At 32.0% G+C, this 230,686-nt stretch carries 244 protein-coding genes, 16 tRNA genes, 1 other RNA gene, 2 pseudogenes, 3 riboswitches and 1 other annotated feature (2 of these 267 only partly in view); of the genes and pseudogenes, 216 read left to right on the top strand and 47 right to left on the bottom strand.

What is annotated here, in order from left to right:
• The 4 genes in view from KQ51_RS01605 to KQ51_RS01590 are tightly spaced (at most 2 nt apart) and all read right to left on the bottom strand, a layout consistent with a single transcriptional unit that may run on beyond the window.
• Window positions 1–251 carry the 5' portion of a DRTGG domain-containing protein gene (locus KQ51_RS01605; protein ID WP_038471511.1) on the bottom strand. The gene continues 82 nt to the left of window position 1, outside the view, so the window shows 251 of its 333 coding nt (coding positions 1–251); its start codon is at window positions 249–251; its stop codon lies beyond the left edge, outside the window.
• Window positions 241–678 (bottom strand): ATP-binding protein, encoded by a 438-nt coding sequence (locus tag KQ51_RS01600; protein WP_038468105.1) that lies wholly within the window; start codon window positions 676–678, stop codon window positions 241–243. Before KQ51_RS01600 ends, KQ51_RS01605 begins: the two co-directional genes overlap by 11 nt.
• A 2-nt stretch (window positions 679–680) precedes the next feature.
• Window positions 681–1,067: a hypothetical protein gene (locus KQ51_RS01595; RefSeq protein WP_038468101.1), complete on the bottom strand. Its 387-nt coding sequence runs from the start codon at window positions 1,065–1,067 to the stop codon at window positions 681–683.
• Entirely contained in the window at window positions 1,068–1,553 is a 486-nt protein-coding gene (locus KQ51_RS01590; RefSeq protein ID WP_038468098.1) for an NADH-quinone oxidoreductase subunit NuoE family protein, read from the bottom strand.
• 306 nt (window positions 1,554–1,859) lie between these two features.
• Between KQ51_RS01590 and KQ51_RS01585 the strand changes: the two genes are divergently transcribed.
• The 6 genes from KQ51_RS01585 (at window position 1,860) to KQ51_RS01565 (ending at window position 4,442) form a co-directional block, all read left to right on the top strand.
• Window positions 1,860–2,462: a thymidine kinase gene (locus KQ51_RS01585; RefSeq protein WP_038468095.1), complete on the top strand. Its 603-nt coding sequence runs from the start codon at window positions 1,860–1,862 to the stop codon at window positions 2,460–2,462.
• Window positions 2,462–2,923: a tRNA adenosine(34) deaminase TadA gene (gene tadA, locus KQ51_RS01580; protein WP_038471508.1), complete on the top strand. Its 462-nt coding sequence runs from the start codon at window positions 2,462–2,464 to the stop codon at window positions 2,921–2,923. The genes KQ51_RS01585 and tadA overlap by 1 nt, the downstream gene beginning before the upstream one ends.
• A gap of 19 nt (window positions 2,924–2,942) precedes the next feature.
• An RNA gene (ffs, locus tag KQ51_RS09575) (signal recognition particle sRNA small type) lies at window positions 2,943–3,035 on the top strand.
• Between the two features lie 77 nt (window positions 3,036–3,112).
• Window positions 3,113–3,391 carry a metalloregulator ArsR/SmtB family transcription factor gene (locus KQ51_RS09895; protein WP_081909871.1) on the top strand — a complete coding sequence of 93 codons (279 nt, stop codon included), beginning with the start codon at window positions 3,113–3,115 and terminating at the stop codon, window positions 3,389–3,391.
• Between the two features lie 48 nt (window positions 3,392–3,439).
• Entirely contained in the window at window positions 3,440–3,673 is a 234-nt protein-coding gene (locus KQ51_RS01570; protein WP_038468092.1) for a thioredoxin family protein, read from the top strand.
• Window positions 3,666–4,442 carry a Cof-type HAD-IIB family hydrolase gene (locus KQ51_RS01565; protein WP_038468089.1) on the top strand — a complete coding sequence of 259 codons (777 nt, stop codon included), beginning with the start codon at window positions 3,666–3,668 and terminating at the stop codon, window positions 4,440–4,442. The genes KQ51_RS01570 and KQ51_RS01565 overlap by 8 nt, the downstream gene beginning before the upstream one ends.
• 20 nt (window positions 4,443–4,462) lie before the next feature.
• Here the strand turns inward: KQ51_RS01565 and KQ51_RS01560 are convergent, their stop codons facing one another.
• Both KQ51_RS01560 and KQ51_RS01555 read right to left on the bottom strand, forming a co-directional pair.
• A complete protein-coding gene (locus tag KQ51_RS01560; protein WP_038468086.1) occupies window positions 4,463–6,259 on the bottom strand; it encodes a HAMP domain-containing sensor histidine kinase in 1,797 nt (598 codons plus the stop codon).
• Window positions 6,252–6,944: a response regulator gene (locus KQ51_RS01555; RefSeq protein ID WP_038468083.1), complete on the bottom strand. Its 693-nt coding sequence runs from the start codon at window positions 6,942–6,944 to the stop codon at window positions 6,252–6,254. Before KQ51_RS01555 ends, KQ51_RS01560 begins: the two co-directional genes overlap by 8 nt.
• A gap of 117 nt (window positions 6,945–7,061) precedes the next feature.
• On the opposite strand from KQ51_RS01555, the gene mnmG reads away from it, so the two are divergent.
• The 8 genes from mnmG (at window position 7,062) to KQ51_RS01515 (ending at window position 14,827) form a co-directional block, all read left to right on the top strand.
• Window positions 7,062–8,924: a tRNA uridine-5-carboxymethylaminomethyl(34) synthesis enzyme MnmG gene (gene mnmG, locus KQ51_RS01550; protein ID WP_038468080.1), complete on the top strand. Its 1,863-nt coding sequence runs from the start codon at window positions 7,062–7,064 to the stop codon at window positions 8,922–8,924.
• Between the two features lie 70 nt (window positions 8,925–8,994).
• Window positions 8,995–9,681, top strand: coding sequence for a 16S rRNA (guanine(527)-N(7))-methyltransferase RsmG (rsmG, locus tag KQ51_RS01545; RefSeq protein ID WP_038468078.1), 687 nt, complete (start codon window positions 8,995–8,997; stop codon window positions 9,679–9,681).
• 11 nt (window positions 9,682–9,692) lie between these two features.
• A complete protein-coding gene (locus KQ51_RS01540; RefSeq protein WP_038468075.1) occupies window positions 9,693–10,904 on the top strand; it encodes a hypothetical protein in 1,212 nt (403 codons plus the stop codon).
• The gene (locus KQ51_RS01535) at window positions 10,888–12,072 is read left to right on the top strand and encodes a hypothetical protein (protein ID WP_038468073.1); all 1,185 of its coding nucleotides are present in this window, start codon (window positions 10,888–10,890) and stop codon (window positions 12,070–12,072) included. The genes KQ51_RS01540 and KQ51_RS01535 overlap by 17 nt, the downstream gene beginning before the upstream one ends.
• 121 nt (window positions 12,073–12,193) lie before the next feature.
• Window positions 12,194–12,973: a ParA family protein gene (locus KQ51_RS01530; RefSeq protein WP_038468071.1), complete on the top strand. Its 780-nt coding sequence runs from the start codon at window positions 12,194–12,196 to the stop codon at window positions 12,971–12,973.
• Window positions 12,960–13,808, top strand: a complete 849-nt coding sequence (locus KQ51_RS01525) for a ParB/RepB/Spo0J family partition protein (protein WP_038468068.1) — start codon at window positions 12,960–12,962, stop codon at window positions 13,806–13,808. The genes KQ51_RS01530 and KQ51_RS01525 overlap by 14 nt, the downstream gene beginning before the upstream one ends.
• Window positions 13,801–14,646: a mechanosensitive ion channel family protein gene (locus KQ51_RS01520; RefSeq protein ID WP_052609012.1), complete on the top strand. Its 846-nt coding sequence runs from the start codon at window positions 13,801–13,803 to the stop codon at window positions 14,644–14,646. Before KQ51_RS01525 ends, KQ51_RS01520 begins: the two co-directional genes overlap by 8 nt.
• On the top strand, window positions 14,639–14,827 hold the full coding sequence (locus KQ51_RS01515; protein WP_038468065.1) for a DUF951 domain-containing protein: 189 nt from the start codon (window positions 14,639–14,641) through the stop codon (window positions 14,825–14,827). The genes KQ51_RS01520 and KQ51_RS01515 overlap by 8 nt, the downstream gene beginning before the upstream one ends.
• Here the strand turns inward: KQ51_RS01515 and KQ51_RS01510 are convergent.
• On the bottom strand, window positions 14,824–16,575 hold the full coding sequence (locus KQ51_RS01510; protein ID WP_038468063.1) for a sensor histidine kinase: 1,752 nt from the start codon (window positions 16,573–16,575) through the stop codon (window positions 14,824–14,826). The genes KQ51_RS01515 and KQ51_RS01510 overlap by 4 nt on opposite strands.
• Window positions 16,562–17,245, bottom strand: coding sequence for a response regulator transcription factor (locus KQ51_RS01505; protein WP_038468060.1), 684 nt, complete (start codon window positions 17,243–17,245; stop codon window positions 16,562–16,564). The genes KQ51_RS01510 and KQ51_RS01505 overlap by 14 nt, the downstream gene beginning before the upstream one ends.
• 145 nt (window positions 17,246–17,390) lie before the next feature.
• Between KQ51_RS01505 and KQ51_RS01500 the strand changes: the two genes are divergently transcribed.
• From KQ51_RS01500 to KQ51_RS09705, 33 genes are all read left to right on the top strand, one after another.
• Window positions 17,391–17,675 (top strand): nucleotide pyrophosphohydrolase, encoded by a 285-nt coding sequence (locus tag KQ51_RS01500; protein WP_038468057.1) that lies wholly within the window; start codon window positions 17,391–17,393, stop codon window positions 17,673–17,675.
• Window positions 17,676–17,720: 45 nt separating this feature from the next.
• Window positions 17,721–17,804 (top strand) — tRNA-Tyr (locus tag KQ51_RS01495).
• A 2-nt stretch (window positions 17,805–17,806) separates the two neighbouring features.
• Window positions 17,807–17,881 (top strand) — tRNA-Gln (locus KQ51_RS01490).
• 104 nt (window positions 17,882–17,985) lie between these two features.
• Window positions 17,986–18,062, top strand: a tRNA-Ile gene (locus KQ51_RS01485).
• A 30-nt stretch (window positions 18,063–18,092) separates the two neighbouring features.
• A tRNA-Ala gene (locus KQ51_RS01480) sits at window positions 18,093–18,168 on the top strand.
• 3 nt (window positions 18,169–18,171) lie between these two features.
• Window positions 18,172–18,247 (top strand) — tRNA-Val (locus tag KQ51_RS01475).
• 5 nt (window positions 18,248–18,252) lie between these two features.
• Window positions 18,253–18,328: transfer RNA gene (locus KQ51_RS01470), tRNA-Thr, on the top strand.
• A gap of 42 nt (window positions 18,329–18,370) precedes the next feature.
• Window positions 18,371–18,446: transfer RNA gene (locus KQ51_RS01465), tRNA-Lys, on the top strand.
• A gap of 6 nt (window positions 18,447–18,452) precedes the next feature.
• Window positions 18,453–18,539: transfer RNA gene (locus KQ51_RS01460), tRNA-Leu, on the top strand.
• A 94-nt stretch (window positions 18,540–18,633) separates the two neighbouring features.
• Window positions 18,634–18,710, top strand: a tRNA-Met gene (locus KQ51_RS01455).
• 8 nt (window positions 18,711–18,718) lie between these two features.
• Window positions 18,719–18,796: transfer RNA gene (locus tag KQ51_RS01450), tRNA-Ile, on the top strand.
• A gap of 30 nt (window positions 18,797–18,826) precedes the next feature.
• Window positions 18,827–18,917: transfer RNA gene (locus KQ51_RS01445), tRNA-Ser, on the top strand.
• A 50-nt stretch (window positions 18,918–18,967) separates the two neighbouring features.
• Window positions 18,968–19,044 (top strand) — tRNA-Met (locus tag KQ51_RS01440).
• Between the two features lie 2 nt (window positions 19,045–19,046).
• Window positions 19,047–19,122 (top strand) — tRNA-Asp (locus KQ51_RS01435).
• A 7-nt stretch (window positions 19,123–19,129) separates the two neighbouring features.
• Window positions 19,130–19,205: transfer RNA gene (locus tag KQ51_RS01430), tRNA-Phe, on the top strand.
• Between the two features lie 411 nt (window positions 19,206–19,616).
• Window positions 19,617–19,799, top strand: coding sequence for a hypothetical protein (locus KQ51_RS01425; protein ID WP_038468055.1), 183 nt, complete (start codon window positions 19,617–19,619; stop codon window positions 19,797–19,799).
• Window positions 19,789–20,421, top strand: coding sequence for a TetR/AcrR family transcriptional regulator (locus KQ51_RS01420; RefSeq protein WP_038468052.1), 633 nt, complete (start codon window positions 19,789–19,791; stop codon window positions 20,419–20,421). Before KQ51_RS01425 ends, KQ51_RS01420 begins: the two co-directional genes overlap by 11 nt.
• Window positions 20,411–22,984, top strand: a complete 2,574-nt coding sequence (locus KQ51_RS01415) for a PEP/pyruvate-binding domain-containing protein (protein WP_038468049.1) — start codon at window positions 20,411–20,413, stop codon at window positions 22,982–22,984. Before KQ51_RS01420 ends, KQ51_RS01415 begins: the two co-directional genes overlap by 11 nt.
• Before the next feature lie 468 nt (window positions 22,985–23,452).
• The gene (locus KQ51_RS01410; RefSeq protein WP_052609010.1) at window positions 23,453–24,175 is read left to right on the top strand and encodes a slipin family protein; all 723 of its coding nucleotides are present in this window, start codon (window positions 23,453–23,455) and stop codon (window positions 24,173–24,175) included.
• 143 nt (window positions 24,176–24,318) lie between these two features.
• Complete coding sequence (locus KQ51_RS01405; RefSeq protein WP_038468046.1) at window positions 24,319–24,942, top strand: hypothetical protein; 624 nt, start codon at window positions 24,319–24,321, stop codon at window positions 24,940–24,942.
• Window positions 24,943–25,072: 130 nt separating this feature from the next.
• Window positions 25,073–26,614, top strand: a complete 1,542-nt coding sequence (locus KQ51_RS01400) for a hypothetical protein (protein ID WP_038468043.1) — start codon at window positions 25,073–25,075, stop codon at window positions 26,612–26,614.
• Window positions 26,615–26,648: 34 nt separating this feature from the next.
• A riboswitch (purine riboswitch) is annotated at window positions 26,649–26,748 on the top strand.
• 71 nt (window positions 26,749–26,819) lie between these two features.
• Window positions 26,820–28,292 (top strand): IMP dehydrogenase, encoded by a 1,473-nt coding sequence (gene guaB, locus KQ51_RS01395; RefSeq protein WP_038468040.1) that lies wholly within the window; start codon window positions 26,820–26,822, stop codon window positions 28,290–28,292.
• A riboswitch (purine riboswitch) is annotated at window positions 28,279–28,378 on the top strand. Its footprint overlaps the gene before it by 14 nt.
• A gap of 56 nt (window positions 28,379–28,434) precedes the next feature.
• Window positions 28,435–28,914: a 5-(carboxyamino)imidazole ribonucleotide mutase gene (purE, locus tag KQ51_RS01390; protein ID WP_232958011.1), complete on the top strand. Its 480-nt coding sequence runs from the start codon at window positions 28,435–28,437 to the stop codon at window positions 28,912–28,914.
• Window positions 28,914–29,966, top strand: a complete 1,053-nt coding sequence (locus KQ51_RS01385) for a 5-(carboxyamino)imidazole ribonucleotide synthase (protein ID WP_038468035.1) — start codon at window positions 28,914–28,916, stop codon at window positions 29,964–29,966. The genes purE and KQ51_RS01385 overlap by 1 nt, the downstream gene beginning before the upstream one ends.
• Window positions 29,967–29,968: 2 nt before the next feature.
• Window positions 29,969–33,676 (top strand): phosphoribosylformylglycinamidine synthase, encoded by a 3,708-nt coding sequence (locus KQ51_RS01380; protein ID WP_038468032.1) that lies wholly within the window; start codon window positions 29,969–29,971, stop codon window positions 33,674–33,676.
• Complete coding sequence (gene purC, locus KQ51_RS01375) at window positions 33,676–34,374, top strand: phosphoribosylaminoimidazolesuccinocarboxamide synthase (RefSeq protein WP_038468030.1); 699 nt, start codon at window positions 33,676–33,678, stop codon at window positions 34,372–34,374. The genes KQ51_RS01380 and purC overlap by 1 nt, the downstream gene beginning before the upstream one ends.
• A gap of 46 nt (window positions 34,375–34,420) precedes the next feature.
• Window positions 34,421–35,803 (top strand): amidophosphoribosyltransferase, encoded by a 1,383-nt coding sequence (gene purF, locus KQ51_RS01370; RefSeq protein ID WP_038471498.1) that lies wholly within the window; start codon window positions 34,421–34,423, stop codon window positions 35,801–35,803.
• Between the two features lie 6 nt (window positions 35,804–35,809).
• Entirely contained in the window at window positions 35,810–36,838 is a 1,029-nt protein-coding gene (purM, locus tag KQ51_RS01365) for a phosphoribosylformylglycinamidine cyclo-ligase (RefSeq protein WP_096334933.1), read from the top strand.
• Window positions 36,838–37,410, top strand: coding sequence for a phosphoribosylglycinamide formyltransferase (purN, locus tag KQ51_RS01360; protein ID WP_038468024.1), 573 nt, complete (start codon window positions 36,838–36,840; stop codon window positions 37,408–37,410). Before purM ends, purN begins: the two co-directional genes overlap by 1 nt.
• Window positions 37,407–38,942 (top strand): bifunctional phosphoribosylaminoimidazolecarboxamide formyltransferase/IMP cyclohydrolase, encoded by a 1,536-nt coding sequence (gene purH, locus KQ51_RS01355; RefSeq protein WP_038468021.1) that lies wholly within the window; start codon window positions 37,407–37,409, stop codon window positions 38,940–38,942. The genes purN and purH overlap by 4 nt, the downstream gene beginning before the upstream one ends.
• Window positions 38,943–38,952: 10 nt before the next feature.
• The gene (gene purD / locus KQ51_RS01350) at window positions 38,953–40,194 is read left to right on the top strand and encodes a phosphoribosylamine--glycine ligase (RefSeq protein WP_038468019.1); all 1,242 of its coding nucleotides are present in this window, start codon (window positions 38,953–38,955) and stop codon (window positions 40,192–40,194) included.
• 10 nt (window positions 40,195–40,204) lie between these two features.
• Complete coding sequence (guaA, locus tag KQ51_RS09710) at window positions 40,205–41,734, top strand: glutamine-hydrolyzing GMP synthase (protein ID WP_038468017.1); 1,530 nt, start codon at window positions 40,205–40,207, stop codon at window positions 41,732–41,734.
• Window positions 41,735–42,589, top strand: coding sequence for a bifunctional 5,10-methylenetetrahydrofolate dehydrogenase/5,10-methenyltetrahydrofolate cyclohydrolase (locus KQ51_RS09705; RefSeq protein WP_052609008.1), 855 nt, complete (start codon window positions 41,735–41,737; stop codon window positions 42,587–42,589).
• On the opposite strand, the gene KQ51_RS01335 is transcribed toward KQ51_RS09705, so the two are convergent.
• Window positions 42,582–43,019 carry a hypothetical protein gene (locus KQ51_RS01335; protein WP_038468015.1) on the bottom strand — a complete coding sequence of 146 codons (438 nt, stop codon included), beginning with the start codon at window positions 43,017–43,019 and terminating at the stop codon, window positions 42,582–42,584. The genes KQ51_RS09705 and KQ51_RS01335 overlap by 8 nt on opposite strands.
• A gap of 107 nt (window positions 43,020–43,126) precedes the next feature.
• Between KQ51_RS01335 and surE the strand changes: the two genes are divergently transcribed.
• The 4 genes from surE to KQ51_RS01315 all read left to right on the top strand — a co-directional run bounded on the left by surE (window position 43,127) and on the right by KQ51_RS01315 (window position 47,093).
• Complete coding sequence (surE, locus tag KQ51_RS09285; RefSeq protein WP_052609006.1) at window positions 43,127–43,795, top strand: 5'/3'-nucleotidase SurE; 669 nt, start codon at window positions 43,127–43,129, stop codon at window positions 43,793–43,795.
• Window positions 43,796–43,842: 47 nt separating this feature from the next.
• Window positions 43,843–44,571, top strand: a complete 729-nt coding sequence (locus tag KQ51_RS09280; protein ID WP_158497941.1) for a metallophosphoesterase — start codon at window positions 43,843–43,845, stop codon at window positions 44,569–44,571.
• 163 nt (window positions 44,572–44,734) lie between these two features.
• Window positions 44,735–46,516 (top strand): indolepyruvate ferredoxin oxidoreductase subunit alpha, encoded by a 1,782-nt coding sequence (gene iorA, locus KQ51_RS01320; protein WP_038468013.1) that lies wholly within the window; start codon window positions 44,735–44,737, stop codon window positions 46,514–46,516.
• 4 nt (window positions 46,517–46,520) lie between these two features.
• Window positions 46,521–47,093, top strand: a complete 573-nt coding sequence (locus tag KQ51_RS01315) for an indolepyruvate oxidoreductase subunit beta (RefSeq protein WP_038468010.1) — start codon at window positions 46,521–46,523, stop codon at window positions 47,091–47,093.
• A 56-nt stretch (window positions 47,094–47,149) separates the two neighbouring features.
• Here KQ51_RS01315 and KQ51_RS01310 read toward each other — a convergent pair whose 3' ends face one another.
• The gene (locus KQ51_RS01310) at window positions 47,150–47,404 is read right to left on the bottom strand and encodes a PspC domain-containing protein (RefSeq protein WP_052609002.1); all 255 of its coding nucleotides are present in this window, start codon (window positions 47,402–47,404) and stop codon (window positions 47,150–47,152) included.
• Between the two features lie 168 nt (window positions 47,405–47,572).
• Between KQ51_RS01310 and KQ51_RS01305 the strand changes: the two genes are divergently transcribed.
• The gene (locus KQ51_RS01305) at window positions 47,573–48,553 is read left to right on the top strand and encodes a hypothetical protein (RefSeq protein WP_038468008.1); all 981 of its coding nucleotides are present in this window, start codon (window positions 47,573–47,575) and stop codon (window positions 48,551–48,553) included.
• A 22-nt stretch (window positions 48,554–48,575) separates the two neighbouring features.
• Here KQ51_RS01305 and KQ51_RS01300 read toward each other — a convergent pair whose 3' ends face one another.
• Both KQ51_RS01300 and KQ51_RS01295 read right to left on the bottom strand, forming a co-directional pair.
• On the bottom strand, window positions 48,576–49,496 hold the full coding sequence (locus KQ51_RS01300) for an oxidoreductase (protein ID WP_038468005.1): 921 nt from the start codon (window positions 49,494–49,496) through the stop codon (window positions 48,576–48,578).
• Window positions 49,497–49,630: 134 nt separating this feature from the next.
• Complete coding sequence (locus tag KQ51_RS01295) at window positions 49,631–50,344, bottom strand: hypothetical protein (RefSeq protein WP_038468002.1); 714 nt, start codon at window positions 50,342–50,344, stop codon at window positions 49,631–49,633.
• A gap of 262 nt (window positions 50,345–50,606) precedes the next feature.
• Between KQ51_RS01295 and KQ51_RS01290 the strand changes: the two genes are divergently transcribed.
• The 3 genes from KQ51_RS01290 (at window position 50,607) to KQ51_RS01280 (ending at window position 56,322) form a co-directional block, all read left to right on the top strand.
• Complete coding sequence (locus KQ51_RS01290) at window positions 50,607–51,464, top strand: DUF3137 domain-containing protein (RefSeq protein WP_038467999.1); 858 nt, start codon at window positions 50,607–50,609, stop codon at window positions 51,462–51,464.
• A gap of 110 nt (window positions 51,465–51,574) precedes the next feature.
• The gene (locus KQ51_RS01285; RefSeq protein ID WP_038467996.1) at window positions 51,575–53,878 is read left to right on the top strand and encodes an ABC transporter ATP-binding protein/permease; all 2,304 of its coding nucleotides are present in this window, start codon (window positions 51,575–51,577) and stop codon (window positions 53,876–53,878) included.
• Window positions 53,875–56,322, top strand: a complete 2,448-nt coding sequence (locus KQ51_RS01280) for an ABC transporter ATP-binding protein/permease (protein WP_038467994.1) — start codon at window positions 53,875–53,877, stop codon at window positions 56,320–56,322. Before KQ51_RS01285 ends, KQ51_RS01280 begins: the two co-directional genes overlap by 4 nt.
• Window positions 56,323–56,380: 58 nt before the next feature.
• On the opposite strand, the gene KQ51_RS01275 is transcribed toward KQ51_RS01280, so the two are convergent.
• The 4 genes from KQ51_RS01275 to KQ51_RS01260 all read right to left on the bottom strand — a co-directional run bounded on the left by KQ51_RS01275 (window position 56,381) and on the right by KQ51_RS01260 (window position 58,166).
• Window positions 56,381–57,169 (bottom strand): IS3 family transposase, encoded by a 789-nt coding sequence (locus KQ51_RS01275; RefSeq protein ID WP_232958019.1) that lies wholly within the window; start codon window positions 57,167–57,169, stop codon window positions 56,381–56,383.
• Window positions 57,170–57,174: 5 nt separating this feature from the next.
• On the bottom strand, window positions 57,175–57,462 hold the full coding sequence (locus tag KQ51_RS01270; RefSeq protein WP_038467988.1) for a helix-turn-helix domain-containing protein: 288 nt from the start codon (window positions 57,460–57,462) through the stop codon (window positions 57,175–57,177).
• A 100-nt stretch (window positions 57,463–57,562) separates the two neighbouring features.
• Window positions 57,563–58,060 (bottom strand): YcxB family protein, encoded by a 498-nt coding sequence (locus KQ51_RS01265; RefSeq protein ID WP_038467986.1) that lies wholly within the window; start codon window positions 58,058–58,060, stop codon window positions 57,563–57,565.
• Window positions 58,061–58,081: 21 nt separating this feature from the next.
• Window positions 58,082–58,166: transfer RNA gene (locus KQ51_RS01260), tRNA-Leu, on the bottom strand.
• Window positions 58,167–58,347: 181 nt separating this feature from the next.
• Between KQ51_RS01260 and KQ51_RS01255 the strand changes: the two genes are divergently transcribed.
• Window positions 58,348–60,369, top strand: a complete 2,022-nt coding sequence (locus KQ51_RS01255; RefSeq protein WP_038467984.1) for a beta-propeller domain-containing protein — start codon at window positions 58,348–58,350, stop codon at window positions 60,367–60,369.
• A gap of 108 nt (window positions 60,370–60,477) precedes the next feature.
• On the opposite strand, the gene KQ51_RS01250 is transcribed toward KQ51_RS01255, so the two are convergent.
• Complete coding sequence (locus KQ51_RS01250) at window positions 60,478–61,356, bottom strand: hypothetical protein (protein WP_038467981.1); 879 nt, start codon at window positions 61,354–61,356, stop codon at window positions 60,478–60,480.
• A gap of 234 nt (window positions 61,357–61,590) precedes the next feature.
• Here KQ51_RS01250 and ord point away from each other — a divergent pair, with 234 nt between their 5' ends.
• The 15 genes from ord to KQ51_RS01175 all read left to right on the top strand — a co-directional run bounded on the left by ord (window position 61,591) and on the right by KQ51_RS01175 (window position 77,990).
• Entirely contained in the window at window positions 61,591–62,637 is a 1,047-nt protein-coding gene (gene ord, locus KQ51_RS01245; protein WP_038467980.1) for a 2,4-diaminopentanoate dehydrogenase, read from the top strand.
• Window positions 62,638–62,660: 23 nt separating this feature from the next.
• Window positions 62,661–64,505 carry a potassium channel family protein gene (locus tag KQ51_RS01240; protein ID WP_038467977.1) on the top strand — a complete coding sequence of 615 codons (1,845 nt, stop codon included), beginning with the start codon at window positions 62,661–62,663 and terminating at the stop codon, window positions 64,503–64,505.
• Window positions 64,498–64,800, top strand: coding sequence for a 2-amino-4-oxopentanoate thiolase subunit OrtA (gene ortA / locus KQ51_RS01235; protein ID WP_038467975.1), 303 nt, complete (start codon window positions 64,498–64,500; stop codon window positions 64,798–64,800). The genes KQ51_RS01240 and ortA overlap by 8 nt, the downstream gene beginning before the upstream one ends.
• On the top strand, window positions 64,793–66,175 hold the full coding sequence (gene ortB, locus KQ51_RS01230) for a 2-amino-4-oxopentanoate thiolase subunit OrtB (protein WP_038467973.1): 1,383 nt from the start codon (window positions 64,793–64,795) through the stop codon (window positions 66,173–66,175). The genes ortA and ortB overlap by 8 nt, the downstream gene beginning before the upstream one ends.
• 8 nt (window positions 66,176–66,183) lie before the next feature.
• Window positions 66,184–66,549: an ornithine aminomutase subunit alpha gene (locus KQ51_RS01225; RefSeq protein WP_038467971.1), complete on the top strand. Its 366-nt coding sequence runs from the start codon at window positions 66,184–66,186 to the stop codon at window positions 66,547–66,549.
• A complete protein-coding gene (oraE, locus tag KQ51_RS01220; protein WP_038467968.1) occupies window positions 66,542–68,746 on the top strand; it encodes a D-ornithine 4,5-aminomutase subunit OraE in 2,205 nt (734 codons plus the stop codon). The genes KQ51_RS01225 and oraE overlap by 8 nt, the downstream gene beginning before the upstream one ends.
• A 2-nt stretch (window positions 68,747–68,748) precedes the next feature.
• Window positions 68,749–70,110 (top strand): glutamate mutase L, encoded by a 1,362-nt coding sequence (locus KQ51_RS01215; RefSeq protein ID WP_038467965.1) that lies wholly within the window; start codon window positions 68,749–68,751, stop codon window positions 70,108–70,110.
• Window positions 70,111–70,114: 4 nt separating this feature from the next.
• Window positions 70,115–71,170 carry an ornithine racemase Orr gene (gene orr, locus KQ51_RS01210; RefSeq protein ID WP_038467963.1) on the top strand — a complete coding sequence of 352 codons (1,056 nt, stop codon included), beginning with the start codon at window positions 70,115–70,117 and terminating at the stop codon, window positions 71,168–71,170.
• Window positions 71,163–72,239 (top strand): alanine racemase, encoded by a 1,077-nt coding sequence (gene alr, locus KQ51_RS01205; RefSeq protein WP_038467960.1) that lies wholly within the window; start codon window positions 71,163–71,165, stop codon window positions 72,237–72,239. Before orr ends, alr begins: the two co-directional genes overlap by 8 nt.
• Window positions 72,240–72,253: 14 nt before the next feature.
• Window positions 72,254–73,471 (top strand): arginine deiminase, encoded by a 1,218-nt coding sequence (gene arcA, locus KQ51_RS01200; RefSeq protein WP_038467957.1) that lies wholly within the window; start codon window positions 72,254–72,256, stop codon window positions 73,469–73,471.
• A 9-nt stretch (window positions 73,472–73,480) separates the two neighbouring features.
• The gene (argF, locus tag KQ51_RS01195) at window positions 73,481–74,506 is read left to right on the top strand and encodes an ornithine carbamoyltransferase (protein ID WP_038471485.1); all 1,026 of its coding nucleotides are present in this window, start codon (window positions 73,481–73,483) and stop codon (window positions 74,504–74,506) included.
• Complete coding sequence (arcC, locus tag KQ51_RS01190; protein WP_038467954.1) at window positions 74,499–75,413, top strand: carbamate kinase; 915 nt, start codon at window positions 74,499–74,501, stop codon at window positions 75,411–75,413. The genes argF and arcC overlap by 8 nt, the downstream gene beginning before the upstream one ends.
• Before the next feature lie 56 nt (window positions 75,414–75,469).
• Entirely contained in the window at window positions 75,470–76,786 is a 1,317-nt protein-coding gene (locus KQ51_RS01185; protein WP_038467952.1) for a hypothetical protein, read from the top strand.
• Window positions 76,787–76,895: 109 nt separating this feature from the next.
• Complete coding sequence (locus KQ51_RS09275; RefSeq protein ID WP_052608998.1) at window positions 76,896–77,468, top strand: helix-turn-helix domain-containing protein; 573 nt, start codon at window positions 76,896–76,898, stop codon at window positions 77,466–77,468.
• A gap of 90 nt (window positions 77,469–77,558) precedes the next feature.
• Window positions 77,559–77,990 (top strand): MarR family winged helix-turn-helix transcriptional regulator, encoded by a 432-nt coding sequence (locus KQ51_RS01175; RefSeq protein ID WP_052608996.1) that lies wholly within the window; start codon window positions 77,559–77,561, stop codon window positions 77,988–77,990.
• Window positions 77,991–78,090: 100 nt separating this feature from the next.
• On the opposite strand, the gene KQ51_RS09270 is transcribed toward KQ51_RS01175, so the two are convergent.
• Together KQ51_RS09270 and KQ51_RS01165 are read right to left on the bottom strand one after the other, a co-directional pair.
• Window positions 78,091–78,801, bottom strand: coding sequence for a class I SAM-dependent methyltransferase (locus KQ51_RS09270; protein ID WP_052608994.1), 711 nt, complete (start codon window positions 78,799–78,801; stop codon window positions 78,091–78,093).
• Window positions 78,802–78,897: 96 nt separating this feature from the next.
• Entirely contained in the window at window positions 78,898–79,521 is a 624-nt protein-coding gene (locus KQ51_RS01165) for a Crp/Fnr family transcriptional regulator (protein WP_038467950.1), read from the bottom strand.
• A 351-nt stretch (window positions 79,522–79,872) separates the two neighbouring features.
• On the opposite strand from KQ51_RS01165, the gene rpsJ reads away from it, so the two are divergent.
• The 31 genes and pseudogenes from rpsJ to KQ51_RS01010 all read left to right on the top strand — a co-directional run bounded on the left by rpsJ (window position 79,873) and on the right by KQ51_RS01010 (window position 95,495).
• Window positions 79,873–80,178: a 30S ribosomal protein S10 gene (rpsJ, locus tag KQ51_RS01160; RefSeq protein WP_038467947.1), complete on the top strand. Its 306-nt coding sequence runs from the start codon at window positions 79,873–79,875 to the stop codon at window positions 80,176–80,178.
• Between the two features lie 25 nt (window positions 80,179–80,203).
• A pseudogene (rplC, locus tag KQ51_RS01155) lies at window positions 80,204–80,827 on the top strand (50S ribosomal protein L3); the annotation flags it as partial.
• Window positions 80,828–80,924: 97 nt separating this feature from the next.
• Window positions 80,925–81,548, top strand: a complete 624-nt coding sequence (gene rplD / locus KQ51_RS01150) for a 50S ribosomal protein L4 (protein WP_038467943.1) — start codon at window positions 80,925–80,927, stop codon at window positions 81,546–81,548.
• On the top strand, window positions 81,548–81,832 hold the full coding sequence (rplW, locus tag KQ51_RS01145; RefSeq protein WP_038467941.1) for a 50S ribosomal protein L23: 285 nt from the start codon (window positions 81,548–81,550) through the stop codon (window positions 81,830–81,832). Before rplD ends, rplW begins: the two co-directional genes overlap by 1 nt.
• An 18-nt stretch (window positions 81,833–81,850) precedes the next feature.
• Window positions 81,851–82,681: a 50S ribosomal protein L2 gene (gene rplB / locus KQ51_RS01140; RefSeq protein WP_038467939.1), complete on the top strand. Its 831-nt coding sequence runs from the start codon at window positions 81,851–81,853 to the stop codon at window positions 82,679–82,681.
• Window positions 82,682–82,696: 15 nt separating this feature from the next.
• Window positions 82,697–82,975, top strand: coding sequence for a 30S ribosomal protein S19 (gene rpsS / locus KQ51_RS01135; protein WP_038467937.1), 279 nt, complete (start codon window positions 82,697–82,699; stop codon window positions 82,973–82,975).
• 12 nt (window positions 82,976–82,987) lie between these two features.
• On the top strand, window positions 82,988–83,323 hold the full coding sequence (gene rplV, locus KQ51_RS01130) for a 50S ribosomal protein L22 (RefSeq protein ID WP_038467935.1): 336 nt from the start codon (window positions 82,988–82,990) through the stop codon (window positions 83,321–83,323).
• A gap of 11 nt (window positions 83,324–83,334) precedes the next feature.
• Complete coding sequence (rpsC, locus tag KQ51_RS01125; protein WP_038467933.1) at window positions 83,335–83,988, top strand: 30S ribosomal protein S3; 654 nt, start codon at window positions 83,335–83,337, stop codon at window positions 83,986–83,988.
• Complete coding sequence (gene rplP, locus KQ51_RS01120) at window positions 83,988–84,416, top strand: 50S ribosomal protein L16 (protein ID WP_038467931.1); 429 nt, start codon at window positions 83,988–83,990, stop codon at window positions 84,414–84,416. Before rpsC ends, rplP begins: the two co-directional genes overlap by 1 nt.
• Window positions 84,406–84,594, top strand: coding sequence for a 50S ribosomal protein L29 (rpmC, locus tag KQ51_RS01115; protein WP_038467929.1), 189 nt, complete (start codon window positions 84,406–84,408; stop codon window positions 84,592–84,594). The genes rplP and rpmC overlap by 11 nt, the downstream gene beginning before the upstream one ends.
• Before the next feature lie 12 nt (window positions 84,595–84,606).
• Entirely contained in the window at window positions 84,607–84,861 is a 255-nt protein-coding gene (gene rpsQ / locus KQ51_RS01110; protein WP_038467927.1) for a 30S ribosomal protein S17, read from the top strand.
• 15 nt (window positions 84,862–84,876) lie between these two features.
• Window positions 84,877–85,245, top strand: coding sequence for a 50S ribosomal protein L14 (rplN, locus tag KQ51_RS01105; RefSeq protein WP_038467925.1), 369 nt, complete (start codon window positions 84,877–84,879; stop codon window positions 85,243–85,245).
• Window positions 85,246–85,261: 16 nt separating this feature from the next.
• The gene (gene rplX / locus KQ51_RS01100) at window positions 85,262–85,591 is read left to right on the top strand and encodes a 50S ribosomal protein L24 (RefSeq protein WP_038467923.1); all 330 of its coding nucleotides are present in this window, start codon (window positions 85,262–85,264) and stop codon (window positions 85,589–85,591) included.
• Window positions 85,592–85,611: 20 nt separating this feature from the next.
• Window positions 85,612–86,151, top strand: a complete 540-nt coding sequence (rplE, locus tag KQ51_RS01095; RefSeq protein ID WP_038467921.1) for a 50S ribosomal protein L5 — start codon at window positions 85,612–85,614, stop codon at window positions 86,149–86,151.
• Between the two features lie 11 nt (window positions 86,152–86,162).
• Window positions 86,163–86,348, top strand: coding sequence for a type Z 30S ribosomal protein S14 (locus KQ51_RS01090; protein WP_038467919.1), 186 nt, complete (start codon window positions 86,163–86,165; stop codon window positions 86,346–86,348).
• 42 nt (window positions 86,349–86,390) lie between these two features.
• Window positions 86,391–86,786, top strand: coding sequence for a 30S ribosomal protein S8 (gene rpsH, locus KQ51_RS01085; RefSeq protein WP_038467917.1), 396 nt, complete (start codon window positions 86,391–86,393; stop codon window positions 86,784–86,786).
• A 6-nt stretch (window positions 86,787–86,792) separates the two neighbouring features.
• Window positions 86,793–87,329 (top strand): 50S ribosomal protein L6, encoded by a 537-nt coding sequence (gene rplF, locus KQ51_RS01080; RefSeq protein WP_038467915.1) that lies wholly within the window; start codon window positions 86,793–86,795, stop codon window positions 87,327–87,329.
• A 22-nt stretch (window positions 87,330–87,351) separates the two neighbouring features.
• On the top strand, window positions 87,352–87,708 hold the full coding sequence (gene rplR / locus KQ51_RS01075) for a 50S ribosomal protein L18 (RefSeq protein WP_038467913.1): 357 nt from the start codon (window positions 87,352–87,354) through the stop codon (window positions 87,706–87,708).
• Window positions 87,709–87,719: 11 nt separating this feature from the next.
• On the top strand, window positions 87,720–88,277 hold the full coding sequence (rpsE, locus tag KQ51_RS01070; protein WP_038467911.1) for a 30S ribosomal protein S5: 558 nt from the start codon (window positions 87,720–87,722) through the stop codon (window positions 88,275–88,277).
• The gene (rpmD, locus tag KQ51_RS01065; RefSeq protein ID WP_038467909.1) at window positions 88,277–88,456 is read left to right on the top strand and encodes a 50S ribosomal protein L30; all 180 of its coding nucleotides are present in this window, start codon (window positions 88,277–88,279) and stop codon (window positions 88,454–88,456) included. Before rpsE ends, rpmD begins: the two co-directional genes overlap by 1 nt.
• 11 nt (window positions 88,457–88,467) lie before the next feature.
• Window positions 88,468–88,908, top strand: a complete 441-nt coding sequence (gene rplO, locus KQ51_RS01060) for a 50S ribosomal protein L15 (RefSeq protein ID WP_038467907.1) — start codon at window positions 88,468–88,470, stop codon at window positions 88,906–88,908.
• A gap of 1 nt (window position 88,909) precedes the next feature.
• Window positions 88,910–90,223, top strand: a complete 1,314-nt coding sequence (gene secY, locus KQ51_RS01055) for a preprotein translocase subunit SecY (protein WP_038467905.1) — start codon at window positions 88,910–88,912, stop codon at window positions 90,221–90,223.
• Between the two features lie 9 nt (window positions 90,224–90,232).
• Window positions 90,233–90,883 (top strand): adenylate kinase, encoded by a 651-nt coding sequence (locus KQ51_RS01050; protein WP_038467903.1) that lies wholly within the window; start codon window positions 90,233–90,235, stop codon window positions 90,881–90,883.
• Window positions 90,880–91,629 (top strand): type I methionyl aminopeptidase, encoded by a 750-nt coding sequence (gene map / locus KQ51_RS01045; RefSeq protein ID WP_038467897.1) that lies wholly within the window; start codon window positions 90,880–90,882, stop codon window positions 91,627–91,629. Before KQ51_RS01050 ends, map begins: the two co-directional genes overlap by 4 nt.
• 14 nt (window positions 91,630–91,643) lie before the next feature.
• On the top strand, window positions 91,644–91,862 hold the full coding sequence (gene infA, locus KQ51_RS01040; protein WP_038467892.1) for a translation initiation factor IF-1: 219 nt from the start codon (window positions 91,644–91,646) through the stop codon (window positions 91,860–91,862).
• A 32-nt stretch (window positions 91,863–91,894) separates the two neighbouring features.
• Complete coding sequence (gene rpmJ, locus KQ51_RS01035) at window positions 91,895–92,008, top strand: 50S ribosomal protein L36 (RefSeq protein WP_038467890.1); 114 nt, start codon at window positions 91,895–91,897, stop codon at window positions 92,006–92,008.
• A gap of 12 nt (window positions 92,009–92,020) precedes the next feature.
• Window positions 92,021–92,389 (top strand): 30S ribosomal protein S13, encoded by a 369-nt coding sequence (gene rpsM / locus KQ51_RS01030; protein ID WP_038467888.1) that lies wholly within the window; start codon window positions 92,021–92,023, stop codon window positions 92,387–92,389.
• A gap of 12 nt (window positions 92,390–92,401) precedes the next feature.
• Window positions 92,402–92,788: a 30S ribosomal protein S11 gene (gene rpsK, locus KQ51_RS01025; protein WP_038467886.1), complete on the top strand. Its 387-nt coding sequence runs from the start codon at window positions 92,402–92,404 to the stop codon at window positions 92,786–92,788.
• Window positions 92,789–92,809: 21 nt separating this feature from the next.
• Window positions 92,810–93,766, top strand: coding sequence for a DNA-directed RNA polymerase subunit alpha (locus tag KQ51_RS01020; RefSeq protein ID WP_038467884.1), 957 nt, complete (start codon window positions 92,810–92,812; stop codon window positions 93,764–93,766).
• A 15-nt stretch (window positions 93,767–93,781) separates the two neighbouring features.
• Window positions 93,782–94,144, top strand: coding sequence for a 50S ribosomal protein L17 (gene rplQ / locus KQ51_RS01015; protein WP_038467882.1), 363 nt, complete (start codon window positions 93,782–93,784; stop codon window positions 94,142–94,144).
• A 118-nt stretch (window positions 94,145–94,262) separates the two neighbouring features.
• Window positions 94,263–95,495, top strand: coding sequence for a hypothetical protein (locus KQ51_RS01010; RefSeq protein WP_038467880.1), 1,233 nt, complete (start codon window positions 94,263–94,265; stop codon window positions 95,493–95,495).
• 34 nt (window positions 95,496–95,529) lie between these two features.
• Here KQ51_RS01010 and KQ51_RS01005 read toward each other — a convergent pair whose 3' ends face one another.
• Window positions 95,530–96,129, bottom strand: a complete 600-nt coding sequence (locus tag KQ51_RS01005) for a glycerol-3-phosphate acyltransferase (protein ID WP_038467878.1) — start codon at window positions 96,127–96,129, stop codon at window positions 95,530–95,532.
• Between the two features lie 170 nt (window positions 96,130–96,299).
• Here KQ51_RS01005 and KQ51_RS01000 point away from each other — a divergent pair, with 170 nt between their 5' ends.
• Genes KQ51_RS01000 through KQ51_RS00980 form a run of 5 tightly spaced genes read left to right on the top strand, consistent with a single transcriptional unit; the run spans window position 96,300 to window position 100,499 of the window.
• Window positions 96,300–97,106 (top strand): energy-coupling factor transporter ATPase, encoded by an 807-nt coding sequence (locus KQ51_RS01000; protein ID WP_096334932.1) that lies wholly within the window; start codon window positions 96,300–96,302, stop codon window positions 97,104–97,106.
• A complete protein-coding gene (locus KQ51_RS00995; protein ID WP_038467874.1) occupies window positions 97,082–97,948 on the top strand; it encodes an energy-coupling factor transporter ATPase in 867 nt (288 codons plus the stop codon). Before KQ51_RS01000 ends, KQ51_RS00995 begins: the two co-directional genes overlap by 25 nt.
• The gene (locus KQ51_RS09265; protein WP_052608992.1) at window positions 97,945–98,910 is read left to right on the top strand and encodes an energy-coupling factor transporter transmembrane component T family protein; all 966 of its coding nucleotides are present in this window, start codon (window positions 97,945–97,947) and stop codon (window positions 98,908–98,910) included. Before KQ51_RS00995 ends, KQ51_RS09265 begins: the two co-directional genes overlap by 4 nt.
• Window positions 98,907–99,929: a tRNA pseudouridine(38-40) synthase TruA gene (truA, locus tag KQ51_RS00985; RefSeq protein WP_052608990.1), complete on the top strand. Its 1,023-nt coding sequence runs from the start codon at window positions 98,907–98,909 to the stop codon at window positions 99,927–99,929. The genes KQ51_RS09265 and truA overlap by 4 nt, the downstream gene beginning before the upstream one ends.
• A 57-nt stretch (window positions 99,930–99,986) precedes the next feature.
• Window positions 99,987–100,499, top strand: a complete 513-nt coding sequence (locus KQ51_RS00980; RefSeq protein WP_038467872.1) for a hypothetical protein — start codon at window positions 99,987–99,989, stop codon at window positions 100,497–100,499.
• A gap of 31 nt (window positions 100,500–100,530) precedes the next feature.
• Here KQ51_RS00980 and KQ51_RS00975 read toward each other — a convergent pair whose 3' ends face one another.
• Window positions 100,531–101,094 carry a prephenate dehydratase gene (locus KQ51_RS00975; RefSeq protein WP_038467870.1) on the bottom strand — a complete coding sequence of 188 codons (564 nt, stop codon included), beginning with the start codon at window positions 101,092–101,094 and terminating at the stop codon, window positions 100,531–100,533.
• A gap of 177 nt (window positions 101,095–101,271) precedes the next feature.
• On the opposite strand from KQ51_RS00975, the gene KQ51_RS00970 reads away from it, so the two are divergent.
• From KQ51_RS00970 to KQ51_RS00955, 4 genes are all read left to right on the top strand, one after another.
• Window positions 101,272–102,531, top strand: coding sequence for a hypothetical protein (locus KQ51_RS00970; protein ID WP_038467867.1), 1,260 nt, complete (start codon window positions 101,272–101,274; stop codon window positions 102,529–102,531).
• Between the two features lie 157 nt (window positions 102,532–102,688).
• Entirely contained in the window at window positions 102,689–104,656 is a 1,968-nt protein-coding gene (locus tag KQ51_RS00965; RefSeq protein ID WP_038467865.1) for a toll/interleukin-1 receptor domain-containing protein, read from the top strand.
• On the top strand, window positions 104,646–105,485 hold the full coding sequence (locus KQ51_RS00960; RefSeq protein WP_038467862.1) for a hypothetical protein: 840 nt from the start codon (window positions 104,646–104,648) through the stop codon (window positions 105,483–105,485). Before KQ51_RS00965 ends, KQ51_RS00960 begins: the two co-directional genes overlap by 11 nt.
• The gene (locus KQ51_RS00955) at window positions 105,482–105,892 is read left to right on the top strand and encodes a GNAT family N-acetyltransferase (protein ID WP_038467859.1); all 411 of its coding nucleotides are present in this window, start codon (window positions 105,482–105,484) and stop codon (window positions 105,890–105,892) included. The genes KQ51_RS00960 and KQ51_RS00955 overlap by 4 nt, the downstream gene beginning before the upstream one ends.
• A gap of 21 nt (window positions 105,893–105,913) precedes the next feature.
• On the opposite strand, the gene KQ51_RS00950 is transcribed toward KQ51_RS00955, so the two are convergent.
• The 3 genes from KQ51_RS00950 to KQ51_RS00940 all read right to left on the bottom strand — a co-directional run bounded on the left by KQ51_RS00950 (window position 105,914) and on the right by KQ51_RS00940 (window position 109,068).
• Entirely contained in the window at window positions 105,914–106,195 is a 282-nt protein-coding gene (locus KQ51_RS00950) for a hypothetical protein (protein ID WP_038467856.1), read from the bottom strand.
• A gap of 150 nt (window positions 106,196–106,345) precedes the next feature.
• Window positions 106,346–107,641: a metallopeptidase TldD-related protein gene (locus KQ51_RS00945; RefSeq protein ID WP_038467853.1), complete on the bottom strand. Its 1,296-nt coding sequence runs from the start codon at window positions 107,639–107,641 to the stop codon at window positions 106,346–106,348.
• Window positions 107,641–109,068: a TldD/PmbA family protein gene (locus tag KQ51_RS00940; protein WP_038467851.1), complete on the bottom strand. Its 1,428-nt coding sequence runs from the start codon at window positions 109,066–109,068 to the stop codon at window positions 107,641–107,643. The genes KQ51_RS00945 and KQ51_RS00940 overlap by 1 nt, the downstream gene beginning before the upstream one ends.
• A gap of 145 nt (window positions 109,069–109,213) precedes the next feature.
• Between KQ51_RS00940 and KQ51_RS00935 the strand changes: the two genes are divergently transcribed.
• Window positions 109,214–110,287: a M24 family metallopeptidase gene (locus KQ51_RS00935; RefSeq protein ID WP_038467849.1), complete on the top strand. Its 1,074-nt coding sequence runs from the start codon at window positions 109,214–109,216 to the stop codon at window positions 110,285–110,287.
• Window positions 110,288–110,343: 56 nt separating this feature from the next.
• Window positions 110,344–111,087: a sulfite exporter TauE/SafE family protein gene (locus KQ51_RS00930; protein ID WP_038467847.1), complete on the top strand. Its 744-nt coding sequence runs from the start codon at window positions 110,344–110,346 to the stop codon at window positions 111,085–111,087.
• Between the two features lie 152 nt (window positions 111,088–111,239).
• Here the strand turns inward: KQ51_RS00930 and KQ51_RS00925 are convergent, their stop codons facing one another.
• Together KQ51_RS00925 and KQ51_RS00920 are read right to left on the bottom strand one after the other, a co-directional pair.
• The gene (locus KQ51_RS00925) at window positions 111,240–112,139 is read right to left on the bottom strand and encodes a metal ABC transporter permease (RefSeq protein ID WP_052608989.1); all 900 of its coding nucleotides are present in this window, start codon (window positions 112,137–112,139) and stop codon (window positions 111,240–111,242) included.
• Window positions 112,136–112,792: a metal ABC transporter ATP-binding protein gene (locus KQ51_RS00920; RefSeq protein ID WP_052608987.1), complete on the bottom strand. Its 657-nt coding sequence runs from the start codon at window positions 112,790–112,792 to the stop codon at window positions 112,136–112,138. The genes KQ51_RS00925 and KQ51_RS00920 overlap by 4 nt, the downstream gene beginning before the upstream one ends.
• Window positions 112,793–112,918: 126 nt before the next feature.
• Here KQ51_RS00920 and tmk point away from each other — a divergent pair, with 126 nt between their 5' ends.
• The 31 genes and pseudogenes from tmk to rpoC all read left to right on the top strand — a co-directional run bounded on the left by tmk (window position 112,919) and on the right by rpoC (window position 141,263).
• Entirely contained in the window at window positions 112,919–113,539 is a 621-nt protein-coding gene (tmk, locus tag KQ51_RS00915) for a dTMP kinase (protein ID WP_038467843.1), read from the top strand.
• 13 nt (window positions 113,540–113,552) lie between these two features.
• A complete protein-coding gene (holB, locus tag KQ51_RS00910; RefSeq protein WP_038467840.1) occupies window positions 113,553–114,542 on the top strand; it encodes a DNA polymerase III subunit delta' in 990 nt (329 codons plus the stop codon).
• Window positions 114,543–114,545: 3 nt separating this feature from the next.
• Window positions 114,546–115,382, top strand: coding sequence for a PSP1 domain-containing protein (locus KQ51_RS00905; protein ID WP_038467837.1), 837 nt, complete (start codon window positions 114,546–114,548; stop codon window positions 115,380–115,382).
• An 8-nt stretch (window positions 115,383–115,390) separates the two neighbouring features.
• Window positions 115,391–116,155, top strand: a complete 765-nt coding sequence (locus KQ51_RS00900; protein ID WP_038467834.1) for a tRNA1(Val) (adenine(37)-N6)-methyltransferase — start codon at window positions 115,391–115,393, stop codon at window positions 116,153–116,155.
• Window positions 116,127–116,978 carry a 16S rRNA (cytidine(1402)-2'-O)-methyltransferase gene (gene rsmI, locus KQ51_RS00895; RefSeq protein WP_038467831.1) on the top strand — a complete coding sequence of 284 codons (852 nt, stop codon included), beginning with the start codon at window positions 116,127–116,129 and terminating at the stop codon, window positions 116,976–116,978. Before KQ51_RS00900 ends, rsmI begins: the two co-directional genes overlap by 29 nt.
• Before the next feature lie 5 nt (window positions 116,979–116,983).
• Complete coding sequence (gene metG / locus KQ51_RS00890) at window positions 116,984–118,915, top strand: methionine--tRNA ligase (protein ID WP_038467828.1); 1,932 nt, start codon at window positions 116,984–116,986, stop codon at window positions 118,913–118,915.
• A 312-nt stretch (window positions 118,916–119,227) separates the two neighbouring features.
• Window positions 119,228–119,662: a 50S ribosomal protein L13 gene (rplM, locus tag KQ51_RS00885; protein WP_052608985.1), complete on the top strand. Its 435-nt coding sequence runs from the start codon at window positions 119,228–119,230 to the stop codon at window positions 119,660–119,662.
• A 14-nt stretch (window positions 119,663–119,676) separates the two neighbouring features.
• On the top strand, window positions 119,677–120,069 hold the full coding sequence (gene rpsI, locus KQ51_RS00880) for a 30S ribosomal protein S9 (protein ID WP_038467822.1): 393 nt from the start codon (window positions 119,677–119,679) through the stop codon (window positions 120,067–120,069).
• 167 nt (window positions 120,070–120,236) lie between these two features.
• Window positions 120,237–120,638, top strand: coding sequence for a hypothetical protein (locus tag KQ51_RS00875; protein ID WP_038467819.1), 402 nt, complete (start codon window positions 120,237–120,239; stop codon window positions 120,636–120,638).
• Between the two features lie 30 nt (window positions 120,639–120,668).
• Window positions 120,669–121,079, top strand: a complete 411-nt coding sequence (locus KQ51_RS00870; protein WP_038467816.1) for a hypothetical protein — start codon at window positions 120,669–120,671, stop codon at window positions 121,077–121,079.
• Between the two features lie 135 nt (window positions 121,080–121,214).
• Window positions 121,215–121,934, top strand: a pseudogene (locus KQ51_RS00865) (pseudouridine synthase); the annotation flags it as partial.
• Window positions 121,935–121,996: 62 nt separating this feature from the next.
• Window positions 121,997–123,067 carry an FAD-binding protein gene (locus KQ51_RS00860; RefSeq protein ID WP_038467813.1) on the top strand — a complete coding sequence of 357 codons (1,071 nt, stop codon included), beginning with the start codon at window positions 121,997–121,999 and terminating at the stop codon, window positions 123,065–123,067.
• Between the two features lie 2 nt (window positions 123,068–123,069).
• A complete protein-coding gene (locus tag KQ51_RS00855; RefSeq protein ID WP_038467810.1) occupies window positions 123,070–123,417 on the top strand; it encodes a hypothetical protein in 348 nt (115 codons plus the stop codon).
• Between the two features lie 63 nt (window positions 123,418–123,480).
• Window positions 123,481–124,899, top strand: a complete 1,419-nt coding sequence (gene gltX / locus KQ51_RS00850) for a glutamate--tRNA ligase (protein ID WP_038467807.1) — start codon at window positions 123,481–123,483, stop codon at window positions 124,897–124,899.
• 73 nt (window positions 124,900–124,972) lie between these two features.
• The gene (locus KQ51_RS00845) at window positions 124,973–125,503 is read left to right on the top strand and encodes a (2Fe-2S) ferredoxin domain-containing protein (protein ID WP_038467804.1); all 531 of its coding nucleotides are present in this window, start codon (window positions 124,973–124,975) and stop codon (window positions 125,501–125,503) included.
• A 69-nt stretch (window positions 125,504–125,572) separates the two neighbouring features.
• Window positions 125,573–125,770 (top strand): cold-shock protein, encoded by a 198-nt coding sequence (locus KQ51_RS00840; protein WP_038467801.1) that lies wholly within the window; start codon window positions 125,573–125,575, stop codon window positions 125,768–125,770.
• A 124-nt stretch (window positions 125,771–125,894) separates the two neighbouring features.
• A complete protein-coding gene (gene cysS / locus KQ51_RS00835; RefSeq protein WP_038467798.1) occupies window positions 125,895–127,229 on the top strand; it encodes a cysteine--tRNA ligase in 1,335 nt (444 codons plus the stop codon).
• A complete protein-coding gene (locus KQ51_RS00830) occupies window positions 127,229–127,600 on the top strand; it encodes a Mini-ribonuclease 3 (RefSeq protein WP_038467795.1) in 372 nt (123 codons plus the stop codon). Before cysS ends, KQ51_RS00830 begins: the two co-directional genes overlap by 1 nt.
• Before the next feature lie 19 nt (window positions 127,601–127,619).
• Window positions 127,620–127,955, top strand: coding sequence for a hypothetical protein (locus KQ51_RS00825; RefSeq protein ID WP_144242070.1), 336 nt, complete (start codon window positions 127,620–127,622; stop codon window positions 127,953–127,955).
• Between the two features lie 226 nt (window positions 127,956–128,181).
• Window positions 128,182–128,892: a 23S rRNA (guanosine(2251)-2'-O)-methyltransferase RlmB gene (gene rlmB / locus KQ51_RS00820; protein ID WP_052608981.1), complete on the top strand. Its 711-nt coding sequence runs from the start codon at window positions 128,182–128,184 to the stop codon at window positions 128,890–128,892.
• Window positions 128,892–129,434, top strand: coding sequence for a hypothetical protein (locus KQ51_RS00815; RefSeq protein ID WP_038467785.1), 543 nt, complete (start codon window positions 128,892–128,894; stop codon window positions 129,432–129,434). The genes rlmB and KQ51_RS00815 overlap by 1 nt, the downstream gene beginning before the upstream one ends.
• A gap of 57 nt (window positions 129,435–129,491) precedes the next feature.
• Window positions 129,492–129,638, top strand: coding sequence for a 50S ribosomal protein L33 (gene rpmG, locus KQ51_RS00810; RefSeq protein ID WP_038467782.1), 147 nt, complete (start codon window positions 129,492–129,494; stop codon window positions 129,636–129,638).
• Between the two features lie 12 nt (window positions 129,639–129,650).
• The gene (gene secE / locus KQ51_RS09630; protein ID WP_052608978.1) at window positions 129,651–130,082 is read left to right on the top strand and encodes a preprotein translocase subunit SecE; all 432 of its coding nucleotides are present in this window, start codon (window positions 129,651–129,653) and stop codon (window positions 130,080–130,082) included.
• A gap of 1 nt (window position 130,083) precedes the next feature.
• Window positions 130,084–130,623 (top strand): transcription termination/antitermination protein NusG, encoded by a 540-nt coding sequence (gene nusG / locus KQ51_RS00800; RefSeq protein WP_038467779.1) that lies wholly within the window; start codon window positions 130,084–130,086, stop codon window positions 130,621–130,623.
• A gap of 130 nt (window positions 130,624–130,753) precedes the next feature.
• The gene (gene rplK, locus KQ51_RS00795) at window positions 130,754–131,179 is read left to right on the top strand and encodes a 50S ribosomal protein L11 (RefSeq protein ID WP_038467776.1); all 426 of its coding nucleotides are present in this window, start codon (window positions 130,754–130,756) and stop codon (window positions 131,177–131,179) included.
• A 72-nt stretch (window positions 131,180–131,251) separates the two neighbouring features.
• Complete coding sequence (rplA, locus tag KQ51_RS00790; RefSeq protein ID WP_038467773.1) at window positions 131,252–131,947, top strand: 50S ribosomal protein L1; 696 nt, start codon at window positions 131,252–131,254, stop codon at window positions 131,945–131,947.
• A gap of 13 nt (window positions 131,948–131,960) precedes the next feature.
• Window positions 131,961–132,082 (top strand) — a sequence feature (ribosomal protein L10 leader region).
• Window positions 132,083–132,124: 42 nt separating this feature from the next.
• Window positions 132,125–132,640 (top strand): 50S ribosomal protein L10, encoded by a 516-nt coding sequence (rplJ, locus tag KQ51_RS00785; protein ID WP_038467770.1) that lies wholly within the window; start codon window positions 132,125–132,127, stop codon window positions 132,638–132,640.
• A 12-nt stretch (window positions 132,641–132,652) separates the two neighbouring features.
• Complete coding sequence (rplL, locus tag KQ51_RS00780) at window positions 132,653–133,012, top strand: 50S ribosomal protein L7/L12 (RefSeq protein WP_038467767.1); 360 nt, start codon at window positions 132,653–132,655, stop codon at window positions 133,010–133,012.
• A gap of 72 nt (window positions 133,013–133,084) precedes the next feature.
• Entirely contained in the window at window positions 133,085–133,678 is a 594-nt protein-coding gene (locus KQ51_RS00775; RefSeq protein WP_038467764.1) for a class I SAM-dependent methyltransferase, read from the top strand.
• Window positions 133,679–133,774: 96 nt separating this feature from the next.
• Window positions 133,775–137,539: a DNA-directed RNA polymerase subunit beta gene (gene rpoB, locus KQ51_RS00770; protein ID WP_038467761.1), complete on the top strand. Its 3,765-nt coding sequence runs from the start codon at window positions 133,775–133,777 to the stop codon at window positions 137,537–137,539.
• Between the two features lie 16 nt (window positions 137,540–137,555).
• Window positions 137,556–141,263: a DNA-directed RNA polymerase subunit beta' gene (gene rpoC, locus KQ51_RS00765; RefSeq protein WP_038467758.1), complete on the top strand. Its 3,708-nt coding sequence runs from the start codon at window positions 137,556–137,558 to the stop codon at window positions 141,261–141,263.
• An 82-nt stretch (window positions 141,264–141,345) separates the two neighbouring features.
• On the opposite strand, the gene KQ51_RS00760 is transcribed toward rpoC, so the two are convergent.
• Window positions 141,346–141,984: a GyrI-like domain-containing protein gene (locus tag KQ51_RS00760; protein ID WP_038467755.1), complete on the bottom strand. Its 639-nt coding sequence runs from the start codon at window positions 141,982–141,984 to the stop codon at window positions 141,346–141,348.
• A 190-nt stretch (window positions 141,985–142,174) separates the two neighbouring features.
• On the opposite strand from KQ51_RS00760, the gene typA reads away from it, so the two are divergent.
• The 26 genes from typA to KQ51_RS00630 all read left to right on the top strand — a co-directional run bounded on the left by typA (window position 142,175) and on the right by KQ51_RS00630 (window position 169,642).
• Window positions 142,175–144,004, top strand: coding sequence for a translational GTPase TypA (gene typA / locus KQ51_RS00755; RefSeq protein ID WP_437178352.1), 1,830 nt, complete (start codon window positions 142,175–142,177; stop codon window positions 144,002–144,004).
• Between the two features lie 91 nt (window positions 144,005–144,095).
• Window positions 144,096–144,449 carry a hypothetical protein gene (locus tag KQ51_RS00750; protein ID WP_038467749.1) on the top strand — a complete coding sequence of 118 codons (354 nt, stop codon included), beginning with the start codon at window positions 144,096–144,098 and terminating at the stop codon, window positions 144,447–144,449.
• 64 nt (window positions 144,450–144,513) lie between these two features.
• Window positions 144,514–144,589 (top strand) — tRNA-Thr (locus KQ51_RS00745).
• A gap of 478 nt (window positions 144,590–145,067) precedes the next feature.
• Window positions 145,068–146,447, top strand: coding sequence for a hypothetical protein (locus KQ51_RS00740; RefSeq protein ID WP_038467746.1), 1,380 nt, complete (start codon window positions 145,068–145,070; stop codon window positions 146,445–146,447).
• A 128-nt stretch (window positions 146,448–146,575) separates the two neighbouring features.
• Window positions 146,576–147,694, top strand: coding sequence for an AAA family ATPase (locus tag KQ51_RS00735; protein WP_071162080.1), 1,119 nt, complete (start codon window positions 146,576–146,578; stop codon window positions 147,692–147,694).
• 3 nt (window positions 147,695–147,697) lie between these two features.
• Window positions 147,698–148,597, top strand: a complete 900-nt coding sequence (locus KQ51_RS00730) for a DUF58 domain-containing protein (protein WP_081909865.1) — start codon at window positions 147,698–147,700, stop codon at window positions 148,595–148,597.
• On the top strand, window positions 148,594–150,429 hold the full coding sequence (locus tag KQ51_RS00725; protein ID WP_038467740.1) for a vWA domain-containing protein: 1,836 nt from the start codon (window positions 148,594–148,596) through the stop codon (window positions 150,427–150,429). The genes KQ51_RS00730 and KQ51_RS00725 overlap by 4 nt, the downstream gene beginning before the upstream one ends.
• The gene (locus KQ51_RS00720; protein ID WP_038467736.1) at window positions 150,416–153,043 is read left to right on the top strand and encodes a VWA domain-containing protein; all 2,628 of its coding nucleotides are present in this window, start codon (window positions 150,416–150,418) and stop codon (window positions 153,041–153,043) included. The genes KQ51_RS00725 and KQ51_RS00720 overlap by 14 nt, the downstream gene beginning before the upstream one ends.
• Window positions 153,044–153,133: 90 nt before the next feature.
• On the top strand, window positions 153,134–153,793 hold the full coding sequence (locus KQ51_RS00715; RefSeq protein WP_038467733.1) for a hypothetical protein: 660 nt from the start codon (window positions 153,134–153,136) through the stop codon (window positions 153,791–153,793).
• A gap of 154 nt (window positions 153,794–153,947) precedes the next feature.
• Window positions 153,948–154,256 (top strand): hypothetical protein, encoded by a 309-nt coding sequence (locus KQ51_RS00710; protein WP_038467730.1) that lies wholly within the window; start codon window positions 153,948–153,950, stop codon window positions 154,254–154,256.
• 2 nt (window positions 154,257–154,258) lie between these two features.
• Window positions 154,259–154,495 carry a hypothetical protein gene (locus KQ51_RS00705; RefSeq protein ID WP_038467727.1) on the top strand — a complete coding sequence of 79 codons (237 nt, stop codon included), beginning with the start codon at window positions 154,259–154,261 and terminating at the stop codon, window positions 154,493–154,495.
• Window positions 154,492–155,538, top strand: a complete 1,047-nt coding sequence (locus tag KQ51_RS00700) for a hypothetical protein (protein WP_038467724.1) — start codon at window positions 154,492–154,494, stop codon at window positions 155,536–155,538. The genes KQ51_RS00705 and KQ51_RS00700 overlap by 4 nt, the downstream gene beginning before the upstream one ends.
• Before the next feature lie 122 nt (window positions 155,539–155,660).
• On the top strand, window positions 155,661–156,221 hold the full coding sequence (locus tag KQ51_RS00695) for a hypothetical protein (protein WP_038467721.1): 561 nt from the start codon (window positions 155,661–155,663) through the stop codon (window positions 156,219–156,221).
• A 97-nt stretch (window positions 156,222–156,318) separates the two neighbouring features.
• Window positions 156,319–156,654 carry a hypothetical protein gene (locus KQ51_RS00690; RefSeq protein ID WP_038467718.1) on the top strand — a complete coding sequence of 112 codons (336 nt, stop codon included), beginning with the start codon at window positions 156,319–156,321 and terminating at the stop codon, window positions 156,652–156,654.
• A 48-nt stretch (window positions 156,655–156,702) separates the two neighbouring features.
• Window positions 156,703–158,121: a hypothetical protein gene (locus KQ51_RS00685; RefSeq protein ID WP_038467715.1), complete on the top strand. Its 1,419-nt coding sequence runs from the start codon at window positions 156,703–156,705 to the stop codon at window positions 158,119–158,121.
• A 56-nt stretch (window positions 158,122–158,177) separates the two neighbouring features.
• Window positions 158,178–158,579, top strand: coding sequence for a VOC family protein (locus KQ51_RS00680; RefSeq protein ID WP_038467712.1), 402 nt, complete (start codon window positions 158,178–158,180; stop codon window positions 158,577–158,579).
• Between the two features lie 142 nt (window positions 158,580–158,721).
• Window positions 158,722–160,029, top strand: coding sequence for an ATP-binding protein (locus KQ51_RS00675; protein WP_038467709.1), 1,308 nt, complete (start codon window positions 158,722–158,724; stop codon window positions 160,027–160,029).
• A gap of 248 nt (window positions 160,030–160,277) precedes the next feature.
• Window positions 160,278–160,685: a 30S ribosomal protein S12 gene (gene rpsL, locus KQ51_RS00670; RefSeq protein ID WP_038467706.1), complete on the top strand. Its 408-nt coding sequence runs from the start codon at window positions 160,278–160,280 to the stop codon at window positions 160,683–160,685.
• A gap of 32 nt (window positions 160,686–160,717) precedes the next feature.
• The gene (rpsG, locus tag KQ51_RS00665) at window positions 160,718–161,188 is read left to right on the top strand and encodes a 30S ribosomal protein S7 (RefSeq protein WP_038467703.1); all 471 of its coding nucleotides are present in this window, start codon (window positions 160,718–160,720) and stop codon (window positions 161,186–161,188) included.
• A 15-nt stretch (window positions 161,189–161,203) separates the two neighbouring features.
• Window positions 161,204–163,273, top strand: a complete 2,070-nt coding sequence (gene fusA / locus KQ51_RS00660; protein WP_038467700.1) for an elongation factor G — start codon at window positions 161,204–161,206, stop codon at window positions 163,271–163,273.
• A gap of 96 nt (window positions 163,274–163,369) precedes the next feature.
• Window positions 163,370–164,560 carry an elongation factor Tu gene (gene tuf, locus KQ51_RS00655; protein ID WP_038467697.1) on the top strand — a complete coding sequence of 397 codons (1,191 nt, stop codon included), beginning with the start codon at window positions 163,370–163,372 and terminating at the stop codon, window positions 164,558–164,560.
• A 118-nt stretch (window positions 164,561–164,678) separates the two neighbouring features.
• The gene (locus KQ51_RS00650; protein ID WP_038467694.1) at window positions 164,679–165,449 is read left to right on the top strand and encodes a TatD family hydrolase; all 771 of its coding nucleotides are present in this window, start codon (window positions 164,679–164,681) and stop codon (window positions 165,447–165,449) included.
• On the top strand, window positions 165,450–166,661 hold the full coding sequence (locus KQ51_RS00645; protein WP_052608976.1) for a S1C family serine protease: 1,212 nt from the start codon (window positions 165,450–165,452) through the stop codon (window positions 166,659–166,661).
• A 66-nt stretch (window positions 166,662–166,727) separates the two neighbouring features.
• Window positions 166,728–167,567, top strand: a complete 840-nt coding sequence (locus KQ51_RS00640) for a nitroreductase family protein (RefSeq protein ID WP_038467691.1) — start codon at window positions 166,728–166,730, stop codon at window positions 167,565–167,567.
• 69 nt (window positions 167,568–167,636) lie between these two features.
• Complete coding sequence (ychF, locus tag KQ51_RS00635) at window positions 167,637–168,740, top strand: redox-regulated ATPase YchF (RefSeq protein ID WP_038467688.1); 1,104 nt, start codon at window positions 167,637–167,639, stop codon at window positions 168,738–168,740.
• 77 nt (window positions 168,741–168,817) lie between these two features.
• Window positions 168,818–169,642: a PhzF family phenazine biosynthesis protein gene (locus KQ51_RS00630; RefSeq protein ID WP_038467684.1), complete on the top strand. Its 825-nt coding sequence runs from the start codon at window positions 168,818–168,820 to the stop codon at window positions 169,640–169,642.
• Between the two features lie 32 nt (window positions 169,643–169,674).
• Here KQ51_RS00630 and KQ51_RS00625 read toward each other — a convergent pair whose 3' ends face one another.
• Window positions 169,675–170,988, bottom strand: a complete 1,314-nt coding sequence (locus KQ51_RS00625; protein ID WP_158497940.1) for a hypothetical protein — start codon at window positions 170,986–170,988, stop codon at window positions 169,675–169,677.
• Between the two features lie 37 nt (window positions 170,989–171,025).
• Here KQ51_RS00625 and KQ51_RS00620 point away from each other — a divergent pair, with 37 nt between their 5' ends.
• The 3 genes from KQ51_RS00620 (at window position 171,026) to KQ51_RS00610 (ending at window position 173,463) form a co-directional block, all read left to right on the top strand.
• A complete protein-coding gene (locus KQ51_RS00620; RefSeq protein ID WP_038467677.1) occupies window positions 171,026–171,229 on the top strand; it encodes a hypothetical protein in 204 nt (67 codons plus the stop codon).
• 295 nt (window positions 171,230–171,524) lie between these two features.
• Window positions 171,525–172,757 carry a competence/damage-inducible protein A gene (locus KQ51_RS00615; protein WP_038467674.1) on the top strand — a complete coding sequence of 411 codons (1,233 nt, stop codon included), beginning with the start codon at window positions 171,525–171,527 and terminating at the stop codon, window positions 172,755–172,757.
• Window positions 172,738–173,463 carry a prolyl oligopeptidase family serine peptidase gene (locus KQ51_RS00610; protein ID WP_158497939.1) on the top strand — a complete coding sequence of 242 codons (726 nt, stop codon included), beginning with the start codon at window positions 172,738–172,740 and terminating at the stop codon, window positions 173,461–173,463. Before KQ51_RS00615 ends, KQ51_RS00610 begins: the two co-directional genes overlap by 20 nt.
• A 28-nt stretch (window positions 173,464–173,491) precedes the next feature.
• Here the strand turns inward: KQ51_RS00610 and KQ51_RS00605 are convergent, their stop codons facing one another.
• Entirely contained in the window at window positions 173,492–173,974 is a 483-nt protein-coding gene (locus KQ51_RS00605; protein ID WP_038467669.1) for a 4Fe-4S cluster-binding domain-containing protein, read from the bottom strand.
• A complete protein-coding gene (gene nrdD, locus KQ51_RS00600; RefSeq protein ID WP_038467666.1) occupies window positions 173,961–175,769 on the bottom strand; it encodes an anaerobic ribonucleoside-triphosphate reductase in 1,809 nt (602 codons plus the stop codon). Before nrdD ends, KQ51_RS00605 begins: the two co-directional genes overlap by 14 nt.
• A gap of 78 nt (window positions 175,770–175,847) precedes the next feature.
• A riboswitch (adenosylcobalamin-variant (AdoCbl-variant) riboswitch) is annotated at window positions 175,848–175,925 on the bottom strand.
• Window positions 175,926–176,193: 268 nt separating this feature from the next.
• Here nrdD and rpsF point away from each other — a divergent pair.
• From rpsF to hydF, 8 genes are all read left to right on the top strand, one after another.
• Window positions 176,194–176,481 (top strand): 30S ribosomal protein S6, encoded by a 288-nt coding sequence (rpsF, locus tag KQ51_RS00595; protein ID WP_038467663.1) that lies wholly within the window; start codon window positions 176,194–176,196, stop codon window positions 176,479–176,481.
• A 12-nt stretch (window positions 176,482–176,493) separates the two neighbouring features.
• Entirely contained in the window at window positions 176,494–176,952 is a 459-nt protein-coding gene (gene ssb / locus KQ51_RS00590) for a single-stranded DNA-binding protein (protein WP_038467660.1), read from the top strand.
• 26 nt (window positions 176,953–176,978) lie between these two features.
• A complete protein-coding gene (gene rpsR / locus KQ51_RS00585; protein WP_038467657.1) occupies window positions 176,979–177,212 on the top strand; it encodes a 30S ribosomal protein S18 in 234 nt (77 codons plus the stop codon).
• 112 nt (window positions 177,213–177,324) lie between these two features.
• The gene (gene rplI / locus KQ51_RS00580; RefSeq protein ID WP_038467654.1) at window positions 177,325–179,748 is read left to right on the top strand and encodes a 50S ribosomal protein L9; all 2,424 of its coding nucleotides are present in this window, start codon (window positions 177,325–177,327) and stop codon (window positions 179,746–179,748) included.
• A 10-nt stretch (window positions 179,749–179,758) separates the two neighbouring features.
• Window positions 179,759–181,105 carry a replicative DNA helicase gene (dnaB, locus tag KQ51_RS00575; RefSeq protein ID WP_038467652.1) on the top strand — a complete coding sequence of 449 codons (1,347 nt, stop codon included), beginning with the start codon at window positions 179,759–179,761 and terminating at the stop codon, window positions 181,103–181,105.
• Between the two features lie 97 nt (window positions 181,106–181,202).
• Complete coding sequence (gene hydE / locus KQ51_RS00570; protein WP_081909863.1) at window positions 181,203–182,318, top strand: [FeFe] hydrogenase H-cluster radical SAM maturase HydE; 1,116 nt, start codon at window positions 181,203–181,205, stop codon at window positions 182,316–182,318.
• A 1-nt stretch (window position 182,319) separates the two neighbouring features.
• On the top strand, window positions 182,320–183,693 hold the full coding sequence (gene hydG, locus KQ51_RS00565; RefSeq protein ID WP_038467649.1) for a [FeFe] hydrogenase H-cluster radical SAM maturase HydG: 1,374 nt from the start codon (window positions 182,320–182,322) through the stop codon (window positions 183,691–183,693).
• An 80-nt stretch (window positions 183,694–183,773) separates the two neighbouring features.
• Window positions 183,774–184,988, top strand: coding sequence for a [FeFe] hydrogenase H-cluster maturation GTPase HydF (gene hydF / locus KQ51_RS00560; RefSeq protein WP_038471454.1), 1,215 nt, complete (start codon window positions 183,774–183,776; stop codon window positions 184,986–184,988).
• A 182-nt stretch (window positions 184,989–185,170) separates the two neighbouring features.
• Here the strand turns inward: hydF and KQ51_RS00555 are convergent, their stop codons facing one another.
• The 3 genes from KQ51_RS00555 to KQ51_RS00545 form a co-directional block, all read right to left on the bottom strand.
• Window positions 185,171–186,046: a hypothetical protein gene (locus KQ51_RS00555; RefSeq protein WP_038467646.1), complete on the bottom strand. Its 876-nt coding sequence runs from the start codon at window positions 186,044–186,046 to the stop codon at window positions 185,171–185,173.
• Window positions 186,047–186,134: 88 nt separating this feature from the next.
• The gene (locus KQ51_RS00550; RefSeq protein ID WP_038467643.1) at window positions 186,135–187,088 is read right to left on the bottom strand and encodes a type II secretion system protein; all 954 of its coding nucleotides are present in this window, start codon (window positions 187,086–187,088) and stop codon (window positions 186,135–186,137) included.
• Between the two features lie 9 nt (window positions 187,089–187,097).
• Window positions 187,098–187,892 (bottom strand): sulfite exporter TauE/SafE family protein, encoded by a 795-nt coding sequence (locus KQ51_RS00545; RefSeq protein WP_038467640.1) that lies wholly within the window; start codon window positions 187,890–187,892, stop codon window positions 187,098–187,100.
• 125 nt (window positions 187,893–188,017) lie between these two features.
• Here KQ51_RS00545 and KQ51_RS00540 point away from each other — a divergent pair, with 125 nt between their 5' ends.
• The 11 genes from KQ51_RS00540 (at window position 188,018) to KQ51_RS09250 (ending at window position 199,625) form a co-directional block, all read left to right on the top strand.
• Window positions 188,018–189,427, top strand: a complete 1,410-nt coding sequence (locus KQ51_RS00540) for an MATE family efflux transporter (RefSeq protein WP_038467637.1) — start codon at window positions 188,018–188,020, stop codon at window positions 189,425–189,427.
• A gap of 32 nt (window positions 189,428–189,459) precedes the next feature.
• Window positions 189,460–190,524, top strand: coding sequence for a peptide chain release factor 1 (gene prfA / locus KQ51_RS00535; RefSeq protein WP_038467634.1), 1,065 nt, complete (start codon window positions 189,460–189,462; stop codon window positions 190,522–190,524).
• A gap of 48 nt (window positions 190,525–190,572) precedes the next feature.
• Window positions 190,573–191,418, top strand: a complete 846-nt coding sequence (prmC, locus tag KQ51_RS00530; RefSeq protein ID WP_038467631.1) for a peptide chain release factor N(5)-glutamine methyltransferase — start codon at window positions 190,573–190,575, stop codon at window positions 191,416–191,418.
• Between the two features lie 97 nt (window positions 191,419–191,515).
• Window positions 191,516–193,576 carry a type I DNA topoisomerase gene (gene topA / locus KQ51_RS00525; RefSeq protein ID WP_232958010.1) on the top strand — a complete coding sequence of 687 codons (2,061 nt, stop codon included), beginning with the start codon at window positions 191,516–191,518 and terminating at the stop codon, window positions 193,574–193,576.
• A gap of 331 nt (window positions 193,577–193,907) precedes the next feature.
• Window positions 193,908–194,516: a GNAT family N-acetyltransferase gene (locus KQ51_RS00520; RefSeq protein ID WP_038467625.1), complete on the top strand. Its 609-nt coding sequence runs from the start codon at window positions 193,908–193,910 to the stop codon at window positions 194,514–194,516.
• 68 nt (window positions 194,517–194,584) lie between these two features.
• The gene (ftsY, locus tag KQ51_RS00515; RefSeq protein ID WP_052608975.1) at window positions 194,585–195,553 is read left to right on the top strand and encodes a signal recognition particle-docking protein FtsY; all 969 of its coding nucleotides are present in this window, start codon (window positions 194,585–194,587) and stop codon (window positions 195,551–195,553) included.
• Window positions 195,554–195,555: 2 nt separating this feature from the next.
• Entirely contained in the window at window positions 195,556–195,879 is a 324-nt protein-coding gene (ylxM, locus tag KQ51_RS00510) for a YlxM family DNA-binding protein (protein ID WP_038467622.1), read from the top strand.
• A 4-nt stretch (window positions 195,880–195,883) separates the two neighbouring features.
• Window positions 195,884–197,290, top strand: coding sequence for a signal recognition particle protein (gene ffh, locus KQ51_RS00505; RefSeq protein ID WP_038467619.1), 1,407 nt, complete (start codon window positions 195,884–195,886; stop codon window positions 197,288–197,290).
• Window positions 197,291–197,440: 150 nt separating this feature from the next.
• Window positions 197,441–197,878: a DUF2752 domain-containing protein gene (locus KQ51_RS00500; RefSeq protein ID WP_052608973.1), complete on the top strand. Its 438-nt coding sequence runs from the start codon at window positions 197,441–197,443 to the stop codon at window positions 197,876–197,878.
• Between the two features lie 15 nt (window positions 197,879–197,893).
• Window positions 197,894–198,721, top strand: coding sequence for a DUF975 family protein (locus KQ51_RS09255; RefSeq protein ID WP_052608971.1), 828 nt, complete (start codon window positions 197,894–197,896; stop codon window positions 198,719–198,721).
• A gap of 130 nt (window positions 198,722–198,851) precedes the next feature.
• Window positions 198,852–199,625 (top strand): HAD family hydrolase, encoded by a 774-nt coding sequence (locus KQ51_RS09250; RefSeq protein ID WP_052608969.1) that lies wholly within the window; start codon window positions 198,852–198,854, stop codon window positions 199,623–199,625.
• Window positions 199,626–199,657: 32 nt separating this feature from the next.
• Here the strand turns inward: KQ51_RS09250 and KQ51_RS00485 are convergent, their stop codons facing one another.
• Entirely contained in the window at window positions 199,658–201,037 is a 1,380-nt protein-coding gene (locus tag KQ51_RS00485) for a hypothetical protein (protein WP_038467616.1), read from the bottom strand.
• Between the two features lie 163 nt (window positions 201,038–201,200).
• Between KQ51_RS00485 and KQ51_RS00480 the strand changes: the two genes are divergently transcribed.
• The 4 genes from KQ51_RS00480 to KQ51_RS00465 all read left to right on the top strand — a co-directional run bounded on the left by KQ51_RS00480 (window position 201,201) and on the right by KQ51_RS00465 (window position 203,509).
• Window positions 201,201–201,797 carry an HD domain-containing protein gene (locus tag KQ51_RS00480; protein WP_038467613.1) on the top strand — a complete coding sequence of 199 codons (597 nt, stop codon included), beginning with the start codon at window positions 201,201–201,203 and terminating at the stop codon, window positions 201,795–201,797.
• 36 nt (window positions 201,798–201,833) lie between these two features.
• The gene (locus KQ51_RS00475) at window positions 201,834–202,622 is read left to right on the top strand and encodes a hypothetical protein (protein ID WP_038467610.1); all 789 of its coding nucleotides are present in this window, start codon (window positions 201,834–201,836) and stop codon (window positions 202,620–202,622) included.
• Between the two features lie 111 nt (window positions 202,623–202,733).
• Window positions 202,734–203,141, top strand: coding sequence for a DUF1801 domain-containing protein (locus KQ51_RS00470; RefSeq protein ID WP_038467608.1), 408 nt, complete (start codon window positions 202,734–202,736; stop codon window positions 203,139–203,141).
• Between the two features lie 2 nt (window positions 203,142–203,143).
• A complete protein-coding gene (locus tag KQ51_RS00465; protein ID WP_038467605.1) occupies window positions 203,144–203,509 on the top strand; it encodes a DUF6326 family protein in 366 nt (121 codons plus the stop codon).
• Window positions 203,510–203,619: 110 nt separating this feature from the next.
• On the opposite strand, the gene KQ51_RS09725 is transcribed toward KQ51_RS00465, so the two are convergent.
• The 3 genes from KQ51_RS09725 to KQ51_RS00455 all read right to left on the bottom strand — a co-directional run bounded on the left by KQ51_RS09725 (window position 203,620) and on the right by KQ51_RS00455 (window position 204,870).
• Window positions 203,620–203,772: a hypothetical protein gene (locus KQ51_RS09725; RefSeq protein ID WP_158497938.1), complete on the bottom strand. Its 153-nt coding sequence runs from the start codon at window positions 203,770–203,772 to the stop codon at window positions 203,620–203,622.
• A 196-nt stretch (window positions 203,773–203,968) separates the two neighbouring features.
• On the bottom strand, window positions 203,969–204,427 hold the full coding sequence (locus KQ51_RS00460; protein WP_038467602.1) for a hypothetical protein: 459 nt from the start codon (window positions 204,425–204,427) through the stop codon (window positions 203,969–203,971).
• Between the two features lie 14 nt (window positions 204,428–204,441).
• Complete coding sequence (locus KQ51_RS00455) at window positions 204,442–204,870, bottom strand: C39 family peptidase (RefSeq protein ID WP_038467599.1); 429 nt, start codon at window positions 204,868–204,870, stop codon at window positions 204,442–204,444.
• A 490-nt stretch (window positions 204,871–205,360) separates the two neighbouring features.
• Between KQ51_RS00455 and KQ51_RS00445 the strand changes: the two genes are divergently transcribed.
• Complete coding sequence (locus KQ51_RS00445; protein WP_144242066.1) at window positions 205,361–205,657, top strand: thioredoxin family protein; 297 nt, start codon at window positions 205,361–205,363, stop codon at window positions 205,655–205,657.
• Window positions 205,658–205,727: 70 nt separating this feature from the next.
• Here KQ51_RS00445 and KQ51_RS00440 read toward each other — a convergent pair whose 3' ends face one another.
• Window positions 205,728–206,657, bottom strand: a complete 930-nt coding sequence (locus tag KQ51_RS00440) for a hypothetical protein (RefSeq protein WP_038467590.1) — start codon at window positions 206,655–206,657, stop codon at window positions 205,728–205,730.
• Window positions 206,658–206,749: 92 nt separating this feature from the next.
• On the opposite strand from KQ51_RS00440, the gene KQ51_RS09720 reads away from it, so the two are divergent.
• From KQ51_RS09720 to KQ51_RS00405, 7 genes are all read left to right on the top strand, one after another.
• Complete coding sequence (locus tag KQ51_RS09720) at window positions 206,750–206,899, top strand: hypothetical protein (RefSeq protein ID WP_158497937.1); 150 nt, start codon at window positions 206,750–206,752, stop codon at window positions 206,897–206,899.
• A gap of 298 nt (window positions 206,900–207,197) precedes the next feature.
• On the top strand, window positions 207,198–207,587 hold the full coding sequence (gene mutT / locus KQ51_RS00435; RefSeq protein ID WP_038467587.1) for an 8-oxo-dGTP diphosphatase MutT: 390 nt from the start codon (window positions 207,198–207,200) through the stop codon (window positions 207,585–207,587).
• 14 nt (window positions 207,588–207,601) lie between these two features.
• Entirely contained in the window at window positions 207,602–208,924 is a 1,323-nt protein-coding gene (locus tag KQ51_RS09245; protein WP_052608967.1) for a DUF3883 domain-containing protein, read from the top strand.
• Window positions 208,925–208,975: 51 nt separating this feature from the next.
• Window positions 208,976–210,025, top strand: coding sequence for a 16S rRNA (cytosine(1402)-N(4))-methyltransferase RsmH (gene rsmH, locus KQ51_RS00420; RefSeq protein WP_038467584.1), 1,050 nt, complete (start codon window positions 208,976–208,978; stop codon window positions 210,023–210,025).
• A gap of 46 nt (window positions 210,026–210,071) precedes the next feature.
• Window positions 210,072–210,389, top strand: coding sequence for a nucleotide pyrophosphohydrolase (locus KQ51_RS00415; RefSeq protein ID WP_038471436.1), 318 nt, complete (start codon window positions 210,072–210,074; stop codon window positions 210,387–210,389).
• A gap of 21 nt (window positions 210,390–210,410) precedes the next feature.
• Window positions 210,411–210,773, top strand: coding sequence for a hypothetical protein (locus KQ51_RS00410; protein WP_038467581.1), 363 nt, complete (start codon window positions 210,411–210,413; stop codon window positions 210,771–210,773).
• Window positions 210,774–210,885: 112 nt separating this feature from the next.
• Window positions 210,886–211,065 carry a hypothetical protein gene (locus KQ51_RS00405; protein WP_038467578.1) on the top strand — a complete coding sequence of 60 codons (180 nt, stop codon included), beginning with the start codon at window positions 210,886–210,888 and terminating at the stop codon, window positions 211,063–211,065.
• A gap of 47 nt (window positions 211,066–211,112) precedes the next feature.
• On the opposite strand, the gene KQ51_RS00400 is transcribed toward KQ51_RS00405, so the two are convergent.
• Entirely contained in the window at window positions 211,113–212,045 is a 933-nt protein-coding gene (locus KQ51_RS00400) for a TRM11 family SAM-dependent methyltransferase (protein WP_038467575.1), read from the bottom strand.
• 320 nt (window positions 212,046–212,365) lie between these two features.
• Between KQ51_RS00400 and KQ51_RS00395 the strand changes: the two genes are divergently transcribed.
• The 3 genes from KQ51_RS00395 (at window position 212,366) to KQ51_RS00385 (ending at window position 215,471) form a co-directional block, all read left to right on the top strand.
• Entirely contained in the window at window positions 212,366–212,644 is a 279-nt protein-coding gene (locus tag KQ51_RS00395; protein ID WP_038467572.1) for a hypothetical protein, read from the top strand.
• Window positions 212,645–212,738: 94 nt separating this feature from the next.
• Window positions 212,739–213,080: a hypothetical protein gene (locus KQ51_RS00390; RefSeq protein WP_038467569.1), complete on the top strand. Its 342-nt coding sequence runs from the start codon at window positions 212,739–212,741 to the stop codon at window positions 213,078–213,080.
• Window positions 213,081–213,293: 213 nt separating this feature from the next.
• A complete protein-coding gene (locus KQ51_RS00385) occupies window positions 213,294–215,471 on the top strand; it encodes a sodium-translocating pyrophosphatase (protein ID WP_437178351.1) in 2,178 nt (725 codons plus the stop codon).
• A 29-nt stretch (window positions 215,472–215,500) separates the two neighbouring features.
• Here the strand turns inward: KQ51_RS00385 and KQ51_RS00380 are convergent, their stop codons facing one another.
• From KQ51_RS00380 to KQ51_RS00370, 3 genes are all read right to left on the bottom strand, one after another.
• Complete coding sequence (locus tag KQ51_RS00380) at window positions 215,501–216,838, bottom strand: APC family permease (protein WP_038467562.1); 1,338 nt, start codon at window positions 216,836–216,838, stop codon at window positions 215,501–215,503.
• A 149-nt stretch (window positions 216,839–216,987) separates the two neighbouring features.
• Window positions 216,988–217,659, bottom strand: coding sequence for a DUF6320 domain-containing protein (locus tag KQ51_RS00375; RefSeq protein ID WP_038467558.1), 672 nt, complete (start codon window positions 217,657–217,659; stop codon window positions 216,988–216,990).
• The gene (locus KQ51_RS00370; protein WP_038467554.1) at window positions 217,656–218,951 is read right to left on the bottom strand and encodes an acyltransferase; all 1,296 of its coding nucleotides are present in this window, start codon (window positions 218,949–218,951) and stop codon (window positions 217,656–217,658) included. The genes KQ51_RS00375 and KQ51_RS00370 overlap by 4 nt, the downstream gene beginning before the upstream one ends.
• 146 nt (window positions 218,952–219,097) lie before the next feature.
• On the opposite strand from KQ51_RS00370, the gene KQ51_RS00365 reads away from it, so the two are divergent.
• On the top strand, window positions 219,098–219,466 hold the full coding sequence (locus KQ51_RS00365) for a hypothetical protein (protein WP_038467550.1): 369 nt from the start codon (window positions 219,098–219,100) through the stop codon (window positions 219,464–219,466).
• Window positions 219,467–219,530: 64 nt separating this feature from the next.
• On the opposite strand, the gene KQ51_RS00360 is transcribed toward KQ51_RS00365, so the two are convergent.
• From KQ51_RS00360 to phnC, 4 genes are all read right to left on the bottom strand, one after another.
• Window positions 219,531–220,511 carry a phosphate/phosphite/phosphonate ABC transporter substrate-binding protein gene (locus KQ51_RS00360; protein ID WP_052608965.1) on the bottom strand — a complete coding sequence of 327 codons (981 nt, stop codon included), beginning with the start codon at window positions 220,509–220,511 and terminating at the stop codon, window positions 219,531–219,533.
• Between the two features lie 216 nt (window positions 220,512–220,727).
• The gene (locus tag KQ51_RS00355; RefSeq protein WP_052608963.1) at window positions 220,728–221,540 is read right to left on the bottom strand and encodes a PhnE/PtxC family ABC transporter permease; all 813 of its coding nucleotides are present in this window, start codon (window positions 221,538–221,540) and stop codon (window positions 220,728–220,730) included.
• Window positions 221,540–222,445 (bottom strand): PhnE/PtxC family ABC transporter permease, encoded by a 906-nt coding sequence (locus tag KQ51_RS00350; protein WP_038467547.1) that lies wholly within the window; start codon window positions 222,443–222,445, stop codon window positions 221,540–221,542. The genes KQ51_RS00355 and KQ51_RS00350 overlap by 1 nt, the downstream gene beginning before the upstream one ends.
• A 2-nt stretch (window positions 222,446–222,447) precedes the next feature.
• Window positions 222,448–223,215 (bottom strand): phosphonate ABC transporter ATP-binding protein, encoded by a 768-nt coding sequence (gene phnC / locus KQ51_RS00345; protein ID WP_038467545.1) that lies wholly within the window; start codon window positions 223,213–223,215, stop codon window positions 222,448–222,450.
• Between the two features lie 304 nt (window positions 223,216–223,519).
• Here phnC and KQ51_RS00340 point away from each other — a divergent pair, with 304 nt between their 5' ends.
• The 4 genes from KQ51_RS00340 (at window position 223,520) to KQ51_RS00325 (ending at window position 226,639) form a co-directional block, all read left to right on the top strand.
• A complete protein-coding gene (locus KQ51_RS00340) occupies window positions 223,520–224,011 on the top strand; it encodes a winged helix-turn-helix domain-containing protein (RefSeq protein ID WP_144242065.1) in 492 nt (163 codons plus the stop codon).
• A 118-nt stretch (window positions 224,012–224,129) separates the two neighbouring features.
• The gene (locus KQ51_RS09830) at window positions 224,130–225,395 is read left to right on the top strand and encodes a peptidylprolyl isomerase (RefSeq protein WP_081909859.1); all 1,266 of its coding nucleotides are present in this window, start codon (window positions 224,130–224,132) and stop codon (window positions 225,393–225,395) included.
• 115 nt (window positions 225,396–225,510) lie between these two features.
• Window positions 225,511–226,203, top strand: a complete 693-nt coding sequence (locus KQ51_RS00330; protein ID WP_038467539.1) for a Crp/Fnr family transcriptional regulator — start codon at window positions 225,511–225,513, stop codon at window positions 226,201–226,203.
• On the top strand, window positions 226,172–226,639 hold the full coding sequence (locus KQ51_RS00325) for a DMT family transporter (RefSeq protein WP_038467537.1): 468 nt from the start codon (window positions 226,172–226,174) through the stop codon (window positions 226,637–226,639). The genes KQ51_RS00330 and KQ51_RS00325 overlap by 32 nt, the downstream gene beginning before the upstream one ends.
• A 19-nt stretch (window positions 226,640–226,658) precedes the next feature.
• On the opposite strand, the gene KQ51_RS00320 is transcribed toward KQ51_RS00325, so the two are convergent.
• Entirely contained in the window at window positions 226,659–227,486 is an 828-nt protein-coding gene (locus KQ51_RS00320) for a Cof-type HAD-IIB family hydrolase (RefSeq protein WP_038467533.1), read from the bottom strand.
• Window positions 227,487–227,581: 95 nt separating this feature from the next.
• Here KQ51_RS00320 and KQ51_RS00315 point away from each other — a divergent pair, with 95 nt between their 5' ends.
• The 4 genes in view from KQ51_RS00315 to lepB are tightly spaced (at most 13 nt apart) and all read left to right on the top strand, a layout consistent with a single transcriptional unit that may run on beyond the window.
• A complete protein-coding gene (locus KQ51_RS00315) occupies window positions 227,582–228,370 on the top strand; it encodes a hypothetical protein (RefSeq protein ID WP_038467530.1) in 789 nt (262 codons plus the stop codon).
• The gene (locus KQ51_RS00310) at window positions 228,339–228,671 is read left to right on the top strand and encodes a thioredoxin family protein (protein ID WP_038467527.1); all 333 of its coding nucleotides are present in this window, start codon (window positions 228,339–228,341) and stop codon (window positions 228,669–228,671) included. The genes KQ51_RS00315 and KQ51_RS00310 overlap by 32 nt, the downstream gene beginning before the upstream one ends.
• Before the next feature lie 13 nt (window positions 228,672–228,684).
• Window positions 228,685–230,631 carry a DNA translocase FtsK gene (locus tag KQ51_RS00305; protein WP_052608959.1) on the top strand — a complete coding sequence of 649 codons (1,947 nt, stop codon included), beginning with the start codon at window positions 228,685–228,687 and terminating at the stop codon, window positions 230,629–230,631.
• A gap of 8 nt (window positions 230,632–230,639) precedes the next feature.
• Window positions 230,640–230,686 carry the 5' portion of a signal peptidase I gene (gene lepB / locus KQ51_RS00300; RefSeq protein ID WP_038467524.1) on the top strand. It continues 811 nt past the right edge of the window, so only the first 47 of its 858 coding nucleotides appear in the window; it begins with the start codon at window positions 230,640–230,642; its stop codon lies beyond the right edge, outside the window.

Raw genomic sequence — 230,686 nt, 5'->3', positions numbered from 1 at the left:
GCTTTAGTAATAATATCTTCGTTCACTTCTGTATCATGAGTAAAGATAACACAACTTAAGTCTAATAAACTAGCTACACCAAGGACATTTATATTGTTCAAGACGGTGATTAAAGCATTACCTTCTTTAGCATGTCCCATAACATGACTTAATAAATCACATGTAAATATCCCGCTTATTTCATTATCTAAGCTACCTTTTTCATTAACCATTCTTAGTTGATTTAGTTGTAGAATTTCATTAACTTTCATAACAATCTTCATTTACATTGAATTTGATATGTAAGTATGTACCCTCTTCAGATGAAGTTAATTCCATTTCATCTGAAACAGCTTGGATATTTGGTAAACCCATTCCAGCACCAAATCCATTTTCAATAGCGTATGAACTTGCTGTTGAGAAACCTTTGGTTAAGGCTTGCTCAATACTTGGAATACCAGGACCAACATCCTTAAATGTTACTTCTACAAAATCATCAGTGATATTAACAGTAACTTTACCACCATAAGAATGAATAACAACGTTTATTTCTGCTTCATAAACGCCTATTGTAACTTGTTTAATAAAATCACGAGATAATCCTCTTTTTCGTAATGCTCTCTTTGTTAGACTTGCCACTGTGCCAGCGTTTGCTATGTCATTTCTTTCGATATTATATTCTTGAGTGTAATTTTCCAAGATTAATTTTCCTCTAAAACCGATTCATGGCTTTTGACACCGTTCATGTATAATAAACCACTTGTTTTATACATAGTTAACTGTGTACCAATAAGCGTAATACCAATTTCATCAGCCAAATCTATAACTGATTGAGTAGGGTTCTTCCCACGAACAAATATTATTGTTTCAAGGTCTAAAATCTCAGCTGTTCTCAAGGCTTGATTAGTAACTAAACCTGTTACTAGTGCACCATGTGCACCAATATGACTAGGCATTTTCTTTAATAGCATTAAAGCATCACTCATCAAGTCACAAACAAAAGCGTAATTGATTTCTTTTACACATCGAGGGCATTCTAAGTTGAACTGTTTTGCATTTAATAATTCTAATACCTTATTTAGTTCCATCTATTTACTCCTATATTCTTTAATTAATCTTTTTGCTTTAGTTACGTCCATTTCTCCAAAAACATCATCGTCAAACGCCATTACGGGCGCCATACCACAAGTTCCTATACATCTAATTGCATCTAATGAATAATAACCATCTTCTGTAGTACCACCCACATCAATACCTAATTCAGTTTTAACTGCATCAAGAATTGTTTGAGCACCACGTACATAACATGGAGTTCCTAAACAAACACCAACAATATGATCACCTTTTGGGTGAAGCGTGAAGCTTGAATAGAAAGTTACAACACCATTGATTTCTGAAACAGGAACTCCTGTTTCTAGAGACACAAGTTTTTGCACTTCAATTGGTATGCAACCAAAGATTCTTTGCGCTTCATGTAAGATTGGCATAAGAGGACCAGGGAGTTTTTTATGCTTTTTAATTTCTTGAAGTAGTTCTTTTCTTTGTTCTTCAGATATAATGAATTTTTTACCCATAATCTTCTCCTTATTACTAAATAATTTTATTTTCAAACAATTATAACATAATTGCTCCTATTTATAAAGGGCTTACAGGCAAAAAAAAATCTAAACTATTATGTTTTTAATTAATATTTAAGCCCTTAGATTAGCCAATTGTTACATTCAAATAAGGTACTGAGTTGGGAATGCTGGTATTTAAGGGTATTAAAGCACCAATTTTAATTATAAAAATGATATAAAATTAGCATCTATTACTAAAAAAATATTGTTTTATTGAGCGTATTACTGTATTATAAATTATGTAAAAAAAGAGGTGGAATTATGTATTTAAATCAAAAAGATGGATGGATTGAAGTAATCTGTGGACCGATGTTTGCTGGGAAAACAGAAGAATTATTGAGACGTGTTAGAAGATTGGAATACGCAAAGAAGAATATCGTTGTGTTTAAACCTTTAATGGATAGTAGATACGCTGAAGATGAAGTTGTTTCTCATAATAATAGTAGAACTAAATCGGTAAATATTTCTTATGCTAGACAAATTTTTGATTACATCGATAAAGAGACTCAAGTAGTTGCTATTGATGAAATACAATTTTTAGACGAGGAAGCAGCAGGTATATGTGAATTCTTAGCATCTAGAGGTGTTAGAGTTATTGTAAGTGGACTAGATAAAGATTTTAGAGGTGAACCATTTAGTTTTATGCCTAAGTTATTATCTTTAGCTGAATATGTTACTAAGCTGACTGCAATATGTGTTAAATGCGGTATTCCAGCGACAAGAACACAAAGAATTGTTGACGGAAAACCCGCTAAATATAACGATCCTATAGTACTAATTGGTGCTCAGGAAAGTTATGAAGCAAGATGCAGAAGTTGCCATAAAGTTTACAGAAAACCTAATCCATATAAAGGAAGATTATAGTGCCTAACTCTCACGAGTATTATATGAATTTAGCGCTAGAACAAGCGGCAGAGGCAAGTCTTAACAACGAGGTTCCTATTGGCGCAATCATTATAAAAGACGATAAAGTTATAGCTGTAGCAAGAAACGAAAGAGTAGAAACAAACAAGACTACATCTCATGCTGAAATAATCGCCATTGAGAAGGCTAATAAGCTGTTAAAAAGTTGGAGACTTGACAGTTGTTCTATCTATGTTACAATAGAACCCTGCCCAATGTGTGCGGGTGCAATTATCCAATCTAGAATCAGTAATGTTATCTATGGAGCAAAAGATCCAAAAGCAGGATCTCACACAAGTATTGTTCAATTATTTGATAAATCTTTCAACCATAGAGTAGAAGTTACAAGTGGAATTTTAGAAAATGAGTGTAGTGAAATAATTTCTTCATTCTTTCAAAAAATTCGGAAATCAAAAAAATGAAAATTTAACATCTCTTATGAATCATCCTCATTCAATGGGTAGTGACGAACTAGGTCAGGTCGGGAACGAAGCAGCCTTAAGTTTTCTAACTATGTGAGTGGGGGTGCTTGATGAGAGATGTTTTTTAATACCTTGACTTAAACATTACTAAGTGGTAATATTGCTGTATAATCATATTACTATATAGTAATGGAGTGTGGAAAAGTGGATAAATTTTTGGTAATTAAAATGCTCTCAGACGAGACGAGATTTAAGATATTTACCAAGCTATTAGATTACGATAGATTGTGTGTGAGTGAAATCGAGGGATTGCTAGGTATAAAGCAGGCTAACACCTCTAAACATCTTAAAAAATTGAGAGAAAACGGCATAGTAGAATCAACACGAGAGAGTAATACCATGTATTATAATGTTCGTAAGGATTTTATGAAGGAGAATGAAGTTCTGGTTAGATATTTATTGCTATAATATTATATAGTGGTACTATAATTATGTAAAAAAGAGGAGGATTTACCTATGGTTATTAAAATATTAGGTGGTGGATGCGCCAATTGTAAAGTATTGTATAATAATGCTGCATCTGCTGTAAGAGAATTAGACATTGAGGCTGAAATTGTTAAGGTTGAAGACTTTTCAGAAATTTCAAAATTTGACGTAATGAGTACGCCTGCACTGGTTATTGATGAAAAAGTTGTTGGCTACGGAAAATTGAAATACAAGAAAGTACTTGAACTTATAGGAAATGCCTAAAAAGTACATTTTTATTGATATAGATGGCACAGTTCTAGATCATTCAACAAGAACAATACCTGAGAGTACTAAACTTGCTATCAAAAAAGCTAAAAGTAATGGACACGAGGTTATAATCAACACAGGGAGACCACCATGTCTATTTTACGGTATAGATAAAGAGATAGGTGTAACTTCATTCGTTGCTGCAAATGGTAGATATGCTGTTCATAATGGTGAAGTAATTCTGAATAAAACGATAGATCGTGAAATAATAACTAAAGTAGTAAAATTCGCAGAAGATAATCGCATTGATTTAGGGTTTGAAGGATTAAATGCATTTAAAAGACAAACATCTTTTGGGAACCTATATCAGAAATTCAGTAATAACTTTCATTTAGAGGTACCTGAACTAGATCCTGAGTTCTATTTAAATAATGATATATATCAAATGACTTTATACTATGATAGAGATGATTATCAACGATTTGAAGCGCATTTTCCGAATCTAACCTTTGCCTATTCTTGTGAATATGGAATTGATGTTAATTCTAAAGGTGGATTAAAGGAAGAAGGAATTGAAGCATTTATTAAGAGATATAATATACCAAAAGAGGATATTATAGCAATTGGTGACGGTCACAATGATGTTTCGATGTTCAATTTTGTACACACAAGTGTTGCAATGGGGAATGCCAAAGACTTTGTTAAAGAACATGCGACATATGTTACTGACGATGTAAGTAATAATGGCTTTTATAAAGCGTTTGAGATGTTAAAACTAATATAAAAGAAAAAGTTGAGTAAAATTTACTCAACTTTTTTATTTAATCTAAAGTATGCTTTGACACCATTTTTGACATTTGTAATTCCAAAGTCTGCTTGGTGTGCTTTTAATATTTCACTAACTAAATAGAGTCCGATTCCGCTACCCTTAGACTTAACTCTTGTATTATCCTCTTGATCTAATCGGTAGAAAGGAAGCCATATTTTGTCTATTTCATCTTCACTAATTACAATTCCATTATTAGTTAACTCGAAATAAACCTCATCTTTTGTCTCACTTACTTCAATATAGATCTTGTCTCCGATTGGAGTGTACTTTATTGCATTTGTAATAAAGTTAGATATTACCCTTTTGATAAGTTTGAGATCTGCCTCGATATAAACTTCATCTTGTATGTTTATATCTATATCAAAGTTAAACTTTTTAATAGCATTTTCAAAGTCATTTATAAAGAAATATACTGTTTTAGATAGGTCGAACTCACAAATTTCAAGTTGCGTGTTAGCATCATCTAAACGGTAAATCTGTAACATATCTTGAATCATAATTGATGACTTATTAATCTCTTGAATGACGTTGTTTAGTTCTTTTTCCTGTTCTTTTTCCTCGATAATACCATCCAGGATGCCTTGTATTGTAACCTGCATTATCATCAATGGAGTTTTAAGTTCATGGGAAATAGATGAAACAAGTTGTTTTTTTAATGAAACTTGCTTTGATTGTGTATCATATAAGTCGGTTAGTTCTTGGTTTTTTGTACTTATTGTTTCTAGTGTATCTTTTAAGTTCCGGGAAATAAGATTAATACTGTTTGAAAGTGATTCGTTTTCCTTATTAGTGTATTCGTGTGCCTCAACATTAAAATTCAACTGAGCGATTTCTCTAGCGACTCCTTCAATACTTTGAATTGGCTTAGAAAGAGTGCTGGAAATTCTAAAACTCCAAAGTATTATAATAACAATAGCTGTCAAATAAGCGTAATAGTTATATGCAGAGATGATATTGACAATTTCATTTGTGTTGACAATCGGAATAACAGTTATAATCCAATGCCATGATTTTAAATTATGAACAAATACAATTGTATCAACAGGGCCATCTGAAGACCTATACCAAAATCCTTCTACACCACCTGTATCGTACTCATATGAATCAAGATCAACCACTCCACCACTTATTTTTGAAACTTCTAATTCGATAAGGTTATTTTCCTCAAAGAAATAGTTTAAGTGATTTGGTTTTGTTATCTGAGTTACTTCACCTGACACTGTTATACAAGTTTCAGGTGAACACGGAAACTCACTCGTAAACTCAACACCTTCTGAAGCATTTATTATTGCTGGTGAATATAATTCCTCGTTATATGTGAACAAATCAAGAGAAAGTGTTTCCGATAAAGTGTATTCGTAATTATTATCAGGGACAATAAAGGTATAAAACTCGCTACTAACTGTATCTTGAACTGTTACTGTGTAACTTGTATCTGACGCCTTTAATACACGGTATTGGCCATCAACTATAACTGAATATGCATTGTTTTCCGTTGTGAATTGATACATTTCATTATAGTAATCACTATCTTCAACGTTCATTTTATTAACGTATTTAAGAATATCAGAGCTGATTTTTTCGAACTCACGTTCAGCATAATAGCTCTTAAAAAAAGTGTTATTTAGAAATGTTTGTAGGACAAAGAATGACATAAAGATTAATACGAATGTAACTAGTAATTGTGTTGATATAGAGAGTTTACGATAATATCTGGGTATGAAAGTTATGATATCTTTGAGAAATTGAGAAAAACTTTTCCTTTTACTCATCCAAGGCCTCAAAACGATATCCTACACCAAAAACAGTTTTAATATAATGAGATTTAGGACCGAGATATTTTCTTAACTTTTTAATATATGTATCTACAATTCTATCTTCAACATAGACATCAATACCCCATACCTCGTCTAGTAATAGATTCCTTGAACAGATTTTAGTCTCATGTTCTAAAAAATATTTTAAGAGATCAAATTCTGTTTTAGATAAATCTATTTGATTGTTTTCTATATATACCTTGTGGGTATCTAAATTGATTTTGATACCTTTAATCTCTAACACTCCAGATGTTTGAGTAGTAAAATCTTGGTTCTGTAATCTATCTAACAAAGTTTTAACTTTAGCTACTAATATCTTTGGGTTAAACGGCTTAGTAATGTAGTCATCGACTCTTAAAGAGTAACCTTTTAGAATGTCTTCTTCTTCAGATAAAGCACTCATCATAATGATTGGAACATTAGAGGTTTCTCTAATTGTTTTAGCTACATCCCATCCATTCACATTTGGCATCATTATATCTAAACAGACAAGATCAACTTTATTATGACTAAACAGTTGGAGACCTTTGAATCCATCTAATGCGCTTAAAACAGTAAATTTTTCTTTTAAGAAATAGTTTGAAACAATGCGATTAATCGTTGGTTCGTCTTCAATAATAAGTATAGTATAATTGCTCATAAAATCACCTCTTGAATTTATTATATAATACAATTGTGAATATTTAAAGAATTCACAGGTTATATGCTTTACTATTTAGTGTTTAAGTTATAGAATATTACTGAAAAGGTGATTAATATGTATGAAGTTATAGTTGTAGGTGGTGGACATGCAGGTAGTGAAGCGTGTTTGGCTTCTGCTAGATTAGGACATAAAACATTACTTATTACAGGTAACGTTGATATGATTGCTTATATGCCATGTAATCCATCGATAGGTGGACCTGCAAAAGGTATAGTGGTAAGAGAGATTGATGCATTAGGTGGAGAAATGGCACGAGTAGCTGATAAAACCCAAATCCAAATGCGTTTTTTAAACATATCTAAGGGTCCTGCTGTTAGAGCTTTGAGAGCTCAAAGTGATAAAATCTTATATCCTAAAACTATGAAGGAGACTATTTTTAATCAAGAAAATCTAGAAGTTGTTCAAGCTTACGTCAAAGAACTATACCTTATAGATAATGAAGTAAAAGGTATTGTTCTAGAATCTGGTGAAATAATTGAAGCTGAAAATGTAATTATCACAACAGGTACATTTATGGAAGCGAAGATATTAGTTGGAGACAGTGTTACAAAGATGGGTCCAGATAACCAAAAAGCATCATTAGGATTAAGTCCACAATTAAGAGAATTAGGGTTTTCTACGACAAGATTAAAAACAGGAACTCCACCTCGAATAAAAACTGATTCAGTTGATTTTAGCAAAACTGAAAGACATGACGGAGACCCTGTAGAAAGACATTTTAGTTTTGACAAAATAACTTATTTTGATGTAGATCAACAATGGCCATGTTATTTAACTTACACGTCACCATTAACTCATAAAATAATTAATGATAATCTGTCTAAGTCATCAATGTATAGCGGAGTTGTTGAAGGTGTTGGACCAAGATATTGTCCATCTATTGAAGATAAACTAGTAAGATTTCATGATAAGGAGAGACATCAAATCTTCTTAGAACCAGAAAGTCAGTTTGTTGATGAGATATATGTTCAAGGATTCTCAACGTCTATGCCTCATGATATTCAAGATAAAATGATAAAATCAATTCCTGGATTAGAAAATGCTGTAATCGCAAAGTATGCTTATGCTATTGAGTATGATGCAATAGACCCCAGGGATCTTTATCCAACGCTAGAAAGTAAAGACTATGAAGGATTATACTTTGCTGGACAAGTAAATGGAACTAGTGGCTATGAAGAAGCTGCTTGCCAAGGTCTAATGGCTGGGATTAATGCAAGTTTAAAAATAAGAAAAGAAGAACCGTTAATTTTAAAAAGAAATGAAGCTTATATAGGTGTTCTAATAGATGATTTAGTCACTAAAGGAATAAAGGATCCGTATCGTTTACTTACTTCGCGAGCAGAATATCGTTTATTATTGAGACATGATAATGCGGATATTAGGTTAAGAGAAAAAGGTAAAAAAATAGGATTGGTAGATGATGATAGATATCAACAATACTTAGAAAAAATTAAAGATATAGCTGAATTGAAAGAAAGATTAAAAACAACAATGCTTTTTCCTAATAAAGAGAATAATGATGCTCTTAATGGATTGGATTCCACAAACTTAAAAGATAAAAGCAATCTATATGCAATACTTAGAAGACCTGAGTTGAAGATATCAGATTTAGCGTATTGGATTGATTTAGATAGTGTATCTGAGGAAGTCTTAGAGCAAACAGAGATAGACATCAAATACGAGGGATACATTAACAAAGCCCTTAAACAGGCTGAGAAGATGCTGAGAATGGAAGATTACAAAATACCCGCTAGGATTAAGTACGATGACATTCATAACCTCGCATTAGAGGCTAAAGAAAAATTAAAAAATATTAAACCTTTAACGATTGGACAAGCTTCAAGAATTAGTGGAGTAAATCCAGCTGACATATCAATTTTACTGGTTTATATTAAGAGTAAAAATAATAGACTGTAATTCGGTCTATTATTTTTTATTGTATTCAAAAAAAGCCCTATATATGGTAAAATATAGTTTAGGTGATATTATGGTAAAAGACTATTTAAACATATTTGGTGACAATCAAATTGTCTTGTCAGAAACACAGCTTGAACAGTTTAACAGATATTTTGAGTTGCTTGTTGAATGGAATGAGAAAATTAATCTAACAGCTATAACAGAAAAAGGAATGGTTTATCATAAACATTTTCTTGATTCGTTAAGCTTAAGAAACCTCATCCCTAGTGAAGGTGTTACTTTACTAGATGTGGGAAGCGGGGCAGGATTTCCAAGTATCCCTATGAAAATTCTGTATCCTAATATAAAAGTTACAATAATCGATGCATTACAAAAACGCATAAATTTCTTAAAGATATTATCTGATGAAATAAACGTTGAAGTTGAATTAATCCATGGTCGAGCAGAAGAACTTAAACGGAACAACTCGTATAATTATGTGACTGCTAGAGCTGTAGCTAATTTACGTGTTCTAAGTGAGCTATGTATTCCTTTTGTTAAAGTAGGAGGATACTTTGTTTCATTAAAAGGTCCAAAATATGAACAAGAAATTAAAGAGTGTTCAAAGACATTTGAGGTTCTTGGAGCAGAATTTGAGGATACATTAAAGTATCAAATTCTAAATGAAGAGAAAACATTACTACTAATAAAGAAAATTAAGGAAACTAGTGATAAATATCCTAGGAAGTTTAACAAAATTAAAAATAAACCTTTATAGGAGGTGGGAATATGCGACAAGATACATCGAAGTATCAGTATAATCAATTGGAGACTTACAAAGAGTTGTTAGAGTTGAAACATATCAAAACAAAAACATTGATTGTGAATATAATTAATGTGATTTTTGGAATTATAGTTGTTTATTTCTTATATAAACTTGATTTAGAAACTAATAAGATAATGAGTGTAATGTTTATGTTTGTAATGTTGGTAGGGATGAATATCCTACTTTACTCATTCGAAAAAGACTTGTACAACAACTTAAAGTTTGCAATGTATTTGAATACTTTAGGAGAATACATAATAGCGATAACATTGATTTTGATGTTTAGAACACCAAGTATTTTCACAGCTTTGTTTTTAGCATATGCTATTACAGCTATATATCAAGATTATAAAGTGATGATTACTAGTAATTCAGCCTTATTCTTGTCAGGATTTTTACTGGCAATTGGTTATTCCGAGATATTTGCTATTCCAGGAATCACTGTTATTCAAAATATATTTATTGTAGTATTCCTGTTTATATTTGTATTATTGCTTACTCTTAGCTCTTATATTTTGATAAAAAGAAAATCGTTTTTCTATAATCATTTAGCTCAAAGTAAAGAATCTGAGATTAGAAATCTTGATTTGCAATCTGAAGTAGCTTTAATGAATGAACATACAAAGATTGATGCTTCTAAATATTATGATTCTTTAAATGAATTTAGTAAACATTTATCAAAGAAAATTGGAATTGACAACGTGTTCGCAAGAAAAATTCAGTTACTTAAAGATCTAGAATTTCATACTGTTTTGGAAATGGTCGAGAAATATCCAGATTATACTACTGAGGAAATAAATCAGTTAAGAATGATGGAATTGGCAGTTAATGATAAAATGCGTAATCTAGGTCTTAAGGCTAGCATTACTCAAGATATAAAAGTTACAAGGAAAGAGATTTTCTCTGAATCACAATTTAAGTCATTTAAACATTATTCTGACGATAGATATGTCAAAATTATTTCTACAGTAGTTTTCTATTGCTTGTTAAAAATTGATAAACCATACTTAAAAAAATTATCAGAAGAACAAATAAGAGATTACTTCTTCAATTCTGAATATTTCTATTTAATTGATAGAGATATAATTGAAATATATTTAAAGAATGACGAAGTGTTTGATACGATTGTTAACGATATTTTGAAGGGGAGTTGGAACTATGAAAAAACTTCTTGATCGAATAAGAAATAGTGAATTCCTAACTTTTAGTGAAGTATTGCGATTAAAAGTTGCAATTGTAACACTATTTGTAACTATCTTAGTTATTTTGACGATACCATTATCAACTTTTAATGATTATACTTCAGACATAAATATATTAGTTCCAATTGGATTTGGAGTTTTAGTGTTTATGACGATTCTATTTACGGTTATTAACTTTAATCGCTTAGCAATGCATCTATCAATAATTACAATAGTTCTTATAACGGTATTTCTTACATCAGGTGGTAATCATTTTTATGGTTATATGATGTTATTTGTTACTTTAACCGTAATTATATTTTATCAAGATATATCTACCTATTTACTCTATGGTGGAGGAATAACAGCATATGGTGTTTATTATATTTTTGACAAAGGAGTATCAATTGTTGGTGTCAATACTATCAATACGGATATCTCACTTTATACATATTTAGTAATATTAGTTGGATTTTATACAGTCTTTTTAATTCAGTTTTTAATTTCTGATAATATTTACGAGAAAATGAATAATGATTGGGTTAGAATGAATAAAGTTTTAGGTAAATATCAGGAGATTACTTTCCAGAACTTGTCTGAAATAATTGAAAATAATGGACAAGATCCAATTTACAAGAATGTCAAATTCCAACAAACTGTAGCTGAATTATGTGTTTTTGTAAATGAATTTTTCGAAGACCATGCAGAAAATATTGCTGAAGTAGTAGAATTCTATTTCTTCCTTCATGATCAAGATATTGAGTCTGTTGTAAAGAGTTCCGAATTACCATTAAAAACTAGAAAATTTGCATCGCAATTGCAAAAGTATGTTCTTAATAGTAGAAGTGAATTAGTTTCAATTTTATTTGAGTTTTCGAACTTAGTAAAAGTAAATGAGGGCTTTACTTCAAATAGATACGAGTATAATTTAGACAAACTATTTGATGATAAAATTGATAAATTATTATCGTTATCAATTTTGTATAAATTTTTAAGAACCGAAGAAACTCAGTTTGATAAGTGGGGTAGTGTAAAAAGAATACTTAATCATAAAGAGATTACAGAATTATTTGTATCAAAAGAGTTTAGAGAGTTTATAACTTATGAACAAGTAAATTTTTATTTAGATAATGAAGACCTATTTGAAGAACATTTAAAGTAAGGTTTTCCACAAAAAGAAGTGGATAACTTTTATGATTTCATATGTAAATGAAGGTATATATATGGTAAAATATATATACTTTTCTTTATGTTTAAAATAGAGAATAGTAGAGGTGGATTTTATGGGAAAGATTTTGGCAATAAGCAATCAAAAAGGTGGTGTAGGTAAGACTACAACAAGCGTTAATTTGGCTAGTTCATTGTCTTATTTAGGTAAGAAAGTGTTATTAGTTGATGTAGATCACCAAGCAAATGCTACAACTTATATGGGGATTAATAGAGCTAATCTAATTTATACAGTGGCTGATATATTTAATGAATCAGCTAGTATAAGAGATATAATTAAGCAAGTTCAAAGCGTAAAAGTTGATATTATACCAGCACGTTATGAACTTGGGAATATTGAAAGTGTACTTGTTTCACACGAAAACAAGGATTTTATATTGTCTAACGCATTAGAAGAAGTAAGAGATGATTATGATTTTATAATTATAGATTGTCCGCCTTCTTTAGGTATTGTAACAATTAATGCCTTAACTGCATCTGACAGTGTACTTATTCCTGTTCAATGTGAATTTTTAGCATTAGATGGTCTAACACAATTATTAAATACAATTAGACTTATTCAAAATAAGCAAAAATATAATAGAAGAACATTAACTATTGAGGGAGTTCTTCTTACTATGTTAGATACCAGAAGTAACATTGGATATGAAGTGATAAATGAAGTGAGAACATATTTTAAGGAAAAAGTTTTTAAAACAATTATCCCTAGAAATGTCAAAGTTAGTGTTGCACCAAGTCATGGGTTACCAGTTACAGAGTTTTCTCCTCGTTCAAAAGGATCACTTAGTTATCAAAACCTAGCAAAAGAAATGGTAGCTTTAAGTGAAGGATACTAATCTTAAGTTAGGAAGAAGTATTGGGGATTTAATTGAGGAGAACAAAAGGGACTGGAAAGAAAACGAAGAAGTAATTGAAATAGGTTTAGATATGATTAGACCTAACCCTGAACAGCCAAGAACTGTTTTTAAAGAAGATAGTTTAAAAGAGCTATCAGATTCTATTAAGGAACACGGTGTGTTTCAACCAATAATTGTTAAACCATTTGGAGTTAATTATACTTTGGTAGCTGGTGAACGAAGAGTTAAAGCAGCGAGAATTGCTGGGTTAACTACGATTCCTTCGATTGTTAGGGACTATAATTCTATTTACCTATCTGAATTAGCAATTTTAGAGAATCTTCAGAGAGAGGATTTAACACCTATTGAAGAGGCAATTGCTTTTCAAAAAGCTGTGTTTAACTTAAAACTGACACATGAAGAACTAGGTAAGAAGATTGGTAAGAGTAGAGTTTATATTACAAACATTATCGGATTATTGAATTTACCTACATTGGTTATTCAAGATGTTAATTTAGGTAAGTTATCAATGGGGCACGCTAGAGCTTTAAGCAAACTTAAGGATCAAGAGCTATGTCTAAATCTTCATCAAAGAATATTAGATGAGAAATTAACTGTGAGAGATATAGAAGGAATAATTAGAAATCTTCATAAAGATAATAAGGAGTATTTGATTTCTAATGAAATTCTTCAAGTAGCAGAAAATAAATTATCAAGAAGGTTTGATACAAATTATCATTATCGATTGAAGAAAAATCAGCTTGTCTTTACTTTTGAAAGTGAAGAAGAATTAGATAAATTAATCAAGAAAATAACTGGAGGTAAAGATGAATAGTATAGGGGACACAATACTTGAGTTTTTAACAAATCCGACAGGATGGAATATAAATGATATTTTAGCTCAAGTTATCGTAACATCAGCAATGATTGTTTTATGGATAATTGCTGGAATTATATTACTAAGAGTTTTAAAAATTGTTATTTATAAATCAATGAGAGTTGAAAAGAATGGTGCAAGAGCGTTAACGGTATCAAAACTGTTAAATAGCATCGTTAAATACGTAGTTTGGTTTATCATTATATTGTTAATTTTAGGTGAACTTAACGTTAACATAACTCCGTTTATAGCTTCAGCCGGGGTTGTTGGACTAGCTATTGGATTCGGAGCTCAAGAAATTGTAAGAGATTTTATTAGTGGATTCTTTATTATCTTTGAAGGTTCGTTCGATGTTGGCGATGTTGTCGAAGTAGATGGGTTTAAAGGTACTGTATTAAGCTTAGGGTTAAGAACGACTATTATTGAAAACTGGTTAGGTGAACGAAAAATAATTAATAATGGAAAAATTGGTTCAATAATTAATTGTTCAAAAAATGACAGTATCGCAATAATTGATTTTGGTGTAGGATACGATACTGATTTAAATGAATTAAACAAAGTTATGGCAAGTTTTGTTGAGGAATTAGAAAGTAGACATGAAGTAATTGTCGAAACTCCACAATTTCTAGGTGTTACCGAATTAGCGGATTCTAGTATTAATATGAGAATGATTGCTAAAACAAAAGCCATGCAACACTTTCAAGTTGAAAGAGATATAAGAAAAGAACTAGTTGAAGTACTAGTTAAGAACAATATTGATATTCCTTTCCCTCAAGTAGTAGTTCATAATGCATAAATTTGGACTGGGTAGTACACTTACTTTAAGGAAAATGCATCCTTGTGGGTCTAATGAGTGGAAAGTAATTAGATATGGTTCAGATGTAAAAATTCAATGTTTAGGTTGTGATCGTATTGTTATGATAGATAGACCTACTTTATTAAAGAGAATTAAAAAAGTTTCTAATCCCGAGGGTTAGAAACTTTTTTTAATTTCAAATGCAAATGTTACTGAATCGTTATTACTAAATACTTCACACTTACTACTATATTGTTCGAGTGTTTGATTGACAATATATAAACCTAATCCGGTTGAACCATCTTTCCTAGATCTAGATTTGTCTGCGCGGTAAAAAGCGTCGAATATTTTGCTTTGATTTACTTTATCTATAGAAACGCCGTAATTTGCTATCTCAAAGCGTATTTTATCTTTGCTATCCCTTAGTGATATTTTGATTTGTTCGCTGTGAGGGGTATATTTTATAGCGTTTGTGAACAAGTTAGTGATGATTGTTTCAATCTTATCGCGATCACACTTCAATTTTGCTTCATCTAAATCCAATTCAACACTGATATTAGAGTTAATATATAGAGGAGATAGTGATCTATCAATTTCATGAATTAATTCGGTTATATTTTCTTCTAACCATTGTTTTTGATAATCAGGTGAATCTAATTTATATACTGCAATCATACTATTTAACATTATTTTGGTTTTTTTCACTTCTTCTTGGATAAGGACCAAGGCTTCTCCCTTATCTTTTTCGGTCTCATAGATATTATTTTCAATTGCTTCTGCTGATGCTTGTATTACAGCCAATGGAGTTTTTAACTCGTGACTCATACCTTGAATAAAATCTCGTCTATTGCTTTCAACAATGTTTTCTTGAGCAATTGTTTCTGATAGTTGCTTATTCTGCTCACTGAGTTGATAAAGTGTTGCCTGAAGATTAGCACTTAATGTATTGATATTTTGAGCTAGTTCTGCAAATTCATCTGTTGAATCAATACTTATAATTGGAGAAGTAAAATCCAGCATTGATAGTTCTTTGGTTTTATTATTAATAAATAGTAAAGGTCGAGAGAATTCTCTTGAATATACAAATGCAGACATTATTAGAATTAGCAAAACAACAATAAACATATAAACGTTTGCTCTTCCTGCTGCAACTACTATTTCGTCAATATAATCCATCGGATAAACTGAGATAACTACATGATCTTCTTCATCAATAGAGATAATAGAATAAAATACCAGACTAGCATTTTCATTATTAGTTTCATTTGAGAAATAGTAATTTCCAAGATCATAAGAAACCATGGAAATGTAATTCTCAGATGAGACATTAAGAATCTCATTAGATACAAGAGAATTAACTCCTGGCGATTCGTTGTTGGTGATACTTACAATTTCACCTTCTATTTGAAGATAATCCTCTTCATTTATTTCAAGTAAATCTAAAAAATCTGATTGTTGATTGCTTGATGTGTTTCGTCTCAATAACGTCTTGTTATTCACTGAGAGATAAGTGGGAATATAAGTATCATTATTCTTTGAGAATGATGTAGAAGATACAGGTTGTCCTATCTCGTAACTAGTTTCACTTAATGAAGGAGCGTATAGACTTATAACTCCTTCGTTTGTAGACACTTCTAAAACAGTAATATCTAAATTATCGAAATTACTTTTCATATCTGAAAGTGGAATAATTGAAGTAATCGTATTGGTGTTTCTAGAGAATAATAATTCCTCAAGTTGCAGATCTTCTAAATCCTCTTTGGATAACAGTAGAGCAGTTTCGTTTTTCACATCATTGATTTTCTCTTGTGTATAGTAGGTTCTAAAAACTAGTCCTTGGAAAACAAATAGGAATAAGAACACAACTAAGTACAAAAGAATTAGAGAGAAAAATGCTTTACCAATAAAACTTGATTTAATCTTCTTCAACTGTAAATTTATATCCTATCCCAAATACTGTCTTAATATATTTTCCCGCAACACTTAGTTTTTTTCTAAGAACTTTTATATATGTATCAACAACTCGTTCTTCAACATATACATCAAGTCCCCATACTTCATCTAAGATTGTTACTCTATCAAGAGCTATATTTTGATTTTTAACAAAGAAACTTAATAAATCAAATTCAGTTTTAGAAAGTTTAATTGTTTCGTCTCCAACTTTGACATCACGACTATCTAAATTAATAGACAATGATTTTATTTGAATTATTACTGAAGATTGTTTTTGATTAGAAGAATCAGAGCGTCTCAGTATACTGTTTGCTTTAGCAACAAGAACAGAAGGGGAAAAAGGTTTTGTTACATAATCATCCACCATCAAATCAAAACCTTTTAGTTGATCTATTTCACTATCTAACGCTGTCATTAGTATGATAGGAATATTACTAGTTTGTCTAATACTTTTAACAACTTGCCATCCATCTATATTAGGCATCATAATGTCACTACAAACAATATCAATTTTATTTGATCTAAAAGCTTCAAGACCTTCAAGCCCATCCAAAGCTACTATTACTTCATATTCGTTTTTTCTAAAGTAAGCTGCAATAATGTTTTGTAAACTGAGCTCATCTTCGATAATTAATACTTTTTTCATAAATATCACCTCTGTGTATTTCATATATATAATATATCACAAAAAGAAAAATCATTCTCTTTTTTTCACAAGACCTTCATAAATTAACATATTAGTTGAATCATTTGGATTAATAAATTAGAATTGAATTTAGGATGTGATTTAAATGGATAGAATAGTAGAAAAAATAATAAATTTTCGTGATGATAGAGGTTGGGAAAATAATGATAAACCAGAAAACTTGGCGAAATCAATTATAATTGAAGCAGCTGAACTGCTTGAAAACTACCAGTGGGGGCCAGATCATGCCGATTTAGAAAATGTTAAAGAGGAGATTGCAGACGTAATTATTTACTCAATTGCAATGGCATATGATTTAGGCTTTGACATTGAAGAAATGATAGATGACAAACTGAAAAAAAATGCTATAAAGTATCCAATGAAAAAATAACTTGCATTTTGTAAAAAGGTAGGATAAAATATTATTTGCGTGTTTGGGCGGGTAGCGAAGTGGTTAAACGCGGCAGACTGTAACTCTGCTCCTTGGGGTTCGGCGGTTCGAATCCGTCCCCTCCCACCATTTGGGCTATGGCCAAGCGGTTAAGGCACCGGACTTTGACTCCGGGATCGATGGTTCGAATCCATCTAGCCCAGCCACTATTATTTAAAATGATAAAATTGAAAAAAAGTTTAAATACTGGTTGACAATGAAATCATTATATAATAGAATGAATAACGCACTTATGTCTTTTTTTGGTAGGGGGCCTGTAGCTCAGTTGGTTAGAGCGCACGCCTGATAAGCGTGAGGTCGTTGGTTCAACTCCAATCAGGCCCACCAATTAAGATTTTATGCAATAACTCAACATATGGGGCCTTAGCTCAGCTGGGAGAGCGCCTGCCTTGCACGCAGGAGGTCAGCGGTTCGATCCCGCTAGGCTCCACCATATGGAGGATTAGCTCAGTTGGGAGAGCACTTGCCTTACAAGCAAGGGGTCATTGGTTCGAGCCCAATATTCTCCACCATGTGTGCCGGAATAGCTCAGCAGGTAGAGCAACTGACTTGTAATCAGTAGGTCTCGGGTTCAATTCCTGATTCCGGCACCATTAGATTTATTTTATACCAATGTTTTATATTTTGGTTGACACGACCCGCTAGCTCAGTTGGTAGAGCATCTGACTTTTAATCAGAGGGTCAGAGGTTCGAATCCTCTGCGGGTCACCATTATATGCCTGGGTGGCGGAATTGGTAGACGCGTTGGACTTAAAATCCAATGTCAGCAATGACGTGCCGGTTCGACTCCGGCCCTAGGTACCATGTTTATTTTTTATTTATAGAAAAATTGAAAAAACAGGGGCTTCTCTGTTAGATAGATTCTAGTCTAATTATAGCTCCACCCATAAATACATGTGGCGGTGTAGCTCAGCTGGCTAGAGCATCCGGTTCATACCCGGAAGGTCGTGGGTTCGACTCCCTCTGCCGCTACCATATTTTATGGACCCGTAGCTCAGTCTGGTTAGAGCTCCCGGCTCATAACCGGTAGGTCGTAGGTTCGAGTCCTACCGGGTCCACCAATTTTTCTAAAAACAATTCAGCTAATTTACGGAGGAATACCCAAGTCTGGCTGAAGGGACTGGTCTTGAAAACCAGCAGGCGAGTAATCGCGCGGGGGTTCGAATCCCTCTTCCTCCGCCATTATCATTTTGTTTATTATTAGATTTATATTGTAAGAGATTCATTCATATCGCGGGGTAGAGCAGTCTGGTAGCTCGTCGGGCTCATAACCCGGAGGTCGTTGGTTCAAATCCTTCCCCCGCAACCATTGGTCCAGTGGTGTAGTGGTTAACATGTCGGTCTGTCACACCGAAGATCGCGGGTTCAAATCCCGTCTGGACCGCCATTTTCATGGCCTGGTAGCTCAGTTGGTAGAGCAACGGATTGAAAATCCGTGTGTCGGCAGTTCAATTCTGTCCCGGGCCACCATCAATAACTTAACTAAGCCTTTTTGAGGCTTTTTTATTTACCGTTTTTTTCATCTGGAGACACGGACATATCGTTATTCTAATACAAATATTTGATTAACTTAGAGTGATTACTCTTTTTATTAACAGTCCATCATAACTAGACTAAATATATCGTTCATTTAGAATAAACATCGATGAGCCGTATCACAAGTAACCTGGAAGAATGTCGAATTTAAAGTATAAACACATTATATACATATAATGTGTTTTTTTTGTAAACTTAATTTACACTACTTGCACTGCTATTGACTATTAAAGTGTGATAAGTTACAATTAAACCATACCAGTATGGTTTGGAGGAATCTTTTATGGAAAATAAGTTAAATAAAAGTCTACTCCAAAAAGTCATATGTCCAGAGTGTTTTCCATTGTGAGCATGATTACCGAAGCAGGAGCGCCCATAGGCATTTTGATATTTGGCTTTATACTTGAAGGAGTAAGCATTCATACTACAGTTTTTGGAACAACGATAGTTGCATTGATTATCATTGTCCTATTTATGAATATATTTAATAAAGACTTAGACAAAATGGAGGAAACGAATGAAACATAGAATTGAGAGAATCGAACAACCATTGCTTGACAGGATTATAAACTGTGCATTAAAAGAATTTGGTACGCATGGGTTTGAGCGTGCATCATACAACAATATTTTAAATGAAGCCGGAATTAGCAAAGGGAGGTTTTATCAATATGTAAAATCAAAGCAAGAACTTTTTAACTATCTAATTGATAGTGTGACAGAGAAACCTATTAGGGATATGAATAACAGTGTATTTCTTGAAGAGACAGACATAATTAAAAGAATCAAGATGCTAATGGACGTTACGTTAAATATTTATCTCAAGCATCCTAATTATTATATGTTTTTTGATGTGATTAAAAACGATATAGAAATGGCAAATAAAATCAGTGCAAAATATCAGAAGTTAAGAGAAGACATTAGATATAAAAATATTGATACAGATATGTTTATAAATAAAAGCAATATAGAAGAAAAAGTAAACATAATCTTTTTTTCGTTAAGCTCAATCGTTGAGAAGTATTTGCGACATTGCGATTATGATATAGATAAAATCAACAAACAAGAGTTATCAAGTGAAATCGATAAGTATGTAAAACTGTTCAGGCAGTTATATTATAAAAAATATGAGGAGGGCAAATATGATTTATAGTTTTAATGTAAAATATGTTCCAAAACTAAGTGAAATAGGCGGTAAAGCCAAAGCCTTGATAGAAACAACAAGTGCTGAATTGCCTGTTCCCGAAGGAATAGTATTATCAGTATCATTTTTTGATGAGTGGTTAAAGGAAATAAAATCATCGGATGAATGGAATATCCTTTTAAAGAATACAACTAAGGAAGCTTGCGATTATGTAAAAGTTAAAAGTGCAAATTTGAAATTCAGCACCGCTATGAGAAAAGAATTTGACAGTAAGCTTAAAGAGCTAAAAGGAGAAGTATTTGCAGTGCGTTCATCTTCCCCTGAGGAAGATTTAGAGGGTACAAGCTTTGCAGGGATGTACGATACCTATTTGGGTATAACAAAAACTCAGCTTGAAGGTTTTGTAGCTAAAGCATTTTCCTCATGTTTTGACTTTAGAGTTATGGAGTATAAAAAGCAAAATGGAATTAGTCTTGACAGAACAAGTATTGCGGTTATCATTCAGAAGCAAATCGCTTCCGATGTTAGCGGTGTGGGCTTTTCGCTCAACCCACTTAACAACTGCTATGATGAGGTAGTGATAAATGCATCATTTGGTCTAGGTGAAGCTATCGTATCGGGTATCGTTACTCCTGATACTTATGTTGTTGATAGTGTAAAAAACAAGATAATTGAAAAACAGGTAAATGAAAAGAAAATAGCTATTCATCTTAACAGAGACGGCGGGACGCAAGAAAAGCAAAACTTAAATGCTAAAGAGCAAGCACTTTCGGATAAACAAATCTTAGAACTTTCTTCCCTTATCAAGAAATGTGAAGAGCATTATGACAAGCCCATGGATACAGAGTGGGCATATGAAAACGGAAAACTCTATTTATTACAAAGCAGACCTATTACTACATACGTTCCACTATATGACGAGTTAATGACAAAGCCCGGTGAGCGAAAGGATATCTACGTTGACCTCATGGGATTGACGCAAGGCTTCAGTGATAATATGTCGGTTTTAGGAATGGACGTTTTTAGCAGGATGTTTGACATCAAAACTGGCGGAATAATGACAATCGACCTCGACGGCAGTGCCCCAGCTATTTACGGCAGGCAATATATTAACGTGCCAAGGCTTTTCGCCAGTCTGGGCAAGACTGCCGGTAACGGTATGCTTATAAACCATGACAAAGGGCTTGGCAAAATCTTTAAGAATATTGATATAAAGGAATATGAATTAAAGAAAAAGCCAGAGTCTCTCAAAGGCATGAAAAAGGCAATGCTTAAAGTTTCTTTGGGGATGCTACCCGCCATATTAAAAGCAAGAAAATCTGACCCGAAGGATTTAATAGAAAACTATTTAAAAACATGCGACGAACTGATTATAAAAGTAAATAATCTTAATTCCAACATGACCTTGCAAGAGATGTTTGATATTATAATCGGTGACCTTAACAGCATTTTTAAAGAAGTCGGGTTTATGGTGGCAGGTATGTTTGCAGTAAATAAGATTAATAAACTGTTTAAAGGTTCAGGGTTAGAGGATTTAGTTACTGCAATGAGCATGGATCTCGACGGAAACCCAACAAGCGAGATGGGACATATGCTGTTTGATTTGGCATCATCCTCTGATTTTAAAGCGATTAAAAGTGAACAGGAGTTTTTAGATAAGGTAGAAAACAGAGGCTTTTCAGATGAATTTTTAAAGAAGTTTGATGCGTTTGTCGAGAAATATGGCTGCAGAGGATTTAAAGAAATCGATATAGCGAGTGAGAGACTCTATGAAAACTACTCGATTCTCTATGAAAAACTAATCAACATCAATGTAGACGACAGCAGGATATTGGACGTCAAAGAACGAAGACAGATAGCGTATGATAAACTACATTCATATGCTAAGACTAAGGGTAAAGGTTTTGAAAAGAAATTTGTAAAAACTGCACGTACCCTCCAAAGCTCACTTGGATACAGAGAGCATCCTAAATACATCATCGTCAGGATATTCTCTAAGTTCCGTGACCTTATACTTGAAGTAGGAGAAAGGTTTGTAAAAGAAGGCAGACTCGATGATAAAAAACATATCTTTGACCTTATGATGGATGATGTAACAAGAGTGCAAAAAGGCGAAGATATTGATATTCGTGTTTTAAGAGAAAAGTATATGGCTCAGGTAGGCAAGTTAAAAGACGTCAAAGATTTTCCTCTTGTTATCGACAGCCGCGGTAAGATATTCAGACCGATATTAGAACTAAAAGACGGTGATTTGCAAGGCTCACCTATTGCATCAGGTAAGGTAACGGGCAGAGCAAAGGTGTTAAGGCTACCTTATGAAAAGCCGCTTCTTCCGGGAGAAATTTTGGTAGTGGCGACAACCGAGCCTTCATGGACGCCGATATTTATCAATGCGGCAGGCGTTGTAATGGAAGTCGGCGGACCTCTCCAACACGGTGGAATTATTGCACGTGAGTATGGGATTCCGTGTGTAAGCGGTCTAATCGGTGTGATGGATATCATAAAAGACGGAGATTTGCTTGAAGTCGATGGAAGTAACGGAGTTGTTAGATTAGTTGAGAAGGCTGAATAATCAAAAGTTAGATGTAATAAACAGAGGGTACCTTAGATACTTTTATTTTAAAGTATAAAAAGGTACTCTTTTCTATAAAAGAGCCAAAACCATTGATATACAAGAGCTTTAACAGTGGTATTTTTGGACATGATTTTATAATTCATATAAAAGAATGTTTTTGACTGTTTGTAAACTTAGTTTACACTAATTAGTGGATATTATTTTTTGAGGAAAACTGCAATACAGTGAGCCGTATCACATGAGAAAACAGACTTGCAACACATAGTAAAAGAGACTGAAATGTCTCTTTTTTTTGTGCAGTAAACGATTGAAAATCCGTGTGTCGGCAGTTCAATTCTGTCCCGGGCCACCACTTAGTAATATAAAGCTGTTTAACGGCTTTTCTATTTGTCTTTTTCTGATATTTACATTTACTTGTATAGAGATAAACCTAAATGTTATAATGTTTTTGAAGGAAGTGATGAAATGTTTACTATAGTTAAAGAATATCAAAGAGCAATAAAATTTAGATTTGGAAAGTTTGTCAAAGTGATGGAACCAGGTATTAGATTAGTGATTCCGGTTATTCATGAAGCTAGAAAAATTGATTTAAGAACAATTACTCAAGATGTTCCTCAGCAAAAGTGTATTACTAAAGACAATGTGACTATAACAATTAATGCAGTTGTGTATTATAAAGTTTTTGATGCTAAGAAAGCTGTTTTAGAGGTTAAAGACTGTTTCTTTGCTGTGGCTCAGCTGGCACAAACAACTTTGAGAAACTCTCTTGGTGGATTTGAACTTGATGAATTGCTATCTAATTTAAAAGTTATATCTAAGGAAATCAAGGAGATTGTAGATACTGAGACAGACCCATGGGGAATCAAAGTTGAAAGAGTTGAAATTAAGGATATCCAGATTCCTGAAGATATGGAAAGAATTATAGCTAGAGTAGCAGAAGCAGAAAGAGAAAAAAGAGCTATAATTGTCAAAAGTGAAGGAGAAGTTGGTGCATCTCAAAAATTAGCTGATGCAGCCAGAATTCTATCAACAGTTCCAGGAGCTATGCATTTAAGAACATTGGCTACAATAAATGACCTATCAGGAGACAAATCTAATACAGTTATATTTGCCATACCTGTTGAAGTATTAGAATCATTTAAAACTGCAAGTGTGGTTGATACAATTAAAAACATTGTAAAGAAATAGTTAGTTTATATAAAATTGACAGAAAGAGGCTTTTGTGAGCCTCTTTTATTATGTGTTTTCCCATAAACATAATCATATTATAAATAAATATTTTGAGTAAAAAAGTACGTATGTAAGTACTTATTAATTGTGGAGGTGGAGAGATGGAGAAAGAATCATTACTATATTTCAAATCACCAAAAGAACTGAGTAATTTCATATCTGAATTAAATGTTTATAATGGTTGGAAAATCCAAGAAGGGATAATGAATGAAAGAGGTAAACTAATAGAAGATAAGATTTATACTAGAATGTTAAGAGAATTATTTAGAGAAAAGAATTTCTTTAGAAGAAACGTCTCATTAGCTGAAATAATTTCATGGTTAGATAATCTAACACTTATTCAAAGATTATTAAATAAGTTAGAAGTTGCTATTCCATCAGGTAAATTCAATGATCTGGAGATTTCTGTTGAATACATGATACAGATGTCAAAGAGAATGAGAGTCGATTATGTAATTATCTACAAAAAGAATATCCTATTACTTGAGCTTAGAACAGTCAGTAGTTTCAATAAAGTTAGACCAACTTGGGAAAAGAAATTTCACGAGTTATTAATCTATAAGGAACTCATGAGTTATTATATTAAAGACTTTGACATAAAATGCTATGCGCTTATCCCACTATATGAGTATTCGAATAAAATTAGGAAGGAAAAGCACATAGATAACAATGATAAACAATTAGACTATTTAGTAGAATATATTTCAAGATACATAATCACTTAAAATAATTCCATCGAGCCAAAAAAAATATGTTATAATAAGAACAAGATATATTTTTACAGAGGAAAAGAAGGACTGTGAAGGACGATTAAATCGTTTTTTTTGGTTCTTTTATAATTTTAGGAGGTATTTTATGTTTGAGTTGATCAATGATTGGGGTATTATGAGTTTCTTTATCTATTTGGGGTTACTATTATTTGTAGCTAAACTTATAAAGGAAAAGCTACCTTTTTTAAACAGGATTATTATTCCTTCAGCGCTTATAGCTGGATTCTTAGGATTGTTACTATCTGATGGATTCTTTAATATAGTTGACATCTCAGTTCCAGTGTATGAGCAATATACTGAAGGTGATGTGGAAGATGCTATGGATCAAGACTTTGAGAACGTTCTAGTCTTATCAGCGCTTGAAGCATCGAAAATGGGTGTGACAATCGATTTTGAAGTATATGATGAAATTGATGAAGTGATATTGGTAATAGACGATGAGACCGAAAGGAATCCACTTATTTTTGAATCGGTATATCATGCATTAGCTATAGGATTTATAGCGTTGACATTGAGAAGAAGTGAAAATCAAACCGATAAGAAAGTTTGGTCTACCGGAATGGTTATAGTTATTACTTACTTACTACAGGCACTTATTGGTGTAACAATTGTTGTTGTATTATTTAGAGATATTTTCCTAGGTGCTGGTTTACTGCTACCACTAGGATTCGGGCAAGGTCCAGGATTAGCTACCGGACAAGGTAGAGCATTTATGGATGGTGTTGGGCAATTAGCACATGGTGGTGCTTTAGGTGCTTCAATAGCTTCTATGGGATTCTTAGTTGGTGGAGTTGTAGGTGTAATTGCACTTAACTACCTGGCAAGAAAACACAAATTAAGTGCTAATAAAATCCATAGAGAAGAATCATTAATAAAAGAAACATTCGAAGTTGAAACAATTAAAGAAATAAGAGTGTTTGATGCTCTTACTATGCAAATTGTAATAATATTTGTAATTTATGGTCTGGTATATTTAACTCTCGCTTTCCTAGAAAATCTAGTATTTCCATTATTAGGAGATTTAGGTGTAACTTTCGCAGGAGTATTCCATGGATTTAACTTCTTAATCGGTATTATATATGCGTTAATTTATAGAAGAGTTTTATCTTCATATGAAAAACGCGGGAGAAATATTAAATTCTTAACAAACAACTATATTCTTTCAAATGTAAGTAGTATTGCATTTAACTTTATGATTATTGGTTCTGTACTTACAATAACTAATACAGCAATCGAAACATATTATCTATTCGTATTAGCTTTAGTAGTGTTTGGTACTATTAGTACATTCCTATTTGTTAAATGGATTTCTAAGAAAATATATAGTGGTAAATTTGAAACTCATTACTTTGTTGGTATGTTTGGTATGCTAACAGGGACAGCTTCTACAGGACTAGCACTTCTAAAAGGAATTGATCAGGATTTTGAATCACCAGTAGCTGAAGAAATGGTTGTCGGTAGTGGTACTGCAATATCTATGGCATTACCTCTGTTTGCACTATTAATGTTTCCAGGGTTAGCGATTACTACAGGTAACAATATATTTAATATATTAGTATTTGTGATACCTGCAGTTTATGGATTGATTTTGCTTGGAATTTTGCTTTTCATTAATAGAAAAAAATAGTAAAAAAATTAATTGATTAATTAAATTTCATTTGTTATAATAAATCATCAAATTACGTATAACAGCTTTGATAAGGAAAGCGAGTCTCTACCCTAAACCGTAAATTTAGGACTACGTGCAAACCAAAAAAACCAAATGGGTTTCTTTTGCGCATGTCCTAGATATGCCAAGAAACCCATTTTTTATATTTTAAGGAGGAATCATTATGTCGAATCTAAATGGTAAACTAGTTCAAGAAGGATTAACATTTGATGATGTATTATTAATACCCCAATCTTCGGTAGTTTTACCAAATAAAGTTGAATTGAAAACAAATCTTACAAAGAATATTCAATTAAATATTCCTATTGTATCAGCAGCAATGGATACAGTTACTGAAGCTAGATTAGCTATTGCGCTTGCTAGACAAGGCGGATTAGGATTTATTCATAAAAATATGTCTATTGAGGAACAAGCTAAACAAGTAGATTATGTAAAAAGAAGTGAGTCGGGAATGATTTTGAATCCAATAACGCTAAATATGGATAACACTCTTAGACAAGCTGAAGATATATTGTCAAAATATAAGATATCAGGGCTTCCTGTAGTAAAAGAGGATAATGTATTAGTTGGAATCATAACAAACAGGGATTTAAAATATAGAGTATTAGATGATACACCTGTTCATCAAATTATGACGAAAGATAAGTTGGTTACTGCGCCAGTAGGAACAGATTTAGAAACTGCTAAAATGATTCTATTAGATAATAGAATTGAGAAGTTGCCAATCGTAGATGATGAATACAAATTAAAAGGATTGATCACGATAAAAGATATAGATAACGTTATTAACTATCCTAATGCTTGTAAAGATGATAAAGGACGCTTGAGATGTGGAGCCGCTGTTGGTGTAGGTCTGGAGACTGCTAACAGAGTTGATGCGTTGGTAAAAGCTGGTGTTGATATAATAACAGTAGATAGTGCACATGGCCATTCAGCTGGAGTTATTAATACAGTTAAAGATATTAGAAAGAAATATCCAGAACTTGATATAGTTGCAGGAAATGTTGTTACAAAAGAAGCTGCTCAAGCATTAGTTGAAGCTGGAGCGAATGCTATAAAAGTTGGCGTAGGTCCAGGTTCAATATGTACAACGAGAGTTGTTGCAGGAGTTGGAGTTCCACAAGTTACAGCTGTTAATGATGTTTACTCATATACAAAAGAGCTGGGCATTTGTGTAATAGCAGATGGTGGAATAAAATATAGCGGTGATATTGTTAAGGCAATTGCAGCCGGAGCAAATACTGTGATGTTAGGTTCTTTATTAGCAGGTACAAAAGAATCACCTGGAGAAGAATTAATCTTCCAGGGCAGAAGATTTAAAACATATGTAGGAATGGGTTCTCTTGCAGCAATGAAAAGAGGATCAAGTGATAGATATTTCCAAAAAGGAAATGGGGAAGCAAAAAAACTTGTCCCTGAAGGAATAGAGGGAAGAGTACCATATAAAGGAGAATTAGCAGATACTGTATATCAATTATGCGGTGGAGTAAGATCAGGTATGGGTTATTGTGGTACAAAAACAATAGCTGATCTGATTAAAAATGGACAATTTGTAAAGATTACTGGAGCAGGTTTACTTGAATCTCATCCACATGATGTCCATATTACAAAAGAAGCACCAAATTATTCAAAATAGAATTTTGCGTATAACAGCTTTAATAAGGTAAGCAAGTCTCTACCCTAGACCGTAAATCTAGGACTACGCAAAGAAAATATCATTATAAATAATGAGATTTTTCTTTGTGAAAAATCTCATTTTATATTTAATGGAGGAAATTATGAATAAAATTATGATTGTAATGGGTTCGAAAAGTGATTGGCCAGTAATGAAAGAAGCATGTTTACTATTAGAAGAACTAGATGTTCCTTATTCAAGAGATGTGGTAAGTGCACATAGAACACCAGAGCATCTATTTGATTTTGCTAAGAATGCTTCATCTGTGGGAAGAAAAGTAATAATCGCTGGAGCTGGTGGCTCGGCACATTTACCAGGAATGATTGCTTCATTAACTAGTCTTCCTGTAATAGGGGTTCCAATTAAAACTTCGAAATTAAGTGGAGTCGATTCAATGCTAAGTATTGTGCAAATGCCTCCTGGTGTTCCAGTTGGGACAATGGCGATTAATGGAGCTAAGAATGCTGCATTATATGCATTGGCAATTCTAGCAATCTCTGATGAAATAATAAAAGAAAAATTAGAAGAGTATAGGAAAAATCAAACTGACACAGTAATGTCTGATAGAAAACTGGTAATCTAATGAGAATTGGAATTATTGGTGGCGGACAATTAGGCTTAATGATGGCTGAAGCTGCAAAAAAGTATAACCATATAATTGTTGGACTTGATCCCAATGAGTGCTGTCCACTTAGTCATGTTGCGGATGAAATGATTGTTGGACAATACAATAACAAAGAACTATTTAAAGAGTTTGAAGAAAAATGTGATGTTATAACTTATGAATTTGAAAATGTTGATATGGATTTAGTGTCACAATATGAAGACAAAATACCACAAAAAAGAGCAGCACTGTTCTACTCAAGAAATAGATTAACTGAAAAAGCTTTTGCAAGAGATTTAAACATACCTACTGCAAAGTTTCTCAAATATGATAAACAGTTACTATTTTATCCTTCAATTATAAAGACAACAACGGGAGGATATGATGGAAAAGGACAGTGGAAGATATCTAAAAAAGAAGATGTTGACCAAATGTTATTTGATAGTAATATAGAGTATATTATTGAGGAGTTAGTTGAGTTTGATTATGAAATAAGTGTTGTAGCTTCAAGAGATAGCTTTGGTAATGTATCATTTATACCTATCCCTGTAAACAAACATAGAAATGGTATATTGTTTACTTCAACTGTATTTGATGATATCGATAGTTTGATAGTATCAAAAGCAAAGGAGTACACTACAAGAATTATAGAAGATTTAGATTATGTTGGTACTTTAGCTGTAGAATATTTTGTAAAAGGTAATCAAGTGATTTTTAACGAGTTTGCGCCTCGCCCACATAACTCAGGACATTACTCGATAGAGGGATGTAGTGTTTCTCAATTTGAAAATCATATACTCGCAATAACTAATCAAAAAGTGATGAAATCGCATCTAATAAATCCAACAATAATGATAAATGTATTAGGGCAAGATAATGGCTTTATTGAAGATATAAGTGATAGTTCAGTTCATTATCATGACTACAATAAAACAGAAAGAAAGAATGATAGAAAAATGGGACACATTACTATTGTATCGAGTACAATTAGCGAAGCTCAAAGTATTAAAAATAACGTCATCAAGGAGTAATTATGAATAAACGAGTTTTTATTGAAAGAAAACAAGGTTTTGATCTTGAAAGACAGGAATTATTCAAAGATTTGAAGCACAACTTTGATATTAATCTATTATCATTAAGGTTTTTTAATGTATATGATGTTTTTAATCTTGATAGTGTTGTTTTTGAGCAAACATTAAATGAAGTGTTACATGAGAAAAATCGGGATATAGTATTTTATGAACTACCAAAATCTAAAAATATTGTTTCTCTTGAATCGATACCAGGACAATTTGACCAGAGAGCTGATTCTGCAACTCAGTGTATTAAACTTTTAAGCCCTAGTTCTAATCCTATAGTTACAAGTGGGATTGTAATAACTTTTAATGAAGAGATTAGCAATGAGGGTATTGGAAAAATAAAACACTTTATGATAAATGAGGTTGAATCTAGAGTGAAAGATTTAAGTGCACTCGACATTCCTGTTTATAACAAACCTGAGAATGTAAAGGTTATGTCATTATTTATCGATAAAGACGAGAAGGAATTATTTGCCTTATATAAAGATATGTCACTTGCTATGTCTTTTGAAGATTTGAAATTTATTCAAAAGTATTTTAAAACAGAAGAAAATAGAAATCCTTTTGAAACAGAACTTAAAGTCCTTGATACTTATTGGAGTGATCATTGCCGTCACACAACATTTGAGACTGAAATAATAGAAACTAAATTTGGTACAGATAATCTAAGTAAAAAAATTGAAGCTTCATTCAATTTATATTTAGAGAATAGAAAAACGTTAGGAAGAACCAATAAGCCAATTACTTTAATGGATTTAGCAACAATCAATGCGAGAATTGAAAGAAGTAGAAATAATTTAGATGATTTGGAAATTAGTGAAGAAATTAACGCTGCAAGTATTTTTATAGATGTTGATGTTGATGGAGTAGATGAAAAATGGTTGCTCATGTTCAAAAATGAAACTCATAATCATCCTACTGAAATTGAGCCATTTGGTGGTGCATCAACTTGTATTGGTGGAGCAATTAGAGATCCTCTTAGTGGTAGAAGTTATGTATATTCTGCAATGAGAGTAACAGGAGCAGCAGATATTACTGAGAATATTAATAAAACAATTCCAGGTAAGCTTCCCCAAAGCACTATTTCAAAGGAAGCAGCACATGGGTATTCTTCTTATGGAAATCAAATAGGGCTTGCGACCACTTTCGTAGATGAAGTTTATCATAAAGGTTATAAAGCAAAGAGAATGGAAATTGGAGCTGTTATTGGAGCAGTTAAAGCCGAATACGTAAGAAGAGAAACACCTGAACCAGGTGATATTGTACTCTTACTAGGTGGACGAACTGGTAGAGATGGTATTGGTGGAGCAACAGGTTCTTCAAAAGAACATACTGTAGAATCATTAAATGTATCTAGTGCAGAAGTTCAAAAAGGTAACGCTCCAGAAGAAAGAAAAATCCAAAGACTATTCCGTAATCCCAATGTTACAAAGCTAATTAAGAAATCAAATGATTTTGGTGCTGGTGGAATTAGTGTTGCGATTGGTGAACTAGCTGATGGATTACTAATTGATTTAGACAAAGTACCTACTAAGTATAAAGGTATTAACGGTACAGAATTAGCTATAAGTGAATCACAAGAACGTATGGCTGTAGTGGTAGAAGAAAAAGATGTAGAAACATTTATGACTTTCTGTAGTACTGAAAATATTGAGGTTACAGAAGTTGCTGTTATAACTAAAGAAAAAAGACTAGTAATGAAATGGAGAGGTAAAGTCATTTGTAATATGTCTAGAGAATTTATTGATTCATCTGGAGTAAGACAAAATGTCACAATCCATGTAGATTATGATTTACCAAGCAATTTTCTTCAGAATCAGGATATTAACACAAAAGAAGAAGCTATTTCACTTCTTAAAGATAAAAATGTTTCATCAAAACAAGGCTTGGTTGAAATGTTTGACTCAACAATAGGTAGAACTACAGTGCTAGCGCCTTTTGGTGGGAAATATCGACTAACTAAAACACAAGCTAGTGTTCAAAAAATTCCTGTAAAGAATAAAACTACTAATACAGTTAGCGTTATGACATATGGTTTCAATCCTTATATATCAGAAGTAAGTCCTTACCACGGAAGTACATATGCTGTTATAGAATCAATGTCTAAGATTGTTGCCTCAGGTGGGAAACACAACAAGATTAGATTCACATTTCAAGAATACTTCGAAAGAGTAAATAAAGATCCTAAATTATGGGGAAAACCATTTAGTGCGCTACTAGGAGCTTATCAAACTTTAGCGGAATTTAACTTAGCTGCTATTGGAGGTAAAGATTCTATGAGTGGGACATATCATGATTTAACAGTGCCGCCAACATTAGTTTCTTTTGCTGTTACTACAGAAAAAGTAACTAATATCATTTCACCAGAATTTAAAGAACCAAATAATTATATTTATCTATTCGATACAATATTAGATATTAATAAGTTACCAATTGTAGAAGAGATGAAAAATAACTTCACATTCATAGAGGAAAATATTGAATCTAAGAATATTGTTAGTGCCTATGCATTAACACATGGTGGTATTTTAGAAGCGCTTGTTAAATCATCATTTGGAAACAAAATTGGTGTAAATGTTTCGACTAATCTATCATTGAAAAATTATCGATATGGAGCAATTTTAGTTGAAACTAAGCAGAAGTTAAGTAATAAGAATGCAGTTTATATAGGGGAAACCACAGCTGAAGAGCTAATTAGAATTAATGACATAAATCTTACAATTGATGAAGCTCTTCAAGCTAATCAACAGAGATATAATGAAGTATTTCCAATTCTCCATGAGGACTCAAGAACTCTTGAAAAAGTTAATATAATTTCAAAAGTTAGCAAATATAATGTTAAAAAGTCAGATTCTGTAAAAGTTGTAATTCCAGTATTCCCAGGGACAAACTGTGAATATGACTGTGAAGCAGCATTTGTTAATGAAGGTGCAGAAGTAAATATAATAGTTTTTAACAATCAAAATGAATATGAAATCCAAAAATCAATAGATCTACTAGTAAATGAAATTGACAACTCACATATTTTGATGCTAAGTGGTGGATTTAGTAGTGGAGATGAACCTGATGGATCTGGTAAATTTATTGCTAGTGTACTTAGAAATAAGAAAATAAGAAATGCTCTTAAACGTTTCTTAGAAAAGAAACATTTAATATTAGGTATCTGTAATGGATTTCAAGCTTTAATTAAATCAGGGCTGTTACCTTATGGAGAAATAAGAGTAACAGAAGATAACTCACCAACATTATTTAAGAACTCAATAAATAGACATATATCAAAATTTGTAGATACCAAAGTGTCATGTGTTAATTCACCTTGGCTATCAAGTTTTGAATTAAATGAAAATCATACTATCGCAATGTCGCATGGTGAAGGACAGTTTATTGTGAATGAGACTATCTATAATGAACTATTGAGTAATAATCAAATTGCTTTTCAATATGTAGATGAATCAAATAAGCCAACATATAATGCACAATATAACCCTAATGGTTCTTCCTTCTCAATAGAAGGAATAGTCTCAAGTGACGGTTTAATATTAGGTAAAATGGGACACTCTGAAAGGTATCAAAAAGATTTATTTAAGAATATCTACGGAAATAAAAATCAAAATATATTTAAGAATGGCGTTAACTATTTCAAATTAGGAGGAAGTAAATAATGGAAAATTTATTGTATGAGGGGAAAGCTAAGAAGGTATATAAAACCGAAAACCCAAATGAGGTTATTATTTATTACAAGGATGATGCTACAGCATTCAATGGAGTGAAAAAAGCATCAATCTCAAACAAGGGAATCTTAAACAACAAAATTACAGAAATTTTATTTACTAAATTATCAGAAAAAGGAATTCCAAATCATTTCATAAAAAGAATTGATGATCGTTCACAGTTATGTCAGAAAGTAGATATTGTTCCTCTAGAATTTATCGTTAGGAATTATATTGCTGGGAGCATGTCGAAACGATTAAGAATTAAAGAAGGAACAAAACCAGATAATACAATATTTGAAATATGCTATAAAAAAGACGAACTAGGAGATCCACTGATTAATGATCATCACGCAGTGGCACTAGAATTATGTACGTATGAAGAATTACATCGTATGTATTCATTAACTAATGAAATTAATGAAATTCTTAAAGATATCTTTGACAAAGAAGGAATTATTCTCGTAGATTTCAAAATTGAATTTGGAAAAAATAATAATGGAGAAATTCTTCTAGCAGATGAAATATCTCCCGATACTAGCCGTTTATGGGATAAGAAAACTCTAGAAAAATTAGACAAAGATAGATTTAGAAGAGACTTAGGAAGCATAGAAGAAGCATATATCGAAATATTAAATAGAATAAACTAAAGGACTGATTCTTGTGGGTGAAATAGATTATTTATATGAAGATAAAATGAATGAAGAGTGTGGAGTTTTTGGAGTAATAAATGTAAAAAATGCTTCAGAGGTAATGTACTACGGACTTCATGCTTTACAGCATAGAGGGCAAGAGGGTTGTGGAATCGTAACAACTGATCATAAAGAGTTTTATAGCTTAAAAGGAGAAGGATTGGTTTCTGACATCTTTAATGAATCAAACCTTTCTACACTTCAAGGTGATACTGCAATAGGTCATGTAAGGTATTCTACTAGTGGCGGTGGAGGAATAGAAAATGTACAACCATTTCTTTTTAGACATCACACTGGTGATTTTGGGTTGTGTCACAATGGAAATGTTGTAAACTCAAAAGAATTACGCAGATTCCTTGAGATTCAAGGAAGTATATTTCAATCAACTTCAGACACAGAAATTTTTGCTCATCTGATAAAGAAAGATACTCAAACTAATCGTAGAGAAGCCATCAAAAGTGCTCTAAATAGATTAGAAGGAGCATTTGCTTTTCTTGCATTATCAAGAGACAAGTTATATATAATGAGAGATAAGAATTCATTAAGACCTTTATCTTTAGGTAGATTAAATGGTGGTTATGTTGTATCTAGTGAAACTTGTGCTTTTGAAATTGTCGGAGCTGAGTTCATCAGAGATATTAATCCCGGTGAAATCCTAATCATCAATATTAACGGCGAAGTTACTTCGGATTCTTACGCTAAAAAAACATATCCAAATATGTGTGCAATGGAATACATATATTTCTCAAGACCAGATTCTGACATTGAAGGTATAAATGTTCATACTTCACGAAAAGAAGCTGGGAGAATCTTAGCAAGACAATCACCGGTAGATGCAGATGTTATTGTATTTGTACCAGATAGTTCAACATCAGCTGCATTAGGATTTTCTGAAGAGATGAATATTCCTTTAGAAATGGGATTAGTAAAGAATAAATATGTAGGTAGAACTTTCATTCAACCTTCTCAAGCTATGCGTGAGAAGGGTGTAAAAATGAAATTATCACCCGTTAGATCAATTGTTGAAGGGAAAAGAGTTTGCTTAATTGATGATTCAATCGTAAGAGGAACCACATCAAAAAGAATTATAGATTTATTGAGAGATTGTGGTGCTACTGAAGTTCATATGCGCATTGCATCACCACCTATTACAAATCCATGTTTTTATGGTGTTGATACATCAACTTATGAAGAGTTGATTTGTGCTAGACATACAGTTGAAGAAGTAAGAGAAATGATAAATGCAGACACATTAAGTTTTTTGAGCCCTGAAGGGGTATTGAAATCCTGTAATCGTACCAAAATGTGTTTGTCATGTTTTACTGGTAAATATCCAACATACATTTACCAAGATCTTAAAGATGCTAATAAAGATGGTAAATTCTAGGAGGAAATCATGTCAAATAAATATGAAGAATCAGGAGTAAGTTTAGAAAAGGGATATGAATCAGTTGAAAGAATTAAAAAACATATCTCAAGAACAAATAATTTTGGTTCAATGTCTAGTATCGGTAATTTTGGAGGATTATTCGATTTATCGAAGTATCAAATAAAAAAGCCTATCCTTGTTTCTGGTACTGATGGAGTAGGGACAAAATTATTAATAGCTCAAGAGGCAAATATTCATAATACAATAGGAATTGATTTAGTGGCGATGTGTGTTAATGATGTTTTAGCTGTTGGAGCACAACCATTATTCTTCTTGGATTATATCGCTGTAGGGAAGAATAATCCAGAAGTAATAGAGGAAATTGTAAAAGGTATAAGTGAAGGTTGTATTATTAGTGGTTCTGCTTTAATAGGTGGAGAAACTGCTGAAATGCCTGACATGTACCATGGTAACCATTATGATCTAGCTGGATATACTACAGGCGTGGTAGATAAGGATAACATGATTGACAAAGAAAATGTTTCAGAGGGTGATATCATAATTGGTTTACCTTCATCAGGGATCCATTCAAATGGATATTCACTTGTAAGAAAAATCTTCTTTAAGGATCATAACTACAACTTAACTCAATCTATTAAAGAGCTAGGATGCACTCTTCAAGAGGAATTACTCAAACCTACTAGAATATATGTAAAAGGTGTACTAGATGTAATAAAAAATACCGAAATTTCAAGTATTGCTCACATCACTGGTGGAGGATTTATTGAGAATATTCCTCGAGCACTACCAGATCATTTAGGTGTCAAAATTACAGAAAGCAAAATACCTAGATTACCAATCTTTGAACTTTTAGAACGACTTGGAGAAATTGAACATAGTGAGATGTATAACATCTTCAATATGGGAGTTGGAATGATACTAATTCTAAAAGAAAAGAACAAAGAAATTGCAATGGATATATTAAGTAAACATGATTATAACCCTGTAGTAATTGGGGAGGTAACATCTAAAAAAGGTGTTGAAATAATTTAATGAAAAATATCGCGGTTTTCGCTTCTGGGACAGGATCTAATTTCCTAGCCATCCATCAAGCGATACTAAATAATGAAATTAATACTAAGATTACTCTTTTAGTTTCTGATAGATCAAAATCAAAAGCATTAGAGAATGCTAAAAAAATGGGAATAAATTGTTTTGCATTTAGAGCTAAAGCTTTTGAATCAAAAGAAGCATACGAATTACAAATACTTAAAGAACTCAGAAAAAATAACGTTGAACTTATTGTTCTTGCTGGATACATGAGAATAATAGGAAAGACTATATTAGAAAAATATCCAAAAAGAATTATAAATATTCACCCCTCTTTATTACCTTCCTTTAAAGGTATAGATGCTGTTGGACAAGCCATGGAAGCACAAGTTAGTGTTACTGGTGTGACGGTTCATTATGTCGATGAAGGAATGGACACAGGGGAGATTATAGCACAAGAAGAATTAGATATTTCAAATCTACATAAAAGAGAAGAAATTGAAATTGAAATTCATAAAATAGAACATAAATTATACCCAGCAACAATAAAAAGAGTATTGGAGGATTTATCATGAAAAGAGCTTTAATAAGTGTAAGTGACAAAACAAATATCGTAGAATTTGCTAAAGAGTTGCAATCACTAGACTTTGAGATAATCTCTACAGGTGGGACAAGAAGAGTATTAGAGGAGAATGGGGTAAAAACAATCTCTATTGATGAAATCACAGGTTTCCCTGAAATATTGAATGGAAGAGTAAAAACTCTTCACCCGAAAGTACACGGTGGTCTTTTGTCTTTAAGAAATGATGAGTTACATATAAAAGAAGTTAAAGAAAACAATATAGAGTATATTGATTTGGTATGTGTTAATTTATATCCTTTCAAACAAACAATAGCAAAAGAAGGAACTACATTTGATGAAGCAATAGAACAAATTGATATTGGTGGACCTTCAATGTTAAGAAGTGCTGCAAAGAATTATCAATTTGTTACAGTAGTTACCGACATTAATGATTATGATAAAATAATTGAGGAAATGAAAGATTTAGGAGATACATCATTAGAGACTAAAAAGCATCTAAGCGCCAAAGTCTTTAGAAAGACAGCACAATATGATTCTTATATTGCTAACTACCTAACAAAAGAATTAGACATTGAGAATCCTGAATCAGTTACACTTACTTATGATTTTCACCAATCACTTAGATATGGAGAAAATCCTCATCAGAAGGCTTCTTTATACAGAAGTAGTGAAAATCCATATTCTTTATTAAATTGTGAAACATTGAACGGTAAACCATTATCTTATAACAATATTCAAGATGCAAATTCTGCAATCAATATTCTTAAAGAATTTACAAAGCCTACTGTTGTAGCATTAAAACATATGAATCCATGCGGAGTTGGTACAGCTAGCAATATTATAGAGGCTTTCCAAAAAGCCTATCTTAGTGATCCTGTTTCTATTTTCGGAGGAATCATTGCTCTAAATAAGGAAGTAACACTTGAAGTTGCTAAGGAAATGAATAAGATATTCCTTGAAATAATAATCGCACCAAGTTATGAACTAGATGCACTATTAGAATTAAAGAAAAAGAAAAATCTTCGTGTTTTAGTACTTGATACAAGTTCAGCAAATACAGATGTAAATCAAACTGTTACTGTTAACGGTGGAGTACTATTCCAAAACTTAGATAATTATATAGTAGATAAAAACGAACTTAAGAACGTCACTAATCAGGAAGTTACAGAACAAGAAATCAATGAATTGCATTTTGCATGGAAAGTAGCTAAACATGTGAAATCGAATGCTATAGTAGTTACAAAGGGGACACAAACAGTTGGTATTGGGGCAGGACAAATGAACCGTGTTGGAGCTGCAGAAATAGCATTAGAATGGGCAAAAAAATATGGACATAAGGAAGATTTATCATTAGCTAGTGATGCCTTCTTCCCATTTGATGATGTTGTTAGATTAGCTCATGAATATGGTGTTACAAAAATAATTCAACCTGGGGGAAGTATAAGGGATAAAGATTCTATTAAAGCTTGTAATGAACTAGGTATTAAAATGGTATTCACTAGTAATAGACACTTTAAACACTAAGAGGTGAATTATGAATGTTTTAGTTTTAGGTAGTGGTGGTCGTGAACATGCACTGTGCTACTCAATTAACAAATCTAAAAGATTGAGAAACTTGTATGCAATTCCTGGTAATCCAGGAATAAAAACAATTGCTGAATGTGTAGATTTAGATCCTATGGATAACGAAGCAATCAAAAACTTTGTAAATAAGAAAAATATTGATTTAATTATTCCTGGAAGTGAAGTATATTTAGAAAATGGGATTACAGATGTTTTTAAAGGAACAGATGTTAGCGTGTTTGGTCCAACTAAAAAAGCTACACAAATTGAATCTTCAAAAGAGTATGCTAAGGCCTTAATGAAGCAATATAATATTCCTACAGCTAATTATGAAGTTTTTGATGATTATGAAAACGCAAGAGACTATATCTTAAATAACAATATTCCCACAGTAATTAAGTATGATGGTCTTGCTGGTGGTAAGGGTGTAGTTGTTGCAATGAACGAGAAAGATGCGTTAGATGCACTAAAATTGATGCTACAAGATAAAAAGTATGGAGACTCTAAGGTTATTATTGAAGAGTACTTAGAAGGACCTGAGTTTTCATTAATGTGTTTTGTAAATAATAATATAGTCATCCCAATGCCGATAGCTCAGGACCATAAAAGATTACTTGATAATGATAAAGGTCCTAACACTGGGGGTATGGGAGTCTATTCATCGGTACCAATTATTTCTAAAGAAATTATAAATGAAGCTATGAATAAAATCATGATACCAACAGTAAAAGCAATGTTAGATGATGGTAATCCATTTACTGGGTTTTTGTATGGTGGGTTAATGCTTACAAATTCAGGTCCAAAAGTTATTGAGTTTAATGCTCGATTTGGAGATCCGGAAACCGAAGTGATATTACCCAAGTTAGAAACAGATATTTTAGACATAATTCGTGGAATGCTAAATGAAAAACCTGTAATGATAAGATGGTCTGATGACTATTATGTTGGAGTAGTTTTAGCGTCTAAAGGTTACCCTGGATTTTACTCTAAAGGGTATCAAATAGAAGGTTTAGATACCACGGAGGACATAGTCTTCCATATGGGAACAAAAGAGGTTAACGGCTTAATTAAGACCAATGGTGGACGTGTACTGCTTGTTACAGGTCATGCCAACACCCTTAAGAAAGCAAAAACGAATGCTTACTGCAATGTAAGTAAAATTAAGTGTGATAATTTAATATTCAGAAATGATATAGGAAAGAAATCTTTATAGAGGTAATGATATGGAAAAAATAATAGTTTTAGATTTTGGTTCACAGTATAATCAACTAATTGCTAGAAGAGTTAGAGAACTTGGAGTGTTCTCTGAAATAGTCCCTTTTAATATTGAGTTAGAAAAACTTAGTACAAAAGATATTAAAGGAATTATTCTTTCAGGAGGACCAAATAGTGTTTATGATGAATTTGCTCCACATATTACAAAAGATATATATAAGTTAGGAATACCTATCTTAGGAATATGTTATGGTATGCAAATCACACAGTATCTATTTGAAGGTAAAATCTCTCCTGCAGAAAAAAGAGAATACGGAAAAAGTACTCTTACAATTAAAAAGGATTCTCCATTAACTAAAAATCTACCTGAATCATCAACTGTTTGGATGAGCCATGGTGATCATGTTGATGAACTATCCAAAGAATTTGAGTTACTAGGAACAACTCCTTCTTGTGTTGCTATCGCAAAACACAAAGAATTAGACTTATATAATCTCCAGTTTCATCCAGAAGTTACTCATACAGAATTTGGAAAGCAGATTATTGAGAACTTTGTTGTTGATATTTGCAAAGCAAAACCTTCTTGGAACTTAGAAGATTATATTGATAATACAATTAAGGGTATTAAAGATAGAGTCGGTGATAATCAAGTAATTCTTGCATTAAGTGGTGGTGTTGATAGCAGTGTAGCTGCAATGCTTATTCATAAAGCAATTGGTGATCAACTAACTTGTGTATTTGTAGATACGGGACTTCTTCGTAAAGATGAAGGAGATAAAGTTATGGAGTTATACGCCAATAACTTCCATATTAACGTTAACAGAGCTAATGCTGGTGTTGAGTTTTTAACTAGTTTAAAAGGAGTTAAAGACCCAGAACAAAAACGTAAAATTATTGGAAATGAATTCATAAAAGTATTTGAATCATTTAAAGAAAAACACAAGGATGCTAAATTCTTAGCTCAAGGAACAATTTATCCAGATGTTATTGAATCCGTAAGTATTAATGGTCCAAGTGAAACTATTAAATCTCATCACAATGTTGGTGGATTACCTGATGAATTAGATTTTGAGTTATTAGAACCACTTCGCGAACTATTCAAAGATGAGGTAAGAAAAGTAGGACTAAAACTAGGTATTCCTAAACATATGATTATGAGACATCCTTTTCCAGGACCAGGTCTTGGAATTAGAATTTTAGGCGATGTATCAGTAGAAAAAGTTAAAATTCTTCAAGAAGCTGATGATATCTTTATTGAAGAACTTTATAATGAGAATCTATATGATTTAGTATCGCAAGCATTTGTTGTTTTACTGCCTGTTAAGACCGTTGGAGTAATGGGAGATAAAAGAACATATGAGTATGTAGCTGCTGTTAGAAGCGCTGATACTATAGATTTTATGACAGCTACTTTTAGCAGATTATCTTTTGATTTCTTAGATAAGGTAGCCTCAAGAATTATTAATGAAGTTAAAGGAATAAATCGAGTGGTATATGATATTACTTCAAAACCTCCTGGAACTATTGAGTGGGAATAAATGATTATTGATGGTAGAGAACTCTCTAGGAGTATAAGGGAAGAATTAAGAATACAGATAAAAAGTATAAAGAACGAGTATATTGAAGTACCTCATTTAGTTGTAGTACTAATTGGTGAAGATCCTGCATCAAAAAGCTATGTCAAAGCGAAAGAAAGAGCGTGTAAAGAAGTAGGAATAAGATCCACACTTATTAAACTAGAAAGCACAATATCTGAGAATGACTTACTTAAGGAACTAGAATCTTTAAACAAGGATGATAATGTTCACGGTATTTTAGTACAACTACCTTTACCAAAACATATCAGCCAAGATACAGTAATCGATTTCCTAGAAGTAAGTAAAGATGTTGATGGATTAACACCAACAAATATATCAAGGTGTCATACATTGAGATATTCGATATTACCATGTACCCCTAAAGGGATTATTACTATGTTGAAGAGCAAAAACATACCTATTGCTGGGAAGCACGCAGTTGTAATAGGAAGAAGTAACCTTGTAGGTAAACCTATAGCCCAGTTATTATTAAAGGAAAATGCTAGTGTATCAATTACACATAGACATACAGAGGATTTAGCAGCAATAACAAAACAAGCAGATATTTTAGTATCTGCCGTAGGTATAGCTAAGTTTGTTACTAAAGAAATGGTAAAAAAAGGTGCAGTATGTATAGATGTAGGATTATCTAGAGTTGATGGTAAGTTATGTGGTGATTTCGATTTTGATAATCTTCTTAATCATGTCGCATACATATCTAAAGCACCAGGTGGTGTAGGTCCAATGACAATAACATCACTTTTAGAAAATACAATAGAATGTTTCTTGAATCAAAAAAACAACATCATTATTTGATGTTGTTTTTAATATATAGATTTAGTTCGTAAATTATTCCAGCTACCTTATTTCTTTTTAACATGTTCTCTTCTTTTTTAATTCTTACTGTAGTACCTAAGCCCCCGCGCATAACACTACCGCTTTTTGCATTACTAGCATATCTGGCATTACTCTTGTCAATTTTGCTTAACAACTCTACTAATTTCCCATGAACTTTTTCAGGTTCACTTGGTATTTGTTTTCTAAGACTTAATAATTTGAAATTATACATTATGTTCATTGTTATTATAAAAAGAACTAAAACTAATCCAACAGAACAAATTATTATACCAGTTAATGTGTACTCTATGATTGAGAAGTACAAAATATAAATCACTCCAAGCATTATCAATACGGGTATAAGGTTGTTTCTTTTAGCTTTTAAAAATGCCTTGTTTATCCTCTCCATATTTACCTCCCTATTAGAAATAATTATATAATAAAACAAATATAAATACAAATCTAGACCAATATGATACAATATTTTAGTAAACTAGATATAAAGGATGTGTTTTGATGATATTTTTATTAACTAATGATGATGGGTATAATTCACCCAAATTACAATATACTAGGGAAGTACTGGAGAAATATGGTACTGTTTATACAATTGCTCCTTCAAAAGAGCAATCAGCCAAAAGTATGAGTTTAACAATTGGCGGATTCAATTTTGAAAAGGTAGATGAGTTCAATTATAAAATTGAAGGTACACCCGTAGATTGCGTTAACTTTGCATTTGGAGGGTTGAACTTAAGACCGGACATTACAATCTCAGGTACAAATGCTGGATACAATATCGGGATAGATACAAGATATTCTGGAACTGTTGGGGCTTGTTTACAAGCTCAGTATTTTGGGTCTAACACTATTGCATTATCAGCAGATAGAAGAGGAAATACAATATTGGAGAAAGAACTAGAAAAAACATTACAATATGTTCTTGAAAACAACCTATATTCTAAAGAGTATACTCTCAATATTAATTTCCCAAGAGATACATTTGGAGAATCTAAAGGTATCTATTTAACAGATTTAGACTATTTTAAATTTACTTATTCACCAGAAGTAGTTGGGAATAAATTTAAACCAAATAGATCTTTTATTGAAAATAAGGAACTTAAAGAAGGAACAGATACATGGGCATATATTGAAGGATATACTTCAATATCAAGAATTAAAGTTTAGCACTCTTATGGAGTGCTTTTTTTGTGATATAATTAAGATGAAAGGGTGTGATACCCATTAATAAAAAGAAGTACTTTGTGATTAGTGATATCCATTCTCACTATTTATCGATGATAAACGCTCTAACTGAAAAAAAATTCGATTCAAATAACCCTGAACATCATCTTCTAGTACTAGGAGATTTATTTGATCGTGGTGATTTTGCTGTTGAAGTGTTAGAGTACCTCTATGAACTGAATCAAAATGACAAAGCAACTATTATTTTGGGTAACCACGATTCCTTCCTACTTGACTTTTTAGAAGGACAAAAAGAAAGAGTGCATTTTAACATTAAGTTTAATGGTTTTGGGAAAACTCTGCTTCAGTTGTCTGGACTGGAACCAGATAATGATAATTTAGATGAAATTCATACTTTGATCAATGAAAGATTTCCCAATCTTCAATCTTGGTTAGAATCGTTCCCCTATTTTCTAGAAATTGGAGATTATATCTTTGTACATGGTGGAATTGATGGAACTAAATTAGATTGGAAAACAAATTCTAGTCGCCGTGATTTTATTTGGTCTAGAGAAATCAAACTACATCGAATTGAAGGAAAAATAGTGGTTGCAGGACATCACCGTGTTGCAACGATTAGAAAGCAAACTTTAGACTACGATTTACTCTATAAAAGTAACCCTAAAATGTTCGATATTTTGTATGAAGATGGTAAAATATTGATAGATAGATTTGTAGAGGTATCTAATGAATTGAATGTATTAGTATTAGAAATGTAAGGCCTAGTTTAGGCCTTTTTATTTTGACACTTTAGTACTTTAACACAGTAAAGTGTTAGCGTTTTCATGAAAGTTCTTCTAACCTATTGAGGGGGAAAAAATATTTTGTTATAATGTGTATGTAAAAAATGTGAGTAACCGCTTACTTTAGGAGTGATAAAATATGAAAAAAATGATGACAGGAAATGAAGCACTTGCACGAGGTGCTTATGAAGCTGGTGTACACTTTGCTAGTGCTTACCCAGGAACACCAAGTACAGAAATATTAGAGAACATTGGAAGATATAAGGAAATTATCGCTGAATGGGCTCCAAATGAGAAAGTTGCCTTAGAGACTGTAATTGGAGCAAGTATTGCTGGAGGAAGATCTTTAGCTACAATGAAACATGTTGGAGTTAACGTTGCTGCTGATCCTTTATTTACATTTGCTTATACAGGTGTAAACGGAGGAAGTGTTTTAATAAGCGCTGATGAACCTGGAATGCATTCAAGCCAAAATGAACAAGACAATCGCAATTACGCTAAGTTTGCTAAGATTCCTATGATGGAACCTTCTAATAGCCAGGAAGCTAAAGATATGATTGTAGATGCTTATAATCTAAGTGAAGAATTTGATAGTCTTGTTATGATGAGATTAACTACTAGAGTTTGTCATTCAAAGAGCTTAGTAGAAGTTGGAGAAAGACAAGAAGTTGATTTAATAAAGTATGAGAAGAATTTCGAAAAGTACGTGGCTGTCCCGGCTATAGGAAGAAGATTGAGACATGTAGTTGAAGAGAGATTAAATAAACTAAAAGTATATACGGAAACATCAAAATGGAATTACGCAGTTAACAATGGCTCTAAAATTGGAGTTATTGCAAGTGGAATGAGTTATGAATTTGCGTGGGAAGCACTGGGAGAAACAGTAGATTATCTTAAATTAGGATTTACTAATCCATTACCAGCAAAACTAATAACTGATTTCTGTGATAAATATGATACTGTTTATGTTATTGAAGAAAATGATCCATACATCGAAGACTTTGCTAAACAACATTGTAAAAATATAATTGGTAAAGATTTGTTTCCTTATACAGGAGAAATGACACCAGATGTAATTAAACGATGTATTCTTAGTGAAAATGTTGAAGGTGTCGAAACTAACCCTGAACTATTTGTAGGGAGACCACCAACTTTTTGTAGTGGATGTCCTCATCGCGGGTTCTTCTATGAGTTAGGGAAAAAACGTAAAAAAATTATTGTAGCTGGAGATATTGGTTGCTATAGTTTAGCTGTTGGAGAACCTTATAACATGATGGATTGGTTAATTTGTATGGGTGCTTCTTATTCTAGTGCTCATGGAGCACAGAGAATTCAATCTCTAAAAGAGGATGACGATAGAAAATTATTTGCTGTTATGGGTGATAGTACTTTCTTCCATACCGGAATTAATTCACTACTTAATACTGTTTATAACGGTGGGAATACGGTAAATATTATTCTTGATAATAGAACAACTGGAATGACAGGACAGCAAGATAATCCAGGTACAGGATTCACCTTACAAAAAGATAGTGCTGCAATTGGAGATATTGAAGGAATATGTCGTGCTATTGGAGTTAAACATATAAGGAAAATTAATCCAAACGATTTAGAACTAGTAAAAGAAACTATTAACTGGGCTCTTGAACTAAATGAACCTGCAGTAATAATTACCGACTGGCCTTGTGTACTTAAAAAGAAATATAAAGAAGAAGACTTCAAAATATATGAAAACATTTGGCAAACAAAGGATATCGTTTTAGAAGACAAATGTACTGGATGCAAAGTTTGTTTAAAAAGTGGATGTCCATCATTAATATTTAATTCAGATTCAAAGAAAGTAATTATCGATAATAATACTTGTGTTGGTTGTGATGTTTGCTTACAAATCTGTCCGTTTGACGCTATTGCTAAGGAGTGATGATATGATAAAAAATGTAAAATTAGTTGGAGTTGGTGGACAAGGAACTATTCTTGCTGCCAAAGTCCTAGTAACAGCATTAATAAATGCTGAATATGATGTAAAAATGTCAGAAATCCACGGTATGAGCCAACGAGGTGGAAGTGTATCCTCAGAGATTAGATTTGGAGATAAAGTCTATTCTCCAGTTATTGAAAAAGGGCATGTTGATTATTTAGTATCATTCGAGCTTATGGAAGCTGCTCGTTCTATCAATTATATGAAAGATACAGGAGTGTTACTTATTAATGATCATAAAATAAACTCAATGGTTACTTTAAATGGTAAAGTTCAATATCCACAAAATATTGTTGAAGAACTATCAAAACAAGTAGATACTACTTTAATAAGTGCTACTGAGAAAGCTATTGAATTAGGAAATGCCAAAGCAATGAATATTATAATGCTTGGAGCATTAGTTAAAAAAATGAAACTTGAAGAATTAGATTTTATAAGTGCAATTAAGGAAAATGTAAAACCAAAATTTATTGATCTAAATATTGCGGCATTTACATTAGGGTTAAAGTTAGTTCCTTAATCACATTGCACCTCCTATAAAAAAAACGAACAACAATTGTTGTTCGTTTTTTATTTTTAATAGTAATACTCATCATCATTAATAGAATACTCATCATCTTTTTCTGTCTGTGTTATGACATCTTTTTTATCAGGCAACACAATCCACATAATAATATACACTATGAAAGGCATTCCTGCAGCAAATAGAAGTAATACAGTAATTAACCTTACCATACTTACATCAATATTGTACACTTCGCTAATTCCTTTGCATACCCCACCTAAAACTGAACCATTATCAGTTTTATATAATTTCTTACTCTCGTTCATATTTAACCTCCGATATAAATTACAAAAACATTATACCATTTTATTAGCAAGATATAAACTTTCCATAGACATTTAGTAATTATGGCTAAATAAGAGAACTTATTAAAGTAATAATGTGTATTTCTTATATTATACTAATTTGATATAATTAATATAGAGGTGAGTAAAATGAATAATGAAATTTTTATAGAGAAATATAAGAAATTCGGTATTAGTGAAGAGGATGTATACACTTATTTAGGAACTATTGTTAGGTTTGAAGAGTATGTAAAAAAAGATATTTCCGAAACAACTATTAAAGATATTGAGAGATATTTCGAATATTTGATTTCTATAAAAGAGAATACATACGGTAATGTTGTTCATTTCGCCAGATACTATTATTATATTAACAAAAAAGAAGAATATATCCATATGACAAAGTATTTTAATTCCTTAGGAGTATTGGAAAGTATACTAAATAGAATCACTCTCTACGAAACCAAAGAGTTGCAAAATCAAATTATCAAAAATATCGATTTACCACCTTTTGGACTTAGTTCAGAAGAATTACCTAAATATACTAAGGATTTCATGGACAAACTAAGCAAGTATTTACCAAGAGTGAAGTGTGATAGAATCCTGGCAGGAAATAATCATAAAATTCCTGAATCATCGTTCGATAAAGAGAAAGAGTATTATAGCAAGTCATCATCACTTAAAGAGTACTTGAGGGATAAACACGTTCGAAAGGTCGAAGAATTAAAGCATCACCTTGCTAATAATACAGTCTGGTTTGAGCAAATAATAACGAAAGAGGCAATTGAATATGTTGAGAGCAATCAAGAAATTTTGAGTGGAATTATCGAAAATGATAAGTTGTACGTAACAAAAATTCCATATGAGATTTCGAAATTCTTGGAAACTAATGACGAAGTATTGAAAAGATATTATGCTTGTCATTGCAGTTTTGTAAGAGAGAATATTTTGAAAGAGAATGTTGATATTCCTAAAGAGTGGTGCTATTGTAGTGCTGGATTTGCAAAGTATCCTTTTGAAGTTATCTTAGGTAAAGAGCTAAATGTGAAACTTCTAAAAACACCAATCGATGGCGATTACATTTGTAGATTTGAAATTGATTTAGCGGATACAGGATATAAAAAACTCTAATCATACTAGATTAGAGTTTTTTTTACACAATGAAATCAATATTCATTACTTTTTCTGAGTAATCCCAAAGTTGCTTTTGTAAGGTTTTATCATGTGATTTTCGATTAGATTTAGCTAGGTGGGGGTTACCTTTAGAGCCACCTAAATGTTCTGGGCCATAGAAATCTCCACCATTTGCAGTTTCATCTAAACATGCTCTAACCAATGATAAAGCTCCTTGCTCAGCAGTGTGAGAAAACATCTTCTGAAATACATTTATAGCGCTAGTAAACGCTTTTTGGCTTTTAATGTGTCTTCCAAGATTAGTTTTGGCAATCCCTGGATGAGCAACTAATACTTTTACATCTAATTGCTTTTCTTTTACAAGTCTATCTAATTCGTATGTGAATAATAGATTCTCCATTTTACTTCTTGAGTAAGATTGAGTTTTATTATAACTTTTTGGTTTTTCAAAAAGTAAATTATCAAACTTCATCCTTGCAAACCTATGAGCAATGCTACTAGTATTTACAACTCTTGAGTTTGTTGTATTTTTAATAGTCTTAAACAACAAAGCTGTTAAATAGAAATGTCCAAAATGATTAATTCCTTGTTGTAATTCTAATCCGTCTTCTGTAAATAGGTAAGGGGTTGTCATTACTCCAGCATTGTTGAGTAATATATCAATTTTGTCATATTTACTATTATATGTATCGGCAAAATTCTTAATCGAAGCTTTACTTCCTAAGTTTAATTCTATAAATTCTAATTGTGCATTAGGGTAATCAGCTTTGATTCTACTAATAGCTTCAAGAGCCCGTTCTTGTGATCTTGTAGCCATAATAACCGTTGCATCTTTGGATACAAACATCTTTACAGCTTCAAATCCTAAGCCACTACTTCCTCCAGTAACTATGATAGTTTTATCATTTAACGACTTAATATCTTCTAATTTCCAACTCATTTAAAACACCTCGCATTTTTATATAGTATAGCACTAATAAAAGAGAACTTGTGTAGATTTGTTCTATAATTTGCTTTTGTAGAAAAACAATGTTTCATGTGGAACATACTTGAATAAAAAAAGAAGAGTAAAATTTACTCTTCTAATAATCTGTAAACACCATACTCCTTTTGTGCTTTTAGAACAAATAGTTTGATATTGTATTTATATATTAATCTTCCTAAAACACCATTTGAATCTTCATTTCGTAAGTCTTTATGTTCCTGGGAACCTTCAAATATCATTACCGCAGGTACAAAATCATCTTTTGTATGAGTATATTTAAATTTATTAGTAGTTGCATCATTATAACTTGATAAGAATCTTCTTCGTGAAATCATATCAAACTTTGTGATGATTTCATATACCGCTTTGTCTAATGAACTAGTTGAATTCATTGGTTTTGCAGAAATTAAGTATATTTTGTCCATGGTTTCAGATACTAAACCGATATTTCCTACTTCAATATCTGAAGATATACCTTCAGGTAATCTTTTAATTGGTACATCATAGTCTAAAATTCGTCCTATCGAATAATCAACTTCTCCTACGCAGTCTAAACGATCGACACAATATAGTTGCTTAGCATATTTTCCGTCTTCTTTAATAATACAATCTTTACCATCGTGTGATTCTAATGCATATCCTAAATGTTGTTTGGCTAAGACATCACGATACTCTTTAAAGGTGATTCTTGAAAAATTAATTCTTTGATTAATAATTTCTTTTTCTAATTCACTTTTATTCTCTCTAGATGCTAGTTTTTTATAAACTTCGTAAAGTTTATACTCTTTACCCTGGAACTTCATTTTTATCACTCTTTTCTTTTTGATATTATGTGAAATAAAAACCCTTTCACATTTGTTATTTCTATTTTACCATAAATCATATAATATTAGTGAGAATTTGATGAAATATCAATAAAATGAAATATTGATTATTTGTTAATAATCCTTCAAATATTTCATTAAGCGCTATTTAACTTTATTTTGATTACAAATGTAAAGAATATTTCTTTTTTTAGTTTAATTTAGTATAATTCTAGTAGTTTAAACAACCTAGGAGGATTTTATGTTTGATGAAGTAAATAGAAAGAAAAAGGGATATGAGAAAGGGATAGTGATTTCATTTGTTATTATTGGAATTGCTTTTATAACATTTATACCTGTTGGTATGTCTGGGACAATGCCTTTTGTTAATATGATTTTTTTTATGGGTGGAGGGTTAATGTCTATATATTTCACCTCACAAATAAAGAAATTAAGTAATGAGTTTAAAGCGAAATACGTTGAACCAGAACTACAAAAAATATTTCCAGGGAGTGAGTTCTTTTTTGATACAGGATTTACTGAAGAAGAAGTAGTGAATACTAAACTCCTTCACCGACAAGACCGTTTCAGCAGTGAAGATATGATTATTGGGAACTTTGATGGAGTAAAGTTTTGTAGTAGTGATGTTCATATGCAAGACGTAAGAAAAAGTGGAAAGTCTACTACTGTAGTAACTGTATTTCAAGGAAGAATTTACGAATTTGATTTTAACAAGAACTTTAAGTATAATCTTCTTTTATTACAAAAAGGACAATTTAGACCATTTGAAGGATTCAATAAAATTAAAATGGAATCTGTTGTGTTTAATAGTGAACTGAAAGTCTATGCCAAAAATGATCATGAAGCTTTTTACATTCTAACTCCGCAATTTATGGAAAGACTTTTAGAATTAGATCATAAATACTCAGACAAGATTTCTTTTTCCTTTAAGAATAACAAGTTATTTATAGCTGTAGATAATAGAATTGATAATTTTGATATAAAGGCATTTAAAATTGTTGATTCAACTATTTTTGATTCTTACCTACAGGAATTTCTTGATATGAAAGAGTTTATAGTGTTATTAAAACTAAATTCAAGACTGTTTAAAGAGTTTTAAAAGAAGCTTATACAGCTTCTTTTTTTTGATGTGACAAAACTTTAATTATTATTCATTTATACACTAATTGTAAAGTAGTATAATTAATACATAAATAAGGTGGTGATTGGATGCTGCGTCTGGAAAATGTTAGTAAGTATTACTACTCGGGGTATAACATCGTACTAGCGCTACGCAAAATAAATTTAGAGTTCAAGATAGGTGAATTTGTAGCTATCACAGGAGAAAGTGGTAGTGGTAAGTCAACTTTACTTAATATTTTAAGTGGTTTAGATACCTATGAAGATGGGAAAGTTTTTATTAATGAAAAAGATATTTCTCACTATTCAGTTGATGAACTAGAGAATTACCGAAGAGATTATATCGGTTTTGTATTTCAAGATTACAATATTATTGATAGCTATACAGTATATCAAAATGTTGAAATGGCATTAACTGTTCAAGGTTATGCAAAAGAAGAAAGGCAGAGAAAAGCTCTAGAGTTGATTGATAAAGTAGGACTTACAAAATTGAAAAACCAAAGAGCAATTAAACTTTCTGGTGGAGAGAAACAAAGAATGGTAATCGCAAGAACTTTGGCAAAAGATTGTCAAGTTTTAGTATGTGATGAGCCAACAGGAAACTTAGATGTCGCTTCTAGTAAACAAGTTCTTGATTTACTTCATGAGATTTCTAAAGATAAATTAGTTATTGTTGTTACACACGATTTTGATGCGATAAAACAATATGCAACTCGTAAAATCAGACTTTATGACGGAGAAGTAATCGAAGATGATATTTATCATGATGCAATTACTACTACTGATGATATTCCTAGTAAATCATATTATACTAGATTCATTGATATGATTGGAATTTCTAATAGGAATGTATTTAGTGTTCCTAAAAAGTCGATGTTTACAATGCTTGTTTTGTCGTTTTTAATTATTTTTACTTTATACTCGTATGGTAATGGAATAATTGAATTGAACAAACCCTATACTGATAGTACTAGATATTTTGAGAATACAGATCAAAGTAGATTGATTGTTTCAAAATATGATAATACACAGTTTACAGATGACGAGTTAAATGAAATTCTTGAAATTAATGATGTTCGGGACATTGTTTCTAATGATGTTGTGTTAGATACGATATTGCTGACAACCATTTATAATCCGGCATATGGAAGCGATGATTTCTTTTATTATAAAATATTACCTTCTTCTTCATTGAATAAGTTAGATGTCTTAGAAGGAGAATTGCCTGTTAAAGCCAACGAAGTTGTTATAGGAGCTAATGGTGTCTATGAGGTTGGAGATTGGATAGGATTTTCTGATTCATATAGATTAATGGAACATGACGGAGTTGATACTTCACAATTTATGGTTAAAATTGTTGGGTTAACAGAAGAAAGACTAAGCTATGATAACCCATTGCATTCTGTCTATTTTACTACAGAAGGATTAGAAGAGATAAGTCCGTATAGTGTCTTTGAACATTCTCAAATATCTTTAGAAGTAACTGGGACTACTCTATATTTTACTCCCGAAGAAAGATGGATAACTGATGGTTCAGAAGAAAGTAGAACGGACACTTTTACAATTGTAAACAATTTAATGATTGATGACAGTCTAGAAGATGATGTTATTTTATCTTTTAATATGATGTTTTTTGATATTTGTCGTGATTTTGGATATAAAAAAGAATTATCAGATGATATGGATGCTGGGCTTTGTGATGCTAGTGACTTTATTGATTCACATGATTTTAGGTTCAGATCAATTACTACATTTGAAAGTACTGATTTATTTACAGATATCACAATTTTAACTGAAAACCAAGCAAATCCTTTGGCCTACTCTTTATATATGAATACGGCGACATTCAATAAGCATTTTGGTGAAACTAATTACCAAATCACTGCTGTTGTTTATGACGGATTTAATGGAAAAGTTGTAGTTGAAGAACTTAGAGAAATGGGCTATAAAGCCTATTATCCTAGTCGCATAATAGAAGAAGAGGATTATTTAGCAATTGTAATTAATAATGTTAGAGTAATGTTTTTAATACTTGTTATGGTAGCAATGATTTTCTTTGTTGGTTACTTTGTACTTAGAAATATAGTTATGAGTAAACAAAAAGATTATCTAATATATCGTTCACTAGGTACCTCTAAAAGAATCATTCAAACAATGATTTACCTTGAGACAGTAATTTTGACGATTTTCACATCAATCATCGTTATTGGACTATTAGTTCTTTTAGAACAGTTTAAAACACCGATTCCCAATATACTAAGATTCTTCTCTTGGGTAGATTACACTGTAATCTTCGGAGGTATATTCCTTATATTAGGATTAATGATAAGAAACTTCTCAACACGTATATTTAACGTAAGTGTCATTTCCTCATTGAAGGGGGTAGAATCATGATCCGATTGAAAAATTTGAATAAATACTTTAATAAAGGCAAAGTGAATCAAAACCATGTTGCCAGGGATATAAATTTAGAATTTGCGGATAATGGACTTGTAGTATTACTTGGTACTAGTGGGAGTGGGAAAACGACACTTCTAAATGTTCTAAGTGGTATGGATAAATTTGATTCAGGTATTCTAGAATTTAATGGCGAAGTATTTACTAAATATAAAAGCAGTACATGGGATAAACTTAGAAAAGAAAAAATTGGATATATTTATCAAAATTATCACTTATTAAAAAACATCACAGTATATGAAAATATCGAAATGTCTTTGAAGATGTTTGGTGTTAAGGATGATGAAGAGATAGCTAAACGAGTTAATTATCTGTTAAAAGCTGTTGGGTTGGAAAATTATGGTGATCGACTAAGTAAACAACTTAGTGGAGGACAACAACAACGTGTAGCATTTGCTAGAGCATTATCAAAAAATCCAGAAATCATTCTAGCTGATGAACCAACAGGGAATGTTGACAGTAAAACAACAATTGAATTAATGCATATCCTGAAATCAATTTCTAAAACAAAGCTAGTAATTATGGTTACACATGAGCAAGCATTAGCTCATTATTATGCTGATAGAATCATTGAGATAGAAAATGGTGCGATTATTAAAGACTTTTTAAATGATCAAACTCAAGACTTATTGTTATCACAGGAACAGATAATTTATCTTAAGGATTATGAAGAGAAAGTTATAAAAAATGATAACGTTAAACTTACTCACTATGTTGAGGAAGTATTAGAAAAACCTGATAAATTAGATATTGATTTGATTGAAAGAAACGACACTCTATATGTCAGAATAGATGCAAAGAAAGCAAGAAACATAATTTATATAGACAAAGATAGTGAAATAGAGTTATTAGATGAATCTAGAAAAGATTTTAATCTGAAAGAGCAAAAGAAATTCGTGTTAGACCCTATCAAACGAGAAGGGGATAAAAAAATTAAGAGCACAATAACCATTAAAGATTCACTGATGTACGCTCTGAGAAAAATTGATGTTTTAAACTATGGTGGAAAAATGTTATATCTAGTTTTAGCTCTTGTTGGAGTCATTACTAGTCTTAGTGTTGGACTACTCGGTGAAGCATTTAACTTTGAAGAAACCTATGCTCAAGCTAGTAGAAACTATATCTTACTAGAGACTGGAAATGCTTCATATGAAGATTTAATTGCTTTAGAAGATTTAGAAGGTGTTGAACATGTTATGTTCATTACTAAAGAAGAGAAATTCCGCATCGAATCAAATAAGTATTATGAAGTTTCAAATGGAATAACTTTTGAAGCAGTACCTGTTATTTTAGAGTTATTAGACGAATCAACTTTAATTAAAGGACGTGTTCCTGATGAGGGTGAATTTGGAATTGTAATTGATAAATCAATTGCGGATGAATTAATTAGAAAAAACAGTGAACGTGGTATCGAGACATATGATGATATATTAAACTGTAACTTTAAAATTCAGACAAGCGGTTCAGATTATAATTACGAAGGAACTAGTAAGTTATTGTTCCCTATTACAGGAATAGCAGAAGATAACTCGAAAACTATTTGGATGGAAGAACAATTAATCTATACCATAGTAACTACGAATTTAATCGATTATGAAATTCTTGGCGATGGATTTGTAATAAACGAAGGAGTACTCCCTGAATATAGTAGTTATATTATGATAAACTCTCATAGCCAATTCTTAGCTGATGGAGATGTACCTTCAAAAATCGGTATAGCAACTGGAGAATATGAGATTAGTGGTATCTACGACTACATTGTGGATGGTGTTGAATATAATTTAAGCAACGCAGTTGTAACCACTGATGAGTTGATTAAACAGGAATACTATATATCAAAATATCGTTATGGTTCTACATTAGATGTATTTGTCTATTCTAATGATGTTGAGAACACAATGTTAACACTTAATGGATTAGGATATGATGCGACCAATATATACTTAGAATTAGATGAGATAAATATGGAGATTAAACTTCAAGATAGAGCAAATATTTTATTCTTAAGTATTACGGCTATTGTCGTAAGTTCATTATCAATATTCTTTATCATGAGGAGCAGTTTGCTCTCAAGGGTATATGAAGTTAGTGTTTATCGTAGTTTAGGAGCGTCTAAATGGGAAATAAGAAAGATGTTCTTTGTTGAGATAATGCTTGTTACAACACTTAGTACAATCCTTGGGTATATATTGATGTGTTTAATATTAGCTCAAGCAGAAGCTGCAAGTGGAGGTTATGTGAATCTCTTTAAATTTACATTCCTATCAGTAGGGATTGGATTAGTAGGACTTTATGTTGTTAATATAGTCTTTGGGCTTATCCCAATTAACTTCTTACTAAGAAAAACACCTTCTGACATAATGAAAAAGCATGATTTATAAAAAAAAAGAAGCTCATTTGAAATGAACCCAAAAAAGTAGACACTTTAAAAAAAGAGGTCTACTTTTTATTTAACCTACGACGTTTAGTGTTGTAGAAATGTATCCATTCATGTACTAATTGTATATATTCATCTAGTGTTGTGATAGTATTATTATATAGAGTTTCTTTCTTCAGTATTGAATGAAAACTCTCTATAACTGCGTTATCAAGAGGAGTGCCTTTCCTACTCATGGAAGTGACAATACCGTTTGATGCACAGATTATTTTAAATTCAGTTGTAAGATACTGAAAGCCTTGATCTGAATGGAGGATGAGTCCATTCAGATCTTTTGTTTTGGTTATTGCTTTGTTCAACGTATCCATAACTAGCTTTTTATCATTACTTTTACTGATTTGATAGGCTACCACATCTCTTGTTTCTAAATCTATTATTGTACTTAAGTATGCTTTCTTACCGTTCTTAATTAGATGTAAATACGTAATATCTGTAACCCATCCTCTTTGATTAAAGTTTCGTTTTAATAAATCAATACTTGCTTCCTCTTCCGTATATTGATTCACGTAATTCCTTTTTTGCTTTTTAATATACTCCGCTACCACACTGTACTTTTTCATAATCCTTGCTACTTTTTTGTGGTTTATTACTAGTCCATACTCGTCTGTTAATACAGCGTATATTCTTCTGTATCCATATGTTTTCTTGTTCTCATCAAAGATTTCTTTAATCATTATGTAATCATCGTAATCCGGATCCTTTGTCTTCCTGTATTTGTAATATGTTGATGTGCTTATTTCTAGAACTTCACACATCAATTTAATTTTATACTGATTTCGGTATTTCTCGATAAAAGCTATTTTTTCTCGCGATCTACCTCCTCTAAGAATTCCTGGAACTTCTTTAAGATTTCATATTTCTCTTTGTAATTTACCTCTTCATCTTGTACAGGTCTGCCTTTCTTCTGTACGTCTAAAGACCCATCTCTTTTGAAAATTCTCACCCATGTTGCTATTGTTCTCCACTTTACTCCATACTGTTTTTCTAAAAACGCATAACTCTTTCCTTCGTTAATCTTCTCATTTACTATTTGTAGTCTTAATTTGATATCATACTTCTTAAACTTTTGTCCTTTCTTTGCCATACAAAAAACACCTCCATACTATTATTATAGTACAAAGGTGTTTATCTTCTTTTTTTAAAGTGTCCACTAAATGGGGTTCACTCTACATTTGAGCTTCTTTTTAAAATTTTTCAGGGATAGATTGTTGGATTAATTCAATAATTCTAGTTACTATGTGCTCGTCATAAGCGCTTTTTGATATATATAATCCACTATATCTATTTAGGAAAAGAATTATATCCTCTTTACGGTTATATACTTTGAATATTTCTGAATACATTATCTTCTGACAAACAACGTCAGTTTCGGAAATGAAGTTGTCCTCGTTAAAAGTAACATAGACTTCGTAATCTTGAAGGTTATTCCTATCAAAATTTTTGTCACTTGCTCTTATTACCGAGTAACGGATAACGAATGGGTACAAAGCTAAAAACGCACCTATGACTAAATTTAGTGTGTTTGGTACCCAAAAAATATAGATTCCTACTTGTACTAATCCTAAGAGAGGTCCAAGGTATTGAAGGATTCTTCTTAAAGGTCGTCTTTCAATTGCTGAAAAAATATTGTATCTTCTAAGTTCTTCTTTAGTTCTTTTAATGGTAATTCTCGGGTTATCCATATAGATACCTCCTCGTATTTATGGTGCGGTTGATGGGATTTGAACCCACACATCCATAAGATACTACCCCCTCAAGGTAGCGCGTCTGCCATTCCGCCACAACCGCAACTAGCAATATTATTATACACTAAATAAAAGATTATTGTATATTTTTCTAGACGTTATTGTACTTCACATAAAAATTTTTGTAAGTAATTTATATAAGGTGCAAAAATAATTTTTCGATAGTATCATAAAATTGTGAAGTAACAATGGATGAATTACTATTGAAATGGAGGAAAAATAAAATGAAAAAAATTATGTTATTCTTTGTAAGTATTGTATTTTTAGCTGGATGTAATGGTGCTCTGAATGATCAAGGATGTAGTACTGGTTTTCATAAGCAAGATGATATTTGTGTAGAAGATTTTAATAATGAAGGTGATTTTGAATCGAGCGATGATATTGTTAATGCTTTCTTAACTTTTAATAAGAAACAAGGATTAATGAATACGCGTTTCGGGTGGTTTAGTACATTTTTGTTTGGTAGCATAGGGATGAATAATGATAGCGCCGAGCGAGCTACTACTACTAGCGCAAAAGGTAGTGATGATTACTCTGAAACCAACAATCAAGTTGAGGGTGTTGATGAAATGGATAATGTCCTAACTGATGGTAAGTATATTTACATTTCTAACTATGACAAAATTCAAATAGTTTTGGCTTACACAATTGAAGATGAATATGAAGTGTTAGACGTTGTTAAGGAAATCACTTTTGATGACTTAACCCCTGAGGACGGACATTTCTACTTTAATGGTATGTATGTTGATGAGGATAGATTTATCGTTGTAGGTACTTCAAATAGTTACACTTGTCATAATGAAGAACCTAACCTAGATGAAACCAATCGTTATACATATTGTCAATATTATGATTATCACAATACAACTCATGTATGGGAATATACAAAAGACGATTTTAAATTAAAAAATGAATATGAGTTAAGTGGATACTTTGTTGGAAGTAGAAAAATAGAAGATGATTTATATTTTGTTACTAATGAATATATTCCGTTCTATCACGTTAATAATGAGGATGTTGATTTTAGTATTGATACATACATCCCTAATTATAGTATTAATGGAACTAATATTAAATTATCTTATAGTGAGGTAATGTATGTTGAAGGTACAGAACCAACTAACTTTACAACTTTCTATGGTATTAATTTAGATACTGAAGAAGTATCGACTGAAGTTATTCTTGGTGAAGGTGGATACAATTTATATGTTTCAACGGAAAATATCTATCTAACTGGTACTAAATGGAATTGGAATAATGATTTCATAGCAGCTTTGGAAGCTGACGAAAATGCAGAAACTGAAGAAGACCCATATGAAATTGAAACTTCGATTGTAAGAGTAGAGATTGAAAATGGTACTGTTAGTTTTGGCGCTGAAGGCAGTGTTCCTGGAGTTGCATTAGATCAATTCGCAATGGATGAAAATGGTGAGTATATCAGAATTGTGACTACTACTAGTAATTGGTGGTGGTGGGGTAACACATCTGAAATCAATAATCGTTTAATGGTATTAGATATGGATTTAAATGTTATATCTACATTAGAAAGGATTGGTAAAGAAGGTGAAACCGTGCAATCAACTAGATTTGTTGGAGATTATGCATATGTTGTTACTTTCTTAAGAACAGATCCATTCTATGTCATTGATTTAAGTGATCCAGAAAATCCTGAAAAACTAAGTGAACTCGAAATCCCTGGTTTTAGTGATTACTTACAACCAATTGGTGAAGATTACATATTAGGTATTGGTTATGGTGATAATGAAGGTGGAACGCAAGGTTTAAAAATTAGTTTATATGATGTTAGTGATAAGACGCATGCTGTAGTAGCAAGTGAAATTGTTTATCCGTATAGTGATAATGGGTATATTTGGACTTCAACAGTATATAATCACAAGGACTTACTTGTATCGTTAAGTAAAGGAATAATTGCATTACCATATACAGAATACTCATGGGGCAATGAAACTAATGATTATCATTGGACATATAACACAGGTGTAATGGTGTTGAATCTAGATATTGAAAATGGTGTAATTAGTGAACGAGGTAGAGTTGAACATAGTGAAGCTGATTATCACGATATATATGTTTATAAATCTAAATTCATTGACGACTATTTATATACAATCTCAAGTAAATTCATTAAGGTTTCAACAATTGATGATCCTGAAACTATCTTAGAAACATTGATGATTGGGGAATCAAGAGAATATTATTATGGGCAAGAAGTATTTATTGATTAGGTATTAAGGTTTGCTATAACTAAAAAACCTCTAATATATATCTTACACTTTCTATAGCTTGATAGCTTTAGATAAAGAAAAAAGGAAAGCGCCCCCCGCTTTCCTTTTTTATATATTACTTTTGTATTTTCTCTTTATTCCTAAAGGTTCTTTCATGAATAACTCGATACATTCATCTATGCTATTTGCACAATTTGTAACTAAATAATGTTTTAGTATATCATAGATTCTAATTGAACAGTATTGTGTTGTAATTTTGGCTAATACTTCATCTGAATATACAATATCTCTGAATGTTCTTTCTAAATAGCGGATTTCTTCTCTCTTGTTTTCCAACTCATCTTTTAGAAAACCCCTAATATCTTTAGTGTCCTTGTAATGCTCTGTTAGGTAAAGTCGGCTTTTAGCATATTTCGTCTTCTCATTTTTCATAGTTTTGTGAGCTTTTTTAAATACAAGTATTAAGGAAAAGTAAAAGATTGCAAAACTAATTGAGACATACATATATAAGAATTCAACATATAAAGCGTTATTGAATCTTAAATGCTCTGTGAGCATTAGCAAAAATGATATCGTAAACAAAGTTCCTAACAATGTAGGGATGATTATATCTGGATATTTTATCTTTATCTTTTTTCGTATTTTAAAATACAATACTCTTAAAACAAAATATATTATAAATGATAGAAACATAAAACTAAGGTAGATATAAGCCGGGATGATTGATGTGAAATCAAAATAAAGAAATCCAACTATTAAATAGACAATAGATACTCTTTTTGAAAAAGTAGTCATAGCTGCTCCTAAATAGTCATATATATATGGTCTATTTTGACTCAAAATATTAGAGACTTCATTATAATCGTTCTCTAACTTATCCAATTGATTCTTAGCTTCCTTGATATCATTGTTTAATGCATGTAAATTGTTACCAATTCCGTTTTTGATGTCCTTCAATATTTGTAAATTCTCATCATAAGATTTCATTACAAAACACACCCCTTAAATAATTACTAGTATATATACAATTATAGTTATAATTACTCTACGTGTCAATTTTTGATACGCCTTTATGAATAGAGCGTAGTAGTGCGCTTTAGTTAGTTGAAGTGAACACTAGGTTTTGTTTATTTTTTTAAGTATAAAACTATTTGATTGAAAGCGTTTTTATGGTAATATATATTGTGGTTATAATACTATAATTTTTAAAAGGAGAAAATGATGAAAAATATTAAAATTGTAATATGGGGATTTGGAGCCATGGGTAAAGGTATGGCGGATATGTTATTAACTAAAAAAGGTGTAGAAATAACTGGTGTATGTGACTTGCATCCAGACCTTGTAGGAAATAGCATTTTTAATGTTTTAGAAGAGAAACAAAACAACCATAAAAATGTTCTTGTTTCAAATAATATTGATGAATTACTAAATAAAGAGAGTTGTGATCTAGTGCTACTTTGTACTGATTCATACACTAGAAAAGCCTTTCCTAAGATGAAGATGATTTTAGAGGCAGGAATTAACTGTATAAGTACTGCTGAAGAAATGGCATATCCTAAAGCTCAGGAACCAGAATTAGCTAAAAAACTAAATATAATTGCTAAGGAAAATGGAGTTACTGTTTTGGGAACTGGAATTAATCCGGGATTCATTATGGATTTACTTGTTATTGCGTTAAGTGGTACAATGATAGATGTAGAGCATATTGAAGCAAATCGTGTAAATAGTCTAAGTCCATTTGGACCTGCAGTTATGGAAGAACAAGGTGTAGGGATTACTGTTGATGAATTTAATCATGGAGTAGAAACTGACACTTTAGCAGGACATGTTGGATTTGCTGAAAGTATTTATATGATAGCTGATGCACTAGGTAAAAAACTTGATGGATATGAACAGCAAATGAAACCTATCGTTACTTCTCTTGATCGTAAAAGTAAATATGGTGAAGCGCTAAAAGGTAACGTTGCAGGTGTTAATATGACAGGGCAGGGACTTATTGATGGAGAAGTTTTTATTGACATGAAACATCCACAACAAATCGAACCTGAAATGGAAGGAACTAATACTGGAGACTATATTAATATCAAAGGTACTCCAAATATACATATGGCTATTACTCCAGAAATTGATGGAGGTATAGGAACTATTGCTATGTGTGTTAATATGATTCCTCATGTCTTGAATTCAAGACCAGGGTTAAAAACTATGATTGATTTACCAGTACCAAGAGCAATATTAGGAGACATGCGCGAATTACTCGAAGATTAATAAATATCTAAGGAGTGAAGCAAATGGCAGAAGATACTAAAAAAACAACTAAAAAGAAACCGGCTATAAAGAAGCCAACTACAAAAAAACAGACAACCAAGAAATCGACAGCAAATACGACTAAAAAAGTACCTACAGCAAAGAAGACTTCATCACCAAAGAAAACTTCAGTGGTGAAAAAGAGTACTACAACAGCAAAGAAACCTGTTACTAAAAAAAGTCCTTCTAGTACTAAAAAGAAACCTAGTACAACTAGCCCTAAGAAGGTAAATACAAAACCGGTGAATTCTGGTAAAACTACCTCTAAAAGTGTCAAAAACGATAAGAAATCATCAAATTTGAGCTCTAGAGGAGTCAAAACTACTAAGAAAGTTACAAAGCCCAAACCAAAAAAAAGAGTTAAAAAGAAATCAGAGTTAACTACTTTAGAAGCTTTGGAACAAGCTGTTGATCATAAAGAAATAGTAGAAAAACAACCACTAGGTAAAACATTTTATTTGATTTTTGCGTTAGCTATTTACGCAATTGCATTCTTCTATATAAATAATATTGTTTACGATAATAGTGATTTATTGCAGAGTGGGATTTTTGCATTTGCTGCAGTATTTATTCTCTTTGTGTTAATGCTGTTTAATATTCATAAGCTATTTATTAATTTCTTCTTTTTGCCTTTTAAGAGATTGTTTAAGCAGTCTAGAAGAGAGATTAATAAGGAAATTATGTTTAGTGTTGGAAAAAATAAAGCACAAACAACTTTCAATAAATATAAATCTTTATTCACATTGATTTTGTACGGACTATTGGCAGGATTCTTAATGTATTTCTCTATAATGGGTTCTATTATGGAGGGAGATAAAATCCTTAAAATTATTACTGACGCAGGACTAACATTACTTATCTTCTTAGTTGTAGTGTGTTCGTGGCAGTATCTGTTCAATATAATTCCTAGTATTTTGGATAAAAGTATTGATGCTAGAAATGGATTTATTCTAACTTTAAGTGCGGTTATTTTAGTAATATATGTTGTGTTCTTGCTACTTGATATTGTTTATCTTGCTGAGATAATGATATTTGTCCTCATAATAGGGTTTATAGCGCTATTGGGTGTAAATCTTAATATGATTGTTGGAGAGATTAATATCTTCCAAAATCTAAGAGGAAGAAAAAGTAAGGTAATTACAAGAGTTGTATTTATAATATTCTTCGGATTCCATGTTTATGTTATTTTGTATGCAAGTGTTGTAGCGTATAGTATCTATAACTGGGAGCCTAATTCATTTGTTTTTAGCACTTTTGATTATAAACAAGAAATAATAACTGATTTAACAGATCAAGATAATGAGCAACTTACCCAAATATATTGGGACGATGATGGTGATGGATTAACACCTGTTGTACCATTAACTGATGTATATTGGGATGATGATAATGATGTATTAACTCCAGTAGTCTTACTCACAGAATTTTACAATGATGAATTCGAACCAGTTCGCAATATTTACGATAGTAACGGGCTACAAATAAGTCTTAGAAGTGAAGATGGAAGTTTTATGGACTGGGCTGTTCCAGTAAGAGATATTGGAACAACAAGTTGCAATACATTTTATAATGATGGAATGTTTGCTTGTTCAGAGAATGTACAACAACTTCACACGTATGGTGATTTTTTATACTGGACTGTAGTAACAGTATCAACTATTGGATATGGGGATGTGCATCCTTCAACTGAATATAATATAGCAATGGGATGGGGAGGTTTCCTAGGTATTTATGGGTTAACTTTCTTTGCATTAAGTATCTCATTTGTAAGTAATATAGCTATGGAGGGAGTAAACTCCGTGAGAGAGGAAAACAAGAACGATGATTGATAAAGGGACATACGTTCGGATAAGAAGAACCCTTCTTAAACCAGGTGAAAGAAGTCCGAACTTACCAGAAGATACTAAGAAAGTTCCACTAAAAATGTGGATTAAAGGATACTTACAGGAAGATGCAGATCTTTTTGATATAGTAACAATAAAAACAATTACAGGAAGATACGAGACAGGAAGATTGAAAGAGGCGAATCCACCGTATAAACATTCATATGGTGATTTTGTTCCTGAAATCCTTGTTCTTAGAGATATAATTCATAGTGATATGGATGGTGAATTTGATGAGTAAAGAATATACAGAATTCATGAATAGAAGAAATGAAATAATGAAGAAATCAGTCGGTATAGACTATCAAAAATACGAGCAAAAAGGTATAGGATTTGATTTTGAATTAATGATGAATGATCAAGGTTATAACTTAGAGAAAATCATTAAGATTCAAAGTGAAAATATGGTAGGGAATACTCCTCTTGTGGAGCTCAAAAACATAACTGCCTATGCTCGTAAATACGCTCAAAGCGGTAAAGGTGCAAGAATTTTTTTGAAGGATGAAGCGGCTAATTTAAGCGGTTCATTCAAGGCTAGACGTGCTGCTTTAGCTGTCAATACAGCAAAAGAGTTAGGCTATAAAGGTGTGATAGCTGCAACCAGTGGAAATTATGGTGCTGCAGTAGCTGCTTTGGCAGCGAAAAAGGGTTTAAAATGTATCATTGTTCAAGAGTGTTTTGACAGTGAAAATAATAGCCAACCAGAGATAATTGAAAAAGCTCGAAAGTGTGAAGCTTATGGAGCAGAAGTTGTTCAACTTTCTGTAGGGCCGGAACTGTTTTATATATTTCTAAAACTGTTAGACGAAACAGGATACTTTAATGCTTCGTTATATTCACCTTATGGAATCAAAGGAATAGAATCTCTAGGGCATGAAATAGCAAATGAAGTTTATGATTTAGAAGGAAAGTATCCAGAAGCAGTAGTTATTACTAATGCTGGGGGAGGTAATCTAACTGGAACCGCTAGAGGGCTTAAAGATGCCGGAGCGGTAGATACAAAGATTATTGCTGCGTCTGTAGATTTATACGGATTACATATGGCAAGTGATAAAGATTTTAATAGAAAATCATTCACTACTGGACATACTGGATTTGGAATACCTTTTAGTACGTATCCAGACCGAAGCGATGTACCTAGGAGTGCTGCGAGACCTTTGAGATACATGGATCGATATTTAATGGTAAATCAAGGTAGTGTATTCTTTATGACAGAGGCTCTAGCTCAACTTGAAGGTATGGAAAGAGGACCAGCTGGTAATACTAGTTTAGCGGCTGCATTTAGCTTAGCACAAACCATGAGCAAAGAAGAGATTATCGTTGTTCAGGAAACAGAATATACTGGTGCAGGGAAACATATTCAACCACAATTATCTTTTGCAAAAAGAAATGGGATTGAAGTAATGTTTGGGAACCCTAATGATGAGACACCAGGAGAGAATATCATCTTACCTAAAGATGGTAGTTACATAAAACATGTTGAATTAGATATGGATAACTTAAGAAAGTCCTATTTAAAGCGATATAAAGATAATGAATTATCAACTGACGACTATCAATTCCTAGCAGATGAGTTAGGAATTACTTGTGTTGAAGTTGAAATATTACTAAAGTAGGTGTAAATATGAAAGAAAGAAATGATGACTTCGAAGTAAGAAGACAACACCTTAAAGGGATGTCTGATCAAGAACTTAGAACTTACTTCTTAGAATTATCGGACAAACTTGTTGATCCTTTGCTAGATTTAGCGTATAAAAACACTTCTAAATCAATTGAAAGAAGTGTGCTTCTTCGTATGGGATTTAACAGCTTAGAGGCAAAAGGTATTGTTGATATTTTAAATGATAAAAACTTATTAAGAAAAGGTACTGGTCACTGTGTATATTTGGTGGCTAAAAATAATGATATTGATATCCACGAAGCGGGTCTTTTAATTCAAAATGGCGATGAAATCGACTACTTAATGGAGTACTTTGATAATCATGAATAATATAAAACCAAATGAGAAGTTAGATATAAGAGAATTACTAAAAGACTTAGAAAACTATGTACCCAGAAAACGTGGATGGGTATGGAGAGATATATCACCTCAAAAAATAGGGCAGTTTACCTATGAACAGGCAAGTCCTGGTTTGAAAAACTTTGTTCCTCTACCTAGTGCTAGAGGGCTCGGAAACATAGATCCTCAACCCGATGCTGTAATTACTACAGAAATTGCATCAGGACGTTTTGAAGATGATATTAGACGTATGAGAATGGCCGCTTATCATGGGGCAGATCATATTATGGTTATAAGAACAGCTGGGCAATCTCACTTTGATGGATTGCTCGAAGGAACACCTCAAGGGATTGGAGGAATACCTGTTACTCGTAAGCAACTTAGAGCTCAGCGCAAAGCATTAGATATCATAGAGGAGGAAGTAGGGAGACCTATTAACTATCATAGTTATGTATCCGGTGTAGCTGGACCTGAAATTGCCGTATTATTCACTGAAGAAGGCGTTAATGGTGCACATCAGGATCCCCAATATAATGTCCTATATAGAAATATAAATGCAATAAGAAGTTTTGTTGATGCTGCTGAAAGTAAAAAGGTTATGGCATACGCGTCGATGGCTCAAATCGATGGGGCTCATAACGCAAATGCTACAGCAAGAGACGCTTGGAAAGTAATGCCGGAACTTCTTGTACAACATATAATCAATTCGCGCTTTAGTGAGAGAATTGGTATAAAAGCTGAGAACATTTGCTTATCTACGGTACCGCCTGCAGCTTCTCCAACTCCAGATTTAAAATTGAATCTTCCTTATGCAGTAGCTCTAAGAGAATTTTTAAGTGATTATAAGATGAGAGCTCAAATGAATACTAAGTATATGGATAGTTCAACTAGAGAAGCTACAGTGACACATGTACTAAACCTACTAATTTCTAGACTTACAAGTGCTGATATTCAATCAACTATTACTCCTGATGAAGGTAGAAACGTTCCATGGCATATTTATAACATAGAAGCATTAGATACAGCTAAACAAGCTATGGTTGGAATGGATGATTTACTAAGCATGGTCAGCCTCAAGGAAACAGGTTATCTCCAAGATGCTAAAAGAGAGATTCAAGAACGATCTATTCTAATGATGGAAGAAATTATTGAAATGGGTGGATATTTCAATGCAGTTGAAGCAGGAATGTTTGTTGATAGCGGAGAGTATCCTGAGAGAAATGGCGACGGAATTAGTCGTGATTTGAATGGTGGTGTAGGTGCAGGGACTGTTGTTAAACGAGATGTTGACTACCTAGCACCAGTGACAGCACATTATGGTTATAATAATGTAGAGCAATACGATAAATCAGCTAAAAATGATCCATCTATGTTAATTGGAGGGTGTACTTTTGAAAAACCAGAGATGGTTAAGTTTATTGATGAACTTGATGACACCGATAATGTATATTTAAGAATGGACGTAACTGAGAAATATCGCTCAGGTAAAGTGTTAAAACCTGAAGTTCAATGGCTTGGGGATGGAACTGTAACAGTAGATTTATTCTTCCCAACACACATCAGAACTGCGGAGGCAGCAGCCCTTGTGACTGGTAAAAAGATGAATTTGAGCGATGTAGAAGTAATTCATAAAGAAATACTACATCCTAGTGAAGGTACAAGAATTCAGATTAAAGGTACATTTAATTTTGATATTAATGTTGACCAATTAGTGTTACCTGAGGAAATAAAGGTACATTCAGAGGATGAGATTATACAATATGTTAAGGATAATCCTATCAGAGTAGTTGCTGGTACTGCAGGTAATGATGAACATTCCGTTGGTATTAGAGAAGTACTTGATATTAAGCATGGTGGTATTGAAAAATACGGAATCAAATATGAATATCTGGGTACATCGGTACCTATTGAAAAATTTGTAGACGCAGCTATCGAAACTAATTCTCAAGTTATTATGATGTCAACAATAATTTCGCATGATGATATTCATTATAAAAGTATGATTAAACTACACAACTACGCCGTTGAAAAGGGTGTTAGAGATAAATTGATACTAATCGCAGGTGGTACGCAAGTTACTCCTGAGATAGCAAGAACAAATAAGATGGATCAAGGATTTGGTAGAGGTACTAAAGGTATTCAAATTGCTAGTTTTGTTTTAGACAAATTTCGAAATATGAGTAAGTAATATTGAATATTGATGTATTAGTAGCTGAAATAGGCTCTACTACAACTATTGTGAATGCCTTTCAAATCCATTGTGAAAATCCAACATTCTTAGGGCGTGGCGTTAGCAATACCACTGTTTCTAGTGATGTTACTATAGGTCTCAATGAAGCCATAAATGACCTCAAATTAAATCTCAATATTGCTGAATTAAGCTATACAGAAATGTTTGCAACTTCTAGTGCTGCCGGAGGTTTGAGAATGTCAGTTCATGGTTTGGTGTATGAAATGACAGTAAGAGCATCCAAGGAAGCGGCGTTAAATGCTGGAGCTAATATTCACCTAGTAACTGCTGGTAAAGTTAGGGAAAAACACTTAAAGAAGATAATGGAAGTAAAACCTAATATCATTCTAATAGCTGGTGGTACAGATTATGGTGAAAGTGAAACTGCGCTTTACAACATTGATAAAATACTAGATTTAGACCTTGATATACCCATTATTTATGCAGGGAATATCGAAATCCACGATGAAATAAACGAATTATTCACTAAACGTAAACAAGAAAATCGATTAAAAATAGTTGAGAACGTGTATCCTAGAGTAGATTACTTGAATATTCTACCTTTAAGGAAGGTAATATATAAAACTTTTGAGGAGAATATAATTTATGCTAAGGGGATGGACCACATTTTTGACTTAGTGAATCAAAAAATTATGCCTACCCCAGGTAGTGTAATGGAATCAACAATGAATTTATATGATAATTTAGGAAATTTGATGACAATTGATGTTGGCGGAGCTACAACTGATATACACTCAATTGCAATACCGAGTGATGATTACAAGGAATATTTGGAGGGTGAACCTCTCTCGAAACGTACTGTTGAAGGGGATTTAGGTGTTTTTATTAATCATGAAAATGTAGTAAAAATGTTAGAAAAATCAGAACTTTTAGATGCGATTAACTGTGAGGAAACGCAGTTTAGTGAACTACTTGACAATTATTCGTACATTCCAACGAGTGATATGCAAAAAAAATTAGTTTATGCACTAACTAAAAAATGCACTCATCTTGCATTGGATCGTCACGTCGGAGATTTAAAAAGAGTCTTTACAAGTTCTGGGCAGAAAATTATTCCGGAAGGTAAAGATTTATCACAAATTGGAAAAATTATATTTACTGGTGGAGCTCTTATTAATTTACCTGAAACTGAAAAAATTGTACAAGACTATATAAAAAATAATCAAACTAAAATGCTTCCAGCGAAAAGTGTCGAAATATTTCGTGATCATGATTATATTATGGCATCGGCAGGGGTTTTGTCTTTGAAGTATCCTGTGGAATCATTAAAACTATTGAAAAAGTCATTAAGAATCGAGTGATTTTATGTTCCCAAGAGTAATAATTAACTTAGAAAAGTATCGTCATAACTTAAGGTTTTTGTTAGATATTTGTCATGATAAAAGCATTTCAATGATGGCAGTATCTAAAGTATTTTGCGCTGACCACAATCTTGTAAATATCATGATAGAAGAAAAAGTTGACTTCATAGCTGATTCTAGAATACAAAATTTGGCGATTATTAATTGTGATATTCCAAAGGTTTTACTACGTTTACCGATGATTGGAGAGGTATCAAAAGTTGTGAAATATTCCGATATTTCACTTAATTCTGAGCTATCTACAGTTACTGCATTGAATGAGGAAGCTTCTAAGGTAGGTAAAGTGCATGGAATAATTATAATGATTGACCTTGGTGATTTAAGAGAGGGTATATTTGATGAAAATGAGGTTTATGATTTCGTTAAAAATACTCTTACTTTAAGTAATATTTCTATTAGAGGAATAGGTGTGAATCTTACTTGCTATGGTGGTGTTATTCCTACAAATAGTTTACTAAATAAGTTAGTTGAATATAAGAACAATATTGAGAGTAAATTTGATATTGAATTGGATATTATAAGCGGTGGAAACTCATCTACCATAGATCTTTTAATGAATGAAGCTATACCTCTTGGAATTAACAACCTTAGACTGGGAGAAAGCCTTGTATTGGGGCGTGAAACAGCATATGGGGATTATATTGATAAAACATACGATGATGTATTTACGCTAGAGGTAGATATCATCGAGGTGAAAGAGAAACCTTCTGTTCCGATAGGTCAAATAGGTATGAATGCTTTTGGAAAAGTACCCCAATTTATAGATAACGGAAATATACTTAGAGCTATTCTAGCGATAGGAAAACAAGATGTGGATCATTTGGAATTGATACCATTTGATACTATCAAACTCATTGGATCGAGTAGTGATCATATCATTGCAGATTTATCCAATGCTAGTAGTATTTATGAAGTTGGAGATACAATGTTATTCAAGTTGACTTACTCTTCTATTTTGAGTTTAATGACGTCGAAATATGTAGTTAAGACATATGAGTAGAATTTATAGAAAGACATACGCAGAAGTAAATCTAACTAATATTTATAAGAATTATTCTTATATTCAGAATGCCGCTAGGAATATTAAAGTAATACCCGTTGTTAAGGCTAATGCCTATGGGCATGGATGTATTGAAGTAGTAGATTTATTAGCATCTATAGGTGTTGACCAATTCGCAGTTAGTTTACTTGAAGAAGGCTTAAAATTACGAAGTAAATTTCCTGATATTGAGATTTTAATTATGGGAATTGTTGATGATGAAGGGCTCATAATTGCAAGTGAGAATGACATGACTATTACTATTAGTAACTTCGATCAAATTGAAAAACTCTCTAATTTGAGTCAAATTTTAAAAATACATCTTAAAATTGATACTGGAATGAACAGATTAGGGTTTAAGTCGGATAAAGAGATAAAAATGGCTTTCAAATTGTTAAAGTCGAATAAATTTGTAGAACTTGATGGAATCTATACTCACTTCAGTACAGCTGATGTGGATAAGTTATATTACGACATACAACTTAATAGGTTTAAATATATACTAGATATGCTGAAGTATACCTTCAGAATGGTTCATATGTCTAACTCAAGTTCTCTAATAAAATATGAAAACGATATTGACTTTACAACCCATGCTAGATTGGGTATAAGTCTCTATGGATTGACTTTAGACTCCAATGTAAATTTCCTGAAAACAACCTTTAAACTGAAAACCAGTATTTCTCAGATTAGACATTTGGAACCAGGAGATAAAGTTGGATATGGTGCAACTTATGTCGCTTCACAAAGCGAAGTTATTGGGATTTTACCAATTGGTTATGCTGATGGTTTCATCCGTCGGAATAAGGGTGGAGATGTAGAAATAAATGGTAGAAGATATCCAATAATAGGAAACATATGTATGGATCAAATGTTTATAAAAATAGATGAAAGTATTAGGAAAACTGATGAAGTTACATTATTTGGCGGTTTAATTACAATTGATGAGGTTGCAAAGAGACTCGATACTATCAATTATGAAATTATTTGCCAGATCACTTCACGAGTACCTAGAAAATATATAAAGTAGAAGGGAGGAATACCATGAAAGTAAATGTTTATTCTGAAATCGGGAAACTTAAAACAGTTCTTTTACATAGACCTGGAAAAGAATTAGAAAACTTAACACCTGACATTTTGGAGAGATTATTATTTGATGATATTCCCTATTTAAAAGTTGCTCAAGAAGAGCACGATGCTTTTGCAAAGACGTTAACAGATAACGATGTAGAAGTATTGTATATTAAAGATATGGTTGTAGAGGCATTATTGAATCGCCCGGAAGTTGTTCCAAACTTTATTAATCAATTCATTGAAGAGTCTCGAGTGCCATCTCGAACTGTGAAAAAAGCATTATATAAGTATCTAAAGAAGCTAAGTCCTAGTGAATTAGTTGAGAAAATGATTGAAGGAATTAGAACTTTTGAAGTTCAGATTGAACAGCTTACTCATATTATGGATTTGTTAGAAGATGAGTATCCTTTCTACACTGACCCAATGCCTAATATTCTATTCCAAAGAGATCCATTCTCTTCTATTGGTGATGGTGTTGCTATTAATAACATGATGACAGATGCTAGACAAAGAGAAACTTTATTAAGTGAGTACATGTTTAAGTATCACCCTAGATTCGAAAATGAATCTATCCCATATTACAAAGAGCGTTCTACAAGATATAAATCTGAAGGTGGAGACACGCTAGTCTTAAGTGAAGACACTCTAGCAATAGGAATTAGTAAAAGAACTGATCCTAGAGCAATTGAAGCATTAGCTAAAGAGCTTTTTGAAGCTAATACCTCATTTAAAACTATTCTTGCGTTTAATATTCCTAAAACTAGAGCATTTATGCATCTAGATACTGTGTTCACACAAGTGGATTACGGAACATTTACAATTCATCCAGGAATAATGAAGGAATTAACTGTTTTTGAAGTAGTTAAAAATGGTGAAGGTACATTCAAAGTATCAAAAGTTGTTTCAACGCTTGAAGATATATTAGAAAAACATTTGAAACGTCCAATTAAATTGATTAATATTGGTGGTAATGACATGATTACTTCAGGACGTGAACAATGGAATGATGGTGCTAATACATTAGCTATAGCTCCAGGTGTGGTTATTGTATATCAACGAAACCATGTCACAAACGAAATATTGCGTAAAGAAGGAATAACGGTATTAGAAATCCCTTCGAGTGAACTATCTCGAGGTCGAGGTGGACCACGTTGTATGAGTATGCCGATATTTAGAGAAAAAATTTGATTGAGGAGAATAAAAATGAACTTAAAAGGCCGTAATTTTATTACACTATTAGATTTCACACCAGAGGAAATCAATTATTTAATCGACCTATCTGCAAGGTTAAAAAAAGAAAAATATGAAGGAACTCCACATAAAGTATTATCTGATAAAAATGTAGTACTTTTATTCCAAAAAGATTCAACAAGAACACGTTGTGCATTTGAAGTGGGAGCTATGGATTTAGGTATGGGAGTAACATACTTAGGACCTAACGGAAGCCAAATGAACAAAAAAGAATCAGTAAAAGATACAGCAAGAGTTTTAGGAAGATTCTATGATGGAATTGAATTCCGTGGTTATAAACAAGAACATGTAGAAACATTAGGAGAATTTGCAGGAGTACCTGTATGGAATGGTTTAACAGACGTTTATCATCCAACACAAATCTTAGCTGATTTCTTAACTATTAAAGAAGTATTTGGCAAGTTAAAAGGAATTAACTTTACATATGTTGGAGATTCAAGAAACAACATGGGTAACAGTTTAATGATTGGTAGTGCAAAACTAGGATTAAACTTTACAGGAGTAGCTCCAAAAGAACTATGGCCTGATCAAGAACTTATTGATGAGTGTTTAGAACTTACTAAAGTTTCTGGAGGTACTATCAAATTTACTGAAGATAAAGTAGAAGGTACTACTAATGCTGATGCAGTATACACTGATGTATGGGTAAGTATGGGAGAACCAAAAGAAGTTTGGAACACTCGTTTAGCTCAATTAGCTCCATACCAAGTAGATGCTGAAATGATGAATAACGCAAAAGATACAGCTATATTTATGCACTGTTTACCTGCTTTCCATGGTAAAAACACAGATGTAGGTAGAGACATTGCTAATAGTTTTGGAGAAAAATTTCCTAAAGTAGCAAACGGTGAAATGGAAGTTACTGATGAAGTTGTTGAAGGTAAACAATCAGTTGTATTCCAAGAAGCTGAAAACAGAATGCACACAATTAAAGCAGTTATGTTAGCTACTTTAAGTGATAAATATGAGTAGGTATGTTGTTAGTTTAGGCGGAAATGCATTAGGTAAAAACCCTGAAGAACAAAAAGAACTATTAAAAAAAGTTGCTAATCCAATCGTAGATTTAATCAAAGAAGGACATGAAGTTGTTGTGGCCCATGGGAATGGACCACAAGTTGGAATGATTAATCTATCATTTAGCGAAAGTAACTCAACACCTAATATGCCATTCCCTGAGTGTGGAGCAATGAGCCAAGGTTATATCGGCTTTCATATGCAAAATGCGATTGGAAATGAACTAACAAAACAAAATATAACTAAATCAATCGCATCACTAGTTACTCAAGTGATCGTTGATGAGAATGATGAAGCTTTCCAAAACCCAAGAAAACCAATTGGTTCATTCTACACAAAAGAAGAGTCTGATCAATTAGAAAAATCAATGGGTTATACAATGATAGAAGATTCAGGTAGAGGGTATAGAAGAGTTGTTCCTTCACCGCTACCAATTGATGTTAAAGAAAAAGAAATGGTTAAAACATTACTACATGATGGACATATCGTAATTACAGTAGGTGGTGGAGGTATTCCCGTTGTTGAGCATAATGGTATTTTAACCGGTATTGCAGCAGTTATCGATAAAGATAATGCTTCAGAAAAACTAGCTGAACTAATTGATGCTGATTACCTAGTTATCCTTACAGCAGTAGACAATGTTTACATTAATTTCGGTAAAGATAATCAAGAAAAACTAGAGGGAATTAAGACGTCTAGATTAGAGGAATTAGTAAATGAAGGGCATTTTGCTCCTGGTAGTATGTTACCGAAAATAAAAGCAACAATGAAATTTGCTAATAAAGGAAAAACATCAATAATCGCTTCTTTAAATAACGCAAAAGAAGCATTTAATTTACAAGCAGGTACAATAATAACAAAATAAAGGCACTTAGGTGCCTTTTTATTTTGTGATATAATAATGAAGAGGAGGTGTTTCTTATGAGGAAGTATATATTTCTAATACTATTAATGAGTGTGTTTACCTTATCATCATGTAAAAAGGAACTTGTTTACGAATGTAATCTTATAGACAATGCATTTATACCTTTTTTTGGAGAGGAAGATTACACAATTAATAATGTAAATATTGGAAAACTTAATCAATGCAATGATGAACTAGATACTTTAGAAACATCTCAAACCAAAATCAACAATCTATATAATAAAGTTGATGCTAAAAATATCTCAGTAGATCCAGATATTAGTGCTATTGAAGCCTATTTTGAATACTACTCTAATTCAAGAATGTATCCTGAAGACCTGGTAAATTACGATATAATCGATACATATATTGGGACAATGGAGTTAGCTTTTATATATGAAGGATTCTTACAGATTGATTTGTTTGTAGATCATTATGATTCACCTATTGAAGGAGAGTTAAATGATTTTAATCTTTCGGACGATTTCTATAAAATGAGATACTATGTTAATGAGAATTACCTTTATTTTGTTCAATATCATAATGCAGATGCTACTCAGTTCACTGTCTCAAGAATTTATTTTTCACTAGATGATAACTTAATTTTCGATCATCTTACTTACTTTAAAGAAGGTAAAAGCTATAACTACAAGTACACTTACTATCAGGAGGGAATTAGAGGAGTACAAGTTACTTATCGTAAATACGATGATAAAAAAGGAATCCTTGATATTAAGGATGCAGATTTTATAAATAGAACTATTGAAGAATATCAAATCAGTAACTATATTAACCCTATGTTTAAAGCACACATTGTTGATCCTGTAAGTAAAACAGTGCTACATTACTCACAGGAACAAGACAAATACATGTTAAGTAAAGAGATATATGATAACGAAGGTTTTATTTATGGAGAAACTTTTGACAATTATGAAATTGTAAAATATGACTTCAGATTTAATATTGCGAAGTTAAATAATTGGGATTACTACTTCCAAGAAGCCTTATATAAGAACGAAATAGCGATGTTTAACACCAATGATGAGGTATTTGTAAATACAATTATAAGACGAGGGGATTTTCTAGAAATCTATCAGCATTTTGAATATGTTTATCATAGCACATCAAAGAGCTACACATTACCAAATAACCTTGAGTTCATACCCTTATCAATTGAACAAGAAACAGTCTTAAATAAGATCAACAAAAGCTATATCGATCAATACTTTCTTGATAAGATTGACAGTAATGATGTTAAGGAAGTTGAACTACTAGATATTTGGAGCAGTTTTGTACCGCTTGAATTTTATGAGTTTATTGAAGAAAATAAGTAGAAACCAACATTTGGTTTCTACTTTTACTACGCTTACAAGGTACTTTATTGTCTATTAGATTTAATGAAGTTGTAGTATAATGAATATAAGCATGAAAGGATGATGCTTCATGAAGACAAAAGAACGTGTTATAAAAACGGATGAGGAATTCAAAATACTTGCAGATCCATATAGAATGAGAATTCTTAGAACATTTCAAGGAAATGAAGAGCCAATGACTGTTAAACAGGTTGCAGATTCAATGGGTGAAGTGCCAGCAAAGGTGCATTATCATGTCAAGAAACTACTTTCTATTGATATCCTAGAACTAGACTATATAAAAGTAATAAACGGTATAAACGCAAAATACTATGCAACAACAACTGAATCTTTAAAGTTTAGAGTTAGAGAGGATTTAACAGGAGCAGCAAAGGCTATTCAGGTAGATCAAATCACCAAAGTACTGCTTTATACTTTAGATCAGTTTAAGAACGATATTATCGATAATGCTCATTATGATAAAGACTTGGAAGAGTGTGAGGAAAACAGTGATGGACATCTAACTCAAATGAATGTACATTTAACAAAAAAAGAGTATATAGAATTTAAGAATTATACAAATGAATTTATTAAAGACCACAAAGAAAAAAAGGAATCGACTACTAAATATTCAACCTTGATTGGATTAATTTCTAAAAAGTAAAAAAGAAGGTACTACTATTTGTAGTCCCTTTTTCATTTGACAAAAGTGTGGATAACTGATATTATTTGTATATACAAGTGAGGTGTTTATATGCAAGACTATTTGAATGATTCATTGTACTTTTCAGTATCACGTCTAAACAGGAATATACAGCGTATTGCGGACGAAATATTCAAACCTACAGGCCTACCACCTAGTTATGGATTACTACTTTTGCTACTTGATGAGTGGAAAGAATTGTCACCAACAAAGATTTCGGAAACACTTGATATAAAGCCGTCAACTACCACTAGGTTCCTTGATAAACTGCAAAAACAAGATATTGTTGTACGTCGTACTAACGGAAAATACTCATTCATTTCTTTAACTGCATTTGGTCTATCTAAACTACCGGAAATCAAGGGTGCTTTTGAAACTTTGGAGTATAAACTGCAAAAATCTGTAAGTGCAAGGATCTCAAATCGCGAGAAACCAGTTCTCTTAGAAATGGCTGACCAGATATCAAAAAAAGGCAAAAAATGAAAATTTTTGCCTTTTCTTTTTCTAATTGAATTGGAATGTAGTACACCGAAAGTGATTTCGATTTGAATTAAACGTTTCGTAAAATATATTAATATTTATACTATTTTTGTAGAATGGCCATCAAAGAAGTGCAGCCATCATAACCATTATCTTCTATGTATTTTTTGATTTTTTCTTTCTTTTTTTGTAAATCAGTTTTATCGTTTTCTGGTATTTTTGATCCAATTCTATCGAGCACATTTAAAATGTAATCCATTTCCTCTGTAGTATTGGCTTCTCGACGAGGAACGTTTAGGTGCCATCGTTTATTGATTTTCAGCTTAGTATCATTTTCTAATTGTGCAAGTAATTCTCTTTCAGTAAATGTCTCATAATGTGTGTCACCATGAATTCTATCTATCTCAGCTGAAAGGTGGTGAAGAAGTTTGTGAGATTCTTGTTTGCTATCATTTTGATCGGCAATCATTTCATTAATGACAATGAATCCATCTTCTTTTACTACTCTTCTCATTTCAGTCAACATTTTTGGAATGTCTTCCAAATGGTGAAGACTATTTGATAAGCATACAACATCAAATGAATTATCATCAAAGCTCATGTTGTTTGCATCCATAATTTCAAATGTTACTCTCTCATCTTCATTATGTTTATTTGCAGCTTCTATTGCATTTGGGAACAAATCAATACCTACAAACTTATCAAAATCATCATAAATGCTTTTTATTAGATGTATAAAGTTCCCTGCACCAGTTCCGATATCTAAAAATGTCTTTTTATTGGTGTCTTTTAATATTTGCTTTATAGTTTCCATTTTCTTCTCCTTATTTATATATACCCTATTTTATCAAGACTATTAATTGTTACCAATATACAAAGCTATTGAAATTGTCATAAAAAAAAGCATATACTAGATACGCTTTTTTAATGTGATGGTCCAACGGTCATAATCTATGATACCTTCTTTTCTCATTTTTATCAATTCTCTAGATAAAGAGGGGCGCTGAACAAAGAGGTTATTAGCTAATTCCTCTTTTGTCATGTTTAATCTGATTTTAGGAGAGTTCTGTTGTCTCATTTCCTGATGAACAAAGAACAATATCTTGTCTCTAATACTATCTTGAGTGAGTAGTTTATATTTGTGATTTATATTGTAAACTTTATCGCTTAAGAGACTTAAGTAGTTTTCAGCAAATTTAGGGTTATTTTGAAGGTAGGTTCTAACATCTTCATTCTTTAGAAATGCGATTACCGTTTTTCCTTTAGTTATAACGTTTCCGGGATACAAATTGGATTTTGAGCCAAATAAAAGTACATCTCCATATATCATTCCTGGTTCTAAAGAAGATATGATGAATTCTTTTCCTGAATAACTATACGCTCTTATATTAACTCTACCTTCAAGGATAATACCTAGATAAGTAGAACTATCATTTTCTATTTCAACAGTGTAGTTGGTTGGGAATTCTTTTATTTCAATATTATTAGTATCAATATTGGTGTTTTCGAATAGTCTAACGGCTTCAAGTCTCATGATACCACCTCTTCCGTAACTAATGTTACAAATAAAGTATAGCATAATTTCAATTACTTTTCTTAATAATAAAAAAAAGATTGAATTATTTCGAATTATTTTTTACAATGATATCAACCTAGTTTAGGCGATGTTTTACCTATATATATATTATAGAAAAGAGACCCTAAAAAAAAATATAAAAAGTCCTTGCAATAGGGATTTTTTTTTGGTATTCTTTTCAAGACTCTCGCCAGAGTCAGGCTACGAAGTGGGAGGTTGCTGACACACCCGAAGGCGTTGTCTTGGGGAATCAGGTTATTCTCATCGAGCAAGTCTATATATCAATATAGGCGAAAGGAGGAAATACAAATGGCAAACCAAAAAATCAGAATTAGATTGAAATCTTATGATCATAGATTATTAGATCAATCAGCACAAAAAATTGTAAATACTGCAAAGAAAACTGGTGCTAAAATCAGTGGTCCGGTTCCGTTACCAACGGAAAAAGAAATCTTTACAATTTTAAGAAGTGTTCACGTTAACAAAACTTCTCGTGAGCAATTTGAAAGACGTACACATAAGCGTCTAATCGATATAATGGAACCAACTCCAGCAACTATCGATAGCTTAATGCACTTAGATTTACCATCAGGTGTAGATATTGTTTTAAAATAATTTAAATTAAAAAAGGAGGTTACTCATGGCCAAAGGTATCTTAGGGACAAAAATTGGAATGACACAAATCTTCAACGAAGACGGTAAACTTGTACCGGTAACAGTTGTAAGTTGTGAACCAAACGTTGTTCTGCAAAAGAAAACTATTGAAAATGATGGATATGAAGCTCTTCAATTAGGCTTCAAAGACAAACGAGTTAAACTAGCAAATAAACCAGAACTTGGACATTTTGCAAAAAGTAACTCAAATCCTAAGCGCTACTTAAGAGAAGTTGACGGTAAAGAACTTTACAACTTCGAAGTAGGTCAAGAGATTAGGGTAAATATATTCGCTGAAGGTGAAATCGTAGATGTAACTGGAACTTCTAAAGGTAAAGGATTCCAAGGAAGCATCAAACGACATAACCAAAGCCGTGGGCCAATGGCACATGGTTCTCATTACCATAGAGGCCCTGGTTCAATGGGATCAATTGATCCAAACCACGTACGTAAAGGTAAAAAATTACCTGGACATATGGGTGTTGATACTGTCACTATTCAAAATTTAGAAATAGTTAAAGTAGATTTAGAAAGAAATTTATTATTAGTTAAAGGTTCAGTACCTGGTCCTAAAAAAGGATTAGTGTTTGTAAAACGTGGAGTTAAGGCTCCAGTAATTCAACCTTTAAACCCAGCTGATTACGTTATCGCTGATACTAAAGAAGAAACAGCAGTAGAGACTGCTGAGTAACGAGAGGAGAATTTAAATGGCAAAAGTAGCATTATTGAACCAAATGGGACAAAATGTTGGTGAAGTTGAATTATTAGATTCTGTTTTCGGAATTGAACCAAACCAACAAGCTGTATTTGACGTTGTTAAAGCGACTAGAGCTGCAATGCGTCAAGGTACACATCAAACTAAGACTCGTACTGATGTTCGCGGTGGTGGACGTAAACCATGGAAACAAAAAGGTACAGGTCGTGCTCGTAGTGGATCAACAAGATCACCACTATGGACAGGTGGGGGAGTAGTATTTGGACCTCATCCAAGAAAATATACATTAAAAGTTAATCGTAAAGTTAGAAGATTAGCATTGAAATCTGTTTTATCAAGCAAAGTAGCTGAAGAAAGCTTCAAAGTAATTGATAAAATTGAATTAGAAAACGTAAAAACAAAAGGAATGGTTGAAGTTTTAAGTAACTTAAACCTAACTGGTAAAGTTGCATTCGTATTAACTGAAAATAACGAAAACGTAGCTATGGCAGCAAGAAATATTCCTAATGTAACTGTAACAACAGTTTCTCACGTAAGTGTTTATGAGTTAATGAACTTTAACACTATAGTAGTTACTGCTGATGCAGCTAAAAAATATGAGGAGGTGCTTGGTTAATGTTAGCAGCTGAAATTATCAAGAAACCGATCATCACTGAAAAATCTATGTTATTAGTAGAGAATGAGAACAAATATACATTCTCTGTTGACAAAAGAGCAAACAAAATTCAAATTAAAAACTCAGTTGAAGAGTTATTCAATGTAAAGGTAGTAAAAGTAAATAAAATTAATTCTCTACCTAAGAAAAAAAGAGTAGGACAGCATTCAGGTTTCAAACCAGCAATTACTAAGGCTATCGTAACATTAGCCGAAGGTAGCAAAATTGAAATCTTCGAAGCTTAATCTAAGGAGGTAACAGTTATGGCTTTAAAGAAATATAAAGCAATGACAAATGGTTTACGTCACATGACAAGTCTTGATTATTCAGAATTAACAACTGATACACCTGAAAAATCATTACTACGTAAAATGAACAAGAAATCAGGACGTAATAACCAAGGTAAAATCACTGTTCGCCATCAAGGTGGAGGAAACAAGAGAAAATACCGTGTTATTGACTTTAAAAGAAATAAAGATGATATTCCTGGTAAAGTAGCTACTATCGAATATGATCCAAACAGAAGTGCATTCATAGCTTTAATTAACTATGCTGATGGAGAGAAAAGATACATCGTCGCTCCAAAAGGTTTAAAAGCAGGAATGACAATTATGAGTGGACCTAAATCAGATATCTTAGTAGGAAACACATTACCAATTATTAATATCCCAGTAGGGACAGTAATTCATAATGTTGAATTAAAACCTGGTAAAGGTGCACAATTAGTTAGAAGTGCAGGAGCAAGCGCACAAATCTTAGGTCGTGAAGAAAGATACGTACTTGTAAGATTAACTAGTGGTGAAGTAAGAAAAATTTTATCAACTTGCCGTGCAACAATCGGTGAAGTTGGAAACAGTGATTACTCGTTAGTTAATATCGGTAAAGCCGGTAAAAACAGACATAGAGGAATCAGACCTACAGTACGTGGTTCAGTAATGAACCCTGTAGATCATCCACATGGTGGTGGAGAAGGACGTCAACCTATTGGTAAAAAAGGTCCTGTTACTCCTTGGGGTAAACCAGCACTAGGATTGAAAACAAGAAAAACTAAAAAAGCTAGCGACAAACTAATCGTTAGACGACGTAACAAATAGAAAGGAGGAACTCTAATGTCACGTTCAGTAAAAAAAGGACCTTTCGTAGATGAGCACTTATACAAAAAAGTAGAAGCCTTAAATACAGAAGGTAAAAAGAGAGTAGTACAAACATGGTCTCGTAGATCAACAATATTCCCTGAATTCATCGGTCATACTATCGCAGTATATAACGGTAAGGAACATATCCCTGTTTATGTACAGGAAGATATGGTTGGACACAAATTAGGAGAGTTCGCTCCTACTAGAAGTAACCGTGGACACGAAAAAGATAAGAAAGCTAAAAGAAAGTAGAGGAGAATGAATATGGAAGCTAGAGCACAAGCAAAAATGGTACGTATCTCTTCTCGAAAAGTAAAATTAGTAATCGACTTAGTAAGAGGTAAAAGCGTTGGAGAAGCATTAGCAATTTTAAGACTAACTCCAAAAGCTGCAAGCCCTGTTGTAGAAAAAGTGATCATGTCAGCAATTGCTAACGCAGAGCACAACTACAATATGGATACTGAAAAATTATTCGTTAAAGAAATTTACGTAGGGGAAGGTCCTACACTAAAAAGATTTAGACCAAGAGCTCAAGGAAGAGCAACACAAATCTTAAAAAGAACTAGCCACATTACAGCTGTAGTGTCGGAAAAAGAATAGGAGGCTATCACATGGGTCAAAAAGTAAGTCCAGTTGGTTTAAGAATTGGAATTATCAGAGATTGGGATTCTCGTTGGTATGCTGATAAAAATGATGTTGCTGATTTATTACACGAAGATTTAAAAATCCGTCTTTTATTAGAAGATTTTTATAAAAATGCTGCTGTATCAAGAATCGAAATCGAAAGAAGCAAAGGTAGAGTAATTCTTACTGTACACACTGCTAAACCAGGTATGGTATTCGGTAGAGAATCTGCTATCAAAAATGAAGTAGTAGCAAAATTACAAACATTAACTAATAAAGAGGTATACATGAACATCAGAGAAATCAAAAAACCTGATGTAGACGCTAAATTAGTTGCAGAGAATATCGCAAAACAATTAGAAAACAGAGCATCATTCCGTCGTGTTCAAAAAATGGCTATTCAAAGAGCCTTAAGAGCAGGAGCAAAAGGATGTAAAACATTAGTAAGTGGACGTTTAGGTGGAGCAGAAATGGCTCGTAGCGAAGGTTACAGTGAAGGTAATGTACCTTTACATACTTTACGCGCAGACATTGATTATGCTGCCGCAGAAGCTGATACTACTTATGGTAAATTAGGTATCAAAGTATGGATTTGCAAAGGTGAAATCCTGCCTGTAAGAAACAGAGGAGGGAAAAAATAATGTTAACACCAAAAAGAACAAAATATAGACGCCCTCACAGAGTTTCTTATGAAGGTAAAGCCAAAGGTGGAGATAGAATCAGTTTTGGTGATTGCGGTTTAGTTTCATTGCAAGGTGCATGGATTACTAACCGTCAAATAGAAGCTGCTCGTGTTGCTATGACACGTTATATGAAACGTCAAGGACAAGTATGGATTAGAATTTTCCCTCACATGGCGAAAACTGCTAAACCATTAGAAGTACGTATGGGATCTGGTAAAGGTTCTCCAGACGGATTCGTAGCTGTAGTAAAAGAAGGAACAGTAATGTTCGAAATCGCAGGAGTTAGTGAAGAAGTTGCTAGAGAAGCATTACGCTTAGCACAACACAAATTACCTGTTAGAACAAAATTCGTAAGAAGAGAAAGTGGTGATTCTAATGAAAGCTAATCAAATTAGAGAATGGGACACTGCAAAAATTAATGCTGAAATCAAAGAACTGAAAAAAGAATTATTCGACCTACGTTTTCAACAAGCTACAGGTCAACTAGAAAACACTGCTCGCGTTGGAAAAGTAAAGAAAGCGATCGCTCGCATGAAAACAGTTCTTACTGAACGCGGAGAGTAGAGGAGAAACTAGATGGAACGTAATAAAAGAAGAATCCTGACAGGAATTGTTGTATCTGCATCTGGAGATAAAACTATATCTGTTTCAGTTGAAAGCTACAGAAAACATCGTTTATACGGTAAACGTGTAAAACAATCGAAAAAATTTGCTGCTCATGATGAAGCTAATTTAGCAAAAGTCGGTGACGTAGTAAAAGTAATGGAAACACGTCCATTATCAAAAACTAAACGCTTCCGTTTATTGGAAGTAGTAGAATCTAAATCTTAAAGGAGGCTATCACTTATGATTCAACAAGAATCTAGAATGAAAGTAGCGGATAACTCTGGAGCTCGTGAAGTCTTAACTATTAAGGTTTTAGGAGGAACAGGGCGTAGATACGCTAGTGTAGGCGACCTCGTAGTTGTAACCGTAAAATCAGCTTCACCAGGTGGAACTGTTAAAAAAGGTGAGGTACGAAGAGCCGTAATTGTTAGAACTAAAAAAGAAATCCGTCGTAAAGATGGAAGTTATATTAAATTTGATGATAACGCTGCAGTAATGGTTAAAGATGACAAAAGTCCAGTTGGAACTCGTATCTTTGGTCCTGTAGCAAGAGAGTTAAGAGATGCAGGATTTATGAAAATCGTATCTTTAGCTCCTGAAGTATTATAGGGTAGGAGGCAAACTTATGAAAATTAAAAAAGGAGACACTGTTAAAGTAATTAGCGGTGCAAGCCTTGGTAAAGAAGGTAAAGTTTTAAAAGTTTATCCTAAAACAAACAAAGTAATCGTTGAGGGAGTAAACATTATTAAAAAACATGCTAAACCTACTCAATCTAACCCTGACGGGGGAATTTTAGAATATGAAGCACCATTTAATGCTTCTAATGTTATGTTTTCTGAAAAGAAAACAGGAACTACTAGAGTAGGATTCAAAACAATCACTGAAACAGTGAAAAAACAAGAAGTAGTTAAAAAAGTAAGATATTCTAAAAAATCTGGTGAGGTCTTAGACTAATCAGAAAGGAGGCTTTTAGCATGAATCGCTTACGTGAAAAATATGTAAATTCAGTGCGTCCAGCTTTAATTGAGAAACTCAATTATACTTCAATTATGCAAGCTCCTAAAATTACTAAAGTAGTAGTAAATATGGGTGTTGGAGATGCTATAACAAATAGTAAAGCATTAGATGACGCAGTAGCAGAATTAACTCAATTAACAGGGCAAAAACCTGTAATAACAAAAGCTAAAAAATCAATCGCAAACTTCAAATTAAGAGAAGGTATGGCAATTGGTTGTAAAGTAACATTACGCGGGGATAGAATGTATGATTTCTTAGATAAATTATTTAACATTTCATTACCACGTGTGAGAGACTTCCAAGGAGTTTCAAAAACATCATTTGATGGTAGAGGAAACTACACATTAGGTGTTAAAGAACAATTAATCTTCCCTGAAATAAATTATGATAAAGTAAATAGAGTAAGAGGAATGGATATTGTTATCGTAACTTCGGCAGATACAGACTTAGAAGGAATCGAATTACTAGGTCAAATGGGTATGCCGTTTAAAAAATAAGGAGGCTTATAATGGCTAAAAAGTCAATGAAAGTAAAACAACGTCGTGGAAGTAAATTCTCAGCTAGAGAATATACTCGCTGTGAAAGATGCGGGAGACCACACGCTGTTTACAGAAAATTCAAACTATGCCGTATTTGTTTCCGTGAATTAGCTTATTTAGGACAAATACCAGGCGTTAAAAAAGCAAGTTGGTAGAAAAAATAAATTTTCCAAGAAATTGTAAGGAGGCAAAATTTTATGGTAATGACAGATCCTATCGCAGATATGTTAACACGTATAAGAAATGCTAACCAAATGAAACATGCAACAGTTGATATGCCTGCTTCGAAGCTTAAAAAAGAGATTTTAGAGCTTTTGAAAGCTGAAGGTTATGTTACTGGTTATAAAGTAGTTAAAGGTGAAGTACAAGACACTTTACGTGTATCTCTAAAATATCTTAGCAACGAAAGAGTTGTTAAAGGATTAAAAAGAATCTCTAAGCCAGGTCTTAGAGTATATGCAAAAATTAATGAAATCCCTAAAGTATTAAATGGACTAGGTATCGCTGTTATCTCAACTTCAAAAGGAATTATGACGGATCGCGAGGCTCGCAAACAAAAAGTGGGCGGAGAGATCTTAGCATATGTTTGGTAAGAAGATATGAGTAGAATAGGTAAAAAGTTAATTACATTACCAGCTGACGTAACTGTCACTGTTGGTGAAGGTAATAACGTTACAGTAAATGGTCCAAAAGGACAATTAAACAGCACATTTAATGCAGATTTAACTATAACAGTTGAAGATAATAAAGTGGAAGTAGTAAGACCTAGTGAATCTAAATTCCACAGAGCAATTCATGGTACAACAAGAGCGTTAATTAATAATATGGTTCTTGGAGTATCTGAAGGATTTAAAAAAGAATTAAAAATGATCGGTGTTGGTTACCGTGCAGCAATGCAAGGAACTAAAATCGTTATCCAAGCAGGATATTCTCATCCAGTTGAATTAGTATTACCAGAAGGCGTTAGCGTAGAAGTTATTAAAAACACTACAATTATCGTATCTGGAATCAACAAGCAAATTGTTGGTGAATTTTCAGCTAATATTAGAGGGGTTCGACCACCAGAACCGTATCTAGGAAAAGGAATCCGTTACGTAGATGAACATGTACGTAGAAAAGAAGGAAAAACTGCTTAACAAGTAGTTAGGAGTGAGTTATATGGCAAATAGTAGAAATGAAATGCGTCAAAAGAGACACTTAAGAATTAGAAACCGTCTTGTTGGAACTCCATCAAAACCTCGTTTAGCTGTGTTTAGAAGTGCAAAGCACATCTATGCTCAAGTTATTGACGATGTTAATGGAGTAACATTAGCTAACGCATCATCAAACGAAAAAGATAACAAACTAGCAAATGGTGGAAATGTAGATGCTGCAGCAGTAGTTGGAAAATTACTTGCTGAAAGAGCATTAGAAAAAAATATTGATTCAGTTGTTTTTGACAGAAGTGGTTACCTTTACCACGGAAGAGTTAAAGCACTAGCAGAAGCTGCTCGTACAGCTGGGCTAAAATTCTAGGAGGTTCGCTTATGGAAAACAATAAAAAACCAAATAATAGCAACAAACCACAATCAAGAAAACCACGTAGACCTCGTCGTAAAAGAGAGCCAAAACTTTACGAAGAGCGCGTAGTTAATATTAACCGTGTTACTAAAGTAGTAAAAGGTGGACGTCGTTTCCGTTTTTCAGCTTTAGTAGTAATCGGTGACAAAAAAGGTAAAGTTGGATTTGGTACAGGTAAAGCACAAGAAGTACCAGATGCAATCAAAAAAGCAATAGAAGACGCAAAACGTAATTTAGTAGTAGTACCTATGTACAACAAAACAATCCCTCATGCTATCACTGGACGCTTCGGTGCTGGTGAAGTATTCTTGAAACCTGCAGTAAGTGGGACAGGAATCATCGCTGGTGGACCAGTTCGTGCCGTTGTTGAATTAGCTGGATACGAAGATATCTTAAGTAAATCTTTAGGATCTGCAACTCCAATTAATATCATCCGTGCAACTTTCGATGCAATCGATAACTTAAGAACTGCGGACCAAATAGCTGCGACACGCGGTAAAACTGTAGAGGAGATCTTAAACTAATGAAACAATTACAAATAAAATTAGTTAGAAGCACAATTGCTGGAAATCCGAAACAAAAGAAAACTGTAATCGCATTAGGATTAACTAAATTACAAAAAACAGTAGTAAAATCTGATACACCTACTATAAGAGGAATGATTAAAGTCGTTGCTCATTTAGTAGAAGTAAAAGAAGTTTAGGAGGTATGGATATGAACTTATCAAACTTAAAACCAACTCCTGGTTCTACTCATGCTAAAAAAAGACTTGGACGCGGAACTGGTTCCGGTACAGGTAAAACAGCAGGTAGAGGAACAAAAGGACAAAACTCTAGAAGCGGTGGAGGAACTCGCCCAGGATTTGAAGGGGGACAAACTCCATGGTTCAAACGTATTCCTAAAAGAGGATTTACAAATCATTTCCGTAAAGAATACGCAACAGTTAATGTAAGCGAATTGAATAAATACGCTGAAGGAACTGTAGTAAATAAAGAATTATTATTACAAGATAGACTAATTCGTAAAGAATTAAGTGGATTAAAAGTATTAGGTGATGGTGAATTAACAGTTAAACTTACAGTTAAAGCTGACAAATTTACTAAATCAGCTATGGAAAAAATCCAGGCAGCTGGTGGAAGCGTAGAGGTGAACTAGTATGGACAATATAGTTGCAGTATTTAAAAGCAGAGAGGTTATGAAAAAAATTCTTTTTACATTACTTGCATTTATCATATACAAAGCAGCAACATATATCCATATACCTTTAATTAATCCTGAAATAATCAACTCGTTCTTTGATCAAGCTGATTCAGGTGTATTGGGTATCGCCAATGCTTTTACAGGGAACGCTCTTAAGAACTATTCAATAATAGCTCTTGGAATCGGTCCTTACATTACTGCTTCTATTGTTATTCAATTATTACAAATGGACATTATTCCAGTTTTAAAAGAATGGCAAGAAGAAGGGGAAACAGGTAAGCAAAAAATTAACCAATTAACAAGATACCTAGCAATCGGTATGGCATTTGTTCAAGCATTAGCTATGACTTATGGTTTCCGTTTAACAGGTAATTATATCTTTGATATTGGTGTAGAAAACGTAAACTTCGTTACATATACATACTTAGCAATCTTAATGACTGCGGGTACTGCTTTCTTACTATGGTTAAGTGATCAAATCACTATGCATGGTATTGGGAATGGTACTTCAATGATCATCGTTGCAGGTATCGTATCAGGATTCCCTGGTATGGTATCAAGTTTGGTTGGAGAATATATTACTGCTGCTGGTAGTGATTGGGGAAGTTATGGAGTATTTGCACTCGTAATGGCAATATTTATATTAGTAATATTCTTTGTTACTGTTATGCAAGCAAGTGTTCGTAAAGTACCAATTCAATATTCAAACCGTCCAGCGGGAGCTAGATTCCAAGGTAGAAATGAATCAAACATTCCTATCAAGATCAACTCAGCTGGTGTAATTCCTGTAATCTTTGCAGTAACTATCCTTTCAATACCGTTAACGGTATTAAACTTTATTCCTGATTTAGCATCGACTGGATTTGGACAAGTTATGGAAGAATTATTTACTTATCAAAGACCATTAGGATATACATTATATGTTGTATTAATTTTTGTATTCGCATTCTTCTACAGTTTTGTACAAATCAATCCTGAGAAAATTGCTGGAAACTTACAAAAACAAAATGCCTACATTCCAGGGGTAAGACCTGGTGTAGAAACAGAAAATTACATTTCAAAAACTTTATTTAAAGTTACAGTTATCGGAGCTACATATCTAGTATTAATCGCTTCATTACCTATCTTTGCTTCTATGATCTTTGGTTTACCAGCATATGTTCAAGTTGGTGGGACAAGCTTATTAATCGTTGTAGGTGTGGCTATCGAAACAACAAAACAAATTAAAACACAGACGCAAGAGCAAAACTATTCTGGATTCATTAAATAGGAGACTCCATTGAAAATACTTGTAATGGGTCCTCCTGGAGCCGGGAAAGGTAGCCAAGCGTCACGTATTATAGAAAAATATGAAATGCCAAGTATCTCAACAGGACAAATGTTCAGAGATGCTTACAATGCTGAGGAACCAATTGGTATCGAAGCAATGAAATTCATAAGAGATGGTAACTTAGTTAGTGATGATATCACTAACAAAATAGTAAGACTGAGACTACATAAAGAAGACACTACAACAAGTTTCTTATTAGATGGTTATCCTCGTACTGTAGCGCAAGCTGCAGCATTAGATGAGATGTTAGTAGAAATGGAATCTAATTTAGATGCTGTTATAAATATCTTATCTTCACACGATGTTTTATTCGAACGTATGGAACAACGTAGGGTTTGTAAAAAATGTGGAAGAACATATCACTTAAGATTCAAAAAGCCATCTGTTGATGGTGTGTGTGATAAATGCGACGGTGAATTATACCAACGTGAAGATGACTCACATGAATCAGTGAAACGTCGTTTAGAAATCTATGAAACGAAAACAAAACCGTTATTAGATTACTATAGTGAGAAAGGAATTTTATATCACGTTAATGGAATGCAGGACTTTGATAAAGTAACTGATGACATTTTCTTGGTATTGGATGAACTTGTATGATTACTATTAAATCTGAACGCGAAATCTTATTGATGAAGGAAGCGGGGCGTATCGTTGCCCTCGCTCATCAAGAAGTTAAGAAACATATCAAACCCGGAGTAACAACGTTAGAACTAGATCAAATTGTTGAACAAGTAGTTAGAGACAATGATGCCATTCCATCTTTCAAAGGATATGGTGGCTTCCCAGGAAGTGCTTGTACAAGTGTAAATGAACAAGTGGTTCACGGTATTCCAAGTAAAAGAGTTAAACTCAAAAAAGGCGACCTTATCAGTGTTGATATCGGCGCAATGTACAAAGGATATCATGGTGATTCAGCTTGGACATATGCAGTAGGAGAAGTATCTGCGGAAGTTTCTAAACTAATGGAAGTAACAAAAGAATCACTCTTTGAAGGTTTGAAATACGCTAAAGCTGGTAATCGCCTTACAGATATTTCTCATCACATTCAAAAATATGCCGAAAGTTTCGGCTATTCAGTGGTTAGAGAGTTTGTTGGACACGGACTAGGGAAACAACTTCATGAAGATCCTCAAATCCCTAATTATGGTTTACCAGGTAAAGGTCCAATTCTTAAAAAGGGTATGACCCTTGCAATTGAACCTATGATCAACATGGGTCGTAAAGAAGTTAAAGTATTAAAGGACAATTGGACTGCAGTGACAATTGACAAAAAACCGAGTGCTCATTATGAACACTCAATCTTGATAACAGATGATGAACCAATCATCTTAACTACAGTCTAAAAAGGAGGAATCTTATGGCTAAAGAAGAAAAATTAGAATTAGAAGGTAAAGTTGTCGAATCATTACCTAATACTGAATTCATCGTAGAACTAGCAAACGGACATCGTATTAAGGCTCACGTTTCTGGTAAAATCCGTATGTATTACATTCGCATTCTACCAGGTGACAGAGTAACGGTAGAACTATCACCTTATGACTTAACACGTGGGCGAATAACATATCGTCATAAATAAAGAAAAACATCTCCAGAGGAGGAAATTTAAAAATGAAAGTAAGACCAAGTGTAAAAAAGATTTGTGATAAATGCAAAATTATCAAACGTAATGGAAGAGTTATGGTAATTTGTGAAAATCCAAGACACAAACAAAGACAAGGTTAATAGGAGGAACTTATGGCACGTATATCAGGTGTAGATATCCCAAGAGACAAAAGAGTAGTAATCTCTTTAACATATGTTTTCGGGATCGGAAAATCTACAGCATTAGAAATATTAGCAGCTGCAGAGGTTTCTGAACATACAAGAGTTAAAGACCTAACAGAAGACGAATTAGGTCGTATCAGAACTGAAGTAGCAAAAGTAAAAACAGAAGGTGACTTACGTAGAGAAGTTGCTTTAAATATTAAACGTTTACAAGAAATCGGAAGTTACAGAGGAATGCGTCACAGAAAAGGGCTACCTACTCGTGGGCAAAACACAAGAAACAATGCTCGTACTCGTAAGGGACCTCGTAGAACTGTAGCTAACAAGAAAAAAACATAGGAGGACATAAAAATGGCACAAAAAAGAAGAACAAAACGTAAAGTGCGTAAAAATATTCCTTCAGGAGTAGCGCATATCCATTCAACTTTCAACAACACTATTATTACAGTTACTGATCCTAATGGTAATGCTATTGCTTGGAGCAGTGCAGGAGCATTAGGTTACAAAGGGAGCCGTAAATCAACTCCATTCGCTGCACAATTAGCTTCTGAAGCTTGTGCGAAAAGCGCAATGGAACACGGTGTACAAAAAGTTGAAGTTTCAGTAAAAGGTCCAGGACCTGGTCGTGAAGCTGCAATTAGAGCTTTACAAACTGCTGGATTAGAAATTACAGCTATCAAAGACGTAACACCTATTCCACATAACGGATGTCGTCCACCAAAACGACCACATAAATAGGAAATTAGGGAGGTTGTTCATTTGAAAGATTTAAAATTCGAGAAACCAAATACCGATATTGAAGTAATCAATGAAGAGAATACTTACGGAAAATTCGTTGTTTCACCATTAGAAAGAGGATACGGAGTTACTTTAGGTAATAGTCTTCGTAGAATCTTACTATCTAGTTTACCAGGTGCAGCAATCATCAACTGCGAAATCGATGGAGTTCAACATGAATTCTCATCAATTGATGGCGTAGAAGAAGATGTTACAAGCATCGTATTAAACTTAAAAGATGTTGTTTTAAGCATCGATAATGATGATCCAAACGTAGAAAAACGTTTAGAAATCTATGTCGAAGGACCTCACGTAGTTACAGCAAAAGACATTATTTGTGATAATGAAGTATCAATTATTAATGAAGATCAATACATTTGTACTGTAAATGAAGGAAAATTTAGAATGATCATGACTGCACGTCGCGGGATTGGTTATATGAATGCTGATGGAAACAAAGAGTACATCAACCGTTCACAAATCGGAATTATCCCAATTGACAGTATTTACACACCAGTTAAACGTGTAAATTACGATGTATCACCTGCTTCAAGTGGACATGCAAACCAAGACAAATTGACTTTAGAAATTTGGACTAACGGTAGCATTAGCCCACAAAAAGCAATCTCAATCGCTTCAAAAATGATGATAGAACATTTAGAAGTAATGGTAGAACTAAGCGAAAAAGTTAAAGAAGAAGAATTTATGATTGAGAGAGAAGATGAACAAAACTCTCAAATCTTAGAAATGCAAATAGAAGATTTAGACTTATCAGTAAGAAGTTATAACTGTTTAAAACGTGCAGGTATCAACACTGTTGAAGAGTTAACTCAGAAAACAGAAGAAGATATGATGAAAGTACGTAATTTAGGTAAGAAATCACTTAAAGAAGTTAAACAAAAACTTGATGAGCTTAGTCTTGGACTTGCAAGACACTAATAGGAGGTAATTTACATGGCAGGATACAGTAAATTAAACCGTAGAAGTGACCAAAGAAAAGCTATGTTACGTGATCTAGTTACTCAACTAATAATTCATGAAAGAATCACTACAACAGAAACTAAAGCTAAAGAATTACAAAGATTAGCTGATAAAATGGTTACACTAGGTAAAAGAAATACATTAGCTTCAAGAAGACAAGCAGCTCAAATTGTTCGTTTCTTAGATGCTGGTAATGACAAAAACGCACTTCAAAAATTATTCAGTGATATCGCACCTCGTTTCACAACAAGAGACGGTGGATACACTAGAGTATTAAAACTTGGTCCAAGACGTGGAGATTCTACGCCAATGGCTATTATTGAATTCGTTGAATAACTAATAAATTAAGAGGCTTTGGCCTCTTTTTTTGTACCTTAGGTTGTATTGATTTGTATTTGATAGAAGTTATGATACAATATTTCATAATGACCATTGGAAAAGGAGGTGTTAAATCATGAGACTAAATCTGCTTTTTAAAAAACTACTAATGTCGATTCTAATATTTACTGTTTTAGGTTCTTTTGTGGGGATATCATATGCTTATTTTGATAACTTAGAAGCAACCACTAACGAGAATATATCTTTAGGTGAATGGGGATTTGATAGTTGTACAAAGATTTATACAGCACAAGAATTTTATGATTTTGCTACCGCTTCAACAAGTAGTTCATCTGATGAATATTGTCTAGGTAATGATATTGACTTCTCATCATTTACATGGTCTTATCTGGGGTCGTTTGATAATAATCAATTTAATGGGACATTTGATGGAAAGAACTATACACTCAGTAATCTAACGATTATAACCACAGATGCATCATCAACAAACTTAAGTCTTTTCTCAAGTATGGATGGTGCGACAATAAAGAATGTTAAAATCAATAATCTTAATATGGGATTCACAACAGCATACTATGCTTCTTCGTCTCTTAAATCAGCAATCTTTGCTAGTCAGGTAACAGGGACGAATAACTACATCGAGAATATTACAATCACAGATTCCGAAGTACTAGCTAGTAATCTAAGCGGTGGTGGGGGACTTGTGGCACAAGTTGAAGCTAATGCTGATTTAACAATCAAAAATATTAAAACAAGAAATTTAACAGTTCTTAACAACAGTAAAAGAGCTGGTGGACTAATATCAAGAGCAATTAAAGGTACTGGAACCATAGTTATAGAAGACGTTGATTTTGAAGGATACGTTGCTGCAGGTAATGCGACTTCTAATACTGGTGGTATCATTGGAACCGTTCAAAATATGACAATAAGTATGACTAGAGTAATTGTTGAATATACTGCCTCAGGTACAGTTAATTTATCTGATGGTCCAGTAAGCTATACTTCAAATAAATATGTAGGGGGATTTGTAGGTAATACTCAAACTGGTTCAGTAATGACTTTTGAGGATACTTTCTTCACAGGAGAACTTCAAACTACATTTATTAACTTAGGTTCTTTAATTGGTCGTAGAAAACCAAACCCTATAGTGAATGATAGTTATTACTCAAATGCTATATTTGGAACTTCTAATACACCATCAACTTCGAGTGGAGTGTTGAACGCTACAGAAGTAAATGCAACTTCAATGCCTTCAAACGCATGGTGGGATGCTTTCAAAGTAGATTTTGATGCTGCTAATGGGCATTGGACACAAGATGCTTCGGGGAGATTAATCTTAATTAGATAAATAAAAAAGGTAGATACATTCAAGTATCTACCTTTTATTTTTTTAGAGCTTCTCGTAATCCTATTTCTTCTCTTCTATATATCCTAACTAAGTTAGGCCAATGCTTATAAACTGATAAGAAAGTATATATAAACAATATCAGAACACTTATTATACTAAAGTTTGTAAAGATCATTCCAACAGGTATTAAAATAACTGCTAACATCGTTGGTACAACAATATAATCGCTGACAATTAAAATTGTAATGAACAAAACAAACAGTACTAAACTAACCACAGGGAATAAAGCTAAGCAAACCCCGCCAAAAGTAGCTGTTCCTTTACCACCTCTGAATCCCATATGGATTGGATAAATATGACCTAGTATAGCACTAACACCCGAAATAACCCATAGGACATCATTTCCAGGGAAAAGTAGTCTTACTACCAAAACAGGTATAAAACCCTTTAAAATGTCAAATATACCGACAATAACACCGTATTTCAGACCTAGAGTCATTGCTACATTGCTTGTACCAGCGTTTTTACTATTAACATCTCTAATATCAATCTTTTTAAGATGTTTTGTAATTAAATGTGATGGACTTATGATTCCAACCATATATGATAAAATGATAATAAGTAAGTATTCCATAATAATTCTCCTTTTTTGACAACACCTAAATTATACAAGAATATTTCATAAATAAAAGAGAAATGTATAACGACTAACATTATGAGAAAGATGTATCATAAGACTTAACATATTTAGTGCTTTTTTAGAATTGTTTTGTTATAATCATTATGACAAATGGAGTTGATAGAATGAACATCATAGAAATAAAAGATTTGTCCTTCAGTTACTTAGAAAATAACCCTGTTTTAACAGATGTAAGTCTCACCATTAAAAAAGGTGATTGGGTTAGTGTTCTAGGTCATAACGGAAGCGGTAAATCTACGTTATCTAAGTTAATAATCGGCTTATTAAAGGCGGACAAAGGAGATATCGTTGTTGATGGTATTACCTTAACAGAAGAAACAGTCCATGACGTAAGAAAGAAAATCGGTATTGTTTTCCAAAACCCTGACAACCAGTTCGTTGGTGTCACTGTTGAGGACGATATCGCTTTTGGTATGGAGAACCTTTGTTTTGATAGAGAAGAAATGTTGAAGAGAATTGAAGAATATTCCAAAAAAGTAAGTATGCAAGATTATCTAAAGAAAGAACCTCATAACCTTTCAGGAGGTCAAAAACAACGTGTTGCAATAGCTGGTATTCTCGCAATGAATACTGATATTATTATCTTTGATGAAGCAACAAGCATGTTAGATCCTAAAGGACGAGATAAAATTATGGATACAATCAAAGAAATAAATGATTCTGGTGTAACTGTTATTTCGATCACACATGATATGAAAGAGGCAGTTCACAGTGATAAAATTATTATATTAAAAGAAGGTACCGTTATAGCAAGTGGCGATACAAAAGAAATATTAAATGATAAAACTACTCTAAATTCTAGTAACCTCGAATTATTATTACCATTAAAACTACTACATAAACTACAAGAAGCGAATATTGATAATAAGGAGCTAAATGATATCTTATGGCAATTAAGTTTGAACAAGTAAGTTATGCTTATATAGGAATTGATGGTAGTAGTTATAATGCGGTGAAAAATGTTAATTTAGAGATTAGTGATAAACATGAATTTATAACGCTTATCGGTGAAACCGGTAGTGGAAAAAGTACTTTAGTACAACATATGAATGCACTTGTTGAACCAACAAGTGGGACTGTTAGTATTTATGGTGTCAAAATATTCAAAGATGTTAGAAAACAGAATAAGAATGTAAAACTTAATCATTTACGAGAAAAAGTTGGATTGGTTTTCCAATTTCCTGAATATCAATTATTTGAGGAATCAGTAAAAAAAGATATCATCTTTGGCCCAATGAATTTCGGTGTATCAAAAGAAGATGCTGAAAAAAGAGCAGAAGAAGTAATTAAATTGGTTGGTCTGGATGAAACATACTTAGAAAGAAGTCCTTTTAACCTATCTGGTGGAGAAAAGAAACGAGTAAGTATCGCAGGTATCTTAGCTATGGAACCTGATATCTTAGTTTTAGATGAACCAACAAGTGGTTTGGATCCTAAAGGTAGAGATGATTTATTAGAACTGTTTACTTCAATCAACAAAGAGTTAAATAAAACAGTAATCATTATCACTCATGATATGAATACTGTTTATAAATACGCAACAAGAGTATTAGTAATGAAAAAGGGTGAACTTCAGTTTGATGGGACACCTTTAGATCTTTATACAAATCAAGATTTAGAATCATGGAATTTAGATTTACCTGAAATCTTAGAGTTAACGAAACATTTAGAAGAAGAATTGAGTATAAAATTTCCTAAACTTCCTCGTACAATTGATGAGTTGTATGAACACGTTAAGGGGGTTCTAAAATGAAAAATATCATAATTGGACAATATGTCCCTGGGGATAGTTTCCTATACAAAATGGACCCAAGAAGTAAAATTATGGCTCTTGTGTTATTAATGGTTTCAACATTTATTTTACAAGATGTCTTACATATTTTTATTATGTTGTCACTTGTTTTAGTGCTTTTAAAATTTGGTGGAATACCTGTTGGTAGGATTGCAAGAGGGTTAAGACCAATAATGGTTTTAATAATCTTTACATTTACTTTTCAAGTACTATTTGTTAAAACAGGAACACTACTTTATGGTAATGTTTTAAATGTTACTTTATATAATATTCCAATCTTAATTGGATTAATTGTATTATATTACTTCACAAAAAGACTAGTGAAATTTAAACTACTTTACTTTGCATTCTTGGCGGCTTCATTAATCTTAACAATGACTTATATCACCCCAGGTAGTTTAGTGTTTGATATGAACTTAAATGTTTATACAGATGGAATAAGTGGTGCATTCTTTATTATGATTAGATTGGTGATAATTGTAACATTATCAACAATACTTACGTTAACTACAAAGCCTACAGACTTAACGTTAGGGTTAGAGCAATTACTCAAACCGCTTAGCATTATTCGTATTAGTTCAGAAGAAATAGCTTTGATTATATCAATAGCTTTACGTTATATCCCAACACTACTAGATGAAGCAAACAAAATCATGTTAGCACAAGCTAGTAGAGGTGTTGATTTCACTGAAGGTAAAATAAAAGATAAAATTATGCAGGTAATCAGTTTGCTTGTACCGATGTTTATCATTAGTTTTAAACGAAGTGATGATCTAGCTAACGCAATGGAAGCTCGTAATTTTATCCCAGGAGCTAAACGAACAAGATTACATGTCTTATCTTGGCAAATAATGGATACAATTGTTGTAATAGCTTCAGTTATATTTATGGCTGCATCAATTGTTGTAGTAACGACTTTATGATAGATTTAATCAAAAAATATTATCAAGCCTGGGAAACAAGTAATATAGAGTTATTAAATGATGTTATTCATCAAAAGATATACGGAGTTAGAACATTTAATGAAGACAAGTTCTTTACTAATGAGGAACTACTTAATAACTTCCTGACAAACACCCTGAATACCATTAAAATAGCTTCATATAACACCTTGAATGATACAACAATATTAGAACTAATGATTAATCAAAAGCCTGTCATAGCTAAAATAACTACTAAAGAAAATAGAATATATAAAGTGTATGAAATATTAAAGACAGATAAAAGAAGAATTAAATGTATTTGCTTATATGATGGTAGTTCTTATTCCGGGTATCAAAAGCAATTAAACGCTGAAAGTATCCAAGGAACAATTGAAGCAACTTTAAAACAGATCTTTAAAGAAGATATACCAATCCATTCAAGTGGACGGACAGATAAAGGTGTTCATGCCTTAAACCAAGTATTTCATTTTGATATAAACTCTTCCATTAAAGTAGAGAATATCAAAAAAGTACTTAACTCATACTTACCTGATTCAATTTACATTAAAACAACTGAGGAAGTAGATTTTACATTCCACAGTCGTTATGATGTACTAGTTAAAAAGTACCAATACAAAATTAACACAGGTGAATTTAATCCTATTCAAAGAAACTATGAATGGACAATAAATGACTTTGATATAACCAAGTTTAACACTCAACTGCAAAGTGTTATTGGGACTCATGATTTCGCTTCATTTACAAAAAAGACAGATCAATCAACTGTCAGAACGATTCACAATGCATACTTAGAACATAAAGATAATTATGTCTATATCAATATTGAAGGAAATGGATTCCTAAGATATATGGTTAGAAACATTGTAGGAGCAATAATTGCTATTAATAAGGGTAAACTCAAATACTCTGTTAAAGAATTACTAGAGTTAAAAGATGTTACACTTATTAAAGATAAAGCGCCATCTTGTGGTTTGTATTTATATAATGTAAAATATTAAATGTAGGGAAAAAATAAACAATCCTTATATGGGGATTGTTTTTATTAGGAGGATGTTATGTTTGATTTAGAATATGAGAATAGTATATTAGAAGAAAAAGTAAGAATTAAAACCATCAAAGATGAGATAAATGTTCTCATCAAAGTGGATGTCCTAAAATCTAAGGTAGTAGATTCTATTGATGGATATGAACCGATTGGTAAAGTTGAGGACGCTTTTTTGAAGTATTCGCTATACTATAATTCGGAAAAGATGACATATGCGAACATCAAACAAGGTTCTAGTAAAACATATAGAATTTACGAACTTGATTATTCTAATCCGGAACTTGTAAAAAAGGCAGTTTCAAATGCATTTAAACTTAGAACAGTGAGCGAAGAAGACAATGAGGGTAGCTTTGGATATACTGTTATAGGTTATGTAGTACTTATACTAGGTATTGTATGTTTGATTGCCGCAGGGAGTGGAGGAGCCATTTTTATCATTCCTGCATTACTAATCTCAGCATTATATTTTGGAATTTCTAGGATTATCAAAGAGATTAATAATATTAAAAACAAATTAAGTTAAAAAAAGGTGTATCCGATGAGGATATACCTTTTTATTTTGAATACATTTCAAATTCAGTACGATTATTATCATTGTCTTCTAAATATGATTTAAGGAGATATAAGTTATTCATTTCACCAGCATTCTTCCGACAAAGAACTCCTGTTGAACTTGAGAATATCCCATTACCTAATTTTCTAGCAGCAGTAGCCGTATCTTCATCTGGTACTAATTTGACATCCTTGAACTCTTTTTCTAAAGTATCTTTACACTGCATAAAAGCTTGCGGATGTGAGCATATATGATTTATATCGTTTACAGCTATAGAATCATCCTTAACATACAAAAAGTGATGAATTGGTATTTCAATTGATTCAACTAAGTTTAGAGGTGAGTTATATAAAGCGTCCATACTTTCTTTAACGGTACCACCATGATTATTCCTAATTGCTACAACTCCGTAATCAGTCTTTTTAGTTTCAACACAGGTTAAAACATTTAAAGATGATACTAAGGGTAGTAATAGATAGTCTTTAAGTTGTAATTTCTCAGCTAATAAACGAGCGGCTTCTTCGCTATTTGAACCTTCAATACCTTGATATCCAATAATCTTCATAAGAACACTTCCTTTACTTCTTATAATGATTTTACCATATAATTCAAAATCATTATAAGTGAATAGGTTTTCATTGAATCAGGTGTTCATAAATAAATTATTTACAATTAGTGGAGTTAAGTAGTAAAATTGTAATAGAGAAGAAAATATATCTTAGGAAAAGGGAGAGTTTGTTATATGAAAAAGTTACTCATAGTAATACTGTTAATTGTTTCGCTTACTGCATGTGAAGGAAAAGTAAAAAATATTGATGAAGGATTAAAAATCTATAATGATTATCTACAACAAGTTGAAGATTTAATTGGCTATCCAGTAATCGAAGAAGCTGAAGGTTCTAATAGTTTTCAAAGATTAAGCTCAGATGATTATATTGATTATAGTCGTGAAGATTTTGAAAAAATCTATGGGGTAGAAAGAGATTTCTCTTTTGTGTTATATCAATATAAGTATATTTTGATGGAGTTTCATGAACTAATTAGTAAAGTTGTAGAAGAGTGTTCTGAACTTACTTCTGAAGATACTTGTGACCTTGAAATCAATGATGATAATGTAAAATTCATGTTTGAAGTTGATAAAAATAACAAAATAAGATTAGAAAAATATCAATCATTCACAAGAAATTACGGAAGTAATACATATACATTGTTCAATGCGACTATTATTGAACTAGAGAATATAGATGAAAAATTAAATGTTAGGTATTATCGTCATAATCAGCAAAAAGGGGAAGAAGTTATAATTAGTGAGTATTATGATGAATATATTCAAGATGACAAATCATTCTCAATTGGGTTAAAGCATAATGAAGGAACATACAGTTATTTAGAGACAAAGAATCATGAGCAATTTCAATTTACATTATCTTCTAGAGATGATGGGCGAATCAATGTAGGAGTTGCCATAGATGATAATAAACAAGGGTTTATTGGGTTGAATGCAGATGGATCAATTAAGAGTGGAGCCCTTTACCTTTATGATCAAACAAATAATATCTTAATGTTCTCAAGTAACGATGGGAACCACGGAATCAACTGGAATATGGCATATGTCTCTGGTTGGGATTTTCTGAGAGATAATCGTTTTGAAGAGAAAAAGGTATATAAAAATGATCAAGAAATTCTTGAAGGTTATAGTGTCTTGTTTAATGACAGTTCTGATGTCACATTAACAATAGCAACTAACTCAAATAATGATACTGAACCAGCATCTTTCACACTAACAGATGAAGAGGTATCTCTCTCTGGTTATGGGTTATCTTTTACCGAGATAACAGCAGCTGAAATCAACACAATACTGAATGATATGGCGACTAATTTAAATCAGTATTTATTACCTTATGGATTTACTGATGATAATCAAGATAATTTTAATGAATTAGAATCTCGTTTAGTAATTACCGTCGACGAATCTTATATAGAGACACTATTCAACGATTGAACAATTAAAGAAGAATAAAACAACCTAATAAAGGTTGTTTTTTTCATATATAGACTTTGTAAAAATAACTACTTGTAGTAGAATAAAATAGAAGAGCTATTGTAAGGAAATAAACATAGCGAATAATATCGCTTTTTGTTTATCTAGGAGGAAAGCTATGGATGTAGTAAAGGCAGTATGTACAACATGTGGTAATAATCTTGATGTTAGTAGTGATACTAGTGCTGTTACTTGCGAGTATTGTGGTAATACATTTTTATTAGCTAATGGGATTGATTTTGCATTAAAAAGTGAAGCTGAGATTGGTGGAATTAGTAAACTTCGTAATAACTTAAAACGAAGTGTTTTAGCTGACGACCACAAAAATATCTTGGCTTTTTCTAAAGAAATTTTACGACTAATTCCTAAAGATGATTTAGCTAATTACTATTTCGCATATGCTAATTATTCATTTGGGTCTAGAAGGTATTTATTTGATTTTTATAATCATACAGTTCAAATAAAAAGTGATGCAGAAACTATTATAACTCATATCACAGAGTATAGTGATGTTCGAGATAAAAGCTTGGTTGAGAATTTTATAGCTCGCCACAACCCAGAAAAGATAGATGCTTATCGTAATAAGTATACTCAAAAACTAATTGATGAAGAGAACTATTCTTCAATACCAAGGGATGTATTTATTTCTTTTCGTTCAACTGAAATTGAAATTGCTACTGAAGTATTAGGTGTATTAGAAAAAGATGGTAGTGCTTGTTGGATTTCTTCACGAAATTTACGTCCTAATGATAACGAGAATTATTGGATAAATATTGAGGATGCTATTTCTAAATCAAAAGTATTTCTAGTAATATCATCTCATGAATCTATGATTTCAAGAGATGTTAAAAGAGAACTAGATATAGCTAATAAACTGAATAAACAAAGAGTTGAATTTAAAGTAGATTCATCACGCCATACTTCAACATTTAAGTATTTCTTTGATGGAATAAAATGGATTGATGCTACGGAGAATAAAGAGGATGCATTAATTGAATTGAAGCGTCGTGTTTATTCAATGCTTACTGATACTAATGCTAACTATTCAACTTCACCAGATACTAAGCAAAATATTTCTGATGCTGATTCTAGTGATTTTATTAGAAAGACAAATCGAGCAAAGATTGAATTGATAGGAAGTAACTATAAAGATGCTGCTAACTCAATTAAAGATGCACTGGGAATTGATCCTGAAAGTGCGGAAGCTTGGTGGTTATTATTCTTGTCGGAAAATAATTTCCAATCAACAGAAACCTTTTTAGATTATATCGCAAAGAAACAAACCCTATCTAAAATGGCTGATTTATACAATAAAGTGGCTTATAAACAATATAAAAAATATGCTAAAAAAGATAACACTGGAGAACCAATTAACTCGAAAAAATTTGAAAAGTTTTTGTATGATCAAATCACTGATTATATCAATAAGCCTAAATTACCTAATAAATCAAAAAGAGATTATCTGCATTCTTATTTACCAAACCATATTTTAACTTTATGGGCAGATAATATTTTAAGAAATGGAATAGTCACAGATAACGAAATAAACTTTCTACTAGATAATCCAAATCGTATCAAAGAACTTGAAAATATCTTTGAAGATTTTGAGGATCTAAAAGCTCATCCTTCTTATCAAAAATCTCATATAAAAGATTATAGTGAACGATTCTATAAGAATTACGAAAAGGTAATTCAAAAACGTGGTTCAGATTTAAAAGAATTACAAGAATTAACTAATAAGTTATACGATGAACTGGATACATTATTAGAAAAGAAAAAGTTTAGTAATGCATTAGCCAAAGCCCAGGAATTATTCTATCTTGATAATTCAAGTGAAGATAAGTATATGTATTTATTACTGGCTAAAGTAAAGGCTAGAAGTACAGTTGAATTATATGACTCAATATTAAAACAAAAGAAATTTGATCGTAAACACATTATTGAATCTATCATTTTTGAAAAACTATATCGTAGTGAAAAATACTCTCATTTGATTGATGATATTATTCTTCATGTCAACTATAAGAAAGTGAAGAAAAATAATCGTATCTCAATGAACTTGCGAGGTGAAAACAATGAAGTGTAAAGAATGTTTAAAGGAATTAAATGAAATGACATTGTATTGTGATCGTTGTGGAGCACAAGTCTCAAAAGATAAAATGAAGTTATCATTTAAAGAAATTGAGAAATATGTTTTACCTTTAAATATTGAGTCTGATTATAAGAAAGATCATACAGCCGAAATTAAAAAAGCATACTTCTTATCTAATATCCGTAAGGATTTTAGAGGATTTAAAAAAAGATATTTTGATCAATACATTGATTATGTATTACTAAGAACTTACTATCAAAAGAACAATGTATTATTAACAACATTAGAGTTTGATAAATATAAAGCTCTTGCCTTACTAGAAACATTTGAAAACAGAAGACCAGATCCATTAGCATTTGAAATTCTTAAAGAGGAATATGGTGAAGATTACGAAAATAAAGTAATTCCAAATAGCATCACAGAAAAGATTGAAAATGTGTATTGTGGAAATTTCAATTTAAAGATGTTAAGTCCAGGAAGATTCTTTATGAAGACTTTGGTGACTGTTATATCAAGTACTATTAAAGTGGGTATAATCGCAGGTCTTGTAGCCGCTATTTTATACTTCGCTCTACCAATGGTATTGCCTGATACGGATTTATTAGAAATGGCTAATTCATTTTCTTACACATGGTTTATCGTTGGATTTATTTTACTCGTTTTGGGATATTTCTCGAGTAAGAAAAAACGTGAATTTTATCCATTTGAGGATATTATAAATAGTAACTCTGAGTTTAAGAAACATATTAAATCAGACATGAGAAAACGTATTAAAACACTACGTTTTAGAATCAGAAAAGAAGGCGGGCATAAGAAAAAATGAGTAACATTGTATATCAAGATTTAGTATTTGATGAAGATGCAATCCTAAATCTGTATTTAAATAATGAGTGGTACGCATATACAAATAAAAAAGAGCAATTATTCTCTGGAATAAAAAACTCTTTAGATGTTATTGCGGCATATGATAAATCCTTATTAGTGGGATTAATTAGAACAATAGGCGATGCTAATACGATAGTGTATATTCAAGATATCTTAGTCTTAAAAGAATATCAAAGACAAGGTATAGGAAGAACATTTATGAAAATGATTATTGAAAAGTATCCCAATGTTAGACAAGTATGTTTAATGACTGATGAGAGTGAGAGAAGTAGAAAGTTTTATGAGTCTCTTGGTCTTGAGGATTATAGCAAGCAAAATACAGTAGGTTATATTGTAAAAAAATAAACGACTCAGATTTGAGTCGTTTTAAATTTGTTCAAATAAATATTCTTTAACCGCGTCTTCAAACACTTTATTTCTTTTTAAACCAATTTGGTCTCGACCATATTCACAAAAGTGTTTTAGGAACTTAACCTTTTTAGATTCCTTATCTATTTCTAAGATATAGTCAAATCGGTATTTGTTATAATCCTCATAAATAACATCAACAGTAGCAATTTTGGTGCTGTTGTAGTCCATTCTAAGGGTGGATAAATCACCATCTAAGTATTTCTTTGTTAGTTCTTTAATAAATGCATATTTTTCCATATAGTTCCCTCCTTTGATTAGTCTTCCTCATATGTATTTTACTCCTCAAAATAAAATATACAAGGTTTTTTGTAAAATACTATAAGGGAGATTAGGGAATAAATTCTATAAAAAAACAAAGACCATATATATGATCTTTGCTTGATTATTTTAGTTTCCTGCGATATCAATATTATCAAATTTAATAAGCTTTGGACCTATAAAACTATTGTCTTTAATTAACTCTTTAGATAAATACATGTTTTTTTGAACTTCTTTAATGTTAGCAGAAATGCTTCCTAAAGTTACAGGAGTTTTCTTTTCACCATCAAAGTAGATACCAAGTCTAAATTCTCCACCAAAGTTACCAGTCATAGCATCTGATTGAAAATCACTGAACTTAAGTAGTTCTAGATATGGTCCTGTTTTTAACTCTTTTTCAGTATATGAACCACTTGCTACTACAGTGTTTCTAATATTACCAGTACAAGGAACATTTAAGTAATGAGCAAATCTTTTACCAGCTATTAAGTTTTCGATGACACCATCTTTGATTATACTAGTTTCTTTAAGGAAAGTACCGTTAGCATCATAATAAGATGATGCACTTGAGTTTTCTAAGTAAGGAACAAGTTTGATCGAAACTAAATCACCATTACCTTTTTCTTGAACTGTATCGCCAACTTTATTGGTATGGAGATGATTATAAACAGCTGATGCTGATGCATTAAAAGTATAATAATCCCATAATTCTTTTGCGGCTACACCGTTTATAATTACTGGTAGGTTATCTACTTTAGGCATAGGAATTGCTTTTGCTCTTAAACTAGCGAATTCTAGAGATTCTAAAATTAGAGTCTTGATTGTTTCTTTGTCGTAGTCACTAAAATAGAAGACATCGTATGATTCAATTAGTTCTGTTTTACCAACTGCTTCAGTAATTAATTCGATTTCACCAGAATATTTTGTAAAAGAGACATCAATTCCATTAGAGTTGATTAATCTAATGTCTTGTTTGTTTATGAAGAATTCTGTTGAATTGATAAATGAACCAAATTGGTTATTTTCCTCATATAAGTCTTTAACTAACTTAGCGATACTATCTATCATATTTCCTTCACTAAATTTTGAAGGAAGTTTTGGTGCAGTTTCGTTTGTAGGAACTTCTAATCCATAATACTCATTTTTAACAAATGAAGCAGCTAGAGAAGCTGTATCAATTGCTTCACTCATTTCGTCCAATGTCATTGTTGGTGAAATGATTGTTGAGGAAGAACCTTTGTACTTCTTTTCATTCTCTTCAAAGTTTTTATAAACGACAACTGTAGTTTTTAAAACATCTTTACCACGGTTCATTTGAAGTTCATCTTTAATAAAGAATAACTCTGTTGAAGATGTCTTTGTTTTTGTAATTTTGTATTCGTCGATACTTTTCTTACTGTTTAATAATTCTATTAGTTTTTTCATTAACTTAACCTCCCAATAGCTTTGATGTATGTACCACCAGTAGAAGTTTTAACCCATTCTTTATGACCTTTACCGCAAGCTCCAGTACCACTTAAATCTAATTCATCATTAGAAACCATATCGATTGATTTAAGTAAATCAGGAACATACCCAGTTAAAGTTACAGGAGAGACTATTTTACCAGTGAATTCACCATTAATAACTTCTCTTCCTTTTGCTATTACACATTGAATACCCCAGTTTTTAGGATCTTCCATACCACTGAAGAAGCCTTCGAGGACATAACCCTTTTTAACTGATTTGATCATATCTTCCAAAGTGTCATCTCCACTTTCAAAGAATGTGTTAGTCATGCGAGCATAAGCTTTTCTTTCAAAACTCTCTCTTCTACCATTTCCAGTTGGAATAGTACCTAACTTTAGAGCACTTAGTAAATCACTAATTCCTGAATTTAAAATACTTTTTTCAATAACTAATGTATCAGTTCCAAGTGTACCTTCATCATCAAATAAATATGTTCCAACTTCAACACCACTTAAGGCACCGTCACGCATATTTACTTTTTCACTAGCAACTTGTTTACCGACAAATTCTTCACCTTTAGCTCTTTTCTTAACAAACATATCCATTTCTACACCGTGTCCAAATGCTTCATGAGCGATTAAACCTGAAACGCTAGGATCACAAATGATTTCATATTCACCAGGGATAAGTCTTTCTGAATCTAATAAATCAAGAACACTTTTGGTTACTTTGTCAATTTTAGTATAAGCTTCATCGATAATTTCATATCCTTTTAAGCCACTTATACCTTGGAAATCATACTTGATTCCTTTGTTGTTACGAGCGATTGCAACTAAATTCATATTAGTATAAAGGATAGCTTGTGATAAATCTTTTTCAGTACTTAAAAAGATTTTAGAGATTTTTACTTCTTCGTAAGAAACTCTGAAATCAATGAATTTATCACTTTTTGATAAACCTTGTTTCATAATATCATTTAATGCTTTTAACTTATCATCTGGAGAAACCACAAAAGGATCTATTTCTAATTCACTAGTGTATTCATCAATCATATTTTCATCTTGAATTAATGGAAAGTCCATTAGTTTTAATCCACTATTTAATAGTGAAGTTATATCACTTTTAGCAATCTCGTCAATACGGGTTTTTACTACTTCCATATCACTTAAACTATTAAAAGAATATTCACTATAATTTACACCGTTAAAAACTCTAACGACAAATCCTCTTTCTTTCCAATTTGAATCATTAACACCACTACCTCTAACACTTGTACTATAATTGGTTCCAATAGTATCAATACCAAGTAAACTAACATATTTATAGTATTTACCTAAGTTAGTAACTAGTTCTTTTAGAAGAGCTTTGTTCTCTTTTAAAAATAAACTTAATTTTGCTTTCAAAATATCCACCTCTTTCATCAAATATTATTATATCCTTTTATAGGATAAATAACCAATGTACAACTTGTTTTAAATTGTCATTATATAAATATTGAATTGTTTTAATAAATATTGTAAAATGCAGTCAAATACAAGAGGTGATATTATGATACTAGGTAAAATTAAAGACAAATTGAAAGAACTTGATTTAGATGGAATCTTATTAACAGGATTAGAGAATCCAGTTGCTGCTAAGAATCTTAAATATGTTACTGGTTACACTGGTTCATTTGGTTTCGCGGTTGTAACAAAGGAAAACGAATATTTTCTAAGTGATTTTAGATATCGTGATCAAGTGAAAAAAGAAGTGCCAGACTTTACTTTTGTGGAAATCAAAGGTGGACTTTTAAAAGCGATATCAAGTGTAGTTAAAGAAGCGGGGATTAAGCGATTAGGTTTCGATAAAAAAATAAGATACTCAGAATATGAGATGTATTCTAATCTTGGTATTGAATTAGTACCTTTAAATGATCTAATTGAAGACTTAAGAGTTAGTAAACAAGACTTTGAAATTGAATTAATGAAGAAGGCTTGTGAGATAACCGATCAAGCTTTAGCTGATATTTTACAAGAGGTTAAACCAGGGATTACGGAAAGATCTTTAGAAATCAAACTTAAAAATAGAATGATTGAGTTAGGTGCCGCTTCAACTTGGGAAAGATTTATTGTAGCAAGTGGTGAAAGAGGAGCAATGCCTCATGGAATGGCAAGTGACAAAATAATTGAAGAGGGTGAAATGATCACTTTCGACATTGGATGTAGTTATAATGGATATTTCTCCGATTTAACAAGAACAGTTAGTTTAGGGGAACCTTCAGCTAAAATGAGAGAAATCTATCAAGTGGTATATGAAGCGCAAAAACGTGGTGTCGAAGCTGCAAAAGCAGGAATGACAGGTAAAGAATTAGATAGTGTATGTCGCGATTATATTACTGAAAAAGGATACGGTGAATACTTCCAACACGGAACTGGACATGGTTTAGGGATGGATGTTCATGAGAACCCACGAGTTTCACAAGTAAATACTAATCCTCTTGAATTAGGTGCTTGTGTAACAATTGAACCAGGTATTTATATTAGTGGTTTAGGTGGAGTAAGAATTGAAGATGATATTATCTTAACTGAAGATGGATGCATCGTATTAAATGAATCACCAAAAGAATTAATAATCTTAAAATAGGACTTTCACAGTCCTATTTTTTATATTAAAATGAGATTAGTACTAAAGGAGAGATAATGATGATATACGTTTATATTGCACTAATTGGTATTGTTGCTGGTATGGTTAAAGGTATTAGTGGTTTTGGTAGTAGTTTAGTTACCATTCCTCTTTTAACTATGGTTTTAGGTGTAGAACGTATTAGTGAGATTGTCGTAATAATGATTTCCTTCAATGTTATTCTAAATTTATTACTTGTTAAGGAAAACAACGCACTAAAACTTAGCGGTATTAAAGATTTTTATCTTATTGTTATTTTTGGAGCTATATTCACACTTGTTGGATTATATGGATTAAAAAATATAAATGAAGAAGTAATAATATATATAGCTGCATCTTTAATCTTTGTTGCAATATTAGTTTTAGCTTATAACTTATATTTGCCTAACCGAATCCATTTAAAACCATCGATTTTACTTCAGATCATTGCCGGTTCATTAAGTGGGATAGGTAACGGGATTGCTTCAATAGATGGACCACCTGTTGTATTCTATCTAAGCGTAACTAATACTGATAAAGAAAAATTTAAAGGTACTTTAGCTACTCATTTCTTAGTTATGGGAATTATTGGAGTTATTTTCATGATGTTTCTAAATATGTATAGTATGGACATTTTGGTTAACTTGTTAGTTATGACAGTATTCACTGTAATAGGGCTTATTGCTGGTATGAGAATAAGTAGGAAATTAGATGAAAAGACATTTATAATTGTGGTATTAGTAATCCTTCTTGTCCTTGATGTTAAGATGATATTCTTTTAGAAAAGTTAAAAATACGAACTACTGACACTATTGTCACTAGATTTAAGTGTACGTAAGTTGTATAATTAGTTTGAGTTTTTTATTCGGAGGATTAAGGAAGGTCCAAGGAAGAGTTTAATCATGAAAAAAAAGGAGAAATTTTCCTCCTTTTTTTATTTTGTCTGAATTTCTTTTTTCTGTTCTCTAATTCGCTTATTAACATAGAATCTTTTAAAGAACCCTACTAAGAATAAAATTATAATATTGATAAGCACGATTGTAGCTCCGGTAGCAATATCAAGTTCATATGATAACCAAATACCAGCAACAACACTTATTTCTGAGAATATAATTGATATCGTTATTGTATTTCTAAAACTTTTTCCAACTTTCATAGCGGCCGCTACTGGGATAATCATTAATGAAGATACAAGTAAAACCCCAACAGTAACAATCGATAAACTTACGATTAATGCTAAAACAAGTGTTGAAACAAATTGGAATGTTCTAATTTTGACTCCAACTAACTTAGCGTAAGCTTCATCAAAACTAACTAAAACAATTTGTTTGTAGAAAATGAATATTAATAGTAAAACAAATGCAGATACAATTGAAATAATACCTACATACTCTTGCCCGACAGTTAATAAACTACCGAATAAGAAGTTGTAAATACTACTACTCCATCCACCACTTAAACCGATGAACAAAGCACTTAGGGCTGTCCCTAAACTCATAACAATTGGCATTGATATCTCTTTATAGTTCTGATAGTAACCACGGAGTATCTCAATAATGAACGCTCCGATTACTGCACTAATAATTGCTAAATATAATGGACTACCAATAAAGGTGAAACCTAATACATTGATTAAGAATAGTCCTATTGATAAACCAGCTAAACTAAAATGACTTAGTGTATCTGCGATAAAACTTAAACGTCTAATAATAACGAACGAACCAATTAACGGTGTAACAAATCCCATAATCATACCAGCGATAATTGCGTATCTTAGGAATGGGTATTCGAATAAGGCGATTATGAAGGGAACATCAGCAAGTAAATTCATCATTCATCTTCCTCTGTAAGAACTTTTTTAAAGACTCCTTCACCGTTATGGAGACTTAAAACATGTGTGTAATTCGCTTTAGATTCGTTAATATTATGGGTGATTAAGATGATTGTTATTCCCTCTTTATTAAGTTCATTAACAACTTTATAAAAACCTTCAACATTTGTCTGATCGACACCAACTGTTGGCTCATCAAGGATTAACATTCTAGGACTATTCATTAAGCTTCTTACGATAAATACTCGTTGAAGTTGTCCACCACTTAAATTATTAATATTTTCATTTTGAAGTTCTAAAATACCTATTTTATCAAGAAGTTCTAACCGCTTATCTTCAGATATTTTCTTAATATTTGAAGCAGTTAAAATTTCGTTTACTGTAATGGGAAATTCATAATTGAAATCGTCAAATTTTTGAGGAACATAACCGATATTAATGAATGTTTTAAAGGTTGTAATATCAACATCATCAAGTAGAATTTGCCCGGGAGCAATCTTGTTTACACCTAAAATACATTTTACTAAAGTGGACTTACCACTACCGTTATTACCAATTACCGCCAAAAAATCGCCGGAATTTAACTTGAAGGAAATATCCTTCAATACCGTACGATAATCATAACCAAATGTTAAATTTTCAACATTTACTCTCACAGTAATTCACCTCACAAAAATCTCTATTACTATTATAACATAATATAATTGCTTTAATAGCGAAATAATATTTAATTTTTAGTTAAAATATGCGATAATATATTAACGAGAAGAGGAGTGTTCATATTGACAGGAAAATTTATAACTTTTGAGGGTCCTGATGGTTCAGGGAAGTCAACAGTAATCAAAGCAGTAGAAGAGTTTTTAAAGAGTGAAGGATATAATATTCTAACAACTCGTGAACCAGGTGGAATTCGTATCGCTGAAGATATTAGAAAAGTAATTCTATCTAAAGAAAACACAATGATGAGCGGAAGAGCAGAAGCGCTTCTTTATGCGGCTTCAAGAGCTCAACATTTAGCTGAAAAAGTTCAACCAGCTTTATCTGAAGGTAAGGTTGTTTTATGTGATAGATTTGTAGATTCATCTTTAGCATATCAAGGGTATGGTAGAGAGTTAGGAATCGATGAAGTATGGAATATAAACAAATTCGCGATTGGTGATGTTTTACCAGACTTAACAATCTTTATTGATATTCCACCCCATGTTGGATTAAATCGTGTTCAAAAGAGTACAAGAAAACTAGATCGTCTTGATCTAGAAACACTAGAGTTTCATGAGAAAGTTTATCAAGGATACAAAATAATTATTGAGAAGTTTAAGGATAGATTTGTAATTATTGACGGGAATAATCCAGTTGAAACAGTAATAGAAGATACATTACAAGTTATAAAAACATACTTATAAAAAGGTGAAAAATATGGCATTTGACAAAATTAAAGAATCACAACCAAAGGTTGTTCAATTACTAGAAAATAGTCTTAAAAAAGACCGCCTTTCACATGCCTATTTATTTGAAGGTGAAAAAGGAACTATGAAGTTCGAAACAGCTCTTTATTTCGCCCAAATGCTTCTTTGTAAAAGCGAAGACACAAAACCTTGTTTAGAGTGTAAAAACTGTAAGAGGATAAAAAATGGGACTCATCCCAATGTATATGTTATAAGACCAGAAAAGAATATTATAAAAAAACAACAAGTCCAAGATTTACAAACAGAGTTTAGTAAAACAAGTATTGAACCTGGACCGAAAATTTATATCATCAAGGATATTGAAACTATCCATGTTAGTGCTGCTAACAGTTTACTAAAATTCTTAGAAGAACCATTCCCTAACATTCATGCAATTTTAACTACATCAAATATCAACCGTATATTACCGACAATCATTTCAAGAAGCCAAGTAGTTCAATTTCAAAGCTTAAATCATGAAATTGTAAAACAGGAAATGATTGAAGCAGGATATTCTGATGAAACATCTGCTGTATTAAGTGAATTAACAAATTCAATTGAAACAGCAATGGAAATTGCTAGTAGCGAGTACTATCTTGATTTAATCGATAATGTAAAAGAAATATATAGAATAATTAATACTAATGATCAATCGTTAGTTATTTACTTTAATGAGAATAATAGTATAATATACCAAGACAAAGAAAAAGAACAAGCTACCTTGTTCTTATCATTAATGACAATATACCAAAAAGATGTTATTAACTATATAACAGGCAACATGCGTAACATCGTCTTCAAAGACGAGCTTGGAATCATCAGTGGTATCGTGGACCACAAACCTAAAAACAGACTGATAGACGAGTTAGAACATATGCTAACACTCCAATCACGCCTTAATAATTATATTAATGAGAGATTAGCATTTGAAAACTTATTACTAGATTTAGAAAGAAGGTAAAATATGGCTAATACTGTTGTTGGAATCAGATTTAAAGCCGTAGGTAAAAAATATTATTTCGATCCAAAAGATTTTGATTTAAAAATGTACGATAAAGTTGTCGTAGAAACAGTCAGAGGATACGAAATGGGAGAAGTTATAGAAGGAATTAAAGAAGTAATGGACGACGAGTTGATTAGTGCTTTAAAACCAGTTTACAGAGTTGCTACTCCTGAAGATATCAAAAACTACGAAAAGAATATTGCTGATATTCCAAATGCATTAGGACGATGTAAAACACACATCAAAAAGAATAAATTAGAAATGAAATTGCTAGGTTGTGAATACACCCTAGATAGAACGAAACTAATCATTTACTTCAACGCAGAAGGTCGCGTTGATTTTAGAGAGTTAGTTAAAGATTTAGCTAACGAATTCAGATTAAGAATTGAATTAAGACAAGTAGGTACTCGTGATGGTGCTAAATTCCTTGGAGGAATTGGACCATGTGGTTACTTACTGTGCTGTAATACATTCTTAGGTGATTTTGATACAGTAAGTATCAAAATGGCTAAAAACCAAAATCTATCATTAAATCCTGTAAACATCTCAGGACTATGTGGTAAATTATTATGCTGTATCAAATATGAAAACGATACATACACAGAACATAGAAAACAATTACCTAAAATAAACTCAACAGTTATCACAGAAGACGGAAAAGGTCGCGTAATTGCCGCTAACGTTATTGATAAATCAGTTCGAGTTTTAACTGAAGGTGAAGGTATCAAATCATATAAAGTAGAAGACTTGAAGAAAATATTCGAGTACGATAAAAAAACTCCTCCAAAAGGAGAATAGGTGATTTTATGGTTGAGGTAATCAATGATTTACTTGGTTATGAAGGATTAAAAATTATCCAGCGACCAGATATGTTTAACTTCAGTCTAGATTCAACACTTCTAGCTGATTTTGTTAAACCCTTAGCTAAGACAAAAAAAATATTGGATTTAGGTACCGGAAACGCGCCTATTCCATTATTTTTATCGTTGAAAACTAACGCAAAAATCATTGGTGTTGAGATACAAAAAGATGTTTATGAAATAGCAAAAAGAAATATTGCTATAAATAATTTGGAAAACCAAATTGAAATCATCAATGATGATATCAAAGGAATCCACAAAAAGTATGAGAATAGTGAGTTTGATCTAATAACTTGTAACCCACCATTCTTTAAATATAAGGAAACATCAAATGTTAATAAGAATGATTATAAAACTATCGCTAGGCATGAAGTGCTAATAACTCTAGAAGATATTATTAAAGAAGCTAAACGACTTTTAAAAACAAGATCTTCTTTATGTATGGTTCATCGTACTGAAAGAGTAATTGAGATTATTAACCTATTAACTAAACATAATTTTTCGATAAAAAGACTACGCTTTGTTTATCCAAAACAAGGTGATGAATCAAATATAGTTTTAATCGAAGCATCTAATAATGGTAATTCAGGACTTAAATTATTAGAACCATTGTATGTTCATACAAATAATGGTTATACAGACGAAATCAAACGAATCTTTAATTATGGAAAGGATGAGTCTGATGAAACGACAAAAAAGCTTTATAAATGATCAACCAACACTTTATCTAGTAGCTACACCAATTGGTAATCTAGAAGATATGACTTTTAGAGCTGTCAAAATATTAGGAGAAGTTGATCATATCTACTGTGAAGACACCAGAGTATCTGGGAAACTCATTAGTCATTTTAATATTGAACACGGTTCATTAAGAAATTATCATGACCATAATAAAGAAATGAAATCAAAAGAAATATTAGAACTATTAAGAGCTAATAAAAACATCGCTTTAATAAGTGATGCTGGATATCCTTTAATAAGTGATCCTGGTTATTACCTTATAAGGGAAGTAATAAAAGAAGGATATAATGTTGTTAGTATCCCCGGAGCTAGTGCTTTGTTAAATGCTCTAGTAGTCTCAGGGATTACCCCTCATCCATTCTTGTTTTACGGTTTCTTAGATCAAAAAGAAACGAAGAGAGAAAAGGAATTAGCTTCTTTCAAAGACTATAAGGAAACTCTAATATTTTACGAATCACCACACCGCATTAATAAAACAATGAACTCTATTCTAAAAGTAATGGGTGAAAGAAAAGTTGTAATCGCTAGAGAACTAACAAAGAAATTTGAAGAAATTCTCCGAGGTACAACTTCATCTATGCAGGATATCACTGATATTAAAGGAGAAATGGTTATTATCTTAGAAGGTAATAATGATGTCTATACTCCAACAATGTCGATAGAAGATGAGTTAACTTTGCTAATCAGCGAAGGTTTAACTTCAAAAGAAGCAATCAAAAAAGTCGCAAAACTAAGAAACTTACCAAAAAATGATGTGTATCAAACATATCATCAAAATAAAGAAAAGGAGTGATAATTATGAAAACATTCTATATCACTACACCAATTTATTATCCTAGTGGAAAACTTCATATCGGTAACTCATATACGACAGTGTTATGCGATTCAATAAACCGTTATAAAAAACTCCGAGGGTACGACACATACTACTTAACGGGAATGGATGAACACGGCCAAAAAGTAGAAACTGTTGCTAAAGAAAGAAGCTTAACACCGCAAGCTCATGTCGATATCATCGCTGATGATACGAAGAAACTATGGAAAATGTTAGACATAAAATACGATGACTTTATTCGTACAACTGAAGATAGACATGAAGTAGTTGTCGAACAAATCTTTGAACAACTTCTCAAACAAGATGATATCTATTTAGGAGAATACGAAGGACATTACTGTATTCATGACGAATCATTCTTCACAGAAACACAATTAGTTGATGGTAAGAATTGTCCTGATTGCGGGAGACCAACAGAATTGATTAAAGAAGAATCATATTTCTTGCGTTTACCTAAATATCAAGATTGGCTTCTTAAATATATCGAAGACAATCCAGGATTCATTACTCCTGAATCAAGAAAAAATGAAGTTGTATCATTTATAAAAGGTGGTTTAAGAGACTTAAGCGTTAGCCGTACTTCATTCGAATGGGGAGTTAAAGTTAAAAGTAATCCTAAACATGTTATCTATGTCTGGATTGATGCTTTATCTAACTATATAACAGCTTTAGGTTACAGAAGTAAAGATACCAAGTTATTTAACAAATACTGGGGTGGAGACGAAGTCTTACACGTTGTAGGTAAAGATATCCTAAGATTTCATGCTATCTACTGGCCGATTATGTTAAAAGCTTTAGATATCCCTGTGAACTTTAAGTTATATGCTCATGGTTGGTATTTAATGAAAGACGGTAAAATGTCAAAATCTAAAGGAAAAGTAGTTTATCCTGATGATCTAATCCCTCGTTATGGATTAGATGCTATGAGATATTTCTTATTAAAAGAAATCCCTTATTCAGGAGATGGTGTATTTACACCTGAAGACTTTGTAGCTAGAGTTAACTATGATCTTGCTAATGACTTTGGAAACCTGTTAAACCGTACGATAAATATGGTAAATAAATATTTTAATTCAAGTATTAAAAAGAATTCAGCAACAACTGAATTCGATCAATTACTTGTTGATAAAGTAAAAGAGACAATTGAAGCATATTCAACTAGTATGGATGCAATGAAGGTTTCAAATGCTATTTCTAGTTTATGGAGTTTAATCTCAAGAACTAACAAATATATAGATGAAACTACTCCTTGGGTATTAGCTAAAGATGAAACTAAAAAAGACGAACTAGAAAACGTCTTATATAATTTAGTGGAATCACTAAGACATATTGGTGTTATGTTAAAACCAATACTATTAGATGCTAGTAAAGGATTATTCACACAATTAAATATTCCTACTAACTTACAAACATGGGATTCATTAGAATTTGGTTCATTAAAAGAAGTAACAGTTACTGATAAACCAAATCCATTATTTCCTCGTTTAGATAAGAAAATAGAAGAAGAATTTATTGGTACTCTTTTAAGCGGACATCCATGTAAGAACTGTAAGGATGAAGAAAAAGAACCAGAGAACTTAATCACAATCGAAGATTTTGATAAAGTTGAAATGGTTGTTGGTGAAATCTTAGAATGTAAAGTTCACCCTGATGCAGATAGATTACTTGTCTCACAAGTAAACACTAAAGACAAAGTAAGACAAATCGTTAGTGGTGTTTCGAAATACTATTCTCCAGAAGATATGATTGGTAAAAAAGTAGTTATTGTTAAGAACTTAAAACCAGTTAAATTAAGAGGAGTTCTATCAGAAGGAATGATTCTTGCTGGTAAAGGTAGAAAAGCTCTAGAAGTATTAGAACTAAATAATTTAAAACCAGGAGACAAGATCTCATAATCTTGTCTTTTTCTTTTACTAAGTGCAAAATACTAAAATACACCTAATTAAGTACAAACATTTTTAAATTACCAGGTATAGATTCATCAAAGTGCTTTTAACCACTAATTTACTAGCTTTTTATAGAAAGTCAAAAATTGACACAAGTACTTTCGCGTACCTACGCTGACACGGGATTTTAGTTGACATCGCGAACTAATAGAAATAAATTGATTAAATGTGTTGACAAAGCATGTTATATCTCTTATTATATAGTCCGGTAAGAAGAAATTTAGAACCGAACCCAATTATTAATATAATGGAGGTATGTACATGAAAACATACATGGCTAATAGTGATACAGTTGAACGTAAATGGTTCGTTGTTGATGCTAAAGGTAAACGTCTTGGACGTTTAGCAACTGAAGTAGCTTCAGTTATTAGAGGAAAACACAAACCAACATTTACACCACACGTAGACTGTGGAGATTACGTTATCGTAATCAATGCTAAAGAGATTGAGTTAACAGGTAAAAAATGGGATGACAAGAAATATTATCGTCATTCACAATATCCAGGTGGATTAAGCACAACTACGGCAAAAGAAATGAACAACAAATTCCCTGAAAGAATTGTTGAATTTGCTGTAAAAGGTATGCTTCCTAAAGGAAAATTAGGACGCGCAATGTACAAAAAATTATTCGTTTACGCTGGAGCTGAGCATCCACATGCTGCTCAAAAACCAGAAGTAATGGAATTAATAGGTTAAGGAGGAATTTATATATGGCTAAAGTAATGTACAGAGGTACAGGACGTAGAAAAAGCTCTGTAGCTAGAGTTATCTTAACTCCAGGTACAGGTAAATTCGCAATTAACGGACGTAAATTTAACGAATATATTCCTAGTGCTGCTACTCGCTTAGACGTTGAACAACCACTAACAATGACAGAAAACTTAAAAACTTTTGATATTTCTGTTAATGTATATGGTGGAGGAATCAGTGGACAAGCTGGAGCAATCCGTCACGGTATAACAAGAGCTTTATTAGAAGTTAATAAAGACTACCGTAAGACTTTAAAAGTTGCTGGAATGATTACACGTGATCCACGTGTTAAAGAACGTAAAAAACCTGGTCTGAAAAAAGCTCGTCGTGCACCACAATTTAGTAAACGTTAAGAAACTAACTATTCAAACAAAACACAACATTTTATGTTGTGTTTTTTTGTTATATATTAGAGTTACATTGCTAATTAACGCGACTTTTCAAAATGTCTAAGGAGAATATGCCTGCTCGTTGATTTATGTTATAATTAAGTACAAGAAAACACATATAGGGGGATAATATGATATTATTATTACAACTTAATGGAATATGGTTATTTTTAGTTTTCACAATATACTTTACATCCTTAGGGTTTTTTGAATCCTATTTATTTGTTAATGAAGCACGTGTTAAAAAAAATAGAGGAACTTATTATAAGATTTCAATGATCTCAATGTTTCTCTTTGCAAGTATGTTTGTATTCTTTAAAGATAGTCTTCTAGTTTTAGCAATACTATTCTATTTTGCTAGGTTCTTTATAGTAGGTTCTATATTCTTAAAGAAAAATAGGAATAATCCAAAGGTAAGTAGGAAAACATTTTTATGGTCTGAATTTAAGTTTTTCATGGTATTTTTTGCTTCTGAAGTTGTGTTAAATATTGTTGGATATATTTTGATAGCTGCAACAACAAATTCAATTTAGAGGAAGTATGAGAGTAAAGGGGGATTAAGAATGATAATTTTCATTGATCAAATTTTCTATTATAAATTAGCAATATTTGGAGCTCTTATGGTTATGGCGTTCTTTGAAGCGTTTTTCTATATTAATGATGATAATTTAAAGAACAAGAGAGATTTTTATAAAGTTAGTTTCATAGCGAACGCTATAGTAGGTGCATCGGTGTTTATACCAATATACGAGTTTGACTTGTTGGCCATTGGATTATATTTTGTAAGATCATTCTTTGTAGGAAGAATATTCATAAAATTGAATACTAAGAAAACGAAAGAACAAGCTAGAAACAGTTATTTTTTCACACTATTTAAGAATATGATGGTATTTGTAGCTTATAATCTTGTGTTCTTTTTAACGGTGATGCTTATTGGGGTTATTTTTACAGTGATTAAAAATCTAATGTATTAAAGCGCAACTATTTGTGTTGTGTTTTTTTATTTCTTTTATTTCATATTTTTCTCACATGTAAAATAAAATAATAATATATAATTATTGTGAGAAATGAAATAATATTATATACTACAGTCGAAGGATTTGATAATTATGGAAATAAGATTGAATAAGTATTTAAGTGAAGTTGGTTATTGCTCTAGAAGAGAAGCAGACCGTTTAATAAAAGATAGTAGAGTTACTGTCAATGGTGATTTACCTGAACTTGGCCAAAAGGTAACAGAAGAAGACGAAATCAAAGTTGATGGAAAAAACATCAAGAAAAATAGCAAGCTAGTTTATCTAGCTTTAAATAAGCCAAAAGGAATAACTTGCACTACTGATCAAACTGATCCAACTAATGTAGTTGATTTTATTAAATTTCCTCTAAGAATTTTTCATATAGGGAGATTAGATAAAGACAGTGAGGGATTAATCTTTTTAACAAATGATGGAGATATAGTAAACAAAATCCTTAGAAGTGGGAATAAACACGAGAAGGAATATGTTGTAGAAGTTGATACCACAATTACATGGCAATTTATTCAAAAGATGAGCCGCGGGGTTCCCGTTTTAGGTAAAATGACAAAACCTTGTCATGTCGAAAAAATTGATGATTACCATTTTAGAATTACACTAACAGAAGGACTAAACAGACAAATAAGAAGAATGTGTACTGCTCTTAATTTTCATGTAACAAGACTAATGAGAGTAAGAGTGATGAATATAACAATAGATGGTATTAGACCAGGTAAATGGCGTTACTTATCTAATGACGAAGTCAAAGAAATTAAATCACTAACAGAACATTCAAGTAAAACTGAAGAAGCAAGTAATTAATATACTTGCTTCTTTCTTTTTGTGTTATAATCTAAACTGGTAAAGGGGAGATTATCATGTATGATATCGTTATTGTTGGTGCTGGTCCCGCAGGGAGCACATTGGCTAGATTGCTACCTAAAGTATTAAAAGTACTTATTATAGATAAAAGGAATTTGAATGAATATCCGCCTAAAAAGGAAAAAGCTTGTGGTGGTTTAATAAGTCCTGATGCCCAAAGAATGCTTGCTAAGTTTGACATTGGTTTAGAAAAGGGAATCTTAGTTAGCCCGCAGTTATTTGCGGTTAAAGTTATCGATAATGATAATAACTTAGAAAGATTCTATCAACGTAATTATGTAAATATAGATAGAGAAAAGTTCGATAGAGCTTTAACGAAGTATATACCTGAAAATGTCGAACAAATATATAATGTTAAATTTAACAATTGCACAAAAGAAAGTAATGGATATAGATTTGAATATTTTGAAAATAATGAATTAAAATCAATTGAAACTAAAATTATTGTTGGAGCTGATGGAGGTAATTCTATATTACGAAAATCACTTTATCCAGATGATAAGATTAAGAAGTACATATCTATTCAAAAATGGTATTTACAAGATGAGCCAGTAAATCATTACACAGCTATTTTTGATAAAGAAATAAGTGATTATTATTCGTGGACTATTTCCAAAGACAATATGCTTGTCTTAGGAACTGCAATTAGCGTTAATGAAGAAAATCCACATGCTAAATTTGATGAATTAGAAGAACTAATTAAGTCAAAAGGATATGATGTTTCAAGAGAAACAAAAACAGAAGGTGCCTTTATTTTAAGACCAACTAAACTTAGAGATATTAAGTCGGGAAAAGATGATATTTATCTTATTGGAGAAGCAGCTGGTTTGATAAGTCCTAGTAGTGCTGAAGGCTTTAGTTATGCTATGAAGAGCGCCGTATATCTCTCTAAAGCATTACAAACTATTTCCCCAAGAAAAAGTTATAAGAGGCAACTAGTAAAACTTAAATTGAATCTATTATTTAAGTATATAAAGTTACCAGCAATGTATAATAAATTTTTTAGAAAAATAATTTTAAAAACAAACTTAATGACAATCAATGTCAGTAAGAATAAAGGAGAATAATTATGGAATTACTATTTGCTTTTTCTATTTCATTCATCATTTCATTTGCAACGTATTACTTATGGTATAAAAATAAACAATCTTTAGATAAGAAGGAATACGCTAAAAACATATTGCTATTTGCTTTTTCAATGGCTCTTGTTATTCTTGCAATGATTTACTTATCTGAAACTAAGGACTTCTGGATGTTGATGCTAATCCTAGCAGCAGTATCATTTATGGGAGATAATGTTATCTTTCATACCTTCTTTAAAAAAGGAATGATTAATTTTACAACTATTGATCAATTTATCCCTGGAATAATCAATAATGGTATTATATTTATCTTACTTTATTTCTTAGTTCTATAATCGTTAAAACTTGTATTTTCAAATACGTTATTATATAATACTTTAGTCAAGGAGATGATATAAATGGCAGTAAGAACAAGGTTTGCACCATCACCTACAGGATTCATTCATGTTGGTAATTTACGTAGTGCAATTTTCACTTATTTAATCGCAAAAAAAGACAAAGGAACTTTTGTTTTAAGAATAGAAGATACTGATCAAGAAAGATATGTTGAAGGTGCAGTAGATACTATTTATTACACATTAGATTCTTGTGGTCTATTATGGGATGAAGGACCTGATAAAGGTGGAGAATTCGGACCATATATTCAATCAGAAAGAATGGAACAATATAAGAAATATGCTTTACAGTTAGTTGAGAAAAAAGAGGCTTACAAATGCTTCTGTACTCCCGAAAGACTAGTTTCATTAAGAGAAGATGGGCATGCTAAATATGACAAGCATTGTCTTCATTTGACTGAAGAAGAAGTTGCTCAAAAAGAAACAGAAGGTATTCCTTATGTTATAAGACAAAAAGTACCGGAAACAGGTTCAACATCTTTTACCTGTCAAGTTTATGGAGAAATCAAAATCGATAATAAAGAAATTGAAGATCAAATAATTTTAAAAAGTGATAACTATCCTACTTATAACTTTGCTAATGTTATTGATGATCATTTAATGAATATTACACATGTTGTTAGAGGGAATGAATATTTAACTTCAACTCCTAAATATACTTTATTGTATAAAGCCTTAGGTTGGGATGAGCCAACTTATGTTCATTTACCACATGTTATCAAAGAAGGCGGTAAAAAACTTTCTAAACGTGAAGGTGATGCTTATTACACTGACTTTATTAAAAGAGGATACCTTCCTGATGCAATTGTTAACTTCCTTGTTTTACTAGGATGGTCTCCAGAAAACAATCAAGAGAAATTTAGTTTAACTGAATTAGAAGAAATCTTCTCAATTGATCGTATTAATAAATCACCAGCAGTATTTGATATTAAAAAACTAAACTGGGTTAATGCACAATATATCAAAGAATTATCAATTGATGAATTAAAAGAAGTATGTATGCCACATCTTGTCAACAGTGGAATCATTGAAGGTAAAGATGAATCTTGGATTGATAGTTTATTAAATGTTTTCAAAGATAGAATTAGTTATGGTGAAGAAGTAATTGAGTTATATGATGAATTCTTTAACTTAGAATTTAAACTAGATGAGGAAGCAACTGAATTCTTAAATCAAGAAGGAGTTAATGATACATTAATTGCTTTTAAAGAATTATTAATAGAGTTAGAAAACTTCACTGCTCAAGATATTAAACCGTTAATTAAGCAAACAGGTAAGATAAGCGGTTCAAAAGGTAAAATGTTATATATGCCTTTACGTATCGCCACTACTGCATCAATGCATGGACCTGATTTACCACAAGTTCTTGCTTTACTTGGAAAAGATACAGTGATAGAAAGATTAAATAGTAATATAAAATAAGACTGTGAATTTCACAGTCTTTTCATTTTGTTTAAGAGAATTCTAATATATAATATAGATAGGTGGTGATTACATGAAAGTATTAGTGTGTAAAAACAAACACTGTAGAGGAAAGGAATCTGAAGAATTATTAAAAGCTCTTAAGGATAAAGATGTGATCTTAGATCATTCTTCTTGTATGGATATGTGTGACAGTGGTCCTAATCTATTTGTGATTCCAAGCTTAAAGATGTATGGCAATGTCACGCTAAACAGACTGGATGATGTATTGAATGGAAATGCTGATGATTTGCTTTATAAAGACGAAATCGATGATTTAGATGTTATAGATGAATATACTAAAAATCCGATGCATGAACGAACAGTAAAACTATTCAGATGGCACCTTGATAAACAAGAGAAATCGAGTGTAGCGGAACTCTGTGAAATCATTAGTGATTTCAAGAAGAAGTACGATGTAAATGGGATTGATTTTACTAATCCTGTTAAGATTGCACTCATCGGTTCTCACCAAGGACCAGACCTACCAAAACTTATTCATTATCTTGGAAAAGAGAGAGCAATGCAGTTGTTTGATGAGTATTTGAAGCGAAACAAACAATAAATAAGTTTGCATTCTATACTAAACTATATTATAATGCTTGTAGAAATATTAAAGAAAAAAGGAGATTTTATGACAGGTACAGTAAAATGGTTTAATTCAGAAAAAGGTTATGGTTTTGTTACTTCGGAAGAAGGGCTTGACATTTTCGTTCACTTCACAGCTATCACTGGTGACGGATTCAAAAGCTTAGAAGAAGGCGCAAAAGTTGAATTTGAAGTTGTTGAAGGCGACAGAGGACCTCAAGCAGCTAACATAGTAAAACTTTAATTTTGAATTAACAATGCAGGAGACTTTCTCCTGCTTTTAATTTGCTTTTTTTTTACAACATAATAATATATAATATGTTATGATGTTATAGATGAATAATTATAGAAAGAAGAAGGTGATAGATATGAAAATATTCAACTCATATACTAATAAACTAGAAGAATTTGTCCCTAGACATAAGGGTAAAGTAAGTATCTATGTCTGTGGTCCTACTGTTTATAGTTATATTCATATCGGTAATGCCCGCCCTGTTATTTTCTTTGATACAGTGAGAAGATATTTTGAACATCGTGACTATGAGGTGAAGTTTGCTTCAAACTTCACAGATGTTGATGATAAAATCATTACAAAAGCGATCGAAGTAGAGAAAACAGAAAAAGAGATAACTGATAAATTTATTGAAGCTTTTTTAACGGATGTTGAAAAAGTGAATTCAAAAACTGATTATATAAAACCTAGAGTTACTGAATATATGGATAAGATTATCCTTTATATTCAAGAACTTATTAATAAAGGATATGCTTATCAAGCAGATGGTGATGTTTATTTTAGAGTAACTAAAATTAAAGATTACGGTATTTTAAGCAATCGTAATGTTGATGATTTAATTAGTGGAGCACGTATTGAAGTGAATACTAAGAAAGAGAATCCTCTTGATTTTACGTTGTGGAAAAAAACAGATGTAGGGATAAAATTCGCTGCCCCGTTTGGTGAAGGACGTCCTGGTTGGCACACTGAGTGTGTGGCAATGATTGAAAATATCTTCGGTGAAGAGATTGATATTCACGGTGGTGGAAGTGGTCTGTTATTCCCTCATCATGAAAACGAAATAGCACAAGCTAAAGCACTTCATAATCACTCTATAGCTAAGTATTGGATGCATAATGGATTACTAAATATTGGTAATGCAAAAATGAGTAAAAGCGAAGGAAAAACGATCCTTGTGAAAGACCTAACAGTTAATCCTAACGCATTTAGATTGTTTACCTTATCAACGCATTATCGTTCACCAATTAACTATACTGATGAAGTCTTAAATAATTATGTAAAAGAATGGGATAAAATTGTTAGAGTATATAAAGCCTTACACCTAAAATTAGATCTAAATGATCATATATATGGTAATGCTAAAATTCATCCTGATCTTCTTTTAATATATAAAGAGTTTTTGGAAGCAATGGATAACGATTTTAATACTGCTAATGGAATTACTGCCCTCCAAAAACTAGTGAAAATAGCTAATCAAATGTTACGTAGTAATACGGAACTTGATGTCTTATTAAGTGTTTTAAAACTGTTTAATGATTTCTTCTCAGTATTCGGGTTAAAACCTGATGTTATTGAGTTAGAAAGAGAAGATAAAAAAACATACCTATTATGGGAGAAAGCTCGTAAGGATAAAGACTTTAGTGCTGCTGATAAATACCGTAATATTCTTCAAGAAAAAGGTGTTATCTAATGAATTTTAATGGTCTAACTTTAGCCTATATAGGCGATGCATCATATGAATTGCTAGTAAGAGAATACCTTCTTAGAAAAGGACTTACAAAAGTTGATAATTTACATAAAGAAGCTATTAAATATACAAGTGCTGAAGGACAAGAAAAAGCTTTTAATTTTATTGAAAGTTCTCTATCTGAAGAAGAGATATCTATATTTAAAAGAGGACGTAATTCTAAATCAGAACGTAAAGCTAGAAACGCTAGTCTTGCCACGTATAAAAGAGCTACAGGTTTTGAATCATTAATGGGTTATCTTCATTTAAGCGATAACATCGAAAGAATCAATGAATTATTCATTATGATTATTGATGGTTTTGAAAATGCGTAGAGGTGCATTTTATGTTTTAATGGCTATAGTGGCCATTGGTATTATTCTACTTAACACGATTGATAGTATTAAATACTTAACATGTGAAGACCCGAATAATTACATTTATGAGATAAATGAGATAACAGAAACATCGATAACTATAACTGTGGATACAACTAGTAGCGCTGAAACGTTTAGTGATTATGTTTATCATATCAATGAAGATACACTTTATATTGGTGTTAAATATACAATGAACCCATTAAATGATAATCCTACAAGTAGATACACTTTTACTATCGAAATTGAAGATGAAATAGATAAAATAATCCTCAAGGGTGGAACAGAAGAAAAAGTTATATTTCCAGAATGACGAATCACGAATTGTGATTCGTTTTTTATTTAGTTGACATTATTGATACTTTAACTATAATAGATAGTGAGTTAGATGCTTTTTCATTCATGACGAAGCGCCTGGTTCTAAATTTGAATAATTAACCCTTGGTTTTAAAAACCTAGGGTTTTAATTTGCCTTTATTTCTCAATAGGCAATTATGAAATCATATGATACAATATTTATACAAAAGGAAGTGATGAATTTGGCAACTATTATAACTGGTAAAAATACTGTTTACGAAGCAATTAAGGCAGACCGAAAAGTATTTGAATTATATGTTCTAACAGGAACTTGTTTTGGGGTATGTGCAGCTGCTAAAAAAGATGGTGTTACAGTCATTGAGATGGATAAGAAAAAACTTAATGAAATCTTACCACCTAATAACCAAGGAATTGGTGCCAAAGTAGCAGATTATAAAACAATTGATTTAGTAGATGCGTTAGCTAAACCTAAACAAAATAAACTTTATATTATGCTCGACTCTTTAGAAGATCCACATAATTTAGGTGCGATTTTACGAAGTAGTGATGCTTTCAATGTTGATGGGATTATTTTGCCTAAAAACCGAAGTGTTAAATTAACTAATACCGTTGCAAAAGTTTCAACTGGTGCAATTGAACATGTTGATGTTATTGGTGTTACTAATTTAAACCAAACGATTAAGAAATTAAAAGATAGTGGTTTTTGGATTGTTGGGACAGACGCAGAAACTGAACAAACAATTGGTGAAATGAATGTTGATACAGATTTGTGTATCGTTATTGGTAATGAAGGAAAAGGAATAAGCAGATTAGTTAAAGAAAATTGTGACTATACTGTAAAGATTCCAATGTCAGGGCATGTTAATAGTCTGAATGCAAGCGTTAGCGCTGCTATAGTTATATATGAGGTGTTTAGAAGAAGAGGTGAATAATGATTTTTCAAGGACATAATGATTTTGAAGTTTTATACCAGATTAGAGAAGGTAACAATGAAGCTTTACAACTTATGTTTGAGAAATACAATTCGCTAATTTCGAAAAAAATATATAAGTTCAACCTCGCTTATGAGTATGATGACATTTATCAAGAAGGTTTGATGATGCTCCATAAATCAATCATTACTTATAATGAAGATAGAGGTAAAACATTTACAAGATACTTTGAAATGAACTTAGAAAGAAAATTGATGACTATCGTTACAAAAAAACGAAGAAGATCAGAAATTTTTTCATCAAATGAATTATACATTTATGAGCAGAATCATAATACTGGGGCGAATTCTCAATATTTTGAATTATACAAAAAAGAAATTGAGAAAATTCTTACCAAAGAAGAGTATTTAGTATATACTTTAAGAGAGTTAAAAAATTATAGCATCAACTATATATCTGGGTTAACAGGTTTGAAAAATAAGCAAATATACAATGTTTTGCATCGTGCTAGGACGAAAATCCGCACTTATTTTAATAACTAAAACTTGACAAAGATTTATATTTTTGCTAAATTATATATTTGCAAGTGAGTTGATAAAATGAGACAAAAAATTATCTTAATATGTGAAGTATGTTTAAGTAGAAACTATACAACATATAAGAATAAAGATAAAAAAGAAAGATTACAAGTAAAGAAGCATTGTAAGCGTTGTGGAAAACACACTTTACATAAAGAAAGTAAGTAGGAGAGATTAACTATGGCTAAAAAAGAACTACAAGAACACAAACCAAATCGTGTGTTAGAAATTTTAAGAACAGAATATCCTTTTGAAAGAATTCTTCTAGGGGTTTTAGGAGCATTCGTTATCGTTTTAGGTGTTTATTTATTAGAAGGATCTGTTTTAGAAATCAGATTAACTACATGGTGGATATTTAATACAGCATTAAAAAGAACTATTTTCTCGATTTTCATTATCTTAGTTGGGACAATTGCGTTCTTTATGGCGGTATGGCCTTTCTTCGTACCAAGTATAGCTGAGATGAGAAAAGTATCTTGGCCAAATAAAAAAACTATTTTTAACCATTCAGCAAGAGTATTTGGATTTATTATTATTATCAGTTTATTCTTTGTATTAATCGATTTTGGATTATCACCATTCTTCGATTGGATCAACGGTCTAGGACAGTAATATGATTCTTGAACGTAGATGGTACATTGTTCAAACGTATTCTGGATATGAAAACTCTGTTAAAATTGCATTAGAACGTCGTATTGAATCTATGCAAATGGAAGAGTTTATCTATCAAGTAATGATTCCTGAAGAAATTCGTCAAGAACGAAAAGCAGATGGAACTATTAAAGAGAAGTTAGTTAAAATCTTCCCTGGGTATGTATTTGTTGAAATGGTAGTAAATGATGATTCATGGTTTATTGTTCGTAACACACCAGGTGTTACAGGGTTCTTAGGTTCAAGTGGGGGAGGTACAAAACCTGTGCCGTTGCCACCAGATGAGATTATTCCAATCTTGAAAAAATGTGGACTTATGGAAGTACCTAAACTTGATATTGAAACTGGTGAAAAAGTTAGAGTTATTGGTGGTGCATTTAGAGACCAAATTGGGACTGTTGATGCTATCGATCAAGAAAAACAAGAAGTTACTGTTTTAGTTGATATGTTTGGTCGTCAAACTCCAGTAGAATTATCTTTTGAAGATATAGAAAAGCTATAGGAAAATTCTTGACATATATATTGATATATAATATAATAGCGTGGCATAGCGTATGCCATGCTATTTTTTTGAGTGGAAGGATTAATCATAATCCAGCGACCACATCACGACCAAAGAGGAGGTGTCTTTCGTGGCTAAAGAAATTAAGACTATCGTAAAACTACAAATTCCAGCAGGAAAAGCTAACCCAGCTCCACCAGTAGGTCCAGCATTAGGACAAGCAGGTGTAAACATCCAAGAATTTTGTGTAAAATTCAACGATGCAACTAAAGATAAAATGGGAAGCGTTATTCCAGTTGTAATTACTGTTTATGACGACAGAAGTTTTACATTCATTACAAAAACTCCACCAGCAAGCGATTTATTAAAAAAAGCAGCTGGAATCAGTAAAGGGAGTGGGAATCCACTTTTAGAAAAAGTTGGTTCTATTACTAAAGCGCAATTAAAAGAAATTGCCGAACAAAAAATGCCTGACTTAAACGCAAATGACGTTGAAGCAGCAATGAACATTATTGCAGGATCTGCAAGAAACATGGGAATCACAATAGTTGACTAAGCACTTAGTTGTAAATATACAGCTAATTGTGGGAGGAGATTCCGTTAGACCACATTTAGGAGGTAAATAAAAATGGCTAAAAAAGGTAAAAAATTCTTAGCTGCAGCTGCACAAGTTGAGAACAAATTATATTCAGCAAGTGAAGCAATAGAATTACTACAGAAAGTATCATTCGAACAATTTGATGCTACAATAGAATTCGCAATGCGCCTTAACTTAGATCCTAGAAAAGCTGAACAAAACTTACGTGGGGCAGTAGTACTACCTCATGGTACAGGTAAAACTAAAACAGTTTTAGTGTTCGCTCAAGGAGAAAAAGCAAAGGAAGCAGAAGCTGCAGGAGCAGATTACGTTGGTGACGACGAGTTTGTACAAAAAATATTAAAAGGATGGATGGAATTCGATACAGTAGTAGCGACTCCAGACATGATGAGTAAAGTTGGACGCTTAGGACGTACGTTAGGACCAAAAGGTTTAATGCCTAACCCTAAAACAGGGACGGTTACTATGGATGTAACAAAAGCAATCAACGAAATCAAAGCTGGTAAAGTTGAATACCGTGTTGATAAAGTAGGAAACATTCATGTTTCTATTGGTAAGAAATCATTTTCTGCTGATAAACTATTAGAAAACTTACAAGTTATCTATGAAACACTATTAAAACTAAGACCATCTACTGTAAAAGGTGTTTATATTGAAAATATTTCAATCGCATCTACTATGGGGCCTGGAATTAAAATCGATAAAGATCAAATTCTAAGTCAGTAACAAAAACTAAAAAACGAATAAAGGCTTTATGTCGAAGACTTAGGTGCACTAGATGCTCAATATCCTAACGAGATCAAAAGAATATATAATATATACCTCTTTTGTCTATGACATGGGAGGTTTTTATTTATAAATCGTTGGAGTAATCCAACAAACAAATTCATGGAGGTGAATTAGGTGTCAGTAAAAGCAATCGAAAGAAAACATCAAGAAGTAACTGCTTTAGTTGAAAGAATGCAAAACTCTAAAAGTTTCGTAATCTTAGATTATAGTGGGTTAACAGTTGAACAAGTAACAAAACTTCGTGTTGAATTACTAGAGAACAACTGTGAAATAGCAGTAATCAAAAACAACATCACAAGAAGAGCTGCTAAAGAACTTGGTTTCGATGTATTAGCTGAAAACCTAGTTGGACCAAACGCCGTAGCTTTTAGTAATGAAGACAGCGTATCTGCTGCTAAAATCGTTTACGATTTCGCAAAAGATAATACTGCTTTAGAATTAAAAGTTGGTGTAGTTGACGGAGAATACATGGATAATACAAACATCCAAGTAATCGCAACAGTTCCATCTAGAGATACATTGTTAACAATGATCGCAGCTGGTTTATTAGAACCAATCAAAGAAGTAGCAATCGGGCTAGACTTAATGGCTCAAAAATTAGAAAATCCAGAAGAAAGTTCAGTTGAATAAGGAGGACATATCATGGCATTAACAAACCAAGAAATAATTGAAGCATTAAAAGGAAAAACATTATTAGAATTAAAAGATTTAGTTGACCTAATGAAAGAAGAATTCGGTGTAGACCCTAGTGCAGTATCTGCAGCACCTGCAGCAGCAGTAGACGAAGGACCTAAAGAAGTATCTGTAATTTTAGAAAGCCCAGGCGGAAGCAAAATTCCAGTTATTAAAGTAGTTAGAGCATTAACAGGTTTAGGATTAAAAGAAGCTAAAGCGGTAGTAGATAGCGCACCAGCTCCTATTAAAGAAAACATCTCACCTGAAGATGCTGAAGAAATCAAAGCACAATTAGAAGAAGCTGGAGCAGTAGTTTCAGTAAAATAATTATCTTTTAAAAAACAACCAGAGCCTGGCTCTGGTTTTTGCCTATTTGAATATACAAGTGGAGTTGATCACATGCCACACTATTTTAGTGAAGATAATAATACATTAAAAAGCAATCCATTAGAGGTTGCTTTTCGTGTTAACGATACTGATCTAAAATTCCAAACCGACTATGGAGTGTTCTCTAAAAGTGGTTTAGATAGAGGAACTAGAGTGTTGTTTGATTATTTAGAAGTTCTAGATAATGAGCAATCAGTTTTAGACCTTGGATGTGGGTATGGTGTTATCGGGATCTACATAGCCAAATCACATCAGCTATCAGTTGATATGGTTGACGTTAATAAACGGGCATTAGAGTTAAGTGAGAAAAACAGCATTTTAAATAAAGTAGATACTAATGTTTATATGAGTGATGGTTTTAGTAATGTTGAGAAGAAATTCGATTTAATTATTACTAACCCACCAATCCGTGCTGGTAAAAAAGTGTATTACAAGTTTTTTTCAGATAGTGTAAACTATCTAAACGAGGGAGGCCGCTTTTATGTTGTTATCAACAAAAAGCATGGGGCTATGTCAGCAATTAAGTATTTAGAATCAATTTATGAATCGGTTGAAATATTAGGAAAAAAGAAAGGATTTCATGTCCTTTTATGCAAAAATGATTGACTATTTGACAGTTATATGATATTATATTAAATTGCCAAAACGCGCGCTTTTTTGCGTTTATACTACATTTTCAACAATTAAAATGGGGTGAAGTTTGTGAGTTACAAATTAGTAGATTACGGTAAGAAAAGACAACGAAGAAACTACTCGAAAGTTAAATCTAATGTAGATTTACCAGACTTAATAAAAGTTCAAACTGAATCATTCAAATGGTTCATCGATAAAGGCTTAGCAGAACTGTTTAGAGACATTTCTCCTATTCAAAACTTTACGGAAAATATTGAGCTTTATTTCGAGGATTATGAGTTAAGTGAAGAGAAATACGACATTGGTGAATCTAAAGTCAAAGACATGACTTACTCAAAACCTTTACGTGTTAATGTTAAATTAGTTAACAAAGACACTGGAGAAATCAAGCAACAAAAAATCTTTATGGGAGATTTTCCTATGATGTCTCCGACAGGTTCATTTATCATCAATGGTAGTGAACGTGTAATCGTATCACAAATCGTACGTAGTGCTGGAGTTTTCTTTAGCGAGAATATCGATAAGAAAACATTAAAGTCAAAGTACTTAGGACAAGTTATCCCAACACGTGGTGCTTGGTTAGAGTATGAGATGGGATCTAAAAACGTTCTTTTTGTTAAATTAGATCGTAGTAAAAAGATACCTCTAACTACTTTACTAAGAGCTTTAGGTTTCGGTAGTAACGATCAAATTATTGAAACATACGGAGAAAGTGATTTATTATCACTAACACTAGCTAAAGACATTACTAAAAACTCAGATGAAGCAATTAAGGAAGTTTATTCTAAACTTAGACAAGGTGAAACAGCTACTGTCGAAGGTGCGAAAAGCTTCTTAATTAGTCGTTTATTTGATGCTAAAAGATATGATTTAGCTGAAGTAGGGCGTTACAAAATAAATAAGAAGCTAGATGTTTTAAGCCGTGTATTCGGTAAAAAATTAGCTTATGATTTAGTTGATCCTGAAACTGGTGAAATCATTGTTGAGAAAAATACTGAGATTACAAGAGAAACAGTAGAACTTCTTAAAGACTACCGCCATTTATTTACAAGTAAAGTACCTGGTGTAGGAAGTTATGATTTAGAATATGACTTTGCTGATCAAATAGAAATCTTTAAGACTGCACAAGTCGGAGATACTTTATTATTTGGTTATATGAGCGATGAAGAATTGCTAACACAAATTCGTAACCAAGAGTTCTTAACTGGAAAAGCATATTATAAAAATTACTTGAAAGCTAACGGTTTAACAGACAAAATGTTAACTGAAGAATTTGGTAAACAATATGTTAAAGATTTAAAATTAGGATATGAAACTATTCTAGAAAATGAAAATATCCGTTTTGAATTAGCTGAAATTCAAATTTTAGAAGTTATTAATAAAACTGCACATGATGAAGAAGTAATCGTTAAAGTAATTGGTAACAACAGTTACGAAGACGCTGTTCACATCGTGCCTTCAGATATTATTGCTTCTATCTCTTATTACTTAAACTTATTTGATAGAGTTGGTTCTCTTGATGACATCGACCATTTAGGAAATAGACGTTTACGTTTAATCGGTGAATTATTGAAAAACCAATTTAGAATTGGTTTAACTAAAATGGAGAAAAATGTTAAAGATAGAATGTCAACAAAAGAACCTGATGAAATTACACCACAAAAATTAATTAACATTCGTCCTTTAACTTCAAGTTTAAAAGAATTCTTTGGATCAAGTCAGTTGTCACAATTCATGGCACAAACAAATCCATTAGATGAATTAACACATAAAAGACGTATCTCTGCCCTTGGACCTGGTGGTTTAACAAGAGATAGAGCTGGATTTGAAGTACGTGACGTACATCACAGTCATTACGGAAGAATCTGTCCTATTGAAACTCCTGAGGGACAAAACATCGGATTGATCAACAGTTTAGCTTCATATGTTAAAGTAAACAAATACGGATTCATGGAAACTCCATACTTAAAAATTGGACAACGTGAAGATGGTACTGTTTATGTAACTAAGGAAATTGTTTATTTATCAGCTGATGAAGAAGAAAGATTTACAATCGCTCAAGGGAATGCTTGGGTAGATGAAAATAGAAATATGATGCATGAACAAGTAGTTGCTCGTAAACAAGGTGAAACGAAAATGTTCCCTCGTGAAAAATTAGAGTTAATGGACGTATCTCCTAAACAGATCGTTTCAATAAGTACTGCTTGTATTCCGTTCTTAGAACATGATGATGCAAACCGTGCTTTAATGGGTGCGAACATGCAACGTCAAGCAATCCCTCTATTAATTCCGGAAGCACCATTTGTTGGTACTGGTATTGAATATAAAGCAGCACATGATTCTGGAAGCACGCAAGTTGCTTTAAATGATGGTGTTGTTGAATACGTTGATGCTAAAGTTATCAGAGTTAGAAGGGAAGACGGAAAATTAGATGTATATGATTTATACAAATTCCAACGTTCAAACCAAGGTACTTGTATAACACAAAGACCAATTGTTAAAATTGGTGATCAAATCAAAGCTAGTGACACTATCACTGACGGACCTTCAATGGACCAAGGTGAATTAGCTCTTGGTCGTAACGTAGTAGTTGGTTTCATGACATGGAACGGTTATAACTATGAAGATGCTATCATTATGAGTGAAAGACTAGTTAAAGAAGATGTTTACACTTCAATCCATATTGAAAAGTATGAATTAGAAGCTCGTGATACAAAACTTGGTAAAGAAGAAATTACTAGAGAAATTCCTCACGTAAGTGATGAAGGTCGTAAATACTTAGATGAAAAAGGAATTATCATTCCTGGTGCTGAAGTATTTGAAGGTGATATCTTAGTTGGTAAAGTAACTCCTAAAGGTGTTACAGATCCAACTCCAGAAGATAAATTGTTATTAGCTATCTTCGGTGAGAAATCACGTGAAGTTAGAGATACATCACTTAAAGTACCACATGGTGGTGGAGGTATTGTTCAATCTGTTAAATACTTCGCAAGAGCTAATGGTGATGAATTAAGTCCTGGTGTTAACGAAGTTGTACGTATTTATATCGTTCAAAAACGTAAAATTAACGAGGGAGATAAAATGGCTGGTCGTCATGGTAATAAAGGAGTTATCTCTAAAATATTACCAATCGAAGATATGCCTTACATGGAAGATGGAACACCTATCGACATCATGTTAAACCCACTTGGGGTACCTTCTCGTATGAATATCGGACAAGTCTTAGAAATCCATTTAGGTATGGCAGCTAAACGTCTTGGGACACATGTTGCTACGCCAGTATTTGATGGAGTTAAGATTGAAGATTTAGCTAAAATTATGGAAGAATCTGGAATGGCTCCTGATGGTAAACAAGCATTATATTCAGGACAAACTGGTGAAAGATATGATAACCGTATTAGTGTTGGTGTTATGTATATGATCAAACTAGACCACATGGTTGATGATAAATTACATGCTCGTTCAGTAGGACCTTATACTTTAGTAACACAACAACCTATGGGTGGTAAAGCTCAAAACGGTGGACAACGTTTCGGAGAAATGGAAGTTTGGGCATTAGAAGCTTATGGTGCTGCTTACGCTCTTCAAGAAATGTTAACTGTTAAGTCTGATGATATTATCGGACGTAATAAAGTGTTTAGAGCAATCGTTGATGGTAAATCAATTCCTGCTCCAAGCTTACCTGAAAGTTTCCGAGTATTAACAAGAGAATTACAAAGTTTAGGTATCTATGTTGAGTTAATCAATAGAGAAACTGGAGCTAATGAAGCTAACAAAAGTTTAGTGAACGAAGATAGTGAAGACTATATTTCTAAATATGGTTTCTCAAACTAGAAAGTAGGGTGATTTTATGAGTCAAAGATTTTCACATTATAAAATTAGATTAGCTAGTCCTGAAGAGATCAGAGGTTGGTCGTTTGGTGAAGTAAAAAAACATGAAACAATTAATTACCGTACTTTGAAACCAGAAAAGGATGGACTGTTTTGTGAAGTTATTTTTGGTCCTACTAAGGACTATCAATGTGCTTGTAACAATAAATCTAAAAGAAGTAGCCACACTGGTAAGAAATGCCAAGTTTGTGGAGTTGAAATAACTGAAAGTAAAGTACGTCGTGAACGTATGGGGCATATTGAATTAGCTGCTCCTGTTGTTCATACTTGGTATTTAAGAAACTCACCAAGTAGATTAGCAACATTACTTGCAATTAAAGCTAAAGATTTAGAAGAAGTTGTATACCTTGCTTCATACATCGTTATTGAACCAGGAGATACAGATTTACAATTCAAACAAATCTTAAGTGAAGCTGATTATTCAGTAAAATATATGGAATATGGAAGCCGCTTCAAAGCCTTAAGTGGTGCTGAAGCAGTGAAAGTATTACTTAAAAAATTAGATCTTAAAAAAGAATCATTAATTTTACGTAGTGAATTACCAACAGCTTCTAAACAAAAACGTGAAAAAATCATTAAACGTTTAGAAATAGTTGAAGCATTCCTAAAATCAGATAATAAACCAGAATGGATGGTTCTAGATGTACTACCAGTAATTCCACCGGAATTACGTCCAATGGTACAACTAGATGGTGGACGTTTTGCGACTACTGACTTAAACGATTTATACAGAAGAATCTTAAACCGTAACAACCGTTTAAAACGTCAATTTGAACAAAATGCCCCACACTTAATTACTAAAAATGAGAAACGTATGTTACAAGAAGCAGTTGATGCTTTAATTGATAACTCTAAACGTGGAAGAAAAGTAGTTGAGAAGAATAGACCATTAAAATCATTAAGTGATTTATTACGCGGGAAGCAAGGTCGTTTCAGACAAAACTTACTAGGGAAACGTGTTGATTATTCAGGACGTTCAGTAATCGTAGTAGGTCCAGACTTAGAAATGTACCAATGTGGACTACCTAAAGAAATGGCTGTTACATTATTCAAACCATTCGTTATTAAAGAATTAATTGAACGCGAAATCGCTTCAAATATTAAATCTGCAAAACGTTTAGTAGAACAATTACAAGACGAAAGAATCTGGGACGTTGTTGAAGACGTAATCAGAGAACATCCAGTTTTATTAAACCGTGCACCTACATTACATAGACTTGGTATCCAAGCATTTGAACCTAAACTAGTTGAAGGTAAAGCAATTCGTCTTCATCCACTAGTAACAACAGCATTTAATGCTGACTTTGATGGGGATCAAATGGCTGTCCATGTTCCACTTAGTGAAGAAGCACAAGCAGAAGCACGAGTATTAATGTTAGCTTCAAACAACATATTAAACCCTAAAGATGGTAAACCAATCGTTACACCTTCTCAGGATATGGTATTAGGTAACTATTACTTAACTCAAGAGAAAGCTGGAGAAGTTGGTGAAGGTAGTGTTTATAGTAGAGTTGATGAAGCAACAATCGCTTATGAAAATAAGTTTATTACTCTTCATACAAGAATCGCAATCAAAGGTTCAGCATTAGGTAATGCACCATTAACTGATGATCAACGTAAAGGATACTTAGTAACTACATACGGAAAATTATACTTCAATAGTATCTTACCTAAAGAATTCGCATACTTGAATGAACCGACATTAACGAATTTACAAAAACAAAAAAATCCTGAAACTGGAGAAGAAAAGTACGTTACTCCACAAAAATTCTTTGTACCTAGAGGTACTGATATTAGAGAATTTGTTAAAGCACAGCCACTTGTATCTCCATTTAAAAAAGGATTCTTATCACAAATTATTTCTGAAGTATTTGTTGTCTTCAAAATCAATGAAACTTCTAAAATGTTAGATAAACTTAAGAACTTAGGGTTTAAATTTTCAACACAAGCTGGTATTACAGTATCAGCAAGTGATGTTCAAGTTTACTCTAAAAAAGTAGAAGAAGTTGAAAGAACGCAAAAGATTGTTGATAGTTTACATCAACAATATGATATGGGTCTTCTAACGGACTACGAAAGATATAAACTAGTAATCAAGGAATGGGCAGATGTTAAAAGTAAAATCCAAAAAGGATTAATGAAAGAATTAACTTCTGACAACCATATCTTTATGATGAGTGATTCTGGTGCCCGTGGTAATGCATCAAACTTTACACAGTTAGCTGGTATGCGTGGTTCAATGGCGAATACTAAACGTGAAGGATTAAATACTGCATATAACATTAAAGCCGGAATTAAATCAACAATTGAGTTACCTGTAAAATCTTCATTTATTGAAGGTTTAACGATGTCTGAGTTCTTCATCTCAACACATGGTGCCCGTAAAGGTTCTACCGATACAGCATTAAAAACAGCTGACTCTGGTTACTTAACAAGACGTCTAGTAGATGTATCACAAGACTTAGTAATTACTGAAGAAGATTGTCACACAGATAATGGAGTTACGATTAGAGAAATTACCCATGCAGATGGAAAAGAAATCGTACCATTCTTAGACCGTTTAATCGGTAGATATGCAGCTGAAAATGCTGTTCATCCAGATACTGGAGAAATTTTAGTTGGTAAAAATGAATATATTACAGATGAAACTGCAAAACAAATTTGTGACGCAGGAATCGTTGAGTTAAGAATCAGAAGTGTCTTAACTTGTGATTCTAATAGAGGAATCTGTAAAAAATGTTACGGACAAAACTTATCTACAGGATCACAAGTTGAAGTTGGAGAGAGTGTTGGTACTATCGCCGCTCAATCAATTGGTGAACCTGGTACACAGTTAACAATGCGTACCTTCCATACAGGAGGAGTAGCCGGTGCGGATATCACGCAAGGTCTTCCTCGTATCCAGGAACTATTTGAAGCTCGTACTCCAAAAGGTAAAGCCGTAATTAGTGAAATTGATGGGACAGTATCAGATATCGAAATCGTGGAAGAACGTTATAAAGTAACAGTAGAAAACGGACTAGAACAACACGTTTACGAAACAAACTCTGGTGTAACATTATTAGTTGAAGAAGGAGATGATGTAACCGCAGGTACGAAAATTACTGATGGTTCTATCGATCCTAAGCAATTATTAAAAGCAACAGATGCTGAAACTACTCAACAATATATCTTAAAAGAAGTACAAAAAGTATATCGTGCTCAAGGTATCGAAATCAGCGATAAACATATTGAAATTATCATTCACCAAATGATGAAGAAAATCAATGTTATCATTGAAGGAGATACTAAGTTATTACCTGGTGCACAAGTAAGTGTAAGAGAATTTAAAGTTGCTAATAGAGAAACTTTAGCCAAACGTTTAAAACCAGCCGTTGGACGCCCAGCATTACTAGGGATTACAAGAGCAAGTTTACGTTCAGAATCATTCTTAAGTGCTGCTTCATTCCAGGAAACAACAAGAGTTCTAACAGACGCTGCAATACGCGGTAAAGTTGATGAATTAGTTGGATTGAAAGAAAACGTAATTATCGGTGGATTAATTCCTGCTGGTACTGGTATTCTAAGAGACACTAAATTTGAATACGAAAAAGAACCACTAGAAGAGGAAGTTCTTGAAACTCCTCAAGATGAAAACCCATTTGTGATGGACGATTATCAATTCTAATAAACTAAAAAGAGACTTTATAAAAGTCTCTTTTTTTATACTTAGAGTATATTTAGAATTAAAAATAGCTACCAAACAATAGCTATTTTTTCTTTACTTCAAATCTTAATGTTGTTTTAAGTTTCTCAGGACTTACTTTCCTTGGATCACTTATATATATTTCGGTATGTACTTTAGATAATCTATCGTAACCATTTTCCTGACAATACTCTTCCATCTTACTAAATGTCTCTGGTTCATTATCATAACTGCCTAAATGGATTGTCTGACAAACAGTAGATTCCTTACTCTTAATTAACTTAGAATCAAGTATTATCTTGTTATTCTTTTTAAGATATGCTGATTCCTTTATCATATCAAACAACTCATCAGTAACAAAATCGGGCTGTCTGATCATAATTTGATAGACTAATTCATCTTTAATATCAATCACACTACTATCTTTACTGTATAATTCCTTTCCTTTTCCAGTTAAATCCCAAATACCTTCTAATGGGAAAACAGTGTATTCAAAGTAACCATCTATCTTAATATTCTTCTTAGGGGCCATCTTTATACCATATGATAAAGCATATAATGCTTCTACACATTCTTTAAAATCAGTACTATTAGGATTTCCTTTTCCTTCAATCATGATATGTTTAAAGGAATCAATTTCTGTTATACTTACTCTCTTCGGTAGATAGATTTCTTTATCTTGCTTTCGCCATTCATATTTCATAGTTATCCTCTTTTCCAATCTTTAATAGTATATGTGTATTATACTATACTTTCTTAATGATAAAAATTATAGTAAAACATTTTCAAGCAAATAGTTCTTTCTTTATTCTAGTTTTGTGGTATAGTAATTTGTACGCCTTTCGAAATAAAGGCGTTTAGTATGAAAGATTTAATCTTTCGGAGGAATGAATATGAGAACACAAAGTATAATAAATGTCGCAGTAATTGCCCACGTAGACGCTGGAAAATCTACTTTAGTAGATGCTTTACTACAACAATCAGGAGTATTTTCTGATAATGAAGTACCAGTCGAACAAGTAATGGATTCTAATGATCTTGAAAGAGAAAGAGGAATCACAATTTACTCAAAGAACTGTGCTATTGAACATAAAGGAACTAAGATTAATATTGTCGATACACCAGGACATGCTGACTTTAGTAGTGAAGTAGAACGTATTATCAAAACAGTTGATACTGTAATCCTTCTAGTTGACTCTAGTGAAGGGCCAATGCCCCAAACTCGTGTTGTTTTAGAAAAAGCCTTACAGCGAGGATTAAGACCGATTCTATTTATTAATAAAATCGATAAGAAAGATCAAAGAGCTGAAGAGGTTGTTGATTTAAGCTTTGATTTATTCGTTGATTTAGGTGCATCAGATGAACAGTTAGATTTCCCAATTGTTTATGGTGTTGCTAGAGAAGGTATTGCGATGCTAGATATGGAAGATAAAAGTACTAACTTAGATCCTCTATTTGATTTGCTATTAGATCATGTCGATAGTTATGTGGATAACTCAGAAGAACCATTAAAACTTCAAGTATCATCATTATCATATGATGATTACTTAGGAAGATTAGGTATCGGACGTGTTACTAGAGGAACTATTGTTAAAGGACAAACATACCGTGTAAGTAAACGTGATGGGACAGTTGTTCGTATTAAAATAGCTGCATTATTTGTTAATGAAGGTTTAAATAAAATAGATAAAGATAAAGCATATGCTGGAGATATAGTAACGTTTAGTGGTGTATCTCATATCTCAATTGGAGAAACAGTTTGTGATATTGATAATATAGAACCAATGGAAATGATTGAAATTGAGAAACCAACGCTTTCAATGAACTTCCTTGTAAACAATTCGCCATTCGTTGGACGTAGTGGTAAATTAGTAACAACTAGACAAATAAGATCAAGACTTAATAAAGAATTAGAAACTAACATCGGACTTGAAGTTGAAGAGTTAGATGGTATTGAAGGATATAAAGTAAACGGTAGAGGTGAACTTCACTTATCAATTCTCTTAGAGAATATGAGAAGAGAAGGGTTTGAACTATCTGTTTCTAAACCTGAAGTACTATTTCATATGGTAGATGATAAGAAATATGAACCATATGAAAAAGTAATTATTAGTGCTCCAGATCAATTTATTGGTAGTGTTATTTCTCAGTTAAACCTGAAAAAAGGAATGCTTCAAGCAATGGATACAGAGAATGCTTATACTAGAGTTGAGTATTTAGTACCAACTAGAGGTATCATTGGATATAGATCTGAGTTTATCAATACAACTCGTGGAACGGGAACTATGGAAAAATCATTTGATTCATACCAACCTTACGCTGGGGACATTGATAACCACCGTAATGGAGTGTTTATTGCTAAAGAAAAAGGTAAAACAATGGCTTATAGTTTATTCCACTTAAGTGAAAGAGCTAGAATGATTGTTGAACCAGCTACTGAAGTATATCCAGGGATGATTATTGGATTAAACTCAAGAAGCTTTGATTTAGTTGTAAATCCTTGTAAGAATAAGAACTTAACTAATGTCCGTTCTAGTGGTACTGATGAAGCATTAAAACTTTTAGAACCACTTAGATTTACTTTAGAAGAAGCATTAGAATTTATCAATCAAGATGAATATGTAGAAATTACACCAGATGCAATAAGATTACGTAAAAAAATACTAGATGAAAACGAACGTAGAAGATACAACAAACAAATGAACTATCTTCAAGGTGCATAATAAATTAAAAGAACAATAGTCATTCTATTGTTCTTTTTTATTGCATACATATACTTACAAAGTGATATAATATAAACAAGGAGGGATAATTATGAAGAAGGTAATGTTAGTTCTTATATTAGTAATTACTGTAACTCTATTAACTGCCTGTAACCGAGCCGAACCACTTGAAGAGCCTGAAGTTGATTTATTTGAGGAAATTTATGAAGGTGATGATTTCTCTATATGGGAAAGAATATATAAAGATCCTGATATGTTGTTTGAGATGCCTGGATACTATGTAGGAGATAATAACGATACTTGTTCTATTGGAGAACCTCAAAGATATTATTATATGATAGAACATTATGGAGAATACTATGATATTCTAGAAGCTAATAAATTAAGGGTTTATACGTGTGATGATTTAACCACTGCAGGAGTTATTGTAGGAACAGAAGAATAAACAACAAAAAAGAACATTGTTGAATGTTCTTTTTTTGTTAAAATATGATATAATCTTTTTAGACGCCGCTATAGCTCAGTTGGTAGAGCAATGCCATGGTAAGGCAGAGGTCGTAGGTTCAACTCCTATTAGCGGCACCATTTGAAAAATTAAAAGTCCATTCAGGGACTTTTTTTATAATCTGTTAAAAGTGATACGATGAGTTAATTGGTAGGATGTTAGTAGACAAGAAGTGTTCATGTGTTTATTAACATCTTTTTGTATACTTAAAGAAAAGGAGTGATATTTATGAGTAGAAGAAAATACAGATATTGACATTTTTATTGGATTAATCCTCATTTCTATCGTAACCCTTATTTGTAATGAATTATAAAATATATTGTATATCTTTAGACCTCGTGCTACTATAAACATATATTTCATATATGGGATTGGGATACTACTGATAATGAAACAATACTACATAACTAAAACCTCATAGGGAATCTATGAGGTTTTTTATTTTTGTCTGAGGAGCAAAAAGAAACTATTTGAGTATTTATAGGGTTAGTATTTATCCTCTGAACTTTTCAGTTTGAAGAGGTTATAACAACGTTTCGAATAAAGAAGGTGGACATATTGAAAAGAAAGAAGCAATTAGAAAAGTATTACTCACAATTAGTGATTGAAGGGGCAGTACGTTCTGCGATAATTGGAACTTCAATTGCGTTTTTTGTAGGGTTTATTGTGTTTACAATTGGATCGTTTACTGCACAAAATATACTGTTGCTGGGACTCGTAATTATTGCTGTTGTATCGGTGATTACTATTGTGATATTGTATTTTTTTCTTTACCGTCCAACAATGAAAACAGTGGCAAAAAGAATAGATGTTCTTGGGTTTGAAGAACGAGTAGTAACAATGCTTGAATTAGAAAATGATGATTGTTACATTGCAGAAGTTCAACGAAAAAACACAAATGAAACATTAGGTAAGTTTTCTCTTAAACTATTTGATCGTTATATTCTCATTAAACCTTTACTAATATTACTTGTCGCAATAACTTTAACAGGTAGTTCCATTGGACTCATGTTGACGAAAGTAAATGCAGCAAATCAACTTGTTGATCCCACAATTGAAGTTCCTGCTAGTGACGATCATATTCTTTTAGAAATGATAAATGAAATAATAAACATTATTTATGAATCTAATGCAAACCGTAACTTAAAAACCACACTATATGGAATGGTTATCGATTTAGAGAAACGAGTATCACAGTATGATAGCTATTTAGAAAAATATACAGATATTTTAGAAACAAGGAATGAAATATTACAAATGCTTGAGGATTCCATCACAGAACAAGAAGAATCTCTAAGGAATATTGCGGAAGAACTTCAAAAATATGAAACCACAGAAGTACTTGGAACAGCTATCTTGACCTGGGACGATAATGAGATTATCGCAGCATTTGATATCATGTATCATCGAATTGACAATTTACAAGGACAAGTTTTGTATGATGAAATGATGCAAACAGCACTTGATTTAGAACAAGCTTTGGCTGATTCATCAACAGGGACGAATCAAGGGATACATGATGCCATACAAGGATTAGCAGATGACTACAGATTAGGACTTGAAGAATACCAACCTGGTGAAGAAGCAGAGATGATTGAACACTTTAAAGAAAATATGGATCAAAGTTTATCTAAACTTCTAGCAGCAATTGATTCATTACTAGAAATGATTGAGGAATTGTCGGAACTGAGTGAGGATATTGATGATGAAATGAATGAAGGAGAAGAGTTCCCCATTTTCAAACCTGATCCACAAGATGGTGGGAGTAGTGAAGACTCTGAATATACAGCAATAGGGAACACAGTAATTGATGGTGAAACACCATATGAGGTAATCTATGACCCCTATTATGATGAAGCCATGGAATGGGTAATCGGAGAAGATATATCTGAAGAAATCAGACAAATGATTAAAAACTATTTTAATATGTTAAAGTAATTCAATTATCGTATCAATACAACAAACTATATATGTATCACTTACAAGAGTAAACATATCAGTACAACAATAATAAGGGAATAGTTTTAAAAATAAACAAGAGATGCATCTCAGAAGGGGTTTATATTATGGTTACAGAAAAAAGCCTAAAAACATTTAGCAAGAAAAGTGAGTTGATTTTTGAGCAATTAAAACGTGATTTTATTGGGCAAGAAGAAGTTGTCGAAAATACTGTTATTGCGATGATTGCAGGTGGAAACATTTTATTAGAAGGTGTACCAGGTATTGGTAAAACAAGATTGGTTCGTTCATTAGGAAGAGTTTTTGATCTTCCTTTTTCTCGTATTCAGTTTACACCTGATTTAATGCCGGCAGACATAACAGGTACAAATATTATCATGAAAGATGAGAAAGGGAATTCAAAATTCCAATTTCAACCTGGTCCCATCTTTAGTAATATCATCTTAGCTGATGAAATTAATCGAGCAACACCAAAGACACAAAGTGCACTCCTAGAAGCAATGCAAGAGCATACTGTGACAGTTATGGGTGACACTATGAAACTAAATGAACCATTTTTTGTTCTCGCAACGCAAAACCCAATTGAACAAGATGGAACGTATCCATTGCCAGAAGCACAAATGGATCGCTTTATGTTTAAATTAATCATCACCTATCCAAATTTAAAAGAACTGAATGAGATTGTCTCAATGACTCAGATAACCATGGACGAAGTTTCAGAAGCAGTGTGTAACGACAAAGAACTATTGACAATGCGTAGAACTGCAAAAGAAATTCCAGTAGCTAGAGATGTATTAACATACACAATGAAATTAGTAATGGCAACTCATCCCAATAGTGAATGTCCTGCGAATGTCTCAAAAAAATATGTACGTTACGGAGCAAGTCCTCGTGCTGCTCAAGCACTAATCACCGCAGCAAAAGTACGTGCACTAATTAATGGTCGATATAATGTGTCTTACCAGGACTTAAATATACTTGCTTGTCCTGTACTAAGACATCGTATCAAATTAAATTTTGAAGCAATCACAGAACATGTTACTACTGACGACATAATAAAAGAAATCATTAAAGAATTAGGTCATGATATAGATTTATCAATGGATAAATCTATGAAAGTAGTCAAGAAGACTGAGGAGAATACAGAACAACAAATATCTAACGATACAGAAGAAAAAACTCAGGAAGAACCTTTGAAAAAATCAAAGCGTTTCAGAAAAAAGTAACACGTGAAAGAAAAAATAATTAATGATGAGTTTATTAGTCGTTTAGAGACAATTTCCTTACACATGCAATCCCAGATGAAAGGATACTTTGGTGGAGATCATCGTACAAAAGCATACGGGAATACTGTTGAATTCGCAGATTTTAGAGAATATGCACTTGGGGATGATATAAGACGAATCGATTGGAACTTATATAGCCGTTTTGAAAAATACTTCATCAAGCTATTTGTTGATGAAAGACAAATGCATACACAACTCTTTTTAGATGGTTCTGCATCAATGGGTAAAATCAACAGGCAAAAAGCAGAATATGCAATCAGACTACTCGCTGCTCTTGGTTACTTATCAGTTAGAAAAATGGACAAAACATCATTTATGCTAATGAAAGGTGACTATTGTGAAGATTTATGTGGTGTTGTGACTGGGAAAGAAGCGTTCTATCTTAGTACTGCAACATTAGAAGAAATAACTTTTCAAGAGTCCACAGATATTGAAGCTGCAATATTAAATCTACGTAATCCTGGAAAAAATGATGGGTTATCTGTCATAATTTCTGATTTTTTAACAGATAGTAACTGGAAAAAAGCTGTGGATTATCTGTTGTATCATAAGAGACAAGTATTGCTACTCCAAATTCTATCACCTGAAGAAATTGATCCAAGATACAATGGAAGAACCATTCTAAAAGATTGTGAAGCTATTGATATACTTGACGAAAGAAACATGAAATTGCATATCACTAAAGCAAATTACCTAGCATATAAACAAGCTCTTGGTGATCATAGGGATGATATAAAAGATTTCTGCTCTTCTCGCGGAATTCGTTTTTTTAGTGTTGACTCAAGTACCTCGATTGAAAAGTTAATATTTGGGCAATTAATGGAATCAGGTGATGTCCGATGAGACTATCGACTCCTTTAGGCCTTTTAGGGTTAATTGGAATTATACTTTTAATCTTAATATATATCCTGAAACCAAAATATCAGGATAAATCTATTTCGAGTACATTTGTATGGAAACTTAGTTTGAAATATAAAAAACAAAAAATACCATTTCAATGGTTAAAAAGTTCGCTACTGGTTATCCTCCAATTTCTAATTTTAGGAATCCTTATTTTTTCATTAACGACTCCTTTAATAGAACTTGATTCTCATAGTGGTGAAAAAATAATAATATTAGATGCTTCAGCAAACATGCTTGCTGACAGTGATGGAATAACAAGATTCGAAAGAGCTATCAAAGAAATTGGTGTGTTAGCTGATACGACAACTCCTGACGATCGATTTACCGTTATTTTAGCAGGTAAAGAGGCCTCTTTTATTGCCAGACGATTAGATTCAGCACAGTACATTAAAGAACTATTATCTGAGTTATCAGGTACATATGAAAATGCGGATATAGATGTTGCATTAAAGCTAACAGAAGGAGTTCTAGCTGAAAATCCAAATGCAGAAATCATTCTTTTCACAGGAAATAAATATTCTGAAACTGGAGTGATTCAAGTCCGTGATATGTCTAATGATGAGTGGAATGTATCAATTCTTGATTTTTCATCAAAATTAAGCGATGGTTACTATGATTTCCAAGCAGAAATCGCAAGTTATAACCGAGACATTGACTGTAAAGTTTCTCTTTATATTGATGGGGAGTACCGAGATGTCAAAGTAGTAGAAGCTTCAGACAATGAAACAATAATTGTTGATTTTAAGGAACTTAACATTTTAGAGTATTCTAGAGCTGAGGTTATCGTAGATTACGACGATAATTTTTCATATGATAATCGTTTTCCAATCTTTGGATGGGAAAACGAAATATTTACTGTCCAATTAGTAAGTGAAAGTCCACGTTTTATTCAATCTGCACTGTTAACATTGGGTAACTTTAATATTAATGTTCCGATTGGATTAGGTGACGATTCTGACTTCCCAATTTTGTATGAAGGGTATGATTTATATATATTTGATGGAATACAACCAGAACATATGCCTGTAGATGGTACTGTCTGGATAATCAATCCAATTGTTATGCCAGAAGATACTGAGCTTTTGTTAGGTGATACTCTATCTGGTGGTTTTACATTGTCAGCTCCGAATCACATGAGTAAAGAAGAGCAAGAAATTTTAAAAAGCATTTCTCCATCAAATATTACAGTTTCATCCTATACCTATCTTACGAACTATGACTCTTATGATGCAATCTTAATGAATGATCAAGATCCCGTTGTTCTAGTGAAAGATATTGATGGGCAAAAACTTGTATTATTTGCATTTGATCTTCACAACTCAAATCTGCCAATTATACCTGAGTTTATACTGCTTATGTATAATTTGTCTCAGTATTCAGTGCAAAACATGATTAATCAAAATCTCTTTTATCCTGGAGATACTATAGAAGTTTATAAAAAAACAGCTGCTTTATATACAACAATCAGTTCAAAAGATGGAGACATTCAGTATGATGATTTTCCACTCCGTTTGATCGCACAAAAACCAGGTGAGTATAGTATTACACAAACATTAGCATCCGGAGAAGAAGCAACAAAGGACTACTTCATTCGTGTCGACAGATCACAATCAGATTTTGACTATGATTATGGTGTGTTATCTGACCCGAATACTCCCACTGAAGCTCAAAATGTGAATCGCGATACAATTGATATTATTGCTTATCTAACTGGTGTTTTAATGCTTCTAATGATTATTGAATGGGGGTTGCATTATAATGAGCATAATTAACTCAATAAAAATTCAATTTGATCATCCATGGTTCTTTCTCTTCTTACTTCCATTGATCGTATTAACGTTATTTCCATACTTTAGATTAAAACGACAACATCGAAGAGTAAGAAGTAGAATCACGTCTCTTGTTTTACGTGTCTCTGCCTTAGTAATTGCAGTGTTTTTATTAGTAGGGACGAATATTGAAACAAGATCAATCACAAAACGAGATGATATTATTATTCTTGTTGATAGTTCTGACAGTACTAGTTCCTCAATGGAACGAATAAATGAACAAGTAAAATTGATTATAGATGAAAGCAAAGGAGAATACGATATTGGTATTATCACATTTGCAAATGGAAACATCTATAATGTTAAATCTGATAATAATGTGAATACATTATATAATCAATATATTAACGAAAACAGTAGACCTGATGCGAGTGGTACAGATATTGCAGCAGCCTTAACATACGCAACATCATACATCTCAAATCCTAATAAAGGAAGAATTATTTTATTAACAGACGGAATTGAAACAGATGAATCCGCGCTTATTACAGTACGAGAAATTGCAAAATCAGGAGTACGAATTGATACGATTTACTTTACACCTACTAGCAACTACAATGAGGTCCAAGTAAATTCTGTGATGATTCCTGAACGAGTGATGGTTGGAGAAACAATTGAACTGTACGTTGATGCTCAAAGTACAGTAACAGGTTCTGGAATATTATCTGTTTATGACAATTTAACTTTAATTTATCAGGAACCGATTGTAATGAATGGATATGAAGAAACATTTGCAATAGATTATGCATTTAATACAGGTGGATTGCATGAACTGCACTTTGAAATTGAAAGTGAGTTTGATACAGTCATTGAAAATAATAGTTATTACTCATATGTAAATATTGAGTCCTCATCAAATATATTGATTGTAGATGGTACTGGTGAAGAGGCAGGATTCTTATCTAATTTACTAAATAGTGATAATGATGTTACAGTCGTAGGAGTTACCAACTTGCCCGTTTCAATAACCGCATTACAGTCATATGATGAAGTCATCCTTATGAATGTACAAAACAGCCAACTACCACCCACTTTTGTCCAAATGCTTGATGTGTATGTAAACCAGTTGGGTGGCGGATTACTAACCATTGGTGGTAATCAAGCTTATGATGAAGAAGACATGGCAGATTCTGCTCTTGAAGAGATGTTACCAATAATTTCTTCTACATCTGCAAGACCGATAGCAGTAATGTTTGTTATTGATTCATCAGGAAGTATGAAAGACATCATTTCTGATGCAAATAAATCCCGTTTCGAAATAGCTAAAGATGGTGCAGCTGCAAGTGTTAACGCCCTGTCAGACAGAGATTATTTTGGACTTGTATCTTTTAATATTGTTGCGAATGTTGCGATACCATTAACTCCAGCATCACGTAGAGAAGAAATCATAAAAGATATTGATGATCTGGAAGCTGGTGGAGGAACTGAGTATAAAGATGGAATAGAATTAGCAGCTTCAGCGCTAAAAACAATGAGCGATGTATATGTCAAACATATCATCTTTATTACCGATGGTGAACCAACAGATGAAAGAGAAGGGTATCTTGATGCTGTTAAAGGGTTGAGTGATTTCGATATTACATTATCTGGAATCGCGATATATCGAAGTAATTTCAATCAGTCTGAAATCGTTGAAGAACTAGCTGATATAGGTGATGGACAATACTACTTTATCCCAGATGCAACTAGATTGCCATTAATCATGGTAGAAGAAAGTAAAACGATTGGAATACAGCACATATATGAAGGGATATTCACACCAAGTATTATGAATTACACTTCAGTTGTTACCGGAATTGATGAATTACCAGCGCTTGTTGGATATTGCGGAACATTATTGAAAGAAGAGGCGACAATGGTACTGTCGTCCAATATAAAACTACCTATCTATGCAGAATGGGATTATGGTAGTGGTAAGGTAGGAAGTTTCACCAGTGATTTAAATGGTGAATGGTCTGCAAGCTACTTTTACGATGTTGAAGGAAAGACCTTGATAATAAATATCGTTAGTGGTTTGTTACCTGACAAATTAATTGATAATGAAGAAGTACAAGTAGAGTTCTTTGATAACAACTATTCCTCTACTGTAAGAATTACGAGCCTAATGGAAGATAATAACCAACTTACTGCAGAGGTAATAAATCCTGATGGAACAACCATTGAGATTGAACTGAGCAATATATCAGGTGGCGTTTTTGCTGGTGATTTTGAAACTACAGCTTCAGGTATCTATACTATTGCAATAAAAAATGATAGTAAAATTGTAGCCTATGAGTTTACATCTTTCTCTTATTCAAAAGAATATAATGTATTTTCTGATTATAATGCAGGATTCCAATTGGTTGAAGAAATATCTGTACTAGGAAACGGGAAAATGTTATTTAAAGCAGAGGGGATTTTCACAGAAGAAGCCCTAGAGATTGTAAACTCATATAATCCAAAGTTCGTCTTCTTAACTCTTATAATCTCCTGTTTCATCCTTGATATATTTGCTCGTAAATTTAAATTCAAGTGGCCTCATGAAATCATTCGTCATTTGTCTTCAAAAGCAAAGTAATATACAAATAAAGAAAAGTATTACACATCTGAAATCAAGGTACTACAAAAATAAATCAGCTTCATTTTGAAGGGAAGAAGGATTGGTACTGTGAAAAGATTAATAATTATATTAATATTAGTGTTTTTTATATCTGGATGTGGTAGAGTATCTGATTATAACTTAGATAGTAACAAAATAAGTAATACTAGCGAGTTAATTCATACGTTCAACGAAATGATAGAAGAGAATGGACATAACTCAAATGTAAGAGTGCCATATGATAGTATTGGGGTTTATATGTCTAAACGTTCAGAAGTATTTCAACTTGGTGGTATCTGGTACAATGTACAATCATCAAGCAAACAAGGAAGCTATCAGTTCGAAACCTTTGACTGTAGAAGTGTAGATTTAAAGCTTCATTGTCAACAAAATAAGTCTTTGAATGAGGTCGATGAACTAGTTGAAGAAATAACATTGGGTGATGCAGCAGATTTAATATCTGAAGTAGATATTAATTTACTTGTTGATTACCTGAAACAGGAGTACAAATTAGTTAATATTGAAAGTATAATGGTACAACTTAAGTTTTACTCATTTGATAATGAAATAATTACAGAGGATACATCAGACTACTTTGTTGAAATTCAGTGCAAGGAAGATGTCTGCCAAGAGGAGGAAAGTTTTGTCATAAATGGAATGAAAATTGTAGTAGTTGTAAACTTTAGTATTGGTGATGATGACGAGTCATTCAAAGTTTATTATGATTAATCTATTTAATATTAAGGAGAGGTCGTAGGTTCAACTCCTATTAGGGACAGTATTTTATAACTGTTAAGAAGTCATTTACTGGCTTCTTTTTTTTATGAATTACAAAGTACCTTTCTATGATATAATATTAAGCATGAGGGTTAAGGAGGATACTATGAAATTACTAACTAAGATTTACTTTTATGCTTTTCCATTAGTGTTAATACCATTTATGTTCTTACTGTATTATGGGAACATCTATTTATATAATATCTATACATTGATATTATTACTTATATTTATTATTAATGGGTTGTTGTTAAAGAAAGAAGAAATATTGGAAAGTTTTGAGATGTATTCAATCTCAATACAAAAATACAAAAAGTTTCGTATTTTTGTATTAGTTGTATTTATTGTTATTTATTTAATCCTGTTTATTAGATTTGTATTGAATGAGTTCATTGCTGGAATGGGGGGTGTATAGATATGATTAAATACATAAAAATGAGTATCCCTACAATCGTGCTAATAGTAATGATGTTACTACTACAGTTTGTCCCAGGATATTTTAGTACTATAACAACAACGGTACTAATAGTTGCCTATTTTGTTCATATGAAGTTTATAATTGATAAAAAGGAGATTAGTAAAGCTTTTGTCAATATGTTTGAGTTTTGCCTAATACTTCTTATCTATGTCACTGTTGTTGAGGTGATATTGTGAGACGTATAACGTTACTAGTTATGACTTTTCTTGTTGTTATCTTACTTAGCTCGTGTGGAGTAGAAAATCGAAGATATACTTATATTAATTATTTAGGATTATATAATGCAGAAACATACTTTGTTCTGTCTGATCAATGGGAAGAAGGTTCGAAACACCTTTACCGATTTGAAGATGATGAGTTTGTTTTTGTAAAAGAATTTAAGGATAGCTTTATCACATACTTTGCTGATGGGATTGTATTCTCATTGTCTTGGAACGGGAGATACGCTAATCCTGACTTAATTGAATATCATATCGATACTGGTGAGACAAAAGAATACACCCTTCCAGTTTATCCAGAGTTTGGAAGAATCATGGGTTATCATGACGGGGTATTAATGTTCTATAGTGCAGGACTTCAAAAATCAGGTGATGAATTATTAGTGTTGTATTCAACAATTACTAGTGAGGTAACTTATGAATATGATGGACTGGAGATTGATTTAGGATATGGTGTAGGTGATTTTGATTCTGAGTATATTTATCTTGCTAATGAAAGAGGAAATTATTCTGAAGCGTTTGAAGGAGTTAGAATCAACATTGAAACAGAAGAGATTGAGACTTATCAATCACCAGAAATGTATGTTTCATATGGTTATGATGATAATCAAATATTCTATACATCACAAATTGCTGATAGTAATGTTGCCTTTATTAATAAGGACGAGGTACCTACTGAGTTTTTTACAATGTACAACGACTATAAACAAAGAGTTTATTGTGATATAGAATCAGAGACGTTTATCTTTGCTGACAATGAAGAAGACACTATAGATATCCTTAAAGATGGAGTCTTTGAAACATATGACGTTCTATTTAATGATTATTCTTATGGATTCATTAACGATACACTATACTATACAATTGATGTAAAAACGTATGGTTCTATTTATAAAAGAGAAGTAGCTGTAATTAAGATTAGAGCTATTGTAAATAATGAAGTACTATATACTTCAGGTAATATAACAATATCAAATCAAAGTAAATGGGAAGAGAATTAAATTAAGTAATATCTAAATATTATAAAGCAACTCTGTTTAAGATAGAGTTGCTTTTTTTTGAGGGTGAAAATTCTTCTTATACGAAATAGTATATGATATAGTAAAATTGAGGAGGTGCTACAATGAGATTAGTAGATTTAGAGTTATTTAAATCAACTAGAAAACGTGTATCAATAAGTAATGGTTTATTCTTTGGATTGCCTGTTGGTGTTGTCCTTTTCTTATTAACAGTATCAACGGGATTCTTTGGAGCTATCCTATTTGGATTATTGTCAAGTGGTTTTGTTTTTGGTCTGATTTATATATTAAGAGAACTTACGCACAAAGGTGTTGAAAGAAAAAGATCTAAGCTTATTATTAATGGACCTCACATAGATGTTAGATTAAAAGGAGAAATGGGAATTCTTGAAATGTTAGAAGATAGAATTATCTTCCATCCTTTAACACCAGGTGGAGCCGAGAAGATGTTTGAAGTACAAGTAGATGAAGAACTTTATCTAGCAGTAGGACAAATTGCCTCTACGAAGATTGACGGTATAAGAAATCATAATGTTCAAGAAGGGTTTATCCTACTTAAAACAATGCCCAGTGGGTTACCAAGACAGTTTGTTTTCTATGATATTGATGATGCTTTAAATAAGGTATTTGAGATAATTGAAGGTATTAGTAAATACACTGAATAAACTAACAATGTAAAAGACAATTCAATTGAATTGTCTTTTACTTATATATTACTATATTTTATATGATATAATAATGATAGTGGAAGGAGATGATTATATGAAAAGTAAAGTAACTAGAACTACAAATAAAATTAGTTTATTTTTAGTTTTTTCTTTTTTCATAATTCAAGTCTTCTTACTCCCTAAGCAAAGTATCGTTATTAACTCTTTTAATAGTGAGTTGCTAATCTACGTGATAGGTACAATAATGACGATGGTACTATATTCGGGGACTTTATTCTTACTACAGTTATTGTTTGTATTAAAATGGAGAATCCATGTACCAATTAGATTTAACATAAAGGCTATTGTTGTTAATGTTGTTTTAAGCTACAAACAAAATATATTAAATAAACAAAACACTTATCGATTGAACTGTATTATTCGTTGTTGAAAATCAAGTTTATTTTTATTCTAAAAACTAAACTTGAAAGGAAAAATAATGAATAAAAAATTATGGATTACAGATGGATTACTATTCATCGTATTTTTCATTAGTTTTATTTGGACTAGTTTTAGTAGATTAATATTCTATCTAAAATATGGTTCATTATATCTAGCATTAGCTTTACTTGCTTATCTATTACTTAATCTTGTCTATACAAGACTCTTAAAGAAGACAAGTAATGATAGACAAATAGTTACTCTAGGTATATTACGTACAGTTAGTATTGGTGTTTTTTTAATTGCCTTAAGTGTATTAGAAGTTAGCTATATTAAAGAGCATGATACATATGAAGAAACATACTGTAGATACTATGATGACTATGGTAACTTGATATACAATTCGCAATTTGGGAATGGTTGTCCTGAAGTAGAGATTATTGATCAAGATAATAAGAATTTGATAGTGACTTTTAGTGAAACAAGAACAGGATATTTTGAGACATACCATTCAAATATAACAGCTAGGTCTTATACAGATATAAATATGACGTTTGATTTAAAAACAGAGATTAATATTAATTACTTCAGTAGTAGGATTAGAAGTGTTGATATTTTATACTCTAGGGTTTCATATTCCCTTGATAATGAAGATATAATATTCAATACAAGAGGAACAACCCATATCAATTATGAATATCTCTATTATGAGAATTCGATGGTGATAGACTCGATCAGAGGGAATGTTGATTCTGGCAATGAAATGGATGATGATATTGAAATGTATCATATGACAATTCCTGAGGAGAACTATTATCCTGTAAAAGAATATGCCTATAGAACATTCGAGGATGGCTATGAAGAAGTAAAGACATACTCGAGTATTAACAATGGAGCTTCAATGATTACCTCCACAACAAAAGTCTATGAGGAAGATAATGGTTTAATATTATATACAACACATCATCAGGATGACGATGCAAGAACTAAAACAGAAATTAGTGATGATACTATTACTCATAGCGAAAGCAACTATGTTGGGACAAATGCTGATGGAAGCTTAAGATTTGATTATGTCGGTACAAGGTATGACATGGGAGAATTTAGATATATGAAGACTGAAGAAATCTATATCGAAAATCATATAAGAAACACTTTTGGTAATTCATATATACCAACTATGAGATATCGATATATCTATGATCCTAATCCTCAAAATCAAATTATATATTCTCAATCAGAACCTAATATAGCGGTAAAGTTTAGTGAAACTGAATTTGGATTCAAATATGCTATATATCAAAAAGGCGAGATTGAAGAGAATGTTAGCATCTTAGGGTATGGCTCAAATCCAGGGATATCATGGATATACTCGCACAATCATAAAATGTTTAACGGTGAGATAGACGATGGATATATATATTCTAAGAACCCATTCTTCATATTCTATTATGGAGACTATTATAACTTTGATTAGGCAATTCAATTGAATTGCCTTTTCTTTTTACATATAATAAATATAGGAGGTAATATATGGGCGAAATAATTACATTTATAACAGTTGATAACTGTTTGGAAGCAATCGAGTTTTACAAGGAAGTATTTAATGCTGAAGTACTTGGTGATATGACAATGTTAGAAGATATACCTGGTATGGAAGAACACGAAGGAAAAGTAGGACACTCAACAATAGGTATTGGAGAGAGTAAATTTTTTATGAACGATGCTTTAGAAGAATTCCCAATGGCTATTGGTGACCGAGTTCAATTAGTTTTGGATATGGAAACTGAAGATGAGTTAAGAATTGCTTTTGGAAAACTTGTGAATGAAGGAGAACTTATTGTAGAACTCCAAGAAGTACACTGGGGTGCCCTGTTTGGAACGGTCAAAGATAAGTTTGGTGTTACTTGGCAACTCTATTATGGACATAAATAAATCGCTTATTAAAGCGATTTATTTTATTACAATACTATTTATCGTATGATTAAATGAAATAATGTAAGGGAATAAATGTGAATAAATGCAACTTTCATTGTTTTAATCTTTGAAAAAGTGTAAAATATAAGTGGGTGATTTTATGCTTAAACGAAAAATTAGTGAATATTTAGTGAATTGGAATGAAAAAGAACATAAGAAATGTCTGATAATTGATGGGCCAAGACAAGTAGGTAAAACTCACATTATCAATGAATTTATTGCTAACCACTATGAGGAAAATCATGTTTTTTATATTGATTTTAGAGATAATTACCGAATTAGTAGAATCTTTAAAAGAGGATTAGACATCTCGAGAATCTATCAAGAGATTAAATTGAATGCTCCAGAGAAGAGACTTATTGAAGGTGAGTCGATTATCTATTTTGATAATATTCAATTATGTCCTGAGATACTACCATACTACCGAGCTTTTACTGAGGATGGTTTATACACGATTATATCTTCTGGAAGTAGCTTGGATGTTGTTCTAAAAAGCTCCTCTAAGTTTCCAATTGGTTTCTTTGATAGATATCATTTAGATAGTTTAGACTTTGAAGAATTCTTATGGGCAAACGGTTATGATTTAGAACAAGTCCAGTACTTCTTTGATCTCTACCATAATAACGAATTGAAAGATTCTTCTATCCATGGGTTATTAATTGATTTATTTAGTGAGTACTTAGCAATTGGGGGTATGCCTCAGGTTGTAAGTGAATATAGAAAACAACATAATTTTAAACTTGCATTTGACCTTCAAAGAAAGATTATTGATACTTACTATATGGAGATGGAAGTACATACTAGACATACAATGTATGCAAAAGTAGTTGATTGCTTTGAATCAATCCCTATCCAGCTAACTAAAGACAACAAGAAGTTTCAGTACCGTTTAGTCTCAGAAAACGGTAGAGCGACGATGTATAAGAAGAGTGTTGATTGGTTAGTAGATTCAGGAATTGCCATAAAATCATATAATGTATCTAAGCCTGTAAGACCAATTAACGAGAACAAGAAAGAACAAACTTTTAAGTTATACATTCATGATCCTGGGCTATTAGTATCAATGTACGGGGAAAATACCCAGTTAGAAATACTGAAAGGTAATTTGCGTGTAAAGAATAGCGCAGCACTCGAAAATGCAGTAGCGACTATTTTACACCGTAATAACTATGATTTATATTACTTTGAGAAAAACAGTACTTTAGATATAGATTTTATCCTAACAATGAACAGAGAAATTATTCCTTTACTAGTTAAAGAAGCAGATAACGCTAAGAGTAAAGCATTGAAATCATTAGAGGATAAATACGGAATTTATACTGGATTAAGATTATCTAGTTTAAGTAGTTTAGAAGGAACTAGTAAGAATATCGTCCCTGTATATATGGCAATGAACCTAGAAAAGTAAACATTTTCACAAAATTTCTAATAAAAAACAATTGAATATTCCCTTAGTTTAGGGTAATATTCTTTTTGTATGCTTTTACCCAATTAAATTTGGGAGATAATAGTTGACACACCTGCAACTGTGATATATAATGTATATGCTATTGAATAGGAAAACATATGGGTTGATTACGATTAGCCCTAATTTTTATGAAAAAAGCGAACCACCTGGATGCGTGGATCACTCAGTGAGAGGAGGAACCGATTTCTATGCCTACTATTAATCAGTTAGTTAGAAAAGGAAGAACAAGTAAAGTTAAAAAATCTAAATCACCTAGTTTAAGCGTTGGTTACAATTCAATTAAGAATGTAAATACTAACAATGCTAGCCCACAAAAACGTGGAGTTTGTACACGTGTTGCAACTATGACACCTCGTAAACCTAACTCGGCTTTAAGAAAATTTGCTCGTGTTAGATTATCAAATGGATTGGAAGTAACAGCTTATATTCCTGGTGAAGGACATAAATTACAAGAACATAGCGTTGTATTAATTCGCGGTGGACGTGTAAAAGACTTAGCTGGTGTTAGATACCACATTGTACGTGGTACACTTGACACTACTGGAGTTGAAGGTAGAAAACAAGGTCGTTCTAAATACGGAACGAAAAAAGCATAATTATAATTTAAAGTTGAAAGGAGGAACAAGTTATGCCTCGTAAAGGTCACATAGCAAAAAGAGATGTTTTACCAGATCCAATTTATAGCTCAAAGTTAGTTACTAAATTAATCAATAACATCATGCTAGACGGTAAAAAAGGAACAGCACAAAAAATATTATATGGTGCATTTGTAAAAGTTGAAGCAATGTCAAATCAACCAGCCATTGAAGTCTTCGAAGAAGCTTTAAATAACATTATGCCTACATTTGAAGTTAAATCAAGAAGAATCGGTGGACAAAACTATCAAGTACCTGTGGAAGTTAGAGACGAAAGAAAATATACATTAGGTTTAAGATGGTTAACATTATATGCAAGACTAAGAAATGAAAAAACGATGGAAGACAGATTAGCGAAAGAAATCGTTGATGCTGCAGCAGGAAATGGTGCGTCTGTTAAGAAAAAAGACGATACTCATAGAATGGCTGAAGCTAACAAAGCATTCGCTCATTATCGTTGGTAGAAAGGAAATTTTGAAATGGCACGTGAATATAGTTTAAAAATGACTCGTAACATAGGGATCATGGCTCATATCGATGCTGGTAAAACTACTTGCACTGAACGTATTTTGTACCATACTGGTAAGATTCATAAAATTGGTGAAACTCATGATGGAGCTTCTCAAATGGACTGGATGGCACAAGAACAAGAACGTGGAATTACAATTACATCAGCAGCGACAACTGCTCACTGGAAAGAACACCGAGTAAATATTATTGATACCCCGGGTCACGTAGACTTCACGGTGGAGGTATCAAGATCACTTCGTGTACTTGACGGTAGTGTTGCATTATTAGATGCACAAGCAGGAGTTGAACCTCAAACTGAAACAGTTTGGAGACAGGCAAACGATTATAAAGTACCAAGAATCGTATTTGCTAATAAAATGGATAAAATTGGTGCAGATTTTGAATTCAGTGTTAAAACATTAGAAGACCGTTTAGGTGCTAATGCAGCTGCAATTCAATGGCCAATCGGAGCTGAAAATGACTTTGATGGTATAATTGATTTAGTTGAAATGAAAGCATGGCACTTCGACGGCGGAGCCGATGAAATGCCAACTGAAATGGAAATTCCAGAATACTTACAAGAAAAAGTTGAAGCAAAAAGAATGGAATTAATCGAAACAGTAGCTGATTTTGATGAAGAATTAATGATGATGTACTTAGAAGGTGAAGAAATTGATGGTAAAACATTAAAAGCAGCAGTTCGTAATGCGACTTTAGCAGTAGAATTCTTCCCAGTATTATGTGGATCAGCATTTAAAAACAAAGGTGTTAAATTATTACTTGATGCAGTAATTGCTTACTTGCCTTCACCTCTTGATGTAGCAGCAGTTGTTGGTACAAACAAAAAAGGTGATGACGTAGTCTTAGAAGCTTCTGATGAAGGACAATTCTCAGCACTAGCATTCAAAGTAATGACAGATCCTTTCGTAGGGAAACTTACATTCTTTAGAGTTTACTCAGGTAAATTAGCTAAAGGGTCATATATAAGAAACGCTACAAAAGATAAAAAAGAAAGAGTTGGACGTATTTTACAAATGCATGCAAACTCTCGTGAAGAAGTCGATATGGTATTTTCAGGAGACATCGCTGCTGCAGTAGGGTTGAAAAACACTACTACAGGTGATACATTATGTGCAGATAAATCGTACATCATCTTAGAAAAAATGGTTTTCCCTGAACCAGTAATCAGTGTTGCTATTGAACCAAATTCAAGAGCAGACCAAGATAAAATGGGGATTGCTTTAAGCAAATTAGCTGAAGAGGATCCAACATTTAGAACTTATACTGATCAAGAAACAGGACAAACAATCATTAGTGGTATGGGTGAATTACACTTAGATATCATTGTTGATCGTATGAAAAGAGAATTTAAAGTTGAAGCAAATGTAGGTGCACCTCAAGTATCTTACAGAGAAACAATTACTACATCTGCTGAAATTGAAGGGAAATTCGTTAGACAATCTGGTGGACGTGGACAATATGGACATGTTTGGATTAGATTTGAACCGAACCCAGAAAAAGGTTTTGAATTCGTAGACAAAATTGTTGGTGGGGTTGTACCTCGTGAATATATTCCTGTAGTAGGAAAAGGACTTAACGAACAACTAGCAAGTGGTATCTTAGCTGGTTACCCATTAATTGATTTAAAAGCAACATTATACGATGGATCATATCATGATGTAGATTCAAATGAAATGGCATTTAAAGTGGCAGCTGGTATGGCACTTAAAAAAGCAAAAGATGCTTGTAATGCAATCTTGTTAGAACCAATCATGACTGTTGATGTTATTATCCCTGACGAATACTTAGGTAATGTTATCGGAGATATCACTTCAAGACGTGGTCGTATCGAAGGTCAATCACAACGTGGTAACGCACAACAAGTGACAGCTAAAGTACCTTTAGCAGAAATGTTCGGATATGCAACTAGTTTACGTTCAAACACTCAAGGACGCGGGAACTATGTTATGCAACCTTCTCACTATGAAGCATGTCCAAGAAGTATTGCCGACGAAGTAATTAAGAAACGTAACGGCTAATACATTGAATTTTCTTGCATTATTATGCATAATGCGATAAAATATTAACGGAAATTTATAAACAAAAATAATTGAAAAAATTAGGAGGAAAACTTAATGGCTAAAGCAAAATTCGTCCGTACGAAACCTCATATGAACGTAGGTACGATCGGACATGTAGACCATGGTAAAACTACATTAACAGCTGCAATCGCAACTGTATTATCAAAAAGAGGAGTAGGGGAAACACAAGCTGCTGACTATGCTTCTATCGATAACGCACCAGAGGAAAGAGAAAGAGGAATTACAATTAACACAGCTCACATCGAGTATGAAACTGAAGGACGTCACTATGCACACGTTGACTGCCCAGGACATGCCGATTACGTTAAAAATATGATTACAGGTGCTGCACAAATGGATGGTGGAATCTTAGTAGTTTCTGCTGCTGATGGTGCTATGCCTCAAACACGTGAACACATTTTATTAGGACGCCAAGTTGGTATCCCTAAATTAATCGTATTCATGAATAAAACTGATCAAGTTGATGATGATGAGTTATTAGAATTAGTAGAAATGGAAATTCGTGAATTATTAGACGAGTACAATTATCCAGGTGATGATATTCCAGTAATTATGGGTTCTGCATTATTAGCATTACAAGGTGATGAAGCTCATGAAGATAAAATTATGGAATTAATGAAAGCTGTAGATGAGTATTTTGAAGATCCAGTTCGTGAAACTGACAAACCATTCTTAATGCCTATTGAAGATGTATTCTCAATTACAGGTCGTGGTACTGTAGCTACTGGTAGAGTAGACCGTGGTACTATCAAAGTTGGAGAACCAGTTGAAATCGTAGGGATCAAAGATACAATTACTACTGTATGTACAGGTGTAGAAATGTTCCGTAAATTATTAGATCAAGCAGAAGCTGGAGATAATATTGGTGCATTATTACGTGGTACTAAACGTGAAGAAATTCAACGTGGACAAGTATTAGCAAAACCTAAATCAGTTACTCCACATACTAAATTTGAAGGTCAAGTTTATGTATTAAGTAAAGAAGAGGGTGGACGTCATACTCCATTCTTCAGTAACTATCGTCCTCAATTCTACTTCAGAACTACAGATGTTACAGGTATAATTGAATTACCTGCAGGTGTTGAAATGGTAATGCCTGGTGACGATGTAACTATGATCGTAGACTTAATTCATCCAATCGCGTTAGAGCAAGGTACTAAATTCTCTATCCGTGAAGGTGGACGTACTGTTGGTGCTGGTAACGTTTCTAAAATCATAGAATAATACCGCATAAAACAAAAATAACTAAAAGAGACTTTTAAAGTCTCTTTTTTATTTATATTCACATATTTTCCATTAAAAATAGGACTTCATTTGTTATAATGTTAGTTAGGTGATAAATATGTTAATAGATACCCACTGTCATTTAAATACAGATAGATTTAAAGACAACGTAGAAGAAGTAATAAACAGAGCATTAAATAACGATGTAAAGATTATGATTGTTGTTGGTTTTGATCATAAAACTAACAAGAAAGCAATTGAACTTGCTGAAAAATATCCCTTTATCTATGCGACTGTAGGGTTTCACCCGACAGAAGCTAAAGATATAAAAGAAAGTGATTTTGAAGCATTGATACCATTACTATCACATAAGAAAGTAGTAGGAATTGGTGAATGCGGATTAGACTTTTATTGGGATAAAGATCATATAGAAGAACAAATCAATGTATTCAAAAGACAAATTGATTTATCATTTGAATACAACTTACCACTTATTATTCATATGAGAGATGCTAGTGAAGCAACTTATAATGTTTTAAGTGATTATAAAAAGCTTAAAGGGATTATGCATTGCTATAGTGGTAGTGCTGAAATGTCAGAGCTATTTATTAAATTAGGATTACATATAAGTTTAGGTGGACCTGTAACATTTAAAAATGGGCATAAACCTAAAGAAGTAGCTAAACAAGTTCCCCTTGATTATCTGCTTGTAGAAACAGATTCACCATACCTTTCTCCTCATCCTTTTAGAGGAAAAACAAACGAACCAGCAAAAGTAAAACTTATTGCTGAAGAAATCGCAAGATTAAAAGAAATGACATATAAAGAAATTGCTGAAATAACTACTAAAAATGCAATTAGATTATTTGACTTAAAGGAGCTGAACTAAATGAGAAAGTACTTACTATTTATTACATTAGCTTTAGGAATAGCCTTAACTGGTTGTTATCTTCCTGAGGACACAGATGGAGAATATTTAACAACCGAAGAGATAAATGCTTTGATTGATCAAGCTATTGAGGATCAACAATCAGAATTATTAGGTGATCTAACTGATCAAGAATTAAGAGAATTAATTCTTGAAGTAATGCCTGAAAATGAAATAATTACAACATTTAATCTAGCATCTTTTGAAGATGCTGTAACTGATATGATAGAAATTGCTGGTAGTGGGGTTATTGGATTATCTGTTGCAACTGATACAGATGATGGAATTGCCTATGGAACTGGTAGTGGAGTTATCTATAAAAGAACATTGTCAGAAACTGATTTCTTATATGATTACTATGTGGTAACTAACGAACACGTTATTGGTAATGTTGATGAAATAGTAGTTGTATATGAGAAAAATGGATTACTATTTCAAATACCATTTGAATATATAACTGTTTTAGGGACAGATACTCAAACTGATTTAGGTGTTATAAAATTCACATCGAGTGAAGATTTTACAGTAATTGAGTTTGCAGACTCATATCAAATTGAACTAGGAGATTTTGTATTTGCTTTAGGTAATCCTCTTGGATTTGATTATTATGGTACTGTAACAATGGGTGTAATTAGTGGATTATCTAGATACTATAATGAAGATGTTGTCGATGGATTTGACGCTACTGTAATCCAACATGATGCTGAGATTAGTCCTGGTAATAGTGGTGGTGCTTTACTAGATATAAATGGTGATTTGGTTGGAATAAACTTCATGAAAATTGTCCGTGATGACGTTGATGGAATTGGCTTTGCTATTCCCTCAAACACGGTAAAAAGAATTGCCGAAGATTTAGAAGATGATGGGTTAATATCTGCGCCATATTTAGGTATTACTACCTTTGCACAAATCAATGATTGTGGGATGGATTTTGGAGTTTGTATCAGTGATGTTGTTGCTGGATTCCCTGCCGATTTAGCAGGTATAGAAATTGATGATGTTATTGTTGGATATCTAAATGAAGGTATGACTGAATTCATGGAAATCAATAATTTTAATGATTTACGAGAAGCAATTCTTAACTCAAGTGTTGGTGAATCTATCACATTAAAATATGTTCGCGACGGTGTAGAATATACAAGCGATGCGACGATACTAATCGAAAGACCATAAAAAAGAGGTTATCCTCTTTTTTTTATGGTTGAATATATGTATAATGGTACTAACGAGGTGATTTATATGCGCAAAGCAATATTAGAAAGAGTAAGCACTAGAACCTTTGGAAAAGAAGTTCTTAGTAAAAAACAAATCGATGAGATTAAAGCAGTAATTGACAAATATAAAGGAATCAAAGGTCCTTTTGGAAACTCATTTGAATTTACTTTTAATCTAAATTCAAACAATGAAGGTAAAAAACAAAAGATAGGCTTTTACGGTATGATTAAAAATGTACCAGCTTATATTGGTGGAGTATCACTCGATACCAGGAACTCAATTATTGATTTTGGATATTTATTTGAAAAAGTAATTCTCGAGTTAACAACACTTGGTTATGACACTTGTTGGCTAGGGGGAAGTTTTAGAAGAAGTACTTACCGAAAAAAACTTGCACCTAACGAAGTTATACCTGCTATTTGTCCTGTTGGACACAGAGCAGACCAAAGAAGTTTCTTAGATAAAAGAATTAGAAGTGCAGCACAATCGCATAAAAGATTACCGTTTGGGACTTTGTTCCAGTATTTCGATGAGGAAAAAGAGTTGGAGGAAACAACTGATTCTCGCTTTATCGACATTATGCATTTAATTCAAAGAGGACCTAGTGCTTCTAATAAGCAACCATGGCGTTTCTTTGTAGCTGAAAAACATGATGTTATATATGCTTATCTAGAAAGAACTGAAGGTTACGGTATTGCTTTAGGATATGACATCCAAGCTTTAGATGCAGGGATTGCACTTGCTCATTTAGAAATAGGTTTAGAAAATTACGACTTTAAATTTGATAGAGAAGAAGAAACTAAAGGTGTCTTCTTTGATGGTTTAGAATATATTATGACTTACAAAAGAGCGATTACTGAATAATTGCTCTTTTTTCTTGTAATAATTTAGTAATTAAAGTAAAATATATAAGGCTTAAAAGGAGTTGATATTATGGGACTTACTGCAGGAATAGTAGGACTTCCAAATGTTGGTAAATCAACATTATTTAACGCAATAACACAAGCAGGTGCATTAGCTGCAAACTACCCGTTTGCGACAATAGATCCAAATGTTGGAGTTGTAGAAGTACCTGATGAAAGAATAAATAAATTAGTAGAAATTGTTAACCCAAAGAAGACAATTCCTACAATCTTTGAATTTACTGATATTGCTGGTATTGTTAAGGGAGCTTCAAAGGGTGAAGGGTTAGGGAATAAATTCTTAAGTCACATCCGTGAAGTAGACGCAATTGTTCAAGTTGTTCGTGCTTTTGATGATGATAATGTAACTCATGTTGATGGAAAAGTAGATCCAGTTCGTGACATTGAAACGATTAACTTAGAGTTAATCTTTGCTGATTTAGAAGTAATTGAAAAAAGACTTCCTAAAATCGAGAAGAAAGCACAGTTAAAAGTGGATAAAGAATGTGTTTATGAATATGGGGTATTAAAGGAAATTCAAGAAACATTACTAAATGATAAACCAATTAGATCAATGAAGTTAAATGAAAACGAATTGTTTTTAATTAAAAACTTCAATTTCTTAACGCATAAACCAATGTTATATGTTGCTAATATTACTGAAGAGGAAATAGCTGATTATGACGATAATGAATATGTAAAAACAATCAAAGAGTTTGCTGCTAATGAAGGTAGTGAAGTTGTAGTTATAAGTGCCAAAATTGAATCTGAGTTAAGTGAATTAGATGATGATGAGAAAATGATGTTCTTAGAAGAACTTGGTGTTACTGAACCAGGTTTAGATAAACTAATCAAAAGAAGTTACTTCCTATTAGGTCTTGAAACATATTTTACAGCGGGACCACAAGAAGTAAGAGCATGGACATTTAAACGAGGTTATAAAGCTCCTAAATGTGCAGGAATCATTCATACTGATTTTGAAAAAGGATTTATTAGAGCAGAAACTATTAAATTTCCTGATTATATTAAATATAAGGGAGAACAAGGTTGTAAAGAAAATGGTAAAATGCGTCTTGAAGGTAAAGACTATATTGTTCAAGATGGCGATGTAATGCATTTCTTATTTAACTTATAAATAAAGTAAAAAGGTTATGAATTCATAACCTTTTTTATTTAACCTTACATGGTATAATTGAGTTAAGAGGTGATAATATGTCATTATATCTTTTAACTGCTTTTCCTAAAACAGAGTATGGTGGGAATAAGGCAGGTGTATATTTAGATGCTGATAATCTTACAGAAAAAGAAATGAAAAAGATTGCTAAAGATGTTGGTTTTAGTGAGACTGCATTTGTGATGAAAAGTGATGTTGCTGATTTTAGAGTTAGATTCTTTACTCCTACTAATGAAGTTGATTTATGTGGTCACGCTACTATAGCTACTTTTAATCTTTTGAGGGATCTAAAAGTTATTGAAGTTGGGACATATACTCAAGAAACAAAAGCGGGTGTATTGAAACTTATAATCAAAAAAGATGAAGTATTTATGGAACAAGTTCTTCCTGAGTTTTATGAGGAACTTAGTTATTCGGATATTAGTACTTGTTTTAGCAATAGTCATTACACTAACGATGACTTACCTATTCAAATAGTTTCAACAGGAATCAAAGAAATATTTCTTCCTGTAAAAGACACAAAAACACTAAACAAATTGAAGCCTAATTTTGAAGAAATAATTGAGGTTTCAATTAGACATAATGTAATTGGTATTCATGCTTTTACTCTCGCTGAAGACTGTGATGCATACGGTAGAAACTTCGCTCCAGTAGTAGGAATAAAAGAAGAAAGTGCAACAGGAACTTCTAATGGAGCGCTTGGTTGTTACATCTATAAACATGCTAATAAAAAAGAAAAATATGTTTTAAGACAAGGATATGCAATGGACTTACCTAGTGAAATAATAACTAAGTTAGAAATAAAAGATAATGAAATTAAGAAAGTCCTTGTTGGTGGAAGTGCAAGAATAATTAAAGAATAAAGGACTCGAAATTGAGTCCTTTTTTTTGATGATTAACTTGGTTGCTTGTTTTTGAAGTATTTCTTTGCATTATAAGTATAGAAAATTAAGATCAAAGCAGCAATTGGTAAATGGGTATTGTAAATATGACAATACAATCGTGACTCGAAAACAGGGGTTTTATAGGTAACTTTGGATATTAAAATATTATTAAATATGTCATAACTCACTGAATAAAAATCATCGTTTTGAGAAGTATAAAGAATATCATTGAAGTCGAAATACTTGTAAAGAAAATTTGATTCTATAAATATTGGCTTTGAGTGTGAGATAGGGATAAAATTCTCATTCAATATATAAAAATCAGATGAACTCGTTTCATAAGGACGTGAAGCAATGAAATAATCCCCAAAACTTGAGAAATTCCCATATAAGTTTTCTGGATAATTTAATGTATTGAGTTCCTCTGTAGTAGGGTTATATGAATATAGTGTTTTATCATCAAAGGTCGCACTCCTTTTACGTAAAATGATTCTGTTTTCTTGGATGCTTATTACTAAATAATTGTCATTGATTATACTAGAAGTGCAATTTGAATCATAATGAGGAATCTCATCACAATAATAAACTGGAATCTCATTAGATACCATCATGTAGTTATAGACCTCGTCATTTACGTGTATTGTTTCCTTTGTAGAAGTATTGTCGTCATTGATAGTTATTAATGTGTATTCCATGTTGTCATCATCATATGCAATATTTCTTGGTGTTATTCTGAGTTTATCATCCACAAAGAACATACCTCTATATAGAGATGTTGAATCAATTAATTCTACATTGCTACCCTCAATTAAATATAAACCATGTGGATTATTAAAATATAGGTTCCCATTGTATTCCTTAAAAATGTGCATCGAACTAAGGTTCATGAAACTGTTATTCAATTCATCAGAGTATGTACTTAAAATAATTGTAGTCTCTTGAGTTTCTCTATTAAGAGCAGATAAATATATTGTAAAATTATAAATGTCATCAACCTTGTCTAAATGGAATAGTGAGACATATACGAAATCATCAGTTATATAAGCACCTTTGAAATCATCTTTTTCGTTATAACCTTCTACCTTTGCTTCTAACTCCAAAACTGCATTGTCAGGAAGTTCTAAATGGTTATCTTTGCCGTAGTAAATACTAGAAGAGTTTAATAATGGTATATTGAAAACGACGCTAATAAATGAATATATTAAGACAAACATAGTAATAATAGTTAAAGGTTTTGTTTTATCTTTTGTAATTTTGTATCCTAGTGGATTAGTATGTTGAACTATATATTTCTTGTAAATAGTGAGTAAGACTAAGAGGGACAAAAAAAGTAAAAACATCATTATTGGTATGTATAAATAAATGTTGAGAAACCTCAGTATTGTAGCAAAGATAGACATTACTAGTGAAACGAATATAGTTCCAGAAGTAGAAATAGTAATACCTCTAATAAGTTGTCTTAGTAAAGGAGAACCTGAATCTAATACAAAAATGATTAAAAAAACTATGCAAACCATCACTGTTGCCCAGTTCACAAAAACTAAGTTGGTAGGCAATAACCAATAAAAAACTGTACTAAAAAATACTCCAACAATTATCGTTGATAAAATGAAGGAGTACAATATCCTTATGATTATATTAAAATAAAAATGTTTCAGCCTATAGAAGAATAAAATAGCACCCAAAATCAGTATACAAATTGCCTCAATCCACAACATAAATAACACCTTCCTTACGAGTATTCTATTTTATTTCTAATAAAAAGTCAAAGGCAAAGTTTATGGCGACCTTAAAGAATTTTTTTTGAAAAAACATAAGTAAAAATAACTAAAATAATGTATAATATTATGGGGTGGTTTTAATGAGAACAGCAGTAGTTACTGTCGGAAAAGAATTACTAACAGGAAGAACAGTTAATACTAATTTAAGAACAATCGCAATGAAACTTAAATCAATTGGTATTGATGTTAACATTTCTTATGTTATTGATGACTTAAAAAAAGAGTTTAAAAGGGTATTAGACTTCATGAATGAAGATCTGATTATTTTTACAGGTGGACTTGGTCCAACTGTAGATGATATTACTAGAGAAACGGTAATAAATTACTTTGATGTTGAGACTTATCAAGATCAAGATACTTTAGATAATATTAAAGCAATGTTTGATAAAGCTGAAGTAGAAATGAAATCTAGTAATAATAAACAAGCATTATTCCCAGTTGAATCAGTAAAACTAGGAAATGATTTAGGGACAGCTCCAGGAGTTTATTTTAAAGTTGGTAAAAAAAGAATTATTTTACTACCTGGTCCTCCACATGAATTATATCCAGTTTTAGATGAAGCAATTGAAATTATAAAAAATGAACTTGATATCAACTTAATTTCACGAGGATTTAAATTAGTTGGTACTGGTGAATCTTCAATGGAAAATAACCTTAAAGGTTTCTACGGAGTTCATCCTAAAGTTAATGTTGCACCATATGCTAATGTTGGTGAAATAAAGTACATCTTTACTTCAAGTGACACAGATGCATTAGATAGAGCTATGGTAGATTTCTATAACAAGTATAATCAGTTTATCTTTGGTGGTTTAGAAGATACTTTAGAAGGCGTTGTTATTGATTTATTAAGAGATCACGGTAAAGTTCTAGCAGTTGCTGAAAGCTGTACTGGTGGAATGTTATCAAGTCGCTTAATTAATGTAAGCGGAGCTTCGCGTGTCTTTAAAGAAGGTCTTATAACTTATGCCAATGAAGCAAAGATGAAATACCTGGATGTAAAACTTGAAAATCTTAAAAAGTTCGGGGCGGTAAGTCCGGAAATTGCTAAAGAGATGTGCGATAATTTATGGGATAAATCAGATGCTGATATTACAGTTAGTGTAACAGGTATTGCTGGACCAAATGGTGGCAGTGAACAAAAACCTGTTGGGTTAGTATACTTTGGTATTAACTTTATGGGGAAAACAACAATTCACCGTAAAGTCTTTAATGGGAACAGAGAAATGATTCGTATTCGTTCTGTAATATTTGCTTTAAATATGTTACGTGAAATCTTATTAAAGAATGAAAATGATGAAACTTTCGTTAAATAGTGAAATCCTAAATGCAGTACCATTAAATGAATATTACCAAAAAGATATAAAACATAAAGGCTTAATATTTATCCAACATGGCTATCAATCTAACAAAGAATATGGTGCTGATTATCTTGCTTTAACTTTAGCTAGAATGGGTTACTTTGTTGTAAGTATTGATGCATATAAACACGGTGAAAGAATCGAAGAACCTTATTTATCTAAGAATGAACAAGGGATGTTGTTAGAAGCACCAGCTGTTATTAGACATACATCGATCGATATTATAAAACTACATAGAATTCGATATAAGGAACGATTCCCTAAATTTGACTTAATTGGTATAAGTATGGGAGCAATGATTGCTTACTATACTGCGACTAAAACGGATAAGATAAGAAACCTTATCCCCGTTATAGGAACTCCTGACTTTATGTATCAAGCAAATCATAATTTAACAGCAGCAGGAATTAAAGTGGATGAGTATTTAAATGAAGATGCAATTAACTATCTAGAAAGAATTAGTCCAATAAATAAAGTAAGTAGAATGAAATATGAGAAATTGCTAATGCTTAACGGTACAATTGACGAAATTGTTCCAGTAATTCCAACTGTGAGATTTATAGAAGAATATGACCCTCATAATTATGAATTTAAGACATATGAAACGGGACATGATGTACATAGAAAAATGCAGTTAGATATTTTTAACTACTATAAGTAATAAAAAAGGTAACCATTAAATTGGTTACCTATTTTTTTATTATTTTTGGTTTTGCTTGTGGCCAGAATTTAGAAGTTATATCAATCTTCTTTGGTTTTAATTGATAAAGTTTTTGATTGGTTATAACACTTTCTAATCCACCAAGTCCTGGTGTATAAGGACCTACTTTTAAATATGTTAAGTTTAGCTTTAATTTTCGTGGGACATCTTTATATTCTTTTGAAGTATATAAAGCAGTTTTGAAACCACGTCTTTTTGCTTCCTTAAGCATTTCATTTAGCTGATCTAAATACCATTCTCCACCTAAGAAACAAACGGTACTAGCTTGGCCTTGATACTTAGCAAGGAGTTCTTTGAAGAACTCAAAACTTAAGTAATGGCCATTAGCTGGATTATGTAAGAATGGACTATGACATCCTGTGCAAGGTCCACCACAACCGGTGATGCTTAAACATAATGTTATCTCACTAGGAATCTCGTTAAAAGTTATACTATATTTATGATATCTCATGTGAATAAGCGCGAACGTGTTCTTCGGTTTGACGATCTTTTGAGAAACTTTTAACGCGTTTTAGATATCCGATTACTCTAGTCGCGTAATCGATATTTGTACTACCACATTTAGGGCATTTAGTATGAGTTGATTTATCAATGTAATCACAATCATTACATACGGTGTTTTTAACATTAACAGTCCAATAATTTGTTTTGTTGATAGCTGCTACTTTTAGTAATTGCTTATATTGTTCAATATCGAGATGCTCATCTAAGTTGAGATGAAGTGCACTACCACCATCGAGATATTTATTATATTTAGAACCATGGAGAATAAACTTGTCTATTGGATTTGTTTTTTCTGATTCAACAACGTAGAAATAACTATTGTAGCAATCACGTGCTACTTTTAATCCCTCTGCTTGATCCCATTTAGCATTCTTAACACCTAAGTTTTCGGCAGGAACAAATTCAGTATTAAACATAACTCCATATTTTTCTTTAGCTAATTTATTTTGTTCGAAGATAGGATAAAGTATTCCATCAACGAACTCGTTGTATTCTTTAGAATCAATAATACTAATACCTTTACTTTCAGCTGCTTCGACAAGTCCGTTAACACCAATAGTAAGGAACTGCTTTTTCAAGCTGATGAAACCGGCAGTATAAGCAGGAAGTAAGTTAGCTTCATAATAATCATTGATAATTGCATGGTAAGCTACTTGGTATTTATGGATCTTTTTAACTTGTTCTTCAATGCTAATATTCTTCTGAACAAGACGGTTAAGATTCATTGTTATTACATTAATAGAACCAGTACTAACACCACCAGCACCTAAACTATAGCTAAAGGTATTATCAGCGATTTCATTTCTTAGACGACAACAACTTGCTAAGCTATCTGCACTTTCACTCATATACATAAACATGCTTTGTCCTTCTGATAATTCTTTAGCAACTACATGGCGATATTCTTCATCTTTAACATCGTTGTTCTCAGTTAATAAAGCTACTGTAACAACAGGGAATGTTAATAATGATTTAGTTCTTTCCTTGTTGAACCAAGATAAGAATTTTTGTTGTAATCTATTTAAACTATCCCAGTTTGGACTAGTTCCATCAGGGAACACAAAATCACCAAAAATTGAATCAAAGTAATACTTATCAAATACACTTATATTCCAAAAGATAGATTGATATCCTCTTGACGCAGCTGGTTGATTAAGTGAATAAACTACTTGTTGTAAATACGCTTCAATACGTCTTTCGATCGTTTGAGGACGTGCTCCTAAAGTAGCTAAGTCTTTATACTTAGAATGGTAATCTTCACCCCATTCTTTTCTTGAGAAATAATCGAAGTACATTAAGAATTCTACAGTGGCTATTGCTCCGGCAAATTGGCTTGCTAAAGCAAAAACCAAATTGATAAATGTCCCGCAAAATGAATCGATATTCTTTGGTGCTTTGCTATCACCACCCATGCCGATTAATCCCTCAAATAAAAATGGATATAAGTTAACACTTGCACAATATGGTTTGATACTTGTTTCATCATGAGTATAGATTTCATGATCATTGAGTTGTCTTAAATATTCAATAGCTAATTCGTCACCAAAAAGCTCCGTAATTTTATTAGTCATAAGTTTGCGATTTAACATAATACGGTCAAATTTATTAAGTTCGCTTGATAATGTAGCGATATTCTTCACTGATACGTTCGCATTAGGATCGTATTTAGAAGCACTTGCTGCATTGTCATTACTTACGTAGTTGTTGATTAATTCCATTTGTCTGTTGATTGATTTATCCATTGTCCCACTCTCCTTGTAAAATAAAAATATTATCCAAAAAAGTATGGATAATATCCATACACCCTCGCCCCAGGGAATGTAATTTTGAGTATCTGACTTTAACAGTTACTGGGGTAGCATAGGAGTTGCGCCTATTTCCTCAATTTACTTAGTTATATATTAACTCTAAAATAGACCTAGGTCAATGAAAGAAATATGAAAATAATAAGTTTTCTAAATGGAAGGATTTACATTCGAAAACTCTATAATTTGCATGCGAAAAGTGATATAATATTTACGCACTCTCTTTTTTTAATATATATATATTATATAAATCATATATGAGTGTTGCATGACATAAGTGTTTGTGATATAATTACAAAACGTGAGTAAAAACTCATCCTTGCTGCGAGGGCAGCCAATAGACCAAGAGGAGGTAAAAATAATGAGAAAATACGAAATTATGTACATTATTCGTCCGACAGTACTTGAAGATGACAGAAAAGCTTTAATTGAAGAATTAAGCAATATCATCACTTCAAAAGGTGGAGAAATCCTAGCTGCAAACGAATGGGGTATGAAAGACCTAGCTTATGAGATTCAAAAGCATAAAAAAGGTTATTATGTTGTATTAAGCGTTAAATCAAATGATGAAGCTCGAATGGAGTTTGATCGTGTTGTACGTATCAAAGAAGATGTTATTCGTCACATCATCATTAGAGACGAAAGATAAGGGGAGTGTACTATGATCAATCGTACTATACTAGTTGGAAGATTAACAAAAGACCCGGAGGTTAGATATACTTCAAGTAATATAGCTTATGCTAGATTTACATTAGCAGTGAATAGAACATTCGCTGGACCAAGTGGTGAAAGAGAAGCTGATTTTATCCAATGTATTACATGGCGAAAACAAGCTGAGAATTTAGCTCGTTTTGTAAGAAAAGGTAGTTTAATTGGTGTTGAAGGTAGAATACAAACCGGATCATACGATGACAAAGATGGAAATAGAAAATACACTACAGATGTTGTATGCGATAGCGTACAATTCTTAGAACCTAAAAATCAAGATTCACAAGACAATAGTAGTTATGCGCCTAGGGAACCTAGAGCAAATAACAATAATTCATATCAAGAAAGACCAGTTGAAAGAAAACAAAGTACTCCAAGTATTGATGTTTCCGAAGACGACCTGCCTTTCTAAAAATTAGATAATAGGAGGAAATTACAATGGCAAGACCTGGTGGATTCCGTAAAAGACGTAAAAGAAGATGTTATTTTACAGAAAACAAAGTTAAATATATTGATTTTAAAGATTTCGAATTACTAAAAAGATTTATTAGTGATAGAGGTAAAATCTTACCTAGAAGAGTAACAGGAACTAAATCAAATTATCAAGCAGAATTAGCAGTAGCAATTAAACGTGCACGTCATATGGCACTTTTACCATTTATTAAAGAATAAGACTCTGATATAGAGTCTTTTTTTTACCCTATATAATATATTAGTAATATATTAAAGTTTGGAAATATAATTAACATATGCTATAATTACAAGGACAAATCGAGGTGATTCGATGAATAAAAATAGAAATATTGTAATCTTAAGTATCACTATTTTACTTGTTGTAATAGTCGATATAATCATGATGGGTAATCCAATCTTTGTATTGGTTTTTTCTGTACTTATGTTTGTTGGATACAACATCATAACCAACATGTTAGTTTATCGCTATAAAAACGTGCAAATAAAATGGTTGTCACATAAACTTGAAGACACCAAAGATACTTTAGATAGAAAAGATAAAGCTGAAAAAAGAATGGTCCAAGACTTACCTTTAGGAATAATGATCTATGATGAACATTTAACTATTAAATGGGCAAATGGATATTCTAAAGACATTTTTGAAAATGCACTAGAAGGTCGTAGTATGGAAATGATTAATGAAGATATATTTAATCACGTTACTACTAAACAGTCTGATTCATTTATAACTAAAATCTACACACATCTTTATGAGATAGTAGTAGATTTAAAAGAACAAATCGTTTACTTAACTCAAGTAACTGAACGAGAAGAGATTAAAAGAAAATACGATGCATCAATCGGAGTTATCGCAATGCTTAACTTAGATAATCTCGATGACGCTGTTAGTGTCCTAGATGTTTCAAATAGAAGTTTTGTTCAAGGTCGATATTTAGAAGCACTAGAAGCTTGGGGTGAAGAGTATTCATTCTATATCACACCATTAACTAATTCTAAATTAATCGCGGTAATGAATAAAAAGAGGTTGATGAGTCTTGTCAAAGATGAATTTAAAATTGTTGATAAAATTGCTGAGATATCTCGTGAGAATGATCTAGTTGTTACTTTGAGCGCAGGTATTGCTTGTAGTAATATCAAACTTAATGAACTTGGAGATATCGCACAAGATGCACTTGACTTAGCATTATCTCGTGGTGGCGATCAAGTTGTTGTTAATATTGAAGGTAATGACTTAATGTACTTTGGTGGTAATACTAATACTGCTGAAAAAAGAACAAGAATTACCACAAGAACAAACACTCAAAAACTAGAAAGACTATTTGAAGAATGCAAGCATGTTTTTATCATACCGCATATTCATCCTGATACGGATGCATTCGGAGCAGCACTGGGAATCTTAAAATTAGCACAAGCTTATGGAAAAGATACTCGTATTGTTTTAGATAAAGATAATCTTGATAAAACAGTAATTAAAATATTGAATATGATTGAATATGAGTATGTAACATTACTTGATTATTTTATCTCACCCGCAAAAGCTCTTGATTCAATTGGGAGAGATGATTTGTTAATCTTAGTTGATCATCATTCATATAACCAAACGATTGAGCAAAAATTAATTACAAAAACAGAAAAATTAGTTATTATAGATCATCACAGAAAACTTAGTGATGCTATTCCAAAAGCTTTGATTTCGCATATCGAACCGTATGCTTCATCAAGTGTTGAGTTGATCACAGAAATGATTGATTTAACAACTAACGCTGTTGAAATCAACAGCTTTGAAGCAACAGTAATGTTAAGTGGAATCATCGTTGATACCAATAACTTTATGTACCGTACAGGGAGTAGAACATTTGAAGCCTCGGCAATCTTAAGAAAATATGGAGCTGACACTTTCAAAGTGAAAACTATCCTTCGTGAAGGATTAGAAGAGATTCAATTAAAATCACAATTACTAAGTCTAGCAGAAGTAATTCACCGCAGATTTAGTGTTGTTATAATTCCGAGAGACTTAGATGTATCAAGAAACTTACTTGCAAAAGTTGCAGATGATTTACTAGAGATAGAAGATACTATCGGAAGTTTTGCCATCGGATATTTAGACGATGAAACAATCGGAATAAGCGCTCGTAGTTTAGAAGGATTTAATGTTCAAGTAATCATGGAGAAATTCAATGGTGGTGGACATTTAAATAATGCTGGAGCACAAGTACTAACAAATGACATAAAACAAGTTCGTTTAGATTTAATTAACTATCTAAATGAAACTGTTCAGGAGGAAAAGAAGATGAAGTTAATCTTAATTAAAGACCTTAAAGGTAAAGGTAAAAAAGGTGAAGTTATCGATGTAGCTACAGGTTACGGAAACTACTTACTAACAAGTAAAACAGCTATTGAAGCAACTCAAGAAAACCTCCATTCAATTGAAATGGAAAAAGCTAAAATTGAAGAGAATGAGAAAAAGATTCTCGATAAAATGAAAGACTTAAAAGCAAAGATTGAAAAGAAACCTGTTAAAGTATATGTGAAGATAGGTGAAAATGGAAAATTCTTTGGTAAAGTTAGTTCTAAGCAAATTAGTGATGAATACAAGAAGCAACATAAAATTGAATTAGACAAACGTAAAATCCAACTAAAAGGAAGTATTCAAACTTTAGGTAATTACCGTGTAGATGTTAAACTACACAAAAATGTATTAGCTAAAATTGAAGTATTAGTTGTAGAAGAATAGGGGGACAATTATGGACAAGATTACTCCACATAATGTCGAAGCTGAGCAAAGTGTATTAGGGAGTGTTTTCGTTGAACAAGGTGTGATGAAAACATTAGTAGATAAATTAGACAGTGAAGATTTTTATACTTACCGTCATAAAGTAATCTACACTGCAATGGTTGAGTTATTCCAAGCTGATATTGATATCGACTACACAACATTATCAAGTAAACTTGAAACGAAAGGTTTATTAAATGATGCTGGTGGGATTGATTATATATTAGGTCTAATTAACTCTGTACCGTCGATTGTAAACTTAATCAACTATATCAACATCGTAAGAGACAAAGCTATCACAAGAAAGATAATGGACGCATGTCGTGCTATTATCGAAGATGGTTACGTTAATCAGGATGCTCTTTCGTTTGTCGATAATAGTGAGAAAACAATCTTTGATATTGCTAAAGAAAGAAGAACAACAGACTTCGTTAAAATCCATGAAGTTGCTGAACAAGTAATTGAAAAAACAGAGAATGCTAAAAACAATGCCGGTAGACTTACTGGACTTGATACAGGATTCCATGAAATAAATGATTATACATTAGGATTACAACCTTCAGAGCTAATGATCATTGCTGCTCGTCCTTCAATCGGGAAATCAGCTTTTGCTCTTAACATTTGTACTAACGTAGCAAAAATGAAAGAAAAACCATATGTAGCATTCTTCAGTTTAGAGATGGGTAGTGATCAGCTAGTATCTCGTATGATTAGTGCTGAGTCACATGTAAATTCAACAGCTATTCGTACTGGTGAACTAACACCTGTACAATGGCAACAAATCTCTTTAGCTAAAGAATCTCTTTCTAACTTAAACGTCTTGTTTGATGATAGTGGTACTGTAAAGGTAACCGACCTTCGTCAAAAGTGTCGTAAGTTAAAACAAGAGAAAAAGTTAGATTTAGTAATTATTGATTATCTCCAATTACTAAGTGGTTCTAGAATTGAAAACCGTGTTCAAGAAATTAGTGAAATCTCTCGTACTTTAAAAGAGATGGCACGAGAACTTAAAATACCAGTTATCGCATTATCACAGTTATCTCGTAAAGTAGAATCACGAGATAAAAAAATACCAATGATGGCAGATTTACGTGACTCAGGTTCAATTGAGCAGGATGCCGACATTATTCTATTCTTATACCGTGATGATTACTATAATAAAGAAGAATCACAAAAACCAAACACTTTAGAAATTATTATTGCTAAAAACCGTTCAGGAGCAACTACGACTGCAAACATTGAGTTAAACTACAATAAAGCCTGTAGTTACTTCACAAATAGAACTGGTGAAAAAGAAAATCCTATCGGTGATTTATAATTTTTAATTTTCTTTATTTTCTAAATTAACTTCGTAACCTATGTTACGAAGTTTTTTTTATACTTAAAGTATAATCAAAACGGTTAGGAGTGAGATTATGAATAACATCTTACCAAAAATAAAGAATAATATTAAAAATAGTTTAACTATATCTAGTAATGTAAAAGAACTAATTGATAAATTAAGTATGAATCAAGTTCTTGAAGAAAATGAATATCAATATATCTTTGATAATATCTCTTCAGATGAAACTGCATACTTATTTAATAAGGGATATGAGGCAAAAATACCTCATTATCAAACTCGTGTTTTTTTACGAGGGCTAATTGAAATATCTAATTACTGTAAAATGGGATGTAAGTATTGTGGAATTAATCATAAAGTTACAAACGTTGAACGTTATCGTTTAACAGAAGAAGAAATCCTTGGTTGTGTTGAAGAAGGTTATTTTCTAGGATACCGTACGTTTGTTATTCAAGGTGGGGAAGATAGTTATTATTCCGATAAAGTCTTAACTGATTTAATAAAGACAATGAAAAAGAAACATAAAGGAATTAGAGTAACTCTTTCTCTTGGAGAAAGAAGTTATGAGTCCTATAAAGCTTTAAAAGAAGCTGGGGCAGATAGATACTTATTAAGACATGAAACTGCCTCGAGAAGACTATATAATCATTTACATGCTGATTTTATGAGTTTTGATAATAGAAGACAGTGTTTATATAATTTAAAAGAATTAGGATATCAAGTTGGTGCTGGTTTAATGGTAGGTTCACCTACTCAAGAGAATCAGGATTTAGTAAAAGACTTAATATTCTTAAAAGATCTAAATCCTCATATGGTAGGAATTGGACCATACCTTTGTCACAGTGATACTGAACTAGCAGGTAATGATTCAGGAACTTTAACTGAAACTTTAATTATGGTTGCTTTAGTAAGATTAATCTTACCTAAAGCATTACTTCCGGCTACTACAGCATTAGGGACTTTGGATAAGTTAGGTAGAGAAAATGCTCTTAAGGTTGGAGCTAATGTAATGATGCCTAATATTAGTCCAACAGAAACAAGAGAGTTATATGAAATATATCAAAACAAAATATGTACCGGCGATACAAGTAAGCAGTGTCGCGGTTGTATCGAAACTAGAATAAAAGCATTTGGACACGACATCGACTTAGGCGTTGGCGACTATGTCGATATGAAAGGGCTGAACTAGAATGGAAAATAAGGTAATAGACACAGAGTATATTAATAAGGTATTGAAATCTGCCGAACATCCAAGTATGGGTGAAATAAATAGAATATTACACAAAGCAAAACACCGTAAGAAATTAAATCATATGGAAATTGCAATTCTATTAAATGCACATGACGATAAACAACTAAATGAGATATATGATATCGCTGGTGAAATAAAAGAAGAAATATATGGGAATAGAGTTGTAATGTTTGCCCCCCTATATATATCGAATTTTTGTGTAAACAATTGTAAATACTGTGGATTTAGAAGAGATAATAAGTTTAATCGTAAAAAACTTAACCAAGATCAAATCAAGGAACAAGCTATAAACTTAGAAAAATTAGGGCATAAGAGATTAGCTTTAGAAGTAGGAGAAGCTCCTAAGGAAACACCTATTGATTATGTTATTGAATCAATTAAGACAATTTACGATAATTCTTCAATTAGAAGAATTAATGTAAATATAGCTGCTACTTCAGTAGAGGAATATAAAAAGCTTCATGAAGTTGGAATTGGAACATATATCTTATTCCAAGAGACATATGATACTGAAGCATTTGCAGACCAACACCCGAAGAGTTTAAAAGGTGATTATGACTATCATTTACATGCTTTTGATAGAGCATTTGAAGCTGGTATTGATGATGTTGGTGCTGGTGTACTATTTGGTTTAGCTAACTGGAAATTTGAAGTTATGAGTTTAATTATTCATAATGAGTATTTAGAGGAAAAATTTGGAGTAGGGTTCCATACAATTAGTGTGCCGCGTCTTAAAAAAGCAGAAGGTATGAGTTTAGAAGACTATCCTCATATTATTGATGATGAGCAATTCAAACGTTTAGTAACAATTATGCGTTTGGCAGTTCCATATGTTGGGCTTATTCTTTCAACAAGAGAAACAAAAGAAATGCGTGAAGAATTAATTAAGCATGGTGTTTCACAAATCAGTGCTGGTAGTAAGACTGACGTTGGTGGATATCATGAAGAAATTGAAGAACACGAACCAGATCAGTTCGAACTTTCTGATGAACGAAGTGTTATGGAAGTTAATAAAGATTTAATTGCTAAAGGATTTATTCCTTCTTATTGTACAGCTTGTTACCGTAAAGGTAGAACTGGTGATCGTTTTATGAGTTTAGCAAAAGCAGGAACTATCGGTTTAATCTGTGAACCAAATGCTCTAATGACATTGACAGAGTATGTTATGGATTACGGTGATCAAGATTTAATTGAAACTGGGTTGAAATTTATTTTCGATCATGCTGAAAAAATCAAAAATCAAACTGTAAAAGAGAAATTGAAAACCAATATATATAAGATTATAAAAGGTGAGAGAGACTTGTTCTTCTAGGAAATGGTCAAACTCACAATTTGGAATATAAAATATAAATTAACAATTTGAATAAACATAAGAGGTGAAAACAAATGAGTATGAATAAAACACCTAGAAGTAATCGAACACATATTGCTATCTTTGGAAAAAGAAATGCAGGGAAAAGTAGTGTTATAAATGCAATTACAAACCAAAAGATATCTCTTGTAAGTGAAGTTGCAGGGACTACAACAGATCCTGTCTTTAAAGCAATGGAAATTTTACCTCTCGGACCATGCGTTCTCATTGATACTGCTGGTATTGATGACTTTGGTAAACTTGGAGATTTACGAGTTGAAAGAACCTATGATGTTATTAATAAAACAGACATAGGGTTAATCGTTTTTGATATAGCTCAAACTGAGTTTGAGCATGAATTAAAGTTAGTTAAAGAATTCAAAAAAAGACAAAAACCATATTTACTTATAGCTAATAAGAGTGATATTCACGATACTTCAATTACCTTCTCAGATACCTTTAAGAAGGATGTTGTTCATCCTGTTTCAGCGATTACTAAAGAAGGTATAAATGATTTACGTGAAACAATTGGGTCAACTCTTCAAATTGAAGAGGAGAAATTTAATATTTGTGGTGATTTAATCAATGCTGGTGATCTTGTAGTTTTAGTAACACCAATCGATACAGCAGCTCCAAAAGGAAGAATGATTTTACCACAACAACAAACAATTAGAGATGTCATTGATAATGATGCAATCGCGATTGTAACTAAAGAATTTGAACTAAAAGAAACTTTAGCAAAACTTGGAACTAAACCTAAATTAGTAATAACTGATTCACAAGCTTTTGAACAAGTGAGTGCTGACGTACCTTTAGATATTCCCTTAACTAGTTTTAGTATTCTATTTGCTAGAAATAAGGGAGACCTCAATGAATTAGTTAGAGGTGCTAAAGCGATTGAAAGTTTAAAGTCTGGAGATAAAATATTAGTATCAGAAGGTTGTACTCATCATCGCCAAAGCGATGATATAGGTACCGTTAAAATACCTAAATGGTTAAAACAATATACAGGTAAGGATTTTGAATATATCTATAGTAGTGGATATTCCTTCCCTAAAGAACTAGATGAAGTGAAATTAGTAATTCATTGTGGGGCTTGTATGCTTAATAAAACTGATATGCTATATCGTATCAAGCAAGTCACTGAAAAGAACATACCAATTGTAAATTACGGTGTATTAATCAGCTATGTTCATGGTATATTTGAAAGAGCACTTGATCCATTTCCTAAAGCTAAAAAGATATATAAATCATAATACGAAAATAGTAGAAAAGGCTTATTTTAAGCCTTTTTTTTCTTTTTTCTTGAACAAATACTTATATGATATAATTATATAGTATTAGTATGTTTGTGGGGGTGTATTATGAGGAAGATTAAGAAATATTATAGGTATATAAGAAATGAATAAAAAAAGACGTTCAACTGAACGTCTTTTTTTTACCACATATTTTCGTATCCTACATTGGTGTAGGAATCTTTAAAAATCAGTTTGTTACCTCTATATAGTTCTAGTTTTAGAGTAGAAGTAAGAGATTCAAATACGTCTAAGTTCATAAGTGCTTTTTGACTTGGCCCAACTAGTTTGATGGTTTCATTTTGCATAGGTAATAATACTAGTTTTAACAAACCTCGTCTTACTATAATTTTGTCTTTTAGTACTTTTACTGTTGATAAATTACCTGTATAAAAACGGTACAGTTTTTCTGGTGTTTTAAGGATTGCCAAAAAGCCTTTTGCTTTTATTCCAAAGAATGGTATTTTACCGACAGAGAAAGTCATACTTGATTTTTTACTATGGTTACTTTGCAGCCAAACCCACTGAACAGGGAACTTTGAACCATAAGTCTTTTCAATGTAGATTGTACCTTCTACGTTGTCTTTATTGATAGTGCCTTTACCTTTCCCATTTAAATATATAACTTCTTGGAAACACTCTAAAGGTACCTTGCTTAAATAGCCCATTGCACTATTACTACCAGGTTGTGATTCCAATGAAAGCTTATTAGAAAAATCTAAGTCCATTTTGAGTGAGGGTGTGTCAAGATGAATAGAAGTAGTAGACAAAGAGCTCTTACCTATATGAAGTCTATTTTCTATGTAATCATATGAGAATTTTTCAACTTTGAATCGTAAGTAGTCGCACACTTCACTTGTATCACTAAATACTTGTATAAAAGAATGAGAGTCCTCGAGATTTTTAGTTATCGCAAAGATAACTGCATAGTTTTTGTTCGTTTCACTAGCTGTGAAACGAAAGTACCATCCTTCAAAGTAGTCTTTACTCTTTTTATTCTGATATTCGAAAGTCTTCATAGTAACACCTCCTTTAGTTTAATTGTATCATAGATGTTGTTTTTCGATATTTTGATACAAAAAAACACAAACATTATATAGTTTGTGTTTAGTTAATTGAATATACATATGCTTCGCTATCTGTTTTTTTAATATTGCTAACACCATAATAGACCGTTTCACCAATTACTGATTGTGTATAGTTGAAATCAGTTAGATATACTCCATCGACGTGAATAGCGACATTCTTTGTAGTTGAGTTTACTCTTGTAATAACTAGTTTTGTTGTATGGACTTCTCCGTACCAACTATCATCTACTGTATAGTTAGGAATGATTCCTGAACTAGCATAGTTGAAGGTTATTGGGTTAGAAAACTTTGTACCATTTGTTAAAGTGTGCAATCTAACAAAGTTCGTATTTTTTCTAAAGAGAATTGAGAAACCTTCACCTTTGTCTAAGTCGGTATCATCATGATAATCAAATAGAAATAAGATTCGAGCATCATTTAAGTTTTCTGTAGACCATCTAACTGTGAATGAGTATTCATCAGCAGAAGTGCTTTTTAGTGTTTTACCTTTTTTAGGATCAAACACTAGCCTTCCTTCATCCTCATCGTATGTAATGTTGTTTTCTTGATAAACATACATTCCATCGTTGATTGCATCATCGATGGTGATATCACCAAAATTATAACCTGATGTTTCTTCACTGTATGGATTACCATCAACAAATAATTGCCACTCTTGATCAATTGTGTTCCAACCAAAGGTTGCGGTATCTTGTTGTGGAGTTACTCTTATGTCAATATAACCTTCTGTAAGTAATTTTGTTATTCTATCTAAATCACTGTTTATACCTTCAAAAGCGTCTGTGCTGTTTGCTTCTTCAAACATGATGTAATTTTCAGTTGCTACGTTAAGTGTATTTAAATTATTGATATCTGCTTTTTCCTGTGAAGCATGGATAACTTCAGATACAGTAAGAACTGAAAAACCAGCTATGATACCCATTACTACTATTACAATTAGTAATTCAATCATAGTGAATCCCTTATTTTTCATGGATACCTCCTACATGAATGTAATTGCATGACTTGTTGTTGTGTACCATATAACAACCATGGTTATACCGAATAATAATAGGAATATTCCTATTGTTAGATTTAGTGCTTTGTTTGATACTTTATTGGCAAATATACTTGATATATTTGCTCCAATAAATGCAGCAACACATGTTACTGCTAGTGGTAGTATTTCTACACCACCAATAACAAAATGAACACTAGCTGCGATTAATGCAGTGAAAGTCATAATGAAGACACTTGTACCAACACCATGTTTTAGTTTGTAACCTAGTAGCATTGTTAGGACTGCTAACATACTTAGTCCACCACCACTACCGAAGTAACCACTTATCATTCCGATTATAGCTCCCCACATAACAGCTTGGAGCATAACTAGTTTTCCTTGTTTCATAACTTTGTCTTGTCCGTGATCTTTTACGGGATAGACGATAAATCTAATTCCGAGAAGAACAACAAATATATTTAAAGCACTAGCTAAATTATAGGGATTTGTGTCTTTAGAGAAGTAACTTCCTAAAGCGGCAAATATAAGAACCATTATCCCAAAGATAACTGATCTTTTATTGAAGAGGATATTTTTATTTTTAATATAGGTAACTGCGCTTGTCGCAGAAGCTAATATATCACTTGCTAAGGCTACTCCTATGGCTAGATAAACATCCATTCCTAGAACTGTAGCAAAAAGCGGAGCTATGATAGTAGCTGCACTTAAACCGACTAATCCAGTTGCTATACCGGCTAAAAGTCCACCGATAAAATATACTATGATTTCTAGAGCCATTTTGTTTCCCCCATTTCAGTATCCTTTTTATTATACTATATAGAAAGCATATTTTAAAAACATTTATCTTTCGTTTTAAAAACATAAGTGCTATAATACTAAATTGACAAATGAGGTACTTAAATATGAAATACAAAATCGACTTAACAAAAGGTAATATCTTAAAGGATTTACTAATAGTAGCTATCCCTACACTATTAACAAGTTTAATTCAAATGGCATATAATTTAACTGATATGTTTTGGATTGCTAGTGTTGATCAAATAGGACTTGATAGTGAACAAGCAGTAGCCGCAATTGGTACTGCAGGATTCTATCCATGGTTTGGATTTGGCGTTATTATGCTTGCAAAAATTGGTACTAGTGTAAAAGTATCTCAAGCAGTAGGAATGCATGATCAAAAACTATTACAAAGAATTGGTAACAACGGTGTATTAATTATGTTTGTTTTAGGACTAATGTACACTGTTTTTGGAGTATTCGGTAATCAGTATTTTATTGGTTGGTTCGAATCGGGAATTGCAAATGTAGATGCATATGCAATGAGTTATATGAGAATTGTTTCAATGTTTGGATTATCCTTCTTCATGGTAAACTTGTTGAATGGTGTTTATGATGGTCTTGGTAAGACGATGAGTACTTTTCTAATTTCGTTTAGTGGTTTAGCACTTAATATGATTTTAGACCCTATCTTTATCTTAGGTGAAATCAATGTATTTGGATTGTTTACAATAAATGGTTTAAGTATGGGTGTTGAAGGTGCTGCACTAGCAACTGGTATTGGACAAGGAAGTATTCTTCTAATATATATCTTTATATATATCAATAAAAAGTATCAACCTTTTACAATTAACTTTAGAGAATATGATTTTAAAGTTATAAAAGAAATCCTTAGAATTGGTTTTTATATATCAGCTCAAAGTGTATTGTTTACTTTTATCTCAATGTTTGTGGCGAAAAGAGTTCTACTGTTTGGTGAAGCGCCAATGGCGGTTCAAAGGCTTGGGTCACAATTTGAGGCTGTCGCCTGGATGGTAGCTTCTGGATTCCAAGTAGCGTTAGCAAGTTTTGTTGGGCAAAACTTTGGGGCTAAGAAGTATGAAAGAATAAAAGAAGGATATAAAACTTCGATGAAGTTATTAGTTCCTTACGGTATTCTTGTTAATATTGCATTGTTTGTTTTTGCTCGACCTTTGTTTGGTTTATTCTTTAGTGAAACATTAACTTTAGATATTGGGGAAACATATTTACGGATATTAAGTATTTCCCAGTTGTTCATGATTGTTGAGTTAGCTACTGCTGGAGTCTTTAATGGTTTAGGAAGAACAGTCTATCCTAGTGTTGTCGGGATTGCGGGTAACGTGCTTAGAATACCCGCAGCGATTTTCCTCGGGGCTTCAATTGGATACGCCGGTATTTGGTGGGGAGTTAGTATAAGTAGTGTTGTAAAAGGAACTGTTTTAGTTATTTGGTTACTGTATTTCTTAAGAAAACTAGGGAAACCAGATGGAATATTATTTGAAAATAAATTATAATTAATATATAATGCTATTTGGAGTTGATTATTATGATAGATAGATTAGATAAAATCGAAGAACGATATAATGAAATCAATCAATTATTAATGGAACCTGATATCTCAAGAAACATTAAACGTATGACTGAGTTATCAAAAGAGCAATCTGGACTAGGTCCAGTTGTTGAACTATACAAAGAATATAAAGCTGTTCTTAGTAGTTTAGAGGATCTAAAAGAAATGATGCATGAAGACGATAAAGAAATCGTTGAAATGGCAAAGATGGAATATGATGAATTAAAACATCGTGCTCCGGAAATCGAAGAAGGATTAAAAGTATTATTAATCCCAACTGATCCTAATGATGAAAAAAATGTTATCGTGGAAGTTAGAGGAGCTGCCGGTGGTAGTGAAGCTAACATTTTCGCAGGTGATTTATTTAGAATGTATACTAAGTATGCTGAAAGTAAAAAATGGAAGTTAGAAGTTACAAATGCAGAGGAAAACGATGCAGGAGGATTCAGCCAAGTTGAGTTTACTTTAAGTGGTGCTAGTGTTTATTCGTTTATGAAATATGAGTCTGGGGCACACCGTGTTCAGCGTGTACCACAAACTGAATCTCAAGGTCGTGTTCATACTTCAACAGCAACTGTTGTTGTTTTACCAGAAGCTGATGAAATTGATTTTGAATTAAACATGGGAGATGTTCGTGTTGATACATATCGAAGCAGTGGTGCTGGTGGACAAAGTGTAAATACAACAGATAGTGCTGTTCGTTTAACACATGAACCATCAGGTCTTATCGTTACTTGTCAAGATGGAAAAAGCCAACATGAAAATAAAGCTAGTGCATTAAGAATTTTAAAAGCTAGACTTTATGATAAAATACTTCAAGAAAAAGCAGATAAAGAAGGCGATGAACGTCGTAGTAAAATCGGTAGTGGAGACCGTAGTGAAAAAGTAAGAACTTATAACTACCCACAAAACCGTGTTACTGATCATCGAATTGGTTTTTCATTACTACAGTTAGATCGTGTAATGGAAGGTAAATTAGAACCAGTAATTGAAGCTTTAATAAACGAAGATTTAAAACGAAAATTAGAAGGAAAAGAATAATATTACTGAAGAGCATATTGCTCTTCTTTATATTGAAGAGGTGATTTGATGCCAACATATAAAGAAGCATTAAATATTAATGAAAAATACGCTATCGACAACAATAAAGAAGATAGCGCAATTAAAAGATTATTACTCCATTTTTCAAACATGGAATCAAGTGATTTAATCCTTAGTTTAAGTGAAGAAATGCCTACAGAACTTTATGATAATTTCTTATATGGTGTCGATCGTTATATTACACAAAATATACCGGTTCAACATATTATCGGATATGAGTATTTCTTTGGTTATAAATTCATTGTTAATTCAGAAGTATTAATTCCTCGTTTTGAAACTGAAGAATTAGTTGCTAACGTCTTAGAACAATATGACAATGTCTTTAACGGGGAACCCGTTAAAGTTGTTGATATCGGAACTGGTAGTGGTTGTTTAGCAGTTACTTTAAGTGCTGAAGAACAGTTAATGGATGTTACAGCTACTGATATTTCCGAAACAGCTCTAGAAGTTGCTAGAGCTAATAATGAAAATCTAGGAGGAAGAGTTAAATTCTTTTCTGGAGATTTGTATGAACCACTTAAAGATCAAAAATTTGATATATTAGTTTCTAACCCACCATATATTCCTAATGATGAGTATGTTGAAGGTTTAGTTAAAGATAATGAACCACATGTTGCATTATTTGGTGGTAAAGATGGTTTAGACTTTTACCGTAAAATCATTGAAGGTGCTGAAAGCATCTTAAATGATAAATATATTATTGCTTTTGAACATGCTTATGATAAAGCGAAAGAACTAAAGAAGATTATTAATAAGAATATTAAAGATGTTGAGATAATTCAAAAGAAAGATATGCAGGGAAAAGATCGCATGACTTTCGTTATAAAAAAATAATAAAAAAAAGTTATATATTATATATATAAAGAAAAAGGACACTTGACAGTATTATTTTAAGTGTGTATAAATATAAGGAAAGTTAGGAGGCGAGATCATGAAAAAATTAGTAATTGTGGAATCACCTAGTAAATCAAAAACAATTGAACAGTACCTAGGTAGTGACTACAGAGTATTATCATCTAAAGGACATATTCGTGATTTAGCTATAAGTGGAGTAGGTGGGCTTGGTTTAGATATCGAGAACAATTTCACTCCAAAGTATGAAATTATTAAGGAAAAGAAAAAAGTAGTATCAGAACTTAAGAAAGCTTTAAAAGAGGCTGACGAAGTTTATCTTGCTACCGACCCTGATAGGGAAGGTGAAGCAATTAGCTGGCACTTAAAAGAAACTTTAAGTATTGGTGAGAGACCTTATAAACGTGTAATCTTTAATGAGATTACAAGAGAAAGAGTCTTAGATGCTTTTAACCATCCTCGTGATATCGATTTTGATCTTGTGTCTTCTCAAGAGACAAGAAGAATCTTAGATAGAATTATTGGTTTTAAACTTAGTAAGTTACTACAAAATAAAATAAAATCTAAATCTGCAGGTCGTGTTCAATCAGCTACTTTAAAAATTATTGTTGATAAAGAAAAAGAGATTGACGCATTTGTTGAAGAAGAGTATTGGAATGTTACAGCTAAATTCAAAGAATTTGATGCTGAACTTTCTAAATTCAAAAACAAAAAAGTTGCTCTTGGAAATGAACAAGAAACAGATGAATTACTAGCTTCATTAAAAGAAGAATTCACTGTAGCTAATGTTGAAGAAAAAGAAAGAAATAGAGATACTAAATTACCTTTCACTACTTCAAGCTTACAACAGGAAGCTTCAACTAAATTAAACTTTAGTTCACAAAAAACAATGTTAATTGCCCAAAGATTATATGAAGGTATTGATTTAGAAAATGAAACTGTCGGTTTAATAACTTATATGCGTACTGATAGTACAAGACTAAGTGATACATTTAGTTATCCAGCAATTAAGTTTATTGAAGAAACTTATGGTGCAGAATATAAAGGTTTTGTTAGAAAATCTAAAAAAACTAAAAATGTTCAAGATGCTCATGAGGCAGTGAGACCTTCATCAATTTATAATACTCCTGAAAAACTTAAGAAGTATTTAACAAAAGATGAATTTAACTTATATAAACTAATCTATAATAGAGCTATCGCTTCATTAATGAAAGCAGCAAGAATTAGAGTGAAAAATGTTTTATTTGAGAATAACGAAGCTCATTTCAAAGCAACAGCTCAAGAATTAGTATTTGATGGTTACTTAAAAGTTTATACTTATGAATCAGTTTCTACTTCAGAATTACCTGACTTAACTGTAGGTGCTTCTTTGAAACCAGAATCTGTTGAAAAGAAACAAAACTTTACAAAACCACCACTTAGATTCTCAGAAGCACGTTTGATTAAAGAGATGGAAGAACAAGGTATTGGTCGTCCATCAACTTATTCTCAAACAATCACAACTTTAAAGAAACGTAAATACGTTAACCTTAAAGAGAAAAAATTTATCCCAACAGATCAAGGGAAACTAACAATTGAAAAATTAGATGAATTCTTTGCACAAATCATTTCAGTAGATTATACAGCTCGTATGGAAAAAGTATTAGATGATATTTCTACAGGTAATGAAGAGCAAACTAAAATAGTATCATCATTCTATACATCATTTATTCCTATGGTAGAGAATGCTAATAAGAATATGGAAAAATTAGCTCCTAAGTTTACTGGAGAAGATTGTCCAAAATGTAGTAGTCCAATGGTCTTTAGAAACTCACGATATGGTACCTTTGAAGCTTGTAGTAATTACCCAGCTTGTAAACATATTAAGACTAAAGATGTAGAGCGAGTACAACCGGTAACTACAGGGGTTAAATGTCCTAAGTGTGGTAAAGGTGAAATCGTTGAAAGAACTGCTAAAAAAGGTAAGAACAATGGTAAGAAATTCTACGCTTGTGATAACTTCCCAAGATGTAAGAATATGCTCTTTGGAAAACCAACAGGAGAACTGTGTCCTAAATGTGGTAGTTTACTAATTACTGACAAAGAAGATAATGTTATCTGTCAAAATACTAAAGAATGTGGATACCAAAAACCAGAATAAACAAGATAAACTTAAGTCATATTCGTCCAATCTACATAATTGGTCAATATGACTTTTTATCTTTATTAAGGGCTAACTTAAGCGACAATCTATATGAACGAAGTAAACAAATATAGTACACTGGTTTACTTAACTCTAAAATAATTTTAATAGTTGACAAATTAATTCAATTTTGGTATATTAAATATGCGACTTAGTCGCAACTTATCCCTTACATAGCATGGTGAATAATTTAATTATTCACACATCCCCTTCCTTAATCCGCCGAGAGGCGGATTTTCCCTTTTTATAGGGATTTTTTTTATGTTATAATGGTTTTGAGGTGGTTTTTATGAGTGAATTTGTTATAAGAGAGTACCAAGAAGAAGATTATGAACAAGTAACTATTTTAGCAAATCAGTTATTTCATTCGATATTTTCACCTTTTATTGGAACACCATTTGAAAAAGGTGCAGCGTTTATTAAAGACTTCGGATTGATTAATAAAGCTTATAATGATGGTTTATACGTTGTTGAACTTGATAGTAGTATTACTGGTGTCATGAAGTTGAATGCTACAGAGATTAAAAATGAAGGTATGAGTATTAGTCTTAAGAAAGTCTTTAAGGAATACGGATTCCTTAAAGTTATAAAAGCATTTATGCTGTTTAAGGCACTTAATGTAAAAATTGCATGTGATGAATTATATGTTGATTACTTAGTAGTTGACGAGAACTTTAGAAGTAAAGGGAATGGAACTGCATTACTAAATTTTGGTAAAAATTTAGCTATAGAAATGAATAAAAAAAGATTCTCTTTAAATGTACTAGATAGTAATCCACGTGGTAGACAACTGTATGAAAGATTTGGTTTCATATTTATTAAAGAGAACAAGTTCCCCAAATATGTTAGAAGAAGACTAGAGGCAAACGCTGATCACAAGATGGAAATGAGTCTGTAACAAATATTTTGTATTAGAAATAGTGTTATGTTATAATATTTTGTGGCTTAAAGAAAGAAGTGGTTTAGATGGGATTTTTTAATAATCTATTTCGTTCAAAAGAGAAGAAATTAGAAGCACAAAAATATAAACTTGGAATGCAAAAAATAAGAAGTAGTGTCCTAAGTAACTTAAAGAATCTGCTTGATTCTTCAAATGAAATAAGTGAAGACTTATTTGAAGAATTAGAAGAAATCTTTATTATGGCTGATATTGGTGTGAACACTGTTTTGAAAATCACTAATCATTTACGCGAAAGTGTTGAAGTTAAAAAGATTAAAGAAACAGAAGATTTAAAAGAATTAATCGTTGAAGAAATGTTCAAAGTTTATGTTAATGATGAAGTTGTTTCTTCAAATTTAGATATAAGAAATGATCGTATAAATGTCGTTTTATTTGTGGGAGTTAACGGTGTAGGTAAAACAACTACAATCGGTAAGGTTGCCTATGAGTATATTAAAAAAGGTAAGAAAGTATTAATGGTTGCAGGTGATACATTTAGAGCAGGAGCTATTCATCAATTAAAGATCTGGGCAGAACGAGTTAATGCTGATTTCTTTTGTAAAGATGAAGGTAGTGATCCTTCAAGTGTTATGTATGACGCCATTAATTATGCTAAAGAAAATGATATTGATTTAATTCTTTGTGATACTGCAGGAAGACTACAAAATAAGAAGAACTTAATGAAAGAATTAGAAAAAATCAATAAGGTAATTTCTCGTGAAATTACCGAAGCACCTCATGAAACATTATTAGTAGTAGATGCTACAACAGGACAAAACGGATTATCGCAAGCGAAAATCTTTAATGAAGTAACAAATATAACTGGTATTGTTTTAACAAAGTTAGATGGAACAGCAAAAGGTGGAATTGTTTTAGCTATTAGAGATGAAATAGGTACACCTATTAAATATATCGGTCTTGGTGAAAAAATAGATGATTTAGAACATTTTGATATCGAAGAGTATATCTATGGTATGTTCTCGGATATTTTCTAAAAATGAATATTTTAGAAAAATCAATTGAACTAATAAGTTTGTATGATTTATACCAAGAGTTATTAACCGATAAACAAAAGAGTTATTTTGAAAGTTATTACTATGATGATTATTCACTACAAGAAATTAGTGATAATAACAATGTTAGTAGAAACGCAGTCCATGACTTATTAAAAAGAACTGCTAAAAAATTAAATGATCTTGAAAGTGCTCTGCACTTAAAAGAAGAAAATAAGAAAAGACAAATAATTATTAGTAAAATTAGAGATATAAATGACAACGAAGATATTACTAATCTAATTAATGAGCTTGAAAAGGTAGAGTGATTTTATGGCGTTTGAGAATCTATCAGATCGCATGCAAATGGCTATGCGCCGAGTTACTGGGCGTGGGCGACTAACTGAGAATGATATTGAAGAAATGATGCGAGAGGTCCGTTTAAGCTTGCTTGAAGCGGATGTTAACTATAAAGTTGTAAGAGAGTTTACAAAAGAAGTTAAATCGCAAGCTATGGGTGAAAAGATCTTAAAAGGATTAAACCCAGGACAACAAGTAGTGAAAATCGTAAATGATGAACTTAAGAAAGTTATGGGTGAAGAAGCAACACCTTTAACAATTAATATGATTGGTATTACTAAATATATGATGGTTGGTTTACAAGGTGCTGGGAAAACAACAACAACTGGTAAATTAGCAATGTTCTTAAGAAAGAACAATAATTTAAAACCATTATTAGTAGCACTTGATGTTTACCGTCCAGCAGCTGTTGAACAGCTGGTGACTTTAGGTAATCAACTTGGTGTTGATGTCTTTGAAATGGGTACTAAAGAAAAACCGCAAACTATTATTAAAAAAGCAATGGAGTTTGCTGTTGAAAATGGTAATAATTTAGTTATTGCCGATACCGCAGGACGTTTGCACATTGATGAATCAATGATGCAAGAACTTGTTGATATTAAAGAGTTCTTAAAACCTGATGAAGTATTGTTAACTGTTGATGCAATGACAGGACAAGACGCTGTCACTGTTGCTGAAAGCTTTAATAGTACACTTGGTGTAACTGGAGCTATATTAACTAAACTTGATGGTGACACTAGAGGTGGAGCTGCACTTAGTTTAAGAAAAGTAACAAACATCCCAATTAAATTAATGGGGATGGGAGAAAAGTTAGATCAATTAGAAGTATTCCATCCTGAAAGAATGGCATCACGTATTTTAGGTATGGGAGATGTAATGACTTTAGTTGATAAAGTTACCGAGAATATCGACGAAGACGATATGATGGGTATGATGGAAAAAATGATGAGTGGTAAGTTTAACTACAACGACTACATCAAACAACTAAAAATGGTTAAAAGAATGGGTTCTTTAGGTGGTATCATGAAACTTATTCCTGGTATGGGAAAAGCACTTAAAGGACAAGACATAGATGAAAAGCAATTAGTCTATATTGAAGCGATGATTTCTTCAATGACTAAGAAAGAAAGAAAAGATCCAACACTTGTTTCACGTTCTTCTTCAAGAAGAAGACGTGTAGCTAATGGTAGTGGTAGAAGTGTTACTGAAGTTAATCGATTAATTCAAACACTAGACCAACAAAAAGCAATGATGAAAAAAATGGGTGGTATGGATCCAAGTAAGATGAACACAAAAGACCCAATGGCAGCAATGCGTCAAATGCAACAACCAGGACAAAAGATTAAAAAAGGTAAAAAGAAAAAACGACTTAGATTCTAAGTCGTTTTATTTTTTATACAGCTAACAGCCTAAACAGTACGTTTGGACTAGAAAAAGAAACTATAATAATTCCTAATAAGTTTATGATATAATAGTGGAGTAGAGGTGACATAGATAGGTGGTCTTTACAGACTTCTTTTTTTTGGAGTGATGGTTATCGATAAATTAGTTATGAATTTAAAATTAATGTATTTTGAAGGCAAGAGAAATCTTAATAAATATAAAATCATAATTTTGATGATTATTTTATATTTATTAACTTTTCAATTGATTGATCCTCACGGACCAAATTGTTTGATTAAAAGAACTATAGGAATTCCTTGTCCCGGTTGTGGAATGACAAGAGCATCCTATTACCTTTTAACACTACAATTTGAGAAGGCAGCATTTTATCATCCTTTGGTATTTATTATGCCTATTATATTCTCTATATTATTATTTAATGGGTATGGGGTATTTAATACATTATTTAAATCAAAAGTATTCTGGGGTATTATCGTTACTTTATTTATAGGAGTTTATATTTATAGGATGTATATGTATTATCCATCCGTAGAACCAATGGATCATTTTTTTACAACAAATTAAAAAGGGGAGATTTATATGATGAAAAGTAATGATTTAATTAGAAGAGAAACTAAAGTTCAATTAAGTGGTAATTATGGACAAGGAATCTTAGCAACAATGGTTCCGGGAATCATTGTTGGTATAGCTAACATGATAATTGGAACTTTGATTGGACAGTCTTATGTAATTTCTTTAATTGTTAGTGTAGGGTTTTCTATCATAACAACATTTATGGTAGCAAAAATGTCTTTAAACTTAGCTCACGGAGCTAAGAATGCAGGGTTTGATGAGTCTTTATCACCTGGAGAAAGTTTATTAAATGTTATGTACTATGTTATTATCATGCAAGTTATATCACTTTTAATAACATTACCAATTAATAAAATATTTTTTGATGCTTGGATTGTTTCTGAGGATACATTTAGTAATTTAATTCAAAATTTCCAAGGAAGTTCACCTGAATTATTAGGATTTATTTGGGGATATGTTGGTAGTATGGTACTTGTTGTTATTTTACTAATGTTTATTACATACAAGATTATCTATGTAGCATTTATTATAATTGATCAAAAAGTAGGGGTTAAAGAAGCCTTTACTAAATCGTTTATATACACAAAGGGAAATTTCTTTAGAATAATTGGAATGAATTTATTCTTTATTGGATGGTATTTCTTATCTGTCCCAACTTGTGGTTTACTATTGTTTTATGTAATTCCTTATGAAACACTTTCAAGAACAAACTTATATCTTGAAATAAGAATTGAGAATGGTGATGCAACAGGTAGAGATTTTGATCAAGTAAGTAATACTGAAACGAAAGAAGAAGTCGATCCATTTGAGACTAGAGAGTATAATAAATATTAATAATTTCACCACACTTTAATTAGTGTGGTTTTCTTTTTGCATACAACAAGATTGCCTTTCTGCAAAGATTTGGTCTTTGCTATACTTGGTATTAGTTTTATAATGACTATGGAAAATGGAGGTAGTTATTATGACTAAAAAACTCTTTGCCTTTGATGTAGATGGAACATTACTTGATCATAAGTATAATGAAGTACCAGCAAGTGCTTTGGATACAATTGAACACCTTAAGAAACAAGGACATGTTGTTGGCGTAGCTACAGGACGTAATCAATCACAATTTCAAAAAGCTTTAAATCCTGAAGACTTTGATTTTGTTATTTATGTTAACGGTGGTTACTTAGAAATTGATGGTAAAAAGGTTTATGATATCCAGTTCTCACAGAAACAAAAAAATCACTTATGTGATTTGTTTGATGATTTAGATTTGAAATATGGGATAACAACTGAACATCATTTATATTCGCCACATCCAATGGCTGATAATGTTCAAAGAATTATTAAAGCATACCGAGTTATCACTCCGGAAAGGAAAAGTGATCTTAGAACTTTACCTGTTTACCAGTTTAGTTTATATGAAGGTGAAAATGCTCTTGAGGTTGTTAGTGAATTAGAAAAGAACTATTCAGTTCATTCACTTGGTGAATTTGCTTATGATATAACTATCCCTAAAATTAACAAAGGGATAATGTTAAAAGAAGTAGCTAAGATATTCAATATCGATATGAAAGATACTATTGCCTTTGGCGATGGTGACAATGATCGAGATCTTCTTAAAGAAGCAGGGATTGGTATTGCGATGGGTAATGCTGTTGAAAGTGCTAAGAAAGCTGCAGATAAATTAACAACTCCTTCTTATGAAAATGGAGTTTATAATGGAGTTAAGGAATTGGGATACATATAAAAAAAATCACACTATTAAAGTGTGATTTTTTATTAGTAAACGTGTGCGGTAGATAATTCTAGAATGTCAAATAATGATTCTACTCTAGCATCATCTCCATAGAAAGCTTTGTCCAAAGTTAATCGGAAATTAAAACCATCTGCTTTGTATTCAATAGATCTTTTTTTAGGACTATCTGTATATAGACTCAATTGTTGAGTAATACTAGAGAATGGTATTGTAAGTGATTTTAGACTACCCTCATTGATATACATAGCCGAAGTTGTAATTAGCATTCCCTTTTTACATGAACCCAGTACAGTTGTATCAACTAGAGCTATTACATCATCTCCATCATTGTATGAGAAGTTTTTAAATTTTGATATAAAATTGTCCATCATTTTTTGTGTAATTTGATTTTTGAAGTGAATAGAACTATCAGAATCATTACTTGGATTATGAATCAATACATGAGAAATTGCATTTTTTGGTGGTGTATTAAAACTTAAACCGTATTTCGCTCTGATTTTATCCAAATTACTAAAATCAAAATTAGATATTTCTTCTTGATATCTGTCATACCATATTTTAACCATATCATCTTCTCCAATTGCTTGGGCAAACGGAAAATACATTTCCATAATTTTACAAAGACCATTTAAGTATTTTGCCTTAATTCCTATTGGTAGATCGTACGTGTGTACTATTGACTTACCAAATTCGATGGCAAATCTTAAACTGTAGAATCTTCGGTTATCATCGGTTTCATCACTATCGTTTAAATAATAACATCTAGGATCATCAACGAGTTCATCATATATGTGTATAAACAAATCACTACATTCTTCGGTGCTACCGAAATCAATGTCCTTAAAATGGGTTTCTATGTCAAATAATAAATCAAGATAGATTTCGATTATTGAAAAGAAACTTTTACTAAAATCTACATCCTCAAATCTGTTGTCATGTTGGAAAGCTGCAAGCCACCTTAGTACGGAATGGAAGTAATGAATTAGTGGTTCACCTATTTCATTAATATGATTACCTACATTATAATCATTAAGGATTAAGAAATCTTTTGTGTGTTGTAATATTTCTTCGACATGACAATCAACGATTGGATCTGTAAATGTTGATTCATTAGCGTTATCAATCTCTATAGCTGATTTGATTGAAAGAATATTTGCCTCTATATCCATTGGAGATGAAACTAAAACATCGTTAGCAAGTTCAAAAGCTCGAGCATAGTTTCCTGATTTAAAATATTTTTTTCCTAAATTTACTTTTTCATTAGAATTGTTTTCAGTTTGTATTGGTTTTGACTGTCTAAGGATATTTTTATGTCCACATTCAACACAAAAAGCAAAATCTCTTTGACTGTCGATTTCAAAACTTTTCCCACATTTTTCACATTGCATAGTTAATCTTGCCATGTTTTAGCACCCCTTTATTTTTATTACAATTATATCATATATGTGTCAATATTCTTTTGCATTATTGCAATATACTATGATTCTAAAAAAATGATGTAGAAATATCACTAGTAATAGTATAATAAAGATAATTGAACTGACATTCAAAAACTAGGAGAAAACTATGAGTAGAACAAAAGAAGTAGAGCAATATGCTAGAGAAAAACTAATAACGGAAATTACAGCACATGACTTTGAGCATACTTTGAGAGTGCTAAAAATAGCAGTACAGATAAGTAAGAATATTGATTGTGATTTAGAAGTAGTTCAAGTTGCTTCGTTAACACATGATATCATCGATAAAAAAGTTGCAGATGATGTTGGAAAAGCTAAGAAAGAGTTATTATTTAAACTGTCTACAATAGGATATAAAGATGACTTTATAGAGGATGTTTTTGATATTATTGAGAACATGTCTTTCTCTTCTGGTAGGACTCCAAAATCGATAGAAGGAAAGATTGTCCAAGATGCCGATCGCATTGATGCGATTGGAGCTATCGCAATTGCAAGAACTTTTGCCTATGGCGGTTCTATGAATCGAAAAATATATGAAGAGGGAAATGATGAATGTAGTATTGCTCATTTCTATGATAAATTACTATTACTTAAAGATAGGTTGAATACAAAAGAAGCTAAAGAAATTGCAGAATCAAGACATAAATTTATGGTGGAATTTTCAACACAGTTTCATAAAGAATGGAAACTTGAGGACATTAAATAGTATATTATAAACATAGGATATAAAGAGGAGGATTTTATGAAACTAAAGGGAATTGATTTATGGAAGTTTATTGTTGTTGAAATATTTAATGTTTCAATTGTTATTTATCTAATACTGACTTTTAATATGGTGTCTTATATTGGTTTGATTATGTTATTCATTGTTACTTTAACAATTATAATTGCATATTATATCTATAGTCATCACGTTAGAATTGAACCAGTTAAATATGATTTCCCTCCATTGTTTTGGGATGGGTTTTGGTATCTATATAGTATTGGATTAATACTATCGATTATTGGGTCTGCATACTTATGGACATATAGTCCAATCCAAGCAAGAACATTTCTTATGAATACAATCAGCTCGTATACCATTATTGAAGAAACACCTTCTGTTTTTGGTAGCTCGGTTACTATAAAAGTAGATGGAGAATATTTACATATAGATAAGTATATAGGAGAAGAGTATTGTTATGTCGGTACTGACAGGTATCTTTATTGTGCCAGTAAGACTAATTCAGAATGGGAAACTGTTTTAATGGGTGATGAACAGATAGGAATTAGTGGGGGCTTTGAAGAACTATATAGTAACATTGATATGATAAACTGTGAGCATTCATTCGAGTCATCTATATGTGATATAGAGTATGAACCGACAATTATTATTCAATTTGAATATGATGGATATTACATTAGTAAGATTGAGGTCAAACGGAGACAAGATAAATCAATAGTTTATACTATAGGATTTAATTTTATTAATAATACAAGTGTTACATTCCCTGATGATTTATTAAATGAAGAACTACCTTTTTTCGACTAAAGTGGATTATTATTCGTAGTAAAATATGATTCAATAAGATATTAATCAAAATGCAATTGAACACCTCATTCAAAAAATAAGTGATATACTATTTTTGAATGAGGTGTTTTTATGAGCGATATAACAAGTAGAATAAATGAAGTAGAGAGTACTAAGAGAAAAAAAGATACTCATGCTATCTTTGAACTAATAAAAGAGAATGTCCCAGACGAACCAAGGTTATGGGAGGATACATGGATTGGATTTGGTGATTTTCATTATGTCAATAAGACTAATGAAGGTGACATGTGTATCCTTGGTTTAGTCGCAGCTAAAGCACATGTTACGATGTATTTTACTGTTGGAGGATTAGATCCTTATAAGTCTTACTTAGATAGACTTGGAAAATATAGAAGAGGTAAGACATGTCTTTATATATCTAACTTTGATAAGGTTGATAAAGTGGTATTAGGTGATTTAATTAAGACATATTATCAAGATGTTATAGATGGGAAAGCATCATATGGAGGATATAGATAGATATGGTAATAGCTAATGAGAAAGTATTATTTATAGTTTTTTGGATATCTTTGATGTTAATTTATTTATTAGGAGATGTACTAAGAATCTTTGCTGGTGATTTTGTTGGTGGTGAAATTGATGGTTCTCCTATGTCACAATCTATGTGGTTTATGGTGGCAGTTATTATGGTTATACCAATTGTTATGATTGTCTTAAACCTATTATTACCACTTCATTTTATGAAGTGGCCTAATATAGTAGTTGCTGTTGGATTTTTCTTATTCAATATAGCTGGTATTGCTGGGTATAAACCATATGATCAATTTCTACTTGTGATAAGTTTTGTAGTAAACTTTCTGACTGTGTATTATGCGTGGATGTTATAAGTGAAAAAGACCTGAGAAGGTCTTTTTTATTTAGAGTATAATCTTTAATGCTAATCATTTTAGATTTTTGGAAATACAATTTAGAATGAAAGCAACCCTTATTATATATATTATAAATAAGATAGAGTTACTGAGGAGGTACAACTCATCCCATATTTTTCTGCTAAATACTTATAGCTTTTCCCTTTGTTTATTTTCTTGCTTACTGTCTGTAATCTTTTCTCTTTACTGTACTTTACAAACTTTTGTCCTTTTTTTGCCATAAGAAAAACACCTCCATACTATTATTGTAGTATAAAGGTGTTTAAGTTCTTTTTTTAAAGTGTCCACTAAATGGGGTTCTCTTTATAAAGTCTTTTTTAATGAAATAACAAAATCTAATGGAATTCTATAGTAACTAATGAAGCACAAGGGTAATTGTACATTTTTGATTCACAAGAAACTACAAGTACAAAAAAATTACGTAATTATTAAGCTGATTTCATTATTAAATCCAGTTGTGTACTGTACTATCTGTCTGTTGATTCCATCAAAGTATTCGATAGTGAAACTATACTTTGTACCAAATATAGATTTGCTTTTCAAATAGATTACAATGTTTATATCTTCAAATTCGTTAGAATCTACTGAGATTGCAAAAAGTTTAGTCTTACTATATGGCTCGAGTACAGAGTCACATTTATTTTCAATTGCATATTCTAATATGCTTTTCGCTAAAACTAATATTTTTTCAGGATCCAAGCCTACTTCTACGTTCACATAATCTTCTGAGAATATTGTTGTTTCTTCAATACTTATTGTATCTAAATCAACATCATAACCGGTTGTATCTGTACACGCATTATTATCACTATTGTTGCAACTACTCATTGCAATACACATAACAATGAGTAAAAGCAAAGTATAAGTTTTCTTCATTTTTCCCTCCAATACTATCTATCATAAATGAAACCAAAATATTCAACATAGTTGTCTCTAATAAACACTTCTCCAAATTCAGCATTATCATATACTATAAAACCAGATCCCATATAATAATTACTAAAGTAACCAATTGCAACAAAAGTATGTGGTCCTCCAAAGGGAGTTAATGGGTCATTTATATTGTGTGTAACAAACAATACTGCAGGATTTCCTTTTGATATTAATTGCTGAAAATCACTATACTCGTTTACAGTTTCTGGTATAGGATTCATATGTGTATCATAGTCATTGATTACAGAGAACATTGCGTCATACTGAGAATAACTAGTCTGATTAAGAAAATAAGTTAAACCATGAGAGAACTCTACAGGTGAAGTTCCATCTTCTGATAGAAATCCTTTGTCAGTACCAATATCATCTGCTAATGCATTAATCAAGTTTCTCTACCATAATATATTCTTCTGATTTTGCCTCTATCGTTGTTGAAGTTGTAATCATGAAGAATAACAGAAAAATAATAGCTGATTTACGCATAAAAAAAATCCCCTTTTCTGTATTAATTGGAGATGGGTGCCCTATCCCCTTACTTAAGAAGTATCTCACGTTGATTCATCATTGTCAACGCATGAAATGATAATGTTAAGCTTCAAATAAATGTTTTATTCATTAATAACTTTTTCTAATATAGTAAGCTTAAATTGGTTTCTTGAGGTAATAATATAAATATATGCTAGGAGGTAGATTTGATTATGTATCAACAAGTTTGGAACGAAATGTATGATGATAGATGTGAAGTTTTCAAAAGCAAAAGTGCTTTTTTATTAGTAAGTAAATGCAATAGTAGTGTAATTCCTCTGACAAATGATCAATTTAACGATAGAAGACTGTTGAATGAGTTATGTGCTCATAAGAATATGAGGTTAAGGGTTGAAAAACCTAGTAAGCAAATACATAAGACAATTTATATTATATATTGGAAGAGATACTTGCCCTTATTGTCAAACATATGTGCCTAATCTTATGGAAGTAGCACTCAATCAAGACATTATGGAGATATATCATGTTGATACAGCAGATCTAGCTAATCGAGATTTTGTGAGTGATGAAGGGATTAGTTCTACACCTACAACTTATATCATTAAAGATGGGGTTATAGTAGAGACTTTTGTAGGACATAGGACTGTGGTGTTCTTAGAAACAGTGATTATTGATTACCTAAGTTAGAATTGAATTATTGTTTATTAAATATGTAGTTGCAACTAATAGATATAAAAAAAAGCCATTTGGCTTTTTTTTAATTTAGGAAATCATATTGGGTATTTAATATATTTTGAATGTAGTATTCATCTGTATCTCTTATTAACATGCTAATTATCTTTTTATGATATTCCTCATCTGAGTACTTAGTTAATACTGTGTTAATGTATTTTCTACAATAATAATCCTTTTCAGGTAGATTCAATCTTAGACATGATAAGAAACTATAATAGAATAATCTATCTAATTCTCTTAAAGAGTCATTAGCAATACAAAATCTAATTCCTCTTTTTGAAACGCCTAAACTGTATTCAAAATTATCATTGAGACCATTTAGATATGCGACATGACTAAACATACTTGGAAGGACGTTTTTGTGATTAGAAGAACTAAGATTCAAATTAGGGGAGGATAAGAATTTTGTTAGGAAATTGAGTGCGGTAACTTCTTTTATCTCATTTTCCAATTCTGCGATTGCTGCAATCGATAATGTTTCTTGAATAGTAAAGGTCATTTTATCGAGACATTTTGGGTAATTAATTAGATTTGAGTACCTATTTAGTGCTTCAGCTTTAACAATTTGATTTGTTTTATAATTGTATCTGATTATACAGTAATCATATAGTAATTGAGCGTTATAATTGATGAAGTTCTTTTTATCAAAAATAATTAGTAGCTTTCTAGCATTCTCATATTGATTATTAGTAAGGTGATTGTATATCTTTGATATCTGTATGTACTCCTCATAATCATTTCTATTAAAAGAACTGTAAAAATCATTTGGAGTAAGCTTTAGTTTTTTACAGAACCCATTTATCATTTTCTGGGACATAACTCTTTTACCACTAATATACATTCTATAAGTTCTTGGCTCACAAACATCTTCACAGAAATCTTTAGTCTTGATACCATAATCTTCTCGTAAATTATCTAAGAAGTATGCATATTTTAGAAATAAATCATTCATTTAATATCATCCTTTTCGAAAGGAACGTTTGTTCCTATTTTTTCACTTCACTCAAATATATTATGTATGTAAATAATTTGAGGAGGAGTAAAGTGAAAAAAGCAATTAAGTTATTCTTATTTGGTTTTGTTATGTTAGGTCTTGTGATTGGAATTAGTGGGCAAAGAAGTGTTGAAGCTGAATGGTGTGAACTTCCACCACAAGGAGAACCTATACCTACTAGTTGCACAAACTTACCATAATTATAACACATAAGAATACCCAAAAAGATAAAATGTAGATTTATATCTACCTTTTGTCGTATATACTCCTCAGTATAACTTAATTGGGTTTTTACACTAGTTGTGATGGTTTGGCAAAAGGCATATATTAGGTAAGGTTTTTCTTCTTGGGAATACGATACTATGAGGTGTATCACAAATGAAATGCAGCTAGCATAATGTCGATTATTAAATATACTATCAGACCGACAATGTCGGTCTTTTCTTAAGCAAATGCAAATAATATAAATGTATATGTTATAATGAGGATGGTGATTTTATGAAGCATATAGAAGTAGTTGCAGGAGTAATAATTAATAAAGACAATAAGATACTTTGTTGTCAACGTAAAAACAAAGGGGAACTAGCATTAAAATGGGAGTTTCCTGGAGGAAAAATTGAACAAGGTGAAACACATAATGAAGCTTTAATTAGAGAGTTGAACGAAGAACTAGAAATAGATGTAGTGATTATTCGACATCTTATTACTGTTAAACACCAGTACAATTTATTTCACTTAACGATGCATTGCTATTTGATTGAAGAGTATAGTGGAAATTTAGTATTGAATGAGCACGAGGATTTTAAATGGTTAGATAAAATGGAACTGTATCAATTAGAATGGGCGGAAGCTGATATACCAATAGTGAAAAAGCTAGAGGTGCTATAAAAGGGGAGATTGATATGACTCAAGAAGAGATATTGTTAGAATTAATTATTAGTTACTTATATGAGAAGGATTATATAAAACTGAGTGATATTCAAGAATACATATTGAATAGCGATATTGGTAAAAATGTATTTATGAATTATACTCAATATGAGAGTAAGACATCAAAGATAAATAAGACGATTTTTAATCATTCTAAAGATAGAGAATTATCTTCTCATTCCGGTGTAGTCTATTTTGAATCAAGGTATAGTAAATCAACATTACATCAGGAGTTTAGATTAGTAAGAAAACACAGTAAAAGATCTCATAACTATTTTATTGTTTTCCAAGGGAAGACATATAAGGAAGAATTTAGTGAAGGGATTTTATGGGCACCCATAAAAGGAAAAGATGGAAGTAAAGCTTTATTTCACTGGGAAACATTAACCAACTGTAAACCAGGAGACATTGTGTATAGTATTGTAGGGAACAAATTGAAAGCAAGAGGTACTATAGAAGATAAGGCAATAATCTCTCCTAATCCATTTGACAATGATTTGTGGGTAAGAGATGGTTGGCTTGTTAATGTAGATTACTATTTTATTGAGGATGGTATTAAAATAAAAGAATACATCAATGAAATTAGACCGATGCTTCCTAAAAAGTATAGTCCTTTTAATCACAAAACAGGAAACGGTAATGTTGGGTATTTATATGAGATCGGTTCTGATTTAGGAGAGTATTTAAACCAGTTTATTGGCAATGAATATAAAACCGATGTAATGAAACAAGTGTTTGAAGTCACTAAAGATGAAGAACAGATGATTGAATTAGTAATGGAGGAAGAAGGATTAGATGAAGCAGAATTAATAATCCTTGAACAAAAACCCCCATTAAAATCAAACAAACCTAAATCTAGAAGAAAAAAAGTCCATTATAAAAAAACAGACTTCTTGAAAAAAGCAGAACGAGATATCAAGAAAGGTCTAGCTGCAGAAAAACTAGTTGAAGCTTATGAGAAAAATTACCTTATTATGCGAGGAAGAAAAGATCTCGCAGATAAGATAAAATGGGTTGCTAAAGAGGCAGATAGTTATGGTTATGATATTTTATCATTTGATGAGTTTGGTGTTGAAAAGTATATTGAGGTTAAAGGGACAACATTAGGAATCAATAATCCTTTTGATGTGAGTCGAAATGAAGTTGAGACCTCAATTCAAAAGAAAGACAATTATTGGGTATATAGAGTGTATAATTTAGATACAAGTAAACCATTGTTTTATAAACTTCAAGGTTCACTTGAAGAAGTATTAGAATTAGAGCCTAGTTCATATAAAGCGTATATCAAGGATTAGTGTTGTAATAAACAAACGAATATGAGCTACAAGAAATATAGGTGAAAAGAAATGTCAGAAGAAAATAAAGTACACAAAAGACGTAAAAGGTATAGTGGTAAATACCCTAAATCTTTTAAAGAGAAATATAAAGAACTAAATCCAGAAAAGTATGGAGATACTATTAGTCACGTTATCCAAAAGGGAAGCACACCAGCAGGTATGCATATTTCAATAATGGTAAAAGAAATATTAGAATTTCTAGATATAAAGCCAGGACAAATAGGACTTGATGCTACTCTTGGTTATGGTGGGCATACTAAAGAAATGCTTAAGTGTTTAGAAGGTGAAGGTCATATCTACGCTTTGGACATAGATCCAGTAGAATTACCCAAAACAAAAGCAAGGTTAGAAAAACTAGGCTTTGGTGAGGATATCCTTACTATTGAACAACTAAACTTTTCTGATATTGATTTGCTATTTGAAGAACCAAATCAGGTGAACTTTGTTCTAGCTGATTTAGGTGTATCATCAATGCAAATAGATAACCCAGATCGCGGGTTCTCATTTAAAACAGAAGGACCTCTTGATCTAAGAATGAATCCTAACGAAGGTATTAGCGCAGCTAATAGACTTCTTAGAATTACCCAACCTGAACTTGAAGGTATGCTAATAGAGAATGCTGATGAACCATATGCTAAAGAGATATCAAAAGCAATAGTATCAGAAATAAGAAAAGGAACATTGATTGATACTACAATGAAACTTAGAGAAGTTATTACTGATGCATTAGAGTTTATTCCTCAAAGTACTAGAGAACATGATATTAAAAAATCATGTCAACGTTCTTTCCAAGCATTAAGAATTGATGTTAATCAAGAGTTTCATGCAATCTATGATTTCTTAGAGAAACTTCCAGATATATTAGCACCTGGTGGTAGAGTTGTAGTTCTATCTTTCCACTCAGGAGAAGATAGACTTGTAAAAAAATCATTTAAAAGGTTATTAAAACAAGGAGTATATAAAGAAATATCTCCAGAAATTATAAGACCATCTCAAGAAGAATGTAATATTAATAGAAGAGCTAAGTCTACTAAGATGAGATGGGCAATAAAGAGTTAATAAGATAAATGTATATATTTTTAAGAGGTGATTACATATGAATGAAATGGAAGAAGTACTAGAACTATTAAAGAAGTTTCGGAAGGATAGAAATTGGGAACAATTTCATACATCAGAAAATCTAGCTAAAAGTATAACTATTGAGGCTAGTGAACTATTAGAAAATTATCAGTGGGGAAATGAAAATGCTGATATGAATAATGTAAAAGAAGAAGTAGCTGATATATTTGGTTATCTATTACTATTTTGTGATGGACTTGATATAGATTTAATAGAAGAAACGAAAAAGAAGATAGTTAAGAATAGTGAAAAATACCCAGTGGAGAAAGCGTACGGAAATTCAAAAAAATATAATAAACTATAATATGATGAATGGAGTGTTTCTATGAAGAGATTATTTGGAATAGTATTATTGATGTTACCTGTATTTGTATTATTTTTAGGTTACTTTGCTGACTTTCAGTTTTTGGTATTAGCTTTAATTGTAATAGGAACATATCTAGTAGGAGTATTCTTTGGTCATTTATCATTCTTGATATTTGAGAAATGGTCCAATAAGTATTCTTATTGGTACATTGCTTTATTTCTGGTGTTTATCCTTTCACCACTAAGCACATTGTTAGGACTAAATCAAGATCCTGAAATATCACTTTATTATATATTTATTAGTGTTGTGTTTACGATGATTGCATTTATCATTACGGGATATTACCTCTTTAGAATAGACAATAAACTATATAAGAATTAGAAAACACAAAATCAGTAAGACTAAAGGATGATTGATTACAATATATCTTTATAGTATTACTGAATCATGCTACAATGAAAGCACAAACTACCTTATAGGAGGTGTTGATAATATGTCAAACAGTATGAAAATAAAGAAACATAAAACTAAAGAAAAAGATCTTGAAAAAAGTAAAGAGATTGGTGAATCTAAAAATAGTGCTAAGTTCTTAAAAAACAAACGTGAAAAAGGAACTATCGCAAGTAATTTTTCAGGTAAATCTTCAAAAGAATTTTCAAGAAAGAAAACATAAAAACCAGGAATTTTATATTCCTGGTTTTTTATTTGCTTGATTTTAAGTTATCTACAAACAGTAATATATCTACTGAATGCATTAGACTTCTTGATTCTACAAGTATCAAGAATTTCTAGTCCTAAGTCTATCATTATGTCACTCATATCTTCCATAGTGACAATAACAGATTTATCAGATATCTCTTTTGTTTTCTTGATTAAGGCAATTTGCTCTTCTCTAGTAATTAGAGAGAATTGTCCATAAGGTAAATCTAGGATAGCCACATCAAAATGCTTTTCAGTTTTAAGCATATCTGTTTTTGTTACATCTGGTTCAAAAGCAAAGTGTTTCAAATTGATATTACAATGTTGTTTTACTAATGGACTAATCTCATAACCAGTAATATCAATGCCTAATGTTCGACCTTCGATTAAGACGGTACCAATACCACAACAAGGATCGATAAGTTTTAAATCATAGTTCTTATTAACTGCGATATTAATTAATGCTTTAGCTAGTTTAACATCTAATGCTCTTGAGTAATTAAATGGCTTCTCTCTTCTTTGTAACCAAAGATTAGAATTAGACTCTACTATTCCAAAAATCCATTCATCGTTTATTCTCGTTAGAATTAGATTAACATCAGGGTCCTTTATCGCAAAGTCACCTTCAATTACCGAACCAAGAATTCTCATTGATTCTAATCTTTCTTGATAAGGTACGTCTTGTATCTTAGTATATGTGATTTTGTAGTTATCAAAGGTTAACTGATCTTCAATGATTTGCCTCTCAATATTTTTAATGTCTCTATCACTATAAATTATAGTGACTTTTCCTTTAATAAAAGTACTAATAGAAACATCAACATTATCACTTGTTAAGTGATAATTGTTATTGGTAGTTTTACCAAAGATATATCTCATTTCCATAGTACATAGTTCTTCAAACTCTCTACGATAAGAAATTAAGTATAAGTAAGTATGATTTAATTCTTTCATATAACATCACCTTTTTTAAAATGGGAACAATAGTTCCTATTTTTTTTATTGTATCTCCTTTATTATATTGACAAGAAGGAGGAGTATAAGTGAAAAAATTGTAAAATTATTCTTTGTGTTCTTACTAATATTTACAATTGCGTTTAGTTCAACAAAATCTGTAAGCGCAGAATATTGTAGTGATCATAATTGTGAACTTATGACTCCACAAGTTTGCGTAACCTAAATATTATAACACATGAAAAATAACCTAGATATAGATAAAAGTAGATTTTACAATCTAACTTTTATCCATTAAAAATTCACTTATAAAAGAATATATGAGTTTATCAGATCTTTATTATCTAGAAGTAGAAGGCATAGCTAATACTATTACTAGTTATACTGTCAATAACTTCATAAAAGCCTACACTAAACAACTATTAAGTTTGGATCCTAAAAAGGATCTTGAAAGAATAAAAGTTATATTAGAAAGACTAATTGTTTGGTATGAAAACAACATGTCTTTAATACAACATAGTAAATTTGTTTCAAACAAAGAAGAGCATCAAAAGAGTTATAGTTTATTAATCGAGTTAAAAGGGAAACTTGATAAATAATATATACGGATTAAGGAAGAGATAAAGCTTTATGATAAAGCCAGTGCTAAAGGGGGTACTGGCTTTGTTAGAGCAATTATTTTAAGGAGGAAACATGACAAAAGTGCAAGAAAGAAATATGGCAAAAATATTAAATAAAAAATCAGCAACTATGATAGGAACAATCTTTAATTTGATTGGTTTACTACAAATGTTTATGGGTGCATTTATGCTATTTGGTAGTATTAGTATTTTTAATGCAGAACAGTTTCCAGAGTTGTATTACCTGATTGGAGATTCAGCTCAATATTTGTCTTTTGGCATATCGGCAGTAATTATGTTTTATGGACTACTATTTTTGTCTGTAGCAGCGATTTTAAATAAATCTAGACAAAGTCACTATTACTTACAGTTGTTAGTGAGAGAAGATTATAAAAGAACAGTTAATGGAAATTGAAAATATATTAAGAAATAGTTATTGCTTATTAGTTAAGTTTGCTAGCAAACTTAATCAATAATACATGCGGATTAAGGTATATAAATAGTTTCATAATAAAACCAGTACGAAGGGGGTACTGGTTTTATTTTTTCATTATGTATTAGTCTACTAAATCATTCCTTGACAACGCTTTCATCATTCAAGTATAATTTTTACATAATATTGGGAGGTATGTACATGAATACAAGCATTTATTTAATCTTGGGGTTTATTATTGCATTATCAGCATTGGTTTATGCTGGATACTTGTATCGAAAGGTTTTATCTTATGATGAGGGTGATGACAAAGTCAAAGAAATCAGCTCTTACATTAAGGAAGGTGCAAAGGCCTTCTTGCGTAGTGAATACAAAGTTATATATACTTATATAGCTATCGCTACAACAGTTATTTTTATTGGTTTCTATTTAGGTTATGATAGTTTATCTGGATTAACATCTAATAGTAACTCGAACATTGTTGTTGAGCAAACTGAAAATTCAGCTTTATTCTTTGGTATTGGTACAGCACTAGCATTTCTACTTGGTTCTTTCTTTAGTTTAGCAGCTGGGTATATAGGAATGAAAAGTGCAACTAACGCTAACTCTAGAACAGCTACAGCTGCTAAAGATAGCGGAATTATTAAAGCCTTAGACGTTGCCTTTAAAGGTGGTAGTGTTATGGGTATGGGTGTTGTTGGATTTGGTTTATTAGGATTACTAATAGTAATAACCGTATCTATCATTATGGGTGTTGATGCTTATGAGGCAATCACTTATGCTGCAGGATACAGTTTAGGAGCTTCATCTATTGCCTTGTTCGGACGTGTTGGTGGGGGTATATTTACCAAAGCTGCCGATGTAGCTGCCGATTTAGTTGGTAAAGTAGAAGCAGGAATACCTGAAGATGATCCACGTAATCCAGCCGTTATCGCAGATAACGTTGGGGATAACGTAGGAGACGTTGCTGGTATGGGTAGTGACTTATTAGAATCATACGTATCAAGTATTATCGGAGCTTCTACAATGGCTGCACTTGTTTTCTCAGCTGCAGAACGAATGAACGGTATTATGTTTGTTTTAGTTGTTGCATTTGCTGGAGTATTTTCTTCGATTATCGGATCTTTCTTTGTAAGAGGTAAAGAAGGAATATCTCCGTTTAAAACATTAAAACTTGGAACTTATGTAAGTGGAGCATTATTTATTGTTCTCACATTAATTATTAATATATTATTCTTAGATACATTTGGTTCAACACTATTTACAGACCATAATGATATCTTTATGAATGTTAGAGAATTAGCATTTGGTTTAGCACCATTTGTTAGTATAATTATCGGTTTATCTGTGGGTATCTTAATCGGATTAGTTTCTGAATATTATACAGCAGCAGAATATAAACATGTTAAAGGGATTGCTGAGCAATCACAAACAGGACATGCAACTAATATTATCGCTGGTATCTCAACAGGTATGGAATCTACATTAGTTCCTGTCTTAATCTTAGCAGCAGGAATTATTGGTTCATTCTTAGTTGGTGGATTACTAGGTGTAGGTTTAGCTGCTGTTGGTATGTTATCAACTGCAGGTATAACTATTTCAGTTGATGCTTATGGTCCTATCGCTGATAACGCTGGTGGTATTGCTGAGATGAGTGGTTTAGATAAATCAGTAAGAGCAATTACTGATAAATTAGACTCAGTAGGTAATACAACAGCTGCAATTGAAAAAGGATTCGCAATTGGTTCAGCTGCGATGACTTCAATTGCATTATTCAGTGCTTTCATTAGAAAAGCAGGAGTAACCGGGATTGATATTGCGAAACCGGAAGTTATGGCTGGTTTAATTATTGGAGCTATGTTGGCATTCTTCTTCTCATCATTAGTTATCAAATCAGTTGGTAAAGCTGCAAACAAAATGATTAATGAAGTAAGAAGACAATTTAAAGAAATGCCTGGTATCTTAGAATATAAAGTGAAACCAGATTATGCAAAATGTGTTACAATTTCTACTAACGCTGCTTTAAAAGAAATGATCTTACCAGCAGTTCTAGCTATAGCAACTCCATTAACAGTTGGATTTGTCTTTGGTTCAGAAGTGCTTGGTGGTATGTTAGCAGGAACATTAGCGACAGGTATCATGCTTGCAATCTTTATGGCAAACGCAGGTGGAGCTTGGGATAACGCTAAAAAGCTAATTGAAACAGGTGAATACGGTGGTAAAGGTTCTGATGCTCATAAAGCATCAGTAACTGGAGATACTGTCGGAGATCCATTCAAAGATACAGCAGGTCCATCAATTGATATCTTAATCAAATTGATGACAACTATTTCATTAGTATTTGCTGCAGCATTTGGAATGGGTATCATTTAATTAAATAAACACAAATAAAAAGAACAACTTTACAAAGTTGTTCTTTTTTTATTATCTACTAAATATCCTATAAACAAGATTAATCCAGTCGCAATAAAGAAGTATATGAATAAATCTTTTTGAATTGCTGAGTAAACTATAAACGATGAACCGAGAATGGCAAATGAAGGAATAACGAATCTTTTAAAGATATTTAAATCTTTGAATGTTCTCATTAACCAAATGTATATAGATATATACACTGTATATAATAAGGCAATGGGTAATTCAGAAGTATCTAGAAAGTTGCCTTCTCCGAACCAACCATGGAAATTACCATACCAAACAAGGAGCCATAATGTTGAAATTATTAATCCAAACACAGCACTTCGTCTTGGTGAGTTGTGTTTATCTTCAACTTCAACAAAGAATTCTGGTTTTGGTCCTCTACCACGATAAGCAAGCGAATACATCCCTCTTGATAATCCCATTGTTAGACCATTAAGAGTTCCTAAACATGAGATTATAACAAACACAATTAAAATGCTACCAGCAAAACTACCAAATAGTTTTGTTACTGCTAGACTTACTGCGTGATCTCCTTGTTCTAAGAAGACACTATTTTCAATCACACCAGATAATCCTAAGTAATAGAATAAGTATATCCCAACGACAATTAAACTACCAAAGAATAAAGCTTTTGGTAAATCTCTTTTAGGATTCTTAAGTTCTTTATTAATAGTTGTAGCTATAACCCAACCTTCATAAGCGAAAGCAGTAGATAAAACTGCAAGTCCTAAACCAGTCCCTTGACTTACTGTCGTGCTAACTGTGGTAAAGTTATCAATGGTTGTACCATTGATTAATCCACCAATTATTCCTACAACACCTACTAATACTAAAGGAATAAGTTTGAATGCAGTAGTTCCAACTTGGAACTTACCTGCAAGAATTGGTGATATATAGTTAATAAAGAATATACTAATCAAATAAAATCCAGCTAAATACCAAATGGCTGTACCTTCTAAACCAAGTAACCCATCAGTATAAAGAGCAGCTACCCAAGCTAAAATACCACTTAGTGTAGGATAGTAAATAACTGTTTGAAACCAACCGACTAAATAACCAGCAGTTTCTCCGTAAGCGGCCTCTACATAATCGACTAAACCATTAACTTTAGAGACACGACCAGCAATTAGACTAAAAGTGTATCCCCCTAAAATCATGATAACTCCCCCGATTAACCAAGCTAAAATAGCTAATCCCAAATTTCCATTTGTCTTTGCAAGGACATCATCAGCTTTAAAGAACACTCCACTACCAATAGTTATACCAACAACCATTGATATTGCAGTTAAAAGACCGTACTTAGGTTTTAGTTCTTTCATGTAAATCACCTCTTTATTTTTAAGTAGTATATAAAAAAAATAGTTAGTTAGCAAAGTTTTAGTGAATGAAAATGTTTTCAGGCAAATCAATTGAACGAAGTGATATTATTATATTCATCTCATAAAAAAAAGGTTGCGTTCGCAACCTTTTAAATGTGAAATGTTTTCTGTAAAACTTCTTTTAATATCTTTGGATAGAACACTACCATAAATATTAATATTGATATTCCTTGAGCTATTGTAAAAATAGGAAGGATTACATTACCACTTAATCCTGTGTAATAAGCAATTAAGGGAACTGATGAGAATAAGACAAGTAGTAATAAACTAAGAGCATATTCTTTGAAGTCTCTATTTCTTATTAACATGATTAAGGATACTGCAAAGTTATTTGTCATAATTAACGAAGGGAGGATTATATCAACACTCCATAATGTTTGTCTATCAGTAAAGATATTAATGAAGAGTAGAAGTAAGAATAAAGTTATACCGGTAACAGTAACTCGCTTCATTGCATTTATTCTTGAAAGGATACTATATCTAAGTAAAAAGAAGATATATATAATTGCACCAATTGGAATTAAACTCCAAAATCCGTATTTCATAGTTGCAAGATTAACAACACCTAAAACGATAATTGAAATAGCACCAATGAATAAGAAGATATTATATGTTTTCTTAGGAATATGATCTACATGTTCTTTAACTGCATATAGTTCTTCAAACTTTGGATCAACTTCACCTGTTAATGTCTGATGACATAAAGGACAATATGTATAATGAGTAGCTATTGTGATTTTACACTTATTACATTCTTTCATAAGTTTTCCTCCATATAGTTACTCTCAATCTCAGCATCTAAACCTAATGAAGTAAAGTGTCTAACAAATTCCTTATGGACACTTGTTTCCATAATATTACTATTAAAGGAAACTTTGAACTTATCACCAAAAGCAATAACCCCAACATTGATATGGTTGTTTCTGCTAGCTCCAACCATAAATGCCATATCATGAATATATGGTTCCATTGAAGCTGGGAACTTAACTAACCCAACATTACTTAAACTCATTGTATGGAGTTTACTACCTAACATTGAATAACCTATCTTTAAAACATACTTCTTAAGAATACTAGGAATAATTCTTACTAAGATGTTCTTCTCATATGATACATACTCACTCATGATTCTTGTGAGTTCTTCTTTAGTTGTTTTCTCTTTAATCTCTTTCTTAGTTATTTCTAAGATATCATCAAAAGTAACATCATCATGCGGTGTAGGTACTTCGACACTGATGATGTTAACGAAGTTACGCATTGTATCTGAAGGGAACCTTGTTCTTAAGTTTACAGGTAAACCGATCTTAATCGGGTGTTGATTACCTTTTACTTGAGTTTTATATTGAACTTGTGTTTTATAGATAGCCTCAGTCATAGCTGCTACAATATATTCTGTTATAGTAGCGTTTTTTTCTTTCCCTAAGGCTTTTACTTCTTTTGTAGATAAGATTAAGGAAATAACTTTTAGTTCGTTCTCTGTGGTCTCTGTACCCGCTATACGGAATGCCTTGCCTTCCTTAGCTCTTTTATTATTAGCGTTAGAATAATACTTCTTACTTGAATCTTCTGATTCATGAGTTAAAGCTTTTTCTTTTGTTGTTCTTATGATGTTATCAGGAGTAACATCATAACCTTTAAGTTTTAAATACTCATAAGTAAGTGATTTAACAAATTCACTTAAACCAGTTCCATCTGTTAAAGTATGAAAGGTTTCAACAGCAATAGTGTTTTTACGGTACAATACTCTAAACAAATAATCATTCTGTTTAGGGAAATCCATTAAACCAACAACTTTATATGTCATCTTTTGAACATAAAATGGTTTATCATTAGTATCTAGGTAAACCCAGAATAAACCTCTTTTTAATTTAACTTTAAACATCGGATATCTTTCTAATAAGTTATTAACTGCGATCTGTAAGATATCTGATTCTATTTTTTCTTTTAATGCGATCTGTATTCTAAAGACATGAGGTTCTCTTTTACCATATACCTCAGGAAATATTTTTGCTTGATTGTCTAAACGATACCATTTACTATGTCGATCATTCATTGTCTACACCTCGGTCATTTGTATCTTGAATTTATTATACATTAAAATTACTATATTTGATAGAGTAATTTTATTATTTATCGTCTTTAATAGTTGATTGTATGAACGAAATTCGTTATTATAGGATTAAAGGAAGAGGTGGCATTATGAGTAAAAAACTTATTGGAATGGTTGTATTAGCTATTGTTTTTGTCTTGCGTTCACGAGTAATGGGGTTTAGTGATGAAGGAATATTTATGCAAATTCTATCAATTGGAGGTATTTATTTAGTAGGTTATGGACTAAGTGAAATATCTTATAAAATATATTATGCTAAACCAAATATTTTTAGTTATTGGATAATTTTTAGCTTGTTAATAGTAGGTTCGTTTTTCGCCTATGGATATTCGTTAGGATTAGCACTTGAAGAAGGATATCGTTTGTTATTCTATGCTATTGAATGCTTCCTTTGTGCTATATCGATTATTGGTTATTACTTCTTAAGATATAAAGAAAAAATAGAGAATCTAGTTTAAATAGAAAAAAACCACAACTAAATAGTTGTGGTTTTAATTTTTAATTTTTAATTTTTAATTTAAATTAGTCTAAGATTGTATCCATATCGCTAACTTTACGAGTACCTTCATACCCTAAGAAAGTAATTGGTGAATATGCAGAATGTGAATAGATATCAAAGATATCAACATTTGCAGGATCATTAATTAAATTCATGAATGCGATTTGTAATGCTTCAGCTAATTTAACATTGATATGTGCAGCAACTTGAATACCATCATTTGCGATAGGATCACTTACAGCAATAACATCAGTTAAAGCGAAGATATCTCCATCAGTAAATGCGTTATGCATACGAGCATCACCATATAATGCAGCGATGTCACAAGTTTCAGCTTCGATACGTTGTACTGAGTTACCATAACCACCAGCATCAACAGCATTAGGCATATCAGCGATTGATTTACTAAATTGTTCATTTAACCATAAGTTAGGATAAATGTAAGAAGCACTTGATGTAGAACCACCTGTACAGAATGCAGCGTTTTCTAGATCAGCCCAAGTTAATTCTCCACCATCATTAATGATTGCAGCTAATTCTCTACCTTTTGCAGATTGTCCAGCAATAATAATTGAACGGTAAGTAGTAGCATCTTTAGAACCATCAATAGTTTGTGTTGGTAAACCATCATTCCAGTCAGCAGCAATTACAGAGTTTTTATTTAAACTATCTCTTGCAGCAGCTAAGATAGGTACTAATGCATCTTGATAAGTTACATAAGTTCCACCTGGTAAGAATACAACATCAGCAGTACCAGCACGAGCAGCTTCAGCAGCAGCAGCGTAGTTAGCACTTACAGTGATATTGATTTCTTCAAAGTTATATCCTAAATCGTTTAATTCAGTTTTTAATTGTGCAGCTAATGGAGCAGTAACAGCTAAAATGTCTACTGCGTCACGTGACGGTACGAATACAACATTTAATTCAGTTTTTTCCCCTTCACCACATGCAGTTAAAGCAAAAATTGATACAAATAGTAATGCGAATGCAAATAATTTTTTCAAAATCTTCCTCCTATTGAGCTATCTCTTCAGTACTAGGGGCTCAATCCCAATAGACCTTTTGATAGGTTTCGAATTAGTAAAAGAAAATACTACATATTTAATTATATAAGAAATATGTCTGTTTGACAATGAAATATAAGTATGAAAATCATTTTCATTTCCGCTTTACAAAGCGGTCAAAGAAAAAAGTCTTAGAATTTCTAAGACTTTTTTTGATTATGCTAATTTACCTCTAATAAAATTACTGAAGAATTCGATTATTAATACCATTACAGCTAACCCAATTAAGTATGCACTTGCATCACTAAATCGACCGGCACTAATCGCATTTAATAAAGGTCCACCAATCCCACCTGCACCTACTAAACCTAGTACTGCAGCGTTTTTAACGTTAATTTCAAAACGGTAGATTGCAGTTGACAAGAACTGCGCAGTCAACTGTGGAATTATTCCGAATCTTATTTTTTGGAACGTTGTACAACCAGTTGCGTCCATTGCATCAAGTACATTATGGTTAATACCTTCAACAGCTTCAACATATAACTTGGTCATCATCCCAATTGATGTAATTCCCATTGTTAATACTCCAGCAAATGGTCCTAATCCTGTTACTCTGATGATTGCAACACCAATTACGAAAGCAGGGAATACTCTGATACCTGTTATTCCCCCTTGGAAGAATAGGTTAATTGCTTTAGGCATAATATTTCTAGCAGCTAAGAAGGCAACAGGTATTGCCAAGATAGCTCCGAATATTGTTCCAAGGAAAGCAATAGCGATTGTTTCTAAACCTAAAACTTGAACACTATAAGCATTATCTCCAAATAGAATCGTTTTGTTAGGTGTAAAGAAACTTTGAACTAAACGAACTGCTACTGTAATACCTTTTTCATTTAAACCAACATATGAAATACCAAAGATACTCCATAATACTAATAAAGATACAATAATAATACTTGCTATTTTTGTTTTACTTAAACGAGGATATGCATACAATGCATTCAATACTTGATCAGATGGGTTGTTCATTATGCCAACCTCCTTCTGATTGCCTTACTGATTGCTTCAATTGATAGTACGGCAAAGAATACAGCAAGCATGATAATACCTGCTTTTTCATATTGGTCTGATTGAAGAGTTGCTTTTAAGATAACCCCAATTCCTCCAGCACCAACATATCCTAAGATAGTTGAATGTCGCACATTGATATCGAAACAATATAAAGTATAAGAGAAGTACACGGGTAGTATCTCAGGCATTATCGCAGTTGTAAATGCTTTGCCTTTTGTTACTCCGGTACTTTCAATAGCTTCAAAAGCTCCTAAATCTAATGTTTCAATATACTCATATAACATTTTAGTTAAAATACTAAACGTGAATATTGCAATAGCGATAGTACCAACAAAAGCACCACTACCTGCTAAGAATATTAATGATATGATTTGGGCATATACAAGCATTGGAAATGTTCTAACTAAAGATAATGCTGCTTTAGCAATATTAATAAAGAATAATCCAAATCTTGAATTTTTATGAATATTAGAACTAATAAAGTATGCTACTGGTAATGAAAATATAGAACCAATAAATGTACCTAATAAAGCCATTCTAACAGTTTCAATGATTTTTGGGAGAACTACTTCCCAGTATGCAAATTCTGGTAACCAGAATTGCAGTCCGTCAAACATACCACTAAAGATTCTAAAAATAAACTCAAAGATATTTGTAAAGTTTCTGATAAGTTGAACAATATCAAAATTTGTAATATCTAAGAAATAATAAATAACTACTAATAGAATAATAGAAACGTAAATCTTTGCAGATCTTGGTGGATCTACAGTTGTACCATTTTCTAATGTTACAGTCTTTGGTTTTGGAAGAACCTTATCGAAAAAAGCTTTTAATTTACTGAAGAAGTTTTTAATATGTTTCATACTTATTCACCGATATAATCATCATCGGTTAATTTTCTTCCATAAACATGAACCAATACTGCTTCATTAACTTTATCAACAGGACCATCAAACACAATTAAACCATCTTTAATTCCTATAACACGTTTTGCATATTGTAAAGCTAAATCCACATGATGCATATTAGCAATTACAGTAATGTTTTCTTTCTCATTAATTCGTTTAAAGTCATCCATAACTTGCTTTGCTGTTATAGGATCTAATGATGCAACAGGCTCATCAGCTAAAATAACATTTGGTTCTTGGGCAACTGTTCTAGCTAAAGCAACACGTTGTTGCTGTCCCCCAGATAACTGATCTGCTCTTGTGTATGCTTTTTCTAAAATACCTACTTTTTCTAAGGCTTCTAAAGCAACAATTTTATCAGCTTTACTATAAAGACCTAAAGCTGTTTTCCACCACGGCATACTCGCAACTCTTGAAGCTAAAACGTTACGTAATACAGTTGTTTTACTTATTAGGTTAAATGATTGGAATACCATTCCAATCTTTCTTTTATAAGCACGTAAATCTTTACCATGTAATGTATTAGGATTAACATCATTCACATATAATTCACCTGCAGTTACATCATGAATTCTGTTTACACATTTTAAGAATGTTGATTTACCAGCTCCTGATAAACCAATGATAGTAATAAACTCTCCTTGTTCAATTCTAACACTAATATTTTTTAATGCTTCTACGCCATTATCGTAAGTCTTGCCAACCTCTTTAAATACAATCGACATACTAACACCTCGCTTTTCTAAATAATTATATAATAATATAATTTACTTAACAAGTAATTTAATTATACGTACCGCCTTAGAACAACTTTTAGGCATGTAAACCTTTTCATTGCAATTAAATTCATTGACTAAAAAATGATGATTTGTTAGAATTGAGATATAACGTATAAATGAATGATACGATAAAATAAATTTAACGGAGAATTGTAGATTTTACAATTGAGGTAAATAAGTGAAAAAAGAATTATTAATCACTACTGATGAAGAAGTAAAAATAATATTCGATCCCTTAAGGAAAAATATTATGCTTACTTACTTAAGAGAAAAAAAATCATTAACAGCTAAGCAAGTAGCTACTAAAATAAATGAAGCACCAGCCAAAGTTAATTATCATTTAAAGAAACTAGTTGAATTTGGCGCACTAGAATTACATAAAACAGAATCTATAAATGGTATTATTGCTAAATATTATAAATCAGCATATGAATCTATAATGTTTAAAGGTGGAGAACTTTCTAACGAAGTTTATCTATCACAGAGTAGTTTATTAGAAGAAATTTACGACAGAGTATCAAGTGAATTTCGTGATGATTTGAGAACCCATTTAAATATGGTAGCTAACTCTGAAGGAAGCGTACAAAGACAAATAGCTTCCCAAAGGCACATCATGTATATGACTAAAGAAGAACAAGAAGAATTTATTAACACGGTAGAAAGTATGATGAAACAATACACCGCGGTTGATGAAACAAAGGAAGTTTTTTCTTTATTACATGCAATGGCGCGTATTAAATAACCTCTTTCGAGTTTCAAACTCTAATGGAAGGCCGAGATTATGGAGAATCTCGGTCTTTCCTTTGTTCTAAGGTTTTGTTATAATAACTTTAACTATAATTTTCAAGGAGGACTTTACAATGAAAAAATTACTAACGATTTTAAGTCTATTACTAGTTTTCACACTTACAGCTTGTAATGATAGCGAGGGACATTTAGTGACAAATGAATATGAGATTACATTCGTTTCAAATGGTGGTTCTGTAGTAGGAAGTATAAATGTAGAAGGACTTGTAACAACAAGTTTACCAGAAGACCCAACAAAAGAAGGGTATACTTTTGCTGGATGGTATGTAGAAGAAAACTTTCAAACATTAGTTTCTGATGGAATCACTGTTACAACTGATACCACTCTATACGCTAGATGGGAAGACAACTATTACCAGTTTAGAGTAACTCTAAATTTGTGGGATGGAGAAAAAGCATTCTATGATTTTGATTATGGAGAAGTTACTTTTATTCCTGCTACTAGACAAGATGGTTATAATTTTAAAGGTTGGTTCTATGATGTGGAACTAACAGAACCATTTGATTATAAAGAAACATTAACTTCAGATATTAATCTATACGCAAAATTTGATCCAGTAGAATCGATTATCTTTATCATATTTAATAATTACCTTGTAGAAAGATTTGTTGTTGATTATGACGAAGTAGTTACTTTGACAGAACATGATTTAGAAGGATTTACATTTGAAGGATATTATACAGAAATAGAACATACTAATCAAATTACTACTATTACAGGAACTAAATCATCGCAGTATATCTATGCTAAATACTCTTTAGCAGCAGATAATGTAGATTTAACTAGCTTAGCATATTATGATTATCTAAGCCCATCAAATCCAGTAATCTCAATCACTGTTGAAGATTACGGAGTTATGACTTTGGAATTGTTTCCAGCAGTAGCTCAAAACACAGTGGACAACTTCATTCAATATGCTCTAGATCAAGATTATTCAGGTAGTTCTTTCCATAGAATAATCAATGGCTTTATGATACAAGGTGGTATCATCGAGAGTAATAATTGTTCAATTGAAGGTGAGTTTAGTAGTAATGGAGTAACTAATAATCTATCTCATACTAGAGGAGTCATCTCAATGGCACGTACTAGTTCGATGAATAGTGCTACTAGCCAGTTCTTTATTGTACATGAGGATAGTGACTTTTTAGATGGTAACTACGCAGCATTTGGTGGTTTAACAAGTGGATTTAACATATTAGAATTAATCGCTTATCAATTAAGAGATGCATATGATAAACCATATGTTGATATAGTTATTACAAGTATAACTGTTGAACTAAATGGTTATGTACCAGGAACACCTATTTGTGCAGAATAAAAATAAAAGGCCATTTGGCCTTTTTTTCTTAAATATATTAGAAATAGGACATTTGTCCTAAACATATATATATTTATAATATATAATTAGATTATCATCCTATTGGAGGTGCATAATGAGTAAATCAAGAAATGAAGTGATTAACAATATTTTAAGTAATATCTTGGTTAATCACACAGAAGAAGAACTACAAATAACTACATATAATAAAGGGCAGTTAATTGTTAATGAATCAGACCCTATGCATATAATGTACTTTGTTATTTCCGGAAAGTTAAAAGTCTATAAAGAGTATGAGAATGGGAAAACCATGTTGCTTGGATTTGAAGATGGTTTTAACATCTTAGGAGATGTTGAATACTATTCTAAAAGAGATACTACCTGCACAGTAGAGGTAATCAAAGAAGTTGAACTAATTAAAGTAGATTTTAATATAATCAATGAAAGATATTCAGATTCAAAACAATTCAATGATTATATAATTAAACAACTTAGTGAAAAGTTAATCGATAGCCAACTTAATACAAGAATTAATTTAGTCTACAAACTCGAAACAAGACTAGCAAGTTATTTTTATTCGCTATATGATGAAGAAACAAAAACAACTATCGAGATTGATAGTCTAGCAGATATAAGTAATAACCTAGGTTGTTCTTACAGACATTTAGTAAGATCAATCAAAAGTTTAATTGAACTTAAGGTTATTAGAAAAGAGAAACATATAATCACGATTTTAGATTTTAAAAAATTGAAAGAGTTGTCAAGAGGTAACGTATATGAAAACACTTCTAACAAAGAAGAGAATTAAAACTATGACATATTTATTATTGCCAATTATAGCAGGCTTAGCTATTACATTACAAAGTACTTTAAGTGGAAAATCAACAAAAGAATTTGGTTCAATGGAAACTGTAATCATGATTCACTTATTTGGATTGCTTGCAGCTTTAATCATTTACTTTTCTAGGGGTGATTTTAGTTTAAGTTTCTTCTCAAAAGTAAACCTCTTACCAATTATTGCGGGTTCATTAGGAGTAGTAATAATTTTCTCTATTTCCAATAGTGTTATTATGAACGGGGTTACAACAACATTAGTTATAACAATTGTTCTGCAATTAATCGTCGGGAAGGTAATTGATCATTTCGGAATGTTTGGAGTTGAACGAAGTCCTATTAACTTATATCAGGTTGTCGGGATAGTAGTAGTGTTTATCGGTGTTTTTATCTTTCAAAAAGCTAAATAGAAATAAAAAACGCAAGAAATTAATCTTGCGTTTTTGTTTGGATAAAGTATTTTTTTAAGAACTTAACTATACCGTCTTCAGTATTAGGATACTCAGTAATATAATCAGCGTGTTCTTTCAAAACGTCTTGAGCATTTTGCATCGCTACACCAACTCCAGCATACTGGAGTAGTTCAATATCATTATGAGCATCACCAAAGGCAATGATGTCTTCTTTTTTGAAACCAAGGTGTTCAGCAACATAATGTAAACCTGCACCTTTTGTAGTTTCTGGAGTATGTAACTCAATAACAAAGTTATAATGATGTCCCCAATTACGAGCTAACACTTTGTTCTCATATCGATCTTTAACATATTCTTCAATGATATCTGCTCTACCTTCATGGGCAACGATTAGGAAACCATTTGGATCATCTTGAAGAATCTCTTCAAAATTACCAACACTTAATGTTGCGCCGTTAAAGTAATGAAGTAGTGGTCTTATTTTTTCACTATCTTCATAAAGATAAATATTATCTTCTACTTCACCAAAAGCATTTTCGATAACATGTTTATTTGATTTAAATATATCAATTACGTATTCTTTAGGAATAGAAAGACTATATGATTCAAAATCAGGATTGTGTTTATTAGTCACAAGACCACCATTATAGTTAATGATTGGAGTAGTTAAACCAAGCTCATCATAGAACTTCTCACTACTTCTGAATGGACGCCCTGTTGCAATAACAATTGTATGTCCTAACTTATCTAATTCTTGTAAGTAATCTTTAGTTTTTTGACTGATTGTTTGCCAATCTGATAATAAAGTTCCATCTAAATCTAAAGCGATTAAATATTTCTTCATTTTTATCACCTCATTTTAAGATACCATAATCATAAATTATACACAATAAGAAATAGAATTATGGTATAATATAATTTAGTAAGGAGCGTGATTATATGCTTACGTTAGCAATCAGTTTTGTAGAATTGTTAGATTCTAGTTTTGGTGGATTCATTAATTTCTTTTTAGGGATGGTAACTGGAGTAGTATTATTCTTATTATTAGTTACTGTGTTTGGGATTAGAGGTAAAAACTTATCTTTAGATGCTAAGAAACCTGAAGGTGAAATTAGTGGTGACGATTTGAAGAAACTAATTGAACACCGTCAGACATCTTTAAAAAGAAGTATTAAACTTAAGAATGAAGGTGCCTTTAGATTAACCTTTAATATGTCAATTGAATTAGTTGAAGAAGTAAGCCGTTATTTCTTTCCTAATAGTAAATATCCCATGTTTGAATTAAGTGTAAATGAATTACTTGAATTAAACCATTATATAACTGATAGAATTAACGATATTCTAGAAGTGCCAATTCTTAAAAACGCTAAAAAAATGCGTATTATCACAATCGTTAATATGTATGAAAAGAAACGAGCTTTAGAAGAAAGTAAACTAGCTAAAGCCGCTAAGAAATATCGTTTTGGTAAAGTATTAAAATATGGTGGTATGGCATTAAATGCTATAAATCCTGTTTATTGGTTTAGAAAACTAGTCCTAAGTACTAGTATGGACATTATCATAAGAAAACTATGTGTAACAATTGTTGCTGTAGTTGGTGAAGAGACAGCTAAAGTTTATTCTAAAAAATTATTTGATCAAGACCTAGAACTAGGTATTGTTGAAAAGGATATGGAAGACTTACTAGCTGAAGGAGATGATGAACCTGAAGAAGCTGAAGAATCTTAAAGAGTTTTATGATGTTGTTGAAACAGAAGAGAAAGTTGTTATTTACTTCTCTACAACTTTTTGTCCTGATTGTGTCATCTTAAATCCTTATTTAAGAGTATTAGAAAAAGACTTCAGAGATTACAACTTCTATGGTTGTAATCGAGATCGTTTTATAGATTTAGCTAAACATTTAGAAATATACGGTGTACCCAGTTTCTTAGTCTTTGAAAAAGGTGAAGAAACAGGTAGATTAGTGAATAAACTACGTAAATCATATATTGAAGTAAAAACGTTTATAGATAGTACTATTACAAAATAAAGTAGGTGGCAGCATGTTTTTTAGAAAAAAGAAAAGCAAACTTGTAGTTACAGAAAGAACCCCCGATTACAAGGAATTTGAAATTCCTGAAATTGCGGAAAAGAAAGAGAAGAGAAGTTATCAAAAAGATCACTTTGTTTCTCCTATTTTTGGGACGAATGTAAAAGATAAAGTTGTTATTCCTAACCCAGTTAAAAGAACTGGTGATTTAGATAAGCAATTAGATGACTTTAGAACAGAACCTAAACTATCTAATGAAACTAAAAAAGAACGTTATGGTAGTGAATACCATGAGTTTGATTTAGTGCAAGGAAATAGCTTAAACGAAGTTATGGAAGAGAAAAGAAGAAAAAGAGATCAAAAACAAGAAAACGAAGCGACTGAAGAATTTATTAGTGGTGTTGTTGAAGAAATACCTGTTTACAAGGAAGAACCAAAACGTGCAGTTAAATCAAATATTAACGATTACTTTAACCCAGGAACAAAGAAACCGGAACCAAAACCTGAAGTTAAAGTAGAAGCCCCTAAAGCTATGAACAAGTTTAATAAGGAATATCGTTTTCCTTCATTCAATTTATTAAACAAACCAGTTAGAAAGGTTCAAAGTAATGAGCAATGGGTTCAAAAACAAATTGATATATTAGATCGTACTTTTGAAGAATTTAAAGTTGGAGCTAGAGTTAAAACTCATACAAAAGGCCCAACAGTAACAAGATATGAAATCGAGTTAGAAAGCGGAGTATATGTAAAAAAAGTTACCGGTATTACCGATAACATTAAAATGGCATTAGCCGCTAAAGAAATTAGAATTGAAGCACCAATCCCTGGAAAAAGCACTGTCGGGATTGAAGTTCCAAATGAAGTTCCTGAAATAGTTCATTTCTATGATATAGTAAGTAAGGATGAATTTAAGAACTCAACAGATCCGTTAACCATTGCTCTTGGTTTAGATATTGATGGTCTTGGTGTTTACTCATCAATTTCTAAAATGCCTCATGGTCTAGTTGCAGGTGCAACAGGTAGTGGTAAATCAGTATGTATTAATACAATCTTAATGAGTTTGTTATTTAAATATTCACCAGATGATTTAAAATTAATGCTTATCGACCCTAAGATGGTTGAACTCTCAGCATACAACGATTTACCTCATTTAATTACACCAGTTATCACCGATGCTAAAATCGCAACTGCTGGTTTAAAATGGGCTGTAGAAGAGATGGAAAAAAGATTTGTTTTATTCAGTAATGAACGAGTAAGAGATATTAAATCTTATAATGAAAAAGCATTAAAAGAAGAATTAGAAAGAATGCCTTATATCGTCATTATTGTTGATGAGTTAGCAGACTTAATGATGGTAGCTTCAAGTAGTGTTGAGGAAGCAATAATGCGCTTAACCCAAAAAGCAAGAGCTTGTGGGATTCATTTAATTATTGCCACACAACGTCCAAGTACAGACGTTGTAAAAGGAACAATTAAATCAAATATCCCAACTCGTATTGCCTTTATGGTTTCTAGTTATATTGATTCAATGACAATTATTGATGGAGCTGGGGCTGATAAGTTATTAGGTCGTGGAGATATGTTATATGCTGAAAGTGGAAAACCACAAAGACGTGTTCAAGGTGCTTTTATTAGTGATACCGAAATAAGTAATGTTAATGAATTTATTAGAAGACAAAGAGACAGTGAGTATATGTTTACACAAGAAAAACTTGTAAGACAAGCAACTTCTGTTGTAAATAGTGATGATCTATTTGAAGAAGTAGCTAGATTTGTTATTATAAGTAAGGCTTGTTCAATTAATAAAATCAGTAAACAATTTAATATTGGCTTTAATAGAGCACAAAAGATAGTAGAAACACTTCATGAACAAGGAATTGTCTCGGAAAATGTTGGTTCTAAAGCCCGTACTGTATTAGTTACAATTGAAGAGTTAGATCAAATAATTGAAGGAAAATAGGTCTTGATATGGATGACTTTAACGATTTACTAGAAGAAGAAATAGAAGAAGAAAT

This window comes from Candidatus Izimaplasma bacterium HR1 (assembly GCA_000755705.1).
Taxonomy (GTDB): Bacteria; Bacillota_I; Bacilli_A; order Izemoplasmatales; family Izemoplasmataceae; genus Xianfuyuplasma.
This window is presented reverse-complemented; position numbering and strand designations above follow the sequence as displayed.

Excerpts from the sequence above, each read along its gene's own strand:
- KQ51_RS00385 (WP_437178351.1), top strand. The coding sequence starts at position 213,294 with ATGTACATGAATACAAGCATTTATTTAATCTTGGGGTTTATTATTGCA.
- KQ51_RS01315 (WP_038468010.1), top strand. The coding sequence starts at position 46,521 with ATGATAAAAAATGTAAAATTAGTTGGAGTTGGTGGACAAGGAACTATT.
- rpsE (WP_038467911.1), top strand. The coding sequence starts at position 87,720 with ATGGAAAACAATAAAAAACCAAATAATAGCAACAAACCACAATCAAGA.
- KQ51_RS01225 (WP_038467971.1), top strand. The coding sequence starts at position 66,184 with ATGAAAGAAAGAAATGATGACTTCGAAGTAAGAAGACAACACCTTAAA.
- KQ51_RS00815 (WP_038467785.1), top strand. The coding sequence starts at position 128,892 with ATGATTTTTCAAGGACATAATGATTTTGAAGTTTTATACCAGATTAGA.
- KQ51_RS01265 (WP_038467986.1), bottom strand. The coding sequence starts at position 58,060 with ATGGATAACCCGAGAATTACCATTAAAAGAACTAAAGAAGAACTTAGA.
- KQ51_RS00630 (WP_038467684.1), top strand. The coding sequence starts at position 168,818 with ATGTCATTATATCTTTTAACTGCTTTTCCTAAAACAGAGTATGGTGGG.
- metG (WP_038467828.1), top strand. The coding sequence starts at position 116,984 with ATGAAAACATTCTATATCACTACACCAATTTATTATCCTAGTGGAAAA.
- alr (WP_038467960.1), top strand. The coding sequence starts at position 71,163 with ATGAGTAGAATTTATAGAAAGACATACGCAGAAGTAAATCTAACTAAT.
- KQ51_RS01335 (WP_038468015.1), bottom strand. The coding sequence starts at position 43,019 with ATGGAGAGGATAAACAAGGCATTTTTAAAAGCTAAAAGAAACAACCTT.
- KQ51_RS00690 (WP_038467718.1), top strand. The coding sequence starts at position 156,319 with ATGAAAAGTAAAGTAACTAGAACTACAAATAAAATTAGTTTATTTTTA.
- rplX (WP_038467923.1), top strand. The coding sequence starts at position 85,262 with ATGAAAATTAAAAAAGGAGACACTGTTAAAGTAATTAGCGGTGCAAGC.
- KQ51_RS00900 (WP_038467834.1), top strand. The coding sequence starts at position 115,391 with ATGGTTGAGGTAATCAATGATTTACTTGGTTATGAAGGATTAAAAATT.
- KQ51_RS01005 (WP_038467878.1), bottom strand. The coding sequence starts at position 96,129 with ATGGAATACTTACTTATTATCATTTTATCATATATGGTTGGAATCATA.
- KQ51_RS00675 (WP_038467709.1), top strand. The coding sequence starts at position 158,722 with ATGCTTAAACGAAAAATTAGTGAATATTTAGTGAATTGGAATGAAAAA.
- ychF (WP_038467688.1), top strand. The coding sequence starts at position 167,637 with ATGGGACTTACTGCAGGAATAGTAGGACTTCCAAATGTTGGTAAATCA.
- KQ51_RS00475 (WP_038467610.1), top strand. The coding sequence starts at position 201,834 with ATGAAACTAAAGGGAATTGATTTATGGAAGTTTATTGTTGTTGAAATA.
- rpmD (WP_038467909.1), top strand. The coding sequence starts at position 88,277 with ATGAAACAATTACAAATAAAATTAGTTAGAAGCACAATTGCTGGAAAT.
- KQ51_RS00950 (WP_038467856.1), bottom strand. The coding sequence starts at position 106,195 with ATGGAAAAATATGCATTTATTAAAGAACTAACAAAGAAATACTTAGAT.
- guaB (WP_038468040.1), top strand. The coding sequence starts at position 26,820 with ATGTCGAATCTAAATGGTAAACTAGTTCAAGAAGGATTAACATTTGAT.
- KQ51_RS01560 (WP_038468086.1), bottom strand. The coding sequence starts at position 6,259 with ATGAGTAAAAGGAAAAGTTTTTCTCAATTTCTCAAAGATATCATAACT.
- rpsF (WP_038467663.1), top strand. The coding sequence starts at position 176,194 with ATGAGAAAATACGAAATTATGTACATTATTCGTCCGACAGTACTTGAA.
- KQ51_RS00520 (WP_038467625.1), top strand. The coding sequence starts at position 193,908 with ATGAGTGAATTTGTTATAAGAGAGTACCAAGAAGAAGATTATGAACAA.
- rpoC (WP_038467758.1), top strand. The coding sequence starts at position 137,556 with ATGAGTCAAAGATTTTCACATTATAAAATTAGATTAGCTAGTCCTGAA.
- rpmC (WP_038467929.1), top strand. The coding sequence starts at position 84,406 with ATGAAAGCTAATCAAATTAGAGAATGGGACACTGCAAAAATTAATGCT.
- KQ51_RS09270 (WP_052608994.1), bottom strand. The coding sequence starts at position 78,801 with ATGGAAACTATAAAGCAAATATTAAAAGACACCAATAAAAAGACATTT.
- rsmG (WP_038468078.1), top strand. The coding sequence starts at position 8,995 with ATGGTAAAAGACTATTTAAACATATTTGGTGACAATCAAATTGTCTTG.
- KQ51_RS00905 (WP_038467837.1), top strand. The coding sequence starts at position 114,546 with ATGGCTAATACTGTTGTTGGAATCAGATTTAAAGCCGTAGGTAAAAAA.
- KQ51_RS01285 (WP_038467996.1), top strand. The coding sequence starts at position 51,575 with ATGCTGCGTCTGGAAAATGTTAGTAAGTATTACTACTCGGGGTATAAC.
- KQ51_RS00485 (WP_038467616.1), bottom strand. The coding sequence starts at position 201,037 with ATGGCAAGATTAACTATGCAATGTGAAAAATGTGGGAAAAGTTTTGAA.
- rplO (WP_038467907.1), top strand. The coding sequence starts at position 88,468 with ATGAACTTATCAAACTTAAAACCAACTCCTGGTTCTACTCATGCTAAA.
- rplI (WP_038467654.1), top strand. The coding sequence starts at position 177,325 with ATGAATAAAAATAGAAATATTGTAATCTTAAGTATCACTATTTTACTT.
- KQ51_RS00370 (WP_038467554.1), bottom strand. The coding sequence starts at position 218,951 with ATGAATGATCGACATAGTAAATGGTATCGTTTAGACAATCAAGCAAAA.
- rpsS (WP_038467937.1), top strand. The coding sequence starts at position 82,697 with ATGTCACGTTCAGTAAAAAAAGGACCTTTCGTAGATGAGCACTTATAC.
- purH (WP_038468021.1), top strand. The coding sequence starts at position 37,407 with ATGAAAAGAGCTTTAATAAGTGTAAGTGACAAAACAAATATCGTAGAA.
- KQ51_RS00500 (WP_052608973.1), top strand. The coding sequence starts at position 197,441 with ATGGTTATCGATAAATTAGTTATGAATTTAAAATTAATGTATTTTGAA.
- rpsL (WP_038467706.1), top strand. The coding sequence starts at position 160,278 with ATGCCTACTATTAATCAGTTAGTTAGAAAAGGAAGAACAAGTAAAGTT.
- tuf (WP_038467697.1), top strand. The coding sequence starts at position 163,370 with ATGGCTAAAGCAAAATTCGTCCGTACGAAACCTCATATGAACGTAGGT.
- KQ51_RS01415 (WP_038468049.1), top strand. The coding sequence starts at position 20,411 with ATGATTTATAGTTTTAATGTAAAATATGTTCCAAAACTAAGTGAAATA.
- KQ51_RS00825 (WP_144242070.1), top strand. The coding sequence starts at position 127,620 with ATGGCTATAGTGGCCATTGGTATTATTCTACTTAACACGATTGATAGT.
- KQ51_RS00960 (WP_038467862.1), top strand. The coding sequence starts at position 104,646 with ATGAAGTGTAAAGAATGTTTAAAGGAATTAAATGAAATGACATTGTAT.
- rplP (WP_038467931.1), top strand. The coding sequence starts at position 83,988 with ATGTTAACACCAAAAAGAACAAAATATAGACGCCCTCACAGAGTTTCT.
- rplF (WP_038467915.1), top strand. The coding sequence starts at position 86,793 with ATGAGTAGAATAGGTAAAAAGTTAATTACATTACCAGCTGACGTAACT.
- KQ51_RS00930 (WP_038467847.1), top strand. The coding sequence starts at position 110,344 with ATGATGATATACGTTTATATTGCACTAATTGGTATTGTTGCTGGTATG.
- KQ51_RS00375 (WP_038467558.1), bottom strand. The coding sequence starts at position 217,659 with ATGAAAGAATGTAATAAGTGTAAAATCACAATAGCTACTCATTATACA.
- rplB (WP_038467939.1), top strand. The coding sequence starts at position 81,851 with ATGGCTTTAAAGAAATATAAAGCAATGACAAATGGTTTACGTCACATG.
- purD (WP_038468019.1), top strand. The coding sequence starts at position 38,953 with ATGAATGTTTTAGTTTTAGGTAGTGGTGGTCGTGAACATGCACTGTGC.
- KQ51_RS01300 (WP_038468005.1), bottom strand. The coding sequence starts at position 49,496 with ATGAGTTGGAAATTAGAAGATATTAAGTCGTTAAATGATAAAACTATC.
- KQ51_RS00775 (WP_038467764.1), top strand. The coding sequence starts at position 133,085 with ATGCCACACTATTTTAGTGAAGATAATAATACATTAAAAAGCAATCCA.
- rpsG (WP_038467703.1), top strand. The coding sequence starts at position 160,718 with ATGCCTCGTAAAGGTCACATAGCAAAAAGAGATGTTTTACCAGATCCA.
- KQ51_RS00970 (WP_038467867.1), top strand. The coding sequence starts at position 101,272 with ATGAAAAAGTTACTCATAGTAATACTGTTAATTGTTTCGCTTACTGCA.
- KQ51_RS01595 (WP_038468101.1), bottom strand. The coding sequence starts at position 1,067 with ATGGAACTAAATAAGGTATTAGAATTATTAAATGCAAAACAGTTCAAC.
- ftsY (WP_052608975.1), top strand. The coding sequence starts at position 194,585 with ATGGGATTTTTTAATAATCTATTTCGTTCAAAAGAGAAGAAATTAGAA.
- rplQ (WP_038467882.1), top strand. The coding sequence starts at position 93,782 with ATGGCAGGATACAGTAAATTAAACCGTAGAAGTGACCAAAGAAAAGCT.
- KQ51_RS00325 (WP_038467537.1), top strand. The coding sequence starts at position 226,172 with ATGAAAACACTTCTAACAAAGAAGAGAATTAAAACTATGACATATTTA.
- secY (WP_038467905.1), top strand. The coding sequence starts at position 88,910 with ATGGACAATATAGTTGCAGTATTTAAAAGCAGAGAGGTTATGAAAAAA.
- KQ51_RS00720 (WP_038467736.1), top strand. The coding sequence starts at position 150,416 with ATGAGCATAATTAACTCAATAAAAATTCAATTTGATCATCCATGGTTC.
- purF (WP_038471498.1), top strand. The coding sequence starts at position 34,421 with ATGAATGAAGAGTGTGGAGTTTTTGGAGTAATAAATGTAAAAAATGCT.
- KQ51_RS00870 (WP_038467816.1), top strand. The coding sequence starts at position 120,669 with ATGATAATTTTCATTGATCAAATTTTCTATTATAAATTAGCAATATTT.
- infA (WP_038467892.1), top strand. The coding sequence starts at position 91,644 with ATGGCTAAAGAAGAAAAATTAGAATTAGAAGGTAAAGTTGTCGAATCA.
- KQ51_RS01555 (WP_038468083.1), bottom strand. The coding sequence starts at position 6,944 with ATGAGCAATTATACTATACTTATTATTGAAGACGAACCAACGATTAAT.
- hydG (WP_038467649.1), top strand. The coding sequence starts at position 182,320 with ATGGAAAATAAGGTAATAGACACAGAGTATATTAATAAGGTATTGAAA.
- KQ51_RS01165 (WP_038467950.1), bottom strand. The coding sequence starts at position 79,521 with ATGAGACTTGAAGCCGTTAGACTATTCGAAAACACCAATATTGATACT.
- KQ51_RS00925 (WP_052608989.1), bottom strand. The coding sequence starts at position 112,139 with ATGATGAATTTACTTGCTGATGTTCCCTTCATAATCGCCTTATTCGAA.
- KQ51_RS01405 (WP_038468046.1), top strand. The coding sequence starts at position 24,319 with ATGGAGAAAGAATCATTACTATATTTCAAATCACCAAAAGAACTGAGT.
- KQ51_RS01010 (WP_038467880.1), top strand. The coding sequence starts at position 94,263 with ATGAGACTAAATCTGCTTTTTAAAAAACTACTAATGTCGATTCTAATA.
- KQ51_RS00365 (WP_038467550.1), top strand. The coding sequence starts at position 219,098 with ATGAGTAAAAAACTTATTGGAATGGTTGTATTAGCTATTGTTTTTGTC.
- KQ51_RS01185 (WP_038467952.1), top strand. The coding sequence starts at position 75,470 with ATGAGGAAGTATATATTTCTAATACTATTAATGAGTGTGTTTACCTTA.
- KQ51_RS00550 (WP_038467643.1), bottom strand. The coding sequence starts at position 187,088 with ATGAAAAATAAGGGATTCACTATGATTGAATTACTAATTGTAATAGTA.
- KQ51_RS00480 (WP_038467613.1), top strand. The coding sequence starts at position 201,201 with ATGAGTAGAACAAAAGAAGTAGAGCAATATGCTAGAGAAAAACTAATA.
- nrdD (WP_038467666.1), bottom strand. The coding sequence starts at position 175,769 with ATGGATAAATCAATCAACAGACAAATGGAATTAATCAACAACTACGTA.
- rplD (WP_038467943.1), top strand. The coding sequence starts at position 80,925 with ATGGCAAAAGTAGCATTATTGAACCAAATGGGACAAAATGTTGGTGAA.
- KQ51_RS00605 (WP_038467669.1), bottom strand. The coding sequence starts at position 173,974 with ATGAGATATCATAAATATAGTATAACTTTTAACGAGATTCCTAGTGAG.
- KQ51_RS01290 (WP_038467999.1), top strand. The coding sequence starts at position 50,607 with ATGTTTGATGAAGTAAATAGAAAGAAAAAGGGATATGAGAAAGGGATA.
- KQ51_RS09255 (WP_052608971.1), top strand. The coding sequence starts at position 197,894 with ATGATGAAAAGTAATGATTTAATTAGAAGAGAAACTAAAGTTCAATTA.
- KQ51_RS00695 (WP_038467721.1), top strand. The coding sequence starts at position 155,661 with ATGAGATTAGTAGATTTAGAGTTATTTAAATCAACTAGAAAACGTGTA.
- KQ51_RS00735 (WP_071162080.1), top strand. The coding sequence starts at position 146,576 with ATGGTTACAGAAAAAAGCCTAAAAACATTTAGCAAGAAAAGTGAGTTG.
- KQ51_RS00400 (WP_038467575.1), bottom strand. The coding sequence starts at position 212,045 with ATGAAAGAATTAAATCATACTTACTTATACTTAATTTCTTATCGTAGA.
- oraE (WP_038467968.1), top strand. The coding sequence starts at position 66,542 with ATGAATAATATAAAACCAAATGAGAAGTTAGATATAAGAGAATTACTA.
- KQ51_RS00330 (WP_038467539.1), top strand. The coding sequence starts at position 225,511 with ATGAGTAAATCAAGAAATGAAGTGATTAACAATATTTTAAGTAATATC.
- rpsK (WP_038467886.1), top strand. The coding sequence starts at position 92,402 with ATGGCACAAAAAAGAAGAACAAAACGTAAAGTGCGTAAAAATATTCCT.
- purE (WP_232958011.1), top strand. The coding sequence starts at position 28,435 with ATGAATAAAATTATGATTGTAATGGGTTCGAAAAGTGATTGGCCAGTA.
- KQ51_RS00410 (WP_038467581.1), top strand. The coding sequence starts at position 210,411 with ATGAAGAGATTATTTGGAATAGTATTATTGATGTTACCTGTATTTGTA.
- topA (WP_232958010.1), top strand. The coding sequence starts at position 191,516 with ATGAAAAAATTAGTAATTGTGGAATCACCTAGTAAATCAAAAACAATT.
- rplN (WP_038467925.1), top strand. The coding sequence starts at position 84,877 with ATGATTCAACAAGAATCTAGAATGAAAGTAGCGGATAACTCTGGAGCT.
- ortA (WP_038467975.1), top strand. The coding sequence starts at position 64,498 with ATGATTGATAAAGGGACATACGTTCGGATAAGAAGAACCCTTCTTAAA.
- KQ51_RS01565 (WP_038468089.1), top strand. The coding sequence starts at position 3,666 with ATGCCTAAAAAGTACATTTTTATTGATATAGATGGCACAGTTCTAGAT.
- KQ51_RS01305 (WP_038468008.1), top strand. The coding sequence starts at position 47,573 with ATGAATAATGAAATTTTTATAGAGAAATATAAGAAATTCGGTATTAGT.
- rplA (WP_038467773.1), top strand. The coding sequence starts at position 131,252 with ATGGCTAAAAAAGGTAAAAAATTCTTAGCTGCAGCTGCACAAGTTGAG.
- KQ51_RS00650 (WP_038467694.1), top strand. The coding sequence starts at position 164,679 with ATGTTAATAGATACCCACTGTCATTTAAATACAGATAGATTTAAAGAC.
- KQ51_RS01255 (WP_038467984.1), top strand. The coding sequence starts at position 58,348 with ATGAAAAAAATTATGTTATTCTTTGTAAGTATTGTATTTTTAGCTGGA.
- KQ51_RS00610 (WP_158497939.1), top strand. The coding sequence starts at position 172,738 with ATGAAACTTTCGTTAAATAGTGAAATCCTAAATGCAGTACCATTAAAT.
- KQ51_RS00545 (WP_038467640.1), bottom strand. The coding sequence starts at position 187,892 with ATGGCTCTAGAAATCATAGTATATTTTATCGGTGGACTTTTAGCCGGT.
- purN (WP_038468024.1), top strand. The coding sequence starts at position 36,838 with ATGAAAAATATCGCGGTTTTCGCTTCTGGGACAGGATCTAATTTCCTA.
- map (WP_038467897.1), top strand. The coding sequence starts at position 90,880 with ATGATTACTATTAAATCTGAACGCGAAATCTTATTGATGAAGGAAGCG.
- rsmI (WP_038467831.1), top strand. The coding sequence starts at position 116,127 with ATGAAACGACAAAAAAGCTTTATAAATGATCAACCAACACTTTATCTA.
- KQ51_RS01090 (WP_038467919.1), top strand. The coding sequence starts at position 86,163 with ATGGCTAAAAAGTCAATGAAAGTAAAACAACGTCGTGGAAGTAAATTC.
- KQ51_RS01250 (WP_038467981.1), bottom strand. The coding sequence starts at position 61,356 with ATGAAATCTTATGATGAGAATTTACAAATATTGAAGGACATCAAAAAC.
- iorA (WP_038468013.1), top strand. The coding sequence starts at position 44,735 with ATGAAAAAAATGATGACAGGAAATGAAGCACTTGCACGAGGTGCTTAT.
- KQ51_RS01400 (WP_038468043.1), top strand. The coding sequence starts at position 25,073 with ATGTTTGAGTTGATCAATGATTGGGGTATTATGAGTTTCTTTATCTAT.
- KQ51_RS09245 (WP_052608967.1), top strand. The coding sequence starts at position 207,602 with ATGACTCAAGAAGAGATATTGTTAGAATTAATTATTAGTTACTTATAT.
- KQ51_RS00875 (WP_038467819.1), top strand. The coding sequence starts at position 120,237 with ATGATATTATTATTACAACTTAATGGAATATGGTTATTTTTAGTTTTC.
- mutT (WP_038467587.1), top strand. The coding sequence starts at position 207,198 with ATGAAGCATATAGAAGTAGTTGCAGGAGTAATAATTAATAAAGACAAT.
- rpsQ (WP_038467927.1), top strand. The coding sequence starts at position 84,607 with ATGGAACGTAATAAAAGAAGAATCCTGACAGGAATTGTTGTATCTGCA.
- rpsC (WP_038467933.1), top strand. The coding sequence starts at position 83,335 with ATGGGTCAAAAAGTAAGTCCAGTTGGTTTAAGAATTGGAATTATCAGA.
- nusG (WP_038467779.1), top strand. The coding sequence starts at position 130,084 with ATGATTCTTGAACGTAGATGGTACATTGTTCAAACGTATTCTGGATAT.
- ord (WP_038467980.1), top strand. The coding sequence starts at position 61,591 with ATGAAAAATATTAAAATTGTAATATGGGGATTTGGAGCCATGGGTAAA.
- KQ51_RS00415 (WP_038471436.1), top strand. The coding sequence starts at position 210,072 with ATGGAAGAAGTACTAGAACTATTAAAGAAGTTTCGGAAGGATAGAAAT.
- KQ51_RS00955 (WP_038467859.1), top strand. The coding sequence starts at position 105,482 with ATGAGTAACATTGTATATCAAGATTTAGTATTTGATGAAGATGCAATC.
- ffh (WP_038467619.1), top strand. The coding sequence starts at position 195,884 with ATGGCGTTTGAGAATCTATCAGATCGCATGCAAATGGCTATGCGCCGA.
- KQ51_RS00440 (WP_038467590.1), bottom strand. The coding sequence starts at position 206,657 with ATGAATGATTTATTTCTAAAATATGCATACTTCTTAGATAATTTACGA.
- phnC (WP_038467545.1), bottom strand. The coding sequence starts at position 223,215 with ATGTCGATTGTATTTAAAGAGGTTGGCAAGACTTACGATAATGGCGTA.
- KQ51_RS00680 (WP_038467712.1), top strand. The coding sequence starts at position 158,178 with ATGGGCGAAATAATTACATTTATAACAGTTGATAACTGTTTGGAAGCA.
- ssb (WP_038467660.1), top strand. The coding sequence starts at position 176,494 with ATGATCAATCGTACTATACTAGTTGGAAGATTAACAAAAGACCCGGAG.
- KQ51_RS01385 (WP_038468035.1), top strand. The coding sequence starts at position 28,914 with ATGAGAATTGGAATTATTGGTGGCGGACAATTAGGCTTAATGATGGCT.
- KQ51_RS00725 (WP_038467740.1), top strand. The coding sequence starts at position 148,594 with ATGAGACTATCGACTCCTTTAGGCCTTTTAGGGTTAATTGGAATTATA.
- hydF (WP_038471454.1), top strand. The coding sequence starts at position 183,774 with ATGAATAAAACACCTAGAAGTAATCGAACACATATTGCTATCTTTGGA.
- ortB (WP_038467973.1), top strand. The coding sequence starts at position 64,793 with ATGAGTAAAGAATATACAGAATTCATGAATAGAAGAAATGAAATAATG.
- arcC (WP_038467954.1), top strand. The coding sequence starts at position 74,499 with ATGAGTAGGTATGTTGTTAGTTTAGGCGGAAATGCATTAGGTAAAAAC.
- KQ51_RS00620 (WP_038467677.1), top strand. The coding sequence starts at position 171,026 with ATGTTGAGAAACCTCAGTATTGTAGCAAAGATAGACATTACTAGTGAA.
- KQ51_RS00555 (WP_038467646.1), bottom strand. The coding sequence starts at position 186,046 with ATGAAGACTTTCGAATATCAGAATAAAAAGAGTAAAGACTACTTTGAA.
- KQ51_RS01310 (WP_052609002.1), bottom strand. The coding sequence starts at position 47,404 with ATGAACGAGAGTAAGAAATTATATAAAACTGATAATGGTTCAGTTTTA.
- typA (WP_437178352.1), top strand. The coding sequence starts at position 142,175 with ATGAGAACACAAAGTATAATAAATGTCGCAGTAATTGCCCACGTAGAC.
- KQ51_RS00965 (WP_038467865.1), top strand. The coding sequence starts at position 102,689 with ATGGATGTAGTAAAGGCAGTATGTACAACATGTGGTAATAATCTTGAT.
- prmC (WP_038467631.1), top strand. The coding sequence starts at position 190,573 with ATGCCAACATATAAAGAAGCATTAAATATTAATGAAAAATACGCTATC.
- KQ51_RS01420 (WP_038468052.1), top strand. The coding sequence starts at position 19,789 with ATGAAACATAGAATTGAGAGAATCGAACAACCATTGCTTGACAGGATT.
- rpsR (WP_038467657.1), top strand. The coding sequence starts at position 176,979 with ATGGCAAGACCTGGTGGATTCCGTAAAAGACGTAAAAGAAGATGTTAT.
- KQ51_RS01530 (WP_038468071.1), top strand. The coding sequence starts at position 12,194 with ATGGGAAAGATTTTGGCAATAAGCAATCAAAAAGGTGGTGTAGGTAAG.
- fusA (WP_038467700.1), top strand. The coding sequence starts at position 161,204 with ATGGCACGTGAATATAGTTTAAAAATGACTCGTAACATAGGGATCATG.
- secE (WP_052608978.1), top strand. The coding sequence starts at position 129,651 with ATGGCTAAAAAAGAACTACAAGAACACAAACCAAATCGTGTGTTAGAA.
- KQ51_RS00705 (WP_038467727.1), top strand. The coding sequence starts at position 154,259 with ATGATTAAATACATAAAAATGAGTATCCCTACAATCGTGCTAATAGTA.
- KQ51_RS01570 (WP_038468092.1), top strand. The coding sequence starts at position 3,440 with ATGGTTATTAAAATATTAGGTGGTGGATGCGCCAATTGTAAAGTATTG.
- KQ51_RS00860 (WP_038467813.1), top strand. The coding sequence starts at position 121,997 with ATGTATGATATCGTTATTGTTGGTGCTGGTCCCGCAGGGAGCACATTG.
- KQ51_RS09895 (WP_081909871.1), top strand. The coding sequence starts at position 3,113 with ATGGAGTGTGGAAAAGTGGATAAATTTTTGGTAATTAAAATGCTCTCA.
- KQ51_RS09250 (WP_052608969.1), top strand. The coding sequence starts at position 198,852 with ATGACTAAAAAACTCTTTGCCTTTGATGTAGATGGAACATTACTTGAT.
- KQ51_RS01175 (WP_052608996.1), top strand. The coding sequence starts at position 77,559 with ATGCAAGACTATTTGAATGATTCATTGTACTTTTCAGTATCACGTCTA.
- hydE (WP_081909863.1), top strand. The coding sequence starts at position 181,203 with ATGAATAACATCTTACCAAAAATAAAGAATAATATTAAAAATAGTTTA.
- surE (WP_052609006.1), top strand. The coding sequence starts at position 43,127 with ATGATATTTTTATTAACTAATGATGATGGGTATAATTCACCCAAATTA.
- KQ51_RS00935 (WP_038467849.1), top strand. The coding sequence starts at position 109,214 with ATGATACTAGGTAAAATTAAAGACAAATTGAAAGAACTTGATTTAGAT.
- KQ51_RS00380 (WP_038467562.1), bottom strand. The coding sequence starts at position 216,838 with ATGAAAGAACTAAAACCTAAGTACGGTCTTTTAACTGCAATATCAATG.
- KQ51_RS00710 (WP_038467730.1), top strand. The coding sequence starts at position 153,948 with ATGAAATTACTAACTAAGATTTACTTTTATGCTTTTCCATTAGTGTTA.
- orr (WP_038467963.1), top strand. The coding sequence starts at position 70,115 with ATGTTCCCAAGAGTAATAATTAACTTAGAAAAGTATCGTCATAACTTA.
- KQ51_RS00460 (WP_038467602.1), bottom strand. The coding sequence starts at position 204,427 with ATGAAGAAAACTTATACTTTGCTTTTACTCATTGTTATGTGTATTGCA.
- rplE (WP_038467921.1), top strand. The coding sequence starts at position 85,612 with ATGAATCGCTTACGTGAAAAATATGTAAATTCAGTGCGTCCAGCTTTA.
- rsmH (WP_038467584.1), top strand. The coding sequence starts at position 208,976 with ATGTCAGAAGAAAATAAAGTACACAAAAGACGTAAAAGGTATAGTGGT.
- rplV (WP_038467935.1), top strand. The coding sequence starts at position 82,988 with ATGGAAGCTAGAGCACAAGCAAAAATGGTACGTATCTCTTCTCGAAAA.
- KQ51_RS01240 (WP_038467977.1), top strand. The coding sequence starts at position 62,661 with ATGGCAGAAGATACTAAAAAAACAACTAAAAAGAAACCGGCTATAAAG.
- holB (WP_038467840.1), top strand. The coding sequence starts at position 113,553 with ATGGCATTTGACAAAATTAAAGAATCACAACCAAAGGTTGTTCAATTA.
- KQ51_RS00645 (WP_052608976.1), top strand. The coding sequence starts at position 165,450 with ATGAGAAAGTACTTACTATTTATTACATTAGCTTTAGGAATAGCCTTA.
- KQ51_RS00760 (WP_038467755.1), bottom strand. The coding sequence starts at position 141,984 with ATGAAATATGAATGGCGAAAGCAAGATAAAGAAATCTATCTACCGAAG.
- KQ51_RS01410 (WP_052609010.1), top strand. The coding sequence starts at position 23,453 with ATGTTTACTATAGTTAAAGAATATCAAAGAGCAATAAAATTTAGATTT.
- KQ51_RS00975 (WP_038467870.1), bottom strand. The coding sequence starts at position 101,094 with ATGAAGATTATTGGATATCAAGGTATTGAAGGTTCAAATAGCGAAGAA.
- KQ51_RS00685 (WP_038467715.1), top strand. The coding sequence starts at position 156,703 with ATGAATAAAAAATTATGGATTACAGATGGATTACTATTCATCGTATTT.
- KQ51_RS01520 (WP_052609012.1), top strand. The coding sequence starts at position 13,801 with ATGAATAGTATAGGGGACACAATACTTGAGTTTTTAACAAATCCGACA.
- KQ51_RS01500 (WP_038468057.1), top strand. The coding sequence starts at position 17,391 with ATGGATAGAATAGTAGAAAAAATAATAAATTTTCGTGATGATAGAGGT.
- KQ51_RS00750 (WP_038467749.1), top strand. The coding sequence starts at position 144,096 with ATGAAGAAGGTAATGTTAGTTCTTATATTAGTAATTACTGTAACTCTA.
- KQ51_RS00340 (WP_144242065.1), top strand. The coding sequence starts at position 223,520 with ATGCTTACTTACTTAAGAGAAAAAAAATCATTAACAGCTAAGCAAGTA.
- KQ51_RS00310 (WP_038467527.1), top strand. The coding sequence starts at position 228,339 with ATGATGAACCTGAAGAAGCTGAAGAATCTTAAAGAGTTTTATGATGTT.
- KQ51_RS00465 (WP_038467605.1), top strand. The coding sequence starts at position 203,144 with ATGGTAATAGCTAATGAGAAAGTATTATTTATAGTTTTTTGGATATCT.
- KQ51_RS00320 (WP_038467533.1), bottom strand. The coding sequence starts at position 227,486 with ATGAAGAAATATTTAATCGCTTTAGATTTAGATGGAACTTTATTATCA.
- KQ51_RS00540 (WP_038467637.1), top strand. The coding sequence starts at position 188,018 with ATGAAATACAAAATCGACTTAACAAAAGGTAATATCTTAAAGGATTTA.
- KQ51_RS01515 (WP_038468065.1), top strand. The coding sequence starts at position 14,639 with ATGCATAAATTTGGACTGGGTAGTACACTTACTTTAAGGAAAATGCAT.
- KQ51_RS01280 (WP_038467994.1), top strand. The coding sequence starts at position 53,875 with ATGATCCGATTGAAAAATTTGAATAAATACTTTAATAAAGGCAAAGTG.
- KQ51_RS01295 (WP_038468002.1), bottom strand. The coding sequence starts at position 50,344 with ATGAAGTTCCAGGGTAAAGAGTATAAACTTTACGAAGTTTATAAAAAA.
- rpsI (WP_038467822.1), top strand. The coding sequence starts at position 119,677 with ATGGCTAAAGTAATGTACAGAGGTACAGGACGTAGAAAAAGCTCTGTA.
- KQ51_RS00405 (WP_038467578.1), top strand. The coding sequence starts at position 210,886 with ATGTCAAACAGTATGAAAATAAAGAAACATAAAACTAAAGAAAAAGAT.
- KQ51_RS00840 (WP_038467801.1), top strand. The coding sequence starts at position 125,573 with ATGACAGGTACAGTAAAATGGTTTAATTCAGAAAAAGGTTATGGTTTT.
- ylxM (WP_038467622.1), top strand. The coding sequence starts at position 195,556 with ATGAATATTTTAGAAAAATCAATTGAACTAATAAGTTTGTATGATTTA.
- KQ51_RS01505 (WP_038468060.1), bottom strand. The coding sequence starts at position 17,245 with ATGAAAAAAGTATTAATTATCGAAGATGAGCTCAGTTTACAAAACATT.
- cysS (WP_038467798.1), top strand. The coding sequence starts at position 125,895 with ATGAAAATATTCAACTCATATACTAATAAACTAGAAGAATTTGTCCCT.
- gltX (WP_038467807.1), top strand. The coding sequence starts at position 123,481 with ATGGCAGTAAGAACAAGGTTTGCACCATCACCTACAGGATTCATTCAT.
- KQ51_RS01535 (WP_038468073.1), top strand. The coding sequence starts at position 10,888 with ATGAAAAAACTTCTTGATCGAATAAGAAATAGTGAATTCCTAACTTTT.
- KQ51_RS09725 (WP_158497938.1), bottom strand. The coding sequence starts at position 203,772 with ATGGCAAAAAAAGGACAAAAGTTTGTAAAGTACAGTAAAGAGAAAAGA.
- KQ51_RS00995 (WP_038467874.1), top strand. The coding sequence starts at position 97,082 with ATGGCAATTAAGTTTGAACAAGTAAGTTATGCTTATATAGGAATTGAT.
- KQ51_RS00615 (WP_038467674.1), top strand. The coding sequence starts at position 171,525 with ATGAGAACAGCAGTAGTTACTGTCGGAAAAGAATTACTAACAGGAAGA.
- KQ51_RS00350 (WP_038467547.1), bottom strand. The coding sequence starts at position 222,445 with ATGAAACATATTAAAAACTTCTTCAGTAAATTAAAAGCTTTTTTCGAT.
- KQ51_RS00470 (WP_038467608.1), top strand. The coding sequence starts at position 202,734 with ATGAGCGATATAACAAGTAGAATAAATGAAGTAGAGAGTACTAAGAGA.
- KQ51_RS01590 (WP_038468098.1), bottom strand. The coding sequence starts at position 1,553 with ATGGGTAAAAAATTCATTATATCTGAAGAACAAAGAAAAGAACTACTT.
- prfA (WP_038467634.1), top strand. The coding sequence starts at position 189,460 with ATGATAGATAGATTAGATAAAATCGAAGAACGATATAATGAAATCAAT.
- KQ51_RS00390 (WP_038467569.1), top strand. The coding sequence starts at position 212,739 with ATGACAAAAGTGCAAGAAAGAAATATGGCAAAAATATTAAATAAAAAA.
- purC (WP_038468030.1), top strand. The coding sequence starts at position 33,676 with ATGGAAAATTTATTGTATGAGGGGAAAGCTAAGAAGGTATATAAAACC.
- KQ51_RS00830 (WP_038467795.1), top strand. The coding sequence starts at position 127,229 with ATGAATTTTAATGGTCTAACTTTAGCCTATATAGGCGATGCATCATAT.
- rpmJ (WP_038467890.1), top strand. The coding sequence starts at position 91,895 with ATGAAAGTAAGACCAAGTGTAAAAAAGATTTGTGATAAATGCAAAATT.
- KQ51_RS01380 (WP_038468032.1), top strand. The coding sequence starts at position 29,969 with ATGAATAAACGAGTTTTTATTGAAAGAAAACAAGGTTTTGATCTTGAA.
- KQ51_RS09265 (WP_052608992.1), top strand. The coding sequence starts at position 97,945 with ATGAAAAATATCATAATTGGACAATATGTCCCTGGGGATAGTTTCCTA.
- KQ51_RS00945 (WP_038467853.1), bottom strand. The coding sequence starts at position 107,641 with ATGAAAAAACTAATAGAATTATTAAACAGTAAGAAAAGTATCGACGAA.
- guaA (WP_038468017.1), top strand. The coding sequence starts at position 40,205 with ATGGAAAAAATAATAGTTTTAGATTTTGGTTCACAGTATAATCAACTA.
- rplW (WP_038467941.1), top strand. The coding sequence starts at position 81,548 with ATGTTAGCAGCTGAAATTATCAAGAAACCGATCATCACTGAAAAATCT.
- KQ51_RS01585 (WP_038468095.1), top strand. The coding sequence starts at position 1,860 with ATGTATTTAAATCAAAAAGATGGATGGATTGAAGTAATCTGTGGACCG.
- rpsH (WP_038467917.1), top strand. The coding sequence starts at position 86,391 with ATGGTAATGACAGATCCTATCGCAGATATGTTAACACGTATAAGAAAT.
- KQ51_RS09830 (WP_081909859.1), top strand. The coding sequence starts at position 224,130 with ATGAAAAAATTACTAACGATTTTAAGTCTATTACTAGTTTTCACACTT.
- KQ51_RS00845 (WP_038467804.1), top strand. The coding sequence starts at position 124,973 with ATGAAAGTATTAGTGTGTAAAAACAAACACTGTAGAGGAAAGGAATCT.
- KQ51_RS09275 (WP_052608998.1), top strand. The coding sequence starts at position 76,896 with ATGAAGACAAAAGAACGTGTTATAAAAACGGATGAGGAATTCAAAATA.
- KQ51_RS00395 (WP_038467572.1), top strand. The coding sequence starts at position 212,366 with ATGAGTTTATCAGATCTTTATTATCTAGAAGTAGAAGGCATAGCTAAT.
- dnaB (WP_038467652.1), top strand. The coding sequence starts at position 179,759 with ATGGACAAGATTACTCCACATAATGTCGAAGCTGAGCAAAGTGTATTA.
- truA (WP_052608990.1), top strand. The coding sequence starts at position 98,907 with ATGATAGATTTAATCAAAAAATATTATCAAGCCTGGGAAACAAGTAAT.
- KQ51_RS00305 (WP_052608959.1), top strand. The coding sequence starts at position 228,685 with ATGTTTTTTAGAAAAAAGAAAAGCAAACTTGTAGTTACAGAAAGAACC.
- rpmG (WP_038467782.1), top strand. The coding sequence starts at position 129,492 with ATGAGACAAAAAATTATCTTAATATGTGAAGTATGTTTAAGTAGAAAC.
- KQ51_RS00640 (WP_038467691.1), top strand. The coding sequence starts at position 166,728 with ATGCGCAAAGCAATATTAGAAAGAGTAAGCACTAGAACCTTTGGAAAA.
- KQ51_RS00355 (WP_052608963.1), bottom strand. The coding sequence starts at position 221,540 with ATGAACAACCCATCTGATCAAGTATTGAATGCATTGTATGCATATCCT.
- KQ51_RS00855 (WP_038467810.1), top strand. The coding sequence starts at position 123,070 with ATGGAATTACTATTTGCTTTTTCTATTTCATTCATCATTTCATTTGCA.
- KQ51_RS01000 (WP_096334932.1), top strand. The coding sequence starts at position 96,300 with ATGAACATCATAGAAATAAAAGATTTGTCCTTCAGTTACTTAGAAAAT.
- KQ51_RS00315 (WP_038467530.1), top strand. The coding sequence starts at position 227,582 with ATGCTTACGTTAGCAATCAGTTTTGTAGAATTGTTAGATTCTAGTTTT.
- rplM (WP_052608985.1), top strand. The coding sequence starts at position 119,228 with ATGAAAACATACATGGCTAATAGTGATACAGTTGAACGTAAATGGTTC.
- KQ51_RS00980 (WP_038467872.1), top strand. The coding sequence starts at position 99,987 with ATGTTTGATTTAGAATATGAGAATAGTATATTAGAAGAAAAAGTAAGA.
- rplR (WP_038467913.1), top strand. The coding sequence starts at position 87,352 with ATGGCAAATAGTAGAAATGAAATGCGTCAAAAGAGACACTTAAGAATT.
- rplL (WP_038467767.1), top strand. The coding sequence starts at position 132,653 with ATGGCATTAACAAACCAAGAAATAATTGAAGCATTAAAAGGAAAAACA.
- mnmG (WP_038468080.1), top strand. The coding sequence starts at position 7,062 with ATGTATGAAGTTATAGTTGTAGGTGGTGGACATGCAGGTAGTGAAGCG.
- KQ51_RS01270 (WP_038467988.1), bottom strand. The coding sequence starts at position 57,462 with ATGGCAAAGAAAGGACAAAAGTTTAAGAAGTATGATATCAAATTAAGA.
- KQ51_RS01540 (WP_038468075.1), top strand. The coding sequence starts at position 9,693 with ATGCGACAAGATACATCGAAGTATCAGTATAATCAATTGGAGACTTAC.
- rpsJ (WP_038467947.1), top strand. The coding sequence starts at position 79,873 with ATGGCAAACCAAAAAATCAGAATTAGATTGAAATCTTATGATCATAGA.
- KQ51_RS09705 (WP_052609008.1), top strand. The coding sequence starts at position 41,735 with ATGATTATTGATGGTAGAGAACTCTCTAGGAGTATAAGGGAAGAATTA.
- arcA (WP_038467957.1), top strand. The coding sequence starts at position 72,254 with ATGAAAGTAAATGTTTATTCTGAAATCGGGAAACTTAAAACAGTTCTT.
- rpsM (WP_038467888.1), top strand. The coding sequence starts at position 92,021 with ATGGCACGTATATCAGGTGTAGATATCCCAAGAGACAAAAGAGTAGTA.